Raw genomic sequence first — 167,188 nt, 5'->3', positions numbered from 1 at the left:
TGCTTGCCCCCGTTGTGTAGCGGCCTAGCACGCCGCCCTCTCAAGGCGGTAGCGCCGGTTCGAATCCGGTCGGGGGTACGTAGGGAAGAGGCCCTCCGCGATGATCGCGGAGGGCCTCTTCGTCATGCCCGGAAGGGGGCGGAGGTTGCGGCGGCGCCCCGGGGGCCGACAAGTGCGGGCCCGGGGGCGCGTGTTCGGACGTGTGCGGCGTCGTACGCACCCCCGGGCCCGGAGGGACGGGGGAAAGGGCGGGGAAGGTCAGCCGGAGCGGCGCAGCGCCTCCGTCAGCCGGCCCGCCGCGTCGATGACGGCCTGGGCGTGCATCCGGCCCGGGTGCCGGGTCAGGCGCTCGATCGGGCCGGAGACCGACACCGCGGCCACCACCCGGTTCGACGGCCCGCGCACCGGCGCCGAGACGGAGGCCACGCCGGGCTCCCGCTCGCCGATCGACTGGGCCCAGCCTCGGCGCCGTACGCCCGACAGGGCCGTCGCCGTGAAGCGCGCGCCCTGGAGCCCGCGGTGCAGCCGCTCGGGCTCCTCCCAGGCCATCAGGATCTGCGCGGCCGAGCCGGCCTTCATCGGGAGCGTGGAGCCCACCGGGACGGTGTCCCGCAGGCCCGACAGCCGCTCGGCCGCCGCCACGCAGATGCGCATGTCGCCCTGACGCCGGTAGAGCTGCGCGCTCTCGCCCGTCACGTCGCGGAGGTGGGTGAGCACCGGTCCGGCCGTGGCCAGCAGGCGGTCCTCGCCGGCCGCGGCGGCAAGCTCTGCCAGCCGCGGACCGAGGATGAACCGGCCCTGCATGTCCCTCGCCACCATCCGGTGGTGTTCCAGTGCCACGGCAAGGCGATGTGCCGTGGGTCGTGCGAGCCCTGTCGCCGCGACCAGCCCGGCGAGGGTGGCCGGACCGGACTCCAGTGCGCTCAGTACCAGAGCTGCCTTGTCGAGAACGCCGACGCCGCTAGAGTTGTCCATGAAACGATATTCACGTCTCACACTGTGAAACGCAAGTTCAAATTTTCCAAGAAACAGCGAGTCTGTATGTACGGGTCCACGAACCACTGGGCCCGGGACGGTGAGCCGGAGGGAAAGCGATGGGTAGGACACTCGCGGAGAAGGTCTGGGACGACCATGTCGTCCGGCGCGCCGAGGGCGAGCCCGACCTCCTCTTCATCGATCTGCACCTGCTGCACGAGGTGACCAGCCCCCAGGCCTTCGAGGGTCTGCGCCAGGCCGGCCGCAAGGTCCGTCGCCTGGACCTCACCATCGCGACCGAGGACCACAACACCCCCACCATCGACATCGACAAGCCGATCGCGGACCCGGTCTCCCGGGCCCAGCTGGAGACGCTGCGGCGCAACTGCGCCGAGTTCGGGGTCCGCCTGCACTCGCTGGGCGACGTCGAGCAGGGCGTCGTCCACGTGGTGGGACCGCAGCTGGGACTGACCCAGCCCGGTACCACCGTGGTCTGCGGCGACTCGCACACCTCCACGCACGGCGCCTTCGGCGCGCTGGCCTTCGGCATCGGGACCAGCCAGGTCGAGCACGTGCTGGCCACCCAGACGCTGCCGCTGGCCCGCCCGAAGACGATGGCGATCACCGTCACCGGCGAGCTGGCCGAGGGCGTCACCGCCAAGGACCTGATCCTGGCGATCATCGCGAAGATCGGCACCGGCGGCGGCCAGGGCTACATCCTGGAATACCGCGGCGAGGCCATCGAGAAGCTCTCGATGGAAGCCCGCATGACCATCTGCAACATGTCGATCGAGGCCGGTGCGCGGGCGGGCATGATCGCCCCCGACCAGACCACCTTCGACTACCTCCGGGGCCGCGACCACGCCCCCGAGGGCGAGGACTGGGACGCGGCGGTCGCCTACTGGAAGACGCTGCGCACCGACGACGACGCCGTCTTCGACGCCGAGGTCGTCATCGACGGCGCCACGCTGTCGCCGTTCGTCACCTGGGGCACCAACCCGGGCCAGGGCGCGCCCCTGTCGGCCAGCGTCCCCGACCCTGCTTCGTACGAGGACGCTTCGGAGCGCCTCGCCGCCGAAAAGGCCCTGGAGTACATGGGGTTGACGGCCGGACAGCCGCTGCGCGACATCAAGGTCGACACCGTCTTCGTAGGTTCCTGCACCAACGGCCGCATCGAGGACCTGCGCGCCGTCGCGGGCATCGTGGAGGGCCGCAAAGTCGCCGACGGCGTACGCATGCTGGTCGTCCCCGGTTCGGTCCGGGTCGCGCTCCAGGCCGTGGAGGAGGGCCTGGACAAGGTCTTCAAGGAGGCCGGGGCCGAATGGCGGCACGCGGGCTGCTCGATGTGCCTGGGCATGAACCCCGACCAACTGGCCCCGGGTGAGCGCTCCGCGTCCACCTCCAACCGCAACTTCGAGGGCCGCCAGGGCAAGGGCGGGCGCACCCACCTGGTCTCCCCGCAGGTGGCCGCCGCGACCGCGGTACTCGGCCACCTGGCCTCGCCCGCCGACCTGTCCGACGCCACCGCCCCCGCCGGAGTCTGAATCATGGAAGCTTTCACCACCCACACCGGCCGGGCCGTCCCGCTGCGCCGCAGCAACGTCGACACCGACCAGATCATCCCGGCGCACTGGCTGAAGAAGATCACCCGTGACGGGTTCGAGGACGGGCTCTTCGAGGCCTGGCGCAAGGACCCGCAGTTCGTCACCAACCGTCCCGAGCGCGCCGGCGCGACCGTGCTGGTGGCGGGCCCCGACTTCGGTACCGGCTCCTCGCGCGAGCACGCCGTCTGGGCCCTGCAGAACTTCGGCTTCAAGACCGTCATCTCCTCGCGCTTCGCCGACATCTTCCGCGGCAACTCGCTCAAGAACGGCCTGCTGACCGTCGTCCTGCCGCAGGAGACCGTCGAGCGGCTGTGGCAGCTGACCGAGGCCGACCCCACCGCCGAGATCACCGTCGACCTGGTGGACCGCACGGTCCGAGCCGAAGGCGTCGAGGCGGAGTTCGAACTCGACGACAACGCCCGCTGGCGCCTGCTGGAGGGTCTGGACGACATCTCCCTCACCCTTCAGAACGAAGCGGACATCGCCACGTACGAAAGCACCCGGCCCACCTTCAAGCCGCGCACGATTCAGTCGTGATTCCGGCCTGATCAGCGCTTATTCGCGCTCGGGTGATCACGTCGCCCGCACTGTGCCCCCCGCCTCCCGGCGGGGGGCACAGTCGTGTGTTGAGGCCCCGTGAGGCGACAACTCGCCCCAGATGGCACAATCTGTGCATGGAACGCGACAGTCAACTTGAGCTCTACGAAGTCGTCGCGAACCGACTGAAAGAAGCACACGCAAGGGTGCGCACGCTGCAAGTCCCGGAGGGCGTAAGGATGGCGCTGTCCCGGAAGCTGTTGGTCGTCACGGCCGCGGCGAAGCATGATCTCGCCGATGCGGCAAGGCGCCTGGACAGGTTGATGAAGGACCTCGACGAGGGTCGATTCCCTGAAGGCGACTGATGCGAAGGAACTCCGTAACGGCATACAACGTTGCGGCACTAGGGTGATTAGCCCGTTTCGTGTTTGATTTGCGGTATATATCCGCCTAACGTGCGAAATAAGCTTGAACACATTCGTTCTGGCGAAGTCTCCGAAGGGGAAGACGTGAACAAGGCGCAGCTCGTAGAAGCGATTGCCGACAAGCTCGGCGGCCGCCAGCAGGCCGCCGACGCGGTCGACGCGGTACTGGACGCCATGGTCCGCGCGGTCGTCGCGGGCGACCGGGTCTCGGTCACCGGCTTCGGCTCGTTCGAGAAGGTCGACCGTCCGGCCCGCTACGCCCGCAACCCGCAGACGGGTGAGCGCGTCCGGGTCAAGAAGACCTCGGTTCCCCGCTTCCGCGCGGGCCAGGGCTTCAAGGACCTGGTCAGCGGCACCAAGAAGCTCCCCAAGGGCGGAGAGGTCGCCGTCAAGAAGGCGCCGAAGGGCAGCCTCACGGGCGCGCCGCCCACCATCGCCAAGGCCGTCGGCAAGAAGGCCACCGCGAAGAAGACGGCCGCCAAGTCGACCTCCGCGCGCAAGACGACGACCGCCGCCACCACGAAGAAGGCCGCCGCCAAGAAGACCACCGCGGCCGCCAAGAAGACCACCGCCACGAAGAAGACGGCGGCCGGCTCCACCACGGCCGCGGCGAAGAAGACCACCGCCAAGAAGGCCACCTCCACGGCCAAGAAGACGGCTCCCGCGGCGAAGAAGACCACCGCGAAGACCACGGCGCCCGCCAAGAAGACGACGGCGCGCAAGACCACCGCGAAGAAGACCACCGCCCGCAAGAAGTAGCGGGGGCGCTGATCACACACGCCGGGCCGGCTTCCCCGGGGCGGGGAAGCCGGCCCGCGGTGCGTCCGCACGGCTTTCCGGGTGCGTCCATACGGCTTTACCGTGGCGCCGCCCGGCCTCGCGGTCCGGCGCCCGGCTTCGCGGTGCGCCCGTCCCGCTCGGCGCCGGCGCGGTGCGCCCGTCAGAACGTCTGCAGGGTGACCAGGGTGATGCGCAGGTCCGTCCCCGAACCCTCCGTCTCGATCCGCACGCGCTGTCCCGGACGCAGCAGCCGCAGGCCGCCCGCGTCGAACGCCGCGGCCTCGAAGGGCACCGGGGTGCCGTCGTCCAGCAGCACACTGCCGCTGCGGGTCTGGGAGTCGTACGTGTACGCGGTCGCCTGCATACCGGCACTGTATCGGGCCGTGTGGCGGCCCACCCCGAGGGCGAGGGCCGTGCGCAGATCGGCGCCCGTGTCCACGTCCCGGCGGACGCTGTCGACGCCGGTCAGGGCGATTTCCACCGCCCCCGACGCCGAATGCCGCGCCCGCGACGGGCCGCCGAACGAGGGCGCCAATTCCACGTCCGGCGCAGCGGAAAGCAAGGTCGTCCCGATTCCGGCCGCATCCGCCAGAAAAGCCCGCGGAAATACCGACGCGGTATCGAGCACGCGTAGCAATTCCGGCGGGCGCAGCGCGGGCAGGTCCGCGTTCAGCGCGGCCACCGCCGCCCCGGGCCGCCCCGACCGCACCGCCCGCGCCCCGTGGGCCAGCGCCGCGTTGAGCCCGGCGCCGGGGGCGTCGGGGACGATCCGCGCTCCCAGCCGCGCCAGTTCCGCGCCCGCCACCGCGTCGTCCGTGACGACCACCACATCCGCCACCGCCGCGCAGGCCAGCGCCCCCGCCACGGTGTCCTGGGCGAAGGCCAGGGCGAGCCCCGGGCGCCAGCCGCCGACGGCCGCCGCGAGCCGGCTCTTGGCCAGCGTCAGCGGCTTCAACGGGACCACCAGACTCCAGACGGCGTTCGTCACGGCCCCCTTCCCTCCGGTGCGCCCCCGCACGCGTTCGGGCCGTGCTCAGCCCACGGCCCGGTCATCAGTCGCCCCATTGTCACCTCAGCCCGGACACGGGTGGGTCGGGCGGCCTGAGCGGGGCGTACGGTGTTCTCGACAGAGACCGGACCTGGGGCGACACTTGTCCGGCCCGCGAGGTGCCCGCGCGCCCCGGTCTTAGAGGAAGGTGTCCGAGTGTCCCGCCGCAGAATCGGCTTCTGGTACCGCCTGGCGGCGGTCATCGCGAAACCGCCGCTGGTAGTGCTCTTCAAGCGGGACTGGCGGGGAATGGAGCACATTCCGGCCGACGGCGGTTTTATCACCGCCGTCAATCACAACTCGTATCTGGACCCGCTGTCCTACGCGCACTTCCAGTACAACACCGGCCGGGTGCCGCGGCTCCTCGCGAAGGCCGCCCTGTTCAAGGTGCCTTTCGTCGGCATGATCCTGCGCGGCTCGGGACAGATCCCCGTCTACCGGGAGACCACCAACGCCCTGGACGCGTTCCGGGCGGCCGTCGCCGCCATCGAGCGCGGGGAATGCGTGGCTTTTTACCCGGAGGGCACCCTGACCCGCGACCCGGACATGTGGCCCATGGCCGGCAAGACCGGAGTGGCCAGGGTGGCGCTGGTCACCAAGGCCCCCGTCATCCCGGTGGCCCAGTGGGGCGCGAACCTCGCGATGCCGCCCTACGCGAAGGAGAACAAGGTCAGCCTGTTGCCCCGCAAGACCCTCCAAGTGCTCGCCGGACCGCCCGTGGACCTCTCCGAGTTCTACGACCGCGAGCCCACCCCCGACGTGCTCAAGGCGGCCACCGAGGCCATCATGGCGGCGGTCACCGGGCTGCTGGAGGAGCTGCGCGGCGAGAAGGCGCCCGAGCAGCCGTACGACCACCGCAGGGCCAGGGCGGAACAGCGGCGCAAGGCCGCGGGGGAGGGCACGAAGTGACACGTCCCGTGAAGGCAGCCGTCTACGGAACCGGCTCCTGGGGCACGGCGTTCGCCATGGTCCTCGCCGACGCCGGCTGCGAGGTGACCCTCTGGGGGCGCCGCAAGGAGCTGGCCGACGCCGTCAACACCGGCCGGAGCAACCCGGACTACCTGCCCGGCGTGGAACTCCCCGCCGGCATCCGGGCCACCACCGACGCCGCCGAAGCCGCCGAGGGGGCCGACTTCACGGTCCTCGCCGTCCCCTCCCAGACCCTGCGCGGCAACCTGGCCGCCTGGGCGCCCCTGCTCGCCCCCGACACCGTGCTCGTGTCCCTGATGAAGGGCATCGAACTCGGCACCGCCAAGCGGATGAGCGAGGTCATCGAAGAGGTCGCCGGAGTCCCGGCCGAGCGCGTCGCCGTCGTCACCGGCCCCAACCTGGCCCGTGAGATCGCCGCCCGCCAGCCCGCCGCGTCCGTGGTCGCCTGTGTGGACGAAGCCGTCGCCCGGCGCCTCCAGGCCGCCTGCCACACTCCGTACTTCCGCCCCTACACCAACACCGACGTGGTCGGCTGCGAGCTCGGCGGCGCCGTCAAGAACGTCATCGGCCTCGCCGTGGGCATCGCGGACGGCATGGGCCTGGGCGACAACACCAAGGGCTCGCTCATCACCCGCGGCCTCGCCGAGACGACCCGCCTCGGCCTCGCCATGGGCGCGGACCCCCTCACCTTCGCCGGCCTCGCCGGCCTCGGCGACCTGGTCGCCACCTGCTCCTCGCCGCTCTCCCGGAACCACACCTTCGGCACCAACCTCGGCCGCGGGATGACCCTGGAGGAGACCATCGCGGTCACCAAGCAGACGGCGGAAGGGGTCAAGTCCTGCCAGTCCGTGGCAGATCTGGCCCACCGGCACGGAGTGGACATGCCGATCACCGAGACGGTCGTCGACATCGTGCACCACGGCAAGCCCACGCTGGTCGCATTGAAGGAACTCATGGGCCGCAGCGCCAAACCGGAACGCCGCTGAGTCCTTTCCGGACGTCCGAGCGGGTACTCTCGTGGCGATATGAGCAGCGAGAACCTCCCCCAGACCCCTGAGCAGCAGGGCCGCAAGCCCCGCGTGGCCGTCGTGTTCGGCGGCCGCAGCTCGGAACACGCCATCTCGGTCGTCACGGCGGGCGCCGTGCTGCGCTCCATCGACCGGTCCAAGTACGAGGTGCTGCCGATCGGCATCACCACGGACGGCCGGTGGGCGCTGACCGCCGACGAGCCCTCCCGGATGGCCATCGCCGACCGGAAGCTCCCGAACGTCGACCAGCTCGCGGAGTCCGAGGAGGGCGCCGTCGTCCTCTCCGTCGACCCGGCGAACCGCGAGGTCGTCTACACCGAGCCGGGCGCGGTTCCCAAGGCCCTGGGCGAGGTCGACGTCGTCTTCCCCGTGCTGCACGGCCCGTACGGCGAGGACGGCACCCTCCAGGGGCTCCTGGAACTCGCCGGCGTCCCCTACGTCGGCTCCGGCGTCCTCGCCTCGGCCGTCGGCCAGGACAAGGACTACATGAAGCGGGTGTTCACCTCGTTCGGGCTGAACGTCGGCCCCTACGTGACCATCCGCCCCCGTGAGTGGGCCGACCCGGAAGCCGCCCGCGGCAAGATCCTGGACTTCGCCGCCGAGCACGGCTGGCCGCTGTTCATCAAGCCCGCCCGAGCCGGCTCCTCGATCGGCATCACCAAGGTCGACGACGCCTCCGCCCTCGACGCGGCCGTCGCCGAGGCCCAGCGCCACGACCCGAAGATCATCGTGGAGGCGCTGCTGCGCGGCCGCGAGATCGAGTGCGGCGTGCTGGAACTCCAGGACGGCCCCCGCGCGAGCGCCCCGGCCGAGATCCCGCCGGTCTCCAGCCACGACTTCTACGACTTCGAGGCGAAGTACATCGACTCCGCCTCCGGGATCGTGCCCGCCCCGCTCACCCCCGAGCAGACCGCCGAGGTGCAGCGGCTCGCGATCGAGGCCTTCGAGGCCGCGTCCTGCGAGGGTCTGGTCCGCGCCGACTTCTTCCTCACCGAGGACGGCACCTTCGTCATCAACGAGATCAACACCATGCCGGGCTTCACCCCGATCTCCATGTACCCGCGCATGTGGCAGGAGTCGGGCGTCGAGTACCCGGAGCTGGTCGACCTCCTGATCCAGGCCGCCCTGCGCCGCTCCACCGGACTGCGCTGAGCCGGGCCGGCCCGCACGCACGAAAGGACCGCCCGCCGGATCTCCGGCGGGCGGTCCTCGTGGGAACGGGGGCGCGGGCGGTGCCCGGCGGCGGCAGGCACCGGGTGGGCGGGCCTCAGTAGGAGGAGATGCCCTCCGGAACGGTCTTGGCGACCGCCGCGGAGAGCCCGACCAGCATCTGCGCGTCGGTGGCGTGCTCCTTGTCCACCCGGACTTCGGTGTACGCCAGCCGCAGCCCGGTCGTGAACCGGTAGCCGCCGCCCTCGCCGTCCGGCAGCTTCTCCACCAGCCAGCCCACTCCGTTGACCTCGACGCCGTCCTGCTTCGGATCGGCCATCCGCGGCGGCTTGGGGATGCCGCACCGCAGTACGATCGCCGAGCCGCCCCACGCGGCGGTCAGCGGCGACCGAGGTGTGGTGCCGGTCCGCTCCAGACCGGCCACCGTGTCCGGGAGCTCCTCGTGCAGTGCCGCACAGAGTCCCGCGACATCGGCGGGCGGCGTGGGCGGTGGCTCCAGCCGGGCCGGCGAACCGTCCGGAGCGCAGCCCGCGAGGGCCAGCAGGGCGGTGCAGGCGGGCAGGGCCAGGAGACGCAGCGGCCGGCGGTGGACAGACATCACCGGCCAAGAGTAGACGGGGCTACAGATGGACCACGGGGCAGGTCAAGGTGCGGGTGATCCCCTCCACCTGCTGGACCTTGGCGACCACCATGCGGCCGAGATCGTCGACGGTGTCGGCCTGTGCGCGCACGATCACGTCGTACGGGCCCGTCACGTCCTCGGCTTGGATCACCCCCGGGATCCGGCCGATGGACTCGGCGACGAACGACGCCTTGCCCACCTCGGTCTGGATGAGGATGTACGCCTGTACCACGGAACCTCCAGGGCGGCCACGAGGATCATTTCCCCTAACCTTCGGTTGGGCCCTGGAATTGCGGGTGGGCCCGGGGAAGAAGGGACGCCACGGTACCGCGTCGCCGAGCGCCGCGGGGAGACCCGCGAGCCCGGCACCACGCACGGCGGGGCGCACATGGAGCAGAAGTTGACGTATCTGTTGACGGTACCCAGAGCTGTGACGGCTCGCGACCGCAAGCGGACTGGGCAAGAAGGGGCACAGCGATGAAGGGCACTGTGGGCGAGCTGGGGGAGTTCGGGCTCATTCGGGAGCTCACCTCACGGCTCACCACCACCCCGGCGGTCCGGCTCGGACCCGGGGACGACGCCGCGGTGGTGTCGGCCCCCGACCGACGGGTCGTGGCGAGTACGGACATCCTGCTGGAAGGCCGGCACTTCCGGCGCGACTGGTCCACGGCCTACGACGTCGGCCGCAAGGCCGCCGCCCAGAACCTCGCCGACATCGCCGCCATGGGCGCGGTGCCGACCGCGCTCCTGCTCGGCCTCGTCGTACCGGCGGAACTGCCGGTGACCTGGCCCACCGAGCTGATGGACGGCATCCGCGACGAGTGCCAGGTCGCCGGCGCGGCCGTGGTCGGCGGCGACGTGGTGCGCGGCGACACCATCACCGTCGCCATCACCGCCCTCGGCGACCTGCGCAACCACGAACCCGTGCTGCGCTCCGGCGCCCGGCCCGGCGACGTGGTGGCCGTCACCGGCTGGCTGGGCTGGTCAGCGGCCGGTTTCGCCGTGCTCTCGCGCGGCTTCCGCTCCCCGCGGGCCTTCGTGGAGGCCCACCGGCGCCCCGAGCCGCCCTACCACGCCGGTCCCGCCGCCGCCGGCCTCGGCGCCACCGCCATGACCGACGTCAGCGACGGCCTGGTCGCCGACCTCGGGCACATCGCCGAGGCCAGCAAGGTACGGATCGACCTGCGCTCGGCGGCCGTCGACATCCCGAGCCAGATGTACGACATCGGCCAGGCGGTCGGCGTGGACCCCCTCCAGTGGGTCCTCACCGGCGGCGAGGACCACGCCATCGTGGCGACCTTCCCGCCCGACGTGAAGCTGCCCGCCCGCTGGAAGGTCATCGGCGAGGTGCAGAACCGCTCCGCGCTGCCGCAGGTGACCGTCGACGGCGCCCCCTGGACCAGCACCGGCGGGTGGGACCACTTCGGCGCCGACCCGGCCGCCGAGGAGCCCTCGCGGTGAACCGCCCGCCGCTGTGCCTGACCGTCGCCGGATCCGATTCCGGCGGCGGCGCCGGCATCCAGGCCGACCTCAAGACGATGCTGGCGCTCGGCGTGCACGGCATGAGCGTCGTCACCGCCGTGACCGCCCAGAACTCGCTCGGCGTGCAGGGCGTCTGGGAGCTGCCCGCCGAAGCCGTCAGGGCCCAGTACCGGGCCGTGGTGGACGACATCGGGGTGCAGGCCGTCAAGACGGGGATGCTGTCCTCGGCGGTCCTCGTGGAGACGGTGGCCGAACTCCTCGCCGGAACCGCCGCCCCGGTGGTCGTGGACCCCGTGGGCGTCTCCAAGCACGGCGACGCGCTGCTCGCCGCCTCGGCGCTGGACGCCGTACGCGGGGAACTGCTGCCCCGGGCCACGGTGGCGACGCCGAACCTCGACGAGGTGACGCAGCTCACCGGCGTCGTCGTCGAGACCGAGGACGACATGCGGCGGGCCGCCGACGCGGTCCTCGGTCACGGCCCGCGCTGGGCCCTGATCAAGGGCGGCCACCTGACGGCGCACGCCGACGAGGCCGTGGACCTGCTGACCGACGGCGCGGCGGAACACTGGCTGCGCGCCCCCCGGTACGACAACCGGCACACCCACGGCACCGGCTGCACCCTGGCCAGCGCCGTCGCGGCGGGCCTGGCACAGGGCCTCGACGTACCCGCTGCCGTCAAGGCGGCCAAGGAGTACGTCACCGGCGCCATCGCGGCCGGCTTCGCGCTCGGCGCGGGCATCGGCCCCGTGGACCACGCCTGGCGCCGTCGGCGCCCTCGGTCCTGAGGCTGCCCGGGAACGACGCGTGGGGCCGGCGGGTTCACCGGCCCCACGGCGCGCGGGAAAGGCAAAAGGCCGGTCCACGAGGTGGACCGGCCTTCTGGGCAACCGGAAAGGGCTGCGCTACGACGACGGAAGGCGTCAGCGCGAGACCTTGCCGGCCTTGATGCACGAGGTGCAGGCGTTGAGGCGCTTCGGCGTCCCATTGACCACGGCACGGACGCGCTGGATGTTCGGGTTCCAGCGACGCGAGGTGCGGCGGTGCGAGTGGGAGATGTTGTTGCCGAAGCTCGGCCCCTTGGCGCAAACGTCGCAGTTGGCAGCCACAGGTCACTCCAAAGACTTCAGATGCACTTACAGTGAATCCGGCGCACCGGAATCAGAGATCCGAAGTGGTTTGCCGGGGGAATGGCCCGACTCTCATCGGGCAACCGGAGCAGCATACAACGACTGCGCCCGTCCAAGAAAACTACCATGGGCTCCGCCGGCCCCGCCCCGGACGGCCGGCCTTCGTTACCCTGCGGTGAACCCTGGCCCGCACAAGGAGGAACGCCCGGTGCCGCACGAGCCTGCGCCGCAGCCCGCCGACGAGCTCGACGCCGAAGCGGTGCGCACCTGGAGCTCTCTGGCCCTGGCCGCCCTGGACCGGGCCCGCGAGGACATCGACGCCATCAACGTCTACCCCGTCGCCGACGCCGACACCGGCACCAACCTCTACCTCACCGCCGAGTCCGCCGACCGCGAGCTGGCCGCCGCCTTCGGGGACGCGACGCGCACCGCCGCCGCCCCCTCCCTGCCCGAAGCCGTACGGGCCTTCGCGCACGGCGCCCTCATAGGCGCCCGGGGCAACTCCGGCACCATCCTCGCGCAGCTGCTGCGCGGGGTGGCCGACGTACTGGGCGCCGAACCGGGGGAACGGGCGCCCGGCCCGATGCTCGCGCAGGCGCTGACCCGGGCCGCCGAAGAGGCGTACCAGGCCGTCGCGCACCCCGTCGAGGGCACCATGCTCACCGTGGCCACCGCCGCGGCGCGGGCGGCCGGCGCCGCCGCGGGGACCGCCGCCGACGTGGCCCGCGCCGCCTACGACGGGGCCCGCGCCGCCCTCGCCGAGACCCCGGGACAGCTGGCCGCGCTGGGCCGGGCCGGGGTGGTCGACGCCGGGGGCTGCGGGGTGGTCGCCGTACTGGGGGCGCTGTGGCAGGCACTGTCCGGCCAGGAACCCGCCCCGGAACCCGTACGGGGGCGGGCCGTGCCCGTACCGCAGCCGCCGCAGCCCTGCGACGCGCAGGACCGGGGCGGCCCCGCGTACGAGGTGATCTACCTGCTGGAGGCCACCGAGGCCGCCGTGGCCACCCTGCGGACCCGGCTCGACGGGCTCGGCGACTCGCTGGTGGTGGTCGGCGGCGAGGGGCTCTGGAACGTCCACGTCCACGTCGACGATCCCGGGGCGGCGGTGGAGGCCGGGGTGGTCGCCGGGCGGCCCTACCGCATCCGCATCACCCACTTCGGCGACGAGCGGCGCCGCGCGCGCACCGAGCGCGTCCAGCGGGCCGTGGTCGCCGTGGTCCCGGGCGAGGGGCTGGCCGTGCTGTGCGGGGACGCGGGCGCGACGACCGTCCTCGCCCGCCCCGGGGAGGCGCCGGCGGCCGCCGCGCTGGCCGACGCGATCCACCGGGCCCACGCCCGCGAGGTGGTCGTGCTGCCCAACGACAGCGAGTGGCGCGCGGCGGCCGCCGCGGCCGCCGAGGCGGCCCGCGCCGACGGCGTACGGGTCGCCGTGATCCCCACCCGCTCGGCGGTCCAGGGCCTGGCCGCCCTCGCCGTGCACGACGGGGACGCCACCTTCGACGAGGACGTGGTGGCCATGACCGCCGCCGCGGGCGCCACCCGCTACGGGGAACTGGCCGTCGCCGAACGGCAGTCCTTCACCTCCGCCGGCATCTGCCAGGCCGGCGACGTGCTCGGCCTCATCGACGGGGACGTCGCCGTCATCGGATCCGGCCTGCCGGAGACCGCGGAGGCCGTCCTGGCGCGGATGCTCGGCTCCGGCGGTGAACTGGTCACCCTCGTCCTGGGGCCCGAGGTCCCCGACGCGCTCGCCGCGCGCCTGGAGGCGTACGTCCAGCACGGGCACCTGGCCGTCGACACCGTCACCTACCGGGGCGGCCGGTACTCGGCGCCGCTGCTCATCGGGGTCGAATAGCCGCGTTGTCGGCGCCATGGTGTGCAATGGAACACGTGCCCGCGCTCGACGAAGACCTCAAGAAGACGCTCGGCCCCGCCACCGCGAAGGTGCTGGCCGAGCAGCTCGGCCTGCACACGGCCCTGGACCTGCTCCACCACTACCCCCGGCGGTATGCGGAGCGGGGAGAGCTCACGCCCCTGGCCGACCTCGCCGACCAGATCGACGAGCACGTGACGGTCGTCGCGCAGGTCGCGGACGCGAGGCTGCTCACCTACCAGGGCAGCAGGGGCGGCGGGAAGCGCCTCGAAGTCACCATCACCGACGGCAGCGGCCGGCTCCAGCTCGTCTTCTTCGGCGCGGGCGTCCACAAACCCCACAAGGACCTGCTGCCCGGCAGCCGTGCCATGTTCGCGGGCAAGGTCGGCATGTTCAACCGCAAGCTCCAGCTCTCCCACCCCGCCTATGAACCGCTCGGCGCCGACGCCTCCGACCGGGACGCGGCCACCGCCTTCGCGGGCCGGCTCATCCCGATCTACCCGGCCTGCGCCAAGCTGGAGTCCTGGAAGATCGCCAAGTGCGTGGACGCCGTACTGCCCAGGGCCCGGGAGACCGTGGACCCGCTCCCCGCGGCGCTGCGCGAGGGGCGCGGCCTGGTCCCGCTCCCCGAAGCCCTGCTCAAGATCCACCGGCCCGGGACCAAGGCCGACATCGAGGACGCCCGGCAGCGCCTCAAGTGGGACGAGGCCTTCGTCCTCCAAGTCGCCCTCGCCCGCCGCCGGCACGCCGACTCCCAGCTCCCCGCCGTTGCGCGCCGCCCCGCCCCCGGCGGACTGCTCGACTCCTTCGACGCGAAGCTGCCCTTCACCCTCACCGAGGGCCAGCAGAGCGTCTCCGCAGAGATCTTCGACGACCTCGCCACCGAACACCCCATGCACCGCCTCCTCCAGGGCGAGGTCGGCTCCGGCAAGACGCTGGTCGCACTGCGGGCCATGCTCGCCGTCGTCGACTCCGGCGGGCAGGCCGCGATGCTCGCGCCCACCGAGGTGCTCGCCCAGCAGCACCACCGCTCCATCACCGAGATGATGGGCGAGCTCGCCGAGGGCGGGATGCTCGGCGGCTGCGACCAGGGCACCAAAGTGGTGCTGCTGACGGGCTCCATGGGCGTGCCCGCGCGGCGGCAGGCGCTCTTGGACCTGGTCACCGGCGAGGCCGGCATCGTCATCGGCACGCACGCCCTGATCGAGGACAAGGTGCGCTTCCACGACCTCGGCCTGGTCGTCGTGGACGAACAGCACCGTTTCGGGGTGGAGCAGCGCGACGCGCTGCGCTCCAAGGGCAAGCAGCCCCCGCACCTGCTGGTCATGACGGCGACCCCGATCCCGCGCACCGTCGCCATGACCGTCTTCGGCGACCTGGAGACCTCCGTCCTCGACCAGCTCCCCGCCGGACGTTCCCCGATCGCCACGCACGTGGTCCCCGCCAAGGACAAGCCGCACTTCCTCGCCCGGGCCTGGGAACGGGTCCGCGAGGAGGTCGAAAAGGGCCACCAGGCGTACGTGGTGTGCCCCCGCATCGGCGACGGGGCGGACGACCCGAAGAAGAAGTCCGTCGAGGACGAGAGCGAGAAGCGGCCCCCGCTGGCCGTCCTGGAGATCGCCGAACAGCTGGTCAAGGGGCCGCTCGCCGGGCTGTCGGTCGAGGTGCTGCACGGCAGGATGGACCCCGCTGACAAGGACGACGTGATGCGCCGCTTCGCGGCCGGCGAGGTCAAGGTGCTCGTCGCCACCACCGTCATCGAGGTCGGGGTGAACGTCCCGAACTCCACCGTGATGGTGATCATGGACGCCGACCGGTTCGGCGTCTCGCAGCTCCACCAGCTGCGCGGCCGGGTCGGCCGGGGCTCCGCGCCCGGGCTGTGCCTCCTGGTCAGCGAGATGCACGAGGCCAGCCCCGCCCGGGCCCGCCTCGCGGCCGTGGCCGCCACCCTCGACGGGTTCGAGCTGTCCCGGATCGACCTGGAGCAGCGCCGCGAGGGAGACGTCCTCGGCCAGGCCCAGTCGGGCGTGCGGTCCTCGCTGCGGATGCTGGCGGTCATCGAGGACGAGGAGGTCATCGCCGAGGCCCGTGAGGAGGCCGGCCGGGTGGTCGCCGAAGACCCCGAGCTGACCGGCCTGCCGGGCCTGCGCACCGCGCTCGACGCCCTGCTGGACACCGAACGCGAGCAGTACCTGGAGAAGGGCTGACCGGTACGACATATCGTTGGAGCCCACAAGCATCCCCGCACTCCCCACCCTCCCCACCCGAAGGACCCAGATGACGCGCGTGATCGCCGGCAGCGCCGGCGGGCGACGGCTGGCCGTGCCCCCCGGCACCGGAACCCGCCCGACCTCGGACCGGATGCGCGAAGGGCTCTTCTCCACCTGGGAGTCCCTGCACGGTGTGGACGGCTCCCGCGTACTGGACCTGTACGCCGGCTCCGGCGCCGTCGGCCTGGAGGCGCTCTCGCGCGGCGCCGACCACGCCCTGCTGGTCGAGCCCGACGCGAAGGCCGCCAAGGCGATCCGCGACAACATCAAGGCGGTCGGCCTGCCGGGCGCCGACTTCCGGGCCGGGAAGGCGGAGCAGATCGTCGCGGCGGCGCCCCAAGGGGAGCCCTACGACATCGTGTTCCTCGACCCCCCGTACGCCGTCGGCCACGATGATCTCCGGGAGATCCTCCTCACACTCCGGTCCAATGGCTGGATCACGGACGACGCACTGGTCACCGTGGAGCGCAGCACCAGGAGCGGCGCCTTCCCGTGGCCCGAGGGCTTCGAGCCGCTCCGGTCGCGCAAGTACGGTGAGGGCACCCTTTGGTACGGACGCGCCGCTTTCACCAGCGAAGACTCATGAACGAGGGAGTTCAGTTGCGCCGCGCAGTCTGTCCGGGGTCCTTCGATCCCATCCACAACGGACACCTCGACATCATCGGACGCGCCTCCAGACTGTACGACGTCGTGCACGTCGCCGTGATGATCAACCGGTCGAAGCAGGGCCTGTTCACCGTCGAGGAGCGGATCGAGCTGATCCGCGAGGCGACGGCCGACTACGGCAACATCCAGGTCGAGGCCTTCCACGGCCTGCTCGTCGACTACTGCAAGCAGCGGGACATCCCGGCCATCGTCAAGGGCCTGCGCGCGGTCAGCGACTTCGACTACGAGCTCCAGATGGCCCAGATGAACATGGGCCTGTCGGGCGTCGAAACCCTGTTCGTCCCGACCATCCCCACCTACAGCTTCCTGTCCTCCTCGCTGGTCAAGGAGGTCGCGGCCTGGGGCGGCGACGTCGCCCACCTGCTCCCCGCGCACGTCCACGCGGCGCTCCTGGAACGGCTGCGCGACCGCTGACCGCAGGGCGTTCCCCCAGCCGGTCCCGCACGTCCACCCCGCGGCCTTAAAGTCGTCCCGTCCGACTCGGGAACCGCCCGAGGCCGAGAGAGTGCGAGCCCCCATGGACGTGCAGAAGAAGCTCGACGAGATCGTCGCGGCCGTCAGCGGCGCCCGGTCCATGCCCATGTCGGCGTCCTGCGTGATCAACCGCGCGGAGCTGCTCGCCGGGCTGGAAGAGGTCCGCAAGGCGCTCCCCGGCTCGCTCGCCCAGGCACAGGAGCTCATCGGCGGGCGGGACCAGATGGTCGAGGAGGCCCGCCGGGAGGCGGACCGCATCATCGAGTCCGCACACGCCCAGCGGGGTTCGCTGATCTCCGACACCGAGATCGCGCGGCGGGCGCAGGCCGAGGCCGACCGGATCCTGGCGGACGCCCGCCGGGAGGCCGGGGAGATCCGGGCCGAGGCGGACGACTACGTCGACAGCAAGCTCGCGAACTTCGAGGTCGTCCTCAGCAAGACCATCGGCTCGGTGGACCGGGGGCGCGAAAAGCTGCTGGGCCGCGGCCCGGGGCTGGACGAGCACGGGTACCCGGAAACCGACGCCCCCGAGCGCAGCAGCGACCCGCAGACGCAGCGCGAGCAGGCGGACGCGTACGTGGACACCAAGCTGGCCACCTTCGAGGCGGTGCTCTCCAAGACCCTGGAGGCCGTCGGCCGGGGCCGCGAAAAGCTGCTGGGCCGGGTGCCCACTGACGACCTGGGCGCGCACATGGCCGCCCAGGACGCCGCGGACGCCTCGCACTCCCGATCGGCGAGCGACGCGGACTTCCTGGCCGGCCTCGCCGAACCCGCGGCCGTGCCCGCCGCGGCCCCGGTCCCCGCCCAGACCCGCCAGGAACCGGCCTACGACGCGTACGCCTACGAAGCGCAGCCGCAGCCGCAGCAGGACCCGTACTCCGGCTACCAGGACCCGTACGGCTACCAGCAGCAGGTGCAGCAGCCGGACCCGTACGGGATGCCCTACCAGCAGCAGCCCGATCCCTACGCGGCGTACCAGCAGCCCCAGGCGCCCCAGCAGCCCGCGCTCGACGAGACCAGCTTCTTCGACACGAGCATGATCGACTTGGACCAGCTGCGGCAGTACGGGCAGGGACGCTAGGCCGGATTGGGCGCTGGGCGCGGCGCCGGGTATCCTGGCTGTTCGGTCGCGCGTATGCACCGCGATCCATGCTGCCCTTAAGTGCCTCACTTGTGGCGCAGTCTTTGATCTTCAGCGATCTGTGAAAGCAGGAACCGGCCCTGAACACCCGCCTCGACCACCGCAACCCCCTCGTGTTCGACACGCACGAGCTGGGTCGGCGTCCTGGTGCCATGCAGCGGCTGTCCCGCGAGATCGCGGCGCCGGCGGACCTCGGTCTCGCCGACGTCATCGGAGTGCCGGAAGGCGCCCCGCTGAAGCTCAACCTCCGGATGGAGTCGGTCATGGAAGGGGTGCTTGTCACAGGCACCGCTCGTGGCCGGGCCGTGGGGGAGTGCGTAAGGTGTCTGGAGACCGTCGAGCGTGAGCTCAAGGCGGACTTCCAGGAGATGTTCTCGTACCCTGACGCCGACGACCGGACCCGCTCGAAGGCGGAGCCGGCCGACGACGCCGAGGACGACGAGGACACGCTCCACCTTGAGGACGGCTTGTTCGACCTCGAACCCGTGCTGCGTGACGTGGTGGTGCTCGCACTGCCGCTGCAGCCGGTGTGCCGGGAGGACTGTCTCGGACTGTGCCCCGAATGCGGGCTCAATCTGAACGAGGACCCGGACCACCACCATGACGCCGTCGACATCCGTTGGGCGGCTCTGCAGGAACTCGTCGTGACCGATCAGGACGACGAGAAGGACAACATGAGCGGCACTGCATCTGACGGAGTTCAGAGCGCCGCCGAGAAGCAGGAGAAGTAGCCGTGGCTGTTCCGAAGCGGAAGATGTCGCGCAGCAACACGCGCCACCGCCGGTCGCAGTGGAAGGCTGCGGTCCCCACCCTGGTTTCGTGTGAGCGTTGCCAGGAGCCGAAGCTCCAGCACATTGCGTGCCCGAGCTGCGGCACCTACAACAAGCGCCAGGTCCTCGAGGTCTGAGCGGCTGGTGAGAGGCGCAATGTCTGAGCTGTCCAACGCTGAGAAGCAGGCAGACAGTAACAACGCGGCCTCGTCCCACGTGCTTCTGGAAGGGCGGCTCGGGTACCAACTCGAGTCCGCCCTTCTGGTGCGTGCGCTGACCCACCGCTCGTACGCGTACGAGAACGGCGGTCTGCCCACCAACGAGCGCCTGGAGTTCCTCGGGGACTCCGTGCTCGGCCTGGTGGTCACCGACACGCTGTACACGACCCACCCCGACCTGCCGGAAGGCCAGCTGGCCAAACTGCGGGCCGCGGTGGTCAACTCGCGTGCACTGGCGGAGGTCGGGCGCGGCCTCGACCTCGGCTCCTTCATCCGGCTCGGCCGGGGCGAAGAGGGCACGGGCGGCCGGGACAAGGCCTCCATCCTCGCCGACACCCTAGAAGCGGTGATCGGCGCGGTCTACCTCGACAAGGGCCTCGACGCGGCCTCGGAGCTGGTCCACCGGCTCTTCGACCCGCTCATCGAGAAGTCCTCCAACCTCGGGGCCGGCCTGGACTGGAAGACCAGTCTCCAGGAGCTCACGGCGGCCGAAGGCCTTGGTGTACCGGAGTACCTGGTCACCGAGACCGGACCGGACCACGAGAAGACCTTCACAGCTGCCGCTCGCGTCGGTGGTGTCTCGTACGGCACCGGCACCGGCCGCAGCAAGAAGGAAGCGGAACAGCAGGCGGCGGAGTCCGCGTGGCGCGGGATCCGTGCCGCGGCGGACGAGCGGATCGCGGCGCAGGCCGCGGCCGCCGCTGCAGCGGCGGCGGTCCCGGCCTCGGCCGGCCCCGACGACGCCACGGCCATGGACGGTGGGGCGCCGACGCCCGCCCGTCCGGCGCCGGGCGCCTGACGCTTCCTTCGGGAACCACTGCCCGCCCCTGCCGCGCAGGGGCGGGCGTCCCGTTTTCCGGGGCCCGCCTCCCCGGCCCGTCCGTCCGGCCCGCGCGGGAGGGCCGCAGGGGCGGGCCGGTAGGCTCGCGGGTGAGCCGCAAGAACGTACCCGTCGGAGGAACACCGTGCCCGAGCTGCCCGAAGTCGAAGTGGTGCGGCGGGGGTTGGAGCGCTGGGTGGCCGGGCGGACGGTCGCGGCCGTCGAGGTACTGCATCCGCGCGCCGTACGCCGCCACCCCGGCGGCGGGGCCGACTTCGTCGCCCGGCTGACCGGCCAGACCTTCGGGGTGCCGATGCGGCGCGGCAAGTACCTGTGGCTGCCCCTGGAGGGCCGGGACCTGTCGGTGCTCGGGCACCTCGGGATGAGCGGGCAGCTGCTGGTGCAGCCGACCGAAGCGCCCGACGAGAAGCACCTGCGGATCCGGGTGCGGTTCGCGGACGACGCCGGGACCGAGCTGCGCTTCGTGGACCAGCGCACCTTCGGCGGACTTTCGCTGCACGAGACCGTCCCCGAGAGCCCCGACGGGCTCCCCGACGTCATCGCGCACATCGCGCGCGACCCGCTGGACCCCCTCTTCGACGAGCCCTCCTACCACCTCGCCCTTCGGGCCAAGCGGACCACCCTCAAGCGGGCGCTGCTGGACCAGTCCCTGATCAGCGGGGTGGGCAACATCTACGCGGACGAGGCGCTGTGGCGCGCGAGGCTGCACTACGAGCGCCCCACCGCCTCGCTCACGCGCCCCCGGAGCGCGGAACTCCTCACGCACGTCCGGGACGTCATGAACGCCGCCCTCGATGTCGGCGGCACCAGCTTCGACAGCCTCTACGTCAACGTGAACGGCGAGTCGGGCTACTTCGACCGCTCGCTCGACGCGTACGGGCGCGAGGACGAGCCCTGCCGGCGCTGCGGCACGCCGATGCGGCGCCGGCCGTGGATGAACCGGTCGAGCTACTTCTGCCCGCGCTGTCAGCGGCCGCCGCGACTGCCGTCGTAGGTCTGCCGGGAGGCCAGGACCTCGGGCATGCTGCCCTCCACGAAGTGGATCAGCGACAGCAGCCGGTCGGCGACCTCCCGGCCCAGCGGCGTCAGCTCGTAGTCCACGCGCGGCGGGTTGGTGGGCTGGGCGTCGCGGCTGACGATGCCGTCCCGCTCCAGCGCGTGAAGCGTCTGGGAGAGCATCTTCTCGCTCACGCCCGCGACCCGGCGGCGCAGCTCGTTGAACCGGCAGGGGCCTTCGCGCAGGGCGCCCACCGTGAGGCTGCCCCAGCGGCCGGTGACGTGCTCCAGGGTTTCCCGCGACGGGCACGTACGCGCGAAAACGTCGAACGGGAGGTCCGTGTACGTCGTCTCGGGACAGAGGGGTTTCTCCATGCCACAAGCGTACCCCTCCACAGCGCTAACCAGATGGTTGCGCTTTCCAAAAGTTAGTGCTTTTCTTGTGTGCGCCGCCACCGCCCACCGCGGGGCGGGCGCCCCGAGCACTTCTTAGGAGAACCGCCATGTCCGCCCTCACCCACGCCCCCGTCGTCTCCATCGCCTACCACTCCGGATTCGGGCACACCGCGGTCCTCGCCGAGGCCGTCCGGGCCGGTGCCGTCGAGGCCGGGGCCACGGTCCACCTGATCAAGGTCGATGAGATCGACGACGCGCAGTGGGCGCTCCTCGACGCCTCCGACGCGATCGTCTTCGGCTCGCCGACCTACATGGGCACCGCCTCGGGCGCCTTCCACACCTTCGCCGAGGCCACCTCGAAGCGCTGGTTCGGCGACGTCTGGCAGGACAAGGTCGCCGCCGGCTTCACCAACTCCGGATCGAAGAACGGCGACAAGTCCGGCACGCTGGGCTTCTTCCAGACCCTGGCCGCCCAGCACGCCATGAGCTGGGTCAACCTCGGTCTCAAGCCGGGCTGGAACACCAGCACCGCCTCCGAGAACGACCTCAACCGGCTCGGCTTCTCCGCCGGTGCGGCCGCCCAGACCCACAACGACCACGGTGTGGAGGACGTCCACAAGGCCGACATAGCCACCGCCGAGCACCTCGGCCGGCGCGTCGCGCAGCACACGCGTGTCATCGTGGCCGGCCGCGCGGCGCTCGCCGTCTGAGTCCGCTCGCGGAAGGCCCATGGCCGGAGGTGGGCGCTGGGCCGAAAGGCTGGGCGCCGGAGCCCTGGACGGGAAACCGGGCAGGAACCTGGGCTAGAAGCCGAAGTCCTGGGTCCACCAGGGGCCGCCGGCGCCGAAGTAAGCGCCGACACCCAGGGTGCGGAACTCACAGTTGAGGATGTTCGCCTTGTGGCCCGGGCTGTTCATCCAGGCGTTCATCACCGAAGCCGCGTCGCCCTGGCCCCGGGCTATGTTCTCGCCGCCGAGGCCGGAGATGCCGGCGGCCTGGGCCCGGTCCCAGGGGGTGCGCCCGTCGGGGTCGGTGTGGTCGAAGAAGCCCCGGACCGCCATGTCCTTGCTGAACGCCGCCGCCAGGGAGGCCAGCGGGGGGTTCGCCCGGACCGGGCCGCATCCCGCCTGGGCGCGCACCTGGTTCACCAGGGTGAGGACCGCCGCCTCCTCGGAGGAGTGGCCGTCACCCGTCGCGGGGACCGGGACGACGGGCTTGGGCGCGACGGGCTTGGGCGCGACCGGCTTGGGGGCCGCCGGCTTCGGGGCGGCGGTGGTCTTCGCCGGCTCCGGAGCCTTGGAGGACGCCGTGGGTGTGGGCGTGGGCGACGGGGAGGCGGAGGCCGAGGGGGAGGGCGAAGCGGACGGGGTGGGTGAGGCACTGCTCGCTTCGGCGGAGGGCACGGCCCGGCCCGGCAGCCCGGCGAGGCCGCCCTGCTGCTGCAGGGAGCGGCCGGCGTCCGGCGTCGGCGAAGCCTTGGCCTCGGTCTTGGAGCCGGAGTCCGTACCCACGTAGGGGAAGGAGTCGCCGACCGGTACGAGCCCGGTGGTGACGGCCGCCGTTCCGAGGACCACGGCGACGGAGACGCCCAGCAGACCGTTGCGCACGACGGTGCGGCGCTTGCTGCCGCTTGACGGTGCGGCGTGGAGTCGGTGGCGTCCCATCCGGCTGGCCTTCCTTGCAAGATCATCCCTAACACACCCAAATGGGTGAGTTCATCGGTGCGCGACTGTACGCCATGGGTCCAGGGGGGTGATGTGCCTGGAAAGTGATCGTCCGGTTAGCGTTCACGCATGAACGAAGACGTCCGGCTGACCGCATGGGTGCGCGGCCGAGTACAGGGAGTGGGCTTCCGCTGGTTCACCAGGGCCTATGCGCTGGAGATCGGAGGCTTGGCCGGCTTCGCGCTGAACCTGGACGACGGCCGAGTACAGGTGGTGGCCGAGGGTCAACGTGAGAATTGCCACCGGCTGCTGGAGTGGCTGCGCTCGGCCGACACGCCCGGGCGGGTGGACGGAGTAACAGAGATCTGGGGCACACCGCGCGGTGGCTACGACGGGTTCGCCATCCGGTGACCGATCAGCCGATCATGGGCTGATCGGTTCCGCGGGCGGGTTGCACCGCCTCGGAACTGCGGATTCCTCGCGGAGGCGTTGCCGCGCCCGGCGAAACGTGGAAGGCTCGGAGATGAGGACGATCTCCGCTCACCGTGCGGCGCCCGGGCTGCCCGCCGATACAGGGCGTGATCGTGTTGACCGTCAAACTTTTTGGTGAGACGCTGGAAGCCCCGCGCACCTGAGCTGTTCGGCAGCGCTGACAGTAGTAAGCGCAGTGACTGACGGTCGCTGACGGACCGCCGCGGGTGCGATTCCCTCACGACCCACACCGCTTCGGTCGGTCACTCAGTGTGGAGGACCATCCATCATGGCAAAGGCGCTTCTCGGTTACGTCGGCGGTTCTGACCCGCGACTCCTCGCCGAGATGCGACGGCTTCAGCAGCGCGTCCAGGACCTCGAGTCCGAACTCGGACGGATCCAGTCCGAAAACGACGCACTGAACGCGGCCGCCGCTCAGCACGGAGACACGTTGCTGGACACCCTCGACGTATCCCAGGCGGAGCCTGCGCTCACCTGATCCGCGCTCTCGCGTCGACGCTAGACTCCAGCCAGCACGATCTGCAAGGGACGCTTCGGCGTCCCTTCTTCCTTTCCCCGGCCGTTCCCGGCCGTCTCCTCGGCCTCGCCTCGCCCTCGCCGCTTCCGCCTCGCCCTTCCCGCCGGCCCCTTCCGCCGCGGCCTCCCGCGTCCGCGGCCGTCCCTGTCTGGTACCCGTGCGCCGATCGGGGGCATTGGGCCGGATGGGGGCCGTTTCCTTTAGCGTCTGATCTGCCCGGGACCTTCAAGGGCGAAACCGAACGTGAAAGGTAGAGTCCGGCGGCGTGCACCTCAAGTCCCTGACCCTGCGTGGCTTCAAGTCCTTCGCTTCCGCCACCACCCTGCGGTTCGAACCCGGGATCACCTGCGTCGTGGGCCCGAACGGCTCGGGGAAGTCCAACGTGGTGGACGCGCTGTCCTGGGTCATGGGGGAACAGGGGGCCAAGTCCCTGCGCGGCGGGAAGATGGAGGACGTCATCTTCGCGGGCACGACGGGCCGCCCGCCGCTCGGCCGCGCCGAGGTGTCCCTGACGATCGACAACTCCGACGGCGCCCTGCCCATCGAGTACGCCGAGGTCACCCTCACCCGGATCATGTTCCGCGGCGGCAGCAGCGAGTACCAGATCAACGGGGACACCTGCCGCCTGCTCGACATCCAGGAGCTGCTCTCCGACTCCGGCATCGGCCGCGAGATGCACGTCATCGTCGGACAGGGCCAGCTGGACTCGGTCCTGCACGCCGACCCGATGGGCCGCCGCGCCTTCATCGAGGAGGCGGCCGGGGTGTTGAAGCACCGCAAGCGCAAGGAAAAGGCGCTGCGGAAGCTGGACGCGATGCAGGCGAACCTCGCCCGCGTGCAGGACCTCGGCGACGAGCTGCGCCGCCAGTTGAAGCCGCTCGGGCGGCAGGCGGCGGTGGCGCGCCGGGCAGCGGTGATCCAGGCGGACCTGCGGGACGCGAGGCTGAGGCTGCTCGCCGACGACCTCGTCACGCTGCGGGGGGCGCTGGAAGCGGAGATCGCCGACGAGGCGGCGCTCAAGGAGCGCAAGGAATCGGCGGAGCGGGAACTCGCGGGCGCGGTGCGGCGCGAGGCGGAGCTGGAGGAGGCCGTACGGGACCTCGCGCCGCGACTGCAGCGGGCGCAGCAGACCTGGTACGAGCTGTCCCAGCTCGCCGAACGGGTGCGGGGGACGGCGTCACTGGCCGAGGCGCGGGTCAAGTCGGCCTCGGCCCCGGCGGAGGAGGAGCGGCGCGGCCGCGATCCCGAGGAGCTGGAACGAGAGGCCGAGCGGATCCGCGAGCAGGAGGCGGAGCTGACGGCGGCGCTGGAGGCGGCCTCGCGGGCGCTGGAGGACACCGTCGAGCACCGGGCGGAGCTGGAGCGGGCGCTGGCCGAGGAGGAACGGCGGCTGCGGGACGCGGCGCGGGCCATCGCCGACCGGCGCGAGGGCCTGGCCCGGCTGACCGGGCGGCTGGGCGCCGCGCGGTCGCGGGCGGGCGCGGCACAGGCGGAGATCGACCGGCTGGTCGCGGCGCGGGACGAGGCGCGGAGCCGGGCGGAGGCCGCGCAGGCGGAGTACGAGGCGCTGGCGGAGGAAGTCGCGGACGGGGACGAACCGTCGGCGGAGGCGGAGTACGAGGCGGCGCGTGCCGGGCTGGAGCAGGCGGAGGCGGCGCTGGCCGGGGCGCGCGAGGCGCTGACCGCGGCGGAGCGGTCGCGGGCGGCGGTCTCCGCGCGGCGGGACGCGCTGGCGCTGGGCCTGCGGCGCAAGGACGGCACCGGGGCGCTGCTGGCGGCCCGGCTGGGCGGGCTGCTGGGGCCGGCGGCGGAGCGGGTGCGGGTGGCTGCGGGGTACGAGGTCGCGGTGGCGGCGGCGCTGGGCGCGGCGGCCGACGCGGTGGCGGTCGCGTCCCCGTCCGCGGCGGCCGATGCCCTCCGCCACCTCCGCGAATGCGACGCCGGCCGCGCCACCCTCCTGATCACCCCCCACCCCCCCGCCCCGGTCCCGCCCCAGACGGCCCCCGGCCCCACCCCGCCCCAGCGCCCCCCGCAGGCCGCCCCTTCGGGCTCCGCCTCCGGCGCGGCCCCCGTGGTCCCCGCGCCGCAGCGCGTCCCGCAGGGCGACACCGGGGGCCGGGCCCTGGCCGGGCCCGCCACGCAGGGCGGTGCCCTCGGCGGGGTCATGAACGGAGCAGGACGCGAGGGTGGAACCGGCGGGCCGCAGGGGCGGCCTGCGGCGGGTGGCCCGGTGGGCCTGGGCGTCGGCGGACCCGCGGCGCAGGGGGCCGTACCCGCCGCGGAGTTGGTGGACGGGGACGCCGGGGTCGTGCGCGCCGCGGGGTGGGTGCTGCGGGAGTACGTCGTCGTCGGGACCCTGGCACAGGCCGAGGCGGTCGTCGCCGAGCACCCCGAGCTGGTCGCCGTGACCGCCGACGGGGACGTGCTCGGTACCCACATCGCCCATGGCGGCTCCGCCGGGGCGCCCAGCCTCCTCGAAGTGCAGGCCGCCGTCGACGAGGCCGACGCCGAACTGACCCGCCTGGACGCCGAGTGCGCGGAACTCGGCGCCGCCCAGGCAGCCGCCCAGGACCGGCGCAGCGCCGCGGCAGCCCTCGTGGAAGAGCTGGCCGGGCGGCGCCGGGCCGGGGAGCAGGCCAGGGCCCGGGTCGCCCAGCAGCTCGGCCGACTCGCCGGCCAGGCGAAGGGCGCCGCGGGCGAGGCCGAGCGCAGCGCCGCCGCCGCGGCCCGCGCGCAGGACGCGCTGGACCAGGCCCGCCTGGAGGTCGAGGAGTGCGCCGAGCGGCTCGCGATCGCCGAGGAGGCGCCCGTGGACGAAGAGCCCGACACCTCCGCGCGGGACCGGCTCGCCGCCGACGGCGCCAACGCCCGTCAGACCGAGATGGAGGCACGGCTCCAGCTCAGGACCCACGAGGAGCGGGTCAAGGGCCTGGCCGGCCGCGCCGACTCCCTCGACCGCGCGGCCCGCGCCGAACGCGAGGCCCGCACCCGTGCGGAGCGCCGCCGGCAGCGGCTGCGCCACGAGGCCGAGGTGGGCCGGGCCGTGGCCGACGGGGCCCGGCAGCTGCTCGCCCACCTGGAGGTGTCGATCGTCCGCGCCGACCTGGACCGGAACCTCGCCGAACAGGCCAAGGGCCTGCGGGAACAGGAGCTCGCCGACGCCCGCGCCCGGGGGCGCGACCTCAAGGGCGAGCTGGACAAGCTCACCGACTCCGTGCACCGGGGCGAGGTGCTCGGCGCCGAGAAGCGGATGCGGATCGAGCAGGTGGAGAGCCGGGCGCTGGAGGAGTTCGGGGTCGAGGCGGCCGGACTGGTGGCCGAGTACGGGCCGGACCAGCCCGTCCCGCCGTCACCGCCCGCCGAGGGCGAGGAACTCCCAGAGGACCCGGAGCACCCCCGCAACCGCCCCGGTCCCTTCGACCGCGTCCGCCAGGAGAAGCGCCTCAAGGCGGCCGAGCGCGCCTACCAGCAGCTCGGCAAGGTCAATCCGCTCGCGCTGGAGGAGTTCGCTGCCCTGGAGGAGCGCCACAAGTTCCTCAGCGAGCAGCTGGAGGACCTCCGCAAGACCCGGGCCGATCTCCTTCAAGTCGTGAAAGAAGTCGACAAGCGGGTGGAGCAGGTCTTCACCGAGGCGTACCGGGACACGGCCAGGGAGTTCGAGGGCGTCTTCGCGCGTTTGTTCCCGGGCGGCGAGGGCAGGCTCGTCCTCACCGATCCGGACGACATGCTGTCCACCGGGGTGGACGTGGAGGCCCGGCCGCCGGGCAAGAAGGTCAAGCGGCTCTCCCTGCTCTCCGGCGGGGAGCGCTCGCTGACGGCCGTGGCCCTGCTGGTCTCCATCTTCAAGGCCCGGCCCAGCCCGTTCTACGTGATGGACGAAGTGGAGGCAGCCCTTGACGACACCAACCTGCAGCGGCTCATCCGCATCATGGCGGAGCTCCAGGAAAGCTCCCAGCTGATCGTCATCACGCACCAGAAGCGGACGATGGAGATCGCGGACGCCCTCTACGGCGTCTCGATGCAGGGCGACGGCGTGTCGAAGGTCATCAGCCAGCGGCTGCGGTGACGGGACCGCCGCCCCCCCGGCCCCGTGCATTCAAGAAGTGAAGTTCAATTCCCTCTCGCGTAACCGAGGCCGGGTATTGACTTCATAAACTGAACACATAGGCTCTGCTCCGCTGCCTTTTCCCTTCGGGTGGTGCAGGTTGTTCACCTGTGCCCCACTGGAAGGAACCACCCCCACCCGCCACCGCAGCCGGGCACGCAGGAGCAGACCTTGACCAGCAGGAGCACAGAGCAGGCGTCGGCCTCGGGCGGCGGACGCCCGCCCCACCCCGACCACCTCGGGCACGTCATCTTCATCACCGCGGCCGCGGCCATGGGCGGTTTCCTCTTCGGATACGACAGCTCGGTGATCAACGGCGCCGTCGTCGCGATCCGCGACCGCTTCGACGTGGGCTCCGGGACCCTCGCCCAAGTGATCGCGGCAGCCCTGATCGGCTGCGCGCTCGGCGCGGCCACCGCCGGCCGCATCGCCGACCGGATCGGCCGAATCCGCTGCATGCAGATCGCCGCCGCCCTGTTCACGGCGAGCGCCATCGGCTCCGCCCTCCCCTTCGCCCTCTGGGACCTCGCGCTGTGGCGCGTCATCGGCGGCTTCGGCATCGGCATGGCCTCCGTCATCGGCCCCGCCTACATCGCCGAGGTCTCGCCGCCCGCCTACCGGGGTCGGCTCGCCTCGTTCCAGCAGGCGGCCATCGTCATCGGCATCGCCGTCTCGCAGCTGGTCAACTGGGGCATCCTCAACCTCGCCGACGGCGACCAGCGCGGCAAGATCGGCGGCTTCGAGGCCTGGCAGTGGATGCTCGGCGTGATGGTCGTCCCCGCCGTGCTCTACGGGCTGATGTCCTTCGTCATCCCGGAGTCCCCCCGCTTCCTGATCTCCATCGGCCGCGACGCGGACGCCAAGAAGGTGCTGGCCGAGGTCGAGGGTTCGGGCGTCGACCTCGAAGCGCGCGCCGCCGAGATCGAGCACGCGATGCGCTCCGAGCACAAGTCCACCTTCCGGGACCTGCTCGGCGGCCGCTTCGCCTTCCTGCCCATCGTCTGGATCGGCATCGGCCTGTCCGTCTTCCAGCAGCTCGTCGGCATCAACGTGATCTTCTACTACAGTTCCTCGCTGTGGCAGTCGGTCGGTATCAACCCGACCAGCTCGTTCCTGTACTCCTTCACCACCTCGATCATCAACATCGTCGGCACCGTGATCGCGATGATCTTCGTGGACCGGCTCGGCCGCAAGCCGCTCGCCCTGATCGGCTCCGTCGGCATGGCGGTCTCCCTCGCCTTCGCCGCCTGGGCGTTCTCCTACAAGGAGGGCACCGGCGACAACATCACGATGCCCGACACCCAGGGCACGGTCGCGCTGGTCGCCGCACACTCCTTCGTGCTCTTCTTCGCCCTGTCCTGGGGCGTGGTGGTGTGGGTGCTGCTCGGCGAGATGTTCCCCAACCGGATCCGCGCCGCGGCGCTCGGCGTCGCCGCCGCCGCCCAGTGGATCGCCAACTGGGTCATCACCGTCACGTTCCCGACGCTGTCCGACTGGAACCTGTCCGGGGCGTACGTCATCTACGCGGTCTTCGCCGCGCTCTCGGTCCCGTTCATCCTCAAGTGGGTGCCGGAGACCAAGGGCAAGGCGTTGGAGGAGATGGGGTAATCCTCCCCGCCACCACCCCTCTCCTCTTCGACAGGTACTGCCCCGCTCAGCCTTTGAGCCGGGGCAGTACCTGTTCGCACAGCAACTGCAGACTGCGCCACCCCTCGTCGACGGGCATCCCGCCGCACAGCGGGTGCAGCACCAGGTTCCCCGCCTCGCCCGCGCCGCGGGCGTACGCCAGCGCCTGCGCCGGGGTCAGGACCCGGTAGACGCCCTCCTCGCGCAGCTCCGCCACCGACCTGGCCGCCGAGCGCACCGCACTGCGGATGTCCTTGGACTGCCAGGACGCGTACGTCGCCGCCTCGTGCAGGAAGCACTCGCCGTGCTCGGCCCAGACCCGGTCCGGGTCCTCCGCGATGTGCAGCAGCGGCGTCTCGACGGCGGGCATCATGCAGAACCCCTCCGTGCCGTACTCCGCCAGCTTCGAGCGGTAGTACGCCTCCAGCTCCGGGAGGTGCGCGCTCGGGAAGAACGGCAGCCCCAGCCGGGCCGCGCGCCGGGCCGCCGCCTGGGAGCTGCCGCCGACCAGCAGCAGGGGGTGCGGCTGGGTGAACGGCCGCGGGGTGACCCGTACCGTGCGGCCGCGGAAGGTGAAGGGTTCGCCGGTCCATGCCCTGAGCAGCGTCTCCAGCAGCTCGTCCTGGAGCTTGCCGCGCCGGCCCCACTCCACCCCGTGCTGCTCGTACTCCTGCGGCCGGTACCCGATGCCCGCGACCGTCACCAGCCGGCCGCCGCCCAGCAGGTCGAGGACGGCGATGTCCTCCGCGACCTTCAACGGGTCGTGGAGCGGCCCGATGATCGCCGAAACGGTGACGGCGATCCGGCGCGTGGCCCCGAACACGGCGCCGGCGAAGGCGAAGGGCGAGGGCAGCCAGTTGTTGCCGGTGCCGTGGTGCTCCTCGGTCTGGATGGTGTCGACCCCGCGGTCGTCCGCGTACCGGGCCATCTCCAGCGCGGCCCCGTAGCGGGCGCGCAGGCTCTCGGGAGTGCCGTTCGGGTCGACCAGATTGAACCGGGCCACGGTGACGGGCATGGCGGAGTCCCCCTTCGCCGGTGGGATGCGCGGGCGAAGGGGGACGTTAGCTGACGTGGCGTCAGTTGGACAGGGATCCGGCGAGCGCCGGCTCCGACGCCTCGGCCGGCCCCGCGGGCGGCGCGCTCCGCGGCAGGACGGCGTACAGCACGCCGGAGGTGAGGATGCCGACCACCCAGCCCAGCCCGTTGCGTCCGGCCCAGGTCCCGGACAGCGGTCCGGCGAACCAGTCCACCTTCGTGAACAGCAGGCCCACGACCAGCGCCGCGCCCCAGGCCGTCATGGCCTGCCAGGCGAAACCGCCCCGGTACCAGTAGGCGCTGCCCGGCGTCGTGTCCAGCAGCGCGGGGCCGTCGTAGGTCGTACGCCGCAGCATGTCCACGCCGAAGACGCCGATCCACGCGGAGAAGGCCACGGCCAGCAGCGTCAGGAAGGAGATGAACGAGCCGAAGAAGCTCTTGGCGACCACCATCAGCAGGAAGCCGAACACCAGGCTGATGACGGCGTTGACGCTGACGGCCCAGGCGCGCGGCACCTTGATGCCCAGCGTCTGAGCGGTGAAGCCGGCCGAGTACATGGACATCGAGTTGATCAACAGCATGCCGACGAGGGCGATCAGCAGGTACGGGACCGCCAGCCAGACCGGCAGCAGCTCGCCGATGAAGGAGACCGGGTCCGCGGCGCTCGCCAGGTCGGGGGTGCCGACCGCCATCACCGCGCCCATCAGCACCATGGGCAGGACGACGATCCCCGCGCCGCCGATCGTCGCGCCGACCATGCCCTTCGCGGAGGCGGTGCGCGGCAGGTAGCGGGTGAAGTCGGGGCCGGAGGGGACCCAGCTGATGCCGCCGGCCGCGATCGTGCCGATGCCCGCGATCATCATGGCGGTGGAGCCGGCCGGCTTGTCGAAGACGGCCGCCCAATCGGTCGTGAGGACCAGATAGCCGAGCACGAGCACGCTGAACGCGCCGAACAGGTACGTCGACCACTTCGAGCAGACCCGCAGCGCGTTGATGCCGAGCCCCGAGACCACGAACGTGCAGCTGACGAAGAACAGCAGGGTGACGACGATCAGCGGGGTGTTGGCCCGCACGCCGAAGAGCAGGTCGAGCACGGTCAGCACGGCGTAGGCGCCGCTCACCGCGTTGATGGTCTCCCAGCCCCAGCGGGCCACCCAGATCAGCGCGCCGGGGAAGAGATTGCCGCGCTGCCCGAAGACGGCCCGCGAGAGGGCCATGCCGGGGGCTCCGCCGCGCTTGCCCGCGATCGATATCAGCCCGACCATCCCGTAGGAGACGACGGGCGCGGCGAGCGCGACGACGAGCACCTGCCAGATGTTCAGCTTGTTGAAGATCACCAGCCCCGCGCCCATGGTCAGCAGCAGCACGCTGATGTTGGCGGCGACCCAGGTGGGGACGAGTTCGCGGACACGGCCGCCGCGCTCGCTGTCGGGGACGGGCTCCAGACCGCGGGTCTCGACCGCGGACTCTGCGGGCTCGGCAGGCATGCACTACTCCGGGGGACGTGGGGGAGTCGTACATCATGGTATTTACACCCGGAAAAGCACAAATTGAGGATTCGCGCCCCGGGCGCAGCTCCGGCTCACGGGCCCCGGGGCACCTCACGCCATACTGGGTGGGTTATGGAAATCCTCATTCTCGTTGTAGTCATCGCCCTGGTCGCGGTCGGCGCGATCAGCGGGCTCGTGGTCAGCAGCCGCAAGAAGAAGCAGCTGCCGCCCACGGCGCCGCCGAGCACGCCGACCATCACTGCCCCGCCCGCCGAACCGCAGGTGGGGGAGGACGCCGCACCGACGGCGGAAGAGCCGCGCCGCACGATCGAGGAGGTCGAGCTCCCCGACGCGCAGACCGCCGTCGAGTCGCCGGTCGCCGTCGAGGACCCGGTGGTCGGGCAGGCGCCCGCCCCCGAGATCGAGGTGCCCGAGCCCACCGCCGGCCGCCTGGTCCGGCTGCGCGCACGGCTCGCCCGTTCGCAGAACTCGCTCGGCAAGGGGCTGCTCACGCTGCTCTCCCGCGAGCACCTCGACGAGGACACCTGGGAGGAGATCGAGGAGACCCTCCTCATCGCCGACGTCGGCGTCGCCCCGACCCAGGAACTGGTGGACCGGCTCCGCGAGCGGGTCCGGGTGCTCGGCACCCGCACCCCCGCCGAACTGCGCACCCTGCTCAAGGAGGAGCTGCTGACCCTGGTCGGCACCGACTTCGACCGCGCCGTGAAGACCGAGAGCGGCGTCGACACCCCCGGCGTCGTGATGGTCGTCGGCGTCAACGGCACCGGCAAGACCACGACCACCGGCAAGCTGGCCCGGGTGCTGGTCGCCGACGGCCGCAGCGTCGTGCTCGGCGCGGCCGACACCTTCCGCGCCGCCGCCGCCGACCAGTTGCAGACCTGGGGGGACCGGGTCGGCGCGCGCACCATCCGCGGCCCCGAGGGGGGCGACCCCGCCTCGATCGCGTACGACGCGGTCAAGGAGGGCATCGCCGAAGGCGCGGACGTCGTGCTCATCGACACCGCCGGCCGGCTGCACACCAAGACCGGGCTCATGGACGAGCTCGGCAAGGTCAAGCGCGTCGTGGAGAAGCACGGTCCGCTGGACGAGGTCCTGCTCGTCCTCGACGCGACCACCGGGCAGAACGGCCTGACCCAGGCGCGCGTCTTCGCCGAGGTCGTGGACATCACCGGCATCGTGCTGACCAAGCTCGACGGCACCGCCAAGGGCGGCATCGTCGTCGCCGTCCAGCGCGAGCTGGGCGTCCCGGTCAAGCTCATCGGCCTCGGTGAGGGCCCGGACGACCTGGCCCCCTTCGAGCCGCAGGCGTTCGTCGACGCCCTGATCGGCGACTGAGGGCTCGCGCCGGCACCGCCGTACGCAGACCTGTGCCCCCGCATCCGGTCCGGACGCGGGGGCACAGGTCTGCGTACGGGGTTCAGCGGCGCAAGCGGTGGCAGATGTACGCGAGCGTCCCCAGCAGCAGCCGGGCCTGCGGCGGCCCGCCCACGCAGTCGAGCGTGGGCGGGCGCAGCCAGAGCGCCGGGCCGAGCCCCGCGTGGTCGCAGGGCGGGGCCGTCAGGAAGGCGCCCGTCCCCAGGGCGCGCAAGTCCAGATCGGCGTCGTCCCAGCCCATCCGGTAGAGCAGCTGCGGCAGCCCGGCGCAGGCGCCCGGCGCCACGAAGAACTGCGCGCGGCCGTCCGGGGTGACGGTGACCGGCCCGAGCGGCAGGCCCATCCGCTCCAGCCGGACCAGCGCCCGCCGGCCGGCCTCCTCGGACACCTCGATGACGTCGAAGACGCGGCCGACGGGGAGCAGGACCGCGGCGCCCGGGTACTCGTCCCAGATCTCGGCGACCTCGTCCAGGGTCGCCCCCGCGGGCACGGTGGGTGCGAAGTCCAGCGGGTGCGCCCCCGGCGCGGGGCAATTCGTATGACCGCAGGAGCAGTCGCGGCCGGGTGCCGCGGCGCGGGCACCGGGGACCGCGTCCCAGCCCCACAGTCCGGTGTACTCGGCCACCGCCGTGCACTCCGAGGTCCGTCCGCGCCGCCGCGAGCCGGAACGGAACTCCTTGGTGCTGCGGCTGCCGCCGATCGTGAAGCCCATGCCCATGCCCCCTCCAACGGGTCGGACGCGCCGGTGGTTACGACGCCGGCGAGACCTGCTGTCCGGTGGGGCGGGGGTGAGGCTCGCGTCAGGGCCGCCCGGCGCACTCCTCGCCGCGCGCGCCCCGGCCGCACTCCCGTCCAACCATTCCGTTTCGCCTTCCTGTCAAGTGAATCGCGCCTGGCCGGTGGCGAGTTCATTCGAAGGGGTGGCGAATGGTGGCGTTTCCACGGCCCGCCTCGCATGAGGGGTGATCGTAGGATTACTTTCGGTGCACGAACCCCGGAGGCGGGTCCATCCGTGGGTATGCCGGAGGCAATACGTGAAGGACTTGTGAAGTCCCTGGCGGTGACCTCCGGACCGGCCAGGGTTTGTGTGGAAGAGGCTTAACGGATGGGGGCGTTCCAGTGAGCGGCAACGGCGCAAGCGGAACGAACGGGCAGTCGCCCGCGTCCTCGGAGGCGTCCTCGGAGACCGTCGTCCGCAACGAACAGCTGACCTCCTGGTTCGTGCGCAGCGGCTGGTCCAAGGGCGAACTCGCCCGCCAGGTCAACCGCCGGGCCCGCCAGATGGGCGCCCACCACATCAGCACCGACACCTCGCGCGTGCGCCGCTGGCTCGACGGTGAACAGCCGCGCGAGCCCGTCCCGCGCATCCTGTCCGAGCTGTTCTCCGAGCGCTTCGGATCCGTCGTCGCCATCGAACAGCTCGGTCTGCGCACCGCGCACCAGACCCCCTCCGTGTCCGGAGTCGACCTGCCCTGGGCCGGACCGCAGACCGTCGAGCTGCTCAGCGAGTTCTCCCGCAGCGACCTGATGCTGGCCCGCCGCGGCTTCCTCGGGACCTCGCTCGCCCTGTCCGCCGGCCCCGCCCTCATCGAGCCCCTGCAGCGCTGGCTCGTTCCGGTCCCGGCCGCCGACCCCGCGTCGCGCGGCGGGGGCGGACCCGCGGCCCCCACCGGGGGCTACCGGCCGGCCGGGCTCTCCGATCCGGAACTCGACCTGCTCGAAGCCACCACCGTGATGTTCCGCCAATGGGACGCCCAGTGCGGCGGCGGCCTGCGCCGCAAGGCGGTCGTCGGACAGCTCCACGAGGTCACCGACCTGCTCCAGGAGAGCCACCCGGCGCCCGTGATGAAACGTCTGTTCAAGGTCGCGGCCGAACTCGCCGAACTGGCCGGCTGGATGAGCTACGACATCGGGCTGCACCCCACCGCGCAGAAGTACTTCGTCCTCGCCCTGCACGCCGCCAAGGAGGGCGGGGACAAACCCCTCGGCTCGTACATCCTCTCCAACATGGGCCGCCAGATGATCCACCTCGGGCGCCCCGAGGACGCCCTGGAACTCATCCACCTCGCCCAGTACGGAAGCCGCGACTGCGCCGGGCCCCGCACCCAGGCCATGCTGTATGCGATGGAGGCCCGCGCGTACGCCAACATGGGCCAGCCCAGCCGCTGCAAGCGCGCCGTGCGGATGGCCGAGGACACCTTCGGGGACGTCGGCCTCGGCGGTGACGAGCCCGAGCCCGACTGGATCCGCTTCTTCTCCGAGGCCGAGCTCAACGGCGAGAACTCCCACTCCTACCGCGACCTGGCCTACGTGGCCGGGCGTAGCCCCACCTACGCCTCCCTCGCCGAACCCGTCATGGAGCGGGCCGTCGAGCTGTTCGCGAAGGACCCCGAGCACCAGCGCTCGTACGCCCTGAACCTCATCGGCATGGCCACCGTCCACCTCCTCCAGCGCGAGCCCGAGCAGGCGACCGTCCTGGTCGACCAGGCCCTGGACGTGGCGCGAAAGGTGCGGTCCGAACGGGTGAACACCCGCCTGCGCAAGACCGTCGACACCGCGGCCCGTGAGTACGGCGACGTCGCCGACGTGGTCCGGCTGACCGATCACCTCGCCTCCCGGCTCCCCGAAGCGGCGGAGGCCGTCTGACGGCCCTGGCAGCCGTCCCCCAAGCCCCGGCCGCGGCGGCCGACCCCGTGAAGCCCGAACAGGCTCCCCCAGCCAGGCCACCCGGGTCCCCGCCGCGGCCGGCCTGCGTGTGCGCCCGAACCGTGTTCTGCGCCCGAACCGGCCTGTGCGCCTGAACCGGCGCCGCTCTCGCGGAGGGGCTGCCCCGCCGTCGCGGTGCCTCGATCGGCGGTCGCCGTGTTCATCGTGCCGTAACAGCCCGCACGTCTTCGTCACGGCGGCGAAACATCGAGCGGCGGCGCCGGAAACCGGGCTGCGCGAATCTCAGGGGCATTAACCGGCCAGCCTCTAGGCCCACACCAGCAGGCCTTATGCCCCGCGCCGCTTAGGTAGCCACGATCGCCCGCACGCGAACGTACCGACGACGAGGAGACGCCGATGGCATCAGCCATCACGACCCTCGCGGCAGACGCCCCGGCCCTGTCTGCCGCGAACACCGGGTTCATGCTCATCTGCTCCGCCCTGGTCATGCTGATGACCCCGGGACTGGCCTTCTTCTACGGAGGCATGGTCCGCGTCAAGAGCAGCCTCAACATGCTCATGATGAGCTTCATCAGCCTCGGGATCGTCACGATCCTGTGGGTCCTCTACGGATTCAGCCTCGCCTTCGGCACCGACGCGGGCTCGCTCATCGGCTGGAACTCCGACTACGTCGGACTCAGCGGTATCGGCATCACCGAGCTCTGGGACGGCTACACCATCCCGGTATACGTCTTCGCCGTCTTCCAGCTGATGTTCGCCGTCATCACCCCGGCCCTGATCAGCGGCGCCCTCGCCGACCGCGTCAAGTTCAGCGCCTGGGCCCTGTTCACCGCCCTGTGGGTGAGCCTCGTCTACTTCCCCGTCGCCCACTGGGTCTGGGGTACCGGCGGCTGGCTCTTCAAGCTGGGCGTCATCGACTTCGCGGGCGGTACCGCCGTCCACATCAACGCCGGCGCCGCCGCCCTCGGCGTGATCCTCGTCATCGGCAAGCGCGTCGGCTTCAAGAAGGACCTGATGCGCCCGCACAGCCTCCCCCTGGTCATGCTCGGGGCCGGTCTCCTCTGGTTCGGCTGGTTCGGCTTCAACGCCGGATCCTGGCTCGGCAACGACGACGGCGTCGGCGCCGTCATGTTCGTCAACACCCAGGTCGCCACCGCCGCCGCCATGCTCGCCTGGCTCGGGTACGAGAAGCTGCGCCACGGCTCCTTCACCACCCTCGGCGCCGCGTCCGGCGCGGTCGCCGGCCTCGTCGCGATCACCCCCTCCGGCGGCTCCTGCTCCCCGCTCGGCGCGATCGCCATCGGCGCCATCGCCGGCGTCGTCTGCGCCATGGCCGTCGGCCTCAAGTACAAGTTCGACTTCGACGACTCCCTCGACGTGGTCGGCGTCCACCTCGTCGGCGGGATCATCGGCTCCCTCCTCGTCGGCCTCTTCGCCACCGGCGGCGTCCAGTCCGACGCCAAGGGCCTCTTCTACGGCGGCGGACTGGACCAGCTCGGCAAGCAGGCCGTCGGGGTCTTCGCCGTCCTCGCCTACTCTCTCCTCGCATCCGCGCTCCTCGCCTTCCTGCTCGACAAGACGATCGGGATGCGGGTCACCGAGGACGACGAGGTCTCGGGCATCGACCAGGTCGAGCACGCCGAGACCGCCTACGACTTCAGCGGAGCGGGCGGCGGCGCCTCCTCCCGGAGCACCGCCGTACCCGCCCACGTTGCCGCCGCGACCAAGAAGGTTGACGCATGAAGCTGATCACCGCGATCGTCAAGCCGCACCGGCTCGACGAGATCAAGGACGCCCTCCAGCGGTTCGGGGTCCAGGGACTCACGGTCTCCGAGGCCAGCGGCTACGGCCGCCAGCGCGGCCACACCGAGGTGTACCGCGGCGCCGAGTACACCGTGGACCTCGTGCCGAAGATCCGCATCGAGGTGGTCGTCGAGGACGACGCGGCCGAGGACGTGATGAACGTGCTGGTCACCGCGGCCCACACCGGCAAGATCGGTGACGGCAAGGTGTGGAGCGTCCCCGTGGACTCGATCATCAGGGTCCGCACCGGCGAGCGCGGCGCGGACGCGCTCTAGGCGACGGGAGCCCCGGGTGACGAGTGTGGAGAACACGACCGCCGGACCGTCCGGCCCGGACGGGGACGGCCCGGTACCCGGCGGCTACGCCGAGGCCCGGCTGCGACTCCTCCAGGAGGAGACGCGGTCCGGGCCCGCCCGGCGTTCCGCCCTGGCCGCCCTGACCGACGACTGGCTCGCCGCCCTCTTCGCGCGGGCCGTACGGGAGACCGGCGTGCGCGGGGCGGCCCTGGTGGCGGTCGGCGGCTACGGCCGGGCCGAACTCTCCCCCCGCAGCGACCTCGACCTGCTGCTCCTGCACGACGGCAAGGCCGCCGCCAAGGCGCTGGCCGCGCTCGCCGACCGCCTCTGGTACCCCGTGTGGGACCTCGGCGTGGCGCTGGACCACTCCGTGCGCACCACAGGCGAGGCCCGCAAGACCGCCGCCGAGGACCTCAAGGTGCAGCTCGGGCTGCTCGACGCCCGGCCCCTCGCCGGCGACGCGGGACTCCTCGCCGGGCTGCGCACCGCCGTCCTGGCCGACTGGCGCAACCAGGCGGGCAAGCGGCTCCCGCAGCTGCACGCCCTGTGCCGGGAGAGGGCCGAGAAGGCCGGGGAGCTGCGCTTCCTGCTGGAACCCGACCTCAAGGAGGCGCGCGGCGGGCTCCGCGACGCGGCCGCCCTGCGGGCCGTCGCCGCGTCGTGGCTGGCCGACGCCCCGCGCGAGGGGCTGGCGGAGGCCCGCCGCAGGCTCCTCGACGCCCGGGACGCCCTGCACCTGGTGACGGGCCGGGCCACCGACCGGCTCTCCCTCCAGGAACAGGACCAGGTCGCCGCCCGGCTCGGACTGCTCGACGCGGACGCGCTGCTGCGCGAGGTGTACGAGGCCGGCCGGGTCATCTCGTACGCCGGGGACGTCACCTGGCGGGAGGTCGGGCGGGTGCTGCGCTCCCGGGCGGCCCGGCCGAGGCTGCGCGGCCTGCTGCTGGGCACGCGCGGGCCCGCCGTGGAGCGGGCTCCGCTCGCCGAGGGCGTCGTGGAGTCCGACGGCGAGGCCGTGCTGGCCCTCGCCGCCCGGCCCGACCGGGACCCGGTGCTGGCGCTGCGCTTCGGGGCGGCCGCCGCCCAGGCAGGCCTGCCGGTCTCGCTGCACTCCGTACGCCGCCTCGCCGCCCAGGGCAAGCCGCTCCCGGTGCCCTGGCCCGCGGAGGCGCGGGAGCAGCTGATCACCCTGCTCGGGGCGGGCGAGCCGACGGTCGGGGTGTGGGAGGCGCTCGAAGCCGAGGGGCTGATCACCCGGCTGCTGCCCGACTGGGAACGGGTGCGCTGCAGGCCCCAGCGCAACCCCGTGCACACCTGGACGGTGGACCGGCACCTGGTGGAGACGGCGGTCCGGGCCGCCGCCCTCACCCGCCGCGTCAGCCGCCCGGACCTGCTCCTGATGGCCGCCCTCCTCCACGACATCGGCAAGGGCTGGCCCGGCGACCACTCGCTGGCCGGGGAGACCATCGCCCGCGACATGGCCGCGCGGGTCGGCTTCGACGCCGAGGACGTGGCGGTGCTCGGCGTCCTCGTACGCCACCACCTGCTGCTCATCGACACCGCCACACGGCGCGACCTGGACGACCCGGCCACGGTCCGGGCGGTGGCCGAAGCCGTCGGGTCGGCGGGCACGCTGGAACTGCTGCACGCGCTGACCGAGGCCGACGCCCTGGCCACCGGCCCGGCGGCCTGGAGCGCCTGGCGGGGCTCGCTCGTGGCGGACCTGGTGGCCCGGGTCGGCGCGGTCCTCAAGGGCGCGGCCCCCGCCCCCACCGAGCTGGGCATCCCGGTCACCGAACAGGAACGCCTGGCGGTGGAGGCGCTGCGCACCGGGGAGCCGGTGCTGGCCCTGGAGACCCGCCACGAGGAGGACGCGGTCGGAGTGGACCTGGTCGTGGCCGTTCCCGACCAGCCCGGGGTGCTGCCCGCGCTGGCCGGGGTGCTGGCACTGCACCGGCTCACCGTCCGGGCGGCCGACCTGCGCTCGCTGGAGCTCCCGGACCGGCTGGGGGAGGTGCTGGTGTTCCGTTGGCGGGTGGCCGCCGAGTACGGGGCCCTGCCGGAGGCCGCCCGGCTGCGCACGGACCTGGTGCGGGCGCTGGACGGCTCGCTGGACGTCCCGGCGAAGCTGGCCGACCGCGAGGCCGCGTACCCGCGGCGGCGCGGGGTGGTCCCGCCGCCGCCCCGGGTGACGGTGGTCCCGGACGTCTCCTCGCTGGCCACCGTCCTGGAGGTGCGGGCGCCCGACGCCGTGGGACTGCTCCACCGGATCGGCCGGGCGCTGGACGCGGGCGGTGTCCGGGTCCGCAGCGCGCACGTCTCCACGCTCGGCGCGAACGCGGTGGACACCCTGTACGTGACCGACCCGGACGGCAAACCCCTGTCTCCCGCGGCCGCCGCATCGCTCGCCCGCGAGGTCGGGACCAGCCTGCGCTGAGGGCGCCCGGTGGTGGGCCCCCGGACCGGAGACGGACCGCAGGGCCCACCACCGGGAAAGGGCCGATACCCTGGGGGACGACCACACGCCCCCGACCCGAGGAATCGCGACCACCGTGTTCGATACGCTTTCCGACCGCCTCAGCGCGACCTTCAAGTCCCTCCGGGGCAAAGGTCGCCTCTCCGAGCAGGACATCGACGCTGCGGCGCGGGAAATCCGTATCGCCCTCCTCGAGGCCGACGTCGCGCTCCCCGTCGTCCGTTCCTTCATCGCGAACGTCAAGGAACGGGCGCGCGGCGAAGAGGTCAGCAAGGCCCTCAACCCCGGCCAGCAGGTCCTCAAGATCGTCAACGACGAGCTCGTCTCGATCCTCGGCGGCGAGACCAGGCGGCTGCGTTACGCCAAGACCGCGCCCACCGTGATCATGCTCGCCGGTCTCCAGGGTGCCGGTAAGACCACCCTCGCCGGAAAGCTCGGCCTCTGGCTCAAGGGACAGGGCCACACCCCGCTGCTCGTCGCCTGCGACCTCCAGCGCCCCAACGCCGTCAACCAGCTGAGCATCGTCGCCGAGCGGGCCGGGGTCGCGTTCTACGGCCCGCAGCCGGGCAACGGCGTCGGCGACCCGGTGCAGGTCGCGAAGGACTCCGTCGAGTACGCGCGCAGCCGGCAGCACGACATCGTCATCGTCGACACCGCCGGCCGCCTCGGCATCGACCAGGAGCTGATGCAGCAGGCCGCGGACATCCGCGACGCCGTCAGCCCCGACGAGATCCTCTTCGTGGTCGACGCCATGATCGGCCAGGACGCGGTCAACACCGCCGAGGCGTTCCGCGACGGCGTCGGCTTCGACGGCGTCGTCCTCTCCAAGCTCGACGGCGACGCCCGAGGCGGTGCCGCGCTCTCCATCGCGCACGTCACCGGCAAGCAGATCATGTTCGCCTCGAACGGTGAGAAGCTCGACGAGTTCGACGCCTTCCACCCCGACCGCATGGCGGGCCGGATCCTCGACATGGGTGACATGCTCACCCTCATCGAGCAGGCCGAGAAGACCTTCTCGCAGGCCGAGGCCGAGAAGATGGCGGCCAAGCTGGCGAAGGGCCCCAAGGAGTTCACGCTCGACGACTTCCTGGCCCAGATGGAGCAGGTCCGCAAGATGGGCTCCATCTCCAAGCTGCTCGGCATGCTGCCCGGCATGGGGCAGATCAAGGAGCAGATCAACAACATCGACGAGCGCGACGTCGACCGCATGGCCGCCATCATCAAGTCGATGACCCCGGCGGAGCGCCAGGACCCGCACATCATCAACGGCTCCCGCCGCGCCCGTGTCGCCAAGGGTTCCGGTGTCGAGGTCAGCGCGGTCAAGAACCTGGTCGAGCGGTTCTTCGAAGCGCGCAAGATGATGTCCCGCATGGCCCAGGGCGGTGGCATGCCGGGCATGCCCGGCATCCCCGGGATGGGCGGCGGCCCCGGCCGGCAGAAGAAGCAGGTCAAGCAGGCCAAGGGCAAGCGCAAGAGCGGCAACCCGATGAAGCGCAAGCAGGAGGAGGCCGCGGCGGCGGCCCGGCGCGAGCAGGGGCCGCAGGCGGCCGAGCCGGCCGTCGGCGGCAACCCGTTCGGGCTGCCCGCGGGCGGGGCGCAGCCCGGCCAGGACTTCGACCTTCCGGACGAGTTCAAGAAGTTCATGAAGTAGCGGCTGACGCGCTTCACCGAGTGACGGCGGCACGGCGGCGAGACACCGTGCCGGAGGGGCCCTGGCCGGCCCGAGCGGGACCAGCCGGCCGGGGCCCCCCGCCGTTCCCGGGAGCCGCTCCCCAGGGGGCAATGGTCCGGTATCTCCCTTATGGTCGGCCGGGAGGACGGCAGAAGGAGGCCCCGTGCCCAGCCCCACCCCCGCACCGCCCCGTGACCGGGCCGACACCCCCTGGCGTTCCGAGGGCGCGCCGCCCACCCCGCCGCCGAGGAAGAGGATGGCCGGCGGCTGGCGCGGGCTGATCCTCGCCGCCCTGATCGTCTTCCTGATCACCAACCTGGTGCTGTCGTTCTACAACGAGGGCGACGAGCCGACGGTCTCCTACACCGAGTTCAGCAGACAGGTCGCGGACGGCAACGTCTCGAAGATCTACTCCAAGGGCGACGCCATCCAGGGGCAGCTCAAGGCCAAGGCGCCCAAGCCGGACGGCGGCAAGGGCGACTACACCAAGTTCGTCACCCAGCGCCCCGCCTTCGCCGACGACGACCTGTGGGCCAACCTCACCAAGCACCAGGTCACGGTGACCGCCTCGCCCGTCGTCGTGCAGCGCAGCTTCCTCGCCAACCTCCTCATCTCGCTCGCGCCCATGCTGCTGCTGGTCCTGCTGTGGGTGTTCATCGCCCGCCGGATGGGCTCGGCCATGGGCGGCGGCCTCGGCGGACTGGGCCGCAAGGCCCCGCCGAAACCGGTGGAACTGGAGACGGGCGCCAAACGCACCACCTTCGAGGACGTGGCGGGGATCGACGAGGTGGAGGGCGAGCTCAACGACGTGGTCGACTTCCTCAAGAACCCGCAGGCCTACCGCAAGATGGGCGCCCGCATGCCCGGCGGGGTCCTCCTCGCCGGGCTGCCCGGCACCGGCAAGACCCTGCTCGCCCGCGCGGTCGCCGGAGAGGCCGGGGTCCCCTTCTTCTCCGCCTCCGCGTCCGAGTTCATCGAGATGATCGTCGGAGTCGGTGCCTCGCGGGTCCGCGAACTGTTCACCGAAGCCCGCAAGGTCGCCCCCGCGATCATCTTCATCGACGAGATCGACACCATCGGGCGGGTGCGCGGCGCCGGCGGAGGACTCGGCGGCCACGACGAACGCGAACAGACCCTGAACCAGATCCTCACCGAGATGGACGGCTTCTCCGGCTCGGAGGGCGTCGTCGTCCTCGCCGCCACCAACCGCGCGGACGTCCTGGACCCCGCGCTGACCCGGCCGGGCCGCTTCGACCGCCTGGTGCAGGTCTCCCCGCCCGACAAGAGCGGCCGCGAGGCGATCCTGCGCATCCACACCCGCGAGATCCCCCTCGCCGAAGGCGTGGACCTGGGCCGGGTCGCCAGTACGACACCGGGCATGACCGGCGCCGAACTGGCCAACCTCGCCAACGAGGCCGCCCTGCTGGCCGTCAAGCGCAAGCAGACGCAGGTCACCCAGGCCGACCTCTCCGAGGCCCTGGAGAAGGTGCAGCTCGGCGCGGAACGCCCCCTGGTCATGCCGCTGGAGGAACGGCGCCGCACGGCCTACCACGAGAGCGGCCACGCCCTGCTGGGCATGCTCCATCCCGGCGCCGACCCCGTCCGCAAGATCACCATCGTCCCGCGCGGGCGGGCCCTGGGCGTCACCCTCTCCACCCCCGACGCCGACCGGTACGCGTACACGGAGGAGTACCTGCGCGGGCGCATCATCGGCGCGCTCGGCGGCATGGCGGCCGAGCAGGTCGTCTACGACGTGATCACCACGGGCGCCGAGAACGACCTCGAACAGGTCACCAACCTCGTGCGCGGCATGGTCGGCCGGTGGGGCATGAGCGAGCGGGTCGGCCGCCTGACCGCGATCCCCTCCGACGGGCAGAGCGCCTACGGGCTCTCCGCCGCGCCGGCGACGCTCGACGCCGTCGACGCCGAGATGCGGCGGATCGTGGACGAGTGCTACGTGGAGGCCTGCCGCCTCCTGCGGGAGCACCGCTCGCAGCTCGACGACCTCGCCGAGGCCCTGCTCGCCGCCGAGACCCTGGACGAGGCCGCCGCCTACGCCGCCGCCGGCATCCCGCGCCTGTCGAAGTGACCGCCAGGCGCGGAGCCGCCGGGTCTCGGCGAGCGCGGGCGATGCCGGGTGTCAGCGGACGCGGGCGATGACGTAGCGGAAGATGTTCGGCAGCCACACCGCGCCGTCGGGCCGCTCGTACGGGTGAAGCGCCTCCGTCAGCTCCTTCTCCACCTGCGCCGGGTCGGAGGCCGGCTCGTACAGCCCCGTCGACAGCAGCCCCCGTACGGCGCTGTCCACATCCGCGTAGCCGAACGGGCAGAACACCCGCCCCGACCCGTCCGGGACCAGCCCCGCACCCGCCGCCAGCGCGTCCAGGTCCCGCGGCGAAGGCCCGGCGCCGAGCACCACGGGAACCGTGCACCGCTCCGCGGGCCCCCAGCCCGCCAGGACCACCGCGCCGCCCCGGCGGACCGCCGGCAGGGCCGCGGCCAGAGCCCGGGCGCCGGGCGAGAAGGCCAGCAGGACGTCGTAGGGCCGCGCGGCCGACGGCGGGTCCGCCCGCACCTCCAGCAGCCGCTCACGGGCCAGCGCGCGCCGCGCCGCATCCGCCTCCACGCCCGTGACGGCGGCCCCGCGCCGTTGCGCCAGCAGGAGGGCCAGCCCGGCCCCGCACCCCAGGCCGAGCAGTCGGGCCCCGGGCCCGACCTCCAGCCGGTCGTAGACCGCCTCGTACAGCGGTACCAGCATCCGTTCCTGGATCTCGGCCCAGTCCCGGGCGACGAGCGTCGTCGTCGGCATCGGTGTCATCGAATGAGCGCTCCTGATTCCATGTCGCCCCCCTGCCCCCGTTGCCAGGGAACTCCCCATCGGCCCTCCCGTCCAGAGGAGTGCGCCACCCGATTCACGCATCGAGCGCCCGGCGCCGTACCATTCGCGCCATGGCAAAGGCACCCGTTCTCACCCCCCAGGCGGAGGATTTCCCCCGCTGGTACCAGGATCTGATCAACAAGGCCGAGCTGGCCGACAACGGTCCGGTACGCGGCACCATGGTCATCCGGCCGTACGGCTACGGGCTGTGGGAGCGGATGCAGCAGGAGATGGACGCGCGCATCAAGGACGCGGGCGCCCAGAACGCGTACTTCCCGCTGTTCATCCCGCAGTCCTACCTGACGAAGGAAGCCGAGCACGTCGAGGGCTTCGCCCCCGAGCTCGCGGTCGTCACGCACGGCGGCGGCAAGGAGCTGGAAGAGCCGGTCGTCGTCCGGCCCACCTCCGAGACGATCATCAACGACTACTTCTCCAAGTGGGTCCAGAGCTACCGGGACCTGCCCCTGCTGATCAACCAGTGGGCCAACGTGGTCCGCTGGGAGATGCGCCCGCGCGTGTTCCTCCGTACGAGCGAGTTCCTCTGGCAGGAGGGCCACACCGCCCACGCGACCTACGAGGACGCCCGCGACTACGCGGCGCGCATCCACACCGACGTGTACGGCGACTTCATGACGAACGTGCTCGGCATCGACGTCGTGCTCGGCCGCAAGACGGCCAAGGAGCGCTTCGCCGGCGCCATCAACACCCTCACGCTGGAGGGGATGATGGGCGACGGCAAGGCCCTCCAGCTGGGTACGAGCCACGAGCTGGGCACCAACTTCGCCAAGGCCTTCAACACCCAGTACCTGTCGAAGGAAGGCAAGCAGGAGCTCGTCTGGCAGACCTCGTGGGGCGTCTCGACCCGCATGGTCGGCGGCCTGATCATGTCCCACGGCGACGACAACGGCCTGCGGGTGCCGCCGCGCCTCGCGCACGTCCAGGTCGTCGTCATGGCGATCAAGGGCGACGAGGCCGTGGCCAAGGTCCGCGAGCTGGGGGCCCAGCTCAAGGCCGCCGGGATCCGGGTCCAGGTCGACGACCGCGTGGACACCCCCTTCGGGCGCCGCGCCGTGGACTGGGAGCTCAAGGGCGTGCCCGTGCGCGTCGAGATCGGCCCGCGCGACCTGGAGAACGGCACCGCGATGCTGGCCCGCCGGATCCCCGGCGGCAAGGAGGCCGTGCAGATCTCCGCGCTGGCCGACCTGCTGCCCAAGGTGCTGGAGGAGGACCAGGCGCAGCTGCTGCGCGAGTCCCGCGAGCGCCGTGAGGCCCGTACCTCCGACGTCGCCACGATCGAGGAGGCCGCCGAGGCCGCCATCGCCGGCGGCTGGGCGCGCATCCCGTGGGCGGATCTCGGTCCCGAGGGCGAGGCGAAGCTGGCCGAGCAGGCCGTCTCCGTGCGCTGCCTGATCGCCGCGGACGGCTCCGTGCCGGAGGCGGACGACGCTCCCGGTACCCTCGCCATCGTGGCGCGCTCGTACTGATCGACGCTTGATCTCTCCTACGCCCCCGGCGTGCGTTCCGCCGCGCGCCGGGGGCGTAGTTGTCCTTACGTACCGACTCCTCCTGGGATATGCGCACCCGTCCTCGTCAGGACGCATCAGACTGAACTGACTGGTACGTGCAAAAAATTTGGAATGGCCCGGAATCGGAACACCAGGGCACCTCGGCTCGTTGTCACGACGTGAGCACGACACCACCTGTTCTCGCCGCAGAGCTGGCGCAGGCGTGGGCCGACATTCAGCGGTACCACCCCGAGCTGCCTGACCTTGCCGCGCCCGAGTCCCTGATCGGAGAGTCGTCGTCCGCCTGCGGCGCCGAACTCTCCTTCGAGCGACTGCTGCACGAGGCAGTCCACGGCATCGCCGCCGCCCGTGGAGTCCGCGACACCTCGCGGGCCGGCCGCTACCACAACCGCAGATTCCTCGCGATCGCCGAGGAGATGGGGCTGGACCACTCCGAAGAGCCGCACGCCAGCAGCGGTTTCTCGCTGGTCTCCCTCAGTCCCGAGGCGAAGAAGCGCTACCGCCCGACGATGGAACGGCTGCAGCGGGCGCTCAAGGCGCACACCGTCGCCACGGCCGCCGACACCAAGCGCAGCTTCCGGGGACCGGCCGCGCGGCACGGCTCCTCGGGCGGCGGCGTCCGGGTCAAGGCGGTCTGCGACTGCGGGCGCAACGTGCGGGTCGTCCCGTCGGTGCTGGCCCAGGCGCCCATCGTCTGCGGGGGCTGCATGAAGCCGTTCCGGATCCCCGAGGTGGCCGTCGCGGCCGCCGCCTCCTGAGCCGCGGGCGCGAACGGGGCGCGGCGTCCGGCTGCGTCCGTTCCCGGCGGACCCTCCGGTCAGGCCTGCGCCCGGCACCCCTCACGGCCGAGTGCGACGCAGGCATGTGGCACAATGGCTAGCTGTACTCGACAGTCGCACAGGACCCCTCTCTCCTCCGGCTGACGCGTCCATCGGGCACCCGAGTACCGCAACCCCACGTGGCATCTCATGTGCCCAACCACGTCAAGTTCAGGAGACACCACTCCAGTGGCAGTCAAGATCAAGCTCAAGCGCCTCGGCAAGATTCGCCAGCCGCACTACCGCATCATCGTCGCCGACGCCCGCACCCGCCGGGACGGTCGCGCGATCGAGGAGATCGGTATCTACCAGCCGACCTACAACCCGTCGCGCATCGAGGTCAACGCCGAGCGTGCGCAGTACTGGCTGTCCGTCGGTGCCCAGCCCACCGAGGCTGTGCTCGCCATCCTGAAGCTGACCGGTGACTGGCAGGCCCACAAGGGTCTCCCCGCCCCCGCGCCGCTGCTCCAGCCGGAGACGAAGGAGAGCAAGCGTCGCTCCTTCGACGAGTTCGCCAAGGCCCTCGAGGGCATCGGCGAGGGCAAGGGCGAGGCCATCACCCAGAAGGCGAAGAAGGCCGACAAGAAGGCGGACGAGGCTGAGGCCGCCGCCGAGTCGACCGAGGCCTGATCATGCTCGAGGAGGCTCTTGAGCACCTCGTGAAGGGCATCGTGGACAACCCCGACGAAGTGCAGGTCGCCTCGCGCAACCTGCGCCGCGGACAGGTGCTCGAGGTCCGGGTCCACCCGGACGACCTCGGGAAGGTGATCGGCCGCAACGGCCGCACCGCACGTGCGCTGCGCACCGTCGTGGGCGCGATCGGCGGCCGGGGGATCCGCGTCGACCTCGTCGACGTGGACCAGGTCCGCTGAACAGTTGAACCACCGGCACGGGCCGGGGAGGGCGAATGCGCCCGCCCCGGCCCGTCGTCGTCTGAACAGGAGACAAGACAGTGCAGCTGGTAGTCGCGCGGATCGGCCGCGCCCACGGGATCAAGGGTGAGGTCACCGTCGAGGTGCGGACCGACGAGCCCGAACTGCGGCTCGGACCGGGCGCCGTGCTCCAGACGGAGCCGGCGTCGGCGGGCCCGCTGACCATCGAGACGGGCCGGGTGCACAGCGGACGCCTGCTGCTGCGCTTCGAGGGGGTCAAGGACCGCACCGGTGCCGAGGCGCTGCGCAACATCCTGCTCATCGCCGAGGTCGACCCCGCGGAGCTTCCGGAGGAGGAGGACGAGTACTACGACCACCAGCTGATGGACCTGGACGTAGTACTGGAGGACGGTACCGAGGTCGGCCGGATCACCGAGATCTCGCACCTGCCCTCGCAGGACCTCTTCATCGTGGAACGGCCCGACGGCAGCGAGGTGATGATCCCCTTCGTGGAGGAGATCGTCGCCGAGATCGACCTGGAGGAGCAGCGCTGCGTCATCACGCCGCCGCCCGGCCTGATCGACGACCGCGCCGAGGTCGTTTCGAGCCGTGACGAAGAGGCCGCAGCCGCCGGGGACGACGCCTGATGCGTCTCGACGTCGTCACGATCTTCCCCGAGTACCTGGAGCCGCTGAACGTCTCCCTCGTCGGCAAGGCCCGGGCGCGCGGCCAGCTCGACGTGCACGTCCACGACCTGCGGGACTGGACGTACGACCGCCACAACACGGTGGACGACACCCCCTACGGCGGCGGCCCCGGCATGGTCATGAAGACCGAGCCGTGGGGCGAGGCCCTGGACGCGGCGCTGGCCGACGGGTACGAGGCCGGCGCACACGGACCGGTCCTCGTGGTCCCCACGCCCAGCGGGCGCCCGTTCACCCAGGAACTGGCCGTCGAACTGTCCGAACGACCGTGGCTGATCTTCACGCCGGCCCGGTACGAGGGCATCGACCGCCGCGTCATGGACGAGTACGCCACCCGGATGCCGGTGTACGAGGTCTCCATCGGCGACTACGTCCTGGCGGGCGGCGAGGCGGCCGTACTGGTGGTCACCGAGGCCGTGGCCCGGCTGCTGCCCGGGGTGCTCGGCAACGCGGAATCGCACCGGGACGACTCCTTCGCCCCCGGTGAGATGGCGAACCTCCTGGAGGGGCCCGTCTACACCAAGCCCCCGCAGTGGCGCGGCCGGGGCATCCCCGACGTCCTGCTGAGCGGGCACCACGGCAAGATCGCGCGATGGCGGCGGGATGAGGCCTTCCGCAGGACGGCCCGCAACCGGCCCGACCTGATCGAGCGCTGCGAGGCCTCCGCCTTCGACAAGAAGGACCGCGAGATCCTCAGCCTCCTGGGCTGGAAGCCGACCCCCGACGGCCGGTTTTGGCATAGGCCGCAGGCCGTGGAAGAATAGGCGGCTGTTGTGTGCTCGCGTACGCCCCTGCCACAGGGGGACCGTCGTCCGCGAGAGGGCGCAGCTCCCGAATTCTCTACGGAAATCCGCACCGGCGGCCTGTGGCGCCGTGCGAAGAAAGCAGACGAAGAACATGTCTCACCTGCTCGATGGCGTCAACGCCGCCTCGATCCGCTCCGACGTCCCGGCCTTCCGCCCGGGTGACACGATCAACGTGCACGTCCGCGTCATCGAGGGCAACCGCTCCCGTATCCAGCAGTTCAAGGGTGTCGTCATCCGTCGCCAGGGCTCTGGCGTCTCGGAGACCTTCACCGTTCGCAAGGTCTCCTTCAGCGTCGGTGTCGAGCGCACCTTCCCGGTGAACTCCCCGATCTTCGAGAAGATCGAGGTCGTCACCCGCGGTGACGTGCGTCGCGCCAAGCTGTACTTCCTCCGTGAGCTCCGCGGCAAGGCCGCGAAGATCAAGGAGAAGCGCGACCGCTGATCTCCCCTCCGGGTCCAGGGGGAGGCCGGATAGGCTCCCCCACGATGGACACCGAAGCAGAGCTCACCCAGCGCGGCCGCCCCACCCCCGACGAGGGGGAGGGGCGGCCGCGCCGTGCGTTGGCCCCCCGTGGGCTGACCTGGCGGCGGGCCGGGCTGCTGGGGCTCGCCTGCACCGTCTTCGTGCTGCTGCTCGGCAACTTCGTCGTACAGCCCTTCCTGATCCCCAGCCGCTCGATGGAGCCGACGCTGCGGGTCGGGGACCGGGTGCTGGTCGACAAGCTGGCGTACCGTTTCGGCGACCAGCCCAAGCGAGGTGACGTGGTCGTCTTCGACGGCACGGGCTCCTTCGTCCCGGAGCAGCCGCAGGGCGACCCGATCGGCTCCGCCCTGCACGACGCGGCCTCGGTGCTCGGGCTCGCGGAGCCCTCCGACACCGATTTCGTCAAGCGGGTCATCGGCGTCGGCGGCGACGACGTGGTCTGCGACGAGAACGGCCGGATGAAGGTGAACGGGGTTCCGGTGGACGAGCCGTACCTCTACCCGGGCGACACCTCCTCGAAGGTGCCCTTCCGGATCGTCGTGCCCCTTGGGACCCTGTGGGTCATGGGCGATCACCGGTCCCAGTCGAGGGACTCCCGGGACCACCTGGGCGAGCCGGGCGGGGGGATGGTGCCGGTGGACAAGGTGATCGGGCGGGCCGACTGGATCGGCTGGCCCATGTCGCGCTGGGGCGCGGCGCGGACCGCGGGGGGCGGACATGGGTAGCCGGGGGCGGCCGAGAGGCAGGCGCGACCGCGAGCGGGACCCCGAGCCGGAGCCGGAGCCCGAACGGGCCGCGCAGGCACCGCCGCAGCCGGAGGGCGGCCGGGCCGAGCGGCGCCGGCTGGCGCGCCGGGTCCGCCGGCGCAGACGGACCCGCAGGGCGGGGGAACTGCCCCTGCTGGTGGTCGTCGCGCTGTGCATCGCCCTGCTGCTCAAGACCTTTCTGGTGCAGGCCTTCTTCATCCCGTCGGGTTCCATGGAGCAGACGATCCGGATCGGCGACCGGGTCCTGGTCGACAAGCTCACGCCGTGGTTCGGCTCCAAGGTGGAGCGGGGCGACGTCGTGGTGTTCAAGGACCCGGGCGGCTGGCTCAAGGGCGAGGCGGCGCGGCCGGGCGAGGACCCGGTCGTCGTCAAGCAGATCAAGGAGACCCTGACCTTCATCGGGCTGCTGCCCTCGGCGGACGAACAGGACCTGATCAAGCGCGTCATCGGCGTCGGCGGCGACACCGTCAAGTGCTGCGACTCCCGGGGGCGCATCACCGTCAACGGGACGCCGCTGGATGAGCCGTACGTGAATCCGGGCAACGCCCCGTCGGAGATCACGTTCGAGGTGAAGGTGCCGCAGGGCCGGCTCTTCGTGATGGGTGACCACCGGGCCAACTCGGCCGATTCCCGCTACCACCTCGACGAGGGGTTCCAGGGCACCATCGACGAGAACGGAGTGGTGGGACGGGCCGTGGTGATCGCCTGGCCCTACGCCCACTGGCGCGAGCTGGAACAGCCCGCGACCTTCCTCACGGTGCCCGATCCGGCGCGGCGCGGACGGCGCGGACGCGGGGGACGGCGTCGGGGCACGCGGTTCGCATAGTGTGTCCTCGGTCTCCCGCGCCTTAGGGAACTCCCGCTCGTTAAGGGAGGGGAGGGCCCGTGTCCGTACCGGCACGGGCGGCGAATCCGAGTGAGGGAGTGGATGTGGGGGATGTGGCGGTAGGCGCGCGGTCCGGACGCGACGAGGGTGCCGAGCGGCCGGAGGACGGCGTCGAGAGCGAGACCGAGAAGGGCGGAGCCGGGGCGCGCCCCCAGCGCTCGTTCTGGAAGGAGCTGCCGCTCCTCATCGGCATCGCCCTGCTGCTGGCCCTGCTGATCAAGACCTTCCTGGTGCAGGCGTTCTCGATCCCGTCGGAGTCGATGCAGAACACCCTGCAGCGCGGTGACCGGGTGCTCGTGGACAAGCTGACGCCGTGGTTCGGCTCGGAGCCCGAGCGCGGTGAGGTCGTGGTCTTCCACGACCCCGCCAACTGGCTCGCGGGCGAGGCCACCCCGGAGCCGAACTTCGCGCAGAAGGCCCTCAGCTGGATCGGCCTGATGCCGTCCGCCGAGGAGAAGGACCTGATCAAGCGGACCATCGCCATCGGCGGTGACACCGTCGAGTGCAAGCGGGGCGGGCCGGTCGTCGTCAACGGCAAGCCGCTGGACGAGCCGTACATCTACCCCGGCAACACGCCGTGCGACGATGCCCCCTTCGGCCCGATCACCGTCCCCAAGGGGAAGATCTGGGTGATGGGCGACCACCGGCAGAACTCCCAGGACTCCCGCTACCACATGCAGGACTCCACGCAGGGCTTCGTGCCGGTCAAGGACGTCGTCGGCCGGGCCGTGGTGGTCGCGTGGCCGGTCACCCGCTGGGCCACCCTCCCCGTTCCCGACACCTTCGACCAGCCCGGCATCGGCCACCAGGCCAAGGCCGCCGCGCTCGGTCTCGACGCCTCGGGACTGGCGCCGGTCGGACTGGCTCCTGCGGCCCTGGGGCTCACGGGCGCGGTCCCGGTCGTCCTGTGGCGCAGGCGGAAGCTGACCGGCGGCCATACCGCCGGGTAGGGTGCCGCCCAGGTCGACGATCCCGAGTGTGGGGGCTGCTGCAATGGGCGGAACAAGAGCGAGCGGTACGCAGGTCATACGGGGTGGCGGCAAGGGCCACGGCGGACTCGGCAACGTCTTGTCGGGAATCGCCGTGGCCGTCGGCTTTCTGCTCTTCCTCGGGGGTTTCGTCTGGGGGGCGCTGACCTACCAGCCGTACACGGTGCCGACCGACTCGATGGTGCCGACCGTACGGCCCGGCGACCGGGTGCTCGCCCAGCGGATCGACGGCGACCAGGTGCGCCGCGGCGACGTGGTCATCTTCACTGATTCCATGTGGAGTGACTCGCCCATGGTCAAGCGGGTGGTCGCGGTCGGCGGCGACACCGTGAAGTGCTGCGGCACGGGCGGCAAGCTCACCGTGAACGGCAAGGAGCTGGACGAGCCCTACCTGGACGACGCCCGGCTCACCCCCCTGGATCCGGCGACCGTGCCGGTGCCCGGGGGAGCCTCCGACATCGCCTTCGAGGTGAAGGTTCCCGAGGGCAACCTCTTCCTGCTCGGTGACCACCGCGCGGGCTCGCTGGACTCCCGGGCCCACCTCCAGGAGAGCGGGCAGGGGACCGTGGCCCGCTCGGCGGTCAGCGCCCGGGTGGACGCGCTGGCCTGGCCGTCGATGGCGATGGTCGAGCGGCCCCGGGCGTACGCCGCGCTCCCCGGCGGGACCTCCCGGCCCGGGCCGCTGCGGCTCCAGCTGGCCGCCGTGGTGGCCGGTGCCGCCCTGGTGCTCCTCGGGGCCGCCTACGGGCCCGTCACGCGGGTGCTGGGTCGCGGGCGCCGACGGGAGCGCACCGATGCCCGCTGACCCGGTCCGCAAGGTGTCCCGGGTCATCCTGCTGGACCCGCAGGACCGGATCCTGCTGCTGCACGGCTTCGAACCGGACGATCCCGCGAACGACTGGTGGTTCACCCCGGGCGGCGGGGTGGAGGGCACCGAGACGCGTGCGGAGGCCGCCCTGCGGGAACTCGCGGAGGAGACCGGCATCACCGAAGTGGAGCTGGGGCCGGTGCTGTGGCACCGGTACTGCGCCTTCCCCTTCGACGGACGGCGCTGGGAGCAGGACGAGTGGTACTTCCTCGCCCGGACGAGCCGGGAAGCGACGGTGACGACCGGGTTCACGGAGCTGGAGCGGCGCACCGTCACAGGGGCGAGGTGGTGGACCTCCGAGGAACTTCTCTCGGCACATGAGACGGTGTACCCGACCAGACTCGCCGGGTTGCTCCGTACGCTGCTCGACGACGGTCCTCCGGGTGCGCCGGTGGTCCTGGCCCCTGAAATCGTTTAGGGGCCCGGAGCTCTGGCGCACAATAGGGGGACGCACGGCTGAAGGGGAACATGCCATGAGTGCCGAGGACCTCGAAAAGTACGAGACCGAGATGGAGCTGAAGCTCTATCGGGAGTACCGCGACGTCGTCGGTCTGTTCAAGTACGTGATCGAGACGGAACGCCGTTTCTACCTCACCAACGACTACGAGATGCAGGTGCACTCGGTCCAGGGGGAGGTCTTCTTCGAGGTCACCATGGCCGACGCGTGGGTCTGGGACATGTACCGTCCGGCCCGCTTCGTCAAGCAGGTGCGCGTACTGACCTTCAAGGACGTGAACATCGAGGAGCTGAACAAGAGCGACCTCGAACTTCCCGGCAGCTGATCAGAGGGCCGCCGCAGCTGCCGCCGCCGGGCCGGCTGGGCGGCCCAGGTGTCACCCGCAGGGGTGAGCGGGTTTTCCACAACGCCGCTGTTGTCCACCAAGATCCACAAGCAGGGCCGGGACGCGGGACCGTCGGTGCCGGAGGTGGTGCCGGATGGACGCGAAGTGCGTGGCACAGCAGCAGGCATTGGGCCGGTACGGCGAGGAGCTCGCGGTACGGCGGCTCACCGAGTCCGGGATGACGGTGATCGCCCGGAACTGGCGGTGCCGCAGCGGGGAGATCGACATCGTCGCGCGGGACGGTGACTGCCTCGTGGTGTGCGAGGTGAAGACGCGCAGGGCGGGGGAGGCCGGGCAGGGGCTGTTCGAGCACCCCATGGCCGCGGTCCGGCCCGGCAAGGCCGAGCGGCTGCGCCGGCTCGCCGGGCGCTGGCTCGCCGATCACGGGGGACCACCGCCGGGCGGGGTGCGGATCGACCTCGTCGGGATCCTGCTGCCGCGGCGCGGTGCGCCCGTGGTGGAACACGTCAGGGGGGCGGCCTGATGGGGTTCGCGCGGGCCTGCTCGGTGGCCCTGGTGGGCGTCGAGGGCGTGGTGGTCGAGGTCCAGGCCGACCTGGAGCCGGGTGTCGCGGCCTTCACCCTGGTGGGGCTGCCCGACAAGACGCTGGTCGAAAGCCGGGACCGGGTGCGGGCCGCCGTGGTCAACTCCGGCGCGTCCTGGCCGCAGAAGAAGCTCACGGTCGGACTCAGTCCGGCCTCCGTACCCAAGTCGGGCGCCGGCTTCGACCTCGCTGTGGCGGCGGCCGTGCTGGGGGCCGCCGAGGTGGTCGACCCGGGCGCCATCGCCGATCTGGTCCTCATCGGGGAGCTCGGGCTGGACGGCCGGGTGCGGCCGGTCCGGGGAGTCCTGCCCGCCGTACTGGCCGCCGCCGAGGCCGGGTACCGGCAGGTGGTGGTGCCCCAGCAGTGCGCCGCCGAGGCGATGCTGGTCCCGGACGTCTCGGTGCTCGGCGTGCGGAGCCTGCGGCAGCTGATCGCCGTCCTGACCGACGGGGTCGTTCCCGAGGAGGAGGACCCGGCCGCCGGGCGCCCCGATCCCATGCTGGCCGGGCTGCTGGTCCCGGGCGCGGGACTGGGCACCGGCATCTCCCGCGGGGGCGGTGGCGGAGGGGACGGCGGCGCTGGTGGGGACGGCCCCGACCTGCCGGACCTCGCCGATGTCGCGGGGCAGCACGCGGCCCGCCGGGCCTTGGAGGTGGCCGCCTCGGGCGGACACCACCTCTTCCTGAGCGGGCCTCCGGGCGCGGGCAAGACGATGCTCGCCGAGCGGCTGCCCTGGATCCTTCCGCCGCTCACCCGACAGGATTCCCTTGAGGTGACGGCCGTCCACTCGGTCGCGGGAATCCTGCCGCCCGGCGAACCGCTGCTCGCCCGGCCGCCCTACTGCGCCCCGCACCACTCCGCGACCATGCAGTCCCTGGTCGGCGGCGGGGCGGGGGTGCCCAGGCCTGGGGCGGTCTCCCTGGCCCACCGGGGCGTCCTCTTCCTCGACGAGGCGGCCGAGTTCGGCTCGAAGGCACTGGACGCCCTGCGCCAGCCACTCGAAGCGGGGCACGTGGTCATCGCCCGGGCCGCCGGGGTGGTAAGGCTGCCGGCCCGCTTCCTGATGGTCCTCGCCGCCAACCCCTGCCCGTGCGGGCGCCACACCCTCCAAGGGGCCGGCTGCGAATGCCCGGCCTCGGTGATCCGGCGCTACCAGGCGAGGCTGTCCGGGCCGCTCCTCGACCGGGTCGACCTGCGCGTGGAGGTGGAGCCCGTCACCCGCTCCGACCTGCTGGGGCACGGCGGCCGGGGGGAAGCCACCGCGGTGGTCGCCGACCGGGTCCGCGAAGCCAGGGACCGGGCCGCCGCCCGGCTCGACGGCACTCCCTGGCGGCTCAACTCCGAGGTGCCCGGGCACGAGCTGCGCACCCGCTGGCAGGCCGGCCCGGGAGCGCTGGCGCAGGCCGAGCGGGACATGGAACGGGGGCTGCTCACGGCGCGGGGGCTGGACCGGGTGCTGCGGGTCGCGTGGACCGTGGCCGACCTGCGCGGCAACGAACGCCCCGACGCGCTGGACGTGGCGGTCGCGCTGGAGCTGCGCACCGGGATCGCCCGCGGGGCGACGCTGGCCATGGTGGCGGAGTCATGAGCCCCGGGGAAGAGCCGGATGCCGAGCCGGGAGCACCGGGAGCGGCGGGGCCGGAGCCGGGCGGCGGGTCCCGGGAGCCGGGAGCGGCGGGGCCGGAGCCGGGCGGCGGGTCCCGGGAGCCGGGAGCGGCGGGGCCGGATGAGCGGGAGCCCGGTGCCGCGGGGCCGGATGCCGGGTCCGGGGCGGAGGCGGGCGCGGAGCTGTTGGCCCGGGCCGCCCTGACCCGGGTACTGGAGCCCGGGGACGAGCACGCGGGGCGCTGGCTGCGCGAGTTCGGCGCCGTGGGACTGATACGGCTGCTGACCGGGCCCGACCCGGGGCCGGGGGAGCGGCGCCCGAGCGGGGTGGGGCCGGAGCGCCTCGCCGGATACCGCAGACGGGCCGCCCTCGCCGACCCCCGGCGCGACCTGGCGGAGGCCGCCGGAGCGGGAGTGCGGTTCATCTGCCCCGGATCGGCGCAGTGGCCGACGCAGCTGGACGACCTCGGTGACGCCCGGCCGGTCGGGCTGTGGGTACGCGGCGGGGCGGACCTGCGGACCTGGGCGCTGCGCTCGATCGCCGTGGTCGGCGCCCGGGCCTGTACCCCGTACGGGGCCCACATGGCGCAGACCCTGGCGGCGGGCCTCGCCGAGCGCGGCTGGGTGGTGGTCTCCGGCGCGGCCTACGGGATCGACGGGGCGGCCCACCGCGGGGCCCTGGCCTCGGGCGGAGCCACCGTCGCGGTCCTGGCCTGCGGCGCGGACGTCGCCTACCCCCGAGGGCACGCCGGGCTGCTCGGCAGGATCGCGGGCCAGGGACTGGTCCTGGGCGAGCTGCCGCCGGGCAGCCACCCCACCGCGAGCCGGTTCGTGCTGCGCAACCGGGTCATCGCCGCCCTCACCAGGGGAACGGTGGTCGTGGAGGCCGCGGTGCGCAGCGGTTCCCTGGTCACCGCCAGGCGGGCCCGGGAGCTGGGCCGCTTCACGATGGGCGTTCCCGGCCCCGCGACCAGCTCCCTGTCGGCCGGGGTCCATGAACTGCTGCGCGCCGAGGCGGTGCTCGTCACGGACGCGGCCGAGGTGGTCGAGCTGGTCGGCGGCATGGGCGAGCTGGCTCCCGAACGGCGGGGCCCGGTCTTCCCCCGGGACTTGCTGGACCCGGCCGCCGCCAGGGTGCTCGAAGCCCTCCCGGCGGGTCGCCCCGCGCAGGTGGAGGAGGTTGCCCTCGCCGCCGGCACCGGCACCGATGAAGTCATCGGCAGACTGTACGAACTTCACTCTCTGGGGTTCGTCGAACGGCAGGGCGACGCCTGGCAGTTGACCCCGGGCAGGCTCCAGGGAGGCACTCGAACCGGTGGTGCCCGGCGAGGCGGTCGTTGACCTGGGGCGTTCCGGTGAAAGAGTGACGCCGATGAGAGACGCGGTCTTCCCGGGGGCGGTCGCCGGGACCGTGCGCCAGGCGCCGGTCCCGGCCCGTCCATGCCGTTCGGGGCGCTCTTGGGCCCCCGCGCCATCCCGTACTCTTCGCGCACCGCGACACTTCCGTCACGCTACGCTCCCAAGGAATCCGGCTCCGGCAAAGGCGAAGCATGCCCCAGCACACCTCAGGGTCTGACCGCGCTGCGGTGCCCCCCGCTGCCCGCGGCGGCAGTGTGCGGTCCACCGCGCCCTCGTCCCTGGAGGTGCTGTGGCGCTCGTACAAGGACTCGGGTGACGAGCGGCTGCGGGAGCAGCTGATCCTGCACTACTCGCCGCTGGTGAAGTACGTGGCCGGCCGCGTCAGCGTGGGCCTGCCGCCCAACGTCGAACAGGCCGACTTCGTCTCCTCCGGCGTCTTCGGGCTCATCGACGCCATCGAGAAGTTCGACATCGAGAGGTCCATCAAGTTCGAGACGTACGCGATCACCCGGATCCGCGGCGCGATGATCGACGAACTGCGGGCGCTGGACTGGATCCCCCGCTCGGTCCGGCAGAAGGCGCGGGCCGTGGAGCGCGCGTACGCCACCCTGGAGGCCCAGCTGCGGCGCACCCCCACCGAGCAGGAGGTGGCCGGGGAGATGGGGATCGGTGTGGAGGAACTCCACACCGTGTTCAGCCAGCTGTCGCTGGCGAACGTGGTGGCCCTGGAGGAACTGCTGCACGTCGGCGGCGAAGGCGGCGACCGGCTCTCGCTCATGGACACCCTGGAGGACCACGCCGCCGACGACCCGGTGGAGGTGGCCGAGGACCGCGAGCTGCGCAGGCTGCTCGCCCGCGCGATCAACACGCTCCCGGAGCGGGAGAAGACGGTCGTCACCCTGTACTACTACGAGGGCCTCACCCTCGCGGAGATCGGCAACGTGCTGGGCGTCACCGAGAGCCGGGTCAGTCAGATCCACACCAAGTCCGTGCTCCAGCTGCGGGCCAAGCTCGCGGACGTCGGCCGGTGACGACGGGCACGACCGGCGGCACGGAAGGCCGTTGCTTGTGCCGATGACCCGTGTCCGGACGGCCGTTGCTCCGTAGAGTGGTCGGGTGCCAAGGATTCGAGCGGCCTCCGTGGCCGAGCACCGGTCTATGCAGCGCGACGCCCTGTTGGACGCCGCCCGTTCCCTGCTGTCCGAAGGCGGTACGGAGGCCCTGACCTTCCCCGCCCTCGCCCGGCGCACCGGGCTCGCCCGGTCCTCCGTGTACGAGTACTTCCGCTCCCGCGCGGCGGTCGTCGAGGAGCTGTGCGCGGTGGACTTCCCGGTCTGGGCCGCCGAGATCGAAGCGGCGATGGAGGCGGCCCCGACGCCCGAGGCGAAGATCGAGGCCTATGTCCGCAGCCAGCTCGGGCTGGTCGGGGACCGGCGCCACCGGGCGGTGGTGGCGATCTCCGCCAGCGAGCTGGACGCCGGCGCGCGGGAGAAGATCCGCGCGGCGCACGGCGGACTGGTGGCGATGATCGTCCAGGCCCTGGCCGCCCTCGGGCAGGCGGAGCCGAAGCTGGCCGCGATGCTGCTGCAAGGGGTCGTGGACGCGGCGGTCCGGCGGATCGAACTCGGCGCCGCGGAGGACCCGGCCGTGGTGACGGAGGCGGCGGTCGCGATGGCCCTGCGCGGCGTCCGCGGCTGAGCGGCGCCGGCCTCAGCCGCCGACCGGCGGCGACGTCGGGAGCAGCCTCGGGACCGGGCGCGGGAGCAGGGCCAGCGGGTTGAGGTACGTCCCGCCCGCCAGCAGGCCCCAGTGCAGGCAGGGCTCCGGGCAGTGGGCGCCCTCCGTGAGCACCGCCACCACCTGCCCGGCCGTGACCTCCTCGCCCTCCGCGACGAGCGGCCGGACCGGTTCGTACGTGGTGCGCAGGCCGCCCGGGAGGGTCAGGGAGAGCACCCCGCGCCCCGCGACCTGCCCCGCGTAGTACACCCGGCCGGGCCCCACGGCGCGCAGCCGCGCCCCCACGGGCGCCGCCAGGTCCACTCCGCGGTGACCGGCCGCGTACGGCGTCGGCGGCGGGTCCCACCACCGCGCCACCACCAGCGGCGGCGGCAGCGGGCGGACGGCGGAGGGGAGCGCCTGGGACAGCGCCACGAGCAGGGTGAGCAGCAGTGTCGTCATGGGGGACAGCGTCCCGCGGCGCCCCGGGGCGCCGCCGGGGCCTGTGGACAACCCGGACGGTGTGGACAAGCGCGTCACCCGGCATACCGCCGGGTCCCGTACACTTCTTGTGGCGATCCGGGTCACCGGGTCGACTTCGCACGCCCCAGCACCGGCCCGTCAGGCCAGGTGAGAGCGTCTCTCGGTCCCCTCTTCGGGGGCAGGGCGCGTCGGGGCGTCAGGAACCAAACCGAGAAAACAAGGAGATGGCCATGGCCGTCGTAACGATGCGGGAGCTGCTGGAAAGCGGCGTCCACTTCGGTCACCAGACCCGTCGCTGGAACCCGAAGATGAAGCGCTTCATCTTCACCGAGCGCAACGGCATCTACATCATCGACCTGCTCCAGTCGCTGTCGTACATCGACCGCGCCTACGAGTTCGTGAAGGAGACCGTCGCGCACGGTGGCTCCATCATGTTCGTCGGTACCAAGAAGCAGGCGCAGGAAGCGATCGCCGAGCAGGCGACGCGCGTCGGCATGCCGTACGTCAACCAGCGCTGGCTCGGTGGCATGCTCACCAACTTCTCCACCGTCTACAAGCGCCTCCAGCGTCTGAAGGAGCTTGAGGCGATCGACTTCGAGGACGTCGCCGCCTCGGGTCTCACCAAGAAGGAGCTCCTGGTCCTCTCCCGCGAGAAGATCAAGCTGGAGAAGACCCTCGGTGGTATCCGCGAGATGTCGAAGGTCCCCAGCGCCGTCTGGATCGTCGACACCAAGAAGGAGCACATCGCCGTCGGTGAGGCGCGCAAGCTCCACATCCCGGTCGTCGCGATCCTCGACACCAACTGCGACCCCGACGAGGTCGACTACAAGATCCCGGGCAACGACGACGCGATCCGCTCCGTCACCCTGCTCACCCGCGTGATCGCCGACGCCGTCGCCGAGGGCCTCATCGCCCGTTCCGGCGCTGCGACCGGTGACTCGAAGCCGGGCGAGAAGGCCGCCGCCGAGCCGCTCGCCGAGTGGGAGCGCGACCTGCTCGAGGGCGAGAAGAAGGCCGACGAGCCGGCCGCCGAGGCCGCTCCGGCCGAGGCCGCTGCCGAGGCCCCGGCCGCCGAGGCCGAGGCCGTCGTCGAGGCCCCGGCCGCCGACGCCGAGCAGGCCTGACCCACTGAGAGCGCCCGGCGTTCACGCGCCGGGCACTCACAGCACGGACGATGACGGCGGGGGAGCAGCGCCACGAGCGCGACTCCTCCGCCGCTCACCCTGGATCTACGACTTCGAGAGAGAATCCAAGACTCATGGCGAACTACACCGCCGCTGACGTCAAGAAGCTCCGCGAGCTCACCGGCGCCGGCATGCTGGACTGCAAGAACGCGCTCGTCGAGGCCGACGGCGACGTCGAGAAGGCCAACGAGATCCTGCGCGTCAAGGGCCTCAAGGGCGTTGCCAAGCGCGAGGGCCGCTCCGCCGAGAACGGCGCCGTCGCCTCCCTCATCGCCGCGGACAACACCTCCGGCGTCCTGCTCGAGCTCAAGTGCGAGACCGACTTCGTCGCGAAGAGCCCGAAGTTCCTCGCCGTCGCCGACGAGCTGGCCCAGCACGTGGCCGCCACCAACCCGGCGGACATCGAGGCGCTGCTCGCCTCCGAGATCAAGCCCGGCCAGACCGTCCAGGCGTTCGTGGACGAGGCCAACGCCAACCTCGGCGAGAAGATCGTCCTGGACCGCTTCGCGCAGTACCAGGGTGCCTTCGTCTCCGCGTACATGCACCGCACCATGCCCGACCTGCCCCCGCAGATCGGTGTCCTGGTCGAGCTGGACAAGGCCGACGCCGACCTGGCCAAGGGCATCGCCCAGCACATCGCCGCCTTCGCGCCGAAGTACCTCTCCAAGGAGGACGTCCCGGCCGAGGTCGTCGAGAGCGAGCGTCGCGTCGCCGAGGAGACCACCCGCGCGGAGGGCAAGCCCGAGGCTGCCCTGCCGAAGATCGTCGAGGGTCGCGTCAACGGCTTCTTCAAGGAAGCCACGCTCCTCGGCCAGCCGTACGCGCTGGACAACAAGAAGTCCGTCCAGAAGGTCCTGGACGAGGCCGGTGTCAAGCTGGTGCGCTTCACCCGCATCAAGGTCGGCATCTGAGTCCGTCCGTACGCGACGGACACCGGACCCCGGTAGGGTCTGAAGCAGTCGTCCGCGCTCGCGCAGGGCGACCGCAGATCTGACGAGGAGGCCATTGCCGTAGAGGGAACCGCGAGGACCCACCGGCAATGGCCTTCTTCGTATGTGCACGAGGAGATCCCATGAATCAGGGCGTGGACCCCCACACCGCTTCCGACGACAAGAGCGACCACGACAAGAAGGGCCGCCGCTTCATGCTGAAGCTGTCGGGCGAGGCCTTCTCCGGCGGCGGCGGGCTGGGCGTCGACCCTGACGTCGTGCACGCCATCGCGCGTGAGATCGCTGCCGTGGTCCGTGACGGCGCGGAGATCGCGATCGTCATCGGCGGCGGCAACTTCTTCCGTGGCGCCGAGCTCCAGCAGCGCGGCATGGACCGTGCCCGTTCCGACTACATGGGCATGCTCGGCACGGTCATGAACTGCCTCGCCCTCCAGGACTTCCTGGAGAAGGAGGGCATCGACAGCCGCGTCCAGACCGCCATCACGATGGGCCAGGTCGCGGAGCCGTACATCCCGCTGCGTGCCGTGCGGCACTTGGAGAAGGGCCGCGTCGTCATCTTCGGCGCCGGCATGGGCATGCCGTACTTCTCCACCGACACCACGGCCGCCCAGCGCGCCCTGGAGATCGACGCGGAGGCCCTGCTCATGGGCAAGAACGGCGTCGACGGGGTCTACGACTCCGACCCGAAGACCAACCCCGACGCGGTGAAGTTCGACGCGCTGGAGTACAGCGAGGTGCTGTCCCGGGACCTCAAGGTCGCCGACGCCACCGCCATCACGCTGTGCCGCGACAACCGGCTGCCGATCCTGGTCTTCGAGCTCCTCGCCGAGGGCAATATCGCCCGTGCCGTCAAGGGTGAGAAGATCGGCACGCTCGTGAGCGACCAGGGCACCCGGGTCTGACCTCCGCCGCCGGGCCCCGCCCGCAGCGGACCGGCCCGGCCGGCCCGCCCCGCCTGAACCATCCATATCTGACATGCAGGAGCACGTGGTGATCGAAGAAATCCTCCTCGAAGCCGAGGAGAAGATGGAGAAGGCCGTCGTCGTCGCCAAGGAAGACTTCGCCGCGATTCGCACGGGCCGTGCGCACCCGGCGATGTTCAACAAGATCGTGGCGGACTACTACGGCGCCATCACGCCCATCAACCAGCTCGCCTCCTTCGCGGTGCCCGAGCCGCGCATGGCCGTGGTGACCCCGTTCGACGCGTCCGCGCTGCGCAACATCGAGCAGGCCATCCGCGACTCCGACCTCGGCGTCAACCCGAGCAACGACGGCCGCATCATCCGGGTGACCTTCCCCGAGCTGACGCAGGAGCGCCGCAAGGAGTACGTCAAGGTCGCCCGCACCAAGGCCGAGGACTCCAAGGTCTCGATCCGCTCCATCCGCCGCAAGGCGAAGGACGCCCTCGACAAGCTCGTCAAGGACAAGGAGTCCGGCGAGGACGAGGTGCGCCGCGCGGAGAAGGAGCTCGACGACACCACCGCGAAGTACGTCACGCAGGTGGACGAGCTGCTCAAGCACAAGGAAGCCGAGCTCCTCGAAGTCTGATGAACGACTCTTCCTGGCAGCCGGAGCCCGTTCCGGCGGGTCCCGCATACGATGCGCAGGTGGGCCCGCAGACTCGGCCCATGCCCATCGTGCCCGATGCCGCCGGCCGTGACTTCGACGACCGGGAAGCACGCGATCGGGGGGTCGCCGCCGACAGCGGCCCCCTCTTCCGCGCCGAGACGCCGCCGCAGGAGCCCATGCCCAGCCCCCCGCCCCCGCCTTCCCAGGCACCCCAGGACGCCTCCCCGCCGCCGAAGAAGCGCGCGGGGCGGGACCTGCGGGCCGCCATAGGGGTCGGCGTCGGCCTCGGAGCGGTGATCTTCGCCTCGCTCTTCATCGTGAAGGCCGTGTTCGTCGGCGTCATCGTCGTCGCGGTCGTCGTCGGTCTGTGGGAGCTCACCTCCCGGCTCCAGGAGAAGAAGGGCATCAAGGCGCCCCTCGTACCGCTCGCGGTCGGTGGCGCCGCCATGGTCATCGCCGGATACGTCCGGGGGGCCGAGGGCGCCTGGGTGGCGATGGCGCTGACCGCCCTGGCGGTGCTGGTCTGGCGCATGACCGAGCCGCCGGAGGACTACCTCAAGGACGTCACGGCGGGCGTCTTCGCCGCCTTCTACGTGCCCTTCCTCGCCACCTTCGTGGCGATGCTGCTCACCGCCGAGGACGGCCCCCAGCGGGTCGTGACCTTCCTGCTGCTGACCGTGGTCAGCGACACCGGGGCCTATGCGGTGGGCTGGCGCTTCGGCAAGACGAAGCTCGCCCCGCGCATCAGCCCCGGCAAGACGCGCGAGGGGCTGGTCGGCGCGGTGGCGTTCGCGATGGCGGCCGGCGCGCTGTGCATGGAGTTCCTCATCGACGGCGGCGTCTGGTGGCAGGGACTGCTGCTGGGCCTGGCCGTCGCCGTCAGCGCCACGCTGGGCGATCTGGGTGAGTCCATGATCAAGCGCGACCTGGGGATCAAGGACATGGGCACGCTGCTGCCCGGGCACGGCGGCATCATGGACCGGCTCGACTCGCTGCTGCCGACCGCGCCGGTGGTGTGGCTGCTGCTCGCCGCGTTCGTCGGCACCGGCTGATATCGGCTCCCGGGCGTCCCGGCCTGCGGGCGGTTCACCAGGAAAGCCCCCGCTGAGCTGGGGCGACGTACACGCGAACGCCTCGGGTGGGTCCGGGCGGTTACTCTTGGAAGGCGCGCTGCTTCTGCGGCGCGCCTTTCGTCTTACAAGGAGTACCCGCCATGGCCCGCCCCGTTCCGGGAGAGCTCACTTTCGTCGCCCCTCGCGGAGCGAAGAAGCCGCCCCGGCACCTCGCCGACATGACCCCGGCCGAACGCCGCGAGGCGGTCGCCGCGATCGGCGAGAAGCCGTTCCGGGCCAAGCAGCTCTCACAGCACTACTTCGCGCGCTACGCCCACGACCCCGCCGAGTGGACCGACATCCCGGCCGGCTCGCGGGAGAAGCTCCAGCAGGAACTGCTGCCCGACCTGATGAGCGTCGTGCGGCACATCTCGTGCGACGACGACACCACCCGCAAGACGCTGTGGAAGCTGCACGACGGCACCCTCGTCGAGTCGGTGCTGATGCGCTACCCCGACCGGGTCACCATGTGCATCTCCTCCCAGGCCGGCTGCGGGATGAACTGCCCGTTCTGCGCCACGGGCCAGGCCGGGCTCGACCGGAACCTGTCGACCGCCGAGATCGTGCACCAGATCGTCGACGGCATGCGCGCCCTGCGCGACGGCGAGGTCCCCGGAGGCCCGGCCCGGCTGTCGAACATCGTCTTCATGGGCATGGGCGAGCCGCTGGCCAACTACAACCGCGTCGTCGGCGCCATCCGCCGCCTGACCGACCCGGAGCCCGACGGCCTGGGCCTGTCGCAGCGCGGGATCACCGTCTCCACCGTCGGCCTGGTCCCGGCCATGCTGCGCTTCGCCGACGAGGGCTTCAAGTGCCGCCTCGCCGTCTCGCTGCACGCCCCCGACGACGAGCTGCGCGACACCCTGGTGCCGGTGAACACGCGCTGGAAGGTGCGCGAGGTACTGGACGCGGCCTGGGAGTACGCGGAGAAGTCCGGCCGCCGGGTCTCGATCGAGTATGCCCTGATCCGCGACATCAACGACCAGGCCTGGCGCGGTGACCTGCTCGGCAGGCTGCTCAAGGGCAAGCGGGTGCACGTCAACCTCATCCCGCTCAACCCGACGCCCGGCTCGAAGTGGACCGCGTCGCGGCCCGAGGACGAGAAGGCGTTCGTCGAGGCGATCGCCCGGCACGGCGTGCCGGTGACCGTGCGAGACACCCGCGGCCAGGAGATCGACGGCGCGTGCGGGCAGCTCGCCGCGTCCGAGCGGTAGCCTGCGCACGTCCGCGGCCTCTCCTGGGGGCCGAACCGGCCACGGGGTACCCTGTGGCCGAACCAATTGCATATTCCGACAGGGGAGCGCCACAGCGCTGAGAGTGCGGTAACCGTCATCCGCAGACCCTCTGAACCTCGCCCCGGTCATTCGGGGTAGGAAGTTCGGTCATTCACTCAAGCTGTTGCGCCCTGCCCGGCGACCGCTCCACCGAGCGCCGGGCAGGGCCGCGTCTTCTCCTGGACATCCCAGGAGGAATTCACCAGTGAGCACCACCAAGAAGTTCGCGGGCGCCCTGCTCGTGACGGCGCTGGGCGTCACCACGCTCGGCGCCTGCGGCGACGGCAAGGGCGAGCCCGCGGCGGGCGCGAGCGGCGCGCCGAAGTCCAAGACCGTCACCCTCGTCTCCCACGACTCCTTCGCCGTGAGCGAGCCGGTCCTCAAGGAGTTCGAGCAGCAGAGCGGCTACACCGTCAAGGTGCTCAAGTCCGGCGACGCCGGCGCCGCCCTCAACCAGGAGATCCTCACCAAGGGCTCGCCCCGCGGCGACGTCTTCTTCGGCGTGGACAACACGCTGCTCTCCCGCGCCCTCGACAACGGCATCTTCACCCCCTACGAGGCCAAGGGTCTCACCGAGGTCAAGCCCGGGTTCGTGCTGGACGGGCAGCACCGGGTCACCCCGGTGGACTCCGGCGACATCTGCGTCAACTACGACAAGCAGTACTTCGCGGACAAGAAGCTCGCCCCGCCGCAGACGCTGGACGACCTGATCAAGCCCGAGTACAAGAACCTGCTGGTCACCGAGAACGCCGCGACCTCCTCGCCGGGCCTCGGCTTCCTCCTCGCCTCCGTCGGCAAGTACGGCGACGAGGGCTGGAAGGACTACTGGAGCAAGCTCAAGGCCAACGGCGTCGAGGTGGTCGACGGCTGGGAGCAGGCCTACAACGAGCGGTTCTCCGGCTCCGCCGGCGGCAAGAAGGCCAAGGGCGACCGTCCGCTGGTCGTCTCCTACGCCTCCAGCCCGCCGGTCGAGGTCCTGTACGGCGAGCCGCAGCCGGCCGAGGCGCCCACGGGCGTCTCCACCGGCACCTGCTTCCGCCAGGTCGAGTTCGCGGGCCTGCTCAAGGGAGCGAAGAACGAGGCGGGCGGCAAGGCGCTCCTCGACTTCCTGCTGAGCAAGAAGTTCCAGGAGGACATGCCGCTCCAGATGTTCGTGAACCCGGTGGTCAAGGACGCCAAGCTGCCGGAACTGTTCACGAAGCACGGCGTGGTGATCGACAAGCCGGAGAACGTCGCGCCGGACACCATCGCCAAGAACCGTGACCAGTGGGTCAAGGCATGGTCCTCGCTCGTCGTGAAGTAGTACGCGACACCCCGGGAGAGGGCGTGCGGGCCACGGTCGTCAGGCTCGCCCTGATGGCCGTCCCGCTCGTCTTCTTCGGGCTGTTCTTCGCCTACCCCGTCGCCGCGATCGTCGGCCGCGGGCTCAAGACGGACGCCGGCTGGCAGTTCGGCCGCATCGGCGAGGTGCTCGCCCGGCCGGACATCGCCGACGTGCTGTGGTTCACGACCTGGCAGGCGCTCGCCTCGACGGGTCTCACGCTGCTGATCGCGCTCCCCGGCGCGTACGCCTTCGCGCGCTTCGACTTCCCGGGCAAGGGGCTGCTGCGGGCAGTGGTCACCGTGCCGTTCGTGCTGCCGACCGTGGTGGTCGGCACGGCCTTCCTCGCGCTGGTCGGCCGGAACGGACTCCTCGACGAACTGTGGGGGATCCGGCTCGACACCACCGTCTGGGCGATCCTGCTCGCGCACGTCTTCTTCAACTACGCCGTCGTCGTGCGGACGGTCGGCGGGCTGTGGGCGCAGCTCGACCCGCGGCAGGAGGAGGCCGCGCGGGTGCTGGGCGCCGGGCGGTTCGCGGCGTGGCGCAGGGTCACGCTGCCCGCGCTGGCCCCGGCGGTGGCCGCGGCGGCGCTGATGGTGTTCCTGTTCACCTTCTCCTCCTTCGGCGTGGTGCAGATCCTGGGCGGTCCCTCGTACTCGACGCTGGAGGTGGAGGTGTACCGGCAGACCGCACAGCTGCTGGACCTGCCGACCGCCGCCGTGCTGACCATGGTCCAGTTCGCCGCGATGGGGCTGGTCCTGGCCGTGCACGCCCGGACCGTGCGCCGCCGGGAGAGGGCGCTGCGGCTGGTGGACCCCGGCCGGACCGCGCACCGGCCGCACGGCCCGGGCGAGCGGGCGCTGCTGGGCGGGGTGCTGCTGACGGTGGCGCTGCTGATCGTGCTCCCGCTCGGCGTGCTGGTGGAGCGCTCCCTCGACGCTCCCGGCGGATACGGGCTCGGTTTCTACCGGGCACTGGAGGAGGCCGGCTCCGGGACGTTCCTGGTGCCGCCGCTGGAGTCGATCGGCAACTCGCTGGAGTACGCGCTGGCCGCGACGGCCATCGCGCTGGTGATCGGGGGGCTCGCCGCGGGAGCGCTCACCCGGCGCGCGGGGCGGTTCGTGCGCGGGTTCGACGCGTTGCTGATGCTGCCGCTCGGGGTGTCGGCGGTGACGGTGGGCTTCGGCTTCCTGATCACCCTGGACGAGCCGCCGCTGGATCTGCGGACCTCGTGGATCCTGGTACCGCTCGCGCAGGCGCTGGTGGGCGTCCCGTTCGTCGTACGGACCATGCTGCCGGTGCTGCGCGCGGTGGACGGGCGGCTGCGGGAGGCGGCCGCGGTGCTCGGCGCGTCGCCGTGGCGCGCGTGGCGGGAGGTGGACCTGCCGCTGGTGCGGCGGGCGCTGCTGATCGCGGCCGGGTTCGCCTTCGCCGTGTCGCTGGGGGAGTTCGGGGCGACCGTGTTCATCGCGCGGCCCGACCGGCCGACGCTGCCGGTGGCCGTGGCGCGGCTGCTGGGGCGGGCGGGGGAGATGAACTACGGGCAGGCCATGGCCCTGAGCACGATTTTGATGCTGGTGTGCGCGGTGTCCCTGCTGGTGCTGGAGCGACTGCGGCCCGACAAGACCTCGGGAGAGTTCTGATGACGTTGCTTCGGCTGGAGGGGGTGTCGGTCCGCTTCGGCGGGCGGGCCGCCGTGGACGGCGTCGACCTGGAGGTCGCCGAGCACGAGACCGTGTGCGTACTGGGGCCGAGTGGCAGCGGCAAGTCCACGCTGCTGCGGGTGGTGGCCGGGCTCCAGCCGGTGTCCGGGGGGCGGGTGCTGCTGGACGGCGCGGACCAGGCCGGGGTGCCGGTGCACCGTCGGGGGGTGGGCCTGATGTTCCAGGACCACCAGCTGTTCCCGCACCGGGACGTGGGCGGAAACGTGGGGTTCGGGCTGCGGATGCGGGGCGCGGGGCGGGGCGCCGGGCCGGGTTCCCACGGGGACCGCGTCGCGGAGTTGCTGGAGCTGGTCGGGCTGCCCGGCGCGCAGGGCCGGGCGGTGGCCTCGCTGTCGGGGGGCGAGCAGCAGCGGGTGGCGCTGGCCCGGGCGCTGGCGCCGTCCCCGCGGCTGCTGATGCTGGACGAGCCGCTGGGGCAGCTGGACCGCGGGCTGCGGGAGCGGCTGGTGGTCGAGCTGCGGGGGCTGTTCGCCCGGCTTGGGACGACCGTGCTGGCCGTGACCCACGACCAGGGCGAGGCCTTCGCGCTGGCCGACCGGGTGGTGGTGATGCGGGACGGGCGGATCGCACAGGCCGGGACCCCGCTGGAGGTCTGGCAGCGGCCGGCCTCGGAATTCGTGGCGCGGTTCCTGGGCTTCGAGAACGTGGTGCCGGCGGTGGTCGCGGGCGGGGTCGCGGACACCGAGTGGGGCAAGATCCCGGTGCCGGCCGGAGCGCCGGAGGGACCGCAGCGGGTGCTGGTCCGGCCCGCCGGGGTGACCCTGGGTGCGGACGGGCTCCGCTGCGAGGTGCTGTCCCGCACCTTCCGGGGGACGCACGTCGCGCTGTTGCTGCGTCCGGAGGCGGGGCCGGTGCTGGAGGCGGAGTGCGGGCTGGCGGGGGCGCCGGGGGTGGGGGACCGGGTCGCGGTGTCCTTCACGCCGTCGGAGGTGGTCGTCCTGCCGGTGGCGTAGCCGCTGCGCGGCGCCTGTCCCCGCCCCGCCCTTCTCCCGTTCACCGGGCGCGGTCCCGGCCCCGGTCCTCAATCGCCGGACGGGCTGAAGGGACGCGGGGCGGACCTGGGGCGCCGGACGGGCACTCGGGCCCCGGACCGGAAACCCGGCGGGGTGGGGTGCAAGCGGGGCGCGGTGCGGGGCCGGTCCTCGAACGCCGGATGGCTGCACCGACGGGGGGCCCAGCCCTGGTCCTCGAACGCTGGGCGGGTCGAGCGGATGCGGGTGCCGGCGGGGGCCGGCCCCCGGACGCCGGCCGGTGTGAACGGCCCCGGAGCCCGGACCGGTCCTTGCTACCCGGGCGGGCAGGACCGACCCGGGCCCGGAGCCGGTCCTCGAATGCCGGACGGGTTGGGCGGATGCGGGGCGGAGGCCTGGTCCGCGAACGCCGGGCGGCCTGGACCGACTCGGGGCGCGGACCTGGGGCGCCGGACGGGTGGGGCGGCTCCGGGTGGGGGCCCGGGGCGCGTTTCAGACCGCGGTCGGGACGGGTTCCTCGGCGGCGGGTTGGGGGGCGTCGTGGTTGCCGTACCAGGCCACCGCCACCGCGCCCGTCACTGCCAGGACGAAGCCCAGGGCCGCCAGCCAGGCGAGGCCCGGGCGGGACGCGTCGCCCAGCCAGAGCACACCGATCGCGCCGGGCAGCACGGTCTCGCCGACCACCAGCGCGGCCGTGGCCCCGTTCACCGAACCGATCTGCAGCGCGACCGTGTGCAGGTACATGCCGCCGACGCCCGCCAGCACGATCGCGTACAGGGCCGGGTCGCCGAGGAGGCCGCCGATCGAGAACGGCTCGATCCCGTCGAGGATCCGTACGCCGACGCCCAGCGCGCCGAAGGCCAGGCCCGACAGCAGGCCCGCGAGGATCGCGGCCCGCGCGCCGAGGAGGCGTACGGCCACCGTGCCGCCCACGATGATCAGCAGGGTGACCGCCAGCAGCCACCAGTGCGTGGGCATCGCCGCGTGATGGCCGCCTTCGTGGCCCGCGGCCGTCGCCAGCAGCACCAGCGCCGCGCACACGACCCCGATGGAGGTCCACTCCTTGCGCGAGAGCCGGATGCCCAGCAGCCTCACGCTCAGCACCGCGGTGATCACCAGGTTGGCGCTGATCACCGTCTGGGACAGGAACAGCGGAAGCAGGCGCGCCGCGAGCGCGCCCAGCCCGAACCCCACGAAGTCCAGGACGGTACCGAGGATGAACTCCCAGGTCATCGCCGCTTTCGCGGTCGAGGACAGGTTGGGGCCCCCGTGCGCGGTCACCCCGGAGGCCGCCGCCGACGAGCGGGCCGCCCGCCGGGAACCCACGGCTTGCAGGACGGAGCCCGTGCCGTAGCAGATGGACGCCGCGATGGCGGTCAGCAGTCCTATGAGCACCCGGGGGCTCCGTTCACGTCTGGCAGATTTTGCGGTGTGATTACCTAAGGCAGACGAGGATACGGGCCGGGAAGTTGCCTTCGCCGGTCAGCTCATCGCGGCGAGCGCCGCGGGGACCTCCGCCACCGAGTCGACCAGGGCGATCCGCGACTCCATGGCGCGGCCGCGCGCCAGCGCCCGCAGCAGCGGCCAGGCGGGCAGCTGCTCGGTCCAGTGCCGGCGGTCGACCAGGACCATCGGCGTCGGCTCGCCCCGCGAGGCGTAGTAGTTCGGCGTCGCGTTGTCGAAGATCTCCTGCACCGTACCGGCCGCTCCCGGCAGGAACACCACGCCCGCGTTCGAGCGCGCGAGCAGCCCGTCCTCGCGGGTGGCGTTCGCGAAGTACTTGGCGATGTGGCCGGCGAAGGCGTTCGGCGGCTCGTGCCCGTAGAACCAGGTCGGGATCCCCACCGAGTCACCGCCCGCGGGCCACAGCTCCCGCACGGCGAAGGCGGCCCGCGCCCAGTCGGACACCGACGGCACGAAGGACGGCGCCTTGGCCAGCAGCTCCAGGGCCTGCGGGAGCATCCCGTCCGGGGCGGGGGCGAGGTAGGCGCCGAGGTTGGCCGCTTCCATCGCGCCCGGTCCGCCGCCGGTGGCCACGGTCAGCCCGGACCGGGCCAGCGTGCGGCCGAGCTCGGCCGCGCCCCGGTAGTCCGCGGCGCCGCGTGCCATGGCGTGACCGCCCATCACGCCGACCACCCGGGCGCCGGCGAGGTGCTCGTCGAGGGCGTCGGAGATCGCGTCGTCGTGGACGGAGCGGAGCATCGAGGACAGGACGTCGCCGTCCGACATGGTCTCCTGGAACCAGGCGTAGGCCAGCGCGTCCGGCGTCGCCTCGTAGCCCTGCGGCAGCCCGGCGAACAGCTCGTCGGCCGTGTAGAGCAGGCCCCGGTACGGGTTGAACGGCAGGTCCGGTACCGGCGGGAAGACCAGCGCGCCGTCGGCGCGCACCTTGGCCGCGGCGTCGGGTTCCATCGCGCAGCCCAGGAAGACGGTCGCCGAGGTGTCGGCGGACAGCAGGGCGAAGGTCCGCTCCAGCAGGTTGACCGACTGGATGCGGTAGCCGCCCAGCGAGCCCCGGGCGACGGCCTGGTCGAATTCGGCGAGCGTCTCGATCTCGATGTCTGCGTTGACCATTCGGCCCACCCTAAGGGCAGCCCGGGTCAGCGGGTCAGCGCGAGCGACGTCAGTTGTGCCACACCCCAGCTGAGCGGTACGCACACCACCACCAGCGCGGAAGCCCGCAAAGTGGCGGCAGTGCGCAGTACCGTGCCGGGTGCGCCGAGGGCGGCCAGGGTCTCGCGGGTGGCGGCCCGGGCCTGCCGGGACTCCACCGCCGATGTGAGAAGTGTCGCGGCCGCGCACAGCGCCACGAGCGCCGCGGCGGGCCCGGTCAGAGGACCGAGCGGGACGAAGACGGTGCCCCGCTCGCGCAGGGCCAACGCCGTGAGGGCGGCCGCACCGACCGCGCACAGCACCCCGAGGGGACGGCCCAGCCGGGGGGCTTCCTCCTGGAGCGCCCGCCCGGCGAGCAGGCGGAGCGCGCCCGGGCGGACGGCCAGCACCAGGGTCCCGCAGGCGTACGCCAGGCCCGGACCGGCGAGGGCCAGCCCGAGCGCGATCAGCGCCCACCCGAACGGCAGCGCGGGGCTGCCCTGGCCGGCGTACGCCTGGAGGGCGAGTCCGCACGCGCACACGGCGACCCCCCACGGGACCCCGGTCTGCGGTGCGAGCCCGGTCTGCGCCGGCCGCGGGCGCAGGGCGAGGGCCGTCGCGGCGCAGCCGGCCGCCGGGACCAGGGTCAGCAGGGTCAGCGCGGCCGCCAGGGGGAGCGGTTGCTCGGCGTGCAGGAGTCCGGAGCCGGCCCCGTCGAAGGGCAGCCCCGAGAGTTCGCCCCGCAGGTGGAGGAAGACGGCCAGGGCCAGGGCGCTGCCCAGGGTGCAGGCGACGGCGGTGGAGACGGCCGCGGCCAGGGTGAGCCGTACGGGACCCAGCCCGGCGGCGTCCATCCCCTCGCGGGGGCGGGTCGCGGGGTCGGTCCGGGCCACGGCGACCGCGAACTGGACGGTGGCGGCGAGCGGTACCAGTGCCCACAGCAGCCGAGGGAACGATCCGGCGGGCCGGGCGGTCGCCTCCGCGAGGACGTAGAGCAGCAGGAACCCGGCGCCGGCCGAGGCGGCGGCGACGAGGAGCCGGCGCAGCTGGACCAGCGGGCGGGAGCCGCGGACTAGGCGGAGAGCGAGCACGCGGCCTGGTCCTCCGTGGTCTCGGCGGGACCGGCCGGGGCGGCCGTCCCGGCGGTGCGGCCGTCGAGCAGGGCGAAACGTCGGTCGGCGACGGCCGCGCTCTCCTCGTCGTGGGTGGCGAGCAGCACGGTGATCTCGTGCGAGCGGGCCGCGGTAGTCAGCGTCCGCAGCAGCAGTGCCCGATCGGCGCGGTGCAGCGGGGCCGTCGGCTCGTCGGCGAAGACCACCGCGGGCTCGTTGACGAGGGCCCGCGCCAGGGCGACGCGCTGCGCCTCGGCGCGGGTGAGCGCGCGGGGCCGCTTGCGGGCGAGGGCGGCGATGTCGAGCCGCTCCAGCCATTCGCAGGCGGCGTGCTTGGCGGTGCGGTGCGAGGCGCCCGCGATCAGCAGGGGCAGTGCGGCGTTCTCCCACACCTTGAGCTCGGGCACGAGGTGCGGCTCGGGGCCGATCCAGCCGAAGCGGTCGCGGCGCAGCCGTTCGCGGGCCAGGGCCCCCATGGTGTGGACGGGGACGCTGTTGAACCAGATCTCGCCCTGCTCCGGTTTGAGCGAGCCGGACAGGCAGCGCAGCAGCGTGGTCTTGCCGCTTCCGCGCGGGCCGGTCAGCGCCAGGATCTCGCCCTGGCGGACGCCGACGCAGACGCCGACGAGTCCGGGCGAGCCATCGTGGGAGTGGTGAAGGGACCGTGCCCACAGGACGTCATTGTCGGGCGGGGCATCGTCTGCGGGAGCCACCATGGCGTACACCTCCGTCCGGGGGAACGAAGCGGAGCCCCGTCGGTCACTGGCGCCGCAAGGAGATGTAAAGAGACGAACGGCCCGGATGGTGACAGCACACGGCCCGGACCACCGCGTTCTCACTCGAACGGGGGATCCGGGCCGTGTGGTTCGGACTATTTACTGCCCGGCCGGGGCCGGTGGCAGCGCTGGTCGCCGTCGGCGGTGCGGCCGTCGGCAGCCGCTGGTTACAGCTTGGTCCACGCCTCGGTGAGCACCGAGCGCAGGATGCCTTCGATCTCGTCGAAGGTTCCCTGGTCCGCGATCAGCGGCGGGGCCAGCTGGATGACCGGGTCGCCACGGTCGTCGGCACGGCAGTACAGGCCGTTGTCGAAGAGCGCCTTGGAGAGGAAGCCGTAGAGCACGCGCTCGGTCTCCTCGTCCGTGAAGGACTCCTTGGTGACCTTGTCCTTGACGAGCTCGATGCCGTAGAAGTAGCCGTTGCCGCGGACGTCGCCGACGATCGGCAGGTCGTGCAGCTTCTGCAGCGTCGACAGGAAGGCGCCCTCATTGTCCAGCACGTGCTGGTTGAGGCCTTCCTTGTCGAAGATGTCGAGGTTGGCCAGCGCGACCGCCGAGGAGACCGGGTGGCCGCCGAAGGTGTAGCCGTGCAGGAAGGTGTTGTCACCCTTGTAGAACGGCTCGGCGATGCGGTCCGAGATGATGCAGGCACCGATCGGGGAGTAGCCCGAGGTCATGCCCTTCGCGCAGGTGATCATGTCCGGCACGTAGTCGAACTTGTCACAGGCGAACATCGTGCCGAGGCGGCCGAAGGCGCAGATCGTCTCGTCGGAGACGAGCAGCACGTCGTACTCGTCGCAGATCTCGCGGACCCGCTGGAAGTACCCGGGCGGCGGCGGGAAGCAGCCACCGGCGTTCTGCACCGGCTCCAGGAAGACGGCGGCGACGGTGTCGGCGCCCTCGAACAGGATCTCCTGCTCGATCTGGTCGGCGCACCAGCGACCGAAGGCCTCGGGGTCGTCGCCGTAGATCGGGGCGCGGTAGATGTTGGTGTTCGGCACCTTGTGCGCGCCGGGGACCAGCGGCTCGAAGGGGGCCTTGAGGGCCGGGAGGCCGGTGATGGACAGGGCGCCCTGCGGGGTGCCGTGGTAGGCGACCGCACGCGAGATGACCTTGTACTTGGTGTGCTTGCCCTGCAGCTTGAAGTACTGCTTGGCGAGCTTCCACGCGGTCTCGACGGCCTCGCCGCCACCGGTGGTGAAGAAGACCTTGTTCAGGTCGCCGGGTGCGTAGCCGGCGAGGCGCTCGGCGAGCTCGACGGCCTGCGGGTGTGCGTACGACCAGATGGGGAAGAACGCGAGCTTCTGCGCCTGGTTGTAGGCGACCTCGGCCAGTTCCTTGCGGCCGTGACCGGCGTTGACCACGAACAGTCCGGCGAGACCGTCCAGGTAGCGCTTGCCCTTGTCGTCGAAGATGTAAGTGCCCTCACCCCGCACGATGGTGGGGACGGGGGAGTTCTCGTACGACGACATGCGGGTGAAGTGCATCCACAGGTGGTCGTACGCGGTCTTGGAGAGGTCTTGGCTCACGGGCTATCGAGTTCCCCACATGTAGGTCTGCTTCTTCAGCTTCAAGTAAACGAAGCTTTCGGTTGATCGCACGCCGGGGAGCGCGCGGATCTTCTTGTTGATCGTCTCCAGCAGGTGGTCGTCGTCCTCGCAGACGATCTCCACCATCAGGTCGAAGGAGCCCGCGGTCATCACCACGTACTCGCATTCGGCCATCGCGGTCAGCGCGTCGGCCACCGGGTCGAGGTCTCCCTCGACGTTGATGCCGACCATGGCCTGGCGTCGCAGGCCCACGGTGAGCGGGTCGGTGACGGCGACGATCTGCATGACGCCCTGGTCGAGGAGCTTCTGTACGCGCTGGCGTACCGCTGCCTCCGACAGGCCCACGGCCTTGCCGATCGCCGCGTAGGGACGGCGTCCGTCCTCTTGCAGTTGCTCGATGATCGCCAGGGACACAGCATCGACCGAAGGGGACGGTTGTCTGTTCCTGGAATCTGCGCTTCGACTGACCACGACCTCACTGTGCACGAGGAGTCGTCGGTTCCGCAACCCGTAACCGATGAAATTCGTTGTCTTGACTCTTCGATTGCACGGATTTCGCAGCTCGTGGCATCCGGCCCTGTCGAAAGCGTCAGCGGACGAGATAGGCTGGGGCTTCGTCTCAATCGTTGGACATGTGATCAGGAGAGTGGCTGTAGTGACCACCGAACTGCGTCGTCTGCGCAACTACATCGGCGGAGAGTTCAAGGACGCCGCCGACGGCCGGACCACCGATGTGGTCAACCCCGCCACCGGCGAGGTGTACGCCACCGCCCCGCTCTCCGGCCAGGCCGATGTGGACGCGGCCATGGCGGCCGCGGCCGCCGCCTTCCCGGGCTGGCGCGACACCACTCCCTCCGAGCGGCAGAAGGCCCTGCTCAAGATCGCGGACGCCTTCGAGGCGCGCGCGGAGGAGCTGGTGGCCGCCGAGTCGGAGAACACCGGCAAGCCGCTGGGCCTGACGGCCAGCGAGGAGCTGCCGCCGATGGTGGACCAGATCCGCTTCTTCGCGGGCGCCGCGCGCCTGCTGGAGGGCCGCTCCGCCGGTGAGTACATGGACGGGATGACCTCGATCATCCGCCGTGAGCCGGTCGGTGTGTGCGCCCAGGTCGCGCCGTGGAACTACCCGATGATGATGGCCGTGTGGAAGTTCGCGCCGGCCATCGCCGCGGGCAACACCGTGGTGCTCAAGCCCTCGGACACCACCCCGGCCTCCACCGTCCTGATGGCCGAGATCATCGACTCGATCCTGCCCAAGGGCGTCTTCAACGTCGTCTGCGGCGACCGCGAGACCGGCAAGGCCATGGTCGAGCACTCGACCCCGGCGATGGCCTCCATCACCGGCTCGGTGCGCGCGGGCATGCAGGTCGCCGAGAGCGCCTCGAAGGACGTCAAGCGCGTCCACCTGGAGCTCGGCGGCAAGGCCCCCGTCGTGGTCTTCGAGGACGCCGACCTCGCCAAGGCCGTCGAGGACATCGCGGTCGCCGGCTACTTCAACGCCGGCCAGGACTGCACCGCCGCCACCCGCGTGCTCGTGCACGAGTCCATCCACGACGAGTTCGTGGCCGCGCTCGCCAAGGCCGCCACCGACACCAAGACCGGTCAGCCGGACGACGAGGACGTGCTGTACGGCCCGCTGAACAACCCGAACCAGCTGAGGCAGGTCGCGGGCTTCATCGAGCGCCTCCCCGCCCACGCCAAGGTCGAGGCGGGCGGCCACCAGGTCGGCGACAAGGGCTACTTCTACGCCCCGACCGTGGTCTCCGGCCTCAAGCAGGACGACGAGATCATCCAGAACGAGGTCTTCGGTCCCGTCATCACGGTGCAGTCGTTCACGGACGAGGCTCAGGCCCTGCAGTACGCGAACGGCGTCGAGTTCGCGCTCGCCTCCTCCGTGTGGACCAAGGACCACGGCCGCGCGATGCGGATGTCCAAGAACCTCGACTTCGGCTGCGTGTGGATCAACACCCACATCCCGCTCGTCGCCGAGATGCCCCACGGCGGCTTCAAGAAGTCCGGCTACGGCAAGGACCTCTCCGCCTACGGCTTCGAGGACTACACGCGCATCAAGCACGTGATGACCTCGCTCGACGCCTGATCCGCGGCGGTGGCGCGGGCGGCCGTCCCGGCGGCCGCCGCGCACTGATCAGCGCAGGACGCTGAGGGGGCGGGCAGTAGACACGTTGTCTATTGTCCGCCCCCTCGCCTTGTCAGAGGCTTTGGCCATGCCTGAACTCCCCTTCTCCCGCCGTGCCGCGCTGCGCGGCATCGGCGCCGCGGGCCTGCTGGCCGCCCTCAGCGGCTGCGGGGTGCCCGCCGCCTACGTCCCCGAGGACCGCCGGGAGGGCCCGGACCGCTCCGCCGGTGAGCGCCGCCTCGCCTTCTCCAACTGGCCGCTGTACATCGACACCGACGACGAGGACGAACAGCGCCGTCCGACCCTGGACGCCTTCTCCGAGAAGACCGGCATCGAGGTCCGGTACACGGAGGAGATCAACGACAACGACGAGTTCTTCGGCAAGATCAGCCCGGCCCTGATGAACCACCAGCAGACCGGCCACGACCTGGTGGTGGTCAGCGACTGGATGGCGGCCCGCTTCGTCCGCCTGGGCTGGGCGCAGAAGATGGACCGCTCGGCGCAACCGAACGTGGCCAAGTACCTCGACCCGCAGCTGCGTTCCCCCGCGTTCGACGATGCCCGGCTGCACACCGTGCCGTGGCAGTCGGGGATCACCGGCATCGCCTACAACCGCAAGTCGCTGGGCCGGGAGATCAAGTCCGTCAAGGACCTCTGGCAGCCGGACCTGGCGGGCAAGGTGACGCTCTTCTCCGGACTCGACGAGTCCTTCGCCCTGCTGATGCAGGGCAACGGCGTGGACGTCACCCGCTGGACGGAGGGCGACTTCCACCGGATGTGCGACCAGGTCGAGGCCATGGTGAAGAAGAAGCACATCCGCCGCTTCACCGGCAACGACTACACCTCCGACCTCAGCAAGGGCGACGTGCTGGCCTGCCAGGCCTACTCCGGCGACGTCGTGCAGTTGCAGGCCGACAACCCGGACATCGAGTTCGTGGTGCCGGAGGAAGGCGCCGAACTCTGGGCGGAGAGCCTGCTGGTGCCCAACCTGGCCCCCCACAAGGCCAACGCGGAGGCGCTCGTCGACTACTACTACGATCCGGCGGTCGCCGCGGAACTCGCCGCCGCCGTCAACTACGTCTGCCCGGTCCCGGCCGCCCGCGAGGTGCTGGCCGCCTCCGTGGACAAGGAGACCGCCGAACTCGCGGAGAACCCGCTGATCTTCCCGGACGACGAGATGCGCAAGCGGCTCGTCGTGGCCCGGGACATCTCCTCGGCCGAACGGCAGTCCTTCGCCAAGCGCTGGAACGGCATCGTCGGCCTGTGACCTCGGGGCGCTGATCCCACGTCACGGTCCGGCCACAGAAATGAACATGTTCAGCTTTCTGGCTGAACGTGTTCAGAATGCTGCGTACGCTTCCTCCCATGAGCGAGAGAAGCGCCCTCCAGCGGCGGATCCGTGCCTGGCTGGTCCTGTTCATCATCTGCCTCACCCTCAGCGGGCTCACGGCCTTTCCCCTGGTCAGCGAGCTCCATTGGGCGAACTCCGTGCTGTCCCACGAGTGGCTGCGGCGGGTGGGCGACGGACTGGACCAGGCCGACGCGCAGTACCCCTTCCTCCTCTACGGCACCGACTGGCTCGCCTTCGCCCACCTGGTGATCGCCGTCTTCTTCTACGGGGTCCACCGCGACCCGGTGCGCAACGTCTGGATCGTGGAGGCCGGCATGATCGCCTGCGCCGGGGTGATTCCCCTGGCGCTGATCTGCGGGCCCGTCCGGGGCATCCCCTTCGGGTGGAGCGTCATCGACATGTCGTTCGGAGTCTTCGGGATCATCCCGCTGCTGGCCCTGCGCCGCCTGATCAAGCGACTCGAAGCGATGCCCGCGGACCACCCGTAGGAGGCGGCCCGCCCGGTCCGCTTCCCCCCCCCGGGGCGCATCAGCGCCCGAACTCGGCCCGTACCGCGGCCAGCGCGTCCACCCGGTTCGTGGTCACGGAGTCCACCCCGGCCAGGAGCAGCGCACGCATCGTCCGCTTCGTATCCGCCGTCCAGGCGGACACCTTCAGCCCGTCCCGGTGCACGGCGTCGGTCAGCTCCCGGCCGACGAGCCCGAACCGGTAGTTGAGCCAGGCCGGCCGCACCGCGTCGATCAGCACCCGGCGCGGCGGGGACAGCGTCGTCCAGGTCAGGGCGATCTCCGCCTCCGGATCGGCGGCGCGGACGGCCAGCATCGAGTTCGGGCCCGCGCAGTAGTACGTGCGCTCGCGCGCACCGCAGGCGCGGACCTCGTCCACGACCGCCCGTACGGATTCCGGCGTGGCGCCCGGCAGGTCCAGCATCAGCCGGCCGGATCCCGCCACCGCGAGCGCCTCCCGCAGGGCCGGGACCCCGCCCTGCGTCAGCTCCCTGAGCTGCGCGGCGGTGACGGCGTCGAGCCGTACGTCGTGGCCCCACAGCCGCTGGAGCGTCTCGTCGTGGAGCAGGACGGGGACCCCGTCGCGGGTCAGCCGTACGTCGACCTCCACCGCGTCCGCCCCGCGGGCGAAGGCGGAGCGGATCGAGTCGAGGGTGTTCTCACGGGCTCGGTAGGGATCGCCGCGGTGGCCGACGGCAGTCAGGGTGCGCATGGCCCCCATTCTGCTGGGGCGTCAGGAAGCCAGCCACGCCTCGGTGTACGTGTCGATCTCCGCGATGAGCTTCGCCTTGCCCGCCGGGTCCAGGAAGGAGGCCTCGACGGCGTTCTTCGCGAGCAGGGCGAGCCCGCGCTCGTCGAGGTCGAGGAGCCGGGCGGCGACCGCGTACTCGTTGTTGAGGTCGGTGCCGAACATCGGCGGGTCGTCGCTGTTGATGGTGACGAGCACTCCGGCCTGCACCATCTCCTTGATCGGGTGCAGATCGAGGTCCGTGACGGCGCGCGTGGCGATGTTCGAGGTCGGGCACACCTCCAGCGCGATGCGGTGCTCGGCGAGGTAGGCGAGCAGCGCCGGGTCCTGGGTGGCACTGGTGCCGTGGCCGATGCGCTGCGCGCCCAGCTCGTTGATGGCGTCCCAGATCGTCTCCGGGCCGGTGGTCTCGCCGGCGTGCGGGACGCTGTGCAGTCCGGCCGCCCGGGCGCGGTCGAAGTAAGGCTTGAACTGCGGGCGCGGCACGCCGATCTCGGGACCGCCGAGGCCGAAGGAGACCAGGCCCTCGGGGCGCAGGTCCACGGCGAGCCGCGCGGTCTCGGCGGCGGCCTCCAGGCCGGCCTCGCCGGGGATGTCGAAGCACCAGCGCAGGACGACGCCGAGCTCGGCCTCGGCCGCCTTGCGGGCGTCCTCGATGGCCGCCATGAAGGCGTCCTCGTCGATGCCGCGGCGGGTGGAGGAGTAGGGGGTGATGGTCAGCTCGGCGTAGCGGATGTTCTGCCGGGCCATGTCGCGGGCAACCTCGAAGGTGAGCGTGCGCACGTCGTCGGGGGTGCGGACGAGGTCGACGACCGAGAGGTAGACCTCGATGAAGTGGGCGAAGTCGGTGAAGGTGAAGTAGTCGACGAGGGCCTCGGGGTCGGTGGGGACCTTCGAGTCGGGGTGGCGGGAGGCGAGTTCGGCCACGATGCGGGGGGAGGCGGAGCCCACGTGGTGGACGTGCAGTTCGGCCTTGGGGAGCCCCGCGATGAAGGGGTGCAGGTCGGGCATGGAGGCCTCCGGGAGGACACGGGTGCGGGCAGGTCGGCTTCATCGTAGGCAGGCCCGGGCGGTGTCCGTGCCGGCGCATAGCATGGCTGTACGAGAGGGGGGCGCCGGATGACCGAACAGCAGAGCCCTGAGCCGAGTGACCCGTGGGCGGCGCCGCCGCCCGAGGGGCGACCGGGGGACGCGCCGGGCGGCCGGGGTGTACACCAGCACCCGACGGTGTCGCAGATGCCGGGGGAGGGGGCAACGTCCCCGGCGTACGGCTACCCGGCACAGCCGGCCCCCGGCGGTTACGCCTACCCGGGCCCGCCGGCGCCGCCGACTCAGCCCGGGTACCCGACTCAGCCCGGGTACCCGACTCAGCCGGGGTACGCGCCTCCCGGGTACCCCGGATACGCGCCGCCCGGCTATCCCGGCTACACCGGCTACCCCCACCCCCGGCCGAGCAACGGCTTCGGGATCACCGCGCTGGTCCTCGGAGTGCTGGCGATCGTCGCGTGCCCCACCATGATCGGATCCGTGATGTTCGGCATCACGGCGGTCGTGTTCGGTGCGCTGGGCCGGGGCAAGGCCCGCCGCGGTGAGGCCGACAACGGCGGCGTGGCCCTGGCCGGCCTCATCTGCGGCGCGGTGGGCATCGTGATCGGCGCCGCCCTCACGCTGCTCCTCGTGTTCAGCCCGGGTCCGTTCTTCGCCCCCGGTTCCGGGGACGGGGACTACCACGGCCCGTCGTCGGACTCCCGGGTGCAGGAGAAGATATGACGGCACCGACAGGCCGTTGAGGCGGTCGGCGCGACCGGCGGCGACCGGGTCCCCGGGCCGCCGGCGCGTCAGGGTCACACCGGCGACGGCATGAGCAGGGTCGGGACCATGACCTCGTCGCTCTCCGCCGTGCCGGCGAAGGCCCTGGTGAGCGGGACCCAGATCAGGCCCACCATGCGGGGGCAGTCGCACTCCAGGTCCGGGTCCACGCCGAGCCGGGGCTCGCCGGGGGCCACCTCGACGCGGTAGCAGGACGTCCACCCGGACGGGTAGGGCGCCTCGTGGGCGTATCGCACCGCGAGGGCGCGCAGGCCGGTCTCCTCGGCCACCTCCCGCCGGACCGCGTCCCTCGGGTCCTCCCCGGGCTCCAGGCCGCCGCCCGGCAGGGTCCAGTACTCGGGCCCGTCGTGCCGCCCGGACGGGCCCCGGCCGCGCTCGCGGACCATGAGCAGCAGGCCGTCCCTGATGATCACGGCGGCGACCCGGCGCCGGTCCACCGGCACCGCGCTCACGCCCGGTCCGCCGCCCGCAGCCGGTCCCGGGCGTCCATCAGGGCGAAGCCCAGCAGGTTCAGGCCCCGCCAGCGCGCCGGGTCGCCCACGCGCTCGTCGTCCGCGGCCAGCCCGACGCCCCAGATCCGGTCGAGCGGGCTCGCCTCCACCAGGACCCGGTCGCCGGTCCCCAGCAGGTACGCCCGCAGCGCGGGATCGGAGCCGAACTTGTGCACGCTGCCCTCCACGACCAGCGCGTACCGTTCCCGCTCCCAGGTCCCTTCGTCGAAGCCGCGCACCAGCCGGCCGGCCTTCTTGGCCTCCGCCGCGGTCTTCGCCTCCACCGCGGCGCGCTCCGCCTCGGCGTCCCCGAACAGGCGCGCCTTCCCGGCCATCATCCAGTGCTCCGCCGTGGCGTAGCGGACTTCACCCACAGTGAAGGGCGCGGGCCACCACTGGCTGAGACAGCTCGGTCCGAGGCTCCCGTCGGGCCTCGGGCGGTGGCCCCAGAAAGGCAGGTACTTCACCCGCTCACCCCGGCTGACCAGGCCGATCAATGTGTCGATCTTCTCCATGCACGCGAGTCTGGCAGTCGCCACTGACACTTCGTACGGGATTTCGGGTGTGCCTCGACACATGGTCGACCGATTCCGTCGCGTAATCAAAAGGCAACAACGGAATCACTTGGCCGAGAGGTGCACCTCTGTCAGGATCGGCACTCAATTCGGGTCCACCCGAACTGTAGCTACGGAGAGCGTGAGAGCGTGATGGGCAACCGCTTCCAGGTCAAGGAACGCTTCGCAGAGGGCGCGCAGTACATCGACGGCCGGCTCCGGCCCGGTACCTCAGGACGGTCGCACACCGTCGTTGACCCCGCCACCGGCGCCGACGTGCTCACCTACGAGCTCGCGGGCCCTGCGGACGTCGACGAGGCGGTCGCCGCCGCGAAGCGGGCCTTCCCCGCCTGGTCCGCCGCCACCCCCGGCGAGCGCTCGGACGCGCTCCACCGGCTGGCCGCCGTGCTGGCGGAGCAGGCCGACGACTTCGCGTACGCGGAATCCCTCCAGTGCGGCAAGCCGGTCAAGCTGTCCACGGAGTTCGACGTACCGGGGACCATCGACAACACCGCCTTCTTCGCGGGCGCCGCACGCCACCTCCAGGGACAGGCCGCCGGTGAGTACTCGGGTGACCACACCTCCTACGTGCGCCGCGAGGCCATCGGCGTCGTCGGCTCGATCGCCCCCTGGAACTACCCGCTCCAGATGGCGGCCTGGAAGATCCTCCCGGCGATCGCCGCGGGCAACACGATCGTGCTCAAGCCCGCCGAACTCACGCCGCTGACCTCGCTGATGTTCGCTCAGGCGGCGAAGGAGGCCGGCCTGCCGGACGGCGTGATCAACATCGTCACCGGCGCGGGCCGGGACGCGGGCGAGCACCTCGTCGGGCACCCGGACGTGGTGATGACCTCCTTCACCGGCTCCACCGCCGTCGGCAAGCGCGTCGCCGAGATCGCGACGGCCACCGTCAAGCGCCTCCACTTGGAGCTCGGCGGCAAGGCCCCCTTCCTCGTCTTCGACGACGCCGACCTGGAGGCCGCCGCGCACGGCGCCGTCGCCGCGTCCCTCATCAACACGGGGCAGGACTGCACCGCCGCCACCCGTGCCTACGTCCAGCGGCCCCTGCACGACGCCTTCGTCGCCCGCGTCGCCGAGCTGATGGACACCGTCCGCCTCGGTGACCCCTTCGCGCCGGACACCGACCTCGGCCCGCTCGTCTCCCACGCCCAGCGCGACCGCGTCGCCGGCTTCGTCGAGCGCGCCCGCGCGTACGCGACCGTCGTCACCGGCGGCGAGACCCCGTCGGGCGACCTCGCCGACGGCGCCTACTACCGGCCCACCCTGATCTCGGGCGCCCCGCAGGACAGTGAGGTCGTCCAGTCCGAGATCTTCGGCCCGGTCCTCGTCGTCCTGCCCTTCGACACCGACGACGAGGGCATCGCGCTGGCCAACGACACCCCGTACGGCCTCGCCGCCTCCGCCTGGAGCCGTGACGTCTACCGGGCGGGCCGCGCCACCCGCGAGCTCAAGGCCGGCTGCGTCTGGGTCAACGACCACATTCCGATCATCAGCGAGATGCCGCACGGGGGCTACAAGGCGAGCGGCTTCGGCAAGGACATGAGCGCCTACTCCTTCGAGGAGTACACGCAGGTCAAGCACGTCATGTACGACAACACCGCGGTCGCCGCGAAGGACTGGCACCGCACGATCTTCGGGGACCGATAGCCGAGACCGCCCGACCGAGCGGCACACCACCCGAAAGGGCACAGCGCATGGAGCAGTTCGAGCCCGGCAGCCTCTCGCCGCCGCAACTGGCCGCGATACGACGCAGCCTCACCACCGGCCGCGGCGCCCTCACCCGGCGTTCGCTGCTGCGCGCCTCCGGCATCGGGGCGCTCACGGTCGGCGGCCTGTACGGCCTGACCGGCTGCGGCATCCCGCCCGCCAAGCGGGAAGGCGACGCGGCGACGGCCTCCGACGACCACTCGGCCTCCGAGAAGGAGATCAACTTCTCCAACTGGACCGAGTACATGGACACCAGTGACGACGAGAAGTCCCGGCCCACGCTGGCGGACTTCACCAAGCGCACCGGGATCCAGGTCAAGTACAGCGAGGACATCAACGACAACGTCGAGTTCTTCGGCAAGATCCGCCCGCAGCTGGCGGCCGGCCAGGACACCGGCCGGGACCTGATCGTCGTCACCGACTGGCTCGCGGCACGCATCATCCGGCTCGGCTGGGCACAGAAGCTGGACCCCGCCAACCTCCCGCACGCCTACGCGAACCTGATCCCCCAGTTCCGCAACCCCGACTGGGACCCGGGCCGCGCCCACAGCTACCCCTGGACCGGCATCGACACGGTCATCGCCTACAACGCCAAGGCCACCGAGGGCCGGAAGGTCGACTCCGTCACGCAGCTGCTCGACGACCCGACCCTCAAGGGCCGGGTCGGTTTCCTCACCGAGATGCGCGACACGGTCGGCATGACCCTGCTCGACCAGGGCAAGGACCCGGCGACCTTCACCACCGCGGACTTCGACGGCGCCATCGGCCGCCTCCAGAAGGGCGTCGACACCAAGCAGATCCGCCGCTTCACCGGCAACGACTACACGGCGGACCTCGACAAGGGCGACCTCGCGGCCTGCCTCGCCTGGGCGGGCGACGTCATCCAGCTCCAGGCCGGCAACCCCGACATCAAGTACGCCATCCCGGCCGCCGGATACCTCACCTCCAGCGACAACCTGCTGGTCCCCGCGCACGCCCGGCACAAGACCAACGCCGAGAAGCTCATCGACTACTACTACGAGCCCGCGGTCGCCGCCCAGCTCGCGGCCTTCATCAGCTACGTCTGCCCCGTCGACGGCGTCAAGGAAGACCTCGCCAGGATCAACCCTGCCCTCGCGGACAACGTACTGATCGTCCCGGACAAGGAAATGGCCGCCAAATCGCACGCCTTCCGCTCGCTCACCAGCGAGGAAGAGACGGCGTACGAGGAGAAGTTCACCAAGCTCATCGGCGCCTGACGGGCCCGACCGGCACCCGCGCCCCGCCCTTTTTTGACGACACCACCACCGAAGGCCCAGGCCCATGACTGACAAGACCGCGGGCGGCGATGTCCGCCTCGCCGGGATCAGCAAGCACTACGGCTCCTTCACCGCCGTGCACCCGCTCGATCTGACCATCCCCCAGGGCTCCTTCTTCGCCCTGCTCGGCGCCTCGGGCTGCGGGAAGACGACCACCCTGCGCATGATCGCCGGCCTGGAGGAACCCTCCACGGGCACCGTCAGCCTCGGCGACCGCGAGGTCACCCAGCTGCCCCCGTACAAGCGCCCGGTGAACACCGTCTTCCAGAGCTACGCGCTCTTCCCGCACCTGAACATCTACGAGAACGTCGCCTTCGGACTGCGCCGCCGCGGCATAAAGTCGGTCAAGAAGCAGGTCGACGACATGCTGGAACTGGTCCAGCTCGGCCAGTTCGCCGAACGCAAGCCGCACCAGCTCTCCGGCGGCCAGCAGCAGCGCGTCGCGGTCGCCCGCGCCCTGATCAACCATCCCCAGGTGCTGCTCCTCGACGAGCCGCTCGGCGCCCTCGACCTCAAGCTGCGCCGCCAGATGCAGCTGGAGCTCAAGCGGATCCAGACCGAGGTCGGCATCACCTTCGTCCACGTCACCCACGACCAGGAGGAGGCCATGACGATGGCCGACACCGTCGCGGTGATGAACGGCGGCCGGGTGGAGCAGCTGGGTGCCCCCGCCGAGCTGTACGAGAATCCGAAGACCACCTTCGTGGCCAACTTCCTCGGCACCTCCAACCTCATCGAGGCCGAGGTGCTGGAGTCCGGGTCCGGCGACGTCGTCGTCTCCAGCGCGGGCGCGAAGCTCAGGCTGCCCGCCGCGCGATGTTCGACCACGCCCCGCGCCGGCGGAAAGCTGCTGGTCGGGGTGCGCCCGGAGAAGATCTCCCTGGTCCACGCGGACGAGGAGGACACCGTCGCGGCGGGCCGCAACAAGATCACCGGCACGATCGCCGACTCCTCCTTCATCGGGGTCTCCACCCAGTTCGTCATCGACAGCCCGGTCTGCCCGGAGCTGGAGGTGTACGTCCAGAACGTCGAGCGCGACGCCCGCCTGACCCCCGGAGCCCGGGTGGTCCTGCACTGGAACCCGGACCACACCTTCGGTCTGGACGCGGCCCAGGACATCGACGCCGGCATCGAGACGGTCGAGGAGTCCGCGTGACGGCCGTCGCCGCGCCGCCCGAGGCGGCCACCCCCACCGAACCCCCGGTCCACAAGCCGTCGATGCGCAAGCGGCTGGTCCCGTACTGGCTGCTGCTGCCCGGCATCCTGTGGCTGCTGGTGTTCTTCGTCCTGCCGATGGTCTACCAGGCCTCGACCTCGGTGCAGACCGGCTCCCTCGAAGAGGGCTTCAAGGTCACCTGGCACTTCCAGACCTACTGGGACGCCTTCACCGACTACGTCCCGCAGTTCCTGCGCTCGCTCCTGTACGCCGGCACCGCGACCGTGCTGTGCCTGCTGCTCGGGTACCCGCTCGCGTACCTGATCGCCTTCAAAGCGGGCCGCTGGCGCAACCTCCTGCTGGTGCTGGTCATCGCCCCGTTCTTCACCAGCTTCCTGATCCGCACGCTGGCCTGGAAGACGATCCTGGCCGACGGCGGCCCCGTCGTCGCCGTCCTCGGCAAGGTCGGCTTCCTCGACGTCACGAGCTGGCTCGGCGTCACCGAGGGGAACCGGGTCCTGGCCACGCCGCTCGCGGTGGTCTGCGGTCTGACCTACAACTTCCTCCCCTTCATGATCCTGCCGCTGTACACCTCGCTGGAGCGTATCGACACCCGCCTCCACGAGGCCGCCGGCGACCTGTACGCCCGCCCCGCCACGGTGTTCCGCAAGGTGACCTTCCCGCTCTCGATGCCGGGCGTGGTCTCCGGGACCCTGCTCACCTTCATCCCGGCGAGCGGCGACTACGTCAACGCCGAACTGCTGGGATCGGCGGACACCCGGATGATCGGCAACGTCATCCAGTCGCAGTACCTGCGCATCCTCGACTACCCGACGGCGGCCGCGCTGTCCTTCATCCTCATGGCCATCGTGCTGATCATGGTCACCATCTACATCCGCCGAGCGGGGACGGAGGACCTGGTCTGATGCGTACCCCCATCGCGTGGCTGCGCCGCAACCTCGTCGTGATCGCGGGTCTGGGCACCCTCGCCTACCTGATCCTGCCGAACGTCGTCGTGACGGTGTTCTCCTTCAACAACCCCACCGGGCGCTTCAACTACGCCTGGCAGGAGTTCTCGCTCGACGCCTGGAAGGACCCCTGCGGGGTCGCGGACCTGTGCGGCTCCCTGTCGCTCTCGCTCCAGATCGCCGTGTGGGCCACCATCGGCGCCACCGTCCTCGGCACCGCGATCGCCTTCGCGCTCGTGCGCTACCGCTTCCGGGCGCGCGGCGCGGTCAACTCGCTGATCTTCCTGCCGATGGCGATGCCCGAGATCGTGATGGCCGCCTCGCTGCTGGCCCTCTTCCTCAACATGGGCATCCGGCTCGGCTTCTGGACGATCCTGATCGCCCACGTCATGTTCTGCCTCAGCTTCGTCGTCGCCGCGGTCAAGGCGCGCGTCCTGTCCATGGACCCGCGGCTGGAGGAGGCCGCGCGGGACCTCTACGCGGGACCGGTGCAGACCTTCCTGCGCGTCACGCTGCCGATCGCGGCTCCCGGCATCGCGGCGGGCGCGCTGCTCTCCTTCGCGCTCTCCTTCGACGACTTCATCATCACCAACTTCAACTCGGGCAACACCGTCACCTTCCCCATGTTCGTGTGGGGATCGGCGCAGCGCGGTACGCCCGTCCAGATCAACGTCATCGGCACGGCGATGTTCGTCATCGCGGTGCTGGTGGTCCTCGCCGGTCAGACGATCGGCAACCGCCGCAAGAAGGCACAGCCCAAGTAACTCTGTAGGGAGTTGGAAGACATGGCCCCAGTCGCCATGCGAAGCGTTGCGCAATCCCTTTCCGAAGCACTGCCGGTCTCGTACTGGCTGGACGACCCCGGCAAGCCGGCCGCCGAGCCGGCGCTGACCTCCGACGAGGCCTGCGACCTGCTGGTCATCGGCGGCGGCTACAGCGGCCTGTGGACCGCGCTCATCGCCAAGGAGCGCGATCCCGCCCGGGACGTCGTCCTGATCGAGGGCAAGGAGGCGGGCTGGGCCGCCTCCGGCCGCAACGGCGGCTTCTGCGCCGCCTCCCTCACCCACGGCTTCGCCAACGGCCTGGCCCGCTGGCCCGGCGAGCTGGCGAAGCTGGAGGAGCTGGGCGCCCGCAACCTCGACGAGATCGAGGCGGCCATCGCCCGCTACGGCATCGACTGCGACTTCGAGCGCACCGGCGAGATCGACGTGGCGACCGAGCCCCACCAGGTCGAGGAACTGCGCGAACTGTACGAGCAGGCCCGCAAGCTGGGCCTCGCCGACGGCTCGCGCTGGCTGGACCGCGACGAGGTCCGCGCCGAGGTCGACTCCCCGACCTTCCTCGCCGGACTGTGGGACACCGACGGCGTCGCCATGCTCAACCCGGCGAAGCTGGCCTGGGGCCTCAAGCGGGCCTGCCTCGGCCTCGGCGTGCGGATCTACGAGAACACCCGCGGGCTCTCGCTGACCGCCTCCGGCGCCGGCATGGCCGTACGCACCCCGTACGGGCGGATCTTCGCCCGCCGGGTCGCCCTGGGGACCAACATCTTCCCGTCCCTGGTCAAGCGGATCCGGCCGTTCACCGTCCCCGTCTACGACTACGCGCTGATGACCGAGCCGCTCACCCCCGAGCAGCTCAAGGCCATCGGCTGGGGCAGGCGCCAGGGCCTCGGCGACAGCGCCAACCAGTTCCACTACTTCCGCATCACCCCTCAGAACCGCATCCTGTGGGGCGGGTACGACGCCATCTACCCCTTTAAGGGCAAGCTGGACTCCGAATACGACCACCGCCCCGAGACGTACCTCACGCTCGCGCAGCACTTCTTCACCGCCTTCCCGCAGCTGGAGGGCATCAAGTTCAGCCACGCCTGGGGCGGCGCGATCGACACCTGCTCCCGGTTCTCCGCCTTCTTCGGCACCGCGCACTCCGGCAAGGTGGCCTACGCGGCCGGGTTCACCGGGCTCGGTGTCGGCGCCACCCGCTTCGGCGCGGACGTGATGCTCGACCTGCTGGACGGCGCGCGCACCGAGCGGACCGAGCTGGAGATGGTGAAGTCCAAGCCGATGCCGTTCCCGCCGGAGCCCTTCGCCTGGACCGGCATCGCCCTCACCAAATGGTCGCTGGCACGCGCCGACGCCCGGGGCGGGCGCCGCAACCTCTGGCTCAAGGTGCTCGACCGCTTCGGACTGGGCTTCGACAGCTGAGCGGCCGAGCGGCCGTGCAACTGGGCGGCCGTGCAACTGGGCGGCCGTGCAGCTGAGCGCCCGGGTGGACCGGGGTGCCGGCCGCCGGGCGCGCGCCCGGCGCGGACCGTCACCGCAGCGGTGACCCGGTTCACCACCACGGTGTCGCCGAACCCGCGTCATAGCCGCGCCCGGCCCCGCTCTCCCCAGCGGAGGCCTCGTTCGAGGAGCCTCCACCGAGCTGGAGCGAACGGAGGCCGGGCGATGACGTTCCCGGGGGACAAGAGGGCAGTGCAATGGCTGGTATCGGTGGCGCCGGACCCGGACGCCTGCCGGTGGGAGTGGGAGCGCAACCCCCTCGGGACCGCCCTCCTGCCCGCCGGGCGGCGCTGGGACGTACTGATCACCCCCGGTGCCCTGGGCCGGCCCGCCCTCGACGTACTGACCCGGCTCGTGGAGCGGCCCGGTCCGGTGCTCGGCGACTTCCCCGCCCCCCGGCGGGGCCGCACGGTGATGACCCGGCTCGGCTTCTTCGTACCCCCCGGCACCGCCTCCCGCTGGGTCGGTACGGGAGTACGGGGAGCAGGACCCGGAACGTGGATCGTGGTCCCGTACCCGGGCCGGGCGACGGGCGGCGTGCGCTGGCTGGTGGCCCCCGACGGCAGGGGCACCCTCACCGACCCGGCGGTGCTGGAGCTCGCCCTGCACGAGGCGGCCGCCCGGACGGCGGCGCGTGAGGACCCCTTGTCCTGAGGCGGCGCTACCCGCGGGACCGGGACCGCAGCCCGGACCCGGACCGGCCCACGGCCCACCGCACCCCGATCAGCAGCGGCGCGCACAGCAGCAGGCTCCCCAGGACGTCCAGGGGCCAGTGGAAGCCCCGCACGATCAGGCCCGCCGCCGTCAGCCCCGCCAGGAGGACGGCGAGCACCGTGGGCCAGGGGCCGCGGGTGTAGGGGCGTACGAGCAGGGCCGCGCCCCCGTACGCCACGAAGGCCGTCGCCGTGTGACCCGAGGGGTAGTAGCCGGCGGCCCACGGCTCCAGGGGGCCCGGGCGGCCCGTCCACTCCTTGAGCGGGACGATCAGCGCCGGCACCACGGCCATGGCCAGCGCCGCGGCCGCGGCGCCCCGGCGGTCGCCGCGCCACAGGGCGTAGCAGAGGGCGAGGAGCAGCACGGGCAGGGCGACGGGGACGTTGCCGAGGTCCGCGAGGCGTTCGGTGACCGGGTCGGGGACCGTACGGACCAGCGCGCGGCTCAGCCGGGCGTCCGGGGCCAGCAGCGGACCCGAGACCAGGACCTGCCAGGTGGTCAGGGCGAAGAGCAGCGCGCAGAGGGCGGCTCGGAAAATGGCCGGCCGTCCCGGAACAGGGGGGGTGGTTCCGGGACGGCCGCCCGGATCGGGTTGCCGTGCGCCCCGGGGGGTTTGGGGCGTACGGCCGTCCGATCGGTGAGGAGTGTGCGCGAACGCATGCCCAGTGCGGCGCTGGGGAAGCCCGGTACTGGTGTCGCCCCCGGTCTCCCGGGAGCGGGGTGTCTCACTCATCTGCAGAAACCGTACGGCAGCGAAAAGGGGACCGACAGCAGGAACGCGCTCCTGCCATCGGCCCCCCACATCTTCTTCACAGCGCCCGACCGTTACCGGGGGTACCGGCGGGTCCCTGTGTTCGGACGCTCGCTCAGATGCCCGCGAAAGCCGCCTCGATGATGTCCAGGCCCTCGTTCAGGAGGTCCTCGCCGATGACGATCGGCGGCAGGAAGCGGAGCACGTTGCCGTAGGTGCCGCAGGTGAGGACGAGCAGGCCCTCGGCGTGACAGGCCTTCGCGAGGGCGCCGGCCGCCTCCGGGAACGGGGTCTTGGACGCGGGGTCCTTGACGAGCTCGATGGCGATCATGGCGCCGCGGCCACGGATGTCACCGATGATGTCGTACTTCTCCTGCATGGCCGTCAGACGGGTCTTCATGACGGTCTCGATGTTCTTCGCCGCGGCGTTGAGGTCGAGCTCCTTCATCGTCTCGATGGAGCCGAGCGCACCGGCGCACGCCACCGGGTTGCCGCCGTAGGTGCCGCCCAGGCCACCCGCGTGCGCGGCGTCCATGATCTCGGCGCGGCCGGTCACGGCGGCGAGCGGCAGACCGCCCGCGATGCCCTTGGCGGTGGTGATCAGGTCCGGGACGATGCCCTCGTCCTCACACGCGAACCACTGGCCTGTGCGGCAGAAGCCGGACTGGATCTCGTCCGCGACGAAGACGATGCCGTTGTCGTTGGCGAACTTCACGATGGCCGGCAGGAAGCCCTTGGCCGGCTCGATGAAGCCGCCCTCGCCGAGGACCGGCTCGATGATGATCGCGGCGACGTTGTCGGCGCCGATCTGCTTGGTGATCTGGTCGATCGCCTGCGCGGCGGCCTCGGGGCCGCAGTTCTCGGCACCGGTGGGCCAGCGGTAGCCGTAGGCGACCGGGACGCGGTAGACCTCGGGGGCGAACGGGCCGAAGCCGTTCTTGTACGGCATGTTCTTCGAGGTCAGCGCCATGGTCAGGTTCGTACGGCCGTGGTAGCCGTGGTCGAAGACGACGACGGCCTGGCGCTTGGTGTACGCACGGGCGATCTTGACAGCGTTCTCGACGGCCTCGGCACCGGAGTTGAACAGCGCCGACTTCTTGGCGTGGTCGCCCGGGGTCAGCTCGGCGAGCGCCTCGCAGACCTCCACGTAGCCCTCGTAGGGGGTGACCATGAAGCAGGTGTGGGTGAAGTCGGCCAGCTGCGCGGACGCGCGGCGCACGACGGCCTCGGCGGAGGCGCCGACGGAGGTCACGGCGATGCCGGAACCGAAGTCGATCAGGCGGTTGCCGTCGACGTCCTCGATGATGCCGCCGCCCGCGCGGGCGGTGAAGACGGGGAGCACGGAGCCCACGCCGCCGGCCACCGTCTCGAGGCGGCGGGCCTGCAGCTCCTGCGACTTGGGGCCGGGGATCGCGGTGACGATGCGGCGCTCCTGCGGGACAGCGGTCATAGGGGGCTCCTGGGGGGTGTTTTCGGACGCACTTGTGTCTTTGTCCGCAGGCTAGGCCCGGGGGAGGGGTGAGGGCATGCTCCGTTCGGGAGTGGTCCCCGCGTGTCCTTGTCCGTGACGGACATAGGAAGGACACGATTCCGCTGCAGCGGTAGCCCCCCGCGGCCGCCGCCGGGCAACTACATTGAGCGACGCAGCGCAGGCACGGGCAGGGGGCAGGGTTCATGGACACCGACGGCGCGTACCAGGAGCAGCGGGTGGGGGGCGGGCGCGTGCCGAGGCCCGCCGGCCCGCCACCCGTGCCCGCAGGCCCCCCGGCCGCGCCGCCGAAGCCCGGGTACGCGCCGGGCGCCGGTCCCGCGTTCGCGGAGTGGCTGCGCGTCCCGCGGCCGAAGGCGGAACCGGGCACCTGGCGGTTCGGCCACCGGCCGCCCGCGAGGGCCGAGGGGGAACCCGCCCAGGACCGGGCCCTGCTGAGCGGCGCCGTGATCTCGTTCCTGGCGTGCGTGCTGGTCTGGTCCCTGCTGACGAACGGGTACATCCCCAAGGTCGACGTACCCGTCAAGGCGCTCACTCCGCAGAGCTGGTGGCGGCTGGGCGACGACCCGGTCGACGGCCGGGGCGTCGCCGCCCTCCAGGCGTACGCGCTGCTGATCACCGGTGTGCTCGTGGTGTGGTTCAGCCGCCTGGGCTCCTGGAGCCTGGCCTTCGACCGGCTCGTCGCCGCCCGCGGACCGGTGGCGCGGGTGGCCGGCGCGACGGCCGGGGCGCTGTTCGTCCTGATGCTGATCTGGACGAAGACGCTGACGGTGCTCGGCCTCGTCGGCGACCACCTGCCGTACGAGGACATGAGCGCGGGCACGCAGACCCTGGTCGCCTACCTCGTCTACATCGTGACCGGGCTGCCCGTCGTGGTCTTCTTCGTCCGGCTGGCCCGGCGCACGGACGGGGCGAAGCGCGGGCCGGCCGTTGCCGTCCCGGCACCCGCCGCCGATGACCCCGTCGCCTGGAACGAGCTGCGCGCGGCCGGGCTCCCCGAGGCAGCCGAGCGGCTCGCCGGGGAGATCGGCGCCGGGCGGATGAACGACGTGGACTACGCGCGGATCCGGCGGGCGTGGGAGAGCGTACGGGCCGATCCCGGGCGCGCCCGGGCCTTCGCGCAGGCCGTGCGGGACAGGGGCGCGGCGGCGTGCGTGCACCCGTCCGGCGCGCGGGACCTGCCCGAGCGGGCCGCGCGGCACGACCTGCCGGCCCGGCAGGTGCTGCTGGGCACCGTGGAGGACGGCGAGCGCAACCCCTGGGCCCGCCGCGGGACCGGGCTCGCGCTCGACCCCGACGTGCTCGGCACCTCCCTGCTCGCCGTCGGTCCCTCGGGCTCCGGCAAGACGCGGCGGCTGGTCCGGCCCGTCGTGGAGACGCTCGCCCTCCAGGCGCTGGCCGGCCAGGCCGCCGTCATCGTCGTGGCCTCCGCCGGAACCCCGCTGGGCCCCGACACCGCCTACGACGTCGTGGTCCGCGTCGGCGACCCCGACTCCGTCTACGACCTCGACCTCTACGGCGGCACCACCGACCCCGACGAGGCCGCCTCCCTGCTCGCCGAGGCCTTCGCCGGTGACGTCCCGGGGACGGAGGTCCGCCGGGCCGCGACGGCCCTCGCCCAGCTGATCGGCCCCTTCCACGCCGCGCACGGCCGCTTCCCCGCGGTGCCCGAGCTGCGCGAGCTGCTCGACCAGGTGCCCGCCGCGCTCGACGCGCTGCGCACCGCCCTGGAGGACGCCGGCCGCCACGTGATGCTCCGCGAGCTCGACGCCCGTGCCCGCCAGTACGGCGCCCCCGGCGACCCCGGGCCGGCGCTCGCCGACCGGGTGGCGCTGCTGGACCGGCCCGCCTTCGCCGGTTTCTTCGACACCACCGGGCAGGGGCGGCCGTTCTCCCTGCGCTCGCTGGAACACCCGCTGCGGGTGCGCGTCGACCTGCCCGAGCGGGCGCACGCCGAAGCCTCCCGGATCCTGGCCCGGCTGCTGCTCGCCCAGTTCAACGCCTCCGCCGCCGCCCGCGCCGACCGCTCGCTCTTCGCCTTCCTCGCCTTCGACGACGCCTCCCACACGCTGACCCCCGAGACCGTGCGCGGCGTCCAGCGGCTGCGGTCGGCCAACGCCGGGGTGCTGCTGGCGCTGCGCACGCTGGACGACGTACCCGAGGCGCTGCGGACACCGCTGCTCGGCGCGGTCGGCTGCCGGATGGCCTTCTCGGGGGTGACCACCTGGGACGGCAAGCGGTTCGCCGAGGCCTGGGGCACCGAGTGGGTCGAGACGCGGGACGTGACCCACCGGACCGTCTTCGCGGACCAGCCGCTGACCCGGGCGGTGCACGCCTTCCGCAAGCTGATCACCGGCAAGGCCGTCACCACGGACGCGGTGACCGTGCGACAGGTGGAGCGGGAGCGGTGGTCGGCGTCGGAGCTCGCGCACGCCGTGCCGCCGGGGCACGCGGTGCTGTCACTGACCTCCGTCCGAGGGGAGCGAGCGGCTCCGCTTCTGGTCAGGCTGGCCGGAACGAGCTGAGCGGACCCGTACGAGGTGGCAGAATCGAGGGGAGCCGTTCATACGACACGGCGAAATGGCCTGGCCCGGGTGGCCTAGCCTCCTCGCCTCCGCCGACCCCTCCTCCCCCGCCTCCGCCCACCCCTTCCTAAGGCCCCTGGTACCCGATGCCGCTCACCCTCGCCTCGCTCGTCCAGCACTCGGCCCTCAAGCTCAGCGTCCGGGCGGGGGAGGGCCGCCTCGACACCCCCGTGCGCTGGGCCCACGTCAGCGAGCTGGCCGACCCCGTCCCGTACATGGAGGGCGGCGAGCTGCTGCTGATCACCGCCATGAAGCTGGACGCGGAGGACCCCGAGGAGATGCGCCGCTACGTACGGCGGCTCGCGGCGGCCGGCGTCGTCGGCATCGGCTTCGCGATCGGCGTCAACTACGAGGCGATCCCCGGGGCGCTGGTCGACGCGGCGCGGGCGGAGGACCTGCCGCTGCTGGAGGTGCCGCGCCGGACCCCGTTCCTCGCCATCAGCAAGGCCGTCTCGGCGGCGCTCGCGGCCGACCAGTACCGGGCGGTGACGGCCGGCTTCGAGGCGCAGCGGGAGCTGACCCGCGCCGCGCTGTCCGCCGACGGGCCCGCCGAGCTGCTGGCGAAGCTGGCCGCCCACGTCCACGGCTGGGCCGCGCTCTACGACACCTCCGGCGCGGTCGTCGCCGCCGCGCCGGACTGGGCGGCGCGCCGGGCCGCCCGGCTGACCCCGGACGTGGAGCGGCTGCGGGAGCGGCCCGCGCCCGCGAGCGCCGTGGTGGGCGGGACGGAGGACCGCGTCGAGCTCCAGTCGCTCGGCACCGGGCGGCGGGCCCGCGGCGCGCTGGCCGTCGGGACGGGGGCGCCGCTGGGCACCGCCGAGCGGTACGCGGTGCACTCCGCGGTGGCCCTGCTGACCCTCACCACCGAGCGGTCCCGATCGCTGCACGACGCCGAGTCCCGGCTCGGCGCGGCGGTGCTGCGGATGCTGATGACCGGCGAGGCGGAGCACGCCCGGGCCGTGGCGGGGGACCTGTACGGGGCCTTGCTCGACGCCCCGTTCCGCATCGTCGTCGCCGAGCCGGCGCTGGCGGGGACGGCCCAGCCGGAGGGGCTCGCGCAGCTGGCCGACGCGGTCGAATCCGCGGCGGCCCGGACGGGGGAGGCGCTGCTGGTGGTCCCCGAGGACGGGCGGCTGGTGGTTCTGGCGGCGGAGGCCGGCTCGGCGGTGCAGGCCTGCGCGGAGTACGCGGAGGCGGTGGAGGCGCGGCGGGGGCGGGACGCGGCCGGCCCCGAACCGGACGAGCTGGTGGTCGGCCTGTCCGCCCCAGCGGGACCCTCGGGCGTTGCGGCCGCCTGCAAGCAGGCCGACCAGGCCCTCGCGGTGGCCCGCAGGCGAGGGCGGCCGATGGTGGAGCACGAGGACCTCGCGGCCGGCTCGGTGCTCCCGCTGCTGGCCGACGACGCGGTACGGGCCTTCGCGGACGGCACGCTGAGGGCGCTGCGCGAGCACGACGAGAAGGGGCGGGGCGACCTCGTGGCGTCGCTGTACGCGTGGCTGTCGCGCCACGGCCAGTGGGACGCGGCGGCGGTCGACCTCGGGGTGCACCGGCACACGCTGCGGTACCGGATGCGCAGGGTGGAGGAGATCCTCGGGCGCTCCCTGGACGACCCGGACGTCCGCATGGAGCTGTGGCTCGCCCTCAAGGCCAGCCCGCCCGCGGCATGACCCGGGCGCGCCGCCGCACGGGGCCCGTCCTCCACGGGGCCGGGCCCGTCCTCCACGGGCTCCGGTCCGGGCGATCTCCTCGGGCCCGCGAGGCCGGTGATCAGGGCTCACGACAGTGACAAAGCGGAGCGGCCGGGGCTGCGCGTACTCCACCCCGGCTAAACACCGAATCCCGGACGGAGTCCTACGGTGGAGGGGACAAGGACCCGCACAACTCCGAAGGGCCGGGATTCGCATGACTTCCACCCACGCCTTCTGGCTCGCCGGCCGCCAGGCCACCGGCGACGACAGCTTCGACGTCCACTCCCCGTGGGACGGTCGGCTGGTCGGCACGGTCAGCGTGCCCACCGACGCCCAGGTCGAAGAGGCCGTGGCCGCGGCGCACGCCGTGACGGCGGAGTTCTCCGCGACCCCCGCGCACGTCCGCGCCGCCGCCCTGGACCACGTCTCGAAGCGGCTCGGCGAGCGCACCGAGGAGATCGCCCAGCTGATCTCCGCCGAGAACGGCAAGCCCATCAAGTGGGCCCGCGGTGAGGTCGGCCGTGCGGTGTCCGTGTTCCGTTTCGCCGCCGAAGAGGCCCGCCGCTTCAACGGCGGTGAGGCCCAGCGCCTGGACACCGACGCCGGTGGTGTCGGCCGTCTCGCCCTGACCCGCCGCTTCGTCAAGGGCCCGGTCCTCGGCATCGCGCCGTTCAACTTCCCGCTGAACCTGTGCGCCCACAAGGTGGCCCCCGCCATCGCCGTCGGCGCGCCGATCATCCTCAAGCCGGCCCCGGCCACCCCGCTCTCCGGCCTGATCCTGGGTGAGCTGCTCGCCGAGACCGACCTGCCGGCGGGCTCCTGGTCCGTCCTGCCGGTGGCGAACGACAAGATGCCGGCCCTGGTGAAGGACGAGCGCCTGCCCGTCATCTCCTTCACCGGCTCCGACACCGTCGGCTACGCCATCCAGCAGTCGGTGCCCCACAAGCACTGCACGCTGGAGCTCGGCGGCAACGCCGCGGCCGTCGTCCTCGCCGACTGGTCCTCCGAGGCCGACCTCGACTGGGCAGCGACCCGTATCGCGACCTTCTCGAACTACCAGGCCGGCCAGTCCTGCATCTCCGTGCAGCGCGTGATCGCCGACGCCTCCGTGTACGACCGCCTCGTGGAGAAGGTCGTCGCCAAGGTCCAGGCACAGGTCACCGGTGACCCGTCCGACTCCGCCACCGACGTCGGCCCCCTCGTCTCCGAGGACGCCGCCAAGCGCGTCGAGTCCTGGGTCGACGAGGCCGTCTCGGCCGGCGCGAAGCTGCTGACCGGCGGCAAGCGCGAGGGTGCCTCGTACGAGCCCACCGTCGTCGCCGACCTGCCGGACGGCGTGAAGCTCGCCGTCGAGGAGGTCTTCGGGCCGGTCCTCACGCTGCAGAAGGTCGAGAACACCGACGAGGCCTTCGCCGCCGTCAACGACTCGAAGTTCGGTCTCCAGACCGGCGTCTTCACCCGCGACATCCAGACCGCGTTCCGCGCCCACCGGGAGCTGGAGGTCGGCGGCGTGATCGTCGGCGACGCGCCGTCCTACCGCGCCGACCAGATGCCGTACGGCGGCGTCAAGCAGTCGGGTGTCGGCCGCGAGGGCGTCCGCTACGCGATGGACGACTACACCTACGAGCGCGTCCTGGTCCTCACCGGCCTGGACATCTGAGCCGACTCGTACGGCCCAAAGCCGACGGCCGGAGCCTACTGTGCGGGGGCTCCGGCCGTCTTCTATTCTATCGACCTGACCTGCGGGAACGTCTAACCTTGACTGCCTTTTGGTGAGCTGACGGGAACACGTCCTGTGGTCGTCCTCGCGGTCAACCGGGTCGCGGAACCGCTCGCCTGTCCACGGCCACCAGCCGCAGCCGCCGGCCGTCGCGGGTGAAGCCGACCGCGGTGCGCGGGGCGGCGGTGTCGTTCGGCTCGCCGTCGGTGACGGTCGCGCTGATCACCGGCATTTCCAGTCCACAGGACACCCACGCTCCCATCGGGGCTGATGAAGCATGACGAGTTGTACGCGAAGTGTGCGGACTTTCACATGGTGGCGAAGTCGCGCTTACCGAGAAAACTCGGGCCGCTGGCCCCGGGTGAGTTGCGCCGCGAACCGGCTCGAATCGGTGATGGAACGGCGTCACCTGAAACCTTGGCGGTGTGAGGATCAGCCCCGCTAGGCTCGACGGGATCACGCGCGCGTCTGATGGAGGCGTGATCATGCCCTAGGCCCGGATGAACGGGCAGGGACTCTTGCTAAGGCGGAAGGGCCACATGAGTGCAGGCGGCGCAGACCGTTCCACGGCGGACCCCAGGCTGCTACGGCTTGCTCAGCAGTCCAGGAACTTTGGTTTCCTCCTACCCTCCCTTCCGCTCCTTGTCGCCTATGGGGCCGCTGCCGAGAGCCACGTTTTTGACGATCCCAACACCTCGCTGATCAAGTCGCGGCAGTTCGGAGAAGCCCTGGCAACGGACCTGGTAAGTCGGGGCCGGGTCCGGGTCGAGGGTGGTACCCAGTTCGACCGACTCAGGGCCCTGGAGCGGGAGGGCTATCTCCACGGCGACGTTGGTAGCGCCTTCCACGAGGTACGCACACTCGGCAATGACGCCAACCACAAGGACCACGACAGCGCTGAAGATGCCTTCCGGGCCTTGCGTACGTGTTTCCGTCTCGGTGTCTGGTATCACCGTCTGCTCACGGGTTCCCGTGAGCAGCTCACCTTCGTACCGCCGAGCCCGGACCGAACTCCAGCCGCTCGGAACTCCCGCCTGGCGGACGATGTCGCCGCTGCCCGCAGAGCGCTCGAGGAGGCCCGGCTCAGCTACCAGGACCAGGCATCGCACGCACAGGCCGAACAGGCTGCGCGCACCGCCGCCGAGCGCGAGCTCGCCCAGGCTCAGTCCGAGCGCGAGGAGCTGGCCCGCCAGGTCGCCGCGATGCAGGCGCAGCTGGCGGTTATCGAGACGGCGGCCCACCAGGAGCGTGCTCACCGGCACCGTTCCGACGCCACTAGCACGGCCGCTGCCTCCGCCGCAGTCGCAGAGCGCGCTCGCCTCCTCGACAACGCAGAGCAGGCATCCCGAGAGCCCCTCACCGAGGCCCAGGTCCGCTCCAGGCTCGACGAGATGCTGAGGCAGGCCGGCTGGGACGTCCAGGACGCCGTATCGGGCCTCAACCTTCATGTCCAGGGCGACCGGCGCGGCAGCGGAGTCGCCGTCCGCGAGGTGACCACCGCACGTGGCCGCGCCGACTACGCCTTGTACGTGGAGGCCAAGCTCGTCGGCATCATCGAGGCCAAGCGAGAGGGCGCAGACCTCTCAGCCGCAGAGGCCCAGGCCAGTGGGTATGCCGACAACCTCACCGACGCGCAGCAGCGTCTGGTGGCCTGGCGCACACCGCTGCCGTTCCGGTACGTGAGCGATGGCGGCGAGACGCGCTTCCGTTCCACTCTCGACCCCGACTCCCGCACCCGTCGGATCTTCTCCTTCCACCAGCCGCGCACCCTGGCACGCTGGATGCGCCAAGCCGAAGAGGACCCACAGGCCCCCAGCTACCGGGCCAGGCTGCGGCTGCGGATGCCCGAACTCGACGAGCGCCCGCTGCGCCCGGCTCAGATCACTGCCATCCAGGGTGTGGAAAACTCCGTTGCCCTTGGCAGGGGCCAGCACGGTATGGGGCAGTCCCGCTCTCTCGTCCAGATGGCCACCGGCGCCGGCAAGACGTACACGGCCGTCACGTTCTCCTATCGCATGCTCAAGCACGCCAGAGCTGAACGCGTGCTCTTCCTCGTCGACCGCAACAACCTGGGCGCACAGGCATTCGCAGAGTTCGAGAACTTCACCACACCGGATACCCATCGAAAGTTCGCTGACCTTTTCAACGTGCAGCGGCTGGGTGCTGAGGGGATGCTCGCCTCCTCGAAGGTCGTCATCTCCACTGTCCAACGCCTCTACATAGAGCTCACCGGTCGTAGCCTTCCCGACTCGGCCCCTGAAGGTGAGGGCGACGAAGCCGATCTGCCGTACGACGTGCCTGTAGACATCGAGGTCGGCTACAACGACACCATCCCTCCCGAAGCCTTCGACTTGATCGTCGTCGACGAGTGCCACCGTTCCATCTACGGCAAGTGGCGCTCGGTCCTGGAGTACTTCGATGCCCCGATCGTCGGTCTCACCGCCACCCCCGTCGCCCAGACCTTCGGATACTTCAACGGCAACTTGGTCAGCGAGTACACCTACCGGGAGGCCGTCGCCGACGGAGTCAACGTCGACTTCTCCGTGTACGAGATCGAGACGCGGATAACAGGCGAGGGCGGGGTCATTGCTCAGGGCACGGTCCCGGTCCGTGACCGCCGCACCCGCCGTCAGCGTTACGAGGACATCGCCGAGGACATCGAGTACGGAGCGAAGGAGGTCGGCGTCGGCATCATCAGCAAGGACCAGCTCCGCACGGTGATCCAGACCTTTCGAGACCGTCTCTTTACAGAGATCTTCCCGGAGCGCGCCAAGCGGGACCGGGACACCGGTGCACTGCTCTGGGACGAGATGTACGTCCCCAAGACCCTGGTCTTCGCGAAGAACGACAACCACGCCGAGGAAATTGTCGAAGTCATCCGGGACGTCTTCGGCAAGGGCAACGACTTCTGTACCAAGATCACGCACGCGGCCCGGAAGCCGGCCGAACGGCTCGCCGACTTCCGAAACCTTCCCCAGCTCCGTATCGCGGTCACCGTCGACATGATCGCCACGGGCACGGACGTCAAGCCCCTCGAATGCCTGATCTTCCTGCGGGACGTCAAGAGCTGGGCCTACTTCGAGCAGATGAAGGGCCGGGGTGCGCGCACCCTTTCCCTAACCGAATTCGAGCGCGTGACACCCGGCGTCGGCCCCAAGACCCGCTTCGTTATGGTCGACGCGGTCGGCGTCACACGAAAGCCGAAGGTCGACGCCGCGCCCCTGGAGCGCCACAGCGACAAGCAGATCAGTTTGGAGAAGCTGCTCCGCAAGACTGCCGCGCACACTATTGAAGAGGAAGAGGTATCCACGCTCGCCTCGCGCCTCGCCAAACTCGACCTTCAGATGACGAGCGAGGAGCGTGCCGAGGTCGAACGAATCAGCGGTGGCGTATCGCTGAAAGATATCGTCCACGGCATGGTCAAAGCGGTCTCGGCTGATGACCAGCTGGAGGCCCGAGGGGCCGCCGAGCGCGTCGGCCGCGACCCCGAACGTGCGGTCCGCGACCTCATCGAACGTGCTCTGAAGCCACTTGCCGCCGCACCGGTACTGCGCGCCAGGCTCCTGGAGATGCGCCGCGCCAAGGACATCCTGTACGACGAGAACAGCCGTGACACGCTGGTCCGGGCGGGCGCGGCCGTCGACGACGAGGAGAGCGCCCAGGCCACCGTCCGCGGCTGGAAGCAGTACATCGACGACAACCGTGACGAGATCGCGGCCTTGACCATCGCCTTCGGCGCCGACTCCGACATCCCGCCAGCCGCTGCGCTACGACGCCTCCAGGACGTGGCCCGCAGCGTCGCCCGGCCGCCGCGTTCCTGGACCCCCGACACCCTCTGGAAAGCCTACGAGAACCTCGGCCAGGCGCTGGTGCGCAAGCGGGCCAAGCGCACCGCGGTCGACCTTCTCGCCCTGCTGCGCTACGAACTCGCCGGCGGTGCGGAACGCGGAGCCCCGGCTCCTCGTCCCCACGAAGAGGCTGTACGAGAGCGGTACGTGGCTTGGCTTGCCCGCCAGGAGCAGTCCGGCGTCAGCTTCAGTACGCGCGAACGCTGGTGGCTCGACCACATCGTCGGCGCGACCATCGAGCGTGTACGCTTCGACACCGCCGACCTTGACTATGCCCCGTTCACGACACGCAACGGAACGGACGGATTCCTCGCCGAATTCGGCGCGAATCGGGCGGAAGAAATCATTGACGAACTGGACAAGGAGCTGGGCGCGTGAGGGACTCGGGCGCGGGGGATTCAGTGGCGGTCGCGCCGGGGGAGGGGCTGCCGGTGGGGTGGGCCCGGGCCACGCTCAGGGAGCTCGGAGAATGGTACGGCGGCGGAACGCCATCGAAGCGTAGGCCGGAATTCTGGGCTGACGGAACCATTCCATGGTTGTCGCCAAAAGACATGGGTGAGGCGGTACTATCGGGTACGCAGGATCTAATTCATGAATCTGCATTGGTTGAATCTCCCGTCAAATTGCTTTCCGCGGGATCGGTTGCTTTGGTCGTGCGCTCCGGAATTCTTGAGCGGAAAGTCCCTGTGGCCTATGTCCCCTTCGAGGTGACACTCAATCAGGACATGAAGGCGGTCGTGCCACATCAGGGAATCGAAGGGCGGTGGCTCGCTTCGATGATCAAGGCGCTGGAACGGCTCATCCTGGATCGTTGCCGTAAGCAGGGGACGACGGTGGCCTCTCTTGAAGTCTCCCGCCTGATGGAGATCGAAATCCCGGTCCCGCCCCTCCCTGAACAGCGCCGAATCGTGGCCAGGCTGGACGAGCAGCTCGCACACATCGAGGCCGGCGAGGCGGCAGCGCGTACCGCACTGGCGAGTTCTGAGATCCTCCGAGACCGGATTACGGGGCAAGGCGCCTGCGGGGGCCTGGATGGTGCTGAACTTTTCCCTGCCGAACTGGAAAAGGCAGATGCCGATGACGGTGCGCTTCCAGATCTCCCCCTGGGATGGAGATGGGCTCGGCTCGGGGAAATCGCAGCGGTCGCAGGGGGTGTGACCAAAGACAGCAAGAAGCAGAGTGACCCGGACTATGTTGAGGTGCCTTACCTCAGGGTTGCGAATGTCCAACGTGGCCGTCTCGTGCTCGACCGCATCGAGAAAATCCGAGTTCCGGCGGTCAAGGCTGACGCATTGAGGCTCGTGAACGGTGATGTTCTCCTCAACGAGGGGGGCGACCGCGACAAGCTCGGACGTGGATGGATCTGGGAAGGTCAGATCGAAGACTGCATTCATCAGAATCACGTGTTCCGGGCAAGGGTCATAAATGATGTCCTCGACCCTCTTCTGCTGGCTTGGCACGCCAACAGTTTCGGGAAGAGCTGGTGTGATCGAAACGGGAAGCAGACGGTCAACCTGGCGTCGATCAGCCTGCGCAAGATAAAGCTGCTTCCCGTACCTGTCCCGCCACGAGAGGTGCAAGCAGAGCTCGTCAAGGTCATCCAGAGCCATGTAGAGGAAGCAGCTGCTGCGCACCAGTTGGCGCAGGGGGCCCTTGCGCAGGCGTCGGAGCTTCGCGGCGCGCTCCTCCATGCAGCTTTCACCGGTGCGCTTGTCCCTCAGGACCCCGCCGACGAGCCCGCCTCGGTCCTGCTCGACCGCATCCGCGCCCAGCGCCTGTCTGCTGTCAAGCCCGCTCGAAAGCGCGTCCCCCGCAAGACGACCCCTCCGGGTCAGGAAGAGCTTCCTCAGTGAGCACCATGAGTACCGACAAGTCGGCGACCCCGATCCAGCCCTCTGACCAGCAGGTCCCGACCTCCACACTCGTCAACCGCCTCTGGTCATACTGCGAGCTGCTGCGCCATTCCGGGGTCTCGACTCTCGACTACGTTGAGCAGCTCACGTACCTGCTCTTCCTGAAGATGGCGGACGAGCGCGCCAAGCGCCCTGCTAAATTCCGCCGCAACGCCCCCGAAGCACCCCTCGTCCCCGTAGGGCGCGACTGGACGAGCCTGACCACCCGGTCCGCCGAAGCGCTGCTGGAACACTACGAGTTCATTCTCAAGGACCTCGGTCAGCGCGGCGGCACCATGCTAGGCGAGGTTTTCACCAAGGCGTCGAACAAGATCCATGAGCCGGCTGTCCTGGAACGCCTGATCAAGGACCTGATCGACCCACACACCTGGACCACCGAGAACCAGGATCTCAAGGGGGACGCTTACGAAGGCCTTCTTCAGCGAGGTGCGGAAGACCGTAAGACGGGTGCGGGTCAGTACTTCACCCCTCGCCCGCTCATCGACGCCATGGTCGACTGCATCCAGCCGAAGATCGGCGAGACGATCACCGACCCGGCCTGCGGCACCGGCGGCTTCCTCATCGCCGCGCACGCGTACATCGCCACCCGCTACGAGGATGAGCTGTACGGCGACGAGGGCCGCAAGCTCCAGACCGGTTCGATCACTGGTTACGAGCTGGTCCGCGAGACCGCCCGCCTCGCCCTGATGAACATGCTGCTGCATGGCATCGGAACCTCCGAGGCCAAGCCGCTGATCACCATTCAGGACTCGCTGGCCAAGCCGATCCACAAGCACTACGACATTGTGCTCGCCAACCCGCCCTTCGGTGTCGGTTCGGTGACCGGCGAGGCGTACACCGCCCGTACCGACTTCTGGGCCTCTACTACCAACAAGCAGCTCAACTTCGTCCAGCACATCTACAACCTGCTGAAGACCAATGGGCGCGGCGCCCTCGTCCTTCCCGACAACGTCCTCTTCGAGGGCGGCGCGGGCACCACGATCCGCCGCAACCTCCTCGACCTGTGCGACGTGCACACCCTCCTCAGGCTCCCGACCGGCATCTTCTATGCCAACGGCGTCAAGGCCAACGTCCTGTTCTTCGACAAGACCGGTCAGCGTTCTGGAGGCCGCCCCGGCACCCGCCAACTCTGGGTCTACGACTTCCGCACCGACCAACGCTTCACCCTCAAGCAGCGCCAGTTGAGCCGTGAGCACCTCGACGACTTCGTCGCGGCCTATCACTCCGGCGGTTCCGATTATTCGACGCGAAAGCCCAGTGAACGGTTCCGTGCGTTCGATTACGATGAGTTGATCGCTCGCGACAAGGTCAATCTGGATCTAACGGTCCTTCAGTCTGCCTCGTCCTCCGACATGGTCTTCGCGTCCCCCGACGTGATCGCCCAGGAGATCGTGGACGAACTGGAGACGGCCCTGGCCCAGTTCACCGCAGTTGCCCGTGCACTCAAGACGGGTGCGCAGACCGCGGACGACAGCACCACCGAAGGCGAAGAAGCACCAGAGCGGTAAGCCGCCGTCACCCGAGCGGGTCGATGGGGCCGTGAGGTCCAGGTCCGCTCGGGAGCACGACGGAAGGCAGGGCGAAGCATGGCGGTCGGGCGGGGCATCGGTCGGGGAGCGGCGTGGGAGCCGCCGGAAAGCGAATGGACGAGCAGGCGGATCACAGAGCGCCTGTGGAAGTTCTATCGGGAGAAGACCAGCATCAAGGCCCTGACCCGTCTCGAGTTTGTCGAGCACATCGCCTACCTGCTCTTCCTCAAGCTCGACCATGAACACACCCAACGCCCCGGGCGGTTCGCCAAACTGCCTGTCGCCCCGGCCGGCAGCTGGCCCAAGCTCACCGACCTCAACGGCGAAGACCTGCACGCCTTCCTCGCCCGCCTGATGGACGAGCTCGGCACCCCCAACCCCGCTGACCCGCGCAGGGCCACCGCGAGTGTCCTCTTCCACGATGCCCAGCCCTGGAACATAGACCGGATGTCCGAGCTCAGGCGGCTCGTCGTCGAGGAATTCGCCCCGTACCGGTGGACCGCTGTACCACAGAGCACCCTCGGTGAGGCGTTCTCCTCCATGCTCGCTGAGTGTCGCGAGGACTTCCTCACTAAGCGGCAGACGGGTCAGATCCTCACGCCGCCGCCGCTCCTTGCCGTCGTTGCGAAGGCCCTTGCCGTCACCGCGGAAGACAGAGTGATCGACGCGGCCGGCGGCCTCGGCAGCACGCTGATTGCCGCGCACCGGGAGATGACCGCCTCCAGTACGTATGTCGACTCGACCGCTATCGCCGCGGCTGACATCGACGCCCAGATGTGTCGGTTTGCCACTATGAACATCCTGCTCAACACGGGACGGGTCCTCTCGGACATGCCGCCCGTCCTTCGCGCAGACTCCCTCAAGGAGAAGGGTGTCGCCGTCCGCCGGTACCACCGGGACGTGGCCGCGACCGTGGCTATCTGCAACCCCCCGTTCAAGAGCGGCGACGTCGTCCCCGACACCGACCGACGCGATGACTTCTGGGCGCAGAAGGCCGACCTGCCGACGAATTTCCTCCAGCACCTTGCCATCACGTTGCCGCAGGGCGCCCGGGCTGCCGTGTTCGTTCCCGACGGGGTCCTCTTCGGAAGCGGCGCTGCCGCCACCGTCCGCGAGGCGCTTCTCAAGAACTGTGACGTCCACACTCTGCTGCGGCTCCCCACGGGTATCTTCCATGGCACCAACTCCAAGTCGAACATCCTCTTCTTCACCAAGTCCGTCCCCCGGCCGACCGGTGAGCCCGCCACCCGTGAGCTTTGGGTGTACGACGCCCGGACCGACAACCACCACACGGACACGGGAAGGCCCCTCACCGAGGCCGATTTCGCGGAGTTCCTAGCCGCCTATCGGCCTGGCGAGCTCGACCACCGAGGGCGCACCCCGTCTCCGCGATTTCGTTCCTATCCCGTGAGTGAACTGCTCCAAAGGCCGGGTGTCAGCCTCGACTTGAAGGTGGGCCTCGCTGCAACCCTCGACGACTTCGGCTCCCCAGGAGAGATCGCTCTGTCCATCGCCGAGCACCTTGACGAGGCGGGCAAACGCTTCCGCACGGTGGCAGAGAGCCTCGCGTAAGGCCGGTCGAGGTCCCGGCGGGGAACTCGTCGCACCTCTGGGTAGTTCTCTGCCCGCATCAGCTGCACACAACCGCAACACGTCGACGGATCCCGCCGTCGTACGGAAGATCGGGGATTCCGCGCACATGCCCGCACCGCACCGCACACCTCGTCCGTCCACTCACGATGTGCCCACCCAGGTCCGTCAGGTTGCCCGGGCCCTGGACGAGACCTATGCCGACCTCATCGATGTCAGTGACTTCGCCAATCACTCTGAGGACAGCAGGGTCAGCAACTTTCGGAGCCGGGCGCTGGCAGCGCACGCCGTACGGATCGTCACCGGATGGAGCCCGAGTGACGCTGCGCTCACCGTCATCGACGGCGGAGCCGACCAGGGCATCGACGCGATCGCAGTGGACCACGACCGCAAGCACGTCCACCTGGTGCAGAGCAAGTGGTCCAACAAAGGGAACGCCACGGCGAAACTTCCGGTGATCCACGGTCTCTTTGCCGGCCTGCGACTGATCGACAGCGAGCAGTTCGCTCAGTTCAACCCGCGCGGGCGGCTCCTTGCGGAGCGGGCGAAGCAGCTGATGGTAAGCGGAACGGTTCCGGTTACGCAGGTCATCGTGCTCATGGGGACCGATCCTCTGTCGGCCGAACTGAACCAGGCGCTGGTCAACGGCGAAGGGGAGTTCAACCACCACGGTGATCGGCTCGACCACAAGGTGATCCTTGCTCGCGAGATCTACGCCCTCGTACGAGACGACATAACAGACGAGCCCATCGACTTGGAAGCGGACCTCAGCCCTTGGTTCAAGCTGCCCAACCTGTACGAGTCCTATCAGGGCGTGGTGTCAGCGGATCAGGTCGCTTCCTGGGCGCAGGCGGGCAATGGTCTCTTCGCGCGCAACATCCGTAACCCGCTCGGCCTGACCTCGATCAACAACGAACTCGTTACCACGCTCGTCGAAGAGCCCAATCACTTCTGGTATTTTAATAACGGGATCACTGTCCTGTGCGAGTCCTTGGAGGCGACGCACCGGCAGATCGGAGTGCCAGAGAGGTACCCGCTCAACCTGAAGATCCATGGAGCGAGCGTCGTCAACGGCGCCCAGACGGTCCGCTCGATTGCCGATGCCGTTGCCAAGGGCGGCAACGACGCGTATGCGGCGGACGTCGGGATCAGGGTCATCGTCACGGGTGGGGCGACGGAGTTCGCGAAACAGGCCACCCGGGCTACCAACCGCCAGAACAGCGTGGAGGCAAGGGACTTCATCTCCCTCGACCCGGTACAGGCAGCCCTCATCGAGGAGATGGAGGCCGAGTTCGGCCTCGTCTACGGGGTGCGGCGTGGCGAGCTGGAGCCGATGCAGGACGCCGGCTGCTCCGTGGTGGAGGCGGCGTGTGCCCTTGCCTGTGCACATCCGGGTAGCCAGTACGCGGCCCGCATCGCGTCGAATCTGGACGTTTTGTGGGAGCGGGGCGGGCAGGGCGTGTATGACGCGCTCTTCCGCCCGCAGCCGAGTGTCTTCCTGCTGTGGAACGCGGTGAGGGTGCTGCGTGCTGTACGTGCGGGACTAGCTGAGCTTCGCAAGAGCTACTCAGGTCGGGCTGCCGCCGCCGTCGAGCACGGGACGTACCTTATCGCCCACCTGGTGTTCCGGCAGCTCCGTGATGCGGACGAGGCAGATGGGGCCATCGAGGAACCCGATCCCACACTTGCTTGGGCGGAGGTCGCCATCCGGCAAGTACCCGAACTGCTTGCCCGCACGGTCCCCGCTCTGGTCATGGCCATGGATGCGATCGGTGAACGCTCCCGCATCCAGTACCTGTGCGCGGATGCGGGGTCGGTGCGTGCCCTGGTGACGGATGTACTTGACACACTGGGCTCGGCGGCGACCGTCGGCAGTGAGCTCCCACAGAAGTACCGCAACGGTCCGACCAAGGAACGCAAGCGCCGCCGGCCCAATGCTGTGCACGTCATCGTTGGCCAGGGTGTGCTGAAGGACGGAGCGCCGATGTTCCTGCACACCTACATCGAGTCCGAGCGCAGGGCCCTGGAGCCCTGGCTCGCCGCCAATGAACTGCGCTCGCGAGCTACATGGGTCAACCACCACACCAAGCCGCTTCTGTGGGCTGCCGACGGCAATCGCTACTCACCCTCCGGGCTCATCGCCCGAATGTGGGAACTCGCTGAGTGGGAGGAGCGTCCCGTCTCAAACCAGGGCACGGCCCGTTGGGCGACTGGGGGTGGTGAAACGCTGGTTGACCTCGCTCGTCGACTTCTCGAAGACATAGAGGGTGAAGGAGTGGGCGACCAAGAAACAAACTGATCGACCGGGTTGGTCTGGGCACGGTTCTGGTGCATCACTCTTCTCCGAGGTCGCTTACCGAACCTCGGCTTGAGAGTCTCCGAGTTTCCGGGCTCTCCATCGCTACGCTCCTCGAACAGCCGTGCTTTGCCATGTGCACCAGGATCTCGAAGCCCTGCGCTGCACCGCCCCGAGCCACCTTGTCCCGGCCGGCAGAGTAGGTGCGGGCCCGGGGTCCTGATTGCCGGGGTGCCGTAGTGAGCGCGGCTCATCACAGCCCGCGAGGCATCGGAGCCGACGCCACTCACAACCTTGCGGGGCATACGACTTTGTCATGAGTGCTTCATGCTGTCGGGGATCGTTTTCAACGTGCTCAGCGGCATGAATCGGGTCCCGTTGGCCTGTATGTTCCCGCGGGAACATACAGGGGCGGTATCGCGGCCCAGTGCGGGCTCTCCCGGGCCATCGCGGGCTACGCCACACGGGAAACCGGCTGATCAGGGAGAAATCGCAGGTCAGCGATACTCCGTGTGACCTACTGTGCGGGGGCTCCGGCCGTCCCCCTTTTCACCCGTCCGTTCCCCCACCCTGCCCCGCCCCGCTTTTCCGGGTGCCCCCGAGGGGGTACGACTGACAGGTAGCACCGACCGGTATTCCGGAAAGTCATCCGACTCGGCGGCGAGGTGAGTCCCCGCATGTCCGCAACACAGCCCAAGGTGACCGAGCGCGAGGCCAGGCAGGTCGCGGAAGCGGCCCGGCAGCAGGACTGGCGCAAGCCCAGCTTCGCCAAGGAACTGTTCCTGGGACGGTTCCGGCTCGACCTGATCCACCCCCACCCACTGCCCGCCGACGAGGACGTCCGGCGCGGCGAGGCCTTCCTCGCCCGGCTGCGGGACTTCTGCGAGCGCGAGATCGACGGCCCGCGCATCGAGCGCGAGGCGAAGATCCCCGACGAGACCGTGCGCGGACTCAAGGAGCTCGGCGCCCTCGGGATGAAGATCGACCCCAAGTACGGGGGGCTCGGCCTCACCCAGGTGTACTACAACAAGGCGCTCGCGCTCGTCGGCTCCGTCAGCCCCGCCATCGGGGCGCTCCTGTCGGCCCATCAGTCGATCGGCGTGCCCCAGCCGCTCAAGATGTTCGGCACCCAGGAGCAGAAGGACGCCTACCTGCCCCGCTGTGCCACCAGCGCGATCAGCGCCTTCCTCCTCACCGAGCCCGACGTGGGCTCCGACCCGGCCCGCCTGGCCACCACGGCCGTCCCGGTCACCGAGGACGGGGAGGAGGCGTACGTCCTCGACGGGGTGAAGCTCTGGACCACCAACGGGGTCGTCGCCGACCTGCTCGTGGTCATGGCCCGGGTCCCCAAGAGCGAGAACCACCGGGGCGGGATCACCGCCTTCGTCGTGGAGGCCGACTCCCCCGGCATCACCGTCGAGAACCGCAACGCATTCATGGGCCTGCGCGGTCTGGAGAACGGCGTCACCCGCTTCCACCGCGTGCGGGTCCCGGCCGCGCAGCGGATCGGAGCCGAGGGCGCCGGCCTGAAGATCGCGCTCACCACGCTGAACACCGGCCGCCTCTCGCTGCCCGCGATGTGCGTGGGCGCCGGGAAGTGGTGCCTCAAGATCGCCCGCGAGTGGTCGGGGGTCCGGGAGCAGTGGGGCCGGCCCGTCGCACGGCACGAGGCGGTCGGGGCGAAGATCTCCTTCATCGCCGCGACCACCTTCGCCCTGGAGGCCGTGGTCGACCTCGCGTCCCAGATGGCCGACGAGGACCGCAACGACATCCGCATCGAAGCCGCCCTCGCCAAGCTCTACGGCTCCGAGATGGCCTGCCTGATGGCCGACGAGCTGGTCCAGATCCGCGGCGGACGCGGCTTCGAGACCGCCGAGTCGCTCGCCGCGCGCGGCGAACGCGCCGTCCCTGCCGAGCAGTTGCTGCGTGACCTGCGCATCAACCGCATCTTCGAGGGCTCGACCGAGATCATGCACCTGCTGATCGCCCGGGAAGCCGTCGACGCCCACCTCTCGGTCGCCGGCGACCTGATCGACCCGGACAAGGACCTCGGCGACAAGGCCAAGGCGGGAGCCCGCGCCGCCGGGTTCTACGCCCGCTGGCTGCCCAAGCTGGCCACCGGAGCCGGACAGGTCCCCGGCACCTACCGCGAGTTCCACCCGGCCGGCCACCCCGACCTCGCCACCCACCTGCGGTACGTCGAGCGCAGCGCCCGAAAGCTCGCCCGGATGACGTTCATGGCGATGGCCCGCTGGCAGGGCCGCATGGAGACCAAGCAGGGCTTCCTCGGCCGTATCGTCGACATCGGGGCGGAACTGTTCGCGATGAGCGCGGCCTGCGTCCGCGCCGAGCACCTTCGGGCCACCGGCGAACACGGCCGCGAGGCCTACCAGCTCGCCGACGCGTTCTGCCGCCAGTCCCGGATCCGGGTCGAGGAACTCTTCGGCCGGCTCTGGTCCAACACCGACGACCTGGACCGCAAGGTCGTCGCGGGAGTCCTCTCCGGCACCTACACCTGGCTGGAGGAGGGCGTCCTCGACCCCTCGGGCGACGGCCCCTGGATCGCGGACGCCGCCCCCGGCCCCTCACAGAAGGAAAACGTGCACCGTCCACTGCGCTGACCTGCCATGATCGGTGTGCAGTCAGACTGGTGTACGGGAGCCACGGGTCCCGGCCCCGGGAACCGGCACGAGTACGAGGCGGCACAGCGATGGCGACGGCCGAGGAAGACCGCTACAGCCGACGGCTGGCCTGGTGCGTGGCACTGCTGCTGCGCCACGCACCGGATGCGGTCGCGGCCGGTCTCCTCGGCCGCCTCGACCCTGCCGCCCGCCGCTACCTGTGCCGGGACGAGCACCTCCCCGCCGGGGCCGTCACCCTGCTGCTGCGCGACGGCACCGACGAAGACCGCCGCCACGTAGCCCGCAACCCGCACGTGCTCGGCCGCCCCCTGCCCGGGCTGCCCGGGCCCGCCCGCTACCGGCGCCGCCCCGGGCCCTCGCCGCGGCTGCTCGCCACCCTCGGCGCCGAACTGGGCCGCACCCCCACCGCGCCCGGGGAGCACGGCCCGCCGCTGAGCGGCGCGGAACTCGTCGCCCTGCTGCGCCGCCATGGCAGCCGCCGGCCACGGATACCGCTCGACGTGCTGGCCCTGCCGTACGAACTCGACCCGGACGCGCTGCTGCGCGAGCACTCCCGCGCCCCGCTCCCGCCCGGCTCCGTCGAGGCGCTGCTGCTGGTGGCCGGGCTCGACCGGGAGGTCGTCCTCGCGCTGCTCGACACCCGCGCGCAGGCCGCGTACGGGCCCCACTGGCACCGCCCGGCCGTGCGAGCCGTGCGCACTGGCACCCTGACCTTCGACGAACTCGCGGCGGCCGTGGCGCCCGCCCACCGGACCCTGCTGCTCGGACAGGCCCACGCGATCGGGCGCTTCGCCTGGAACCTCGCCGAATGGGCCGGGATGCGGGCCGCCCTGGTCCGCGTCCTGCGCCCGGTACTCGGCGACGACCCCCGCCTGTGGGAGGAACTGCGCCGCAGCGCCCCCGGCTTCCCCGGCACCCTCCCGGAGCTGGCGGCCGCCGTGGCCGCCGGCAGCGCGCCGACGCACCCCGGGCCCGGCCCGGAGGGCCTCGCCGAAGCCGTCGACGCCCTGGCGCCGGGCGCCGTACGGGAACCCGGGCCCAGCGTGGACCGGGAGCTGGCCCTCGCCAGCCTGGCGGTGCCCAACGCGATGGGCGACCTGCGCGAGGACGTCCGCTGGGTCCGCGCCTGCCTGGACTCGGGCCTGCTCACGGGCGCCGACGTGCTGCGGCACAAGGCCCCCGCCGCCTGGGCCCTGGACGAGGACCACTGGCTCGGCGACGACGACTACCCCGACCGGCACGACCGGCCGGCGGCCGTGCTCGCCTCCCGCGCGGAGGCCGACCGGCTGCTCACGGCGGCCCTCGGCGCCGACGCCGAAGCGTGGTGGCGGGCCGCCCTGACGCTCCCCGACTTCGCCGGGACCCTCCCGGAGTTGCTGGCCGGTGTCGTTCAGGGGGACTCCGTGTCCAACCGCTCCTGAGTTGCGGCAACAATGGGGGGCATGACCGACAGCCCAGCCCCCCTGGCCGACCCGCACCTCCTCTTCGACTCCGCGGTCGGCCGCCGGGACATCGTCATCCTCGGCTCCACCGGCTCCATCGGCACCCAGGCCATCGACCTCGCCCTGCGCAACCCGGACCGCTTCCGGGTCACCGCGCTGTCCGCCGCCGGCGGGCGCGTCGCGCTGCTGGCCGAGCAGGCCCGGAAGCTGCGGGTCCAGTCGGTCGCGGTGGCCGACGAGGACGCCGTTCCCGCGCTGAAAGAGGCGCTGAGCGCCCAGTACGGCGGGTCCGAGCCGCTGCCCGAGATCCTGGCCGGGCCCGACGCGGCGGCCGCTCTCGCCGCCTCCCCGTGCCACACCGTCCTCAACGGCATCACCGGTTCCATCGGCCTCGCGCCCACCCTCGCCGCGCTGCGCGCGGGCCGGACCCTGGCCCTGGCCAACAAGGAGTCGCTGATCGTCGGCGGCCCGCTGGTCAAGGCCCTCGCGAAGCCGGGCCAGATCATCCCGGTCGACTCCGAGCACGCCGCGCTCTTTCAGGCGCTGGCTGCCGGGACCCGGGCCGATGTCCGCAAGCTCGTGGTCACCGCCTCGGGCGGCCCCTTCCGCGGCCGTACCCGCGCCGACCTGGCGAAGGTCACCGTCCAGGACGCCCTCGCCCACCCGACCTGGGCGATGGGCCCGGTGATCACCGTGAACTCGGCGACCCTGGTCAACAAGGGGCTGGAGGTCATCGAGGCGCACCTGCTCTACGACATCCCCTTCGACCGCATCGAGGTCGTGGTCCACCCCCAGTCGTACGTCCACTCGATGGTCGAGTTCACCGACGGTTCGACGCTGGCCCAGGCCACCCCGCCCGACATGCGCGGCCCGATCGCCATCGGCCTCGGCTGGCCCGAGCGGATCCCCGACGCGGCGCCCGCCTTCGACTGGACCAAGGCGTCGAGCTGGGAGTTCTTCCCGCTGGACACCGAGGCCTTCCCGGCGGTGGACCTGGCCCGGCACGTCGGTACCCTCGGCTCCACCGCGCCCGCCGTGTTCAATGCGGCGAACGAGGAGTGCGTGGCAGCCTTCCTGGCCGGTCGGCTGCCGTTCACAGCAATCATGGATACGGTCTCTGCCGTGGTCGATGAGCACGGCACACCGGACGCGGGAACTTCCCTCACCGTCCGGGACGTCCTTGAAGCGGAGACCTGGGCCAGGGCCCGGGCACAGGAGATGGCGGCACGGGCCGCCGTGGAGGCGCGCGCATGACGATCTTGCTGACCTTGATCGGTGTGGTCGTCTTCGTGTTCGGCCTGCTGTTCTCCATCGCCTGGCACGAGCTCGGCCACCTCTCGACGGCCAAGCTCTTCGGCATCCGCGTGCCCCAGTACATGGTCGGCTTCGGCCGCACCGTCTGGTCGCGAAAGAAGGGCGAGACGGAGTACGGCATCAAGGCCATCCCGATGGGCGGATACATCCGCATGATCGGGATGTTCCCGCCCGGCGAGGACGGCAAGGTCACCGCCCGTTCGACCTCCCCGTTCCGCTCGATGATCGAGGACGCGCGCTCGGCCGCGTACGAGGAACTCCAGCCCGGGGACGAGAGCCGGCTGTTCTACACGCGCAAGCCCTGGAAGCGCGTGATCGTGATGTTCGCCGGGCCGTTCATGAACCTGGTCCTGGCGCTGGCGATCTTCTTCGGGCTGTGGATGACCTTCGGCGTCAACCAGACCACCACCCAGGTGGCGTCCGTCTCGCCCTGCGTCATCCAGCAGAGCGAGAAGCGCGAGATCTGCAAGGACGGGGACCCGGTCGCCCCGGCCAAGAAGGCGGGCCTCCGGGCGGGCGACAAGATCGTGGCCTTCGACGGCGAGCGGGTGACCGACTGGTCCGTGCTCCAGAAGAAGATCCGCGACACCGTCGGCCCCGCCACCGTCACCGTCGTACGGGACGGACGCGAGCTGACCCTGCGGGCGACGCTCATCGAGAACAAGGTCGCCAAGACAGACGGCCATGGCGGGTACGTCAAGGGCCAGTACGTCACCGCCGGCTGGCTCGGCTTCGGCCCCAGGGAAGTGATCGCGCCGCTCACCTTCGGCGAGTCCGTGGACCACATGGGCGATGTCGCGCAGAGCAGCGTGCAGGGCCTCCTGCGGCTCCCCGAGAAGATCCCCGCGCTGTGGGACGCGGCCTTCAACGGCGCCGAACGGCAGCCCGACTCCCCGATGGGCATCGTCGGCGCCGCCCGCATCAGCGGTGAGATCGCCACCCTCGACATCCCCGGCGAGCAGCGCCTCGCCACGATGCTGAGCGTCCTCGGGATGTTCAACCTCTCGCTGTTCCTGTTCAACATGCTGCCGCTGCTGCCGCTGGACGGCGGCCACATCGCCGGCGCCCTGTGGGAGTCCCTGCGCCGGGGCGTCGCCCGCGTCTTCCGGCGCGCCGACCCCGGCCCGTTCGACGTGGCGAAGCTGATGCCGGCCGCGTACGTCGTCGCGGGACTCTTCGTCTGCTTCACCCTGCTGGTCCTCGTGGCCGACGTGGTCAACCCGATCAAGATCAGCTAGCGCCGCGCCCGCCGCGCGGGCGCACGGACGGAGCCGGGCACGCATCGTGCCCGGCTCCCTACGTTCGGGTGGCGCGAACCCCTGCGATGCGTGGGTCACCCGCGCCTTGGCGTAATCTCGAAGCCTGGAGCCCGCCGATCTCGGGACCTTGAACCACACCTTGGGGTTGCACAGCAGATGACTGCCATCTCTCTCGGAATGCCGTCCGTGCCGACGAAGCTCGCCGACCGCCGGGTCAGCCGCAAGATCCAGGTCGGCTCCGTGGCCGTCGGCGGCGACGCACCCATCTCGGTGCAGTCCATGACCACGACCCGCACCTCCGACATCGGCGCCACGCTCCAGCAGATCGCCGAGCTGACCGCCTCCGGCTGCAACATCGTCCGCGTGGCCTGCCCCACGCAGGACGACGCCGACGCGCTCGCGACGATCGCCAAGAAGTCCCAGATCCCGGTCATCGCCGACATCCACTTCCAGCCGAAGTACGTGTTCGCGGCCATCGACGCCGGCTGCGCGGCCGTCCGCGTCAACCCCGGCAACATCAAGCAGTTCGACGACAAGGTCAAGGAGATCGCGCGGGCCGCGAACGAGACCCGCACCCCGATCCGGATCGGCGTCAACGCGGGCTCGCTCGACGCCCGGCTGCTCAAGAAGTACGGCAAGGCCACCCCCGAGGCGCTCGTCGAGTCCGCGCTGTGGGAGGCCTCCCTCTTCGAGGAGCACGGTTTCAGCGACATCAAGATCTCGGTCAAGCACAACGACCCGGTCGTCATGGTCAACGCCTACCGCCAGCTGGCCGCCGCCTGCGACTACCCGCTGCACCTCGGCGTCACCGAGGCCGGCCCCGCCTTCCAGGGCACCATCAAGTCCGCCGTCGCCTTCGGCGCGCTGCTCTCCGAGGGCATCGGCGACACCATCCGCGTCTCCCTCTCCGCGCCGCCGGTCGAGGAGGTCAAGGTCGGCATCCAGATCCTGGAGTCGCTGAACCTCAAGCCCCGCCGCCTGGAGATCGTCTCCTGCCCCTCCTGCGGCCGCGCCCAGGTCGACGTGTACAAGCTGGCCGAGGAGGTCACCGCGGGCCTGGAGGGCATGGAGGTCCCCCTGCGCGTCGCGGTCATGGGCTGCGTCGTGAACGGTCCCGGCGAGGCCCGCGAGGCCGACCTCGGCGTCGCCTCCGGCAACGGCAAGGGCCAGATCTTCGTCAAGGGCGAGGTCATCAAGACGGTCCCCGAGTCGAAGATCGTGGAGACCCTCATCGAAGAGGCCATGAAGATCGCCGAGCAGATGGAGAAGGACGGCATCCCCTCCGGCGAGCCGACCGTCGCCATCGGCGTCTGAGACCCCCTTTTCCCGGGCTCGGCCCGCATCCGGGGCGCCACCAGCCTGACGCACGGGCTCCGGGTGCTCCTACCGCTGGTGCCCCGAGGTCTTCCGCGTGAGGACCCTGTTCTTCCCCGGAGTCCGGCCGGGAGGTGCCCCCACGGGTGCGCGCGCCCCTTCGGCTCCCCCGCCCGTGGCGGTTTCGCCCCGTCCCCGTCCCCGCAGTCCGGAGGCGGGGACGGGGTTTTTCGTGACCTGTGGGACCGGGCATCCCCGTGCGGCGCCGGGTACAGTGCGGAGATCAGCAGACTTGCATGGTGAGGCCCCAGTGTTGACGCAGACCACCACCCGGGTCCTTGAACCCAGTGATCTCGACTCCGCGCTCGAAGTCCTCGGGCGCGAGCCGGTCGAGAACGCCTTCGTCACCTCCCGGGTCCAGGTCGCCGGCCTCGACCCCTGGCGCCTGGGCGGCGAGATGTGGGGCTGGTACCGCGACGGCGAGCTGCGTTCCCTGTGCTACGCGGGCGCCAACCTCGTCCCCGTCTGCGCCGGGCCCGACGCCGTACGCGCCTTCGCCGACCGCGCCCGCCGCACCGGCCGCCGCTGCTCCTCCATCGTCGGCCCCGCCGAAGCCACCCGGCTGCTGTGGCGCCTGCTGGAGCCCAGCTGGGGGCCCGCCCGCGACGTCCGCTCCCACCAGCCCCTGATGATCACCGAGCAGTCGTCCGCCGAGGTCCGGCCCGACCCCCTGGTCCGCCGCGTCCGTAAGGACGAGATGGACCTGATCATGCCCGCCTGCGTGGCCATGTTCACCGAAGAGGTCGGCATCTCCCCGCTCGCCGGGGACGGCGGACTGCTCTACCAGGCCCGCGTCGCCGAACTCGTCGGCACCGGCCGCTCCTTCGCCCGCGTCGACGACGGGCGGATCGTCTTCAAGGCCGAGATCGGCGCGGCCACGCCGCGTGCCTGCCAGATCCAAGGCGTCTGGGTCGACCCCGAGTTCCGCGGCCGGGGCCACTCCGAGGCGGGGATGGCCGCCGTCGTGGAGTACGCGCTGCGCGATGTGGCCCCCGTGGTCAGCCTCTACGTCAACGACTTCAACACCGCCGCGCGGGCGGCCTACCGCCGCGTGGGCTTCCGTGAGGTCGGCGCCTTCATGAGCGTGCTCTTCTGACCCGTCGGGGAGGGTGCCCCCGCGAACAGTCCGGGGCCACAAGACCCGGTGCCGGACCCGTACCCCTCGCCGCTACCGCCGAGTAAGGTCACCGCATGCTGCCTACCCCCGAAGGCGACGGCCCCCACCGGCCCGCCGGACTCCGCATCGGCCCCCTCGACCTCGCCGGTCGCGTGGACGAGGCCCTGCGCGTGCAGGCCGTCGCCTTCGGGCTCAGCGACGAGGAAGTCGGCATCCGGCGCTACATCGTCCAGCGCCACATGGCCTGCCGGGGAGCCCGCGCGCTCGGCGCGTACACCGACGACGGCGCGCTCGCCGGCTTCGTCTACGGCATGCCGAACGACCGCGAACACTGGTGGTCCACCGTCGTCGAGCCCTACCTGCGCGCCGGTGGCCACGACGGCTGGCTCGACGGCTCCTTCGTCATCACCGAACTGCACGTGCACCCCGGGTTCCAGGGCCACGGAGTCGGCCGGGAGCTGATCACCCGGATCACCGACGCCGCCGCCGAACCCCGCTCCATCCTGTCCGCCATCGACACCGACAGCCCGGCCCGCGCCCTGTACCGCGCGCTCGGCTACACCGACCTGGCCCGCCGCGTGTACTTCCCGAGCGCGAGCCTCCCGTACGCCGTGATGGGCGCCCCGCTGCCGCTGCGCAGGCCCGGAATTCGGTGACGGCCCCGCGGGGGGCGTCGGTAGGCTCGCCCCATGTCAACGCAACACGTGCAGCGCATGTCCCGCCTCCTGGCCAAGACCCTCCGTGAGGACCCGGCCGACGCCGAGACCCTGAGCCACCGCCTCCTCGTCCGCGCGGGCTACGTCCGGCGCAGCTCCGCCGGCGTGTGGACCTGGCTGCCGCTCGGCAAGCGGGTCCTGGAGAACGTCTCCCGCATCGTCCGCGAGGAGATGGACGCCATCGGGGCGCAGGAAGTGCTGCTGCCGGCGCTGCTGCCGAGGGAGCCGTACGAGGTCAGCGGCCGCTGGTCGGAGTACGGGGACCTGCTCTTCCGGCTCAAGGACCGCAAGGGTGCGGACTACCTGCTCGGGCCCACCCACGAGGAGATCTTCACGCTGCTCGTGAAGGACCAGTGCACGTCCTACAAGGACCTGCCGGTCATGCTGTACCAGATCCAGACCAAGTACCGCGACGAGGCCCGGCCGCGCTCCGGCGTGCTGCGGGGCCGCGAGTTCCAGATGAAGGACTCGTACTCCTTCGACGTCAGCGACGAGGGGCTCGCGCAGTCGTACGCCCTCCACCGCGCCGCGTACCGGCGGATCTTCGAGCGGCTGGGCCTGGACCACCGGATCGTCTCGGCGGTCTCCGGCGCGATGGGCGGCTCGGCGTCCGAGGAGTTCCTCGCGCCGGCCCGCGCGGGGGAGGACACCTTCGCGGACTGCCCGTCCTGCGACTACGCGGCCAACACCGAGGCGGTCACCTTCGCCCTGACGCCGGTGGAGGCGGAACACGGTCCCCTGGAGGAGATCCCCACCCCGGAGACCCCGACCATCGAGACGCTGGCGGCGCACCTGGGCGTGCCCGCCTCGGCCACGCTCAAGAACCTCCTCGTCAAGGTGGACGGCGAGATCGTGGCCGTCGGCGTGCCCGGCGACCGGGAAGTGGACCTGGGCAAGCTCGGTGAGCATCTCGCCCCGGCGGTCGTGGAGTTGGTGACGGCGGAGGACTTCACCGACCGGCCCGACCTGGTACGCGGCTACGTGGGCCCGCAGGGTCTGCAGAAGGTGCGCTACCTCGCCGACCCCCGTGTCGCGCCCGGGACTTCCTGGGTGACGGGCGCCAACAAGCCGGACACGCACGCCCGTAACGTGGTGTGCGGCCGGGACTTCGAGGTCGACCGGTACCTGGACGTCGTGGTGGTCGAGCCGGGTGATCCCTGCCCGGCCTGCGGGAGCGGACTCGTCCTGGATCGGGCGATCGAGATCGGACACATCTTCCAGCTGGGCCGCAAGTACGCCGACGCCTTCGGGCTGGACGTGCTCGGCCGCGAGGGCAAGCCGGTACGGGTGACCATGGGCTCCTACGGCATCGGCGTCTCCCGGGTGGTGGCCGCGCTGGCCGAGCAGACCGCCGACGAGCGGGGCCTGTGCTGGCCCGCCTCGGTCGCCCCCGCCGACGTGCACGTGGTGGCGGCGGGCAAGGCCGTGCCGCTGGCGCTGGCCGAATCGGCGGCCACGGCGCTGGCGGAGGCCGGCCACCGGGTCCTGCTGGACGACCGGCCCGGCCTGTCGCCCGGCGTCAAGCTCACGGACGCGGAGCTGATCGGCGTGCCGTGGATCCTGGTCGCGGGACGCCGCTCCGCCGACGGGGTGGTCGAACTCCAGAACCGCGCCACCGGCACCCGCGAGGAGCTCCCCCTCACCGAAGCCCTGGCCCGCCTGGCCTGAGCCCGGGCCGGGCGGTCTCCGGGGGGCGCTCCGCGGCGCCGGACGCGGTGCGGAGGGAGGCGCCCGGGCCCGGCGTCACGGCCCGGGCGGCCCGCCTCACGGCACCGGGCGCCCGTACGCCCCCGGCCGGGGCCCCGGCCCGGGCCAAGACCACCCGGCCGGCTCCCCGGCCGAGGTCGCCAGGGCCGAGGTTGCCCGGACGAGTTGGCCGGACAATGCCGTCCGACTGAGACGGCCCGACTGAGACGGCCCGGACGCGATGGCACGGGGAAGGCGGCCCGGCCAAGGCCGCCCGGAGAGCCGCTCGCAGAAGATCGCGGGTGACGCGGCCCGGATCTGGCAGTCCGGATCAGACTGAACCGGACCGGACCGGACCGGAGCGGACCGGGCTGGACGGGACGGGACGGCACAGGCGAGGCGTCCGGATGAGACGGCCCGGCCAAGGCGGCCCTGGTGGGCCCGCCCGGTGTAGATCGCTCTGGTGAGGTAGCCCGGGTGAGACGGCCGGGCCAAGACGGCACGAATGAGGCCGCCCGGAGAAGATCTCGGGCGAGGCCGCCCGGACGGGGCGCCCGGGCAGGGCTAGGCGTCCGGGTGAGACGGCCCGGCAAGGTGGCACGGGCGAGGCCGCCCGGAGAAGATCGCGGGCGAGCCGCCCTGCCGGCCGCCCGGGCGGGCGGGGCGTCCCGCGGGGCGTCCGGGCAGGGGCTAGGCGTCCGGTTCGTCCGGGGCGGGTGGCGGGGGTACGGGGCTGGCCGGGGGCAGGAGCGGGTCCGGGTCGGGGGAGCCGTCCAGGCGGTCGGAGGCGGGACCGGGACGCCGGGCCTGCTCGGGGTCCGGCCGGGCCGGGGCGCCGTTCAGGCGCTCCGAGGCGGCCGTCAGGGACTCCGGCGGCTCCGGGGCCTTGCCGGCCGGCGGGCGCGCCGCGGCGTCCGGCGGTGCCGGGGCGGCGCGTTCGAGGAAGCGCAGCAGCTCCACGGGGAAGGGCAGCACCAGGGTGGAGTTCTTCTCCGCGGCCACCGCCACCACCGTCTGGAGCAGGCGCAGCTGCAGCGCCGCGGGCTGCTCCGACATCACCTCGGCCGCCTCGGCCAGCTTCTTCGACGCCTGCAGCTCCGCGTCCGCGTTGATGACCCGCGCCCGGCGCTCCCGGTCCGCCTCCGCCTGCCGCGCCATCGACCGCTTCATCGTCTCCGGCAGGGAGACGTCCTTGATCTCCACCCGGTCGATCTGCACGCCCCACCCGACCGCCGGACTGTCGATCATCAGCTCCAGGCCCTGGTTGAGCTGCTCCCGGTTCGACAGCAGATCGTCCAGGTCCGACTTGCCGATGATCGACCGCAGCGAGGTCTGCGCCATCTGCGAGACCGCGAAACGGTAGTCCTCGACCTCGATGATCGCGCTGGCCGCGTCCACGACCTTGAAGTACACGACCGCGTCCACCCGCACCGTGACGTTGTCCCGCGTGATGCCCTCCTGCGCGGGCACCGGCATCGTCACGATCTGCATGTTCACCTTGCGCAGCCGGTCGACGCCCGGGACGATCATGGTGAAGCCCGGGCCGCGGACGCCCTCACGCAGCCGGCCGAAGCGGAAGACCACGCCCCGCTCGTACTGCCTCACCACCCGTGCGGCGGTGGCCGAGACCGCGCCGGCGCCCACGCCGGCCGCGATGATCGCTGTCAGCAGTTCCTGGACCATGACGGCCTCCCTGCGGACACATCCTGATACCTACGGTATGCCCTACAACCAGGCCGCGAATTCCAGCAACAGCTCGGCCTCGCGCCCCCGTCCGGCCGCCAGCGCCCGGTTCCCCGACTCCACCGCGCGGAACAGCGTCCAGCCCCGCAGCCGGTCCCGGTCCACGTCCAGCGCGTCCGCCAGCTTGTTCACCCGGCGCCGGGCGCCCGAGGCCCCCGCCGAGGAGGCGACCTGGTCCTCCAGGCGGTCCCGGACCAGCCGGGCCAGGTCGTACGCCCGCTCACCGACCAGTGGATCGGGGCCCACCGTCAGCCAGGGCGCCCGTTCGCCCGCGAGCACCTTGCCCTGCCGGAAGTTCCCGTGCAGCAGCAGCTCCTCGCCGGGGGCGGCCGTCAGCTCCTCCTGGACCGCGAGCGCCTCGGCCGCCAGTGCCTCCGTCTCGGGCGGGGCCTTGCGCAGCTCCTCGGCCTGGCGGCCGGTGCGCTGGGCCACCGTCTCCCAGCAGTGGCCGGCGTCCGGCGCCACCCACAGCCGGCGCAGGGTGCCGCAGGCCTCCAGCAAGGCCTTCGCCTCCGGGAGCGAGCGCAGCGACACCTCCGGGTGCAGCCGTTCCAGGAGCAGCCCGCCGTCCTGTTCGTGGTGGCGGGAGTCGAGGACGCGTACCGCGCCGAAGCCGCCCCAGTGCGCGAGCGCCGCCAGTTCGAGGTCCGGCCGGGCCGCGGGCGGGGCGAGCTTCAAAGCCGCCGGAGTCCCGTCGGAGTACCGCACGAGGACCACGAGGCTGCTGCGCCCGCCGGGCGCCTGTACCCGCTGGGCCACCACCCCGCGCCGGGCCATCGCCTCCTCGGCGAGCCGCGGCAGCCGCTCCAGCCACTCCGCGTCCCGCGCCGGTTCCGGCACCTCGCCGAGCGCCCGTACAAGCCGCTGCGGCGGTTCGAAAGCCATGCGTGCGTGATCCCTTTCAGCCGGTCTGGGCGCGGTCCGCGCGTTCGGCGAGCCCAGGGAAGGCTACGCCGCCGCCGCGCCAGCGTGCCGCCCGCACCGCGGCGGCGCTCAGCGCGTCGGCCGCCTCGCGGCGCAGCGGACCGTCCGCGGCCCGCACCAGATCGGAGTAGGCGCCCGCGACGCGCTCCTCGATCTCGGCGGCCAGCCGCTCGGCGTCGGCCGGGCCGCGCACCTCGTACGGAAGCGCGTACGCGGCCTCCGCGGCCCGCGGCGATCCGCCCATCTCCCGCACCGTCCGGGTCAGGGAGTCACGCCGCGCGAGGTGGTTCCCGTACGCCTCCCGGGCCTCCGCCGCCCGCTCCGGCGAGGTGCGCGCGCCGATCACCCCGTAGCCGTACGCGGCGGCGTGCTCGGCGGCCAGCGCCGCCTGCGCGGCCTCCAGGGGACGGCTCGCGGGGGAGGGCGAGGGCTTCACGAGGTGGCTCCGGGGGTGGTCGAGGTCAGCAGGTACGCGTGGACGGCTCCGCAGGCCGCCACCGAGGCGAGCAGCCGGGCCAGTTCCCCGGGTGCGCCGGCCAGCGCGATGGTCCGCGCCTCGGACAGGCTCCGCTCGGTGGCCGCGAGCTCCGTCAGCGCCTCGGCAGCCGTCGCCGGAACGGGCGCGGAGCGGGGCGCCGGGCTTCCGGCCGAGGGGGCCGGACCGGACGACGAGGCGGAGGGCCCGCCGGCCCCGGCCGGGGGAGCGGACCCGGGGACGGCGAGCGCCCCGCGGTGCGCCGCGACGGCCGCGCGCAGCGGCGCGAGCCGCCCCGCCAGGTCCGGATGGGCGGCGGTGGTGGCGTCGTAACGTTCCAGCAGCCGCTCGGTGTCACGTACGGCGCTCTCCCGCATCCGCCGTTCGAGTGGAATCCCGTTGTCCTCGGGGTTCGCGCCGCTTTCGCCCGTGCACCCGGTGAGCAGCGCGGCCCCGGCCGCCCCGGCGGCTCCGGCGAGCACGCTGCGTCGTGAGGGCCCGTGGGGCGCTGCGGGCATCGAAGGCATGGTCCAGGGCACGGCGACGACCTCCGGAGGTGCTGGCGGGGCAGGGTGTGATCACGGTACCCGGGGCCCCCGCCGGGCGCGCGGACGGCAACACCCTCCGCGACCGGATACCCTTTGACCTGACACGCGACGGAAAACCACAACAGCACACGCGGCCGAGGAGTCACCCGGATGAGCACCACCCAGAGCGACAGGCTGCGCGGACTGCTGGAGCCGCTCGTCGCCGCCAAGGGCCTGGACCTCGAAGAGATCGAGCTGTCGAAGGCGGGCAAGCGACGGATGCTGCGGGTCATCGTGGATTCCGACGAGGGCGTGGAGCTGGACGCGTGCGCCGAGCTGAGCCGTGAGGTCTCCGATCTGCTCGACGAATCCGACGTGATGGGCGAGGACGAGTACGTCCTCGAGGTGAGCTCCCCGGGCGCCGACCGTCCGTTGACCGAGCACCGTCACTACGTCCGGGCGACCGGACGTCTCGTGAAGTTCCAGCTGGCAGAGGGCGGCGAACTGGTCGCCCGGATCCTCGACGTCGACGACGAGGGCATGGACCTCGAAGTTCCGGGCGTGAAGGGCCGCAAGGCGACCGCCCGCCGCATCGCGTTCACCGACATCGCCAAGGCGCGTGTCGAGATCGAGTTCAACCGCAAGGACAAGAAGGAAGAGGAGGCGTAGCCGTGGACATCGACATGAGTGCCCTGCGGGGTCTGGTCCGGGAGAAGGAGATCTCCTTCGACCTGCTCGTCGAGGCGATCGAGTCGGCCCTCCTCATCGCGTACCACCGCACCGAGGGCAGCTACCGGCGTGCCCGCGTCGTGCTCGACCGCAGCAACGGTCACGTGGTCGTGTGGGCGACGGAAGACCCGAGGGATCTCGAAGAGGGCCAGGAGCCCAAGGAGTTCGACGACACCCCGTCGGACTTCGGCCGGATCGCCGCGACGACCGCCAAGCAGGTGATCCTCCAGCGTCTGCGCGACGCCGAGGACGACCTGACCTTCGGCGAGTTCGCCGGCCGTGAGGGCGACGTCATCACCGGTGTGGTGCAGCAGGGCAAGGACCCCAAGAACGTCCTCGTCGACATCGGCAAGCTGGAGGCCATCCTGCCCGTGCAGGAGCAGGTCCCGGGCGAGGAGTACACGCACGGCCTGCGCCTCAAGGCGTACGTCGTCCGTGTGGCCAAGGGCGTCCGCGGCCCGTCGGTGACGCTGTCGCGCACCCACCCCAACCTGGTGAAGAAGCTGTTCGCGCTGGAGGTCCCGGAGATCGCCGACGGCAGCGTCGAGATCTCGGCGATCGCCCGCGAGGCCGGCCACCGCACCAAGATCGCCGTCCGCTCCACCCGCTCGGGCCTGAACCCGAAGGGCGCCTGCATCGGCCCGATGGGCAGCCGCGTGCGCAACGTGATGGCGGAGCTGCACGGCGAGAAGATCGACATCGTGGACTGGTCCGACGACCCGGCCGAGATGGTCGCGAACGCCCTGTCACCCGCCCGGGTGAGCAAGGTCGACGTCGTCGACTGGGACTCCCGCTCCGCACGGGTGACCGTGCCCGACTACCAGCTGTCGCTGGCCATCGGCAAGGAGGGCCAGAACGCCCGCCTCGCCGCGCGGCTCACCGGCTGGCGCATCGACATCCGCCCCGACACCGAGGAGCCCTCGGACCGGGACGCGGACCGCGAGGGCCGCGGCGGCCGTGACGGTGAGCACGCCGAGCGGCGCGGGGAATAAAACCATTACCGGCCGGTGCTCACCGGCCGGTAGACAGGGACCCCGGGGAACCGGGGTCCCCGGCACGCGGGAGCTGCTCCGGGGCCGCCCGGAGGTTTCCGAATGGATCACGACAACGTCCGTTCGATTTTTCGCCTGAAGGGGTGAGGTCGGTACGGGGAGGTAGACTTAGGCGTGTCTGGCCGGACGCAAGCCCGCGCATGCCCCGAACGCACCTGTGTGGGGTGCCGGGAGCGAGCGGCCAAGAGCGATCTGCTGCGGATCGTGGCGATCGAGGACGAATGCGTCCCCGATCCTCGCGGTACGCTGCCCGGCCGGGGTGCCTACCTGCACCCCGCCGTGGTCTGTCTCGACCAGGCGGTCCGCCGCCGGGCGTTCCCCCGGGCCCTCAGGTCCGCAGGAACGCTCGACACGGAGACGCTGCGCAAAGCCCTGGCCGGTGAGGCCGGGGCGACACCGTAAGAAGTAGTACGGCACGGATACCCCGTGCGGTCAGGTACCTCGCGAGTTGGAAGTAGGTCGAGATTGCGATGAGCACTCGATGAGTACGCGATGAGTACGCCCATGAAGTAGCGACGGTCCGGCGTAACCCGGACCTAAAAGGAGCGATGTGGCTAAGGTCCGGGTATACGAACTCGCCAAGGAGTTCGGAGTTGAGAGCAAGGTCGTCATGGCCAAGCTCCAGGAACTCGGTGAGTTCGTCCGTTCGGCGTCCTCGACGATCGAGGCGCCGGTCGTACGCAAGTTGACCGACGCACTGCAGGGGCCCGGCGGCAACGCCGGCAAGTCCGCTGCGAAGCCCGGCGCGCCCCGCAAGGCCGCGCCTTCCCCCGCAGCGGCAAGCCGCGCGGGTTCCCCCACGTCCGCAGCGCCGTCCCCGGCCGCCGCGGCACGTCCCGCCGCACCCAAGCCCGGCGCACCGGTGGCCCCCAAGCCCGCCGCCGCCGAGGCCCCGGCCGCCGGTGGCCCCGTGACTCCGGCCGCCCCCGGCCCGCGTCCCGGTCCCAAGGCCCCGGCCGCCCCGAAGCCCGCTCCGGCGGCGCCCGTGGCGACCGAGTTCTCCGCGCCCGCACCGGCTCCGGCCGCTGCCCCGGCGCGTACCGACCGTCCCGCCGGTCCCGGCGCCCCCGGTCCCCGTCCGGCGCAGCAGCGTCCGGCCCAGGGCGGCCAGGGCCAGGCCGGCGCCCGTCCCGGCGCCCCGCGTCCGGCCGGCGCCACCCCCGGCGCCCCCGCTTCGCGTCCCGCCGGCGGTTCGCAGGCCCCGCGTCCGCAGGGCGCCCGTCCGGCCGGTCCCCGTCCGGGCAACAACCCGTTCACCTCTGGTGGCTCCACCGGCATGGCGCGCCCGCAGGCGCCCCGTCCGGCCGGCGCTCCCCGTCCCGGTGCCCCCGGCGCCGGCGGCGGCCAGGGTGCTCCCCGTCCGCAGGGCGGTCCGGCCGGCGCTCCGCGCCCGCAGGGTCCCGGCGGCGCCCGTCCCACCCCCGGTGGCATGCCCCGTCCGCAGGGCGGCGCCCCGCGTCCGGGTGGTGCCCCCGGTGGTAACCGTCCGAACCCGGGCATGATGCCGCAGCGTCCCGCTGCCGGTGGTCCCGGTCCGCGTCCCGGCGGCGGCCCCGGTGGCCGTGGTCCCGGTGCGGGTGGCCCGCGTCCCGGTGGCGCCGGTCGTCCCGGTGGCGGCGGCGGCTTCGCCGGCCGTCCGGCCGGTCCCGGCTCGCGTCCCGCGGGCGGCGGCGGCTTCGGCGGCCCCCGTCCCGGTGGCGGCGGCTTCGGCGGCGGTCCGGCCGGTGCCGGTGGCGGCGGTCGTCCCGGCTTCGGCGGGCGTCCCGGTGGTCCCGGTGCCCGTGGTGGCACGCAGGGTGCCTTCGGCCGTCCCGGCGGTCCGGCCCGTCGTGGTCGCAAGTCCAAGCGTCAGAGGCGCCAGGAGTACGAGGCCATGCAGGCCCCGTCCGTCGGCGGCGTGATGCTGCCCCGCGGCAACGGCGAGACCGTTCGCCTGTCGCGCGGTGCCTCGCTCACCGACTTCGCGGAGAAGATCAACGCCAACCCGGCGTCGCTCGTCGCCGTGATGATGAACCTCGGCGAGATGGTCACGGCCACGCAGTCCGTGTCCGACGAGACCCTCCAGCTCCTCGCGGGCGAGATGAACTACCAGGTTCAGATCGTCAGCCCGGAGGAGGAGGACCGCGAGCTCCTCGAGACCTTCGACATCGAGTTCGGCGAGGACGAGGGCGGCGAGGAATACCTCATGCCGCGTCCCCCGGTCGTCACCGTCATGGGTCACGTCGACCACGGTAAGACCCGACTGCTCGACGCCATCCGCAAGACGAACGTCGTCGCGGGCGAGGCCGGCGGCATCACCCAGCACATCGGTGCCTACCAGGTGGGTACCGAGGTCAACGGTGAAGAGCGCAAGATCACCTTCATCGACACCCCGGGTCACGAGGCGTTCACCGCCATGCGTGCCCGTGGTGCCAAGTCGACCGACATCGCGATCCTCGTGGTCGCGGCCAACGACGGCGTCATGCCGCAGACGATCGAGGCGCTCAACCACGCCAAGGCCGCCGGCGTCCCGATCGTCGTCGCGGTCAACAAGATCGACGTCGAGGGTGCGGACCCGGTCAAGGTGCGCGGTCAGCTCACCGAGTTCGGTCTGGTCGCCGAGGAGTACGGCGGCGACACGATGTTCGTCGACATCTCCGCCAAGCAGGGTCTGCACATCGACTCCCTGCTGGAGGCCGTCGTCCTCACCGCCGACGCCTCGCTCGACCTGCGCGCCAACCCGGAGCAGGACGCTCAGGGTATTGCGATCGAGTCCCACCTCGACCGCGGCCGCGGTGCCGTCGCCACCGTCCTCGTCCAGCGCGGTACCCTCCGCGTCGGCGACACGATGGTCGTGGGCGACGCCTACGGCCGAGTGCGCGCCATGCTCGACGACAAGGGCAACAACGTCGAGGAAGCGGGTCCCTCGACCCCCGTCCTGGTCCTGGGTCTCACCAACGTCCCCGGCGCCGGCGACAACTTCCTGGTCGTGGACGAGGACCGTACGGCCCGTCAGATCGCCGAGAAGCGTGCTGCGCGCGAGCGCAACGCCAACTTCGCCAAGCGCGTCCGCCGGGTGTCCCTGGAAGACCTCGACTCGGTCCTCAAGGCCGGTCTGGTCCAGGAACTCAACCTCATCATCAAGGGCGACGCGTCCGGTGCGGTCGAGGCCCTCGAGTCCTCGCTGCTCCAGCTCGACGTCGGTGAAGAGGTCGACATCCGCGTCCTGCACCGCGGTGTGGGTGCGGTCACCGAGTCCGACATCGCCCTGGCGATGGGCTCCGACGCCATCGTCATCGGTTACAACGTCCGTGCGGCCGGCCGTGCCGCGCAGATGGCGGACCGCGAGGGTGTCGACGTCCGCTACTACTCGGTGATCTACCAGGCCATCGAGGAGATCGAGGCGGCCCTCAAGGGTCTCCTCAAGCCCGAGTACGAAGAGGTCGAGCTCGGTACGGCGGAGGTCCGCGAGATCTTCCGCTCGTCCAAGCTGGGCAACATCGCCGGTGTCCTCATCCGCTCCGGCGAGGTCAAGCGCAACACCAAGGCGCGGCTCCTGCGCGATGGCAAGGTCATCGCCGAGAACCTCACCATCTCCGGTCTGCGCCGCTTCAAGGACGACGTCACCGAGATCCGCGAAGGCTTCGAGGGCGGTATCAACCTCGGCTCCTTCAACGACATCAAGATCGACGATGTCATCGCGACGTACGAGATGCGCGAGAAGCCCCGCGCGTAAGCGCGAGGCGGTTCGCACCGTGTCGTAAGGCCCGTACGGCCGTTGGCCGTACGGGCACCACCGGGGCCGGTCGGCGGAATATCCGTCGATCGGCCCCGGCCGTTGCGTGTACGGTTCAGGTGACCCTGCCGGCGACGGCCCGGCAGGCCACCGAACCCGCACCGGCGGGATATCCGGAACTGCATGTACGTGGGGACTCTGTCCTTCGATCTGCTCCTCGGCGACGTCCACTCGTTGAAGGAGAAACGCTCCGTCGTCCGGCCCATCGTCGCCGAGCTCCAGCGCAAGTTCTCCGTGAGCGCGGCCGAAGTGGGCGACCAGGACCTGCACCGCAGGGCCCGTATCGGGGTCGCCCTGGTGAGCGGGGACGCGGGGTTCGTGTCGGACGTACTGGACCGCTGCGAGAGGCTGGTCGCGGCGCGTCCGGAAGTGGAGCTGCTGTCGGCGAGACGGCGGCTGCACGGTGATGAAGACTGATTGCTTGTCTGCAAGAAAAGAAGGAGACGGACCAGTGGCCGACAATGCGCGGGCGAAGAAGCTGGCGGACCTCATCCGGGAGGTGGTGGCCGAGAAGCTGCAGCGCGGTGTCAAGGACCCGCGCCTGGGTACGCACGTGACCATCACGGACACCCGCGTCACCGGCGACCTGCGGGAGGCCACGGTCTTCTACACGGTCTACGGCGACGACGAGGACCGGGCCAGCGCGGCAGCGGGCCTGGAGAGCGCCAAGGGCGTTCTGCGCTCCGCGGTCGGCCGGGCGGCGGGAACCAAGTTCACGCCCACCCTGACCTTCGTCGCGGACGCCCTCCCGGAGAACGCCAAGACCATCGAGGACCTCCTCGACAAGGTGCGCGCCTCCGACGCCGAGGTGCGCGAGGCCTCCTCCGGCGCCACCTACGCCGGTGACGCCGACCCGTACAAGAAGCCGGGCGAGGACGACGAGGACGCAGCGGCGGAATGAGCAGCAACGCAGGAAAGACCCCTGGGGGCACTTCCCGGCCGGAGGCCGGGGGAGGCCTCGTCATCGTCGACAAGCCGTCCGGATTCACGTCGCACGACGTGGTCGCCAAGATGCGCGGGATCGCCAAGACCCGCCGCGTCGGCCACGCCGGCACGCTGGACCCGATGGCGACGGGGGTCCTCGTCCTGGGCGTCGAGAAGGCCACCAAGCTCCTCGGCCACCTCGCGCTCACGGAGAAGGAGTACCTCGGCACGATCCGCCTCGGCCAGAACTCGCTGACGGACGACGCCGAGGGCGAGATCACCTCCTCGACGGACGCCTCCGCGGTGACCCGTGAGGCGGTGGACAAGGGCATCGCCAAGCTGACCGGCGAGATCATGCAGGTGCCGTCGAAGGTCAGCGCCATCAAGATCAAGGGCGTGCGCTCGTACAAGCGCGCGCGGGACGGCGAGGACTTCGAGATCCCGGCCCGGCCGGTGACCGTCTCGTCGTTCCAGGTGTACGACATGCGCGACGCGGAGGCCGAGGACGGCACGAAGGTCATCGACCTCGTCGTCTCCGTCGTCTGCTCCAGCGGCACGTACATCCGGGCCCTCGCCCGTGACCTGGGCGCCGACCTCGGGGTCGGCGGACACCTCACCGCGCTGCGGCGCACGCGGGTGGGCCCGTACAAGCTCGACCGGGCGCGCACGCTCGACCAGCTCCAGGAGGAGCTGACCGTCATGCCGATCGGCGAGGCGGCCGCGGCGGCGTTCCCGCGCTGGGACCTCGACGCGCGCCGGGCCTCGCTGCTGGCCAACGGCGTACGGATCGAGATGCCGGACGAGTACGGCGAAGGCCGGACGGTCGCGGTGTTCGGTCCGCAGGGGCAGTTGCTCGGACTGGCCGAGAACAAGGGCGGGAAGGCGAAGTCGCTCGCGGTCTTCGTCTGACGCGTCGACGTCCGGCCTCTCGACGTCCTGGCCTCTCGACGTCTCGACGCCGCCGGAGGCCTTGGCGCTCTATGCCCTGAGGCCTCCCGGGCCCTGGCGCTTGACGCCTTGACGTCTTGACGTGGAGCGGTGAGCGCACATGGGCTGCTGCTCACCGCTCCACGACCCCCCTCGGGTAGGTGTTTATCCACCGGGGGCCCTCTATTCACCCGTCCGAGCAGGCGCTCGGAGTGAACGGAGGGAGCACAAGGGGGCGCTTTCGCCTCGTGTGCTTTTGCCGCTGATCTTCACCTGCCTACCGTCGTGAGCACGAGAGCGGCGGGGAGTGGTGCGGCAATGGCGGAGCTCGTCACGATCTGCGATCTCGCCGGGCGGGTGCGGGGCAGCGGCTTCGTCGCCGACGACCGCGGGACGGTGATCACCGGCCACGAGGCCGTCGACGGATCGGACCGGCTGGTCCTGCACGGCCCCGGGGGCCGGAGCTGGCTCGCCGGTGCGGCCGATATGACCGCCCTGCCGGGGCTCGCGCTGGCCCTCGTACGGACCGACGGGCTCGGGGCCCGCCCACTGCCGGTGGCCCGGCGCGAGGTGGTCGAGCCCGGTACGTACGTACGGCTGCCCGCGCGGGGCTGGCGCCAGGCGCGGGTGCTCGCGGCCGGGGCGGAGGTCGTGCACCGGTCGGGGGAGCGGTGCCACGGGCTGCCGGCCGCGGTGGAACTGGCCATCGGGACGGACGGGCGGGACGCCCTGCGGGGCGACGGTGAAGCCTGCGGAGCACCGGTCCTGGACGCGACGACCGGGGCGGTGCTCGCGGTCGTGGGCCCCGGCGGGACCTTCGCGGTGCCGCTCCGCGCGGCGGCGGGGGCGGACGGCGGGGGCCCGCTGCATGCGGTGCTGGAGCGCAACGCCGCCACCGTGCCGGGGTACGGGGAGGAACTGAACCTCGCGGGCGCGCTGGAACTCACCGGGACGACGCTCGGACCGGTGCTCGGCGCGGGGCCGGTGCCGGGCGGGCCGGACCCCGTCGCGCGCCCGCGGATCGCCGCCGAACTCGAAGCCTTCACCGCCGGGGACCGGCCGGTGCTCGGGGTGGTCGGCGACCCCGGCACCGGCCGCACCACCGCGATCGCCGCCCTGGCCGCAGCCCGGGCGCGCGGGGAACGCCCGGCGCCGACGCTGTGGCTGCGCGGGGCGGAGCTGCGGGACGGCGACGGCTCGCTGGCGGACGCGGTGTCGCGGGCGCTGGCCGCGGCGGGGCGGATCGTGGCCGCGGGCGCCGGTTCCGGTGCCGGTGCCTGGGCCGGCGCCCCGGCGGGGGCTTTCGCCGGGGCGGGCTCCGCCCGGGCCGGTATGCCGGGACCGGGACCGGTGGCCTGGGGCGGGGGTGGTTGGGGGGCCGCTGCTGAGTGGGGGACCGGTCCGGCGGACGGGGCCGCGGCGGGTGCCCGCGCCCGTTCGGCGGGGGGCCTCGCCCCGGCCGGTGCGCCGGGGTGGGGGCCGGTGGCGGGGAGTGCGGGTGGTGGGGGGGCCGGTCTGGCCGACGGGGCCGCGGCGGGTGCCCGTGCCCGTTCCGTGGGGGGCTCCGGCTGGGCCGGTGCGGTGGATGTGGGCGAGGCGGCCGACCCCGACGGCGGTGGGGGTTTCCGAGCGGCGGGAGGGGTCGGGGAGGCGGTCGCGGTGTTGTCCGCCGGGGCCGGGCGGGGGCTGGTGGTGGTGCTCGACGCGCCCGAGGAGATGCCGCCCGGGCTCGCGCAGGGCCTCGGGCCGTGGACCGGAGCCACCGCCCGGTGGCTCGGCCGGGTCGGGGCCCGGCTGGTCGTCGCCGCCCGGCCCGAGTTCTGGGAGCGGGCCGGCGCCCTCTACCCGCCCGACGCGCTGTACCGCCCGGCGCGGCCCGTCCCGGGCCTGCCGCCCGCGCTGCCCGTCGGCGACCTGACCCCGGCCGAGGCCGCCACCCTGCGGGCACGCCTCGGCATTCCGGACGACGCGGTCCGGGACGCCGACGCCCGGCACCCGCTGACCCTGCGCCTGCTGGCCGACGTACGGGCCGCCAGGGTCACCGGGGGCCGTCCGGGCCGGGACGAGGTGTTCGCCGCCCACCTGGACCTCCTCGCCCTGCGGGTGGCGGTGCGCATCGCCGCCTCGGCCACCGACACCCAGGGCGCCGGGGTGCACGCGCCCGGGGTACGGCGGCTGGCCGCCCGCGTCGCCGGGCGGGTGCACGAGGCCGCCCGGCGGTGCCTGGGCCCGGGACAGGGCCGGCTGGACCGGGCCGCCTTCGAGGCGCTGTTCCCCTGGCGCACCGGCTGGGCCTCGGCCGTGCTGACCGAGGGGCTGCTGGTGCCCGCCGGGCCGGGCTACCGCTTCGCCCACGAGGAGCTGTCCGACTGGCTCCAGGCCGGCCACCTCGACCTGCCGACCGCGCTGGACTCCCTCGTGCACCGGGGGCCGGCCACCTCCGGCCCGCCCGTGCCCCGCCACCGCATCGGCCCCGTCCTGGAGGCACTGCGACGGCTCCCGCCCGACCAGGCGCGCAAGGTGCTGACCGGGCTGGTGGAGGCCCTGGACGCGTTCGGAGCGTCCCACGACGAGGCCCCGGCCCCGGATCGGGCTCCTGCCCCGGCGGAGGCTCCGGCCGGCGGCGAGTCCGCGCCGGATGGGGATCCGGCACCCGAGGGGGACCGCGCCTGGTGGGCCGCCCGGCTGCTGCGGGAGACCCTGCTGCGGGTCCCCGACGCCACACCGCACCTGCCGGTCCTGCACGCCCTCGCGGAGCACCTGTCCGGCCGGGGGCGCGGCGCCCGGGACCCCGGCGACCCCGGTGGTCCCGGCGGCTTCGACGGCCGGTTCTGGAACCGGCTCCGGCTGCCCGAGCCCGACCGGCTGGACCTGCTGCGCCGCCTGCTGCCCTGCGACCACCGCTACCTCGAAGCCGCGGCCCGCCGCCTGGTCCGCGATCCCCGGTACGTCCAGCGCCTGCTCTGCGCCTGGTTCGCGGACGAACGCCGGCTGCGGGGCCGCCCCGGCGCGACCGTGGCCACCGCCGCCCAGGCCCTGCTGCACACCCATCGCGGGCTCGCCGTGGACGACCTCACCGAGGCCCTGGTCACCGCCGCGCATCCCCGCGCCGACGAACTGCTCGCCGTACTCGCCGAGGACGAGCCCTCCGCCCTGTGCCGGGCCGTCCACCGCTGGGCCCACGACGAGCGGTCCGGGCGCCGCGTCGCGGCCGCCGCCTACGGCCAGGCCGCCGCCCCGCACGTGCGCACCCCCGCCGACCGGGATTTGCTGCGCCGCGCCGCCCAGGCGCTGCTCGCGCGCCCTACCGACACCACCCTGCACGGCGGCGCCCTCGCCGTGCTGCTCCGCGATCCCCAGGTGCGCGCCCGCTACCTGCCCGACGCCCTGGCCTGCTTCCGCGACCCCGAGTGCGGTGCCCGGCTGCCCGCCGAGGCACTGGTGGCGGCCCTGCCGGTACTGCCGGACCCGGACGCCGTCTTCGCCGCCCTGCGCGCCCGGGCCGACGGGGAGGTGCTGCGCGCCCTGGCCGCGCTCACCACGCCGGCCCTGGCCCGGCGCGCGGGTGACCTCGTACGGGAGCACCTGGCGCGGTGCCCGTCGGACGCCCCGCACGCCGCCGCGTTCCTGGACCGGCGCCTGGAGCAGGGCCCGGCGGCCGAGCCCGTCCTGCGCCCCCTCGTCCTGGAGCTGCTGCGGTCCGCGCCGACGGCGGTCCGGGCCGCGCTGGCCGCGGTGCTGGCCGCGCCCGGCGGGGAGCCCTCGTACCCGCTGCGGGGCGAGCTGGCCGACGTACTGCTGCGCGAGGAGGCCGACCCGGCGGTCCTCGACGCGTTCCTCGGCGCCGTCGCGGCCGGGGCCGCCGAGCGCCCGCGCCAGCGCACCCGGGACCTGCTGAGGCGCACCGGACGGCAACTGCTGCGGCTCCCCGGCGGCCCCGCGCTGTTCGAGCAGCGCACGGTGGAGCTGTCACGGGCCGACCCGGCGTTCGGCGCGGTGACCGCGCGCTGGCTCGGGGAGGCGACGGCGGAGGCCGCGGCGCTGCTCGGGCCGGGCGCCCGGCGCACGGTCGAGACCCTGGGGCGGGGCGCACCGGACATCACCTGAGCCGGGAAGGCCGCCAGTTCGACGCCGATGCGGGGCCGCGGCGGGTGGCATGGCAGTCTTAGACCTGCAATCGGCAATCAGTACAGGGTCTACCCACGGGTTCGGGCGAGGAGCGGTCACAGTGCAGCGCTGGCGTGGCTTGGAGGACATCCCCGATGACTGGGGACGCAGCGTCGTCACCATCGGCTCCTACGACGGAGTGCACCGCGGCCATCAGCTGATCATCGGACGGGCCGTGGCCCAGGCCCGCGAACTCGGCGTGCCGTCGGTCGTCGTGACGTTCAGCCCGCACCCGAGCGAGGTCGTGCGCCCCGGCAGCCACCCGCCGATCCTGGCCACCTACGAGCGCCGCGCCGAGCTGATGGCGGACCTGGGCGTCGACGCGCTGCTGATCCTGCCGTTCACGGCGGAGTTCTCGCAGCTGTCCCCGGCCGACTTCATCGTGAAGGTGCTCGTCGACAAGCTGCACGCCCGCGCCGTCATCGAGGGGCCGAACTTCCGCTTCGGCCACAAGGCCGCCGGCAACGTCGACTTCCTGCGCGAGCTGGGCGCCACGTACGACTACGAGGTCGAGGTCGTGGACCTGGTGGTGCGCGGAGAGGCGGGCGGCGGCGTGCCGTTCTCGTCGACGCTGGCGCGCAGGCTCGTCGCCGAGGGCGACATGGAGGGCGTCGCGGAGATCCTCGGCCGCCCGCACCGGGTCGAAGGCGTCGTGGTGCGCGGGGCGCAGCGCGGGCGCGAGCTCGGCTATCCGACGGCCAACGTGGAGACGCAGCCGCACACCGCGATCCCGGCGGACGGGGTGTACGCGGGCTGGCTGACGGCGGACGGCGAGCGGATGCCCGCGGCCATCTCGGTCGGCACGAACGTGCAGTTCGACGCCACCGAGCGGACCGTGGAGGCGTACGCGATCGACCGCGTCGGGCTGGACCTGTACGGGATGCACGTGGCCGTCGACTTCCTCGCCTACGTGCGGGGGATGGCGAAGTTCGAGTCGCTGGACGGGCTGCTGGAGGCCATCGCGGACGACGTGAAGCGGGCCCGGGTGCTGACGGAAGGCTACGACGCGCAGCGCTGAGCGGCTGCCCGGGACGACGCGAAGGGCCCGTACCGCCCCCGAGGGAGGTACGGGCCCTTCGCGTTGCCGGGGCCGGCGCGGGCGGGTCAGCCGAGCCGGGGGTCGCGCGGGGGCTGACCGGGCTGCGGCTGCGGCGGCTGCTGGTGCGGGGGCTGTTGCTGCGGGGGCTGCCAGGGCTGGCCGGGCTGCGGGTACGGCTGGCCGTAGGGCTGGGGTGCCTGCGGCTGCTGCTGGTACGGGGGCTGCGGCTGGGCGGCGGGCTGGGGTGCTCCCCAGTGGCCCTGCGGGGCCTGCTGCTGGGCGCGGACGAAGTCCTCCGCGACCAGCGCGGAGAGGTTGAAGTACGCCTCGCGGGTCTTGGGCCGCATCAGGTCGAGGTCCACTTCGGCGCCGGCCGCGAGGTGTTCGTCGAACGGCACCACGACGACGCCGCGGCAGCGGGTCTCGAAGTGCTGCACGATGTCCTCGATCTTGATCATCTTGCTGGTCTCGCGGACCCCCGAGATGACGGTGAGGGAGCGGGAGACGAGGTCGCCGTACCCGTGCGCGGACAGCCAGTCGAGGGTGGTGCTGGCGCTGCTCGCACCGTCCACGGACGGCGTGGAGATGATGATCAGCTGGTCGGCGAGGTCGAGGACGCCGCGCATGGCGGAGTAGAGCAGACCCGTGCCGGAGTCGGTCAGGATGATCGGGTACTGGCGGCCCAGCGTCTCGATGGCGCGGCGGTAGTCCTCGTCGTTGAAGGTGGTCGAGACGGCCGGGTCCACGTCGTTGGCGATGATCTCCAGGCCGGAGGGCGCCTGCGAGGTGAACCGCCGGATGTCCATGTACGAGTTCAGGTACGGGATCGCCTGGACGAGGTCGCGGATGGTCGCCCCGGTCTCGCGGCGGACGCGGCGGCCGAGGGTTCCGGCGTCGGGATTCGCGTCGATGGCCAGGATCTTGTCCTGGCGTTCGGTGGCGAGGGTCGCGCCGAGCGCGGTGGTCGTGGTGGTCTTTCCCACGCCGCCCTTGAGGCTGATCACGGCGATGCGGTAGCAGGACATGACCGGGGTGCGGATGAGTTCGAGCTTGCGCAGGCGCTCGGCTTCGGCCGCCTTGCCGCCGAAGCGGAAGCCGGAGCGGGTGGGCTTGGGCTTCTGCTTGGCGCGCAGCAGGCGGTCGGAGGACAGCTCGACGGCGGCGGTGTAGCCGAGCGGCGCCCCGCCGGTGGCCGGGCCGGCCTGGTACGGGGGCTGGGGCCACTGGCCGCCGGAACGGGGGTCGTGCGGCGGCTGCGGCTGCGGCTGCGGCTGGGCCTGGGGTGCGGGCTGCACCGGGGCGGGGGCGGGCGGCGGGAAACCGTAGCCGTCCTGGGCCTGGTACGCGGGCGGCAGCGGGGGCAGCCCGGCCCCCGCCTCTGCGAACGGGGCCTCGGCGGCGGGGACGCCCGCCTCCGCGGGGGCGGCGGGCGGCGCGTAGGGCCCGGGCGGCGCCGGGGCGTAGGGGGCGGGCGGTACGGGTGTCCCCTCGGGCGGGGTGGCGGTCCGGTACAGCTGTACGGGCGGCACCGCGTCGGCCGGAGCCGCGTCGGCCAGGGCCGGGGCCGGAGCGGCGGCGGGGGCGGTCGCCTGAGCCGGGGCCGGCTCCACCGGCGCGGGAGCGAGCGCCGGGTCCGGAGCCGGGGCCGGAGCGGGAGGGGCCACCGGATCCGGTGCCGGAGTGGCCACCGGAGTGGCCACCGGAGCGGCCACCGGAGCGGCAGCGGGCGCCGGGGGGAACGCCGGCGCCCGGACGGCCGGGGGAGCGGTGGTGAACTCCGCCGGCGGGACGGCGTCTTCGACCGCCGGCGCGGGTGCGGCCGGGGCCCGCTCCGCAGCGGCGGCCGGGGCGCGCTCCGCAGCCGGAAGGGCCACCGGGTCCGCACCCTGAGCGCCCACCGCGTCCGCGGCGGGAGCCGGTGCGGCCACGGGCCCCTGCTCCGGGACGGGCGCCGGTGCCCAGGCCGCCGGCGGCTCCGCTGCGGCCGCGGGTGCGTGGTCCGGGGCGGGCGCCGGCACCGGGAGCGCCACCGGCTCCGCCCGATCGGCCGGAGCCGGGTCCGCCGGGACAGCGGTCGTGAACACCTGCGGCGGCACCACGGCGTCGGCCGACGGCGTGCGCGGCGCCGGGGGAGCGATCCGCATCGTCGGCGGCGAGGTCACGTCCGAGGGACGGTGCGGTTCGAAGCCGCTGCCCTCCGGCAGCCCCGGCACGGACGCGGCAGGAGCCTGCGCCGCGCCCTGCGTGTACCAGGCCGGAGGGGTGTAGTCGATGGTGAACTCGCCCGTCACCTCGGGCTCCGCATCGGACTGATCGTCCGTCGGGACGTCCCACGTCCCGCCGCGCCTCTCGTTCCGATCGCCGCTCACTGAGTCCTCCTGGTCTGTCGAACACCGGTCAGGCGCCCACCTCGACGCCGCGCCCACGCTCAGCCTAATCGCGCCGCGCCGCCCCGCCCGACCCCGTGTCCGGGCTCACGCCCCCACCGCCCCGCCGCGACCCGTCAGTCGATCCGCCGCGCCGCGCCCAACAAGCCGGTCTCCGTGTCCGTGCCCTGCGTCATGACGAACTTGCGGTCCCGCGGCGTGCACCACAGCGTCACCCCGTCGCCCAGCGTCGGCAGTGACTCCACCGCCGCCCGCGGAAGGCGCATCAGGCGGCCGATCTGCCCGGCCTCGTCGGGAGACACCCGCTGCACCCCCACCAGCGAGGCGTTGCGCATCAGCCGGGGCGCCGCCGGGCTCAGGTACGGCAGCAGGGTCAGCACCGACTGCCAGGGCCCGGCCACCACCCGCCCGCGCGGCGGCCGCATGCCGCAGTCCCGGACCACCAGCACCGGGCTGCCGGCCGAGGCGCCCTGCGGCGGCACCCGCCCCACGTCGTGCAGGGTCACGCACTGCTGGCCGCCGCCCGCGGCCTGGGCCAGTCCCGACCACACCTGCGCGCGCCCGGTCTCCACCGCGACCCGGGCCCCCGTGGCCGCCGCGCGCAGCGCCAGTACCTGCGCCGTCCACAGGCCGCCGATCAGCGTGACTTCGTACGGCGTGGGCCGGTTGACGCCCAGCACGGCCGGACGGCCCTCGGCGTCCACGCCGATGACGACGCCGTCGTCGGCGACGGGCAGGGCCAGCGCGTCCAGATCGGCCGCCTGGACCACGTGCCGTTCGCGGCGCGGCCCGATCAGCCCGAAACCGCCCCTCATCGTGCTCCTCCCAGCGGCAGCGAGGCCAGCAGGCCCGGTACCTGTTCGCGGTCCAGCCGGACGAGCCCGGTCCTGACGCCCCGCGCCGTCCGCTCCAGCTCGCGGCGGGCGGCCACCAGTTCCTCGTCGCTGCGTCCCGTCACCCGTACGTGCCCGGTCAGCGTCACGCCCTGCCGCTCGGCGGGGGCGATCGTCAGGCTGAAGTTCGTCGCCAGTGCGGGAAGTGACGTGAGCAGCGCCACGAACTGCGGCAGCCCCGCCGCGCCCGCGCCGCCCAACTGGGGCCAGCGACCTATCCAGTACGTGGTGTGCCGCCGGTCGTCACAACGCCACGTGCGTGCCGTCTCCTCCGTGCGCCGGCCCGTGCCCGAGGACCGGCCGGCCTGGGTGATCGCCATCGGGTTCGCGCACGAGGACGTGGCCAGCGCACCCGTCAGCTCCTGCTCGGTCAGCACCACCGCCCGGAACCCGGCGCCGGTCAGCCGGCTCGCCAACTGGTCCGCGATCCGCACCAGGCACCGCTGCGCGCCGCCCAGGCCGCCACCGCGCGCGGTGACCGCCTCCGGGCACAGCTCCGGGTCCAGTTTGAGCGCGATCCACGTCAGCCGTACCGCCGGCGCGCCCGTGGTGGCCTGGAGCGGGGCGTAGTTGCGGGTGGCCATCGCCTGGGGCGGCAGGTGCGGTGCGGGCGCCGGCTGCGTGTGCTGCACCAACTGGGCGGACTCCAGCCGGATCCCGTCCACTTCGAGGACGTCGCGTACGAGCCCCAGCGGCAGCGGGCGCGCCCCCCGGTCCGGCCGCAGGGCGGTGGCGTCCATGTCCACCTGGACGACGGCCGTCAGGAACGTGCCGTCGCCGACCATGCCGACCGGCCGCCGGTCACGGTCGCTGAACGTCAGTGTCCGCAGGGCGGGTTCGGCCTCGACCAGCGGGGCCAGCCCCGGCTCGACGCCGGCCGGTGCGGAGCGCGCCGCCGCCCGGCGGCGCCGGGTGCGCAGGGCGAGCACACCCCCGATCCACTCGGGCAGGGAGCGCTGGTGCCGGCGTACGAGCGCGAGCGGCACCAGGACCAGGGCCAGCACCCCGGCGGGCACCAGCAGCAGCGGTTCCACCACCCAGGCCACCAGCAGGGCGGCGGCCGCGATCTGGAGGAGCACCAACTGCTGGAGCCGGAACGGCCCGAACCGGCCCGGGCTGGACCGCGGATGCGGCGTCACCCCGGTGCGCGCCGGTGCGGGCGCAGTCGCCGGGGCCGTTCGTGGCTGCGTCGCGGTGGCCGTCACTCGCGCACCTCCCCATCCCGGGGGCGGGCCCCGTACGCTGCGGCGCGGCGGATCGCCGCCGCCCTCTCGAAGTCTGCCGATCCGCCCCGAAGGGCCCCGACCGCGCCGGTCCGCAGGCCGCCGGGTGGCCGGGCAGGGGCCTACCCGGGCCGTGCATACCGTCCGTCAAGAGGCATAGTAGGTCCCCGGTCCGATCATCGAGGCCCGGGGCACGGGAGTCCGCCGGGCCGTGCGGCGAGAAGCAGGCGGTCATGGCATCACGGCGTGATGAACTCAACGCGTACACCTTCGCGAAGCGGCGCACGGTGGCGGCGTTCCTCCAGCCCTCCGCCACCGGTACCGAGGAAGGCGCGCCCCGGCCGCTGCGCGCGGTGGTCCCCGGCCTGGTGGTCGGCGCCCTCGTCGTCGCGGGTTTCGGCGCCTGGGGGATGTTCAAACCCCAGGCCCCCAAAGGCTGGGACGAGCCCGGCACGCAGGTCATCGTCGGCAAGCAGTCGACCACCCGGTACGTGGTGCTGACCACCAAGGTCAACGGCAAGGACCAGACCAGGCTGCACCCGGTGCTGAACCTGGCGTCCGCGCGACTGCTCCTGGATCCCGCGAAGTTCAAGGTCCTCCAGATCGACGACAAGATCCTGGACGCGGGCAAGCCGCCGCGGGGCCCGATCATAGGCATCCCCTACGCCCCCGACCGGCTGCCCGCCCCGGCCGACGCGGGCAAGGCCAAGCGCTGGGCCGTCTGCCAGCAGCCCGGCGGCAACGGCAAGGGCGTGCAGACCGCCGCGTTCGTCCTCGCCGACCGTGAGGCGCGCCTGATGGACGACGGCCGCAGGACCACCGACACGCAGGTGCTGTACGTGCAGAACACCGGCGGCGCCAAGGAGCGCTACCTGGTCGACGCGGCCGGTACCAAATACCGGTTCCCCGAGGGCACCCCCGACGCCGCGACGATCACCACGGCCCTGGTCGGCACGGGAGCCACCCCCCAGCCGGTCACCGAACAGTGGCTGGCCACCCTCACCCCCGGCGACGACCTGGCCTTCCCGCAACTGCCCGGCAAATCGGGCGAGAAGGCCGCCGTGCAGGGTCTTGGCACCGCCGACAGCAAGGTCGGCATGGTGCTGACCGCGCAGACCGGCTCCGGGACCCAGTACTACGTCGTCCTCCCCGACCGGGTCGCACCCGTCTCGGAGTTCGTGGCCTGGCTGCTGATCTCGGCGCCCGCGGCCGACGGCCTCGACATGCACGGCAAGGCCCACGAGGTGGACCTGCAGTCCCTCAACCCGGACGCCACCCCGTTCAAGAGCGACGCCAAGTGGCCCCAGCGCAGGGCCTCCCAGGTCAACCGGGTCACCGCCGCCCCCGGCTCGGCGCCCGAAACCGCCCTGCGCGACACGGTCTGCGCCGTGCTGCGCTCCGTCGACGGCCAGGGCAACCCGACACTGAGCACCTGGGCGGGTACCGGCTTCCCCGTCGACATCACCGCCGGCGGTACCGGCGCGTACGTCACCCCGGGCTCGGGCCTGCTCTACACCCAGGTGCAGGGCCGGCAGACCACCGCCGGCGGCTCCACGTTCCTGGTCACCGACACGGGCCTGCGGTACGCCGTCCAGGCCAACGGAGACAGCGACGCCGAACAGTCAGGGATCGGCGCCGGCGGCCCGAAGCAGCCGGGCACGGGCGACGGCCGGCCCGAGGCGAGCCAGGCGCAGATCCGGCTCGGCTACGGAGGCGTCACCCCGGCCATGGTGCCCATAGCCTGGTCGGAGTTCCTCTCCAAGGGGCCGCGCCTGGACACCAACTCGGCCCGCCAGCCGCAGGGTTCGTGAGGATGCCGCCGATGCCACAGCAACCGGCCGGGCGCCGCGCCGCGGCCACCCGGGGCCTGCTCCTGAGCGCCGTACTGGCCCTCGTCGCGGCGTGCGGCACGGGCCCCGCAGCCCCCGGATCCGCAGGTGCCCTGTCCCTCGACGGCGGGGGCGAGTGCACCTTCCCGATGAAGCAGCAGATCGCCGACCGGCCCTGGGCCCTGCAACGGCTGCTGCTGGACGCCCTGTGGGCCCGCACCCGCGGCAAGGGCGTCCGCGTCGCCGTCATCGACACCGGCGTGGACCGCGTCAACCCGCAGCTCGGCAGCGCCCTCGACACCGGCGCAGGCAAGGACTTCGTCGACCCCAAGGGCGGTGACGGAACCAACGACACCGTCGGCCACGGCACCAGGGTCGCCGGCCTGATCGCCGCCCGGCCCCAGGCCGGCACCGGCTTCGTCGGCCTCGCCCCGGAGGCCACCGTCATCCCGATCCGGCAGAACGACGGGCAGGGCAACGGCAACGCCGCCACCCTCGCCCAGGCGATCGACCACGCCGTGTCCAAGGGCGCCCAGGTCATCAACATCTCCCAGGACACCGACGTCCCGCTGAGCGCGGACTCCGAACTCGCCAAGGCCGTGCAGCGGGCCATCGACGCGAAGGTCGTGGTCGTCGCGTCCGCCGGCAACGACGGCCTCACCGGCCAGAAGCGCAAGACCTACCCGGCGGCCTTCCCCGGTGTCCTCGCCGTCGCCGCCTCCGACCGCAACAACGAGCGGGCCGCCTTCTCCCAGCCCGGCGACTTCATCGGCGTCGCCGCCCCCGGCGTCGACATGGTCTCCACCGTCCCCGGATTCGGGCAGTGCCTGGACAACGGCACGAGCTTCTCCGCCCCCTACGTCGCCGGAGTCGCCGCCCTGCTGCGCGCCGCGCACCCGGACTGGAGCGTGCAGCAGATCGTCTGGCAGATCGAGAACACCGCCGAACGCTCCGTGAACGGCCACGACGACTACGTCGGCTGGGGCGTCGTCGACCCGGTACGGGCCCTGACCCAGGACGGCGAACCCCCCAAGGCCCCCGTCCCGGACCCGGGCCCGCCGCCCGCGGCCGCACCCCAGGCGGCGGAGCTGCACCTCACCGAGACCGTGCAGGAGAGGGAGGAGCGGCTCGGTACGTACGCCCTGGGAACCGCCGTCGTACTCATCGCCGTCATCGCCGGTACCGCCACCGTCGTGCGCGACTCCCGCAGGCGCCGGCGCCGCACGCGGTGACCGCCCGCCGCATCACCGGCGCTGCGCAGTACCGGTGTTGGGGCGCTGCCGCGAACTGACTAGAGTGACGGCAGGCTTCACGACTGTGATCGGGGGATGGCGTGGAGCGGAGGGGGATTCCAGCCGGCGCGTGCTCGATTCCGCGCCGGGAACACCCGCTCCGCCACGCAGTCCGCCGGTTCGGCCGGCGAATTGAGAAGTGAGGAGCTTCGGATGACGAGCAATTTCGGACTTGCGGACGATCCGGTCGTCAAGGCGGCCAACAGGATCTCCGAGACGGCCGAGGCCGTGTCGCGGCAGTCCCGTGAACTGGCCGACATCATCGCGACGGTGAGCGCGGGCTGGACCGGTGTGGGCGCCGGAGGCTTCGTCAAGGCGCAGGAGGACATCAACATCGACCACGACAAGATCCGCCGGCTGCTCGGCGTCCTGCACCACGCGGTGTCGGAGACCAAGAACCTGAGCAACGCCCAGGACGAGGACGTGCGTCAGGCTTTCGCCGCCGCCAACAAGTCCGGCCTCAACGGCCTCTGATCCCGGCCCCGTTGCCCACAACGCCCCAGCGCGAAGGAGAAGACCATGTCCGGTAACGACGGCCACACCAAGGTCAGGTACGAAAGCGTCCAGCAGATGGCGGACCGCATCCGTGTGGTGTCGCAGAACATCCTCAAGGACCTGGACGAGATGGACACCGCCGTCAAGGTGGTCACGGACACCTGGGACGGTGAGGCGCACCGCGAGTACGTCGCCCTCCAGAAGAAGTACAAGGCCGCCGCCGACCACATGCACAAGCAGCTGGAGACCGTCGCCCAGCTCATCGAGCGCGGCAAGGGCGACTACCACGCCACGGACGTCAAGGCCTCGCGCCTGTTCACCGAGGCCTACTGAGTCCCCCGCCACACCCCGAAGGGGCGCGCCCGCACCGGGCGCGCCCCTTCGCGCGTTCGGAGCCGTCCGGACCGGATCAGCGCAGGTCGAACTCGCCGTCCCGGGCGCCGAGCACGAAGGCCTCCCACTCGGCCGCCGTGTACCGCAGCACGGTGTCCCGGTCCAGCGACGACCGCATCGCCACGGCCCCGTCGGGCAGCTTCGCGATCTCCACGCGCTCCTCGTCGGGACTGGTCCCGGGCGGGCCCTCCCACTCGACGCCGCTGATGTCGAGCGCGTACAGCTCGTCCTTCTCCTGCTGGGACCCCATGGCGCGGCCTTCCCTTCGTGCGGCTGCGGTGCAGCGTTCTGCCCCGATTATCGGTGCCGGGGCGCCGGCGCGGGCGACGTTCGCGCTTCTCACGCCCCCGGGACCGGCAGCCGCCCGAGCTGGACCAGTGACGTACCGCGCCTGCGCGAGACGGAGTAGCCCCGCCCCGGCGGCAGCGGACGCGGCCTGACGTTGCCCAGCAGGTCACCTTCGGACGGGTCGCCGGAGAGCACCACGCCCTGCGCCCCCAGCTCCTTGATCCGCTGCATGAACGGCTCGTACAGCGCCCGCGAGGCACCGGCGGAGTTGCGCGCGATGATGAAGCGCACGCCCGTGTCCCGGGCGAAGGGCAGGAACTCCACCAGCTGCGTGAGCGGGTTGCCCTGGCTGGTGGCCACGAGGTCGTAGTCGTCGATGATGATGAAGACGTCCGGGCCCGTCCACCAGCTGCGGTCGCGCAGCTGCTGCGGCGTGACGTCGTCCGGCGGCTGACGGCGGGAGAACACCCCGCCCAGCGCCTCCATGTGCATCTGCAGGGAGTTCGCCATCGGCGCGTACTCCAGCAGGTGCTCCTCCGGCAGCGCCCCGAGCAGACTGCGCCGGTAGTCGCCGACGACCAGCTTCGCCTGGTCGGGGCTGTACCGCTCGGCGATCCGCTGCGCGATGAGCCGCAGCAGGTTCGTCTTGCCCGACTCGCTCTCGCCGAAGACCAGGAAGAACGGGTCCGTCTCGAAGTCGATGAACACCGGCTCCAGGTCCGTCTCGTCCACACCGATCGAGATCCCCTGACCGGGGAACTCGCCGCCCTTGGGCAGCTGGTCCGCGTGCAGCAGCCTCGGCAGCAGCCGCACCCCCGGAGCCGAGGGGCCCGCCCAGTTCTCCTTGACGGCCGCCACGAACGCGGCCGTGCCCTCCGAGAGGTCCTCCGCGCTGTGCGAGCCGTCGATGCGCGGCAGCGCGCCCAGGAAGTGCAGCTTCTCCGGCACCTGACCGCGGCCCGGCATGCCCGTCGGGACGTTCGCGGCGACCCTGCGGTCGAACTCGGAGTCCATGACGTCACCGAGCCGCAGCTCCAGCCGGCTCAGGATCTGGTCCTTGAGCGCGGCCCGGACCTCCATGTACCGCGCCGCCGTGACCACCACGTGGATGCCGTATCCCAGGCCCCGGGACGCGATGTCCGTGACGACCTGCTCCAGGCCCTCGTACTCGCCCCGGAACCCGCCCCAGCCGTCGACCACGAGGAACACGTCGCCCCACGCCTCGCCGGGCAGTTCCCCGGCAGCGCGCCGCCGTCGGTAGGTGCCGATCGAGTCGATGCCGTTGGCGCGGAAGAACTCCTCGCGGTGGTTGAGCACCCCCGCCACCTCCGCGACCGTACGCCGCACCCGCTCCGGGTCGAGACGCGAGGCGATCCCGCCCACGTGCGGCAGGTCGGCGACCGAGGAGAGGGAGCCGCCGCCGAAGTCCAGCCCGTAGAACTGCACCTCGCTCGGGGTGTGCGTCAGCGCGAACGAGGAGATCAGCGTCCGCATCAGCGTCGACTTGCCCGACTGCGGGCCTCCGACCACCATCATGTGGCCCGCCGCACCCGAGAAGTCCCGGTACAGCACCTCGCGCCGCTGCTCGAACGGCTTGTCGATGAGGCCGAGCGGTACGACGAGCCCGCCGGGCCGCGTGTAGCCCTGCGCGTGCAGGCCGCGCGCCGCGCTCGGCGCCAGCGCCGGCAGCAACTGGTCCAGCGGCGGCGCCTGGTCGAGCGGCGGCAGCCACACCTGGTGCGCGGGCACGCCCTGCCCCTCCAGCCGGCCCACGATCACGTCCAGCACCGTGTCCGCGAGCGCGTCGTCACCCCGCGTCTCCTGCGCCGCGAGGTACGCCGGGTCCGGCGCCGCGTACACCACCGGTACCGGCGCCGCCGTGAACAGCGCGGGCCGCCGCTCCACCGGGAACGGCCCCACCGCGAGGTCCGGGCCGCCCGAGCGGTAGGTGCCCGAGACGTACGCCGCCTTGAAGCGGGTCATCTCGTCGGTGCCGAACTTCAAGTACCCCGAACCCGGGACCGAGGGCAGGTGGTACGCGTCCGGAACGCCGATCGCCGTCCGGGACTCCGCCGCCGAGAAGGTCCGCAGGCCGATCCGGTACGACAGGTACGTGTCCAGGCCGCGCAGCTTGCCCTCCTCCAGCCGCTGCGAGGCCAGCAGCAGGTGCACGCCCAGCGAACGGCCGATGCGGCCGATCTGGATGAACATGTCGATGAAGTCCGGCTTCGCCGTCAGCAGCTCGCTGAACTCGTCGATGACCAGCACCAGCGAGGCCAGCGGCTCCAGCGGGGCCCCCGCCGCGCGCGCCTTCTCGTAGTCGTGGATGTTCGCGTAGTTGCCCGCCGAGCGCAGCAGCTCCTGGCGGCGCTGCAACTCGCCGCGGATCGAGTCGCCCATCCGGTCCACGAGCGTCAGGTCGTCCGCCAGGTTGGTGATCACGGCCGCCACGTGCGGCAGCTGCCCCATGCCCGTGAACGTCGCACCACCCTTGAAGTCCGCGAGGACGAAGTTCAGCGTCTCCGAGGTGTGCGTGACCGCCAGCCCCAGCACCAGCGTGCGCAGCAGCTCCGACTTGCCCGAACCCGTCGCGCCCACGCACAGGCCGTGCGGGCCCATGCCCTCCTGCGCTGCCTCCTTGAGGTCGAGCATGACCGGCGTGCCGTCCTCGCCGACGCCGATCGGCACGCGCAGCCGCTCGCCGGCCGAACGCGGCCGCCAGGTGCGGGAGACGTCGACCTGCGCCGCGTCGCCCAGGTTCAGCAGATCCGTGAAGTCCAGGTTCGCCAGCAGCGGCTCGTCGTCGTCACCGCCACCGGTCCGCAGCGGCGCCAACTGCCGTGCCAGGGCCTCCGCCGCCGGCAGCGACAGGGTGTCCGGGACCCCCTCGTACGCGACGCCGGAACCGGACTCCAGGCGCAGTCGGCCCGGCCGCACCACGACCGAGAGCCCGCCCCGCGGCTCGTCCAGCTCACCCGCCACCACCTCGACGATGGTCACGCCCTGCAAGCCCTCGACGGCCGCGAACACCGAGTCCGGCGGCACCATCCCGCCATCGAGCACGACCACCAGGTGCGGCTGGTCCAGTACCGGCGAAACGTCCCGGCTGAACCGCGGCCGCCCCTCCAGCCGGGACCCCAGCAGGCCCTCCAGCTCGCCCAGGTCGTCCCCGAACAGCCGCTTCGTGCCCGCCCCGTCGACCTGCCCCGGCAGCTGCGCGTGCGGCAGCCACTTCGTCCAGTCCCACGAGGGCACCGCGCCCGGCGCCGCCACCACCGCGACCATCAGGTCCTCGGGGGAGTGCAGCGTGACCAGCTGCGCCACCAGCGCCCGCGCCGTACCGCGCGCCGACTCCGGCTCCCCGGACACCGTCACGTGGTAGAACGCCCGGATCGACACCGCCACCGGCAGCCCGTCCAGCGAGGAGTGCACCTTCAGGAAGCGCTGCATCGCCCCGGCCGTCAACGGCTCCAGCTCCTCCACCGGCGCCGTGTCCGGAGCCACCAGAGGAGTCGCCAGACGCTGCGCGCCCAGTCCCAGCCGGGCCTGCCCGAAGTCCTCGTCGCCGACCCGCCGTTCCCACAGCCGCGAGCCCTCCGCCACCACCGACCACAACTGGTCCGGGGCCGGGTGCAGGTAGAGCTGCGCGTCACGCTGCGCCCGTGCGGTCCGGCGCACCTGACGCCGCGTCTGCGCCAGGTACTTGAGGTAGTCCCGGCGCACGTCGGCCATCTGCCCCTGCGTGCCGCGCCGGTAGCGCACCAGCTGGGCGATCACCATGCCCACCGTGGACACCAGCATCAGCACGCCCATGATGCGCATGAACGGCGCCGCACCCGGCATGAAGAAGAAGACGACCGAAGAGCCCATGCCGAGCATCGGCAGGAGCTGCATCAGCATGCCCTCCTGCTGCCCCCGCGGGAGTTCCGGCGGAGCCTCCAGCCTCACCTCGTCCGCCGGCACCTCCGGCGGCAGTGACCTGGGCGGGCGCTTCACGACGATCTGGCTCACCGGAGCATCAATCCCTCGAAAACGGACGGACGTCACAACCGGCGCCCTCAACTCCCCGGCCCGGCCGGGGGAGGTGATCCTACTTGCCTACAGTCCGTCATAAGCCCGGTAGGGTGGCCCGCGCGGTCCGCGCAACCGCGTATCCGTCCCCGCACCCGCGGGCGCCGGAACGGCAAACAGGGGAGCACACAGGTGAGTACGGCCGAGGCGACCGGCTTCTGCAGGGTCACCGTCGTGGCACCGGACAGCCGCATCGACGTAGCCCTCCCCGAGGACATCGCCGTCGCGGACGTCTACCCGGAGCTGCTGCGCCTCACCGGCCAGACCCAGCCCGTCGGCGCCCCCACCGGCTTCCACCTCGTACGCCGCTCCGGCACCGTCCTCGACGGCGCCCGCACCCTCGCCGCCCAGCAGGTGCTCGACGGCGAGGTGCTCAGCCTGCGCCCCTTCGCCGAATCCCTGCCGCCGGCCGTCTTCGACGACGTCTCCGACGCCGTCGCGTCCGCCGTCGTACGCGACCGGCACCGCTGGAGCGACGACATGCTGCGCGGCGCGGGCCTGGCCGGCGCCGCGATCCTGCTCGTCCTGCTCGGCTTCGTCCTCTGGTACGCCGACCCGGTCCGCCACGACACCCACGGCCTGCCCGGCGTCATCGCCGCGGCCGTCGGCGTCCTGCTCACCGCCGCGGCCGGCGTCCGCGCCCGCGTCTACCGCGACGGCGGCTCCGCCATCGCCCTCGGCCTCGCCGCCCTCCCGCACCTGCTGATCGCCGGCTCCGGCCTCGTCGCCCCCGCCGCGGGCCACGGACCGGGCCGCCTGCAGTTCCTGCTCGGCTGCGTCTGCGCCCTCGTCGCCTCCGTCGCGCTGGTCGCCCTCACCCCGCACGGCGACGCCCCCTTCGTCGCGGCCACCTTCCTCGCGGCCACCGGCACCCTCGCCACCTTCGCGGCCATCGCCACCGCAGCCTCCGCGACGGCCACCGCCGCCGTCTGCGCGCCCGTCGCGATCTGCCTCGTCGCCTTCCTGCCCGGCCTCTCCGCCCGCTTCGCCCGCCTGCCCATCGGCTACGCCGCCCCGCAGAGCTCGACCAGCGACTACGAGCTGCCCGACGGTCACGACAGCGCCCCGTACGGTGACCCCGCCGACCCGGCCGGCGAGGGCCGGACCGAGCCGGGCGCCCCCCTCGACGCGGAGGCCATCGCCGCCCAGGCCCGGCGCGGCCACGAGATGCTGCTCGGCCTCGTGGGCGGCTGCGCCGCCGTCGTCGTCGCCTGCGCCGCCGTCCTCGGCTTCTCCGACAACACCTGGGGCCGGCTGCTGGCCCTCGCCACCGGCCTCGCGATGCTGCTGCGCGCCCGGCTCTTCCGCTACACCTCCCAGGTGGTCTGCGCCCTGGTGGCCGGGTTCGGCGCGATCGCCCTGCTGGTCCTGGGCCTCGCCCTGCACCCGCCGGCCGACCTGCTCGCGGAGCTCGTCAAGTACCACGACCGCGGCGGCCTGGACCTGCGCACCATCTGGCTCTCCGCCGCCGTCGCCGCCGGCGCGGCCCTCCTCGCCGGAATTGCGCTTGTCATCCCCCGCAAGGGCCTGTCACCCTTCTGGGGACGGCTGCTCGACCTCACCGAGGCGGCGGTACTGCTCAGCCTGGTCCCGCTGACCCTGGCTGTGCTCGACGTCTACTCCCGGGCCCGCTCCCTCACCAGCTGAGACGGTCCCGGCCCGGCAGCCTGGTACGCTGTGTGACGGCCGTTTGTGTACGCGCCCCCGGAGACCCTCTGGAGGCTGCGCTCAGCGGACCCCGCCTCCCGAGTTACGGAAGATCCCCAGAGAATTCGACCTGGGGCACTCGGTGGCTACGAAGACCCAAACGAGGAGTACGCGTGCCGCTTGACGCCGCTACGAAGAAGCAGATCATCGCAGAGTTTGGTGCCAAGGAGGGCGACACCGGCTCCCCCGAGGTCCAGGTCGCCATGCTCTCGAAGCGCATCTCGGACCTGACCGAGCACCTCAAGACCCACAAGCACGACCACCACTCCCGTCGTGGTCTGCTGATCCTGGTCGGCCAGCGCCGCCGCCTGCTGCAGTACCTGGCCAAGAAGGACATCCAGCGCTTCCGTACGCTGGTCGAGCGCCTCGGCATCCGCCGCGGTGCGGCCGGCGCCAAGTAAAGACGCTGTGAAGGGAGCGGTTCCCACACCGATGGGACCGCTCCCTTTGCTGTACGTGCGAGACGTACCGGACGCTTTGTAGTCTGGTCGCAGGTGCACAACTGAAGAGGAGGAGCGCCCTCCCTACGCCGCCGGTCCTCGGTAGTGGCATCCGGAAAGCCCCGGAAGGCTACGAACCGGGTGCTTCGATCGAAGACCGGCCCGCACGCCAGGAGCGCTTCTCCGCAACCGTCCACCACCACACGGGTGGCGGACGGAGACGACGAAAATGGAGAAAACGCTAGTGGAGAACGAGACCCACTACGCCGAGGCCGTCATTGACAACGGTTCCTTCGGCACCCGCACCATCCGCTTCGAAACGGGCCGTCTGGCCCGCCAGGCCGCCGGCTCCGCCGTTGCCTACCTGGACGACGACACGATGGTGCTTTCCGCGACCACCGCGTCGAAGAAGCCCAAGGACCAGCTCGACTTCTTCCCCCTGACGGTGGACGTCGAGGAGCGCCAGTACGCCGCCGGCAAGATCCCCGGCTCCTTCTTCCGCCGCGAGGGCCGCCCCTCCGAGGACGCGATCCTCACCTGCCGCCTGATCGACCGCCCGCTGCGCCCGTCCTTCAAGAAGGGCCTGCGCAACGAGATCCAGGTCGTCGCCACGGTCATGGCGCTCAACCCCGACCACCTGTACGACGTCGTGGCGATCAACGCCGCCTCCGCGTCCACGCAGCTGGCCGGTCTGCCCTTCTCCGGCCCGATCGGCGGCGTCCGCGTCGCGCTGATCCGCGGCCAGTGGGTGGCGTTCCCGACGCACACCGAGCTTGAGGACGCCGTCTTCGACATGGTCGTCGCCGGTCGCACCCTCGAGGACGGCGACGTCGCGATCATGATGGTCGAGGCCGAGGCCACCGAGAAGACCATCGCCCTCGTCAAGGGCGGCGCCGAGGCGCCGACCGAGGAGGTCGTGGCCGCCGGTCTCGAAGCCGCGAAGCCGTTCATCAAGGTCCTGTGCAAGGCGCAGTCCGACCTCGCCGCCAAGGCCGCCAAGCCCGAGGGCGAGTTCCCGGTCTTCCTGGACTACCAGGACGACGTGTACGAGGCCCTCGCGGCCGCCGTCAAGGGCGACCTCTCCCAGGCGCTGACCATCGCGGGCAAGCAGGACCGCGAGGCCGAGCTCGACCGCGTCAAGGACATCGCCGCCGAGAAGCTCCTCCCGGCCTTCGAGGGCCGCGAGAAGGAGATCTCCGCCGCCTACCGCAGCCTGACCAAGGCCCTGGTGCGCGAGCGCGTCATCAAGGACAAGGTCCGCATCGACGGCCGCGGGATCACGGACATCCGTACCCTCGCCGCCGAGGTCGAGGCCATCCCGCGCGTGCACGGCTCGGCGCTGTTCGAGCGTGGCGAGACCCAGATCCTGGGCGTCACCACCCTCAACATGCTCCGCATGGAGCAGCAGCTGGACACCCTCTCCCCGGTGACCCGCAAGCGCTACATGCACAACTACAACTTCCCGCCGTACTCCGTCGGCGAGACCGGCCGCGTGGGTTCGCCCAAGCGCCGCGAGATCGGCCACGGCGCGCTCGCCGAGCGCGCGATCGTGCCGGTCCTGCCGACGCGCGAGGAGTTCCCCTACGCGATCCGCCAGGTGTCCGAGGCCCTCGGCTCCAACGGTTCGACGTCCATGGGCTCGGTCTGCGCCTCCACCATGTCGCTGCTGAACGCCGGTGTGCCGCTCAAGGCCCCCGTCGCCGGCATCGCCATGGGCCTGATCTCCCAGGAGATCGACGGCAAGACCCACTACGTCGCCCTCACCGACATCCTCGGTGCGGAGGACGCGTTCGGCGACATGGACTTCAAGGTCGCCGGCACCAAGGAGTTCGTCACCGCGCTCCAGCTGGACACCAAGCTCGACGGCATCCCGGCCTCCGTCCTGGCCGCCGCCCTCAAGCAGGCCCGCGACGCCCGCCTCCACATCCTCGACGTGATGATGGAAGCGATCGACACGCCGGACGAGATGTCCCCCAACGCCCCGCGGATCATCACCGTCAAGATCCCCGTGGACAAGATCGGCGAGGTCATCGGCCCCAAGGGCAAGATGATCAACCAGATCCAGGAGGACACCGGCGCCGAGATCACGATCGAGGACGACGGCACCATCTACATCGGTGCCGCCGACGGCCCGGCCGCCGAGGCCGCCCGCGCCACGATCAACCAGATCGCCAACCCGACCATGCCGGAGGTCGGCGAGCGCTACCTGGGTACGGTCGTCAAGACCACCACCTTCGGTGCCTTCGTCTCCCTCATGCCCGGCAAGGACGGCCTGCTGCACATCTCGCAGATCCGCAAGCTCGCCGGTGGCAAGCGCGTGGAGAACGTCGAGGACGTGCTCGCGGTCGGCACCAAGGTGCAGGTCGAGATCGCCGAGATCGACTCCCGCGGCAAGCTCTCCCTCGTCCCCGTGATCGAGGGCGAAGACGCTGCCGACGCCGAGAAGGACGACTCCGACAAGTGACGTCGCGTAGTTCCCGTGTGACGGCCCGCCCCTCTTCCGAGGGGCGGGCCGTCGCCCGTACCCAAACCCTGCTCAAGGGGCAGAACGGCATCGGCACCGTCCGCCGCACCGTCCTGCCCGGCGGTCTGCGCATCGTCACCGAGACCCTCCCCTCCGTCCGCTCGGCCACCTTCGGCATCTGGGCGAACGTCGGCTCCCGTGACGAGACGCCCACCCTGGGCGGCACCACGCACTACCTGGAGCACCTCCTCTTCAAGGGCACCGACAAGCGCAGCGCCCTCGACATCTCCTCCGCGATCGACGCGGTCGGCGGCGAGATGAACGCCTTCACGGCGAAGGAGTACACCTGCTACTACGCACGGGTGCTCGACACCGACCTGCCGCTGGCCATCGACGTCGTCTGCGACATGCTCACCGGCTCGCTGATCCGCGAGGAGGACGTCGACGCCGAGCGCGGAGTCATCCTCGAAGAGATCGCGATGACCGAGGACGACCCCGGCGACTGCGTCCACGACCTGTTCGCGCAGACCATGTACGGCGACACCCCCCTCGGCCGCCCCGTCCTCGGCACCGTGGACACCATCAACGCCCTGGGCGCCGACCGGATCCGCCGCTTCTACAAGAAGCACTACGACCCGACCCGCCTGGTCGTGGCCGCCGCCGGCAACGTCGACCACAACAAGGTCGTCCGCCAGGTCCGCGCGGCCTTCGAGAAGGCCGGGGCGCTCACCCGTACCGACGCCGAGCCGGTCGGCCCGCGCGGCGGCACCAAGCGCATCCGCACCGCGGGCCGCGTCGACATGGTCAGCCGCAAGACCGAGCAGGCCCACGTGGTCCTCGGCATGCCCGGTCTGGCCCGCACCGACGACCGCCGCTGGGCGCTCGGCGTGCTGAACACCGCCCTCGGCGGCGGCATGTCCTCGCGGCTCTTCCAGGAGGTCCGCGAGAAGCGGGGCCTGGCCTACAGCGTGTACTCGTACACCTCCGGCTTCGCCGACACCGGCCTCTTCGGCGTCTACGCGGGCTGCCGGCCCAGCCAGGTCCACGACGTGCTGCGCATCTGCCGCGACGAGCTCGACAAGGTCGCCTCGGACGGGCTCACGGACGAGGAGATCAGGCGGGCCGTCGGCCAGCTCTCGGGCTCGACCGTCCTCGGCCTGGAGGACACCGGCGCGATCATGAACCGCATCGGCAAGAGCGAGCTGTGCTGGGGCGACCAGATGTCGGTCGACGAGATGCTCGGCCGCATCGCCGACGTCACCCCGGACGAGGTCCGCGCGGTCGCGCGGGACGTACTGGCCCAGCGGCCGTCCCTCGCGGTGATCGGGCCGCTCAAGGAGAAGCAGGCCGCCCGCCTCGACGAAGCGGTCGCCTAGTCCCGTGAGCACGTCATCACGTGCGCACGTACGCACCTAAGGAAGCGAACATGAGCAAGCTGCGCGTGGCGGTACTCGGCGCCCGGGGCCGCATCGGCTCCGAGGCGGCCAAGGCCGTCGAGGCCGCCGACGACATGGAGCTGGTCGCCGCCCTCGGCCGCGGGGACAAGCTGGAGACGCTGGTGGACGCCGGCGCCCAGGTCGCCGTCGAGCTGACCACCCCGGACTCGGTGATGGAGAACCTCGACTTCCTCGTCGGCCACGGCATCCACGCGGTGGTCGGCACCACCGGCTGGACCGAGGACCGCCTCGCCCGGCTGAACACCTGGCTGGCCGGCTCCCCGGAGACCGGGGTGCTCATCGCCCCGAACTTCTCCATCGGCGCCGTCCTCACCATGAAGTTCGCCGCCCAGGCCGCCCGCTACTTCGAATCCGTCGAGGTCGTCGAGCTGCACCACCCGAACAAGGTCGACGCCCCCTCCGGGACCGCGACCCGTACGGCGCAGCTGATCGCGGCCGCCCGCGCCGAGGCGGGCCTCGGGGCCCAGCCCGACGCCACCGCCACCGCCCTCGACGGGGCCCGCGGCGCCGACGTGGACGGCGTCCCGGTGCACGCCATCCGCCTGCGCGGGCTGCTGGCCCACCAGGAGGTGCTGCTCGGCGGGGAGGGCGAGACCCTGACCCTCCGTCACGACTCCCTGCACCACCGCAGCTTCATGCCGGGCATCCTGCTCGGCGCGCGCCGCGTGACGCAGACCCCGGGCCTCACCTTCGGCCTGGAACACTTCCTCGACCTCGGCTGATGAGCAGGCAGTAGTACCCATGCGCGCGAAGATCACGTACTTCATCACGGCCGCCGTCCTGGTCGTCTACTTCGTCCTGGTCGGCAGCCGGGGCCTGATGCTGCTCCGGCAGGGCACCTGGCTGACCGTCACCTTCGGGGTGGCGGTCCTGGTCCTGCCCGTCATCGGGATCTGGTTCCTCTGGATGAACACCCGCTTCGTCACCAAGGCCAACCGGCTCGCCGCCGAGCTGGAGGCCGAGGGGGCGCTGCCCGTGGACGAGCTGGAGCGGGACCAGTACGGCCGGATCCTGCGGGACTCCGCCGACGAGGTCTTCGCACGCCGCAAGGCCGAGACCGAGGACGCGCCGGGCGACTGGCGCAGCTGGTTCCGCCTCGCCGTCGCCTACCACGACGCCCGCGACACCCCGCGGGCCCGCAAGGCCATGCAGCGGGCGATCGCCCTGCACGACGCGCAGCGCGCAGCCGCCTGAACCGCTCCCGTACGGGCTCCGGCGGGCCGCCCCGGAAGGGACGGCCCGCCGCGTCACCTCAGACCGGGACGGCCCGGTACTCGTCGGCCCAGGCCCCCACCACGTCGGCGGCCCGCTCGAAGGCCTCGCCGCGCGTCAGGAAGTCGGCGTTGTGGTCGGTCAGCAGCACCGTCAGCCCCGAGCCGTCCTGACCGGAGACCGTCAACGCCTGGCCCTGTACGGTCCTCGGCAGCCCCAGCAGGCGCACCGGCTGCTGCACCGTACGGATCCGGTCGACGGCGCTCCACGGGGTCGACCGCGTCCGGAAGAACGCCACGTGGCGCAGACCCCGGCGGCTCACCCACACGCCCGTCAGCAGCAGGCGCAGCGTCGCGCCCAGGACCGCGAGCGCGGCGGCCAGGCACCCGACGGCGCCGCCCCACGCCCCGGCGAAGGCGATGATCATCGTGGCCAGCAGCATGAAGGCGGTCAGCAGGAGCAGCAGCGCGGCGATCGCCACCCGCCAGGGGCCGGGCCGGTAGGGCCGGCGCCAGCGGTCGTGGTCTTCGTGGGGGAGGGCTTCGTCCTCGTGCTCGTCGGCGTCGGTCACGCCGTCGGCCGTCAAGAAGGGCAGGGGCACGGCTGTACCTCACTCACATGCACGTTCGGTTGGACTGTGCCCGTGAGGCTACCGCCCCTCGGAGGCCTCCGACTGCTGTGACTTCCCGGGTGCCTTGTAGGGCTGCAGTGCCGGCATGCCGAAGAGCAGCGAGCCGACGAGCCCGGCCACCACGGTCAGTCCGACCAGCGTACGGGCGGCGAGCTGAGTCTTGCTCAGACTCTCGCGCGGCGGCGGAGTGACGTTACTGCGGAATCGGTCGGCCTCGGCGACGAAGGTGAACGGGACGGGTTCGCGCCGGAGGAACATGGAAGCGACTCTCCTTGCGGTCGGGGCCTCGGGGGCCGTTGGCGGTGCTGCCGGTCCAGCCGGCCTCTGCGGACCTACCGGACCTTCTGGTCTTTCTCCCAGTAGGACGCGTGAACGCCCCGATAGGTGCCGGATTCCGCGACATCCGTCCGTTCACCCGGCGGCCCGTCGGCCCTCCCGGTGCGGTCCGTCCCCCCTCGGGCCTGCGAAGGGACCCTCGCCGGGCGCCGTAGAGTGGGCGCGCCCCAGGTGTGACACGTTTGGAAGGACCCCAGTGAGCGATACGGCCGCCACAGACCTGAAACCCAGCTTCCGCAGTGATGTGACGGTGGAGCTGGTGAAGCACTCCGCCGCCGACTCCGACGTGCTGTGGGCCGCCCGTGTCTCCACGGCCGGCGAGCAGTCGCTGGAGGAGCTGCAGAAGGACCCGGAGCGCTCGAAGGGTCTGATCAACTACCTGATGCGCGACCGTCACGGCAGCCCCTTCGAGCACAACTCGATGACGTTCTTCATCAGTGCGCCGATCTTCGTGTTCCGCGAGTTCATGCGCCACCGCGTCGGCTGGTCCTACAACGAGGAATCGGGCCGCTACAGGGAGCTCCAGCCCGTCTTCTACGTCCCCGACAGCGATCGCAAGCTCGTCCAGGAGGGCCGTCCGGGCAAGTACGTGTTCGTCGAGGGCACCGAGGCGCAGCAGGAACTGACCGGCCGCGTCATGGAGGACTCCTACCGCCGGGCCTACGAGGCGTACCAGGAGATGCTGGCGGCGGGCGTGGCCCGCGAGGTTGCCCGTTCGGTCCTGCCGGTCGGTCTTTTCTCCTCGATGTACGCCACCTGCAACGCGCGCTCGCTCATGCACTTCCTCGGCCTGCGCACGCAGCACGAGCTGGCGACCACCCCGTCCTTCCCGCAGCGGGAGATCGAGATGGTCGGCGAGAAGATGGAGCAGCACTGGGCGGGGCTCATGCCCCTCACCTACGCCGCCTTCAACGCGAACGGTCGCGTCGCGCCGTAGGGCCGGGAACGGCGCGTCGCGCACGGATGTCCGAAGGCAAGTCCCAAGTGTCCGTATTGCGGCGTTTCGGAAAGTTCATCTAGGCTGATCAAACGGACCCGGCACTGCTTGAACCCCCGAGCAGGCAGTGCCGGGCTCCAACAACCCGGTCGCGCCGGCAGCCGCTCCCGTCGTCACCCTCCGCAGTCATATGGGGGACCCGCACCCTGTTGACGTCCCCCGAGGGGACACCATCAGCGTGGCAGCGAGTAGCGTGTTACCCATGGCTCCGATCTCGACTCCGCAGACCCCCTTCGGGCGGGTCCTCACCGCCATGATCACGCCGTTCACGGCGGATGGCGCACTCGACCTCGACGGCGCGCAGCGGCTTGCCGTGCATCTGGTGGACGCAGGCAACGACGGCCTGGTCGTCAACGGCACCACCGGCGAGTCGCCGACCACCACCGACGCGGAGAAAAACGACCTCGTACGAGCCGTACTCGAAGCGGTCGGAGACCGCGCCCACGTGATCGCCGGCATCGGCACCAACGACACCCGCCACACCCTGGAGCTCGCCCGCCAGGCCGAGCGCACCGGCGCCCACGGCCTGCTCGCGGTCACCCCGTACTACAGCAAGCCGCCGCAGGAGGGCCTCTACCGGCACTTCACGGCGATCGCGGACGCCACCGAGCTGCCGGTCATGCTCTACGACATCCCCGGCCGCAGCGGTGTCCCGATCAACACCGAAACCCTCGTACGGCTGGCCGAACACCCCCGTATCGTTGCCAACAAGGACGCCAAGGGAGACCTCGGCCGCGCCAGCTGGGCCATCGCCCAGAGCGGCCTGGCCTGGTACTCCGGCGACGACATGCTGAACCTGCCGCTCCTGTCGGTCGGCGCGGTCGGCTTCGTCTCCGTGGTCGGCCACGTGGTCACCCCCGAGCTGCGCGCGCTGCTCGAAGCCCACCTGGGCGGCGACGTCCAGAAGGCAGCCGAGATCCACCAGAAGCTGCTCCCCGTCTTCACCGGCATGTTCCGCACCCAGGGTGTGATCACCACCAAGGGCGCGCTGAACCTCCAGGGCCTGCCCGCGGGTCCGCTGCGGCTCCCGCTGGTCGAGCTGACCGCCGAAGAGACGGCGCAGCTCAAGATCGATCTTGCCGCCGGCGGGGTAGAGCTCTGACAACAGACTTCACAACTGAACAAGCACAACCGAACACGCACAACTGAACAAGCAAGACCACACCAGACAAAAGCAAGTGCACGAATGACATGCGCGCCACGTGCCTTCCGAGGTACGTGGCGTGCGTGGTGAGGAGAGACTTTTGAGCCATCCGCATCCTGAACTCGGCCCGCCCCCGAAGCTCCCCAAGGGCGGCCTCCGGGTCACCCCCCTGGGCGGTCTCGGTGAGATCGGCCGCAACATGACCGTCTTCGAGTTCGACGGCCGCCTCCTGATCGTCGACTGCGGCGTCCTCTTCCCCGAAGAGGAGCAGCCCGGCATCGACCTGATCCTCCCGGACTTCTCGTCCATCAGGGACCGGCTCGACGACATCGAGGGCATCGTCCTCACGCACGGCCACGAGGACCACATCGGCGCCGTCCCCTACCTCCTCCGGGAGAAGCCGGACATCCCGCTGATCGGCTCCAAGCTGACGCTGGCCCTCATCGAGGCGAAGCTCCAGGAGCACCGGATCCGCCCCTACACCCTTGAGGTGAAGGAAGGCGAGCGAGAGGCCCTCGGCCCCTTCGACTGCGAGTTCATCGCCGTCAACCACTCCATCCCGGACGCCCTGGCCGTGGCCATCCGGACCCCCGCCGGCCTGGTCGTGGCCACCGGCGACTTCAAGATGGACCAGCTGCCGCTGGACAACCGCCTCACCGACCTCCACGCCTTCGCGCGGCTGAGCGAGGAAGGCATCGACCTCCTGCTCTCCGACTCGACGAACGCCGAGGTCCCGGGCTTCGTGCCGCCGGAGCGGGAGATCTCCAACGTCCTGCGCACGGTCTTCGCCAACGCCCACAACCGGATCATCGTGGCCAGCTTCGCCAGCCACGTGCACCGCATCCAGCAGATCCTCGACGCCGCCCACGAGTACGGCCGCCGGGTCGCCTTCGTCGGCCGCTCGATGGTCCGCAACATGGGCATCGCGCGTGACCTGGGCTACCTGCGGGTCCCGGCCGGCCTCGTCGTGGACGTGAAGACCCTCGACGACCTGCCGCCCCACGAGGTCGTCCTGGTCTGCACCGGCTCCCAGGGCGAGCCGATGGCCGCCCTGTCCCGGATGGCCAACCGCGACCACCAGATCCGGATCGTCCCCGGCGACACCGTGATCCTGGCGTCGTCCCTGATCCCGGGCAACGAGAACGCGGTCTACCGCGTGATCAACGGCCTGACCCGCTGGGGCGCCAACGTCGTGCACAAGGGCAACGCCAAGGTGCACGTCTCCGGCCACGCCTCCGCCGGCGAGCTGCTGTACTTCTACAACATCTGCAAGCCGCGGAACCTGATGCCGGTCCACGGCGAATGGCGCCACCTGCGTGCCAACGCCGAGCTGGGCGCCCTCACGGGTGTCCCGAAGGACCGCATCGTGATCGCCGAGGACGGCGTGGTCGTCGACCTGATCGACGGCAAGGCGCGGATCTCCGGCAAGGTCCAGGCCGGCTACGTGTACGTCGACGGCCTGTCGGTCGGCGACGTCACGGAGGCCTCCCTCAAGGACCGCCGCATCCTCGGTGACGAGGGCATCATCTCGGTCTACGTCGTGGTCGACAGCACCACGGGCAAGGTCGTGAGCGGCCCGAACATCCAGGCCCGCGGCTCGGGCATCGACGACGGCGCGTTCGGCTCGGTCAGCCTCAAGATCGAGGAAGCCATTGCCCGCGCCGCCGCCGACGGCGTCGCCGAACCGCACCAGATCCAGCAGCTCATCCGCCGCACGATGGGCAAGTGGGTCTCGGACGGCTACCGCCGCCGTCCGATGATCCTCCCGGTCGTCGTCGAGGTCTGAGCCTCGCGGTAGCGACCCGAACAGGAGCGGGCTCCCCTCGATTTGCAACGAGGGGGCCCGCTCCAGTACGTTTACGTCTCCACCTCGTACGGCCCCCCGACACACACGTGTGCCCGGACGGCGCCCGCGGGGAGGTGGGAACCGGACCCGGGGAGACCTGATAAAGTCTGGATCCACCCGAAAGGGAAAGGCCATCCAACGGCCGCAGAATTCAAATCCGGAGCTGGAAACGGCGCGGAAATGGTCTGGTAAGGTTGGAATCGCCGGAAAGGGAAACGCGACAGCGAAGAACTTGAAAGCGAGCCCCGCTTCGACCGGGAATCGGACACGAGAGAGTCTGATAGAGTCGGAAACGCAAGAACAAAACGAAGAACAAAGGAAGCGCCCGGAGGAAAACCCGCGAGGGTGAGTACAAAGGAAGCGTCCGTTCCTTGAGAACTCAACAGCGTGCCAAAAATCAACGCCAGAAGTTGATACCCCGTCCACTCCGGTGGATGAGGTTCCTTTGAAAAAGTCCTGTGGGGCTCCCTCGTGGAGTGCTTGCAGGCAACCGAACACAGCGAGGACGTTGTGGTCAGCCGGTCTTATTCCGACCATGGCTGGCCCGCTCTAAGTGTGTGTTTCACCCGATTACGGGTAAACATTCATGGAGAGTTTGATCCTGGCTCAGGACGAACGCTGGCGGCGTGCTTAACACATGCAAGTCGAACGATGAAGCCCTTCGGGGTGGATTAGTGGCGAACGGGTGAGTAACACGTGGGCAATCTGCCCTTCACTCTGGGACAAGCCCTGGAAACGGGGTCTAATACCGGATAATACTCCTGCCTGCATGGGTGGGGGTTGAAAGCTCCGGCGGTGAAGGATGAGCCCGCGGCCTATCAGCTTGTTGGTGGGGTAATGGCCCACCAAGGCGACGACGGGTAGCCGGCCTGAGAGGGCGACCGGCCACACTGGGACTGAGACACGGCCCAGACTCCTACGGGAGGCAGCAGTGGGGAATATTGCACAATGGGCGAAAGCCTGATGCAGCGACGCCGCGTGAGGGATGACGGCCTTCGGGTTGTAAACCTCTTTCAGCAGGGAAGAAGCGAAAGTGACGGTACCTGCAGAAGAAGCGCCGGCTAACTACGTGCCAGCAGCCGCGGTAATACGTAGGGCGCAAGCGTTGTCCGGAATTATTGGGCGTAAAGAGCTCGTAGGCGGCTTGTCACGTCGGATGTGAAAGCCCGAGGCTTAACCTCGGGTCTGCATTCGATACGGGCTAGCTAGAGTGTGGTAGGGGAGATCGGAATTCCTGGTGTAGCGGTGAAATGCGCAGATATCAGGAGGAACACCGGTGGCGAAGGCGGATCTCTGGGCCATTACTGACGCTGAGGAGCGAAAGCGTGGGGAGCGAACAGGATTAGATACCCTGGTAGTCCACGCCGTAAACGTTGGGAACTAGGTGTTGGCGACATTCCACGTCGTCGGTGCCGCAGCTAACGCATTAAGTTCCCCGCCTGGGGAGTACGGCCGCAAGGCTAAAACTCAAAGGAATTGACGGGGGCCCGCACAAGCGGCGGAGCATGTGGCTTAATTCGACGCAACGCGAAGAACCTTACCAAGGCTTGACATATACCGGAAAGCATTAGAGATAGTGCCCCCCTTGTGGTCGGTATACAGGTGGTGCATGGCTGTCGTCAGCTCGTGTCGTGAGATGTTGGGTTAAGTCCCGCAACGAGCGCAACCCTTGTCCTGTGTTGCCAGCATGCCCTTCGGGGTGATGGGGACTCACAGGAGACCGCCGGGGTCAACTCGGAGGAAGGTGGGGACGACGTCAAGTCATCATGCCCCTTATGTCTTGGGCTGCACACGTGCTACAATGGCCGGTACAATGAGCTGCGATACCGTGAGGTGGAGCGAATCTCAAAAAGCCGGTCTCAGTTCGGATTGGGGTCTGCAACTCGACCCCATGAAGTCGGAGTCGCTAGTAATCGCAGATCAGCATTGCTGCGGTGAATACGTTCCCGGGCCTTGTACACACCGCCCGTCACGTCACGAAAGTCGGTAACACCCGAAGCCGGTGGCCCAACCCGTAAGGGAGGGAGCTGTCGAAGGTGGGACTGGCGATTGGGACGAAGTCGTAACAAGGTAGCCGTACCGGAAGGTGCGGCTGGATCACCTCCTTTCTAAGGAGCACAGTACCGATTGCAGGCAAATGTTCTGCACGGTCAGCTCATGGGTGGAACGTTGATTAGTTGGCACC

General features: G+C 71.6%; 141 protein-coding genes, 1 tRNA gene, 2 rRNA genes, 1 pseudogene and 1 riboswitch (1 of these 146 only partly in view). Of the genes and pseudogenes, 109 read left to right on the top strand and 36 right to left on the bottom strand.

The annotated features are described in order from the left end of the window. Positions 1 to 5: 5 nt before the first annotated feature. Positions 6 to 78: transfer RNA gene (locus ACIA6C_RS05585), tRNA-Glu, on the top strand. Between the two features lie 180 nt (positions 79 to 258). Here ACIA6C_RS05585 and ndgR read toward each other — a convergent pair. Then, a complete protein-coding gene (gene ndgR / locus ACIA6C_RS05580; RefSeq protein ID WP_136213317.1) occupies positions 259 to 975 on the bottom strand; it encodes an IclR family transcriptional regulator NdgR in 717 nt (238 codons plus the stop codon). Positions 976 to 1,094: 119 nt separating this feature from the next. Here ndgR and leuC point away from each other — a divergent pair, with 119 nt between their 5' ends. The 4 genes from leuC to ACIA6C_RS05560 all read left to right on the top strand — a co-directional run bounded on the left by leuC (position 1,095) and on the right by ACIA6C_RS05560 (position 4,300). Next, positions 1,095 to 2,519, top strand: coding sequence for a 3-isopropylmalate dehydratase large subunit (gene leuC, locus ACIA6C_RS05575; protein ID WP_366083407.1), 1,425 nt, complete (start codon positions 1,095 to 1,097; stop codon positions 2,517 to 2,519). Positions 2,520 to 2,522: 3 nt separating this feature from the next. Further along, positions 2,523 to 3,116 carry a 3-isopropylmalate dehydratase small subunit gene (gene leuD / locus ACIA6C_RS05570; protein WP_399273109.1) on the top strand — a complete coding sequence of 198 codons (594 nt, stop codon included), beginning with the start codon at positions 2,523 to 2,525 and terminating at the stop codon, positions 3,114 to 3,116. Between the two features lie 137 nt (positions 3,117 to 3,253). Then, a complete protein-coding gene (locus tag ACIA6C_RS05565) occupies positions 3,254 to 3,481 on the top strand; it encodes a hypothetical protein (protein WP_136213320.1) in 228 nt (75 codons plus the stop codon). A gap of 144 nt (positions 3,482 to 3,625) precedes the next feature. Beyond that, positions 3,626 to 4,300: an HU family DNA-binding protein gene (locus tag ACIA6C_RS05560; protein WP_361128147.1), complete on the top strand. Its 675-nt coding sequence runs from the start codon at positions 3,626 to 3,628 to the stop codon at positions 4,298 to 4,300. 382 nt (positions 4,301 to 4,682) lie between these two features. On the opposite strand, the pseudogene cofC reads toward ACIA6C_RS05560, so the two are convergent. Continuing rightward, positions 4,683 to 5,339, bottom strand: a pseudogene (cofC, locus tag ACIA6C_RS05555) (2-phospho-L-lactate guanylyltransferase); the annotation flags it as partial. 186 nt (positions 5,340 to 5,525) lie between these two features. On the opposite strand from cofC, the gene ACIA6C_RS05550 reads away from it, so the two are divergent. Genes ACIA6C_RS05550 through ACIA6C_RS05540 form a run of 3 tightly spaced genes read left to right on the top strand, consistent with a single transcriptional unit; the run spans position 5,526 to position 8,479 of the window. After that, positions 5,526 to 6,278: a lysophospholipid acyltransferase family protein gene (locus ACIA6C_RS05550; protein WP_399273106.1), complete on the top strand. Its 753-nt coding sequence runs from the start codon at positions 5,526 to 5,528 to the stop codon at positions 6,276 to 6,278. Continuing rightward, the gene (locus ACIA6C_RS05545; protein ID WP_399273104.1) at positions 6,275 to 7,285 is read left to right on the top strand and encodes an NAD(P)H-dependent glycerol-3-phosphate dehydrogenase; all 1,011 of its coding nucleotides are present in this window, start codon (positions 6,275 to 6,277) and stop codon (positions 7,283 to 7,285) included. Before ACIA6C_RS05550 ends, ACIA6C_RS05545 begins: the two co-directional genes overlap by 4 nt. 39 nt (positions 7,286 to 7,324) lie before the next feature. Further along, positions 7,325 to 8,479: a D-alanine--D-alanine ligase family protein gene (locus ACIA6C_RS05540; RefSeq protein WP_399273102.1), complete on the top strand. Its 1,155-nt coding sequence runs from the start codon at positions 7,325 to 7,327 to the stop codon at positions 8,477 to 8,479. A 115-nt stretch (positions 8,480 to 8,594) separates the two neighbouring features. Here the strand turns inward: ACIA6C_RS05540 and ACIA6C_RS05535 are convergent, their stop codons facing one another. Further along, positions 8,595 to 9,095, bottom strand: coding sequence for a DUF3515 domain-containing protein (locus ACIA6C_RS05535; RefSeq protein ID WP_366081671.1), 501 nt, complete (start codon positions 9,093 to 9,095; stop codon positions 8,595 to 8,597). A gap of 22 nt (positions 9,096 to 9,117) precedes the next feature. Continuing rightward, complete coding sequence (locus ACIA6C_RS05530; protein ID WP_190186891.1) at positions 9,118 to 9,351, bottom strand: Lrp/AsnC family transcriptional regulator; 234 nt, start codon at positions 9,349 to 9,351, stop codon at positions 9,118 to 9,120. Positions 9,352 to 9,596: 245 nt separating this feature from the next. On the opposite strand from ACIA6C_RS05530, the gene ACIA6C_RS05525 reads away from it, so the two are divergent. Next, the gene (locus ACIA6C_RS05525; protein ID WP_329198635.1) at positions 9,597 to 10,580 is read left to right on the top strand and encodes a thiamine-phosphate kinase; all 984 of its coding nucleotides are present in this window, start codon (positions 9,597 to 9,599) and stop codon (positions 10,578 to 10,580) included. Continuing rightward, positions 10,577 to 11,386 (top strand): bifunctional hydroxymethylpyrimidine kinase/phosphomethylpyrimidine kinase, encoded by an 810-nt coding sequence (gene thiD, locus ACIA6C_RS05520; RefSeq protein ID WP_399273099.1) that lies wholly within the window; start codon positions 10,577 to 10,579, stop codon positions 11,384 to 11,386. Before ACIA6C_RS05525 ends, thiD begins: the two co-directional genes overlap by 4 nt. Before the next feature lie 135 nt (positions 11,387 to 11,521). Here the strand turns inward: thiD and rpmB are convergent, their stop codons facing one another. Beyond that, complete coding sequence (rpmB, locus tag ACIA6C_RS05515) at positions 11,522 to 11,707, bottom strand: 50S ribosomal protein L28 (protein WP_007266795.1); 186 nt, start codon at positions 11,705 to 11,707, stop codon at positions 11,522 to 11,524. 229 nt (positions 11,708 to 11,936) lie between these two features. On the opposite strand from rpmB, the gene ACIA6C_RS05510 reads away from it, so the two are divergent. From ACIA6C_RS05510 to mutM, 9 genes are all read left to right on the top strand, one after another. Further along, on the top strand, positions 11,937 to 13,583 hold the full coding sequence (locus tag ACIA6C_RS05510) for a DAK2 domain-containing protein (protein ID WP_399273095.1): 1,647 nt from the start codon (positions 11,937 to 11,939) through the stop codon (positions 13,581 to 13,583). A 26-nt stretch (positions 13,584 to 13,609) separates the two neighbouring features. After that, entirely contained in the window at positions 13,610 to 15,808 is a 2,199-nt protein-coding gene (gene recG, locus ACIA6C_RS05505; RefSeq protein WP_399273093.1) for an ATP-dependent DNA helicase RecG, read from the top strand. A gap of 70 nt (positions 15,809 to 15,878) precedes the next feature. After that, positions 15,879 to 16,457: a 16S rRNA (guanine(966)-N(2))-methyltransferase RsmD gene (gene rsmD / locus ACIA6C_RS05500; RefSeq protein WP_361128128.1), complete on the top strand. Its 579-nt coding sequence runs from the start codon at positions 15,879 to 15,881 to the stop codon at positions 16,455 to 16,457. Positions 16,458 to 16,471: 14 nt separating this feature from the next. Further along, complete coding sequence (gene coaD, locus ACIA6C_RS05495) at positions 16,472 to 16,951, top strand: pantetheine-phosphate adenylyltransferase (protein WP_361129738.1); 480 nt, start codon at positions 16,472 to 16,474, stop codon at positions 16,949 to 16,951. A 103-nt stretch (positions 16,952 to 17,054) separates the two neighbouring features. Then, entirely contained in the window at positions 17,055 to 18,092 is a 1,038-nt protein-coding gene (locus ACIA6C_RS05490) for a cell division initiation protein (RefSeq protein ID WP_399273091.1), read from the top strand. Between the two features lie 140 nt (positions 18,093 to 18,232). Continuing rightward, a complete protein-coding gene (locus ACIA6C_RS05485; RefSeq protein ID WP_190186916.1) occupies positions 18,233 to 18,883 on the top strand; it encodes a DUF177 domain-containing protein in 651 nt (216 codons plus the stop codon). Between the two features lie 2 nt (positions 18,884 to 18,885). Then, positions 18,886 to 19,059: a 50S ribosomal protein L32 gene (gene rpmF / locus ACIA6C_RS05480; protein ID WP_003965982.1), complete on the top strand. Its 174-nt coding sequence runs from the start codon at positions 18,886 to 18,888 to the stop codon at positions 19,057 to 19,059. A gap of 19 nt (positions 19,060 to 19,078) precedes the next feature. Beyond that, the gene (gene rnc, locus ACIA6C_RS05475) at positions 19,079 to 19,939 is read left to right on the top strand and encodes a ribonuclease III (RefSeq protein ID WP_399273089.1); all 861 of its coding nucleotides are present in this window, start codon (positions 19,079 to 19,081) and stop codon (positions 19,937 to 19,939) included. Between the two features lie 166 nt (positions 19,940 to 20,105). After that, positions 20,106 to 20,975 carry a bifunctional DNA-formamidopyrimidine glycosylase/DNA-(apurinic or apyrimidinic site) lyase gene (gene mutM / locus ACIA6C_RS05470; RefSeq protein WP_361128118.1) on the top strand — a complete coding sequence of 290 codons (870 nt, stop codon included), beginning with the start codon at positions 20,106 to 20,108 and terminating at the stop codon, positions 20,973 to 20,975. Here mutM and ACIA6C_RS05465 read toward each other — a convergent pair. Continuing rightward, positions 20,948 to 21,352, bottom strand: coding sequence for a helix-turn-helix domain-containing protein (locus tag ACIA6C_RS05465; protein ID WP_361128115.1), 405 nt, complete (start codon positions 21,350 to 21,352; stop codon positions 20,948 to 20,950). The genes mutM and ACIA6C_RS05465 overlap by 28 nt on opposite strands. 128 nt (positions 21,353 to 21,480) lie before the next feature. Here ACIA6C_RS05465 and ACIA6C_RS05460 point away from each other — a divergent pair, with 128 nt between their 5' ends. Continuing rightward, a complete protein-coding gene (locus tag ACIA6C_RS05460; RefSeq protein WP_399273086.1) occupies positions 21,481 to 22,083 on the top strand; it encodes a flavodoxin family protein in 603 nt (200 codons plus the stop codon). Positions 22,084 to 22,176: 93 nt separating this feature from the next. Here the strand turns inward: ACIA6C_RS05460 and ACIA6C_RS05455 are convergent, their stop codons facing one another. After that, entirely contained in the window at positions 22,177 to 23,037 is an 861-nt protein-coding gene (locus ACIA6C_RS05455) for a CAP domain-containing protein (RefSeq protein ID WP_399273084.1), read from the bottom strand. 129 nt (positions 23,038 to 23,166) lie between these two features. Between ACIA6C_RS05455 and ACIA6C_RS05450 the strand changes: the two genes are divergently transcribed. The 4 genes from ACIA6C_RS05450 to ACIA6C_RS05435 all read left to right on the top strand — a co-directional run bounded on the left by ACIA6C_RS05450 (position 23,167) and on the right by ACIA6C_RS05435 (position 29,759). Further along, positions 23,167 to 23,448 (top strand): acylphosphatase, encoded by a 282-nt coding sequence (locus ACIA6C_RS05450; protein ID WP_366081669.1) that lies wholly within the window; start codon positions 23,167 to 23,169, stop codon positions 23,446 to 23,448. 349 nt (positions 23,449 to 23,797) lie between these two features. Beyond that, the gene (locus ACIA6C_RS05445; protein ID WP_136213338.1) at positions 23,798 to 24,007 is read left to right on the top strand and encodes a hypothetical protein; all 210 of its coding nucleotides are present in this window, start codon (positions 23,798 to 23,800) and stop codon (positions 24,005 to 24,007) included. A 304-nt stretch (positions 24,008 to 24,311) separates the two neighbouring features. After that, positions 24,312 to 28,112 (top strand): AAA family ATPase, encoded by a 3,801-nt coding sequence (locus ACIA6C_RS05440; RefSeq protein WP_399273081.1) that lies wholly within the window; start codon positions 24,312 to 24,314, stop codon positions 28,110 to 28,112. A 210-nt stretch (positions 28,113 to 28,322) separates the two neighbouring features. Continuing rightward, positions 28,323 to 29,759, top strand: coding sequence for a sugar porter family MFS transporter (locus tag ACIA6C_RS05435; protein WP_399273079.1), 1,437 nt, complete (start codon positions 28,323 to 28,325; stop codon positions 29,757 to 29,759). 46 nt (positions 29,760 to 29,805) lie between these two features. On the opposite strand, the gene ACIA6C_RS05430 is transcribed toward ACIA6C_RS05435, so the two are convergent. Both ACIA6C_RS05430 and ACIA6C_RS05425 read right to left on the bottom strand, forming a co-directional pair. Then, positions 29,806 to 30,792: an LLM class flavin-dependent oxidoreductase gene (locus ACIA6C_RS05430; RefSeq protein WP_399273077.1), complete on the bottom strand. Its 987-nt coding sequence runs from the start codon at positions 30,790 to 30,792 to the stop codon at positions 29,806 to 29,808. 61 nt (positions 30,793 to 30,853) lie between these two features. Next, a complete protein-coding gene (locus ACIA6C_RS05425; protein WP_399273075.1) occupies positions 30,854 to 32,299 on the bottom strand; it encodes a cytosine permease in 1,446 nt (481 codons plus the stop codon). A 135-nt stretch (positions 32,300 to 32,434) separates the two neighbouring features. Between ACIA6C_RS05425 and ftsY the strand changes: the two genes are divergently transcribed. Then, the gene (gene ftsY, locus ACIA6C_RS05420; RefSeq protein ID WP_399273073.1) at positions 32,435 to 33,658 is read left to right on the top strand and encodes a signal recognition particle-docking protein FtsY; all 1,224 of its coding nucleotides are present in this window, start codon (positions 32,435 to 32,437) and stop codon (positions 33,656 to 33,658) included. A gap of 82 nt (positions 33,659 to 33,740) precedes the next feature. On the opposite strand, the gene ACIA6C_RS05415 is transcribed toward ftsY, so the two are convergent. Beyond that, a complete protein-coding gene (locus ACIA6C_RS05415; protein ID WP_361128089.1) occupies positions 33,741 to 34,409 on the bottom strand; it encodes a bifunctional DNA primase/polymerase in 669 nt (222 codons plus the stop codon). A gap of 407 nt (positions 34,410 to 34,816) precedes the next feature. Here ACIA6C_RS05415 and ACIA6C_RS05410 point away from each other — a divergent pair, with 407 nt between their 5' ends. The 6 genes from ACIA6C_RS05410 (at position 34,817) to ftsH (ending at position 44,700) form a co-directional block, all read left to right on the top strand. Continuing rightward, positions 34,817 to 36,343, top strand: a complete 1,527-nt coding sequence (locus ACIA6C_RS05410; protein ID WP_399273071.1) for a hypothetical protein — start codon at positions 34,817 to 34,819, stop codon at positions 36,341 to 36,343. 417 nt (positions 36,344 to 36,760) lie between these two features. Continuing rightward, positions 36,761 to 38,107 (top strand): ammonium transporter, encoded by a 1,347-nt coding sequence (locus ACIA6C_RS05405; RefSeq protein WP_361128083.1) that lies wholly within the window; start codon positions 36,761 to 36,763, stop codon positions 38,105 to 38,107. After that, positions 38,104 to 38,442, top strand: coding sequence for a P-II family nitrogen regulator (locus ACIA6C_RS05400; protein WP_361128080.1), 339 nt, complete (start codon positions 38,104 to 38,106; stop codon positions 38,440 to 38,442). The genes ACIA6C_RS05405 and ACIA6C_RS05400 overlap by 4 nt, the downstream gene beginning before the upstream one ends. Before the next feature lie 16 nt (positions 38,443 to 38,458). Further along, positions 38,459 to 40,900 (top strand): [protein-PII] uridylyltransferase, encoded by a 2,442-nt coding sequence (locus tag ACIA6C_RS05395; protein ID WP_399273068.1) that lies wholly within the window; start codon positions 38,459 to 38,461, stop codon positions 40,898 to 40,900. 115 nt (positions 40,901 to 41,015) lie between these two features. Continuing rightward, entirely contained in the window at positions 41,016 to 42,590 is a 1,575-nt protein-coding gene (gene ffh, locus ACIA6C_RS05390) for a signal recognition particle protein (protein WP_361128074.1), read from the top strand. Positions 42,591 to 42,774: 184 nt separating this feature from the next. After that, entirely contained in the window at positions 42,775 to 44,700 is a 1,926-nt protein-coding gene (gene ftsH / locus ACIA6C_RS05385) for an ATP-dependent zinc metalloprotease FtsH (RefSeq protein WP_399273066.1), read from the top strand. Between the two features lie 51 nt (positions 44,701 to 44,751). Here ftsH and ACIA6C_RS05380 read toward each other — a convergent pair whose 3' ends face one another. Further along, positions 44,752 to 45,420 (bottom strand): methyltransferase type 11, encoded by a 669-nt coding sequence (locus ACIA6C_RS05380; RefSeq protein ID WP_399273064.1) that lies wholly within the window; start codon positions 45,418 to 45,420, stop codon positions 44,752 to 44,754. 140 nt (positions 45,421 to 45,560) lie between these two features. Here ACIA6C_RS05380 and proS point away from each other — a divergent pair, with 140 nt between their 5' ends. The 18 genes from proS (at position 45,561) to ACIA6C_RS05290 (ending at position 60,258) form a co-directional block, all read left to right on the top strand. Then, positions 45,561 to 46,973 (top strand): proline--tRNA ligase, encoded by a 1,413-nt coding sequence (proS, locus tag ACIA6C_RS05375; protein WP_366079898.1) that lies wholly within the window; start codon positions 45,561 to 45,563, stop codon positions 46,971 to 46,973. A gap of 200 nt (positions 46,974 to 47,173) precedes the next feature. Continuing rightward, entirely contained in the window at positions 47,174 to 47,773 is a 600-nt protein-coding gene (locus tag ACIA6C_RS05370; protein ID WP_388010606.1) for a hypothetical protein, read from the top strand. 249 nt (positions 47,774 to 48,022) lie between these two features. Then, entirely contained in the window at positions 48,023 to 48,463 is a 441-nt protein-coding gene (rpsP, locus tag ACIA6C_RS05365; RefSeq protein ID WP_136213353.1) for a 30S ribosomal protein S16, read from the top strand. Positions 48,464 to 48,465: 2 nt separating this feature from the next. Continuing rightward, positions 48,466 to 48,705, top strand: a complete 240-nt coding sequence (locus ACIA6C_RS05360; RefSeq protein WP_030011889.1) for an RNA-binding protein — start codon at positions 48,466 to 48,468, stop codon at positions 48,703 to 48,705. Between the two features lie 80 nt (positions 48,706 to 48,785). After that, on the top strand, positions 48,786 to 49,352 hold the full coding sequence (gene rimM / locus ACIA6C_RS05355) for a ribosome maturation factor RimM (RefSeq protein WP_361128061.1): 567 nt from the start codon (positions 48,786 to 48,788) through the stop codon (positions 49,350 to 49,352). Continuing rightward, a complete protein-coding gene (gene trmD / locus ACIA6C_RS05350) occupies positions 49,352 to 50,173 on the top strand; it encodes a tRNA (guanosine(37)-N1)-methyltransferase TrmD (protein WP_361128058.1) in 822 nt (273 codons plus the stop codon). The genes rimM and trmD overlap by 1 nt, the downstream gene beginning before the upstream one ends. A gap of 133 nt (positions 50,174 to 50,306) precedes the next feature. After that, positions 50,307 to 50,657, top strand: a complete 351-nt coding sequence (gene rplS, locus ACIA6C_RS05345; protein WP_136213356.1) for a 50S ribosomal protein L19 — start codon at positions 50,307 to 50,309, stop codon at positions 50,655 to 50,657. Between the two features lie 44 nt (positions 50,658 to 50,701). Then, positions 50,702 to 51,424, top strand: coding sequence for a signal peptidase I (gene lepB / locus ACIA6C_RS05340; protein ID WP_361128055.1), 723 nt, complete (start codon positions 50,702 to 50,704; stop codon positions 51,422 to 51,424). After that, positions 51,417 to 52,292, top strand: a complete 876-nt coding sequence (lepB, locus tag ACIA6C_RS05335; protein ID WP_361128052.1) for a signal peptidase I — start codon at positions 51,417 to 51,419, stop codon at positions 52,290 to 52,292. Before lepB (ACIA6C_RS05340) ends, lepB (ACIA6C_RS05335) begins: the two co-directional genes overlap by 8 nt. A gap of 104 nt (positions 52,293 to 52,396) precedes the next feature. Then, positions 52,397 to 53,302 (top strand): signal peptidase I, encoded by a 906-nt coding sequence (lepB, locus tag ACIA6C_RS05330; protein ID WP_399273059.1) that lies wholly within the window; start codon positions 52,397 to 52,399, stop codon positions 53,300 to 53,302. Between the two features lie 43 nt (positions 53,303 to 53,345). Beyond that, the gene (gene lepB, locus ACIA6C_RS05325) at positions 53,346 to 54,146 is read left to right on the top strand and encodes a signal peptidase I (RefSeq protein WP_399273057.1); all 801 of its coding nucleotides are present in this window, start codon (positions 53,346 to 53,348) and stop codon (positions 54,144 to 54,146) included. Then, complete coding sequence (locus ACIA6C_RS05320; RefSeq protein WP_399273055.1) at positions 54,136 to 54,627, top strand: NUDIX hydrolase; 492 nt, start codon at positions 54,136 to 54,138, stop codon at positions 54,625 to 54,627. The genes lepB (ACIA6C_RS05325) and ACIA6C_RS05320 overlap by 11 nt, the downstream gene beginning before the upstream one ends. A 55-nt stretch (positions 54,628 to 54,682) precedes the next feature. After that, entirely contained in the window at positions 54,683 to 54,991 is a 309-nt protein-coding gene (locus ACIA6C_RS05315; RefSeq protein ID WP_006139554.1) for a DUF2469 domain-containing protein, read from the top strand. A 154-nt stretch (positions 54,992 to 55,145) separates the two neighbouring features. Then, positions 55,146 to 55,535, top strand: a complete 390-nt coding sequence (locus ACIA6C_RS05310; RefSeq protein ID WP_366079901.1) for a YraN family protein — start codon at positions 55,146 to 55,148, stop codon at positions 55,533 to 55,535. Beyond that, positions 55,535 to 57,184, top strand: a complete 1,650-nt coding sequence (locus ACIA6C_RS05305) for a YifB family Mg chelatase-like AAA ATPase (protein WP_399273053.1) — start codon at positions 55,535 to 55,537, stop codon at positions 57,182 to 57,184. Before ACIA6C_RS05310 ends, ACIA6C_RS05305 begins: the two co-directional genes overlap by 1 nt. Continuing rightward, the gene (gene dprA, locus ACIA6C_RS05300) at positions 57,181 to 58,542 is read left to right on the top strand and encodes a DNA-processing protein DprA (RefSeq protein WP_399273051.1); all 1,362 of its coding nucleotides are present in this window, start codon (positions 57,181 to 57,183) and stop codon (positions 58,540 to 58,542) included. Before ACIA6C_RS05305 ends, dprA begins: the two co-directional genes overlap by 4 nt. A gap of 209 nt (positions 58,543 to 58,751) precedes the next feature. Beyond that, the gene (gene whiG, locus ACIA6C_RS05295; RefSeq protein ID WP_361128034.1) at positions 58,752 to 59,591 is read left to right on the top strand and encodes an RNA polymerase sigma factor WhiG; all 840 of its coding nucleotides are present in this window, start codon (positions 58,752 to 58,754) and stop codon (positions 59,589 to 59,591) included. A 109-nt stretch (positions 59,592 to 59,700) separates the two neighbouring features. Continuing rightward, the gene (locus ACIA6C_RS05290; RefSeq protein ID WP_399274481.1) at positions 59,701 to 60,258 is read left to right on the top strand and encodes a TetR/AcrR family transcriptional regulator; all 558 of its coding nucleotides are present in this window, start codon (positions 59,701 to 59,703) and stop codon (positions 60,256 to 60,258) included. 12 nt (positions 60,259 to 60,270) lie between these two features. Here the strand turns inward: ACIA6C_RS05290 and ACIA6C_RS05285 are convergent, their stop codons facing one another. Then, the gene (locus ACIA6C_RS05285) at positions 60,271 to 60,738 is read right to left on the bottom strand and encodes a M23 family metallopeptidase (RefSeq protein WP_399273049.1); all 468 of its coding nucleotides are present in this window, start codon (positions 60,736 to 60,738) and stop codon (positions 60,271 to 60,273) included. Positions 60,739 to 60,989: 251 nt separating this feature from the next. Here ACIA6C_RS05285 and rpsB point away from each other — a divergent pair, with 251 nt between their 5' ends. The 9 genes from rpsB (at position 60,990) to ACIA6C_RS05240 (ending at position 70,849) form a co-directional block, all read left to right on the top strand. Continuing rightward, a complete protein-coding gene (gene rpsB / locus ACIA6C_RS05280) occupies positions 60,990 to 61,883 on the top strand; it encodes a 30S ribosomal protein S2 (RefSeq protein ID WP_361128028.1) in 894 nt (297 codons plus the stop codon). A 134-nt stretch (positions 61,884 to 62,017) separates the two neighbouring features. Continuing rightward, positions 62,018 to 62,854: a translation elongation factor Ts gene (tsf, locus tag ACIA6C_RS05275; RefSeq protein ID WP_361128025.1), complete on the top strand. Its 837-nt coding sequence runs from the start codon at positions 62,018 to 62,020 to the stop codon at positions 62,852 to 62,854. A 161-nt stretch (positions 62,855 to 63,015) separates the two neighbouring features. Further along, complete coding sequence (gene pyrH, locus ACIA6C_RS05270; RefSeq protein ID WP_136213434.1) at positions 63,016 to 63,795, top strand: UMP kinase; 780 nt, start codon at positions 63,016 to 63,018, stop codon at positions 63,793 to 63,795. Positions 63,796 to 63,883: 88 nt separating this feature from the next. After that, positions 63,884 to 64,441, top strand: a complete 558-nt coding sequence (gene frr / locus ACIA6C_RS05265; protein ID WP_190186850.1) for a ribosome recycling factor — start codon at positions 63,884 to 63,886, stop codon at positions 64,439 to 64,441. Continuing rightward, entirely contained in the window at positions 64,441 to 65,514 is a 1,074-nt protein-coding gene (locus ACIA6C_RS05260; protein WP_361128022.1) for a phosphatidate cytidylyltransferase, read from the top strand. Before frr ends, ACIA6C_RS05260 begins: the two co-directional genes overlap by 1 nt. A 161-nt stretch (positions 65,515 to 65,675) precedes the next feature. Continuing rightward, complete coding sequence (rlmN, locus tag ACIA6C_RS05255) at positions 65,676 to 66,788, top strand: 23S rRNA (adenine(2503)-C(2))-methyltransferase RlmN (protein WP_136213436.1); 1,113 nt, start codon at positions 65,676 to 65,678, stop codon at positions 66,786 to 66,788. 70 nt (positions 66,789 to 66,858) lie between these two features. Continuing rightward, a riboswitch (TPP riboswitch) is annotated at positions 66,859 to 66,968 on the top strand. Positions 66,969 to 67,053: 85 nt separating this feature from the next. Beyond that, entirely contained in the window at positions 67,054 to 68,151 is a 1,098-nt protein-coding gene (locus ACIA6C_RS05250) for a thiamine ABC transporter substrate binding subunit (RefSeq protein ID WP_399273045.1), read from the top strand. Between the two features lie 53 nt (positions 68,152 to 68,204). Then, positions 68,205 to 69,815 (top strand): iron ABC transporter permease, encoded by a 1,611-nt coding sequence (locus tag ACIA6C_RS05245; protein ID WP_366079910.1) that lies wholly within the window; start codon positions 68,205 to 68,207, stop codon positions 69,813 to 69,815. After that, positions 69,815 to 70,849 (top strand): ABC transporter ATP-binding protein, encoded by a 1,035-nt coding sequence (locus tag ACIA6C_RS05240; RefSeq protein WP_399273043.1) that lies wholly within the window; start codon positions 69,815 to 69,817, stop codon positions 70,847 to 70,849. Before ACIA6C_RS05245 ends, ACIA6C_RS05240 begins: the two co-directional genes overlap by 1 nt. 510 nt (positions 70,850 to 71,359) lie before the next feature. Here the strand turns inward: ACIA6C_RS05240 and ACIA6C_RS05235 are convergent. The 6 genes from ACIA6C_RS05235 to ACIA6C_RS05210 form a co-directional block, all read right to left on the bottom strand. Next, entirely contained in the window at positions 71,360 to 72,262 is a 903-nt protein-coding gene (locus tag ACIA6C_RS05235; RefSeq protein WP_399273041.1) for a hypothetical protein, read from the bottom strand. Positions 72,263 to 72,349: 87 nt separating this feature from the next. Continuing rightward, a complete protein-coding gene (locus tag ACIA6C_RS05230) occupies positions 72,350 to 73,441 on the bottom strand; it encodes an LOG family protein (RefSeq protein ID WP_399273039.1) in 1,092 nt (363 codons plus the stop codon). A gap of 26 nt (positions 73,442 to 73,467) precedes the next feature. Beyond that, positions 73,468 to 74,550 carry a hypothetical protein gene (locus tag ACIA6C_RS05225; protein ID WP_366082907.1) on the bottom strand — a complete coding sequence of 361 codons (1,083 nt, stop codon included), beginning with the start codon at positions 74,548 to 74,550 and terminating at the stop codon, positions 73,468 to 73,470. Next, entirely contained in the window at positions 74,532 to 75,287 is a 756-nt protein-coding gene (locus ACIA6C_RS05220; protein ID WP_399273037.1) for an ABC transporter ATP-binding protein, read from the bottom strand. The genes ACIA6C_RS05225 and ACIA6C_RS05220 overlap by 19 nt, the downstream gene beginning before the upstream one ends. A gap of 227 nt (positions 75,288 to 75,514) precedes the next feature. Next, complete coding sequence (locus tag ACIA6C_RS05215) at positions 75,515 to 76,876, bottom strand: aspartate aminotransferase family protein (protein WP_190186842.1); 1,362 nt, start codon at positions 76,874 to 76,876, stop codon at positions 75,515 to 75,517. 3 nt (positions 76,877 to 76,879) lie between these two features. Next, positions 76,880 to 77,383 (bottom strand): Lrp/AsnC family transcriptional regulator, encoded by a 504-nt coding sequence (locus tag ACIA6C_RS05210; protein WP_073910973.1) that lies wholly within the window; start codon positions 77,381 to 77,383, stop codon positions 76,880 to 76,882. Between the two features lie 169 nt (positions 77,384 to 77,552). On the opposite strand from ACIA6C_RS05210, the gene ACIA6C_RS05205 reads away from it, so the two are divergent. From ACIA6C_RS05205 to ACIA6C_RS05195, 3 genes are all read left to right on the top strand, one after another. Beyond that, on the top strand, positions 77,553 to 78,992 hold the full coding sequence (locus ACIA6C_RS05205; protein WP_361128002.1) for a gamma-aminobutyraldehyde dehydrogenase: 1,440 nt from the start codon (positions 77,553 to 77,555) through the stop codon (positions 78,990 to 78,992). A 127-nt stretch (positions 78,993 to 79,119) separates the two neighbouring features. Then, a complete protein-coding gene (locus tag ACIA6C_RS05200) occupies positions 79,120 to 80,298 on the top strand; it encodes a PotD/PotF family extracellular solute-binding protein (RefSeq protein WP_399273033.1) in 1,179 nt (392 codons plus the stop codon). 98 nt (positions 80,299 to 80,396) lie between these two features. Next, a complete protein-coding gene (locus ACIA6C_RS05195) occupies positions 80,397 to 80,870 on the top strand; it encodes a hypothetical protein (protein ID WP_399273030.1) in 474 nt (157 codons plus the stop codon). Positions 80,871 to 80,910: 40 nt separating this feature from the next. Here the strand turns inward: ACIA6C_RS05195 and ACIA6C_RS05190 are convergent, their stop codons facing one another. Beyond that, positions 80,911 to 81,600, bottom strand: coding sequence for a glycerophosphodiester phosphodiesterase (locus ACIA6C_RS05190; RefSeq protein WP_399273028.1), 690 nt, complete (start codon positions 81,598 to 81,600; stop codon positions 80,911 to 80,913). A gap of 21 nt (positions 81,601 to 81,621) precedes the next feature. After that, positions 81,622 to 82,647, bottom strand: coding sequence for an adenosine deaminase (locus ACIA6C_RS05185; protein WP_399273026.1), 1,026 nt, complete (start codon positions 82,645 to 82,647; stop codon positions 81,622 to 81,624). A gap of 225 nt (positions 82,648 to 82,872) precedes the next feature. On the opposite strand from ACIA6C_RS05185, the gene ACIA6C_RS05180 reads away from it, so the two are divergent. Further along, positions 82,873 to 83,406: a DUF4190 domain-containing protein gene (locus tag ACIA6C_RS05180; protein WP_399273024.1), complete on the top strand. Its 534-nt coding sequence runs from the start codon at positions 82,873 to 82,875 to the stop codon at positions 83,404 to 83,406. Positions 83,407 to 83,480: 74 nt separating this feature from the next. On the opposite strand, the gene ACIA6C_RS05175 is transcribed toward ACIA6C_RS05180, so the two are convergent. Both ACIA6C_RS05175 and ACIA6C_RS05170 read right to left on the bottom strand, forming a co-directional pair. After that, entirely contained in the window at positions 83,481 to 83,918 is a 438-nt protein-coding gene (locus ACIA6C_RS05175; RefSeq protein ID WP_399273022.1) for an NUDIX domain-containing protein, read from the bottom strand. Continuing rightward, a complete protein-coding gene (locus tag ACIA6C_RS05170; protein WP_399273020.1) occupies positions 83,915 to 84,472 on the bottom strand; it encodes an NADAR family protein in 558 nt (185 codons plus the stop codon). The genes ACIA6C_RS05175 and ACIA6C_RS05170 overlap by 4 nt, the downstream gene beginning before the upstream one ends. A 192-nt stretch (positions 84,473 to 84,664) precedes the next feature. Here ACIA6C_RS05170 and ACIA6C_RS05165 point away from each other — a divergent pair, with 192 nt between their 5' ends. The 7 genes from ACIA6C_RS05165 (at position 84,665) to ACIA6C_RS05135 (ending at position 92,597) form a co-directional block, all read left to right on the top strand. Then, entirely contained in the window at positions 84,665 to 86,179 is a 1,515-nt protein-coding gene (locus tag ACIA6C_RS05165) for a gamma-aminobutyraldehyde dehydrogenase (protein ID WP_399274478.1), read from the top strand. Positions 86,180 to 86,226: 47 nt separating this feature from the next. Then, positions 86,227 to 87,477, top strand: coding sequence for a spermidine/putrescine ABC transporter substrate-binding protein (locus ACIA6C_RS05160; RefSeq protein WP_399273018.1), 1,251 nt, complete (start codon positions 86,227 to 86,229; stop codon positions 87,475 to 87,477). A gap of 64 nt (positions 87,478 to 87,541) precedes the next feature. After that, on the top strand, positions 87,542 to 88,693 hold the full coding sequence (locus tag ACIA6C_RS05155) for an ABC transporter ATP-binding protein (RefSeq protein WP_361127978.1): 1,152 nt from the start codon (positions 87,542 to 87,544) through the stop codon (positions 88,691 to 88,693). Then, positions 88,690 to 89,619 carry an ABC transporter permease gene (locus ACIA6C_RS05150; RefSeq protein ID WP_399273016.1) on the top strand — a complete coding sequence of 310 codons (930 nt, stop codon included), beginning with the start codon at positions 88,690 to 88,692 and terminating at the stop codon, positions 89,617 to 89,619. The genes ACIA6C_RS05155 and ACIA6C_RS05150 overlap by 4 nt, the downstream gene beginning before the upstream one ends. Then, complete coding sequence (locus ACIA6C_RS05145; RefSeq protein WP_361127973.1) at positions 89,619 to 90,425, top strand: ABC transporter permease; 807 nt, start codon at positions 89,619 to 89,621, stop codon at positions 90,423 to 90,425. Before ACIA6C_RS05150 ends, ACIA6C_RS05145 begins: the two co-directional genes overlap by 1 nt. 21 nt (positions 90,426 to 90,446) lie before the next feature. Next, positions 90,447 to 91,865, top strand: coding sequence for an NAD(P)/FAD-dependent oxidoreductase (locus ACIA6C_RS05140; protein WP_399273013.1), 1,419 nt, complete (start codon positions 90,447 to 90,449; stop codon positions 91,863 to 91,865). 243 nt (positions 91,866 to 92,108) lie between these two features. Beyond that, positions 92,109 to 92,597 (top strand): hypothetical protein, encoded by a 489-nt coding sequence (locus tag ACIA6C_RS05135; RefSeq protein ID WP_399273011.1) that lies wholly within the window; start codon positions 92,109 to 92,111, stop codon positions 92,595 to 92,597. 7 nt (positions 92,598 to 92,604) lie between these two features. On the opposite strand, the gene ACIA6C_RS05130 is transcribed toward ACIA6C_RS05135, so the two are convergent. Continuing rightward, on the bottom strand, positions 92,605 to 93,390 hold the full coding sequence (locus ACIA6C_RS05130; protein WP_399273009.1) for a phosphatase PAP2 family protein: 786 nt from the start codon (positions 93,388 to 93,390) through the stop codon (positions 92,605 to 92,607). Positions 93,391 to 93,523: 133 nt separating this feature from the next. After that, on the bottom strand, positions 93,524 to 94,858 hold the full coding sequence (gene gabT, locus ACIA6C_RS05125) for a 4-aminobutyrate--2-oxoglutarate transaminase (protein ID WP_399273007.1): 1,335 nt from the start codon (positions 94,856 to 94,858) through the stop codon (positions 93,524 to 93,526). A 224-nt stretch (positions 94,859 to 95,082) separates the two neighbouring features. On the opposite strand from gabT, the gene ACIA6C_RS05120 reads away from it, so the two are divergent. From ACIA6C_RS05120 to ACIA6C_RS05110, 3 genes are all read left to right on the top strand, one after another. Continuing rightward, positions 95,083 to 97,422: an ATP/GTP-binding protein gene (locus ACIA6C_RS05120; RefSeq protein WP_399273005.1), complete on the top strand. Its 2,340-nt coding sequence runs from the start codon at positions 95,083 to 95,085 to the stop codon at positions 97,420 to 97,422. 146 nt (positions 97,423 to 97,568) lie between these two features. Continuing rightward, positions 97,569 to 99,149, top strand: a complete 1,581-nt coding sequence (locus tag ACIA6C_RS05115; RefSeq protein ID WP_361127958.1) for a PucR family transcriptional regulator — start codon at positions 97,569 to 97,571, stop codon at positions 99,147 to 99,149. A 235-nt stretch (positions 99,150 to 99,384) separates the two neighbouring features. After that, positions 99,385 to 100,830, top strand: coding sequence for an aldehyde dehydrogenase family protein (locus ACIA6C_RS05110; protein WP_399273003.1), 1,446 nt, complete (start codon positions 99,385 to 99,387; stop codon positions 100,828 to 100,830). A gap of 151 nt (positions 100,831 to 100,981) precedes the next feature. Here ACIA6C_RS05110 and ACIA6C_RS05105 read toward each other — a convergent pair whose 3' ends face one another. After that, entirely contained in the window at positions 100,982 to 101,116 is a 135-nt protein-coding gene (locus ACIA6C_RS05105; protein ID WP_399273001.1) for a hypothetical protein, read from the bottom strand. Between the two features lie 313 nt (positions 101,117 to 101,429). Between ACIA6C_RS05105 and ACIA6C_RS05100 the strand changes: the two genes are divergently transcribed. The 13 genes from ACIA6C_RS05100 (at position 101,430) to ACIA6C_RS05040 (ending at position 123,598) form a co-directional block, all read left to right on the top strand. Then, the gene (locus ACIA6C_RS05100) at positions 101,430 to 105,116 is read left to right on the top strand and encodes a DEAD/DEAH box helicase family protein (RefSeq protein WP_399272999.1); all 3,687 of its coding nucleotides are present in this window, start codon (positions 101,430 to 101,432) and stop codon (positions 105,114 to 105,116) included. Next, a complete protein-coding gene (locus ACIA6C_RS05095; protein WP_399272997.1) occupies positions 105,113 to 106,591 on the top strand; it encodes a restriction endonuclease subunit S in 1,479 nt (492 codons plus the stop codon). The genes ACIA6C_RS05100 and ACIA6C_RS05095 overlap by 4 nt, the downstream gene beginning before the upstream one ends. A gap of 5 nt (positions 106,592 to 106,596) precedes the next feature. Beyond that, entirely contained in the window at positions 106,597 to 108,159 is a 1,563-nt protein-coding gene (locus tag ACIA6C_RS05090) for an N-6 DNA methylase (protein WP_399272995.1), read from the top strand. Positions 108,160 to 108,237: 78 nt separating this feature from the next. After that, positions 108,238 to 109,752 (top strand): class I SAM-dependent DNA methyltransferase, encoded by a 1,515-nt coding sequence (locus ACIA6C_RS05085; protein ID WP_399272993.1) that lies wholly within the window; start codon positions 108,238 to 108,240, stop codon positions 109,750 to 109,752. A 169-nt stretch (positions 109,753 to 109,921) separates the two neighbouring features. Beyond that, positions 109,922 to 112,069 carry an AIPR family protein gene (locus ACIA6C_RS05080; RefSeq protein WP_399272991.1) on the top strand — a complete coding sequence of 716 codons (2,148 nt, stop codon included), beginning with the start codon at positions 109,922 to 109,924 and terminating at the stop codon, positions 112,067 to 112,069. 674 nt (positions 112,070 to 112,743) lie between these two features. Then, positions 112,744 to 114,687, top strand: a complete 1,944-nt coding sequence (locus ACIA6C_RS05075; protein ID WP_399272989.1) for an acyl-CoA dehydrogenase family protein — start codon at positions 112,744 to 112,746, stop codon at positions 114,685 to 114,687. Between the two features lie 89 nt (positions 114,688 to 114,776). Next, complete coding sequence (locus tag ACIA6C_RS05070; protein WP_399272987.1) at positions 114,777 to 116,129, top strand: hypothetical protein; 1,353 nt, start codon at positions 114,777 to 114,779, stop codon at positions 116,127 to 116,129. 21 nt (positions 116,130 to 116,150) lie between these two features. Further along, positions 116,151 to 117,404 carry a 1-deoxy-D-xylulose-5-phosphate reductoisomerase gene (dxr, locus tag ACIA6C_RS05065; RefSeq protein WP_399272985.1) on the top strand — a complete coding sequence of 418 codons (1,254 nt, stop codon included), beginning with the start codon at positions 116,151 to 116,153 and terminating at the stop codon, positions 117,402 to 117,404. After that, on the top strand, positions 117,401 to 118,702 hold the full coding sequence (locus tag ACIA6C_RS05060) for a site-2 protease family protein (RefSeq protein ID WP_366080475.1): 1,302 nt from the start codon (positions 117,401 to 117,403) through the stop codon (positions 118,700 to 118,702). Before dxr ends, ACIA6C_RS05060 begins: the two co-directional genes overlap by 4 nt. 177 nt (positions 118,703 to 118,879) lie before the next feature. Continuing rightward, the gene (gene ispG / locus ACIA6C_RS05055; RefSeq protein WP_190186818.1) at positions 118,880 to 120,037 is read left to right on the top strand and encodes a flavodoxin-dependent (E)-4-hydroxy-3-methylbut-2-enyl-diphosphate synthase; all 1,158 of its coding nucleotides are present in this window, start codon (positions 118,880 to 118,882) and stop codon (positions 120,035 to 120,037) included. 310 nt (positions 120,038 to 120,347) lie between these two features. Next, positions 120,348 to 121,193 carry a GNAT family N-acetyltransferase gene (locus ACIA6C_RS05050; RefSeq protein WP_361127935.1) on the top strand — a complete coding sequence of 282 codons (846 nt, stop codon included), beginning with the start codon at positions 120,348 to 120,350 and terminating at the stop codon, positions 121,191 to 121,193. A gap of 95 nt (positions 121,194 to 121,288) precedes the next feature. Then, positions 121,289 to 121,870 carry a GNAT family N-acetyltransferase gene (locus ACIA6C_RS05045; protein WP_361127932.1) on the top strand — a complete coding sequence of 194 codons (582 nt, stop codon included), beginning with the start codon at positions 121,289 to 121,291 and terminating at the stop codon, positions 121,868 to 121,870. A 33-nt stretch (positions 121,871 to 121,903) separates the two neighbouring features. Continuing rightward, positions 121,904 to 123,598 (top strand): proline--tRNA ligase, encoded by a 1,695-nt coding sequence (locus tag ACIA6C_RS05040; RefSeq protein ID WP_399272984.1) that lies wholly within the window; start codon positions 121,904 to 121,906, stop codon positions 123,596 to 123,598. A gap of 708 nt (positions 123,599 to 124,306) precedes the next feature. Here the strand turns inward: ACIA6C_RS05040 and ACIA6C_RS05035 are convergent. Genes ACIA6C_RS05035 through ACIA6C_RS05020 form a run of 4 tightly spaced genes read right to left on the bottom strand, consistent with a single transcriptional unit; the run spans position 124,307 to position 127,276 of the window. Next, on the bottom strand, positions 124,307 to 125,299 hold the full coding sequence (locus tag ACIA6C_RS05035) for a slipin family protein (protein ID WP_399272983.1): 993 nt from the start codon (positions 125,297 to 125,299) through the stop codon (positions 124,307 to 124,309). A gap of 42 nt (positions 125,300 to 125,341) precedes the next feature. Then, positions 125,342 to 126,244 carry an aminoglycoside phosphotransferase family protein gene (locus tag ACIA6C_RS05030; RefSeq protein WP_399272981.1) on the bottom strand — a complete coding sequence of 301 codons (903 nt, stop codon included), beginning with the start codon at positions 126,242 to 126,244 and terminating at the stop codon, positions 125,342 to 125,344. 16 nt (positions 126,245 to 126,260) lie between these two features. Continuing rightward, positions 126,261 to 126,719 carry a ferritin-like domain-containing protein gene (locus ACIA6C_RS05025; RefSeq protein ID WP_399272979.1) on the bottom strand — a complete coding sequence of 153 codons (459 nt, stop codon included), beginning with the start codon at positions 126,717 to 126,719 and terminating at the stop codon, positions 126,261 to 126,263. Continuing rightward, the gene (locus ACIA6C_RS05020; protein WP_399272977.1) at positions 126,716 to 127,276 is read right to left on the bottom strand and encodes a hypothetical protein; all 561 of its coding nucleotides are present in this window, start codon (positions 127,274 to 127,276) and stop codon (positions 126,716 to 126,718) included. Before ACIA6C_RS05020 ends, ACIA6C_RS05025 begins: the two co-directional genes overlap by 4 nt. A 180-nt stretch (positions 127,277 to 127,456) precedes the next feature. Here ACIA6C_RS05020 and rimP point away from each other — a divergent pair, with 180 nt between their 5' ends. The 9 genes from rimP to ACIA6C_RS04975 all read left to right on the top strand — a co-directional run bounded on the left by rimP (position 127,457) and on the right by ACIA6C_RS04975 (position 139,877). Continuing rightward, a complete protein-coding gene (rimP, locus tag ACIA6C_RS05015; RefSeq protein WP_361127914.1) occupies positions 127,457 to 127,954 on the top strand; it encodes a ribosome maturation factor RimP in 498 nt (165 codons plus the stop codon). A gap of 2 nt (positions 127,955 to 127,956) precedes the next feature. Beyond that, positions 127,957 to 129,006 carry a transcription termination factor NusA gene (gene nusA / locus ACIA6C_RS05010; protein WP_361127911.1) on the top strand — a complete coding sequence of 350 codons (1,050 nt, stop codon included), beginning with the start codon at positions 127,957 to 127,959 and terminating at the stop codon, positions 129,004 to 129,006. A gap of 174 nt (positions 129,007 to 129,180) precedes the next feature. Next, positions 129,181 to 129,468: a YlxR family protein gene (locus ACIA6C_RS05005; protein ID WP_366083501.1), complete on the top strand. Its 288-nt coding sequence runs from the start codon at positions 129,181 to 129,183 to the stop codon at positions 129,466 to 129,468. Positions 129,469 to 129,616: 148 nt separating this feature from the next. After that, a complete protein-coding gene (gene infB / locus ACIA6C_RS05000) occupies positions 129,617 to 132,781 on the top strand; it encodes a translation initiation factor IF-2 (protein ID WP_399272974.1) in 3,165 nt (1,054 codons plus the stop codon). Positions 132,782 to 132,964: 183 nt separating this feature from the next. After that, positions 132,965 to 133,258 (top strand): DUF503 domain-containing protein, encoded by a 294-nt coding sequence (locus ACIA6C_RS04995; RefSeq protein ID WP_136213480.1) that lies wholly within the window; start codon positions 132,965 to 132,967, stop codon positions 133,256 to 133,258. Between the two features lie 34 nt (positions 133,259 to 133,292). Then, positions 133,293 to 133,742 carry a 30S ribosome-binding factor RbfA gene (gene rbfA / locus ACIA6C_RS04990; protein WP_136213481.1) on the top strand — a complete coding sequence of 150 codons (450 nt, stop codon included), beginning with the start codon at positions 133,293 to 133,295 and terminating at the stop codon, positions 133,740 to 133,742. After that, positions 133,739 to 134,674: a tRNA pseudouridine(55) synthase TruB gene (gene truB / locus ACIA6C_RS04985; RefSeq protein ID WP_399272972.1), complete on the top strand. Its 936-nt coding sequence runs from the start codon at positions 133,739 to 133,741 to the stop codon at positions 134,672 to 134,674. The genes rbfA and truB overlap by 4 nt, the downstream gene beginning before the upstream one ends. Before the next feature lie 336 nt (positions 134,675 to 135,010). After that, positions 135,011 to 138,799 carry a serine protease gene (locus tag ACIA6C_RS04980; RefSeq protein ID WP_399272970.1) on the top strand — a complete coding sequence of 1,263 codons (3,789 nt, stop codon included), beginning with the start codon at positions 135,011 to 135,013 and terminating at the stop codon, positions 138,797 to 138,799. Positions 138,800 to 138,920: 121 nt separating this feature from the next. Then, positions 138,921 to 139,877 (top strand): bifunctional riboflavin kinase/FAD synthetase, encoded by a 957-nt coding sequence (locus ACIA6C_RS04975; protein ID WP_366083348.1) that lies wholly within the window; start codon positions 138,921 to 138,923, stop codon positions 139,875 to 139,877. Between the two features lie 86 nt (positions 139,878 to 139,963). Here ACIA6C_RS04975 and ACIA6C_RS04970 read toward each other — a convergent pair whose 3' ends face one another. From ACIA6C_RS04970 to eccE, 3 genes are all read right to left on the bottom strand, one after another. Then, positions 139,964 to 142,267 carry an SCO5717 family growth-regulating ATPase gene (locus ACIA6C_RS04970; RefSeq protein WP_399272967.1) on the bottom strand — a complete coding sequence of 768 codons (2,304 nt, stop codon included), beginning with the start codon at positions 142,265 to 142,267 and terminating at the stop codon, positions 139,964 to 139,966. A gap of 134 nt (positions 142,268 to 142,401) precedes the next feature. Continuing rightward, complete coding sequence (locus ACIA6C_RS04965; protein ID WP_366082509.1) at positions 142,402 to 143,100, bottom strand: hypothetical protein; 699 nt, start codon at positions 143,098 to 143,100, stop codon at positions 142,402 to 142,404. Continuing rightward, positions 143,097 to 144,383 carry a type VII secretion protein EccE gene (gene eccE / locus ACIA6C_RS04960; protein ID WP_399272965.1) on the bottom strand — a complete coding sequence of 429 codons (1,287 nt, stop codon included), beginning with the start codon at positions 144,381 to 144,383 and terminating at the stop codon, positions 143,097 to 143,099. Before eccE ends, ACIA6C_RS04965 begins: the two co-directional genes overlap by 4 nt. A gap of 251 nt (positions 144,384 to 144,634) precedes the next feature. Between eccE and eccB the strand changes: the two genes are divergently transcribed. The 4 genes from eccB to ACIA6C_RS04940 all read left to right on the top strand — a co-directional run bounded on the left by eccB (position 144,635) and on the right by ACIA6C_RS04940 (position 148,350). Next, positions 144,635 to 146,212 carry a type VII secretion protein EccB gene (gene eccB, locus ACIA6C_RS04955; RefSeq protein ID WP_399272963.1) on the top strand — a complete coding sequence of 526 codons (1,578 nt, stop codon included), beginning with the start codon at positions 144,635 to 144,637 and terminating at the stop codon, positions 146,210 to 146,212. A gap of 11 nt (positions 146,213 to 146,223) precedes the next feature. Further along, a complete protein-coding gene (gene mycP, locus ACIA6C_RS04950) occupies positions 146,224 to 147,462 on the top strand; it encodes a type VII secretion-associated serine protease mycosin (protein ID WP_399272961.1) in 1,239 nt (412 codons plus the stop codon). A gap of 213 nt (positions 147,463 to 147,675) precedes the next feature. Continuing rightward, positions 147,676 to 147,996, top strand: coding sequence for a hypothetical protein (locus tag ACIA6C_RS04945; RefSeq protein ID WP_361127880.1), 321 nt, complete (start codon positions 147,676 to 147,678; stop codon positions 147,994 to 147,996). Between the two features lie 45 nt (positions 147,997 to 148,041). Then, positions 148,042 to 148,350, top strand: coding sequence for a WXG100 family type VII secretion target (locus ACIA6C_RS04940; protein ID WP_361127877.1), 309 nt, complete (start codon positions 148,042 to 148,044; stop codon positions 148,348 to 148,350). A gap of 76 nt (positions 148,351 to 148,426) precedes the next feature. On the opposite strand, the gene ACIA6C_RS04935 is transcribed toward ACIA6C_RS04940, so the two are convergent. After that, entirely contained in the window at positions 148,427 to 148,660 is a 234-nt protein-coding gene (locus ACIA6C_RS04935; RefSeq protein ID WP_136213490.1) for a DUF397 domain-containing protein, read from the bottom strand. Positions 148,661 to 148,749: 89 nt separating this feature from the next. Continuing rightward, on the bottom strand, positions 148,750 to 152,709 hold the full coding sequence (gene eccCa / locus ACIA6C_RS04930; RefSeq protein WP_399272958.1) for a type VII secretion protein EccCa: 3,960 nt from the start codon (positions 152,707 to 152,709) through the stop codon (positions 148,750 to 148,752). A gap of 192 nt (positions 152,710 to 152,901) precedes the next feature. On the opposite strand from eccCa, the gene eccD reads away from it, so the two are divergent. From eccD to ACIA6C_RS04900, 6 genes are all read left to right on the top strand, one after another. Continuing rightward, entirely contained in the window at positions 152,902 to 154,416 is a 1,515-nt protein-coding gene (eccD, locus tag ACIA6C_RS04925) for a type VII secretion integral membrane protein EccD (protein WP_399272956.1), read from the top strand. A 173-nt stretch (positions 154,417 to 154,589) separates the two neighbouring features. After that, positions 154,590 to 154,877, top strand: a complete 288-nt coding sequence (gene rpsO / locus ACIA6C_RS04920; RefSeq protein WP_136213493.1) for a 30S ribosomal protein S15 — start codon at positions 154,590 to 154,592, stop codon at positions 154,875 to 154,877. Positions 154,878 to 155,160: 283 nt separating this feature from the next. Continuing rightward, positions 155,161 to 157,380, top strand: coding sequence for a polyribonucleotide nucleotidyltransferase (locus tag ACIA6C_RS04915; protein ID WP_366082511.1), 2,220 nt, complete (start codon positions 155,161 to 155,163; stop codon positions 157,378 to 157,380). Continuing rightward, the gene (locus ACIA6C_RS04910) at positions 157,377 to 158,756 is read left to right on the top strand and encodes a pitrilysin family protein (RefSeq protein WP_361127864.1); all 1,380 of its coding nucleotides are present in this window, start codon (positions 157,377 to 157,379) and stop codon (positions 158,754 to 158,756) included. The genes ACIA6C_RS04915 and ACIA6C_RS04910 overlap by 4 nt, the downstream gene beginning before the upstream one ends. Before the next feature lie 50 nt (positions 158,757 to 158,806). Beyond that, complete coding sequence (gene dapB / locus ACIA6C_RS04905; protein ID WP_366083102.1) at positions 158,807 to 159,559, top strand: 4-hydroxy-tetrahydrodipicolinate reductase; 753 nt, start codon at positions 158,807 to 158,809, stop codon at positions 159,557 to 159,559. A 19-nt stretch (positions 159,560 to 159,578) separates the two neighbouring features. Beyond that, the gene (locus ACIA6C_RS04900) at positions 159,579 to 160,031 is read left to right on the top strand and encodes a hypothetical protein (RefSeq protein WP_366083103.1); all 453 of its coding nucleotides are present in this window, start codon (positions 159,579 to 159,581) and stop codon (positions 160,029 to 160,031) included. Between the two features lie 58 nt (positions 160,032 to 160,089). Here ACIA6C_RS04900 and ACIA6C_RS04895 read toward each other — a convergent pair whose 3' ends face one another. After that, positions 160,090 to 160,650 (bottom strand): hypothetical protein, encoded by a 561-nt coding sequence (locus ACIA6C_RS04895; RefSeq protein ID WP_399272953.1) that lies wholly within the window; start codon positions 160,648 to 160,650, stop codon positions 160,090 to 160,092. 48 nt (positions 160,651 to 160,698) lie between these two features. Beyond that, the gene (locus tag ACIA6C_RS04890) at positions 160,699 to 160,938 is read right to left on the bottom strand and encodes a hypothetical protein (protein WP_361127852.1); all 240 of its coding nucleotides are present in this window, start codon (positions 160,936 to 160,938) and stop codon (positions 160,699 to 160,701) included. A gap of 274 nt (positions 160,939 to 161,212) precedes the next feature. Between ACIA6C_RS04890 and thyX the strand changes: the two genes are divergently transcribed. The 5 genes from thyX to ACIA6C_RS04865 all read left to right on the top strand — a co-directional run. Beyond that, complete coding sequence (gene thyX, locus ACIA6C_RS04885) at positions 161,213 to 161,953, top strand: FAD-dependent thymidylate synthase (RefSeq protein WP_366083105.1); 741 nt, start codon at positions 161,213 to 161,215, stop codon at positions 161,951 to 161,953. Positions 161,954 to 162,215: 262 nt separating this feature from the next. After that, the gene (gene dapA / locus ACIA6C_RS04880) at positions 162,216 to 163,115 is read left to right on the top strand and encodes a 4-hydroxy-tetrahydrodipicolinate synthase (protein ID WP_399272950.1); all 900 of its coding nucleotides are present in this window, start codon (positions 162,216 to 162,218) and stop codon (positions 163,113 to 163,115) included. A 142-nt stretch (positions 163,116 to 163,257) separates the two neighbouring features. Continuing rightward, positions 163,258 to 164,943 (top strand): ribonuclease J, encoded by a 1,686-nt coding sequence (locus ACIA6C_RS04875; RefSeq protein ID WP_399272948.1) that lies wholly within the window; start codon positions 163,258 to 163,260, stop codon positions 164,941 to 164,943. Positions 164,944 to 165,586: 643 nt separating this feature from the next. After that, positions 165,587 to 167,111: ribosomal RNA gene (locus tag ACIA6C_RS04870) — 16S ribosomal RNA — on the top strand. A 40-nt stretch (positions 167,112 to 167,151) separates the two neighbouring features. After that, positions 167,152 to 167,188 (top strand): 23S ribosomal RNA (locus tag ACIA6C_RS04865) (it continues 3,068 nt past the right edge of the window). The 16S and 23S rRNA genes sit together here, the layout of an rRNA operon.

It is taken from the genome of Streptomyces sp. NPDC051578 (genome assembly GCF_044454045.1).
GTDB lineage: Bacteria > Actinomycetota > Actinomycetes > Streptomycetales > Streptomycetaceae > Streptomyces.
The sequence above is the reverse complement of the archived record's forward strand: the minus strand, read 5'-3'. Positions and strand labels throughout refer to the sequence as shown.

Coding starts and splice junctions, on each gene's coding strand:
- ndgR (WP_136213317.1), bottom strand. CDS start 975: ATGGACAACTCTAGCGGCGTCGGCGTTCTCGACAAGGCAGCTCTGGTA.
- leuC (WP_366083407.1), top strand. CDS start 1,095: ATGGGTAGGACACTCGCGGAGAAGGTCTGGGACGACCATGTCGTCCGG.
- leuD (WP_399273109.1), top strand. CDS start 2,523: ATGGAAGCTTTCACCACCCACACCGGCCGGGCCGTCCCGCTGCGCCGC.
- ACIA6C_RS05565 (WP_136213320.1), top strand. CDS start 3,254: ATGGAACGCGACAGTCAACTTGAGCTCTACGAAGTCGTCGCGAACCGA.
- ACIA6C_RS05540 (WP_399273102.1), top strand. CDS start 7,325: ATGAGCAGCGAGAACCTCCCCCAGACCCCTGAGCAGCAGGGCCGCAAG.
- ACIA6C_RS05535 (WP_366081671.1), bottom strand. CDS start 9,095: ATGTCTGTCCACCGCCGGCCGCTGCGTCTCCTGGCCCTGCCCGCCTGC.
- ACIA6C_RS05525 (WP_329198635.1), top strand. CDS start 9,597: ATGAAGGGCACTGTGGGCGAGCTGGGGGAGTTCGGGCTCATTCGGGAG.
- recG (WP_399273093.1), top strand. CDS start 13,610: ATGGAACACGTGCCCGCGCTCGACGAAGACCTCAAGAAGACGCTCGGC.
- rsmD (WP_361128128.1), top strand. CDS start 15,879: ATGACGCGCGTGATCGCCGGCAGCGCCGGCGGGCGACGGCTGGCCGTG.
- ACIA6C_RS05490 (WP_399273091.1), top strand. CDS start 17,055: ATGGACGTGCAGAAGAAGCTCGACGAGATCGTCGCGGCCGTCAGCGGC.
- rnc (WP_399273089.1), top strand. CDS start 19,079: ATGTCTGAGCTGTCCAACGCTGAGAAGCAGGCAGACAGTAACAACGCG.
- ACIA6C_RS05465 (WP_361128115.1), bottom strand. CDS start 21,352: ATGGAGAAACCCCTCTGTCCCGAGACGACGTACACGGACCTCCCGTTC.
- ACIA6C_RS05460 (WP_399273086.1), top strand. CDS start 21,481: ATGTCCGCCCTCACCCACGCCCCCGTCGTCTCCATCGCCTACCACTCC.
- ACIA6C_RS05455 (WP_399273084.1), bottom strand. CDS start 23,037: ATGGGACGCCACCGACTCCACGCCGCACCGTCAAGCGGCAGCAAGCGC.
- ACIA6C_RS05450 (WP_366081669.1), top strand. CDS start 23,167: ATGAACGAAGACGTCCGGCTGACCGCATGGGTGCGCGGCCGAGTACAG.
- ACIA6C_RS05445 (WP_136213338.1), top strand. CDS start 23,798: ATGGCAAAGGCGCTTCTCGGTTACGTCGGCGGTTCTGACCCGCGACTC.
- ACIA6C_RS05430 (WP_399273077.1), bottom strand. CDS start 30,792: ATGCCCGTCACCGTGGCCCGGTTCAATCTGGTCGACCCGAACGGCACT.
- ACIA6C_RS05425 (WP_399273075.1), bottom strand. CDS start 32,299: ATGCCTGCCGAGCCCGCAGAGTCCGCGGTCGAGACCCGCGGTCTGGAG.
- ftsY (WP_399273073.1), top strand. CDS start 32,435: ATGGAAATCCTCATTCTCGTTGTAGTCATCGCCCTGGTCGCGGTCGGC.
- ACIA6C_RS05415 (WP_361128089.1), bottom strand. CDS start 34,409: ATGGGCTTCACGATCGGCGGCAGCCGCAGCACCAAGGAGTTCCGTTCC.
- ACIA6C_RS05405 (WP_361128083.1), top strand. CDS start 36,761: ATGGCATCAGCCATCACGACCCTCGCGGCAGACGCCCCGGCCCTGTCT.
- ACIA6C_RS05400 (WP_361128080.1), top strand. CDS start 38,104: ATGAAGCTGATCACCGCGATCGTCAAGCCGCACCGGCTCGACGAGATC.
- ACIA6C_RS05380 (WP_399273064.1), bottom strand. CDS start 45,420: ATGCCGACGACGACGCTCGTCGCCCGGGACTGGGCCGAGATCCAGGAA.
- proS (WP_366079898.1), top strand. CDS start 45,561: ATGGCAAAGGCACCCGTTCTCACCCCCCAGGCGGAGGATTTCCCCCGC.
- ACIA6C_RS05360 (WP_030011889.1), top strand. CDS start 48,466: ATGCTCGAGGAGGCTCTTGAGCACCTCGTGAAGGGCATCGTGGACAAC.
- trmD (WP_361128058.1), top strand. CDS start 49,352: ATGCGTCTCGACGTCGTCACGATCTTCCCCGAGTACCTGGAGCCGCTG.
- rplS (WP_136213356.1), top strand. CDS start 50,307: ATGTCTCACCTGCTCGATGGCGTCAACGCCGCCTCGATCCGCTCCGAC.
- lepB (WP_361128055.1), top strand. CDS start 50,702: ATGGACACCGAAGCAGAGCTCACCCAGCGCGGCCGCCCCACCCCCGAC.
- lepB (WP_361128052.1), top strand. CDS start 51,417: ATGGGTAGCCGGGGGCGGCCGAGAGGCAGGCGCGACCGCGAGCGGGAC.
- lepB (WP_399273057.1), top strand. CDS start 53,346: ATGGGCGGAACAAGAGCGAGCGGTACGCAGGTCATACGGGGTGGCGGC.
- ACIA6C_RS05320 (WP_399273055.1), top strand. CDS start 54,136: ATGCCCGCTGACCCGGTCCGCAAGGTGTCCCGGGTCATCCTGCTGGAC.
- ACIA6C_RS05315 (WP_006139554.1), top strand. CDS start 54,683: ATGAGTGCCGAGGACCTCGAAAAGTACGAGACCGAGATGGAGCTGAAG.
- ACIA6C_RS05310 (WP_366079901.1), top strand. CDS start 55,146: ATGGACGCGAAGTGCGTGGCACAGCAGCAGGCATTGGGCCGGTACGGC.
- ACIA6C_RS05305 (WP_399273053.1), top strand. CDS start 55,535: ATGGGGTTCGCGCGGGCCTGCTCGGTGGCCCTGGTGGGCGTCGAGGGC.
- dprA (WP_399273051.1), top strand. CDS start 57,181: ATGAGCCCCGGGGAAGAGCCGGATGCCGAGCCGGGAGCACCGGGAGCG.
- whiG (WP_361128034.1), top strand. CDS start 58,752: ATGCCCCAGCACACCTCAGGGTCTGACCGCGCTGCGGTGCCCCCCGCT.
- ACIA6C_RS05285 (WP_399273049.1), bottom strand. CDS start 60,738: ATGACGACACTGCTGCTCACCCTGCTCGTGGCGCTGTCCCAGGCGCTC.
- rpsB (WP_361128028.1), top strand. CDS start 60,990: ATGGCCGTCGTAACGATGCGGGAGCTGCTGGAAAGCGGCGTCCACTTC.
- tsf (WP_361128025.1), top strand. CDS start 62,018: ATGGCGAACTACACCGCCGCTGACGTCAAGAAGCTCCGCGAGCTCACC.
- pyrH (WP_136213434.1), top strand. CDS start 63,016: ATGAATCAGGGCGTGGACCCCCACACCGCTTCCGACGACAAGAGCGAC.
- ACIA6C_RS05260 (WP_361128022.1), top strand. CDS start 64,441: ATGAACGACTCTTCCTGGCAGCCGGAGCCCGTTCCGGCGGGTCCCGCA.
- rlmN (WP_136213436.1), top strand. CDS start 65,676: ATGGCCCGCCCCGTTCCGGGAGAGCTCACTTTCGTCGCCCCTCGCGGA.
- ACIA6C_RS05245 (WP_366079910.1), top strand. CDS start 68,205: ATGGCCGTCCCGCTCGTCTTCTTCGGGCTGTTCTTCGCCTACCCCGTC.
- ACIA6C_RS05240 (WP_399273043.1), top strand. CDS start 69,815: ATGACGTTGCTTCGGCTGGAGGGGGTGTCGGTCCGCTTCGGCGGGCGG.
- ACIA6C_RS05230 (WP_399273039.1), bottom strand. CDS start 73,441: ATGGTCAACGCAGACATCGAGATCGAGACGCTCGCCGAATTCGACCAG.
- ACIA6C_RS05220 (WP_399273037.1), bottom strand. CDS start 75,287: ATGGTGGCTCCCGCAGACGATGCCCCGCCCGACAATGACGTCCTGTGG.
- ACIA6C_RS05200 (WP_399273033.1), top strand. CDS start 79,120: ATGCCTGAACTCCCCTTCTCCCGCCGTGCCGCGCTGCGCGGCATCGGC.
- ACIA6C_RS05195 (WP_399273030.1), top strand. CDS start 80,397: ATGAGCGAGAGAAGCGCCCTCCAGCGGCGGATCCGTGCCTGGCTGGTC.
- ACIA6C_RS05190 (WP_399273028.1), bottom strand. CDS start 81,600: ATGCGCACCCTGACTGCCGTCGGCCACCGCGGCGATCCCTACCGAGCC.
- ACIA6C_RS05185 (WP_399273026.1), bottom strand. CDS start 82,647: ATGCCCGACCTGCACCCCTTCATCGCGGGGCTCCCCAAGGCCGAACTG.
- ACIA6C_RS05180 (WP_399273024.1), top strand. CDS start 82,873: ATGCCGGGGGAGGGGGCAACGTCCCCGGCGTACGGCTACCCGGCACAG.
- ACIA6C_RS05170 (WP_399273020.1), bottom strand. CDS start 84,472: ATGGAGAAGATCGACACATTGATCGGCCTGGTCAGCCGGGGTGAGCGG.
- ACIA6C_RS05165 (WP_399274478.1), top strand. CDS start 84,665: ATGGGCAACCGCTTCCAGGTCAAGGAACGCTTCGCAGAGGGCGCGCAG.
- ACIA6C_RS05160 (WP_399273018.1), top strand. CDS start 86,227: ATGGAGCAGTTCGAGCCCGGCAGCCTCTCGCCGCCGCAACTGGCCGCG.
- ACIA6C_RS05155 (WP_361127978.1), top strand. CDS start 87,542: ATGACTGACAAGACCGCGGGCGGCGATGTCCGCCTCGCCGGGATCAGC.
- ACIA6C_RS05145 (WP_361127973.1), top strand. CDS start 89,619: ATGCGTACCCCCATCGCGTGGCTGCGCCGCAACCTCGTCGTGATCGCG.
- ACIA6C_RS05140 (WP_399273013.1), top strand. CDS start 90,447: ATGGCCCCAGTCGCCATGCGAAGCGTTGCGCAATCCCTTTCCGAAGCA.
- ACIA6C_RS05135 (WP_399273011.1), top strand. CDS start 92,109: ATGACGTTCCCGGGGGACAAGAGGGCAGTGCAATGGCTGGTATCGGTG.
- ACIA6C_RS05130 (WP_399273009.1), bottom strand. CDS start 93,390: ATGAGTGAGACACCCCGCTCCCGGGAGACCGGGGGCGACACCAGTACC.
- gabT (WP_399273007.1), bottom strand. CDS start 94,858: ATGACCGCTGTCCCGCAGGAGCGCCGCATCGTCACCGCGATCCCCGGC.
- ACIA6C_RS05120 (WP_399273005.1), top strand. CDS start 95,083: ATGGACACCGACGGCGCGTACCAGGAGCAGCGGGTGGGGGGCGGGCGC.
- ACIA6C_RS05115 (WP_361127958.1), top strand. CDS start 97,569: ATGCCGCTCACCCTCGCCTCGCTCGTCCAGCACTCGGCCCTCAAGCTC.
- ACIA6C_RS05110 (WP_399273003.1), top strand. CDS start 99,385: ATGACTTCCACCCACGCCTTCTGGCTCGCCGGCCGCCAGGCCACCGGC.
- ACIA6C_RS05100 (WP_399272999.1), top strand. CDS start 101,430: ATGAGTGCAGGCGGCGCAGACCGTTCCACGGCGGACCCCAGGCTGCTA.
- ACIA6C_RS05090 (WP_399272995.1), top strand. CDS start 106,597: ATGAGTACCGACAAGTCGGCGACCCCGATCCAGCCCTCTGACCAGCAG.
- ACIA6C_RS05085 (WP_399272993.1), top strand. CDS start 108,238: ATGGCGGTCGGGCGGGGCATCGGTCGGGGAGCGGCGTGGGAGCCGCCG.
- ACIA6C_RS05075 (WP_399272989.1), top strand. CDS start 112,744: ATGTCCGCAACACAGCCCAAGGTGACCGAGCGCGAGGCCAGGCAGGTC.
- ACIA6C_RS05070 (WP_399272987.1), top strand. CDS start 114,777: ATGGCGACGGCCGAGGAAGACCGCTACAGCCGACGGCTGGCCTGGTGC.
- dxr (WP_399272985.1), top strand. CDS start 116,151: ATGACCGACAGCCCAGCCCCCCTGGCCGACCCGCACCTCCTCTTCGAC.
- ACIA6C_RS05060 (WP_366080475.1), top strand. CDS start 117,401: ATGACGATCTTGCTGACCTTGATCGGTGTGGTCGTCTTCGTGTTCGGC.
- ispG (WP_190186818.1), top strand. CDS start 118,880: ATGACTGCCATCTCTCTCGGAATGCCGTCCGTGCCGACGAAGCTCGCC.
- ACIA6C_RS05045 (WP_361127932.1), top strand. CDS start 121,289: ATGCTGCCTACCCCCGAAGGCGACGGCCCCCACCGGCCCGCCGGACTC.
- ACIA6C_RS05040 (WP_399272984.1), top strand. CDS start 121,904: ATGTCAACGCAACACGTGCAGCGCATGTCCCGCCTCCTGGCCAAGACC.
- ACIA6C_RS05035 (WP_399272983.1), bottom strand. CDS start 125,299: ATGGTCCAGGAACTGCTGACAGCGATCATCGCGGCCGGCGTGGGCGCC.
- ACIA6C_RS05030 (WP_399272981.1), bottom strand. CDS start 126,244: ATGGCTTTCGAACCGCCGCAGCGGCTTGTACGGGCGCTCGGCGAGGTG.
- ACIA6C_RS05020 (WP_399272977.1), bottom strand. CDS start 127,276: ATGCCCGCAGCGCCCCACGGGCCCTCACGACGCAGCGTGCTCGCCGGA.
- rimP (WP_361127914.1), top strand. CDS start 127,457: ATGAGCACCACCCAGAGCGACAGGCTGCGCGGACTGCTGGAGCCGCTC.
- ACIA6C_RS04995 (WP_136213480.1), top strand. CDS start 132,965: ATGTACGTGGGGACTCTGTCCTTCGATCTGCTCCTCGGCGACGTCCAC.
- truB (WP_399272972.1), top strand. CDS start 133,739: ATGAGCAGCAACGCAGGAAAGACCCCTGGGGGCACTTCCCGGCCGGAG.
- ACIA6C_RS04980 (WP_399272970.1), top strand. CDS start 135,011: ATGGCGGAGCTCGTCACGATCTGCGATCTCGCCGGGCGGGTGCGGGGC.
- ACIA6C_RS04965 (WP_366082509.1), bottom strand. CDS start 143,100: ATGAGGGGCGGTTTCGGGCTGATCGGGCCGCGCCGCGAACGGCACGTG.
- eccB (WP_399272963.1), top strand. CDS start 144,635: ATGGCATCACGGCGTGATGAACTCAACGCGTACACCTTCGCGAAGCGG.
- mycP (WP_399272961.1), top strand. CDS start 146,224: ATGCCACAGCAACCGGCCGGGCGCCGCGCCGCGGCCACCCGGGGCCTG.
- ACIA6C_RS04945 (WP_361127880.1), top strand. CDS start 147,676: ATGACGAGCAATTTCGGACTTGCGGACGATCCGGTCGTCAAGGCGGCC.
- ACIA6C_RS04940 (WP_361127877.1), top strand. CDS start 148,042: ATGTCCGGTAACGACGGCCACACCAAGGTCAGGTACGAAAGCGTCCAG.
- ACIA6C_RS04935 (WP_136213490.1), bottom strand. CDS start 148,660: ATGGGGTCCCAGCAGGAGAAGGACGAGCTGTACGCGCTCGACATCAGC.
- dapB (WP_366083102.1), top strand. CDS start 158,807: ATGAGCAAGCTGCGCGTGGCGGTACTCGGCGCCCGGGGCCGCATCGGC.
- ACIA6C_RS04900 (WP_366083103.1), top strand. CDS start 159,579: ATGCGCGCGAAGATCACGTACTTCATCACGGCCGCCGTCCTGGTCGTC.
- ACIA6C_RS04890 (WP_361127852.1), bottom strand. CDS start 160,938: ATGTTCCTCCGGCGCGAACCCGTCCCGTTCACCTTCGTCGCCGAGGCC.
- dapA (WP_399272950.1), top strand. CDS start 162,216: ATGGCTCCGATCTCGACTCCGCAGACCCCCTTCGGGCGGGTCCTCACC.